We start from the raw sequence: 226,907 nt of genomic DNA on the forward strand, positions 1-226,907 counted from the left end.
GCTATGCCGGCGTGATTACATTCTGCACGATTGTCGTTCCGGCGCTGTTGAAGATCGATCTGAAGGCGGAAGCGCTCAAGCTGGAGCAGACCCTGGGCATCACGCGCGCCAAGCCCGGCCTGGCGTCGGCATGGCGCAAGTTCGAAGTGCGCGCCTACCGGCTGGATGATCATGCCGCGATCGCCGGATTGTCGGTTGCGGCCGCCGAAGCCCGCGTGCCCGGGCAACGCGTCTTCATCCACCGCTTTCGTCGCGGCGAGCGCATCCTGGAGGCGGAGCCTGCCACTGTGCTCGCGGCCGGCGATATCATCGCGCTGTCGGCGCCGCGCCAGACCATCGTCGAACTGATCGGACCGCGCGGTGAGGAGGTGGAGGACCGCGAGCTGCTCGACATCCCCGTGATCTCGGCGGACGTGTTCCTGATCAACCGGGAACTCGCGGGCAGCAGTCTGCAGCAGGCGTCGGAACAGAGCTGGGCACGCGGCCTCTACTTGCGTTCGTTGAGCCGCGGCGATGAAGCTCTCCCCATCGCGGCCGGCGTTGTCCTGCAGCGCGGCGATATGCTTCGCATCGTCGGTCCTGAATCGGTGGTCCAGAATGCAGCCAAGAGCATCGGCGTCATCGTTGCGCCGAGCACCAGCATCGATTTCGTGGTGCTGGGGCTCGCGATCTTCTTCGGCGGCCTCGTTGGCGTGCTCCTGAGCTTTTCGATTGGTGGCGTCACGATCTCGCTGAGCACCAGCGTCGGTACGCTGCTCGCTGGACTTCTTGTCGGCTATCTCCGCACACGTCTGCCGTATTTCGGCCGGATCCCCGATGGCGCCATCAGCCTGATGACGTCGCTCGGACTGGCTGCCTTCGTCGGCCTGACCGGGATCCATGCCGGTCCGGTCTTCCTCTCCGCCATACGGGAGTCGGGCGTCGGCCTGCTGCTGGGTGGCATGTTTGTCACCCTGTTGCCGCAGATCGTCGGCTTCTGCTTCGGCCATTTCGTGTTGCGCATGAACCCCATCCTCATGCTCGGCGCATTGACCGGCGCACAGACGGTCACGGCCGCGATGGCGGCCATTCAGGAGCGCTCGGGCAGCTCCGTGGTGGTGCTTGGCTACACGCCCGCCTATCCGATCTCCAATATTCTGCTGACAACCTGGGGATCGATCATGGTCGTCGTTTTCGCTGGATGACGGGGCAGGGACGGCTCGCGCCTACCTCGTCATTGAGAGTCGCGCACAAGCGAGCCTCCCCGGGGCCGGACGACCGTATTCCGCCTGCGGCTTCGGAGCATTCCTACGCACACCGAGTGCCGAAATCGATGGTTGCGGCTCGCGCAACCAAAGTCCGGACCAACCGGTTCCGATAAAATGGCCCGCATTTCTCGGGCCATTTTTGCTTTGGGAGGACAATCAGAGCTCGTGTCCTCGACTGATTGAGCGCAGATCACGGCGTTTCCGCAACGCGGGCCGCTCACTAGCAGGCTGTTGAAGAAGTCTTTGAGCGACGCGCGATGAATGGGATGTCGTCACCGTTGAGGAGGCAGATTTCACCTTCCAGCGAGCCGTCATTCTGCAGTTCGGCCCAGCCGTGACCGTCGGCTGGCTCCATTTCGTCGTTTCCCTGCCAGCCGAACTCGACGGTATCGCCGTGGCAGGCTCCAGTGAGGCAATCGATGGCGAACTCGCCGCCGTTCTCATCGAACTGGACGTAGGCGCCCGCCAAGGCCATGTCGTAGCCCGGTGTCTCGACGACCCGCCATCTGCCTCGGATGCTCATGCCGGTGCCGCCAGAAGCTTCGGCAGCCGGATCAGATTGTAGGCCGCAAGAGCCAGGACGAAGACGGCATCTACCCGGTCGCGGCCTCGCAGCTTGACCTTGGCCAAGCCGGCGGAACTCTTGATCCAGCCGAAGACTTCTTCGATGCGTTTGCGGCAACGCTGGCTGATGTCATAGCCGCCGTGACGTGTGGTGCGCGCGTCGATCGCCGTCTTGCGCCGCTTGCCGGTCTTGCTCAGATGTCGGTCGACCGCGACATGCGGGGTAACCAATCTATCCCTCAGGTCGTGCACGAACTGCGTGACGTCATAGGCCTTGTCCGCCCCCACAGTGATCCGCTTCGTGCACCTGCGCCTATCAATCTTGGCAAGCGCAATCTCCCGTTCGGCGGTGCCCGTCGCTTGGCTCACTCCACCCAAAACCGCTAAACCATTGCGATTTTCCATCAGCACATGCCCCATATAGCTCAGCTTGGCCGGCTGACCGTCCCCCTTCTTGTAGAGCCGAGCCTCGGGATCGGTCGTGCTCGCATGGGTCTCGTTGGATCGCTTCTCCTTGTGGAAGCTGCGCTCGGAATTGCGTCCCGGACCGTCCTCGTCTTTGTCGCTGCCATCCTTCTTCCGGAAGCTCTTGATCGAAGCCCAGGCTTCAATCAGCGTACCATCCACCGAGAAGTGATCGCTCGATAGCAGACGCTTGACCTTTGGTTGCGCCAAAAGCGCGTTCAGGAACTTGGCCGCAATCTCACCCTCAAGCAGCCGGTCGCGGTTCTTCGAGAAGGTCGAATGGTCCCAAACCGCATCGCCCACCCCAAGCCCAACGAACCAGCGGAACAGAAGATCGAACTCCATCCGTTCCATCAGATGCCGTTCCGAGCGAACCCCATAAAACGCCTGGAGGAGCATCGCCCGAAGCAACTTCTCCGGTGCGATCGAGGGACGACCGAAGTCCGTATAGAGCTTGCCGAACTCCCAGAAAGCCCGCCTAGCGCCGCATTCGCCAAGTCCCGGATCACCCTTAGCGGGTGGTCTGCGCGAACCCGAGCCTCGAGGTCCACATAACTGAAAAGCGAGCCGGATTGTTCGTCACTCCCGCGCATCACGTCCCCCAGACAAATCCTGTTCCTAGGGAATCACGATCCAAAACGCTTCGCCAAAGGCTTCTTCAACACTCTGCTAGACGATGAAATGGAATTCGTGCCACGCACTCCAGCTGATGCCATCGCTGGCGCGAACCCAGAGGTCGTCAGGCACGGTACCGCCCTGGAATGTCGTGCCGGCAATTTGAGCCGCGCTGACGTTGATGGCGGTGCCGGTGGGCTGCGCATTCCCGCCAATGCTCCAGTGGCCGCTGCTTGCCGACGGCGTCGAATCCCAGAGTTGATATTGCGCGACATTGTCGCCGTCGGCATCCGCGACTGAAAACAGGCTTAAGGCGGCCACGCTCTGATTAGCCGTCGCATGGAAGTCGGACGCGGTCACGACCGGAGCGCTGTCAACCGGCGCGGTGACGTGAAACTCCTTCCACGCGCCCCAGGCAAAGCCGTCGTAGGCCCTCACCCAGAGATCGTCCGAACCCGATCCGCTTTGAAAGCTTGTGCTCGAAAGCTGAGCTGCCGTGACATCGATGGCGGCATTGGTGCCTTGGGCGACTCCCCCGACCACCCAGTGCCCGCTGCTCGCATCCGCCGTCGAATCCCACACCTGATAGTTTGTGATGGTGTCGGCATCCGCGTCGGTGATCGAGAACAGCGTCGAGGCCGCGATGTCCTGGCCGTGGCTCGCCGAATAGTCGGCGGCCGTGACGATCGGAAGGTTGTCGATCGGCGCGTTGACGTGAAACTCCTTCCAGTTGCTCCATGTCATGCCATCAAAGGCTCGGACCCAGAGATCGTCAGAGCCCGAGCCGCTCTGGAACGATGTATTGGCCAGTTGCGCCGCGCTCACATCGATGCTCTGGCCGGTGGGCTGCGCGATGCCGGCCACGACAAAATGCCCGCTGGCAGGATCGGCGGTCGAGTCCCAGAACTGATAGTTGGTCATCGCATCGCTGTCGGTATCGCTGACCGTAAACAGATTTGCCGCCGCGATATCCTCGCCATGCGTGGCGGCCAGATCCGACGCGCTCACCACAGGAGTATGGTCGATCGGCGCGTTGACGTGAAACTCCTTCCAGTTGCTCCATGTCATGCCATCAAACGCTCGCACCCAAAGGTCGTCAGAACCCGATCCGCTCTGGAACGATGTACTGGCCAGTTGCGCCGCGCTCACATCGATGTTCTGGCCAGTGGGCTGTATGACGCCGCCCACGACAAAATGCCCGCTGGCAGGATCGGCGGTCGAGTCCCAGAACTGATAGTTGGTGATCGTATCGCTGTCGGCGTCGCTGACCGTGAACAGGCTTGCCGCCGCGATAGTCTGGCCATGGGTGGCGGTCACGTCCGACACGATCGCCACAGGAGTATGGTCGATCGGCGCGTTGACGTGGAACTCTTTCCAGGCTCCCCATGCGGTGCCGTCATTGGCTCGCACCCAGAGATCATCCGAGCCGGAGCCGGTCTGGAACGAGGTGTTGGTCAATTGTGCGGGCGTCACATCGATGGCTATGTTGGAAGCCTGCGCTACTCCGCCGATCACCCAATGGCCGCTGGCGGGATCGGTCGTTGAATCCCAAACCTGATAGCCGACGATCGTGTCTCCATCGGAGTCGGTCGCACTGAAGAGACTCGATGCGGCGATGTTCTGGTTGTGGGTGGCCGACACGTCGGTTGCATTGGCCACCGGCGGATGGTCTGGAAATGGGGTTGCCGTGAACCGGGTCCATGCGCCCCAGAGATATCCATCATATGCCCGGACCCAGAGCGTGTCTGAGGCTGTGCCGAACATATAACTCACTTGCGCGATGTTGGCGGCCGAGACGTCGATTTCGGTATTGGTGGCTTGTGTGACACCATTGATGGCCCAGTGCCCGTGGCCCTCGGTGTCCCACAACGCATACTGGGTGACCGCATCGCCATCCGCGTCGGTAGCCGAGAACAGTCCCGATCCAGCTAGCGAGAGCTGCCCGTGCGTGCCGGTCACGTTGGTGGCCGTGACCGTTGGGGCGCGATCGGCCGGAGAAATCACAAAGGATTTCCAGTCGCTCCACAAATAGCCGTCGAAGGCTCTGATCCACAGCGTGTCCGAGCCGGGTCCGGCTTGGTAGCTCGTTTGGGCCAGCTGCGAAGCGCTGATGTCGATCTCGGTGTTGGTGCCCTGGACTGTTCCGTTCACCGTCCAGTGACCGTAGCCGTTGCTGTCCCACAGGGCATATTGGGTAATGCTATCGCCCGCGGCCATGTTCACCGAGAACAGTGACGAGGCCGAAAAAACCTGATTTCGAGCCGCGGTCTGATCGGCAGCCGCCACGACTGGTGTCGTCCGGATGCTGTATCCGAGATCCTTCAGAACTCCGATGTCCAGGTTGGAGATCGCGTACTGGTAATTGCCGTAGAAAACGATCCCGTTCATCAGGTCCAGCGTGAGAGGATCCTGAACGGTCGAGGGACTGGCGTAGAAGTCGGATTGCTGATTGCCGAAGTGGTAGTAGTTCTGGGTGGTGCTGTTCGTGGTCAAAGGGACCGGGCCGCCGTAGGCAGCCTCGGCATTGGCACCGACAAAGTAAGCGCCGTATGCGGTCTTTTGAATCAGGGTGTCGAACGTCGATTCGTAGGCGCCGGCCAGCTGGCCGCTCTGGTTGTACCAGCCCACCATGCCGAAGCCATGCATGAGCTCGTGGAGAAAAACGTCGATCGGATTGATCACGTTTCCAGGGACCTGACTGGAGTAGGTCAGGCCGTAATCCAGGTCGATGTACTGGAAGTAGCCGGGGTCGATGTTGATGGTGATGTCGCTTGTCGTGCCGGGGACATGCTGGCCGGTGGTCAGCTCGTACTGGCTGGATGGCTCATACACGGCGAGCCCGCCGCTTGTGCCGATGTAGTAGCTGGAGGTAGGCCCGCCATCGGCACGGCCAACGGCGGTCGGCAGGATGTTGAGCGACACAACCAGAGTGCCAATGCCTAGGATATATTGCTGCCAAATGTTGAGGGCCTGCTCAAGATCGTAAACGAGAGACGCGTCAGCGGATCCGCCGACGTTCGATGGATCGTTCAATGTTACTGAATAGTTCCAGGGCATCTCGGTCGGACTCTCAGTCTATGGTAGCGCGCGCATAATAAGTGACATTCAACTGACTGCCGCGGTGTAGTCAACAGACGTCAAGTGGGCCGGCGCCGACGCGGCATCCGTGCCGCGATCCGTAAGACTACGGACCTCGGCCCGAGTTCGAACGGCTTCGCGAAGGGTTCCTCGATCGGCATGATCGAGCTCGCGAAACCGGCGCGGCCGTTCATAACGCCAATTGCATCTCGCCGGAGAGCCATAGTACTCTGGCTGTCATATTCATCTGCTGCTCTTTGGTTCGCTGCGAACAGTCAGTTTGCACTGACGGCGAGGTTGTAAGGGCAGGGGCAGGGCGCGCTTACGGCAATCCCGGCTCATTCGACTGCAGTCAATTTCAGCTACTCAACAGATTAATCGCGAAATGATTGAAACGCGGAGCGGCGGCACAGCAGACAGCGGGATAGTTGCACTCGTGATGTTGCTGCGTTTTCACGGTATCCCGGCCGATGTCGACCAGATTCGTCATCAATTCGGGAATGCCTCGTTCGGAACGCCGGAGATGCTGCGCTACGCGCGCTCGACCGGCGTCAAGGCCCGCGAGGTGAGCAGCAACTGGTTGAGGCTGGAGAAGGTCCCGCTTCCTGCCATTGCCCTGTTGCGCGACGGCGGCCATCTGATCCTTGCCAAAGTGGGCGCAGACAAGATCCTCGTTCAGTCACCCCTGTCAGAGCGCCCGGAGTTGATCACGAGGGCCGACCTGGAGGCGGTGTGGGCCGGCCGGCTGATCCTGGTGAGCCGCCGGGCGGGACTGGTCAACCTTGCCCGTCGCTTTGATTTGTCATGGTTTCTGGGAGCCATTCATAAATATCGCTACCATTTCCTGGAGGTGCTGATCGCCTCCTTTTTCTTGCAGCTGTTTGCGCTCGTGTCGCCGCTGTTCTTCCAGGTGGTGATCGACAAGGTCCTCGTTAATCACACGCTCAGTACGCTCGACGTGCTCGCGGTGGGTTTGATCGGCATTGCGGTTTTTGAGACGGCCCTCGGCATATTGCGGACATACCTGTTCTCTCACGTGACGAACAGGATCGACGTCGAACTGGGAGCCCGCCTGTTCCGGCACCTCATCGGCCTTCCGATTGCCTACTTTCAGGCGCGCCGGGTCGGCGACTCGGTTGCGCGGGTCCGCGAGCTCGAGAACATTCGCAACTTCCTGACCGGCTCTGCCCTGACGGTGGTGATCGATCTGTTCTTCACCGCAGTTTTCATCGCGGTGATGTTCGTCTACTCGCCGATCCTGACCTGGATCGTCCTTGGATCCTTCCCGCTCTATGTCGGTATCTCGGCCGGCGCGACGCCGCTGTTCCGTCAGCGGCTGGACACCAAATTCGAGCGCGGCGCCGAAAACCAGGCGTTTCTTGTCGAGAGCGTAACGGGTGTCGAGACGATCAAGGCCATGGCGCTCGAACCGCAGATGCAGCGCCGCTGGGAGGAGCAGCTTGCCGAGTACGTTGCCGCGAGCTTCCGCGTGCTCAGCCTGGCGAATGTTGCGAGCCAATCGGTTCAGTTCGTGAGCAAGCTCGTCACCGCGGTGATCCTTTACGCCGGTGCCAAGCTGGTGATCGACGGCAGCCTTACGGTGGGCGAGCTGATCGCCTTCAACATGTTCTCCTCGCGCGTCAGTGCTCCGGTCCTGAGACTGGCGCAGCTCTGGCAGGACTTCCATCAGGCCAGGCTCTCGGTCGCGCGGCTGGGCGATATCCTGAACACGCCGGCGGAGCAGACGTTCAATCCCGGTCGCGCGGTGCCGCCTCCCATCAAGGGCCAGGTCACACTCGAGCACGTGTCCTTCCGATATCGTGTAGATGGGCCGGAAGTGCTGCACGACATCAACATCAACATTCCCGCCGGCCAAGTGGTCGGCATTGTCGGTCCGTCCGGCTCAGGCAAGAGCACCTTCACGAAGCTGGTCCAGCGCCTTTACGTCCCGGAAAAGGGCAGGGTCCTTGTCGATGGAGTCGATCTTGCGATGGTCGATCCGGCGTGGCTGCGTCGCCAGGTCGGGGTCGTCCTGCAAGAGAACGTGCTGTTCAATCGCAGCGTACGGGAAAACATTGCGCTCGCCGACCCGGCCGCTCCGATGCAGCAGGTGATCGCGGCGGCCCAGCTTGCGGGAGCTCATGAGTTCATTCTGGAGCTGCCGGAAGGCTACGACACTGTCGTAGGCGAGCGCGGCAACAGCCTGTCGGGAGGGCAGCGGCAGCGTATCGCGATCGCGCGAGCCCTTATCACCGACCCGCGCATCCTGATCTTCGACGAAGCGACCAGCTCGCTGGACTATGAAAGCGAAAGGGTCATTCAGGACAATATGAACCGGATCGTGAAGGGGCGAACGGTCTTTGTCATCGCGCATCGTCTGTCCGCGGTCAGGCGCACCGATCGAATCATCACCATCGATCGCGGGCGGCTCGTCGAACAGGGATCCCACGAGGAGCTGCTCAGCACAGGCGGAAGATACGCGTCACTGTACCGGTTGCAGGCGGGGATCCATGAAGTCGGCTCGTGAAGCGCTTCCCGCCGGGGGGAAATCGAGGGACGAACTGGCTTTCCTGCCGGCCGCCCTCGAAATCGTCGAGACGCCGCCATCTCCGACGGCCAGGCTTACCGGCGTCCTGATTGCCGCGTTGTTCTGTTGCGCGGTCGCGTGGGCCGGTCTCGGCAAGATTGACATCGTTGCCTCCGCATCGGGAAAGATCGTGCCGGGCGATCGTGTCAAGCTGGTTCAGCCGCTCGAAATCGGCGTGGTCCGGGCCATTCACGTTCGCGACGGTCAGGCCGTCAAAGCAGGCGAGGTTCTGATCGAGCTGGATCCGACGAGCAATCAGGCGGAGCTTCAACACCTGAAAAACGATCTTCTCTCGTCATTGCTGGATATTTCGCGCACGCGCTCCGCACTCGACGGAAACACCAGCGCGCTTGACGGGGCGCCCGACGACACGCCGCCCGCCTTGATTCAAATGCATCTGGAGTTCTTGCGGAGTCAGGATTCGGAGCAGCGCGCCAAGCTGTCGGAACTGGATCGGCAACGGGTCCAGAAGGTCGCGGAGACCAGGACAATCGAGGCCGGCATCGCGAAGATTGATGCTTTGCTTCCGGTGTTGCAGGAGCGGGTCGGGGTTCGCAAGTACTTGGCCGACAGGGAGTACGGCTCAAAGCTGCAATATTTGTCGGAGCTCCAGGAACTCGTTGGCCTGCAGCAGGACATCCTGGTGCAGCGGAGCAAGCTCGAGGAGGCCAATGCAGCCGTGGCAGCCCTCGATGAGACGCGCGCCAAGCTTGTCTCGGAATACCGCCACCGCTTGTACGATGACCTGGCCAAGGCGACGCAGAAGGCCGGCAGCCTCAAGGACGAGGTGGCCAAGGCCGAGCACCGGACGAAGCTTCAGAAGCTTGCGGCGCCCATCGATGGCGTGGCGCAGCAACTGGCCGTGCACACGGTCGGCGGGGTCGTAACTCCGGCCCAGACGCTCGCGGTGGTGGTGCCGAGCGATAATCAGATTGAAATCGAAGCGATGGTTTCGAATCGCGACATCGGCTTTGTGCACCCGGGTCAGGACGCCGAGATCAAGGTCGAGACCTTCAACTTCACGCGTTACGGCCTGCTGCACGGCAGAATCGTCAGCGTCTCGCGCGATTCTGTCTCCCGGGACAGGTCGCGGGACGCGGCCCGCGAGACGAATGGCGGAGGGACGGAAGAAAGCAGCGAGCCGAAGGGCCAGGCGCCGGCGTATATCGCGCATGTCTCGATTGACCGGACCAAGATGATGATCGACGACAAGGAGATCAGTCTTTCGCCGGGGATGGCCGTCACCGTCCAAATCCGGACGGGCGCCCGCAGCGTCATGAGCTATTTGCTGTCGCCGATCATGCGCTACCGGCAGGATGCTCTCCGAGAGCGGTGAAAGCCGACAGGTCGCCCCGTCATGACGGGGTCCGGGATTCCACGTGGCTCAAGCTTGGATCGGATTCGTGTATCGCAAGGCAGTTTTGCCCGGCGTCGTATGTCCGATATCCATGGCTGTTCAGCCTGCGAACGAGTTCAGCCTTGTCGGTCTTGATGAATTCGGCGTGGATGACGGGGTGATGCAGCCGGATCGTTGCGCCGGCTCCTTCCAGCACCTTCAATTCCATTCCTTCGACGTCGATCTTGATCAGATCGCAGCGGCTCAGCTTCAGGGAATCCAGGGTGACCATCGCCGTTTCGGTGCTGTTGGCCTCGGAATAATCGACAGTCTGGCCGATTTGCTCCGTACCCGGGCGTCGCGTCACCTCCAGGCTCCCGAAGCTGGCGGGCTCCTGGTGGCTTAAGGTCGGTACCCGGGTTTTCCCGGTTTCCGACGAAATAACTGCGTGTATGGCCTTCGCATTAAAGCAGTTGTTGATCGCGATGTTGCCGGCAAGCGCATAATAGACCCGCTCCTGCGCTTCGATTGCAAGGACCGAGCCCCAGCCGTCCATGTGCTTGGACCATTCGATGGTGTGAACGCCGATGTTTGCGCCGCAGTCGATCGCGACGACGCCATCGCCCCGATAGGTTCTTCGCAGTGCAAGAAGGCCCTTCGTCAGCTCGATTTCGGTGGCATCGAACGCGCCGTGCTCGAGGATTTGGATCCCGACTCCAAAGGTGTGCTCGCCCGCCGTGTGGTAGTCCAGCCGGTTTACGATCAGCGGGCCGTGCGCTGACGCCGCGATGACGAATGGGACCTTGCTGGGGGTGCGGCTCATCGTTTGTGTTTCTTTGTGTCTGCGCCGGCGGAAGCCGCCGGGAGGGATACTCGCCAAGGTTTTCGTCCGTTGACGCGGTTGTCAATCTCGCTTACGTTCCGTCTACTTTTTAAGCGTTATTTATATTTCAGGGCAGGGGATATTCGTGAATGCCATTGCCGTCGCGCCGGCGATCGGGCTGAAGCGCTCGATTGACCATGTGACTGACCAACCCAAAGTAATCGTTGATCGTTCGACCAGCGCCGTACCGGCCAAGTCGGACGCTGTTTCGTCAGATGCCGACGCGCCGAAGCCTGCCTATCCCGCGGCCGCCGAACTGCCAACTCAAGTGGGTCCCAAGGGACTGCGCTTCGACTTCAACGATGGCGCCCGGGTATTTTGTCCCGAGGCCGAAACTCCCTGGCGGGTGCGGATCTGGGACGCCGAGTGTGGCAATCTTCTTTTCGAGACGCAGTTCGCGGGCGGCCGGGTCAACAGCTCAAAGCGATACTACGTCCGTTTCCGGATCGAGGTTCTGCAGGGCGATGAGGTCGTCTTCTCGCACGAGTACGATGCGAGGGACCGTCACGTCCTGATCCAGCTTCCGATCGGCACCCTGGGCGACACGATCGGCTGGTTTCCCTATGTGGCGAAGTTCGGGGAAGCGCATGGGTGCAGGCTGACCTGTGCGATGGCGGAAAAGTTGATTCCGCTGTTCCGGGATGCGTATCCCGAGATCAACTTCGTCACCCACGAGGAAATTCAAACCGACCGCTACTACGCCACGTACAGCGTCGGATTGTTCTTCGACGACAAGAACTTCGTGTTTCAGCCGTGCGACTTCCGCCATGTCGGGCTGCACCGGACCGCGGGATACATCCTCGGCGTCGATCCCGTCGAGGCAGCGCCCCGCATCTCGCTTGCGGACGATCGCAGACCGTTTCCCGAGCCTTACGTCTGCATCGCAGTGCAGAGCACCACGCAATGCAAGTACTGGAATAACCCCGCCGGCTGGCGGGAGCTGACCGGCTTTCTCACGCAAGCCGGCTACCGCGTGATCTGCATCGATCAGAAGCCGACACACGGCCACGAGCTGGTATGGAATCACATTCCCAACGGCGCGGAGGACTGGACCGGTGATCGGCCGATCCAGGAGCGGGCGAACCTGCTCAAGCATGCGGCGTTTTTCGTCGGCCTTTCCAGCGGGCTCTCATGGCTGGCCTGGGCGGTCGGCACTCCGGTCGTGATGATCTCGGGATTCACGCATCCGACAAATGAATTTGCTACGCCCTACCGGGTCATCAACTATCACGCGTGCAACAGCTGCTGGAACGATCCGGCAGTTCGATTCGACCACAAGGATTTCTTCTGGTGTCCCCGCCACAAGGGGACGCCGCGTCAGTTCGAGTGCACAAGGCTGATCACCGTGGATCACGTCAAATCGGTGATCAGAACGATTCCTGGATTTGAGCTTTAGCCATTTTCAAGCACTGATTTTTTTGGGGGAGCGCTGCCATGAGCACAACGTTTGTGAGCTCGGGTGTTACCAGCTCAGGACTGATCGAAACGGGGTCCAATATTCTCGAGGTCCTCAACGGAGGCTCGGCAGTTTCGACGGGGCTATCTGGCGGCGGCCAGCTCTTGGTCGACTCCGGCGGCTACGCGGTCCGCACCGCGATTTCCAGCGGCGGCAGTGCCGTTATCAGCGCAGGTGGCGGGGCCGATCATCTTACCGTCTCGAACGGCGGCACGCTCAACGTGGCCGGCATGGTCAACAGCAATACCGCTGTGTTGACCGGCGGTGTCGAGAATGTTCTGTCCGGCGGGTTCATCTCCGGCGCGAGCGGATCGGGGACCGGAATTTCGGGCGGCACGGTCAACCTGCTGGCTGGCGGCTCGGCTGCTTTCGTCGGCGTGTCGAGCGGCGGCACCTTCAACGTGATGGGCAAGGTGCTCAGCAACGTTGGTATCTACAACGGCGGCGTGGAGAACGTCTCCTCGGGTGGCTTTATCTCGGGCAACAACAGTGCCGGTACCGGCGTTTCCGGCGGTACCCTGAATCTGTTGGCAGGCGGCTCGGCCGCCTATGTCGCCGTCTCGAACGGCGGCGTCTTCAATGTCGCGGGCACGGTGCTGAGCACCGTCGGGGTGTATAGCGGCGGCGTCGAGAACGTGCTGTCGGGCGGCGTAGTCCTCGGCGTGTCCGGAGGCTTCGGCACCGCGATCTCCGGCGGCACGGTGAACGTGCAGACGGGCGGGTCGGCGACCGCAATGTTCGTTTATGCCGGCGGTGCGCTGAACGACAGCGGCGTCATCACCAACCAGTTCGTGCTCAGTGGCGGTGTCGAAACCGTCTCGTCCGGCGGTCTTGCGTCGGGGGCACAGGTCTCGGCGGGCGGTCTGCTTGACATCCTCGCCGGGGGCTCGGCGACGGGTATCGGCGATGCCGGGAGGGTCGTCGTCGAAGCCGGCGGCATCGCCGACCACATCATCGTTTCGTCCGGCGGCGTGCTCAGCGTCGGCGGCACCATTACCAGCAATACCGGCGTGTTGGCCGGCGGCGTCGAGACTGTCTTGTCCGGCGGGCTCATCTCTGGTGCGGCCGGGTCCGGAACGGGAATTTCGGGCGGCACGATCAACCTGCAGGCCGGCGGCTCGGCCTTCTACGTCGGCGTTTCGAGCGGCGGCACGTTCAACGTGTCCGGTTATGTGGGCGCAGGGTCCGTATACAATGGAGGCGTGGAAACCGTTTATTCGGGTGGGCTGATCTCGGGTGGCGCTGGAATTGGAACAGGGGTCTCGGCCGGCGGCACACTGACCGTACTCGCGGGCGGCTCGGCCGCATGGGTGGGCGTTTCGAGTGGCGGCATTTTCAACGTCTCCGGCACCTTCCTCAACAATGGCGGCGTCTATGCCGGCGGCGTGGAGAACGTCTATTCGGGCGGTTTGATCTCGGGCGCGAGCGGATCCGGAACGGGAGTTTCGGGCGGCACGCTCAACCTGTTCGCGGGCGGCTCGGCCGCCTTCGTCGGTGTATCGAGCGGCGGCACGTTCAACGTGGCGGGCACGGTGCTGAGCAACGTCTCCGTCAACAGCGGCGGTGTCGAAAACATTCTTTCGGGTGGTGTTGTCACCGGCGTCACGAGCTCGGGCACGGGCATATCCGGCGGCACCGTCAACGTATTTGGCGGCGGCGCGCTGGATCACGCGACGGTTTCCAGCGGCGGCGTTCTGAACGTCTCCGCCGGTGGCACGGCGCACCACCTGACGGTGTCGGGCGGCGGCACCATGAATGTCAGAGGCACGACCACCAGCAACGCGCTGATCACGGACGGTGGTGTCGAGAACGTGTTTTCCGGGGGGCTGATCTCCGGAACGTCCGGCTCCGGCACAGTCATTTCCTCCGGCGGCATCGTGAACCTGCAGGCCGGCGGCGCTGCGGCCTATCTGACCGTTTCGAGCGGCGGCACGTTCAATGTGTCGGGCACCGTGCTCAGCAATGTGACCGTTTCTGCCGGCGGCGTTGAGAACGTCTTCTCGGGGGGCGTTGTCGGCGGTGCGTCAGGCTCCGGGACGTCCATTTCCGGCGGCACACTCAACGTCCTTGCGGGCGGTTCGCTTGCTCACGTGACGGCTTGGAGCGGTGGCGCTCTGAACGTCTCCGCCGGCGGTACCGCGCACAACATCACGGTGTCGAGTGGCGGCATCATGACTGTTGCGGGCACGATCACCAGCAGCACGACGATCACCGACGGCGGTGTCGAGAACGTTCTGTCCGGCGGCCTGATCTCCGGGGCGTCGAGTGCGGCCACCGTCATTTCCGCGGGCGGCACGCTGAACGTTCTGGCCGGTGGTTCGGCTGCTCACGTCGGCGTGTCGAGCGGCGGCGTCTTCAACGTTGCCGGCAAGGTGCTGAGCAACACAGCTATCTTTGACGGCGGCGTCGAGAACGTCTTGTCCGGGGGATCGATCTCGGGAGCGAGCGGATCCGGGACCGGGGTTTCGGGCGGCACCTTGAACTTGTCGGCTGGCGCCACGGCTTCCTTCGTCGGCGTGTATAACGGCGGCATCTTCAATGTTGCGGGCACCGTGCTGAGAAATAACGGCGTCAATGCCGGCGGTGTCGAGAACGTGCTGTCCGGTGGGCTGATCACCGGAGCCATCAGCTCCGGGACCGGCGTCAACTCGGGCGGCGTATTGAACGTCCAGGCCGGCGGCTCGGCGGCGTTCGTCGCCGTTTCGAGCGGCGGCACGCTCAACGTGTCGGGCACCGTGCTCAGCACGGTCGGCGTCTATGCCGGCGGCGTTGAGAACGTATTCTCGGGTGGCGTCGTCACCGGCGCATCGGGCTCCGGCACGAGTATAGCCGGCGGCACGATCAACGTATTCTCGGGCGGCGCGCTGGCCTACGCGGGGGTGTCCAGCGGCGGCGTCCTGAATGTTTCCGCCGGCGCTACGGTGCACGACGTCGGAGTGTCGAGCGGCGGCACGTTCAACGTTGCCGGCACGGTGACCAGCCACGTCGCGGTATTTGCCGGCGGCACCGAGATCGTATCGTCGGGCGGCTCCACGGGGCCGGTCATCATTTCCGGCGGCTTGCTCGAATTGCAGGCCGGCAGCGTCGCGAGCGGCGGCATCATCTTCAGCGGTTCGGGCGGGCAGCTCAAGATCGACGGCGCGTCGCTGTCCACCACCATCAGCGGGCTGGTGCTGGGCGACAGCATCGATCTGGCAGGCCTCAGTTTCGCATCTGGCGGGTCGGCGACCTTGCTTCCGGGCAATATCCTGCATGTCACGGAGGGGGCTTCCACCTTCGACCTGCAGCTCGATCAGACGCCCGGCGTGCGGTTCGGCGTCAGCGCGGATTCCGGCACCGGCACACTGATCACGGCGCGTGCCGATAGCGCGCCGGTCACGTCCGCGTCCAACATCCAGGCGAGCCTTGGCCAGAGTTTTGTTACGGCTTCCAGCCTCTTCAGCGTGTCGGACACCGACGGCGATACGATCACCCAATATGCGTTCTGGGACACCGAGGGTAACGGACATTGGGCCATCAACGGTGTCACCCAGGCCACCAACGTCGAGATCGATGTGTCCGCGGCGAACCTGTCGCAGGTCAGCTACGTATTTGGTCCCACTGGATCGACGGATTCGCTCTACGTGCGGGCCAATGACGGTACGCTTTGGGGCGGCTGGACCAAATTTACGGCAACGGCATTTGCGGACACCGCACCGACCGTGAACGCAAGCAACGTCACTGCGGCGCACGGTCAGACATCGGTCGCCGCATCGAGCCTGTTCACGGTGTCCGATCCGGATCCCGATACGATGACCCAGTTTGCGTTCTGGGACACCGGCGGAAACGGCCACTGGGTTGTCAATGGTGTCGCCCAGGCCGCCGGGGTCGAGATCGACGTTCCAGCGTCGCAGCTATCGCAGGTGAGCTACGTCTTCGGGCCGACAGGGTCGGCTCCTGACACGCTGTATATCAGGGCGAATGACGGGACGTTGTGGGGAGGTTGGAAGAGCTTCACGGCAACGCCGGGACCCGAGGTTGCCCCGGTCGTCACGGCATCGAACGTGACCGCGCTTCATGGGCAGACGTCGGCTCTCGCCTCGAACCTGTTCTCGGTCACCGACAACGACAGCGACGCGATCACCCAGTACGCCTTCTGGGACACCGGTGGGAACGGCCACTGGGTAGTGAATGGCGTCGCCCAATCCGCCGGCGTCGAGATCGACGTTGCGGCGGCGAACCTGTCGCAGGTGAGCTACGTCTTCGGTCCGGGCGGCTCAACGCCCGATACGCTCTATGTGCGGGCCAATGACGGAACGTTGTGGGGAGCCTGGACCGCGTTCACGGCAACGCCGGGACCCGACGTTGCTCCGGTCGTCACCGCATCGAACGTGACCGCGCTTCATGGGCAGACGTCGGCTCTCGCGTCGAACCTGTTCTCGGTCTCGGACAGCGAGAACGATACGATCACCCAGTATGCCTTCTGGGACACCGGAGGAAACGGCCACTGGGTGGTGAACGGTGTCGCGCAGTCCGCCGGCGTCGAGATCGACGTTGCGGCGGCGAACCTGTCGCAGGTGAGCTATGTGTTCGGACCGGGCGGCTCGACGCCCGATACGCTCTATGTGCGCGCCAATGACGGCTCGAAGTGGGGCACCTGGACAGCGTTCACGGCAACGCCGGGGGACGACATTGCTCCGGTCGTCACCGCATCGAACGTGACCGCGCTCCATGGGCAGACGTCGGCTCTCGCCTCGAGCCTGTTCTCGGTCTCGGACAGCGAGAACGATACGATCACCCAGTATGCCTTCTGGGACACCGGAGGAAACGGCCACTGGGTGGTGAACGGTGTCGCGCAGTCCGCCGGCGTCGAGATCGACGTTGCGGCGGCGAACCTGTCGCAGGTGAGCTATGTGTTCGGACCGGGCGGCTCGACGCCCGATACGCTCTATGTGCGCGCCAATGACGGCTCGAAGTGGGGCACCTGGACAGCGTTCACGGCAACGCCGGGGGACGACATTGCTCCGGTCGTCACCGCATCGAACGTGACCGCGCTTCATGGGCAGACGTCGGCTCTCGCCTCGAGCCTGTTCTCGGTCAGTGACAACGAGAACGATACCATCACCCAATACGCCTTCTGGGACACCGGTGGGAACGGCCACTGGGTGGTGAATGGTGTCGCCCAATCCGCCGGTGTCGAGATCGACGTTGCGGCGGCGAACCTGTCGCAGGTGAGCTACGTGTTCGGTCCGGGCGGCTCGACGCCCGATACGCTCTATGTGCGCGCCAATGACGGCTCGAAGTGGAGTTCCTGGACAGCGTTCACGGCAACACCGGGACCCGACATTGCTCCGGTCGTTACCGCATCGAACGTGACGGCGATTCACGGGCAGACGTCGGCTCTCGCCTCAAGCCTGTTCTCGGTCAGTGATAACGAGAACGATACCATCACCCAATACGCCTTCTGGGACACCGGAGGAAACGGCCACTGGGTGGTGAATGGTGTCGCCCAATCCGCCGGCGTCGAGATCGACGTTGCGGCGGCGAACCTGTCGCAGGTGAGCTACGTCTTCGGACCGGGCGGCTCGACGCCCGATACGCTCTATGTGCGCGCCAATGACGGCTCGAAGTGGAGCACCTGGACAGCGTTCACGGCAACGCCGGGACCCGACACTGCTCCGGTCGTTACCGCATCGAACGTGACCGCACTCCATGGGCAGACATCGGCTCTCGCCTCGAGCCTGTTCTCGGTCTCGGACAGCGAGAACGATACGATCACCCAATACGCCTTCTGGGACACTGGCGGAAACGGCCACTGGGTGGTGAATGGCGTTGCCCAGGCCGCCAACACCGAGGTCGATGTGAGCGCGGCGAACCTGTCGCAGGTGAGCTACGTGTTCGGCCCCGGCGGTTCGACGCCCGATACGCTCTGGGTCAAGGCCAATGACGGCAGCATGTGGAGCGCGTGGAAGAGCTTCACGGCAACGCCGGGACCCGACACTGCCCCGGTCGTTACCGCATCGAATGCAAACGTAACCGGAGTTCACGACCATTCGATCGCGGCCTCGAGCCTGTTCTCGGTCACGGACGCCGAGAACGACACGATCACCCAGTACGCCTTCTGGGATACCGGAGGAAACGGCCATTGGGTTGTGAACGGTGTGGCCCAGGCCGCCAACACCGAGATCGATGTAAGCGCGGCGAACCTGTCACAGGTGAGCTACGTCTTCGGCCCCGGTGGCTCGCCATCGGATACGCTATGGGTTAAGGCCAATGATGGCAGCATGTGGAGTTCCTGGAAGAGCTTCACGGCCACCGCAACGAACCAGGCGCCGACGGTCTCGGTCTCGAATGTGACGACGGTCTCGGGGCAGGTCTTCGCGGCTTCGAGCCTGGTCAGCGCGACGGACGCGGATGGCGATACCATAACGAAATATGCGTTGTGGGATTCCAACACGAACGGGCGTTGGAACGTCAACGGAGTGAATCAGTCTGCGAATACGGAGATCGACGTCACTTCGGCGCAACTTGCCCAGACGACCTATCAGGCCGGCTCCGGCACCGACCAACTCTGGATCCGGGCCTATGATGGCAGTGCGTGGGGTGTCTGGCAGCCTTTCAACGTCACGGGAGAGAGCCCCAGCAGCGCCACCATCGCAGCGGGCGCCACCTTGGAATTGACGGGCGCTTCGAACGCGGCCGTTACGTTCCTGGGCAGCACGGGGACGCTGAAGCTCGACAATTCCGCGAGCTTCACCGGAACTGTCGCCGGGATGTCCGGTTCGGACACGATCGATTTCGCGAATATCAATTTCGCGAACGTTCAAACGCCGACCTTCAGCGGTGACAGCACGCACGGAACGCTCACGGTGACGGACGGCACTGTTACCGCCAGCATTGCGCTGCTGGGCAACTACATGGCTTCCACATTCACGGCCTCGAGCGACGGCCATGGCGGTACCTCGGTCGTCGATCCGCCGGCGATGCAGGTCAGTCAGCTTGCGCAGCCGCAGCATGCGTAATGGCTTGAGATAGGCGGCCGTGGAGGGCCTGTTGCGGGCCCTCCGCAACCAAAATCGCTCAACCGGCAAAGATGAAAGGGCCCGCCTCCCGGCGGGCCTTTTGTTGTCTTGCAGCGCTTCCGCGACGCCGCGCAACACCTAACGCTTGGTCGCTCAGTACCTGATTACAGTGACGAGCCGTTACAGGCTGCTTCCGCCGCCTGGTCGTCCACATTCGGGTCGGCCGCGGCCGTGGCCCAGGCGAGCTCGACGAGGGTCACGATCCGCCGGCCGGCACCGTCGAGCTGGCAGACGATGAGGCCTTGTTCTTCGATGTAGGTCAGAAGATGCCGGGCGCGGCGCAGCGAATGCGTGCCGTAGGCGCGAGCGATCGCGGCATCGCTCGGGCACGGCCAGCCCTCCTTCGCGGCGCGCGCGATCATCATGAAGACGCCCTGCATGTCCTCGGGCAGCAACGCGGCGCGCAGCGAGACGTCCTGCCAGGCGTCGTCCTCCGCGACATCGGCGCCGAGCCCGGCGCGGGCGCGCGTCAGCATCCGGCGGAAATCGGTCAGCTCCGGCACCACGGCACCGAGACCCTCGATCCGGCAGCGGACCACGAACTCCTGATAGAGCACGCCGATGGCGCGGAAGCCGGCGTCGGGCTCGGCGAGGATGGCGCGCAGGATACGGTCCAGCCGTTCACGCCGCTCGGCCAATTGCTCGGCGCTCGGCGGTGGCTCCGCTGCTTCGGGATCTGGCTCCGCTGCCGGCTGCTTGGCGGCCATCAACTGGCTGAGCAGGTCCGGCGACGGCGTCCGGCGCTGCGGCCGCACCGCTTCCGGCGGCGGAGCGGCCAGGATGATCGCGCGTGCGTCCTCCAGTGCCGCTTCAGGCAGCGGCATCAACCGCGGCGCCGCATTGCGCGGCTGGGTGTCGGTCGGACCGATGCGCAAGCCCAGCGGACGGCGGGAGAGCGCAGGTCCCAGCGCCATGAATTGCCCGCGCTCGAGGTCGCGGAAGGCTTCCGCCTGCCGCCGTTCCATGCCGAGCAGGTCGGCGGCGCGCGCCATGTCGATATCGAGGAAGGTGCGGCCCATCAGGAAGTTCGACGCCTCGGCCGCGACATTCTTGGCGAGCTTCGCCAGCCGCTGGGTTGCGATGATCCCGGCAAGCCCGCGTTTGCGGCCGCGGCACATCAAATTGGTCATTGCGCCGAGCGAAAGCTTGCGCGCCTCGTCGGACACCTCGCCCGCGATCGCCGGCGCGAACAGCTGCGCCTCATCCACTACCACCAGCATCGGATACCAGTGGTCGCGGGCGACGTCGAACAGCCCGCCGAGGAAGGCCGCGGCGCGCCGCATCTGGTTCTCGGCGTCGAGCCCCTCGAGATTGAGCACCGTGGAGACGCGATGGATGCGCACGCGCTCGCCCGCGACCTGCAGGCTGCGTTCGGTGTGGTCCTCGGCATCGATGACGAGGTGGCCGAATCGTTCGGCCAGGGTGACGAAATCACCTTCGGGATCGATAATGGTCTGCTGCACCCAGGGGGCGCTCTGTTCCAATAGCCGGCGCAGCAGATGGGATTTGCCGGAACCCGAATTGCCCTGCACCAGCAGGCGTGTCGCCAATAGCTCCTCGAGGTCGATGGCCGCCGAAGCGCCGGCCGTCGTTTGTCCCATCTCGATCGCTACGGTCATGTCCCGACTCAAATTGCCCTTGCGGAGAGGCGGCTTAACAAGCTGATCGCGCCGCGTCGAGCGAACCGCACCATCATCCCCAGGCACGGCCGGGAGCCATGGTGATGCTCGCCAGACGAGATGAAGGTGATCAGGCCACTACAACGTGTTCAGCTTGCGTGTCTGGCGTATATTTTTTCGAACCAGTTCCAGTTCAGCTCCGCGATCCGGCCGGTTCGGACCCGCTCTTATTCAATCAGCCCGCCGAACTCTCAGCCCGCCGAACTCGATGTCTGAGTTCAACTACGACGCATTCATTTCCTACATTCTTCCCGATCCAAACGGGAGGGATCCCTGCTTGCAAGGCCCGCGTTATCAAAGGCATCCGCCAAAAATCGAAGGTTTCACGGATATTATCCCCGCTCACGCGCGCATGCGGCGGAGCGATCCCGATGTCGGCAGCGAGAGGTTCGACCGCGCAAATCTTCCTGGCGCCGGTATTGATCTTCGCCGTTATCGCATTCGGGCTGGTCTCGGCGCTGCTCGGCGACGGCACCTGGGACCGGGCCTCCTGGCTCGCACTTGTCGTGCCGCTTGTCATCATCGCCTTCTACATATTCCGGCGTTCCGCGCGTCCTTCGTGGAAGGAGCGAGCGTTCGCGGTGACGCCGAAGTGATCGGCGTTGCTATTCTTGTGCCGGATACCTCCGTCCCGTTTGCCGGTGGTGTCTCGGCGCGCAAACCTCGGCATAGTCCGCCGCACAAAAGAAACGTGCGAGGAAACATGACTGAGAGCACCGTCGATACGCTTGCGCCGTCGGTCGCGGCGCCTGGCGCAGTGTCGCCGCGAAAAGTGTTTTGGGCGACCTGGTTCGGCTGGATGCTCGATGGCTTCGATTCGTCGATGTACGCCTACATCCTGGTCGGCGCGTTGAGCGAATTGCTGCCCGCCAGCGGCATCGAGCCGAGCAAGGCCAATATCGGCATCTATGGCGGGCTGTTGTTCTCGATCTTCATGCTGGGCTGGGCCTGCTCGATGGTCTGGGGCTGGGCCGCAGACCGTTACGGACGGGTCCGGATCATGTGCTGGACGGTGTTGGTCTACTCGCTGTTCACGGCGCTGTGCGGGCTTGCGACCGGTATCGTGATGTTCGCATTGTTTCGCTTTGTTGCCGGCTTCGGCATCGGCGGCGAATGGGCCGCGGGCACGCCGCTGCTGCAGGAATCCGTGCCGGAGAATACGCGGGTGCGGCTCGCCGGATGGCTGCACACGGCGACGCCGACCGGGCTGTTCCTCGCCGCCGCCGTGACGCTTGCGATCGGCAGCACGCTCGGCTGGCGCGGCATGTTCCTGCTCGGCATTCTGCCCGCGCTGCTGATTGCGTATCTGCGCAGCAACATTCCCGAACCCGAGCGCAGCGCTGCACGCGAGCAGCCGTCGGTTGCGGCCTTGTTTGCCGGCGACCAGGCGCGCACCACCTGGGCCGCGGCGCTGATGATGGCCTGCATCATCTTCGGCCTGTGGTCGTCGAACTTCTGGGCCCCGACCGTGATCTCGACCAAGCTGGTCGCCGCGGGCGCGACGCCGGCGCATGCGCAGGAGATGGGCGCGGTGGCCGGCCTGATCACCAATGTCGGCACGCTGATCGGCTGCCTCCTTGTACCATGGCTAACCACCTGGCTCGGCAGCCGGCGCCGCACCGCCGTGCTGTTCTTCATCGGCGGCCTGATCTCCGTCGTGGTCTCCTATGAGGTCGCGATCGAATGGCTCGACAGCCTGACGCTGTTCATGGTGCTGCTGCCGGTGCTCGGCTTCTTCACCAATGGTGTGTTCGGCTTGTTCACGATCTGGCTGCCGGAGATGTTTCCATCGGCGCTGCGCGGCTCGGGCTCCGGCTTCGCCTTCAGCATGGGCCGCGTGCTCGGCGCCGCCGGCCCGACCCTGATCGGCGCGCTCGCCGCCCGGACCGGCAGCTTCCCGCTGGCGATTTCGATGCTGTCGCTGATCTATGTGGTCGGCCTGCCGCTGATCGCCCTGGCGCCGGAGACGGCCGGCAAGCCGCTGGCGAGATAGCAGGCTCCTTTGCGCGTTGCGCGCGGCTTCGGCCGCGCGCCGTCACGCATCAAGCGGGGCCTTACTCCGCCGGCTTCGCGGTGGCTGGCGTCTGCGCGGCCACGGGCGTCTGCGCAGCTACGGGTGCCTTCGACGGCGCCTTGTCGACCTTCTTCGACCAGGAGCGGTAGTAGGCGAGCGCGGTCATCAGCACGATGCCGACGATGCTGACCGCGATCTGCATCCAAATGCTGCCGGAGACCTCGACCAGCACCACATGCGCGATGACCGCGAGGAAAACGCCGGTGCAAAACACCTCGAGCGACTGCTGGCCGCACTTGATGATCGGCTGGAAGATCGGCCATTCATATCCGGGCCATTCGCGCGGCAGGAAGCGCGTGACGAAGAAGGCGAGCACGACGAAGTGCAGCACGCGATAGGGCGCGAGGTTGGTCTTGTCGTTCGGATTGAAGGCGTCATAGAGCCAGGCCGGCATCGCCTGTCCGAGCTCCGGGAAGCGGCCCGCCAAGGTCATGACCAGCGCGAACAGCAGATAGGCGCCGCCGAGCCAAAGGAAGGCGCGCGAGCGGATGAATGTGATCGATTCACTCGCGCCGCCGAGCGCGAACCAGCCGCCGAACACGAACAGGAACTGCCAGCAGAACGGATTGAAATACCATGAGCCGGACGGATAGGCCGGCAGGTTCCAGCCGAAATGGCGTGCCGCGAGATAGAGCAGGAACGAGGCCAGCAGCGTCAGATTGAGCTTGCGCAGCATCGCCCACAGCACCAGCGGATAGCACAGCATCAGCGATATATAGAGCGGCAGCACATCCATGTTGACCGGCTTGAACGCCAGGATCAGGCCCTGATAGAGCGTCTCGGCCGGGTTGTGCATGAAGCCCGCGACGTTGAATTCATCCTGCAGGTTCGGGTCGTGGTAGCGCTGGGAGAGATAGCCGATCTCGGCGATATAGATCACGAACAGCAGGACGTGCGCGACATAGATCTGCCAGGCCCGCTTGATCAGGCGGGTGGCGCCGATCACGGTGCCGCGCTCGAGCATCATGCGCGCATAGACGAAGGATGCGGTGTAGCCGGAGATGAATACGAATAGATCGGCCGCGTCGCTGAAGCCGAAATTCTTCTGCGTGATCCAGTTCACCGCGTTGTTCGGGATGTGATCGAGATAGATCGCCCAGTTGGCGAAGCCGCGCAGCAGATCGAGGCGATAGTCGCGGCCACGCGGCGGCAGAACAGCCTTGACGTCCATCGGTACGCTCCCATCCCGAGTGCCCGCGCGTCCGGTCGCGGGTCGCCCACGACCTCATACTAGAGCAGGATTTCGACAGTTGTGTATTGGTTTTCCGGAAGCGGATCGCCGCCACAGCCGGCCAAACAGCGATGAATTTGGATCAAATCGTTCGCGCCGCGAACCACGCGGTGCGTAAGATGGGTAGAGCGAAGCGAAACCCATCGCTCCGTGCAAGCCTGACGAACGATGGGTTTCGCTTGCGCTCTACCCATCCTACGAGAGCCTGCGAGAACCGGCCGCGCATCGGCGCGGCTAACGCTGCACGAACCCGTTATGCAGCGTGGTGAACAGCGCCTTGCCCTTCTTCACCAGGTCGTATTTGCGGCCGTAAAGCAGCCAGACCGCGGTGAGGTGACACATCCCGCCCATCATCAGCGACATCGCGGTGTAGGGATCGAGATTGCGGCGATAGGTGCCGGCGCGGCTCGCCTGCTTGATCAGCTGCACATAGCGCAGCGCGTATCTGTCGACCGCCTTCTTGATCCGCGGCTCGGCGGCAAGCACGCTCGGCCAGATCTCGAGGAAGAACACCCGGCCCCAGCTCGGGTTGTCCTTGATGTACTGGAAGTTGGTCAGGAAGATGATACGGAGCTGCTCGACGGGGTCGCCACCTTTGACCAGCAGCGGCTCGGTCTTTTGATACAGCGCCTCGAAATTGCCCTCGGGCACATCAAGCACCAGTGCGCGCTTGTCCTCGAAATAATCATAGATGCTGGAGAGCGGTACTTTCGCCGCGGCGGCGACCTCGGTGAGCGAGGTGCCGTCGATGCCTTTTTCGCCGAACAGCTTGGTGGCCGCTGTGAGGATCTGCTCGCGCCGGTCGCGGCTGCGTTGCTGCTTGAGCTTGAGTGTCGTCCCCGAAGCCACGGTGGTCTCCAAGAGCGTTTTCGCGCGAAGTGGATACCGGTTCGCGCAAGGAAGACGCGTCAAAGCAAGAATCTCGTCCCGCAAAAACAGTAAGGCAGCGGGATCGGAACACAAGCGCTATTGCGACGGCATACAGCGGTAAAGCCTGTGGGTCAGAGCGGCGCGTTCCGCCGCTCATGTGTGCGGAACGCGTTGCGGGCAATGATCTGGCGCATGATCTCGGAGGTGCCGTCCAGAATGCGGACGACCCGCGTTTCCCGCCAGATGCGCTCGATCGGCAGGTCCCTGGAATAACCGGCGCCGCCGAACAGCTGCATGGTGGTGTCGGCGACGCGCTGCACCATGTCGGCGCCGGTATATTTGGAGAGTGCCGCCGCGGCGGTGCGGGCGGCGGCATCGCCCTGGTCGTAACGCCAGGCTGCCTCATAGGCGACAAGCCGCGCGGCATGCAGCGAACTCGCCATGTCGGCGATCTGCCACTCGAGGCCCTGATGGTCGCGCAGCTTGCGTCCGAACGCCTCGCGCTCCGAGACATGGTCGAGCGCATAGTCCAGCAGCTGGCTCGCCGCGCCGACGCAATAGGCGCCCCAATGGGTGCGCCCGGCATCCAGGCACCGCATCGCGATGGCGAATCCCTCGCCCTCCTGTCCCAGCAGATTCTCGCGCGGAACACGGCAATCCTCGAAGATCACCTCGGCATGCTCCGAGCCGCGTCCGGCGGCCATCTCGACCAGGCGGCCGATGGCAAGGCCCGGCGTCTTTGCGTCGACGACAAAGGCCGCGATGCCCTTGGCGCCGGCGGACGGATCGAGCGTGGCGAACACCGTGAAGACGCCGGCTGCGGGCGCATTGGTGATATAGGTCTTGCGGCCGTCGAGCACGTAATGATCGCCGTCCCGCCGCGCCCGGGTCTGGATCCGGGCGGCATCGGATCCGGCATTCGGCTCGGTCAGCGCGAACGCGCCAATCACCCGTCCGCTGGCGAGCTCTGGCAGCCATCGGTCGCGAACCGCCGGCTGGGCGTAGAACTCGATCGCCTTCGAGCCGATGTGAACGTTGACCCCGCTCAGATAGTAGAAGGCGGTGTGGGCCTTCGCGAGCTCTTCGATCGCGATGCAGCTGCCCAGCATCGAGAGGCCGAGGCCGCCGAATTGCTTCGGCGTGTTGGTGCCGAACAATCCCATCCTGCGCAGGCCGGCCATAGCGCTGTCCGGCACCTTGCCGGTCGCCTCGATGGCGGCATCGTGCGGCTGCAGCTCGCGGCGCACGAATTCGCGTACCCGGCTCTGCAGAACGCGGAGATCGTCGGGAAGCCCAAAATGCATGGCGCACAAAAAGTCGAATAATCTTCGAGAAATGTTGCGCCGCCTTCCGGCAGATGTCAAGATTTTGCGGAAGTTCCGGAGAACACGGCATGCTCGCAGGCTTGATGCAGCAGGTCCGCTTACACTCAATCTGGTGAGGGAGTCGAGTGCGGCATGCGCGTCGCCACGCTGGCCTGGAACTCGCACCGTCACCTCGAGCTTTATCTCGCCGTGCCCTGCATGGGCGCGGTGCTGCACACCATCAATGCGCGCCTGCAGGCGCTGGACATCGCAAGACTGCCCGCCCACGCCGAGGATCGGGTGCTGTTCGTCGATCGTTCGATCTGGCGAACCGTCGGGACGGAGATCGCGCTGCGCAACGCGTTCGGAGTTCACTAAACGCTTCAACCCGGCTTCCGACCATCGCATCTTCCGCCGCAACTTTGTCCACTTGTTACGGGACAAAACCACGAGTTGTGGACTGGCGACCTGTCGCTTTGGGGAGAAGATCATGCCACGTTCGTTTCAATCCAATTATTCCGTTCGGCCCTTCCTCGGCCTCGCTGCAGCCCTCACGATCGGGCTTGCCTCGCCGGTATCAGCACAACAGGCCACCGGCACCGCGCTGGCCCGCGTGCTCGTGCTCGGCACCGGCGGCACCATCGCCGGGCAGGCCAATGCCCGCGCCGGCAATGCCTATGACTCAGGCAAGGTCAGTGCGGCCAACCTGATCGCGGCGATCCCGGGCATCGACAACCTTGCCCAGATGTCGGCCGAGCAGATCTCGTCGATCGGCTCGCAGGACATGAACGACAAGGTTTGGTTCGACCTCGTCAAGCGCATCCGCGCGGCCGTTGACAACAAGGAGGTCGACGGCGTCGTCATCACCCATGGCACCGACACGATGGAGGAGACCGCGTTCTTCCTGCAAAACGTGCTCGACACCGACGTCCCGATCGTGCTGGTCGGATCGATGCGGCCTTCGACCGCGATCGGCGCCGACGGTCCGGCCAATCTCTACGAGGCGATGAGGGTCGCCTCTGCCCCGGAATCCCGCGGCCGCGGCGTGCTCGTGGTGCTCAACGACACCATCCATGCCGCGCGCTGGGTGCAGAAGACCAATACCACCAGCGTTGAGACATTCCGCTCGCCCGATGCCGGGCCGGTCGGCTATGTCGACACCGGCGCGCTTCGCTTTCTGCAGCCGGCCGCTCCAGCCAGGGGTACCAAGCTGAAATTGCCGGATGCCCCGTCCTTGCCGCGGGTCGACATCATCTATTCGCATGCCAACATGGACGCCGCTGAGGTCGAGGATGCGGTCAGGCGCGGCGCCAAGGGCATCGTGCTGGCCGGCGTCGGCGACGGCAATTCATCGAAGGGCGCGATCGATGCGCTGGCCGCCGCGGCGAAGCAGGGCGTCGTGGTGGTGCGTTCGACCCGGGTCGGCTCAGGCTTCGTGAACCGCAATGTCGAGGTCGAGGACGACAAGCTCGGCTTCGCGGTCTCGCTCGATCTCAACCCGCAAAAGGCGCGCGTATTGCTCGAGCTCCTGATCGCGAACGGCATCACCGAGCCGTCGGCGGTTCAACAGGCGTTCGCGCGGTAGATCGTCGGTTTTGAAGCGCCTGCCGGCTTCACCTGCGCGGCCTTGTTCGCCGCGCGCCGCGCCGCGAGCAGCAGGGCGCGCGCTTCCGCGATGCGCGACATCACGGTGGTGACGGGAATGCCGGTGACTTCGGCGATCTCCTTGTAGGAGAGATCGATCATCTCGCGCAGCGCGATGACTTCGCGGAGCGGCGCGGGCAGGTCGGCGACCAGTTGCCGGATTGTTGCGCTGTTGCGCCGTTCCGGCGCTGCATTCTCGCCGGCGAGTTTTCGGCCGAGTCTCTCCTGGCAGACGGCTTTGAGGATCGTGAGCAGCCACGGCTTGACGGCGGTGCCGCGAAGGCCGTCGAACCGGCGCAGTGCGCGCAGATAGCATTCCTGCACGGCCAGTTCGGCGTCCGCCTCGGTCCGCATCAGCACCTGGGCGAACGCATAGGCATCGTCGAGACACGGCAACGCCGCGTCGCGAAACTGCTGCGCCGTTTTATTCCCGGCTTTCGCACTTCGCATCATAGGGTTGCATCTCGTGAATAGCTTTACCGGCAATCGGCGCAGTGGTATCAGGCTCCGCGCCGGAGTCGTGGACCGTCGCGCCAAGCGTAGGGACAGGAACGACGTGCGCACACGACATGCGCATATCGGGCAGCAAGCGAGCGATCGTGTCAGCCTTGATCGATCGGGCGTTCGGAGCACGGATCATGTCCGAGACACAGGTGACCAACCGGTTCTCGATCTTCCATCACGGGCTGGCGAAAGGGCCGGCCTATGAGGCTTGGCGCGAAGGGATTTGCCGCGGCTTCTGCCGGCTCGACGTCGGACCGACCGACGACAACCGCATCGACTGCCACAACGAGTTTACGCTGCTGCATACGGTCGCCATCGCGACGCCGCGGGGCGGCTCGGCTCGCTTCGCCCGCACCCGCGCGCTTCTGAATGACGGCTGCGACGATCTTGTCCTGATCTTCGCGACGCGCGGCACGGTGCAGGTCACGCAAGCAGGCAAGGCGATCGAGCTTCAGCGCGGCCAGATGTGCCTCACCGAAATGAATATCGTCGGCACCGCCGATCTCACCCGGTCGGGCAGCTTTATGACGACGCGGTTTCCGCGGCGCCTGCTGCTCCAGATCGCGCCCTCGGCGGAGACGCAGCTGGCGCGGGTGCTCGGGCGCGAGCCGGCCTTGGGCGCGATGATCGAGCGCTATTCCGCGCTCTGCACCGAGCTTGGCGGCGATCTCGACCTGCCGGGCCAGCAGGCGGCGGCGCATCATCTCGCCGACCTGGTCGGTCTCGTGCTCGGCAGCAGTGCCGAAAGGAAGGAACTGGCGGCACGCGACGGCGTGGCGAAGGCGCGGCTTGATTTGATGAAGGCCGATGTTCTCAAAAATCTCGACAACGGCAAGCTCACGATCGAGGCTGTAGCAAGGGCGAACGCGCTCAGCACCCGCCAGGCGCAGCGCCTGTTCGCGTCCGCAGGGACGACGTTCTCGGAGTTCGTCCTCGAGCAGCGTTTGCTGCTGGCGCGCCGGCTGCTGCTGCACGAAGAGGGCGCCGGCCGCAAGGTCAGCGACATCGCCTATACGGCCGGCTTCAACGATCTCTCTTATTTCCACCGCTCGTTTCGCAGGAAGTTCGGCGTAGCACCGGCGGAGATGCAGATGGAACTGGGTCGCAAGCATTGAACACCTGCTGCCGCGGCGCTAGATCAGCACACCAGCTTCATCCCAACGAGGGCACTGCCCATGCCTCTGTGGACCTGCGAACAATGCGGCGCGCAATTTCCTGAAACCGCGGCGCGGCCGCCGGCTTGCCCGATCTGCGAGGACGAGCGGCAATATGTGAACTGGAAGGGGCAGGCGTGGCTGACGCGCGAGGAACTCGCAGAGCGGCACAGACTGGTCTGGCGCGACGATCTCGGTCTCGTTGGACTTGCGCTCGAGCCGTCCTTTGCGATCGGACAGCGCGCGCTGCTGGTGCCGGATCGCGGCGGCTGCGTGATGTGGGACTGCGTGCCGCTGGCAACCGCCGAGGCGATCGCGCATGTCAGATCGCTCGGCGGGCTGAAGGCAATCGCGATCTCGCATCCGCATTATTATGGCGCGGTCGCCGACTGGAGCGCGGCGTTCGACAATGCCCCGGTCTATCTGCACGGCGACGACGCGCAATGGGTGACGCGGCCTTATCCGTCGATCGTGCCGTGGCAGGGCGACAGCCATCGCATCTCCGACGACATCCTGCTGGTGCGCGGCGGCGGGCATTTCGCCGGCGCCACCATGCTGCATTGGCGCAAGGGCGCCGACGGGCGCGGCGCGCTTCTGACCGGGGATATCGCGATGGTGGCGATGGACCGCCGCTCGGTCAGCTTCATGTATTCCTATCCGAACTATATCCCGCTCAATACATCAGCGGTCCGCCGCCTCGCGCGCGCGGTCGAGCCGCTGGCCTATGATCGGATCTACGGCGCCTGGTGGGGCAAGAACATCGCCTCCGATGCCAGGGCGGCGTTCGACCGCTCGGTGCAGCGCTATCTCGCGGCGATCTCGGACTGACGGTTCCGGCCGCTTTTGGCAATCTTGCCACGCGGCGTGATCGCGCTATATCAGGGCTTTCCCGCCCCTTACCGATTGTCCGAGTTCCCGCATGACCACAACTGCCGCTGCCGAATCCCAGCCGTTCCAGGCCGAGGTTGCCGAATTGCTGCACCTGATGGTGCATTCGGTCTATTCCGAGACCGATATCTTCCTGCGCGAGTTGATCTCGAACGCGTCGGACGCCTGCGACAAGCTGCGCTACGAGGCGATCGCCAATCCGTCCCTGATCACCGACGGCACGCCGCCGGAGATCAGGATCGTCCCGAACAGGGCGGCCAACACGCTTGCCGTGGTCGATACCGGCATCGGCATGGAGCGTCAGGAGCTGATCGACAATCTCGGCACCATTGCGCGCTCCGGCACCAAATCGTTCCTGTCGAAGCTCACCGAGGTCAAGGACGGCGCCAATCTGATCGGCCAGTTCGGCGTCGGCTTCTACGCCGCCTTCATGGTCGCCGAGAAGATCGTCGTCACCAGCCGGCGCGCCGGCTCGGACGAGGTGTGGGTGTGGTCGTCGGAAGGCGGCAGCGGCTTCGAGATAGCACCGGCGAGCGAAGAGGCCGCCCAGCGCGTCGCGCGCGGCACCGAGATCGTACTGCATCTGAAGAAGGACGCCGCGAAATATCTCGAGACCTACGAGATCGAGCGCATCGTCCGCGAATATTCCGACAACATCCAGTTTCCGATCCTGCTGGTGCCGGAAGAGGGCGAGCCGCGCCAGATCAACTCGGCGAGCGCGCTATGGCAGCGCTCGAAATCCGAGCTCAAGCCTGAGGATTACGCGCAGGCCTACAAGCAGATCGCCGGCGCGTTCGACGAGCCGGCGATGACGCTGCATTACCGCGCCGAAGGCCGGCAGTCCTACGCCGTGCTGCTGTTCGCGCCGTCGCAAAAGCCGTTCGATCTGTTCCAGGTCGAGCGCAAGGGCAAGGTCAAGCTCTATGTCCGCCGCGTCTTCATCGCCGACGACGCCGAGCTGCTGCCGGCTTACTTGCGCTTCATCCGCGGCGTGATCGACAGCGAGGACCTGCCGCTCAACATCTCGCGCGAGATGCTGCAGAACAATCCGCAGCTCGCGCAGATCCGCAAGGCCGTGACCGGCCGCGTGATCGGCGAACTCGAAACGCTGGGCGAGAAGGAGCCGGAGACCTTCGCAAAGATCTGGGACGCGTTCGGCCCGGTGATCAAGGAAGGCCTGTGGGAGGATTTCGAGCGCCGCGACAAGCTGCTGGCGCTGGCGCGCTTCACCACGACGTCGGGCGAGAACCGCTCGCTGAAGCAAATTGTCGACGATTTCAAGCCGAACCAGACCGAGATCTATTATCTGGTCGGCGACAGCGTCGAGCGGCTGAAGTCGAACCCGAAGCTGGAATCGGCGCGCGCCCGCGGCATCGAGGTGCTGCTCTTGACCGATCCGGTCGATGCGTTCTGGACCTCGGCGCCGCTCGATTTCGGCGGCAAGCCGCTGAAGTCGCTGAGCCAGGGCGATGTCGATTTCGGCCTGATCCCGCTTGCCGATGACAAGGACGACAAGAAGGACGAACCCGCGGCCGACGCGGCGACCACGATCGCCGTGATCAAGGACGCGCTCGGCGAGCGCGTCTCCGACGTCCGCGCCTCGCAGCGGCTGACCGCGAGCGCGTCGTGCCTCGTCGCAGGCGGCGATGCGCGCGACCGCGCGCTGGAGCGGCTGCTCGCCCAGCAGAACCGCGGCGCGATCACAAAGCCGGTGCTCGAGATCAATCTGCGCCACCCACTGGTCGCGGCGCTCGCGACCGACAGCGCGCAGGCGAAGGACCTGTCGCTGCTGCTGTTCGAACAGGCGCAGATCCTCGACGGCGAGATGCCCGACGACCCCGCCGCGTTCGCTGGCCGCATGAACCAGCTCGTGCTGCGCGGATTGGGGAAGTAGAGCGCGAACTCTGAACCCGTCATCCACGGCTGCGTAGCCCGGATGAAGCGAAGCGCAATCCGGGGTCTCTCGTTCGCTGAGGCGGTCCCCGGATTTCGCTGCGCTCCATCCGGGCGACGCATTTCCGAGAATGGCAGGCTGACTGCGCCTCACCCGGCGCTTGACAGGCCGCAGTCCATTGATGTTATGTTATAACATAACATCAAGCGAATGCCCCATGTCCCGCCGCCGCCGATCCCTCCAGCAACTGTTTGATCTCGATGCAAAAACTCCCCGTCACCATCTTGTCCGGCTTCCTCGGGGCTGGAAAGACCACTTTGCTGAACCACGTCCTGAACAACCGCCGCGGCCTGAAGGTTGCGGTGATTGTGAACGACATGAGCGAGGTGAACATCGACGCCGACCTCGTTCGCGATGGCGGTGCGATGCTGTCCCGGACTGACGAAAAACTGGTCGAGATGAGCAATGGCTGCATCTGCTGCACCTTGCGCGACGACCTGTTGAAGGAGGTGCGCGCGCTCGCCGAGAGCGGCCGGTTCGATTATCTCCTGATCGAATCGACCGGCATTTCCGAGCCGCTGCCGGTCGCCGCGACCTTCGAGTTTCGCGATGAAGATGGCCAAAGCCTCTCCGACATCGCGAGGCTCGACACCATGGTCACGGTGGTCGACGCAGCCAATCTCCTGAAAGACTACGCCTCGACCGATTTCCTCAGCCAACGTGGCGAAGCGCTCGACGGCGACAAGCGCACGCTGGTCGATCTGCTGGTCGAGCAGATCGAGTTCGCCGATGTCGTGGTGCTGAACAAGATCGATGCCGCAAAGCAGGCAGAGCGCGAGGCTGCCCGCACCATCGTGCGTGCGCTCAATCCCGAGGCCGACATCGTCGAGGCGAATTTCGCAAAAGTCCCGTTCGACCGCGTGCTCGACACCGGCCGCTTCGCCTATGAGCGCGCGCAGCAGCATCCGCTCTGGCACAAGGAGCTCTACGGCTTTGCCGGGCACGTGCCGGAGACCGAGGAATACGGCATCACGAGCTTCGTCTACCGCGCGCGGCGCCCGTTCGATCCGCTGCGCTTCCACGCCTTCCTGCGCGAGAGCTGGCAAGGCGTGATCCGCGCCAAGGGCCATTTCTGGATCGCGACGCGCCCGGATTGGTGCGGCGAGCTGAGCCAGGCCGGCGCCATCGTCCGCACCGAAGGCCTCGGTTCGTGGTGGGCCGCGATCCCGCGCGAGCGCTGGCCGGATCATCCGGACTGGCGGCTGATGATGCAGCGGAGCTGGAACGATCTCTACGGCGATCGCCGGCAGGAGCTGGTCTTCATCGGCTCCGGCATGAACGAGGACGACATCCGCCGCCGTCTCGATGCCTGCCTCGTCGCCGGCAGACCGGGCATGCACCCGCAAGCCTGGGCCGGGCTGCGCGATCCGTTTCCGCCGTGGAGCAGGGCAGGCGAGGCGGCGTGAGGCAGTCACCGTACCCCGGATGGAACGAAGCACAATCCGGGGGTCTTCCGCTGCTTGAGAGGTCCCCGGATTTCGCTGCGCTCCGTCCGGGCTACGCTTCTAAAACCGGCCCCAACCCGCACCGTATCTGCTAGAGAATCCCGCATCAGGGCGGAAACAGCGCGGCGTTGCGATGGCTGGCGGCAGCGAGATCTTCTACGGCGGCATTCCGGTGTTTCGCGGCTTCGCGCGGCTGATGGACCCCGCGCTGTATGCGCCGTTGCCCGATGACTGGACGGTCGGCGTCGCCGATATCGTGGAATCGACCAAGGCGATCGCGGCGCAGCGCTACAAGGCGGTCAACATGGCCGGCGCTGCGGTGGTCGCCGCCGTCACCAATGCGCTGGAGGGCCGCGAATTCCCCTTCGTGTTCGGCGGCGACGGTGCGAGTTTTGCGGTTGCGCCCGCCGATCTCGACAGAGCGCGCGAGGCGCTGGCCGCGACCGCGCGCTGGGTGCACGACGACCTTGATCTGGTGCTGCGGGTGGCGCTGGTGCCGATGGCGGCGATCCGCGCCGCGGGCGCCGATGTCCGCGTCGCGCGCTTCGGGCCGTCGGCCAATCTGTCTTATGCGATGTTCTCCGGCGGTGGTCTTGCTTACGCCGATGCCGCGATGAAGCGCGGCGCGTTCGCGGTCGATCCGGCGCCTCAGGGCACACAGCCCGATTTGTCCGGCCTGTCCTGCCGCTTCGAGGTGATGCCGTCCGCGCGCGGCCTGATCCTCTCGGTGCTGGTGCTGCCGGCGAAGAACGCCGATCCCGCATCCTTCCGCAAGGTGATCGAGGATATCGTCGTCCGCATCGAGAAGAGCCCCGATGCCGGACGGCCGGTGCCCGCAAGCGGCCCGCCGCTGCACTGGCCGCCGCAGGGAATGGAGTACGAGGCGCGCGCACGGCGCGGCGGACCGCTCGCGCTGCGGCGCGCCGTCGTGCTCACATTCGCGCTGTGGGCCTATACGCTGATGCGGTTCAACATCCCGGTCGGCAAGTTCGCACCGAAACGTTATCTGCGGCAGGTGGTCGAGAATTCGGACTTCCGCAAGTTCGACGACGGCCTGCGCATGATCCTGGATTGCACGCCGGAGCTCGCCGCCGACATCGAGCAGCGCCTCGCCGCCGCAGCCGCGCAGGGCATCGTGCGTTATGGCCTGCACGAGCAGGATGCCGCGATGATGACCTGTTTCACTCCGTCGGTGATGCGCGCCGATCACGTCCACTTCATCGACGGCGCCCGCGGCGGCTACGCCTCGGCCGCGACGGTGCTGAAGGCGCGCGCGGTCTAGCAATTTTTCTAACCTCTCCCCGCTCTTTTGCGGGGAGAGGTCGGACGCCACGCCTCGCGTGGCTTCCGGGTGAGGGGCAGGGCAATGCGTGGTCGCAAGGAGATATTCATCCCACTCGCGAGATCGACGGTGAGCTGACTACAATTCAGATATGCTACGCGGATAGAGCCCCTCACCCCAACCCTCTCCCCGCAAGAGCGGGGCGAGGGAGCACGGTCCCGTCGCGGTTGCTGCTCGGCTCAGAATTACCGGCCCACCCGCGTCCAGGTCTCGCCGCCGCACAGCGCGCCGACGCAGCCTTCGACGCGCAGCGTGCTCTCGCCGGTCACCGAGATGCTGCTCGCATAGGTGCCGCCGTCGTCGGCGTTGTAGATCTGGCCGGACCATTTGCCCGTGGCAACCCAATGCATGCCGGAGAACAGCGGCAGCCCGATGATCGGTCGGCTGGACAGCGACGGATTCGGATTCTTGTTGTCGATCTGGGGCTTGCCGGTCATCGGATCGATCGGGTCGCGCAGGCTCACCACCACGCCGCAGATACCGCCGCCGCATTTGCTGATCTTGACGCGGGCATCGCCGGCCTGGGTCTGCCAGACGCCGACCGGCTCAGGTGCGCCCTGCGCATGCGCGGCGGGGACGGCGAGCGCCGTCGCAATGATTGCGATCATGAATCCGAATCGGCAGGCCATGGCTTATTCCCCCAGAGCATGATCCGGAAAAGTGCGAAGCGGTTTTCCAAAAAGATCATGATCAACAAAGAGCTAAAGCGCGACGACGATTCGACCCAATCTCATCGCGCTTTAGAGGTCGGCCTGCATAACAAGTCGAAGAATTTCTGCAATGTCATATTCGCGCGATCAGGTGAGCGCGCTCCCAAAAAAATTTGGTGCCTGTTTCCGGAGCAGTCATGCTCAGGCAACGCTCCGGTGCGAGGGCGCTGCGTCGTATTATCCCCAGCGGGTCAGCCGGATCGAAATGATGGTGGCGAGGCCGAACGCCACCATCGCGCCGCCGACCAGCGCAAACAGCGTCCATGCCGGGGCGCTCACGGTAGCGAGCCACCAGCCGCCGATGCCGACCAGCAGCAGGCGGATGGTGCCGGCCAGCACCGGTCCGCCGACCTTGGCGGCGCCCTGCGAGGAGAAATAGAGACAGACACCGACGCCGAAGAAGCCGAAGCCCGGGCCGGCCAGCGCGAAATAGGACGAAGCCGCGGCGGTCACGCCGGGATCGGTGGTGAACAGCGCGATCCACAGCGTCGGTTTGAGTGCGACCACAAGTCCGACGAGGCCAACGACAAGTCCGGCGACGGTGCCGGCGGTCCACGCCACCTTGCGGGCGCGGGTCACGAGTCCCGCGCCGATCGCCATGCCGACCATCGGCACCGAGGCGACGCCGACCGCGAACGCGATCGGGATCAGCAGGAATTCCAGCCGCGAGCCCATGCCGTAACCGGCCAGCGTCTCGGTGCCGAAACTGGCCAGGATCTTGGTGAAGATCAGGATGGTCAGCACGCTCTGCAGCGGCGACAGGCAGGAGATCGCGCCGACCTTGAGGATGTCGAGGAACATCGCGCGCTGGAAGCTGAAGGCGGCGAAGTCGAGCTTCAACCGGCTGCGGCCAGAGGCGAGATACCAGGCGAGGAAGATCGCGCCACACGTGAAGGCCGTGAGCTGTCCGGCGGCGACGCCGCGCATGCCGAGACCGGGCATGCCGAACAATCCGAGACCCAGCACGCCGCCGACCGCGATCTGGATCATCGAGACCGTGATCAGCGTCATCGAGGGAATTCGCATGTCGCCGGTGCCGCGCACCACGGAGGCGAGCGTGTTGACCAGCCAGATCGAGATCGCGCCGGAGAACAGCACCTGCGAGTAATGCATCGACTGCTCGAGCACGCCGCCATGTCCGCCGAGCAGCGCATAGAAGTTGCGGCCGAAGCCCAGCATCATCACAGTGAAGAACAGTCCGGCGCATCCGCCGATAATCGCCGCATGCAGCGCCAGATCGGCGGCGCGGTCGCGGTCGCCGGCGCCGAGCGCGCGGCTGATCGCCGACGAGACGCCGCCGCCCATCGCGCCGGCCGACATCATCTGCGTCAGCATCGCGAACGGAAACACCAGCGCAATGCCGGCCAGCGGCTCGGTGCCGAGCCGGCCGATGTAAGAGGTCTCGGCCACCGCGACCAGCGTCGAGCCGAACATGGCGATGGTGTTCGGGATCGCGAGGCGCAGCAGCGTCGGCAGGATCGGCGCGGTCAAAAGGTCGTTGACCGGCGTGGCGGGCGCGGCCGTGGCCGGCTGCACGTCGTCGATCGAGGCATCAATGGTCATGCGTCACGGCTCACTTCGCAAGCGGGAGAGGGGCGCACTGCAATCCAACGCCAGTGAACCGGGCTCGCAATCAATAAATGATGATCGACATGTTACGAGGTTGCACCGTTCATCGCCACCGCCGCCGATGCAGGGGTCACCACGGCAGGCCGCATAGGTCGATCTTGCCCTGGCGCGGCGCGCGGACGATGTCGTTGACGAACGGCGCCATCGCCTCGAAGCGGATCTGCCCGGAAGGCTGCTCGCAATAAACTTCGCCGCTGAAGGGATGCCAGCCGCGCGCCTGGTAGAACGCGAAATTGTGCGGCTCGCAGAATAAGATTGCAAATTTCACCGCGTCGTTGGCACGAATGGTGTGCACGGCGGCATCCAACGCGAGTGACGCATAGCCGCGCCGCCGGCAGTCCGCACGGGTCGAGACTCCGCCGATGCCGCCGACATGCACCTTGTGGCCATTCCAGGTGATGGTCCGGAAATAGATACCGACATGGCAGGCCAGCCCGCTGTCGTCGGGCGCATCGAGCAGCACGCGCAAATCCGCGTGGGCCCATTTGACATCGGCCCAAGGTTGTTTCTCGGCGGCATCCGGGCTCCAGACCGCCCGGAGCAGCGGCTCGGCGCGCTTCCACGACGCATCTCCGTTGAGAATGTCGATTTCGATGCTCATCGTCTGGGTCCTTGGTCTTGGTTCGGGCTGTGCCGATCTGTCATAGGCGATCCGAAAATGCGGTGTTTCTCCGCCATGGAACCTTCTATAAGGGGGACCCGTTAAGTGTAGTCTCCCACCCTCTGTTGGACATTACCCCATGACCTTCACGCTACCCGATCTGCCCTACGCCCACGACGCCCTTGCTCCCTACATGTCCAAGGAAACGCTGGAGTTTCACCACGACAAGCATCACCAGGCCTACGTCACCAACGGCAACAATGCGATCAAGGGGACCGAATTCGAAGGCAAGTCCCTCGAGGAGATCGTGAAGGGTTCGTTCGGCAAGAACGCGGCCGTCTTCAACAATGCCGGTCAGCACTACAACCACATCCATTTCTGGAAGTGGATGAAGCCGAATGGCGGCGGCAGCAAGCTGCCCGGCCGGCTGGAAAAGAAGATCAATGAAGACCTTGGCGGCTTCGACAAGTTCAAGGCCGACTTCGCCGCTGCCGGCGCCGGCCAGTTCGGCTCCGGCTGGGCCTGGCTGCAGGTCAAGGGCGGCAAGCTCGAGGTCGCCAAGACCCCGAACGGCGAGAACCCGCTGGTTCACGGCGCGGTGCCGATCCTCGGCGTCGACGTCTGGGAGCACTCCTACTATATCGACTACCGCAACCGCCGTCCGGACTATCTGAAGGCGTTCGTCGAAAACCTCGTCAACTGGGACTATGTCGACGAGCTGTTCGGCAAGGCCGGCTGATCTCAGGTCGTCTCACGACCCCGCACCCTCCCCTGAAAGGGGAGGGTCGTTTCGCATGCAGCGAAGCGAAATGCGAAACGGGGAGGGGTCATCTCTCAACACGAGCAGTCTCTCAATGGAGAGACTTGACCCCGCCCCGCCGCTCATTTCATTCGCGTCGACCCTCCCCTTTCAGGGGAAGGGTGAAACTACGCGGGGTTGGATTCCCCTCACTTCACCACACCAGCGGGGGCATTGGTGGGTAACGCGGCAAGCTATCTCCTCGTCTTCTTCGGCGGCGGTCTCGGCGCGACGTTGCGCCAGCTGATCAACGTCACCTGCGCGCGCTGCATCGGCACCGCGTTTCCCTACGGCACCTTCATCATCAACATCACGGGCTCGACCGTGATGGGCCTGATCGCCGGCTATCTCGCCTTCAAGGGCGACGCCTCGCAGCCCTGGCGGCTATTTTTGATGACCGGCATCCTCGGCGGCTACACCACCTTCTCCGCCTTCTCGCTCGACACCGCGCTGCTCTATGAGCGCGGCGAGCTCGGCCTTGCGGTGCTGTATGTCGCGGGCTCGGTGGCCCTCTCGATCGCCGGCCTGTTCGCCGGCCTCGCGATCATCAGGCATTTGACGTGAGATGCGCTCGGCGTCATGCCTCGTGGACGCTCTCGCGCGCGCGTGCCACCTTTTGCACGGGGCCCATGGGGGCGATCGGCACCCGGCTTTCCCTGCGTCCTCTTCAAGAGAGGGGGCGAGATGAAGAGCAAAGCTCAGACAAATCATGTCGCGTGAATGTGGATGTGTGACTCACAGACCGCGCCACACACGCAATGTCCTGGCGAAAGCCAGGACCCATTACCCCAAATCTCAACTGTTGCGCGACGCTGGGGCCACGATCCGGTTCATCACTGAATCCGGGGGTTATGGGTCCTGGCTTTCGCCAGGACGACGCCGGGATGGACCGCCCTCCGAACGAGAGCCATTCATCTGTGGAACCCGCCAACCTCCCCGGCCGGCGGCATTTCCCGCCTCCAAATTTCCCTTTGGTAACCTCGCCTTAACCATGATTAGCGTTTGGTTAGGGTCGGAATGACGCGTGAAAAGCCCTCGTTTTGACATGTTGGCAGGGGAAGCAGGGCCCGGCTTTGGACGGGCCCCCCATGCGACAGATGTAAGAGGCTCTCGCGCAGTTTTGCCGCGCCGGGCGCGCGGCCGTGGAAGGGGTGCCGATTGGCGGCCCGCCGAATTGGGACACTTGCGTTGAGAGGATATTGCCGATGAATCCCGCCGACGTGGCTCAGTCAACTCTGCCACTGGCATCGAGCGACGTGTCGCTGATCGCGCTGTTCTGGCAGGCCCATTGGGTCGTCAAATGCGTGATGTTGGGACTTCTGTCCTGCTCTGTGTGGGTCTGGGCGATCGCAATCGACAAGATCCTGCTCTACGCCCGCACCAAGCGGGCGATGGACAAGTTCGAGCAGGCGTTCTGGTCCGGTCAGTCGATCGAGGAACTCTACCGGGCCCTCTCTGCCAAGCCGACCCAGTCGATGGCGGCCTGTTTCGTCGCGGCGATGCGGGAGTGGAAGCGCTCCTTCGAGAGCCAGTCGCGGTCCTTTGCCGGCCTGCAGGCGCGGATCGAGAAGGTCATGAACGTCTCGATCGCCCGGGAAGTGGAGCGGCTGGAACGCCGGCTGCTGGTGCTCGCCACCGTGGGCTCGGCCGGTCCCTTTGTCGGCCTGTTCGGCACCGTTTGGGGCATCATGTCGAGTTTCCAGTCGATCGCGGCCTCCAAAAACACCTCTCTGGCAGTGGTGGCGCCCGGTATCGCGGAAGCGCTGTTTGCTACCGCAATCGGCCTGATTGCCGCAATTCCGGCGACTATTTTCTACAATAAGTTCACTTCGGAGGTGAACCGGCAGGCCGCGCGCCTGGAGGGCTTCGCCGACGAGTTCTCCGCCATCCTGTCCCGTCAGATCGACGAGCGGGGTTGAGTTAGATGATGGTCACTTTTGCGGGTGTGCGATCATGGCGATGAGCATGGCAGGGTCCGGCGGTGGCAGACGCCGCCGCGGCGGGCGCAAGCCGGTCATGGCCGAGATCAACGTCACGCCGATGGTCGACGTGATGCTGGTGCTGCTGATCATCTTCATGGTGGCGGCGCCGCTGATGACGTCGAACATCGACATCGACCTGCCGGTGGCGAGCGGCGGCAAGTCGATCTCGTCGAACCAGCCGCCGCTGACACTGTCGGTCAAGCGCACCGGCGGCGGCTGCAACTCGAATGTCGAGCTCTATCTGGGTGACGCGCCGGTCACGGCCGCCGATTTTCCGGCCAAGATCAAGGCGATCGGTGACGCCCGGTCGGATGCCGAAAAAGTGGTCTATCTGCGTGGCGACAAGGACGTCTGTTACACGGATATGATGAAACTGCTCGGGGAGGTCCGGGCCGCGGGATTCAAGGCGAATATCGTCATCATCCCGGAAGGCGGATAACCACCATGCCAAGGCACGGGGAAGCCTGATTTGAAGGTCAAGGTCGACAAGACTCTGGCGGCATCGATTGTCCTGCACGTCCTCGTGATCGGGTGGGGCCTCGTGTCGTGGTCGACCAAGGCGTATGTGATGCCGGAAGAGGAATCGGTTGCCGTCGACGTGATCTCGCCCGACCAACTCTCGCATGTCATGGCCGGTCAGAAGGACGGCAAGAAGGAAAATCCCAAGCCGCTGGTCGACAAGGTCGCCGAAGCCAAGCCGGTCGACGACACCGTCGGCAAGGTCGAGGAGAAAAAGCCCCCTGTCGTGACCGACACCGCGCCGCAGCCGGCGCCGAAGGTGGAGAAACCGGAAGACAAGAAGCCGGATCCGCCGAAGAAGGTCGAGAACAAGCCGAAGGAAGAGCCGAAGCCGGTCGAGAAGAAACCCGATCCGGTGAAGCCCGACCCGATCGCGGAAGCGATCAAGAAGGAAGAGAAGAAGCCGCCGCCGAAGCCGGTGCAGCAGGCCGCCAAGCCGCCGCCGGAGCAGAAGCCGAAGGATCGCGTGTTCGATCAGAGCAAGATCGCAGCCCTGCTCGACAAGCGTGACCCGACGCGCGCCGCGGCGACCGGCGACACGCTGAACGCCAACGCCGCCCTCGGCACGGCCAAGGGCAAGGCTGCCGACAACTCCGCGACCTGGGGCGCGATGTTCAAGCAGCAGGTCGAGCGTTGCTGGAAGAAGCCCTATGGCGGCATCGAGGCGCAGCAGACCGAGGCGGTGTTCTCGATTAAGCTGAAGCGCGACGGCTCGCTCGAGGGCATGCCGGTCCCGGAAGGCACGCCGGCGACGCCCTATCTGCGCGTCTATCAGGAGAGCGCGCTGCGGGCGATCATCGAATGCCAGCCGTACAATCTGCCGGCGGCTTTCTTCGACGAATGGAAGTATTTTGCGCCGGTGTTCACAGAGCGAAAGACCTGAGGGCGACGGCGTCGCTTGGCCAATAGCAAACAAAGTCTACGGACAATGACCGACCAGAATGATTTGCGTGCAATGACGTTTCGCCTCGACCGTCGACAGATGATCTCCGGAATGGCTGCCCTTGGCGTGCTGGCCGCAAGCCGCAGCGCCTTTGCACAGAAGCGCGTCGTCATTCCGGAAGGCGACTTCGCGCCGTTGCCGATCGCGATCCCGAACTTCGCCGCCGGCACGCCCGGGGACACCGAGGTCGGTGTCGGCGTGACGCAGGTGATCACCAACAATCTGAAGCGCAGCGGCCTGTTTGCGCCGATCGATCAGGCGGCCTATCTCGAGAAGCAGATCAACATCGACGCGGCGCCGAACTTCAACAACTGGAAGAGCATCAACGCGCAGGCGCTGGTCACCGGCCGCATGACGCGGCAGGGCAACGGGCGCGTCAAGGCGGAGTTCCGGCTCTGGGACGTCAACACCGGCCAGCAGCTCGCCGGCCAGCAGTACGACACCTCGGCCGAATACTGGCGGCGCATCGCCCACATCATCTCCGACCAGATCTACGAGCGGCTGACCGGCGAGAAGGGCTATTTCGATACCCGCGTCGTGTTCGTCGACGAAAGCGGCTCGGCGGATCGCCGCGTCAAGCGCCTCGCGCTGATGGACCAGGACGGCGCCAATGTGCGCTACCTGACCCGCGGCTCGGACCTCGTGCTGACACCGCGCTTCTCTCCGTCGACCCAGGAAATCACCTACATGGAATTCGGGCAGGGCGACCCGCGCGTCTATCTGCTCAACATCGAGACCGGCCAGCGCGAGATCGTCGGCAACTTCCCGGGCATGTCGTTCTCGCCGCGCTTCTCGCCCGACGGCCAGCGCGTCATCATGAGCCTGCAGCAGGGCGGCAACTCCAACCTGTTCGTGATGGATCTCCGCTCGAAGTCGATGACGCGGCTGACCGACACGCCGGCGATCGATACCTCGCCATCCTATGCGCCCGACGGCACGCGGCTCTGCTTCGAATCCGATCGCGGCGGGAAGCCGCAAATCTATGTGATGCCGGCAACCGGCGGCGGCGCACAGCGCATCTCGTTCGGCGACGGCACCTATTCGACGCCGGTATGGTCGCCGCGCGGCGACTATATCGCCTTCACCAAGCAGGGCGGCGGGCAGTTCGCGATCGGCATCATGAAGCCCGACGGCTCGGGCGAGCGCATCCTGACCTCCGGCTTCCACAACGAAGGCCCGACGTTTGCGCCGAACGGGCGCGTCGTGATGTTCTTCCGCGATCCCGGCGGCAACAGCGGCCCGTCGCTGTTCACCATCGACGTCTCCGGCCGCAACGAGCTGCGGGTACCGACCCCGGGCTTTGCCTCCGACCCGGCCTGGTCACCGCTGTTGTCATGAGCTGTGTGCAGCTGCTCTGGGGAACCTCGGCGGCGGTCGGCACTTCTCACCTAGCGCACTGAATTTTATGGTGAATTCCGGTCGTCGCCTGGGCGCGGCAAGAACTTGCTAACGATGTTCGCTCAGAAAGACTTCACCTGCGATCAGTAAGAGTGCGAGCTGAAAAGGACGCGCGCTCTCACAATGCAGTTCGCAAGTCAGACGGGTGAACCGGACCGGTCGATGTCGCCGACGATTTCCGCGGCGCTGGTCGATTCCCTGTTCATGAACCCAGCGCCCATGATTTTCGGCGCCTTCGGCCCCGCCATTGCGGGCGCCGTGATTGCGGCTGTCACGAGCAATCTGTTGTGCTGGCTGTGCGTGCCGCTGTTCATCGTGGTGGGGCTGGCGCGCGCGCTGCAGATGTACCGCTACCAGCAGCGCAATTCCCGGCTCACCGTCGAAGAGTCCGTGACCTGGGAGAAGCGTTACAGGATCGGCACCATCGCCTACGGCATTTCGCTCGGCATCTGGGGCGTCACCGTGCTGCTGACGACCAGGGACGCTGCCGCGCACATGCTCTGCGTGACCACGGTGGTCGCCTACACCTCGGCGGGGGTAGGGCGGACCTTCGGCCGGCCGCAGATCTTCCACCTCCATCTGTTGATGTCGATCGGTCCCTTGATCCTGGCGCTGATGTATGTCGGCGGTCCCTATCACATCGCCCTTGCGCTGCTCAGCCTGGTGTTCTTCAGCGCCATCCGGCACCTGACCTCCAGCCTGCAGCGCATCTACGTCAACGCCTGGATCGCCAAGGAGCGCGAGGCCGCGCTGGCGGGCCAGTTCGATACCGCGCTGAACAACATGCCGCACGGCCTGTGCATGTTCAGCGCTAACGGCCGCGTTGCGGTGATGAACCACCGCTTCATCGAGATGATGCAGCTGTCGGACGATTTCGTGCAGCGCGGCGCCAGCGCGACCGATATCTGCAACGCCTGCGTCCTGTCCGGCTCGATCTCGGCCGCGGCCGCGCAGCAGATTCTCTACGAGATCGAGAGCTCGCAGCGCGGCGATATCGTCACCAGCGACCCCGACCCCACCAAGAACCGCTCGCTCGACTGGACCTTCCAGCCGATGGCCGGCGGCGGCACGGTGGTGCTGGTCGAGGACATCACCGAGCGCAAGGACGCCGAGGCCCGGATCAGCCACCTCGCGCGCTACGACGAGCTGACCGCGCTGCCCAACCGCGTCAATTTCCGCGACGAAATCGGCCGGCTGCTCGCCATGCAGCACGGCGACCATCGCTCCGCATTGCTGTTCGTCGACCTCGACCAGTTCAAGCAGGTCAACGATACGCTCGGTCATCCCTGCGGCGACCAGCTGCTCTGCGCGGTCGCCGAGCGGCTGCGCGAGATGCTGCGGCCGGAGGATTTCGTGGCGCGGTTCGGCGGCGACGAGTTCGTGGTGTTCCAGCAGAACATCCACTCGCACGAGGACGCTGCGGCGCTGGCGCGGCGCATCGTCGACCGCCTCAGCGAACGCTACAAGATCGACAACCACCTGGTCGAGATCGGCGCCAGCGTCGGCATCGCGATGACCGCGCCCGGCGTCGGAGCCGACACGCTGCTGAAGAATGCCGACATGGCGCTCTACCGCGCCAAGGCCGACGGCCGCGGCACCTTCTGCTTCTTCCGCGACGAGATGGCGCAAACCGTCGAGGCCCGCCGCATCCTCGAGCTCGACCTGCGCAAGGCGCTCGCCAACGAAGAATTCGAGCTGTTCTACCAGCCGCTGATCAACCTGAAGTCCGGCAAGGTGAGCACCTGCGAGGCGCTGCTGCGCTGGAACCATCCGGTGCGCGGCACGGTCTCTCCGGTCGACATCATTCCCGTTGCCGAGGACATGGGCTTGATCGTCGATCTCGGCCGCTGGATCCTGCGCAAGGCCTGCATGGAATGCATGAAGTGGCCCGAGGCGGTCAGCGTCGCGGTCAACTTCTCGCCGCAGCAGTTCCACCAGCGCGACGTGCTGAGCGAGGTTCGCTACGCGCTCGAGGTCTCCGGCCTGCCGGCGCACCGGCTCGAGATCGAGATCACCGAATCCTCGCTGCTGCACAACACCGAGCTGACCCACGACGTGCTGTCCCAGCTGCGCTCGCTCGGTGTGCGGATCTCGCTGGACGATTTCGGCACCGGCTACTCGTCGCTCAGCTACCTGCACAATTTCCCGCTGCAGAAGGTCAAGATCGACCGCTCCTTCCTCGAGGGTATCGACAGCGACCGTCCGCTGACCTTGCTGCGCGGGGTGGCGCGGCTGTCGGCGGATCTCGGCATGTCGGTCGTGGTCGAGGGCATCGAGACCAATGAGCAGCTCGAACTGATCAGCGCCGATGGCGCGGTGACCGAAGCACAGGGATACCTGTTCAGCCGGCCGGTTCCCTCCGTCCGCATCCGCCAGCTGCTCAATGCCTCGCACGGCCGGCGGACCGACGAGCAACTGCACGTGGTTCCCTCGCGCTCGATCGCTTGATCCGGCGCAATATACTCAATCGATAGTTGTGAGAGCCTTCGACTGCACTATTCGTAGTGTGCCCTTCCGGTCGGAAGTTAACTGTATTGCCTCGATTGCTTTGACGGAAATTAAGAAGCTGTTAATCTTTTGGCTCGCGCGTTGAAGTTGTTGAGTTGTTCAGGGAGTACCAAATGAGGTCCGCGGCCGAAGCCATCAAGCCCGCGACAGGAAGGCTTGCGGACCCTCTGGATCAAGTCGATTACCGCCTCGCTCAGACCCCGGAACAGAAAGACGAGATCTACCGGCTTCGCTATCGCGCCTATCTGCGTGAAGGCGCGATCCGGCCCTCGGCGGACGAGCGGGTCGTCGATCAGTTCGATGATGCGCCGAATGCTTGGGTGTTCGGTGTCTATCTGCAAGGCGAACTCTGCAGCTCGATCCGCATCACCGTGGTGACGCCGGAGTGGCGAACCTCGCCGACGCTCGAGGTGTTCGGCGACGTGCTGCTGCCGAAGCTTGATCAGGGCCTGGTCTTCATCGACTCGACGCGCTTCGTCGCGGATCCCGAAAAGGCCCGGAACAATCCGGAACTTCCTTATGTCACGGTGCGCCTCGGCTCGACGGCGGGCGTGCACTTCAACGCTGACTACGGCCTGGCGCCGGTCCGGCCCGAGCACATGGCGTTCTACCGGCGTGTGTTCCTGCACGAGACCTGGTCGGAGCCGCGGCTCTATCCCGGGCTGGTGAAGCCGGTCGGCTTGATGGCGTCGCATCTGCCGACGGTGCGGGAACGCGTGCTGGCCCGCTATCCCTTCCTGCGCTCCAGCGCCTTCGAGCGGCGAATGCTGTTCGACCGCGAAGGCCAGTTGCAGCCCGACGGCTTCGTGCAGCCGTTCGAGCGCGCTTCGATCGTGCCGAATCCCTGAGGGAAACGGCATTCTCATCGACTCAGTGTCGATCGACTGTTGCGCGCAGGCCAAATTGCCCTGCAAAAGCGGCCGGTTCCCGCGAACCTTGCCTTCCCTTCACCATCGCGCCACATTTGCCACCCATTAACCATCGGGGGCGCTTTTCGCCATTACCTGGCATTTGATGGGGTCGAGCAAGGTCTCGTCAAGGTTGACGGAACGTTCGCTTAACCATCGCCCTGTAGACCGATTGGGTAGTACGAAGAGCGCGAGCGTGGAGGCTCCGGGAATGAATTATCTCCAGGGTATGAAGCTGGTTGCGGTTCTGGCGGTGGCGCTGTCGATGGGTGCCTGCGCCAACAAGAACCCGTTGGACGCCAATGGCGCGATTGGGGGCGCCGCGACCCCGGGCAGCCAGCAGGATTTCGTGGTCAATGTCGGCGACCGCGTGTTCTTTGAGAGCGATCAGACCGATCTGAGCCCGCAGGCGACGGCGACCCTCGACAAGCAGGCGCAGTGGCTGCAGACCTATAACCGTTACTCCTTCACCATCGAAGGTCATGCCGACGAGCGCGGCACCCGCGAATACAACATCGCGCTCGGTGCCCGCCGTGCCCAGTCGGTCCGCGCTTACCTTGCCTCGCGCGGCATCGATCCGAGCCGCATGCGCACCATTTCCTACGGCAAGGAGCGTCCGGTCGCGGTCTGTAACGACATCTCCTGCTGGTCGCAGAATCGTCGTGCCGTCACCGTGCTGAACGCCAGCTCCTGACGCGAACCTGAATGAGTGTTTTCAAGCCGGCGCCTTCGGGCGCCGGCTTTGTTTTGGCCGCGTGAAAGCCGGGCCGTCATCAAGATGAACGAAGCTGCGCGCAATTGGCCGCTTGCTTGTTCCAGCGTCCGTACTAAACCGGTGTCGCGCGACGCTGTCCCGGATTTGAAGTGCCAGTCACAATTCCGGCGTACTCCGTCCCTCAATGTCGCTCGCTTTTCACGTCGATCTCGTCGTCAGGGCAAAATGTCATCCAGGATTCATTTTCTTTCCTCCGCCGCGGCGATCGCGGCGTTGCTCGCCGTTTCCTCGCCAGTGTTTGCCCAATCCGACGATTCCGATGCTGAAATGCGGATCGAGCGGCTCGAGAACCAGCTGCGGCAGCTGACCGGTCAGAACGAGGAACTGCAATACCGTAACCGCCAGCTCGAGGAGCGGCTGCGGCAGCTTGGCGGGCAACCGCCCGGCCCAGGTGGACAGGCTCCGGCGGGCCAACCCGTCGCGGCGGCGCCACCACCGGCGCAGCAACCGCAGGCCTACCCGCAACCGCAGCCGGGCTACGCCCAACCCCAGCAAGGCTACGGCCAGCCGCAGCAAGGATATGGCCGGCAGCCGCAGGGCGGCTATGACCAGCAGCAGCAGATCGCGGCGCCCGCGCCGATCGCGCAGGAGCCGGCGCCGGCGGCTTCCGGCCGCCGCGGCCGCGGCGATGCCTTCGATCCGAACCAGAACCCGAATGCCCCAGGGGCACCGCGCGCACTTGGCGGCGGCGGGATGGCGATGCCCAGTGAGGCGGCGGTTGGTGCGCCCGGCGGCCGTGGGGCAGGCGAGCCGCTCAATCTCGGCAACACCAGCCCGCAGCGTGCGCCCGGCGCGAGCGCAGCCCTGACCACGCTGCCGCCGTCGGCGACGCCGAAGGATGAGTTCGACCTCGGCATCGGCTATATGCAGCGCAAGGACTATGCGCTCGCCGAAGAGACGATGAAGAATTTCGGCCAGAAGTATCCGAACGATCCCCTGGTGGCGGACTCGCAATACTGGCTCGGCGAAAGCTATTTCCAGCGCCAGCAATATCGCGATGCTGCGGAGACCTTCCTCGGCGTGACCACCAAGTTCGACAAGTCCGCGAAGGCGCCCGACGCCCTGCTGCGGCTCGGCCAGTCGCTGGCGGCGCTAAAGGAAAAGGAAGCGGCTTGCGCCGCGTTCGGCGAGATCGCGCGGAAGTACCCGCGCGCGTCCGGCGGGGTCAAGGCTGCGGTTGACCGCGAGCAGAAGCGCGTGAAGTGCTAAACCAGATGCGGGAGGGCCGCTTCCGGCCTCTCCGCCAGCAGCTGGTTTTGCGATGCCCGACGACCAATCCGCCATCCCGGCACGGGACGCCAAGCGCCTGTTCGCAGGCCTTGCGGGCGCGCCGGCGCTCCTGCTTGCGGTGTCCGGTGGTCCCGATTCAGTCGCGCTGATGTGGCTCGCCGCGCGCTGGCGCCGCGCGCTCGCGCAGGGACCGCGGCTGGTGGCGGTCACGGTCGATCACGGCCTGCGTCCTGAAGCGGCTCGCGAGGCGCGCGACGTCAAGCGGCTGGCGCGAAGTCTCGACCTGCCGCACCACACGTTGCGTTGGACTGGACCAAAGCCTGGAACCGGCGTGCCGGCGGCCGCGCGCGCGGCCCGCTATCGACTGCTCGCGCAGGCCGCACGCAGGCATGGCGCCACGCATATTTTGACCGCACACACCCGTGACGATCAGGCCGAGACACTGCTGATGCGGATGCTGCGCGGCAGCGGCGTTGCGGGCCTCTCGGCAATGGCGCGCGAGACCGAGCGCGACGGCGTCTTGCTGACGCGGCCGCTGCTCGACATCTCCAAGGCCCAGCTGATCGCGACGCTGAAGAAGGCGCGCATCGGCTTTGCCGACGATCCGACCAACCGCGATCGATCCTTCACGCGTCCGAGGCTGCGCGCGCTGATGCCGATGCTCGCGGCGGAGGGCGGCGACGCGCGGAACCTGGCGCGGCTTGCCGCAAGGATCGCGCGCGCCAACGCCGCCCTGGAGGTGCTGGTCGACGGCGCCGAGCACTATCTTGCGTCGAAGAGCGAGGATAACTCCGGCGCGGGCTTCGATGCTGCACTGTTCGCGGTGATGCCCGAGGAAATCCGCGTCCGTCTGCTCAAGCGCGCCATCGACCGCATCGGACATGAGGGGCCGGCCGAGCTCGCCAAGGTCGAAACCCTGCTCGCCGCGATGGACGAGGCCTTGGATGGGACTTTGGGAAAACGCGAATCCAAGCTGAAACAGACCCTTGCCGGAGCGGTCATCAGCGTCGCCGCCGGCCGTATCAGGATCGGGCCGGCGCCACCCCGCCGGGCGCGCTCCCGCTGAGCCGGGTTCGATTGTTTCAATCGCTGTCATAATCGGGCAAAGAGGCTTAACCACCCCGGAAAAACACCGGATTCAGCGCCATTTTTTGACCGGGAATCGCGCTAGGATGCGGTAAATAGTCGTGCGTGGTTCCCTTGGCATCTACCCCAGCGGCACCTAAATTGTATGCCATCGACGGGATGGATTCCCTGGGGATTCCCACAGAGCCTGCCCAAGGATAGAGAGAGGCCGCGATCCGCGCGACCACGAAGGAAGACCATGAACGCCAATCTGCGGAATTTCGCCCTCTGGGTCATCATTGTCCTGCTGTTGCTGGCGTTGTTCACGCTTTTCCAGAATCCTGGCCAGCGCTCGTCGTCCTCGGACATCTCGTTCTCGCAGCTTCTCACTGAGGTCGATCAGGGCCATGTCCGCGACGTCGTGATCCAGGGGCCGGAGATTCACGGCACCTTCAACAACGGCACGAGCTTCCAGACCTACGCGCCGAGCGATCCGACGCTCGTGAAGCGCCTCTATGACGCCAAGGTGCAGATCACCGCGAAGGCGCCCGGCGACAACGTGCCGTGGTTCGTCTCGCTGCTCGTCTCCTGGTTGCCGTTCATCGCGCTGATCGGCGTGTGGATCTTCCTGTCGCGGCAGATGCAGGGCGGCGCCGGCAAGGCGATGGGCTTTGGCAAGTCGCGCGCCAAGATGCTGACCGAGGCGCATGGCCGCGTCACCTTCGAGGACGTCGCGGGTGTCGACGAGGCCAAGCAGGATCTGCAGGAGATCGTCGAATTCCTCCGCGACCCCGGCAAATTCCAGCGGCTCGGCGGACGGATTCCGCGCGGCGTGTTGCTGGTCGGCCCTCCCGGCACCGGCAAGACGCTGATCGCGCGCGCGGTCGCGGGCGAAGCCAACGTGCCGTTCTTCACCATCTCCGGTTCTGACTTCGTCGAGATGTTCGTCGGCGTCGGCGCGAGCCGCGTCCGCGACATGTTCGAGCAGGCCAAGAAGAACGCGCCCTGCATCATCTTCATCGACGAAATCGACGCGGTCGGCCGTCATCGCGGCGCCGGCCTCGGCGGCGGCAACGATGAGCGCGAGCAGACGCTGAACCAGTTGCTGGTCGAGATGGACGGCTTCGAGGCCAATGAGGGCGTGATCCTGATCGCGGCGACCAACCGTCCCGACGTGCTCGATCCCGCGCTGCTGCGTCCCGGCCGCTTCGACCGCCAGGTCGTGGTGCCGAACCCGGACGTCGTCGGCCGCGAGCAGATCCTCAAGGTTCACGTCCGCAAGGTGCCGCTGGCTCCGGATATCAACCTCAAGACCATCGCGCGCGGCACCCCGGGCTTCTCGGGTGCCGACCTGATGAACCTCGTCAACGAGGCTGCGCTGACCGCCGCCCGCCGCAACAAGCGGATGGTGACGCAGGCCGAGTTCGAAGAGGCCAAGGACAAGGTGATGATGGGCGCCGAGCGCAAGTCGCTCGTGATGACCGAGGAAGAGAAGTTGCTGACGGCCTATCACGAGGGCGGTCACGCCATCGTCGGCCTCAACGTCGTCGCGACCGATCCGATCCACAAGGCGACCATCATTCCGCGCGGCCGTGCGCTGGGCATGGTGATGCAGCTGCCCGAGCGCGACAAGCTGTCGATGTCGCTCGAGCAGATGACTTCGCGGCTTGCCATCATGATGGGTGGCCGCGTCGCCGAAGAGCTGATCTTCGGCCGCGAGAAGGTGACCTCGGGTGCCGCCTCCGACATCGAGCAGGCGACCCGCCTGGCCCGCATGATGGTGACGCGCTGGGGCCTCTCGGAAGAGCTCGGCACCGTCTCCTACGGCGAGAACCAGGACGAGGTGTTCCTCGGCATGTCGGTCTCGCGCACGCAGAACGCGTCGGAGGCGACCGTCCAGAAGATCGACTCCGAGATCAGGCGTCTGGTCGAGGAAGGCTACAACGAGGCGACCAAGATCCTCACCGAGAAGCGCGAGGATCTCGAGGCGCTCGCCAAGGGCCTGCTCGAGTTCGAGACGCTGACCGGCGACGAGATCATCGACCTCTTGAAGGGCAAGAAGCCCAACCGCGAGTCGGTGCTGGAGCCGTCGACGCCGCGCGCATCCGCCGTGCCGCCGGCCGGCAAGCCGCGCCCGCGTCCCGATCCGGACACCGGCATGGAGCCGCAGCCGCAGGCGTAAGCCTCGCCCGCCATGGCCGGTGCTTCCGGCAAACCGATTGTGCAAAAGCTCGGCCTCAAGCCGGGCTTTTGTATTTTTGTCGACGGGCTGTCCGTTCCCTACGGCAACATTGTCGGCGAACTGCCCGCCGATCTGCTGATCGCGAAGACCGCACGGACGCCGCTCGATGCCGTGCACCTGTTCGCGGCCGAGGCCAAGGGGCTTGCGGCCAGGCTGCGGCATTACCGTCGGGCGATCGCGCCCGACGGCATGATCTGGGTGTCGTGGCCGAAGAAGAGTTCGGGCGTCGCGACCGACCTTACAGAGATGGAGGTCCGCGAAACCGGGCTCGCGAACGGCCTGGTCGACGTCAAGGTCTGCGCCGTCGATGACGTCTGGTCGGGACTGAAACTCGTGATCCCGGTCAAAGAGCGCGGCAAGCGCTGAGACCTCCACGGCGAGTTGGCATCCGCGTCAAAATGGGGATGCCCAGCACAAGTGGTTGAGAGAGCTCCTGGTCAAAGTTTCTAGAATGCAATAGTCCGCTTCTGGACCGCAGCTGAGCTTTGTTCAGAAGGCTGCAACGTCCGCTTTCGATAGGTGAGCCGACCTAGGTCAGGGACCCGCGAGGCAAAAGCGGACGCGACGCATGTGGGGGGCGCCCTAGTTCGAACGCTCGGCCGCCGGCGCCGCACCAACCTTGGTCTCGTCCGAGCGCACATGGATGACGGCGATGTCGTCCTTGTACAGCCGCTTCCAGCCCTTCAGGTGATCCAGCGCGTTGCCCGCGGGCGAGTCCGAGCTCAGCAGCGTGGCGTCGATCCGGTACTTGTCGAGCAGGCCCAGCAACTGCCCGACGTCACGGGCGTCGAGCGCATCGTAATAGTCGAGCACGAATTGCTCGCCATAGAGCTCGGCGCGGCCGTCGATGAACACCTTCATGTCGCGGCTCACCATGTAGCCGCCGAACGGCGCCGTGCTGAAGACGCGCTGCGCCTTGTGCTGCTGCAGCACATCGACCGCGGCCACGGGCGAGAACATCGGCAGGAACTTGAACTGATGCTGCGCGACGAACATCGCCGTCGTCACCCATGCGCCGATCACCATCGCGATCGCAGCCAGGATCGTGACGACGGGGAATGCGCGCGTTTCTCCGAAGCGGGCCGCGGTGGCGCTTGCCGTTCCCCATTGCTCGGCGATCGGCTTGGCGAGCACCAGCGGTGCGATGAACGCGAACACCTCGATGTTGCGGACATGGCTCAGCGCCATCCAGATCAGCCCGAGCAGCAGCAGGATCCGCGGCACCGACAGCGTCAGCCTGCGATAGCAGATCAGGCCGATCAGGCCGAGCAGCGTGGCTTCGAAGAAGCTGGGCTTGCTGAAATCCGCCGGCTTCCATTCCCCGATCAGCGTCAGCAATTTGCCGAGGCTGAGGATCTTGGTCGCGCCCAGCAGGCTGGTCCAGCCATAGGGCGTCAGGCAGCTCGCGGCCAGCGCGGCGAGGCCGAAAAGGCCCCATCGCACGACAAGCTGACGGCGGCGGCCGGGCTCCCCGTTCCACACCGCCTCCAGTCCGATCGGTCCGATCAGCGCCAGGCCGAGAACGAAGCCGCCATGCAGATTGGCCCACAGCGTCATCAGCGGCAGCAGCCACCATGACGGTGAAGTGCGGCGATCCGCGGCCGCGAGCAGGCCGCCGATGAACGCCAGCAGCACCGGCAGCGCCAGCACGTGGGGCCGCGCGAAGAAGTGGATCGTCGACAACAGCAGCGCCAGCGCCGCGATCAGGATCGCGCGCGCCGGATCGAAATACGGGCTCAGCAGATGCAGGAAGATCGCGACCGTCGCGCCGATCGCCATCGACGACAGGATCACCGGCCCGGCCCAATCGCCGCCGTAGACGAGCGCGTACGCCACCTGCGACAGCCACGAGCTCGAGATCCAGGGCTCGCCGAAACGGGTGAACGAGAACACGTCCGATGTCGGCATCGCGCCGTGTTCGAGGATCCACTGTCCGACCCTGATCTGCCACATCGTGTCGGAATCGCGCAGCAGGATTTCGCCGGCCGAGAGATAGAACAGATAGGCGCCCACGGCGGCGCACAGCGGCACCAGTCCTCGCGCCGCGCTACGGCTGCTCACGCTGCTGGTGATGGAGAGTGACATGCGCTTTCTTGCTTGTTTCGGCCGGGGGCATCCAGAGCCAACGCCACGCGTGATGCTGGCGCGCACTCGACCACGGCTTCCGATAAATTCGGGTAAATGCCGCAGCTGATATCGCGCGCATGCGCAAGATCAGATGTCTCGATTTCGAGCGATCAGCTTAGCCGGCGATTTACCATCGCGGCCCTGATCCGATCGGGGAGGGGCCGGAGTGCCGTTGGCTCAATCAGAGGTGGTACCAGAGGTTGCAAAAAATCCTTACAATTCCAGCTTGTCATTCAGTCTGAATAGTTGTTCACTTCTTCAGGCGATTGCGGGATCAATCGCTCAAAACGTTGAAGACTCGTGTGTTCTGCCGGTGGGCGCCGGCCGGGGCGCACGGCGGGGGGACGGAACGCCATGGTTTACCGGCGAACTCATCAGGTCGTGAAACGGCTGGCTGCGCGGCGCAGCGCCATCCTGTCGGCTGCGCGGGACGCGGCGGCGGCGGGCGGCATGGCGGCGGTCCAGATCGCACCCGTCGCGGTGCGGGCCAATGTCGCGGCCGGAACGGTCTACCGCTATTTCCCGTCGAAGGCCGAACTGATCTCGGAATTGATCACGGAAGTCTCGCGCGACGAGCTCACGGCGATCCGGCGCGCCGCGGATGCCGCGCCAGGGCCGTCATCGGCGCTGGCCGCCGCGGTGACGACGATCGCGGTCCACGTGCTGTCGCAGCGCAAGCTCGCCTGGGGCATTTTGGCCGAGCCGGTCGACGTCGACGTCACCGCCTCGCGCCTCGCCAGCCGCCGCGATATTTCCGGCGAGCTTGCCATGCGCATCGATGCCGCGGTGCGCGCCGGCCACCTGCCGGCGCAGGACACGGCGCTGGCCGCCACCGCCTTGCTCGGCGCGCTGCACGAAGCGCTGGTCGGCCCGCTGGCGCCGGCCAATCTCGACGATCCGATCAAGCTGCGTGACGCGGTGCAGACCGTGACGCTGCTTGCGCTGCGCGCGGTCGGCGTGATGGACGCACGCGCGCGTGGCCTCGTGGTGCAGGCAACGACCCCGGCGAAGGCGCTGGTCGGCGCCTGAGGCGCGCGAAGAACACTTCTGTCGCAATGGCGTTGTAGGTTTCGGGGCTGGGCTCAACCACCTCACGGAGCAACCCATGACGACGACCCATGGCTCGGCCAAATGGCAGGGCGGCATCAAGGACGGCAAGGGCGCGATCTCGACCAAGAGCGGCGCGCTCTCGGATTACCCCTACGGCTTCGCCAGCCGCTTCGAGGGCAAACCGGGTTCGAACCCGGAGGAGCTGATCGGCGCGGCGCATGCCGCCTGCTTCACGATGGCGCTGTCGCTGATTCTCGGCGAAGCCAAGCTCACGGCGGAGCATATGGAGACCAAGGCCGATGTGACCCTGGAGAAGGTCGCCGACGGCTTCGCCGTCACCGCGGTGCACCTGATGCTGTCGGCGAAGATCCCGGGCGCCGATAATGCGACGTTCCAGGAACTGGCCGGCAAGGCGAAAGCCGGATGTCCGGTGTCGAAGCTGCTCAACACCAAGATCACGCTCGACGCGTCATTGCAGGGCTGATCGCGGCGCGGCGGGTTAATGCGTTTTCGAGCGAAGCGGGCACCGGTTCGCGTGAAGACAACGCGTCAAACAGGAATCTAGAGCTGCGCGTCGCCGCTCGGGCCGACCGAGGCGATGCGCAGCATGTTGGTGGTGCCGGGGGCGCGGAGCGGCACGCCGGCAACGATGATGACGCGCTGGCCGGCCTTGGCAAAACCGTCGCGGAACCCAATCGAGCCGGCGCGGTCGACCATGTCGTCGAGATCGTGGGCGTCCTCGGCGACCACGCAATGCACCCCCCACACCACCGACAGCTTGCGGCCGGTGACGAGGTTCGGCGTGATCGCGACCACCGGCACCTTGGGCCGCTCGCGGGCCACGCGGATCGCGGTCGAGCCTGACGACGTCCAGCAGATGATCGCCGACAGGTCGAGCGTCTCGGCGATCTGCCGCGCCGCGTCGGCAATGGCGTCACCCACCGTCGCTTCGGGATCGACGCGTTGCGCGTTGATCACGTTGCGATAGGTCGGGTCGCGCTCCACCTCCTCGCCGATGCGGTTCATGGTCGAGACCGCCTCCACCGGGAATTTGCCGGCGGCGGATTCCGCCGACAGCATGATGGCGTCGGCGCCTTCGTAGACGGCGGTGGCGACGTCGGAGACTTCGGCGCGCGTCGGCACCGGCGCCTGGATCATCGATTCCAGCATTTGCGTTGCGACCACCACCGGCCGGCCGGCGCGGCGCGCCATCCGGATCATCTGCTTCTGCAGGCTCGGCACCCGTTCCAGCGGCAGTTCGACGCCGAGATCGCCACGCGCCACCATCAGCGCGTCCGATGCTTCGATGATGTCGGCGAGGCGGTCGATCGCCTGCGGCTTCTCGATCTTGGCCATCACGGCGGCGCGGCCGCGGATCATCTTCTTGGCCTCGATCACGTCCTCGGCTCGCTGCACGAAGGACAGCGCGACCCAGTCGATCCCCTCCGGCAGCGCGGCTTCCAGGTCGGCGCGGTCCTTTGCGGTCATCGCCGACACCGGCAGATCGGTATCGGGCAGGCTGACGCCCTTGCGGTCCGACATCTTGCCGCCGATCACGACGCGCGTGATCGCGCGCTCGGGCGAGGTTTCCTCGGCGATCAGCCGCACCTTGCCGTCGTCGAGCAGCAGTGCGTGGCCCGGGCGGAGCGCCGCGAGGATCTCCGGATGCGGAAGCTGGACGCGGCTGTTGTCGCCCGGCGTCTTGTCGGAATCCAGAATGAAGCTCTGGCCGTTCTTGAGCTGGGTCGAGCCTTCCGCGAACGAGCCAAGCCGCAGCTTCGGCCCTTGCAGGTCGACCAGGATGCCGATCGGCCGGCCGTAGCTCGATTCGACATTGCGGATGGTCTTGACCAGCTCCCGCATCTTGTCATGCGGGGTATGGCTCATGTTGATGCGGAAGACGTCGGCGCCCGCCTCGAACAGCTTGCGGATCATCGCGCTGTCTGAGGAGGCCGGGCCGAGTGTTGCGAGGATCTTGATTCGACGCAGTCGTCTCATGGTTTGTTTCCGGGTGGTGCGGCTGGCGGCAGACCAGACGCGCCCGGAGGCGCTGCGCCCGGCGGCGGGTTGGGCAGGCCCGGCATCGCCCCGGGACTTCCTGGACCCACGCCGCCCGGCATTCCCGGTACTTTCTGCGGCTGTTGTTCGTTGGCTTCGGTTAGCTGGACGGTCCATGCACGCTGCTCGCCGGTATCGACCTCGAAGAAGCCGGTGCGGTCGAACCCGCGCGCCAGGCAATTTTCGGTGCCCTTGATGGTGAATTCCTTATCGCGCGAGCACATGAAGGCCTGGCCGGACCATTCGCCGCCGCGATCATAGTCGAGAGCGTAGATGTAGTAGTAGCGCGCCACAAGGTTGCCGCGCAGCAAGGTCTCGCAGGTGCGCGACGACACGTTCCACCAGCCCTCGGTGGTCCAGCCCTCGGCGTCCTTGTAGCCGAGCGCGATGCCGACGCGGCTCGAGGTGTTGTTGCAGAGCCGGAAATCGGCGGCCGCCGGACTCGTCCACAGGCAGGCCGCGACAAGCGCCAGCACCGGCAGGAGGCCGGCCAACGTCAGGCGGATATTGCGGGGAGCTGAGGCGAGGGAATCTGTTGGGCTCATGCAGCGAAGCTATATCAAATCATGGACGATTTCGCGTGCCCGGCCGGCACTGTCAACGGGCGGGCGCCCGTCTGCGACGCTGTCGGACCGTGGCCAGGGTGGCCGGACGGGTCCGTTTTGCGCGCCGATATGGCAAAATCTGTGACAATTCCCACCTGATATCAATATGGTGAGCGCGACACACGGGATCACGATCATGAGCATTGACGACAAAACCAGAACGGAACTCGAGGCCGCGGTCTTCCGGCGTCTCGTCAGTCACCTGCGCGACCGCACCGATGTGCAAAACATCGACCTCATGAACCTCGCCGGCTTCTGCCGCAACTGCCTGTCCAACTGGATGAAGGAAGAGGCGGACGCCAAGGGCCTTACCGTGAGCAAGGACGAGAGCCGTGAGGCGGTCTACGGCATGCCGTATGAGGAATGGAAGGCGAAGTATCAGGGCAGCGCGACGCCCGAGCAGCTCGCGGCGATGAAGAAAGCCCAGAGCGGGCATTAAACCTCAGCCTGTGTGACGTCAGTTCCGCGGCCGTCCGCATCTCCTGTGGGCGCGCTGTGGATGAGCGCGATGTTTCCTTGACGGAAGGCGCGCCAAAATCGAGGGTCGCCCGCAGCAAGCGGTGCGCAAGGCGCGTATTCGCGTAACATTTCAATACCTGTTGAGGAGTGCGCGATGGCCACCACGTCTGCCGCCGTCAAGGAAGAGCCCGCAACGCGATTTGCCAAGGACCAGCTCAAGTCCATCATCGAGCGCATCGAGCGGCTGGAAGAAGAGAAGAAGACGATCTCGGACGACATTCGCGACGTCTATGCCGAGAGCAAGGGCAACGGCTTCGACGTCAAGGCGCTGCGCGCCATCATCCGTCTGCGCAAGCAGGATCCGAACGAGCGCCAGGAGCAGGAGACCATCCTGGAGACCTACATGCAGGCGCTGGGGATGCTCTGAGGCGGCCAGCGGCCACCCCTGCCGGGCGTTCGCCAAGGGCGCCCCCCAAAGCTGCTGGAAGACCTCCTGTCGAGGCTTGGGTGAAATCCCGGGATTTGCTACACTGGCGGCGAGGTAATCGGGCAGATCGTTCAGATGGACGTGCCAGGACCAGAGCGCCGGCTCGCTGCGGTCCTCGCCGCCGACATGGTCGGCTATAGCCGCCTGATGGAGGCTGACGAGACGGGGACCCTTGCGCGCCTCAAAACCCATCGCATCGAGCTGATCGATCCGGCCATCGCCAAGAATCGCGGCCGCATCATCAAGACCACCGGCGACGGCCTGCTGGTTGAATTCCATAGCGTCGTCGATGCGGTGCTGTGCGCGGCCGAGGTCCAGAGCCGGATGGCGAAGCGCAACGCCGACGTCGCGCCGGCGCGCTGGATGCAGTTTCGCATCGGCATCAATCTTGGCGACGTGATCGTTGACGGCGCCGATATCTTCGGCGACGGCGTCAACGTCGCGTCCCGTCTGGAGACGCTGGCCGAGCCCGGCGGCATCTGCATTTCCGGCGCGGTGCGCGATCAGGTCGGCGATCGCCTGGAAGATCTGAGCTTCGAGGATCTCGGCGACCAGACCGTCAAGAACATCGCGCGCCCAATCCGGGTTTTCCGCGTCCATCTCGAATCCGGTGCCAGGCCCGTTCCGGAGCACCCGAGTGCGGTGGCCGCCCCTGTCGTCGCCAAGAAGCCCTCCATCGCCGTGCTGCCGCTCGTCAACATGAGCGGCGATCCGGAGCAGGAATTCTTCGCCGACGGGCTCACCGAGGACATCATCACCGAGCTGTCGCGCTTCCACGATCTGCTGGTGATCTCGCGCAACTCGACCTTCGTGTACAAGGGCAAGGCCGTGAAGGTGCAGGACGTCGCGAAGGAATTCGCCGTCGACTATGTGCTGGAAGGCAGCGTGCGGAAGGCGGGCGGCCGGATCCGCGTCACCGTGCAGCTGATCGACGCCGTGGCCGACCGGCATGTCTGGGCCGAACGCTACGACCGCGAGCTGGCCGACATCTTCGCCATCCAGGACGAGATGACGCGCGCGATCGTGGCGACCTTGCCGGGGCGCGTCGAGGCTGCCGCGCATGACCGCGTCAAGCGCAAGCCGACCGACAACATGGCGGCCTACGAGTGCGTGCTCGCCGCCAAGGTGCTGCATCATCGCTCGGCACGGGACGACAACGCGGAGGCGCAGCGCCTGCTCGAGCGGGCCATCGTGCTTGACCCGAACTATGCCCATGCCCACGCCTGGCGGGCCTGCGTGCTCGGCCAGACCTGGGTCTACAACTGGTGCACCGACCGCGACGCGACCATGGCGCAGGTCGCCGCAGAGCTCGAGATCGCGCTCAAGCTCGACGACAATGACAGCGACGTGCACCGGATTCTCGCCGCGCTGAACCTCAACCGCGACGACCACGACAAGGCGGCCTTCCACCAGGAGCGCGCGCTCGCGCTGAACCCGAATTACGACCTCGTCGTCGTGCAGCAGGGCGAGCTCCTGACCTGGCTCGGGCGGCCCGAGGAAGGCATCGACTGGATCAAGCGGTCGATGCGCCTCAATCCGTTCCATCCGGAGCGCTTCTGGAGCCATCTCGGCCGGGCCTGCTATTGCGCCGAGAAATACGCCGACGCCGCCGAGGCGTTCTCGCGGATCACGCGCCCCGACCATACCCATCACGCCTTCCTCGCGGCGACCTTCGCGCAGATGGGCAATACGGTGGCAGCCTCCGCCCATGCCGCCGAGGTGCTGAAGCGCGAGCCGACCTTCTCGGTGTCGGCGCATCTGGCAACCCAGCACTACAAACGCGAGCCCGATCGGGCACGCTTCGAGGCCGGCCTGCTCAAGGCAGGGCTGCCGGCCTGAACCGGCACAAAGCTATCCTTGTCGGCAGAGGTGCAGCGGCTCAGCGCAGCGAGGCGGTGCGGAGCACGAAGGACTGGGTCGTCAGGAGGGCGGTCGCCGAGCCCGAGAAGCGGTCGCAGGTCATGCCCATCATCGGATCTTCCGAGAAGGTCATGACGACGGCGGCCTGCGGCTTCACGAAATGGGCCCGCATCATGGTCATGTCGGTGTCGCCCAGCACCGTGGTCAGCATAGCATTGCTCGCGCTCGGCGCCAGCATCACCACGCGCATCCAGATATCGTTGCCCTTGGCAGCCGAGATCCGCGCGGAGGTGGTGATCACGCCCTGGCTCGGTGCGCCCTTGGCAACGACGGTGTTGATTTCGGTGCTAGGAGCAGCGGCATTGCGCGTCGGGCGCACGTTGCGCGGGATCGGCGCGGTCGCTGCGACGATGTTGGCGCGATCGACCGGTGAGGCCGCCGCGGGCGCATAGGCCAGCGCCTTGTTGAAGTTTTCGGTCGTCGTGCTGGCAGTGGTCTGCGGATCGCTGCCGCCGACCGCCTCACGGGCCTTCAGCGCGGCTATCTGCGCCGCCGACGCCTGCTTCGGCGCCTCACCCTCGTCACCCCAGAAGCCGCGGGCATTGATGATGTCGGCAGGCGATTGCGGCGCGGTGTTCTCGGCCATCTGCACCACTTGCACCGCGGGCTTCGCCTTCGGCATCGGAACGAGCTGGGCGTCGGCGGCCGCGAGCTGGATGGCGGCGGCGAACTGCGGCTTGGCGCGCGGCAGCGGAATCGGATCGGCGGATTTGGCGGGCGCGGCGGCGGCCACCACGGTGTTGGCGGCCGGCTTGTCGTTCACGCTGGCCGCGCCTTCGTCTTCATCGTCACTTGACTTGCCGCCACCGAACAGCTTCGCGAACAGGCTCGGCTTGCCGATGGTCGCGGCATCGTCACCATTGCCGCGGCGCTCGATATCGGCCTTGGCAAGCTCATAGCCCTTCAGCGGCGTGCCGTCGGTCGGGACATGGACGGTGCGGCCGTCGGGGAACACCCTGACCAGCTGATCGCGGGTCATGCGCGGCCAGTGGCGGATGCTGCCGGTGTCGAGATGGACGAACGGCGAGCCCGAGGTCGGATAGAAGCCAACGCCGCCGCGCTGCAGGCGGAGGCCGGCATAGCGGATCTGCTCCAGCGGCACGCCCGGGATGAAGAAGTCCATCGCGTGCCCCAGCATGTGCTGGCTGTGGCGCGCGACGCCCGAGGAGCGGCGGCGGAGCATGGCGTTGGTGGCAGGGGCGCGATAGGCGGAGATGATCTGGATCGGCTGCTTTCCGCCGACGTCGTTATAGACTTCCCACAGGATGTCGAAGAGGTGACGGTCCATCACCGTTTCATCCTGGGAGCGCCAGTCGCGCAGGAAGTGGTTGAGCTGCTTCAGCGCGCCTTCGTCGTAACGGCCGTCGCGCTTGAAGGTGACGGTGAGGTCTTCGCCGGAATGAGTGTGGTGGAAGGAGAGGGTGCGGGTCTGGTTCAGCGCAGTGGCATCGTGCACCGATCCCGCGCCCGCCAACAGCAATAGCGCAGTCAGGCCGACTTGGTATCCGGCCTTAGGCAACGACAGCGGATTGTAGCGGCGTGCGAAGACAGCCAGCACTATGAGCCCACCCAGTCGACGAGCGTTCGGTCGGCATCTTTCGCAGACCCCCTGCGGAAGACGGTGAACGCTTTCTTAAAGCGGGAGGGTTAACCGAGGTTTACCGACCCGCCCCCAAGTTAGGCTTAACTAACTGGGCGAGTGTGGCAAAAGATAGCCCTGCTCCCCGGCCGAGACCCGAAATGGTTAATGTAAACGATCTCGCCTTTTGAGCGAGATCGTTGATTTTGCTTCAAAATTTATTCCAATCGGGCGGAAATGCAGATTAGCGGGTGATTACCCGGCGCTGCTGCTGGGCCTGCCCGCGACGGATCGGCTGCGGCTCCGGCTGTCCGAATCCCCCGAACAGGCGCTCGAAGAAATTTGGTCCGGAGGAGCCAAAGCCGTTGTCGCCGGCGACATTGACGCCGGCGGGCAGGCTGCTGCTCGGCGGACGCGAGTAGCTCGGCTGGGCGTGCGCCACCACCGTCTCGAGATCCTTGCCGCGGCCGTTCCTGAGCAGCGACAGCATGGCGGCGTCGCGGCCGTAAACGTCCCTGCGCAATTGCAGCTTGCCGGCATCGTCCACGAACGCGGTCTGATAGGTGATGTTCACCGGGATCGGCGTCGGGAATTTCAGGTCGACTTCGCTCGAGCCGTACATGCTGCGGATCCGCTCCGGCGTGTAGTGCTGGTTCGGCTCGGTGATGTTGAGCAGGACGGCGGCGTACTGATCGGGATTCTGCACGCGCATGCAGCCGTGGCTGAACGCACGCTCGTCCTTCGCGAACAGGTACTTGTCCGGCGTGTCGTGCTGATAGACCAGGAACTTGTTCGGGAAGTTGAAGCGGATGCGGCCGAGCGCGTTGGCTTCACCCGGCGGCTGCGAAATGTGGATCGAGCCGTCGCGGTTGCGCTCGAGCCTGAGGCCCATGCGCTGCAGCACCGTCGGATCCTGCTGCAGGGCCGGCAGATATTCGTTGTAGATGATCGACGGCGGCACGTTCCAGGTCGGATTGACCGTGATGTACTTCATCGTCTCGGTCAAAAGCGGCGTGGCATGCTGGCCGGGCTTGCCGGTAACGACGCGGGTGGTCCAGACCTGCGCGCCGTTCTGCATCACCTTCAACGTGTAGTCCGGGATGTTGAGGATCACATAGGCATTGCCGACGCTGGCGGCGCCGAGCTGCCGCGGCAGCCAGCGCCAGCGCTCCATGTTGACGATCACGGTGTCGATCTGCCGGTCGCGCTTCGGATTGTTCAGTGCCTTCACCGTGCGCTCGTCGAGAACGCCGGTCGGCTTGAGGTCGACGCTGCTCTGGAATTTCTCCACCGCCCGCGCGATCGTCGCGTCATACTTGGTGCTGTCGGCATTCTCGGTGACGCCGAGCTTGTTGCGCAGGTCAGGCACGCGCGGATCGTCCATCTCGACCGCGGCCTGCTTCTTGCGTGCCGGCAAATATTTCAGCGTCGGGCCGTCTGCGATCGTGATGACCGGGCCGTCGCCCTGGCCACGCAGCTCGGCGAGCTTCTGCTTCAGCTCCTTGTAGAGCTTCTGCGGCGGGTTGTAGCTGTCGAGCGCGGCGGAGGCGTCTTTCGCGGAGGTCACATTGGCGAACACTTCCGCCGGATCGGTCGGGTGCTCCGGATAGAGAATGTCGGCCGACACCTGCGACCAGTGCATGCGGCCGCTCTGGGCCTGGCGGGCGTAGTCCAGCATGCTGGCGGCGAGTTTCAGCTCCGCGTCGGCCAGCGCGTCCGGCGAGGTCGCTGCGGCGAAATCCGGCACCGGATAGTCGGCGGCATCGAGGCCATCCGCGGCCGCGTCCTTCAGGCGGGCGATGACGCCCTTGCCGGCGTCGGTCAGCTTGCCGGCCTTGGTGAACACCGGCGCGTATTCGCGAGCCGAATAGAACTTCTCGGCCGCAGCGCGCTCGTTCTTGCGGTCGAAGCTACGCAGCGACTTGCTGGCGAGCAGTTCGCGCAGCTTGTCGGCAACCGGCTGATCCTCGGCGGCAACGTTGCTCGCTGCCTTCGCCGGTTCGCTCGCCGGCGCCGCGGCGGTCGCGGGAGCAGTGGCCGGCGCTGCTGCAGTTGCAGGCGCGGGGCTTGCGGCAGGCGCGGTGGCCGTTGCGGGGGCGGGGGCGGCCGCCGCCGGCGCGCCGGCGGTATCGGTCTTCGGGGCATCGGCCGGCTTCGTCGCGGGCGCGGTTACGACATCGGCGGGCTTCGGCTCGACGGCCTTTGCAGTCGCGCTCGGCTCTGCCGGCTTGGCGTCGACCGGTTTTGTCTGAGCGGGTTTGGCCTCGGTGGCTTGCACATCCGCTGGCTTCACGTCGGCCGGCCTGGCTGCATCGGGCAGCGCGGCGGTGGTGTCGGCCTTGAAATCGCTTGCGGTGGGGGGCGGCACGTTGGCCGGTTCGGGGCGCGGGATCGCCGCGTCGATCGCGAGTTCCGAGGCGCTGGAGTGCGGCGTGTCCTGCGCGAAGGCCGCGGTCGCGGACACCGTGAGGAAGGTTGCCGCGACGGCCATCAATACGCGGTCAAATCCTCGACGGTTGTTCGAACAGTCACGCATCGTCACACCCCCTGGGTGAAACTGCCCCTCATCAAACTGGAACAGTTCAAATCAGAATTTGGTTTCATAGCTTGCGCGAAGCGCCGGCCTCTCGATCGACTCGCACGCCTGCACACAACGAACGCAGACGATACCTTTGCCCCTCTCATGCAGCCAGCGCCATGCGGGGCAACTCACGACAAACTGACCTCGAAGCAGCTGATTTCGCTCCGGGCTGTGCGTTTTTGCCACGCGGCACAGCCTTTGTCTGTCACCGCCACGACACGGTTCAAAAGGTTCCCTGGTGTGGCCCTGTCGGCCTCGAGGGCTAAGTGGGGTCGCTTGCGCGCGCGCCGGCCGCAGCTTCGTCGAGCTTGCGATAGAGCGTCGAGCGGCCGATCTTGAGGCGGCGCGCGACCTCCGACATCTGTCCGCGATAATGCGAAATCGCGAAGCGGATGATCTCGTTCTCGAGATCTTCCAGGGGGCGCACCTCGCCCGCGGCATTGAGTATGGAAAGGCCGCCGGCCGTGGGCAGGGAGGCGGCAACCGGTATTTCATTACCGGAAATCATGGCGGGAGCCGTGGAGGGCGACACCACCAGCGGCTCGCCCTGCAGCGATTTGCCCTCCGGCGCCGGATGCGCCGTTCCTTGCGGGAAATCGGCGAGCCCGAGCTGGTCGCCGTCGCTCATGACCACGGCGCGATACACCGTGTTCTCGAGCTGGCGGATGTTGCCCGGCCAGTCGAGCTGCGAGAGGTGGGCCATCGCCTCGCCGCTGATGCCGGTGATGTTGCGGTTTTCCTCGGCGCAGAACCGCGCCAGGAAATGCCGCAGCAGATGCGGGATGTCTTCGCGCCGCTGTCGCAGCGCCGGAATGGTCAGCGGCAGCACGTGCAGGCGATAGAACAGGTCCTCGCGGAACTGGCCGCCTTTCACGAGATCGAGCAGCTTGCGGTTGGTCGCCGAGATGATGCGAACATCGACCTTGACCGGCTTGCGGCCGCCGACCGCCTCGACGGTGCCTTCCTGCAGGGCGCGCAGCAATTTCACCTGCGTGGCAAGCGGCAATTCACCGACCTCGTCGAGGAACAGCGTGCCGCCATGCGCTTCGACGAACTTGCCCTGATGGCGCTCGGTGGCGCCGGTGAAGGCGCCCTTCTCGTGGCCGAACAGGATCGATTCGACGAGATTGTCCGGGATCGCGCCGCAATTCACCGCAACGAACGGCTTGGCCTTGCGCTCGCTGCTGCCGTGAATGGCACGCGCGAACAGTTCCTTGCCGACGCCGGATTCGCCCTCGATCAGCACCGGGATCGTCGAGGACGCGGCCTTTTGCGCGGTGCGCAGCACCCCGGCCATCGCCTCGCTGCGGGTGATGATATCGGAGAAGGTCAGCCGGCCCTCGCGGCTGTGGCGGATCCGCTGCAATTCGCCCTTCAGCGCCGAGGCGTTGAGGGCGTTGCGCAGGGAAACCTGCAGCCGCTCGAAGCCGACCGGCTTGACGACGAAATCCTGGGCACCGGCGCGCATCGCCGACACGACATTGTCGATGCCGCCATGTGCGGTCTGCACGATAACAGGGACGGTCAAACCAGCTTCACGAATTTTTGCGAGGACTCCGAGACCGTCGAGGCCCGGCATCACGAGGTCGAGCACGACGGCGTCAATCGCCTGCGTCTCGGATGCGGTCAGGGCCGCGATCGCCGCGTCGCCGCTGTCCACGACGAGGGGCTCATAGCCGCACTTCTGCACCATGTTTTCAACCAAACGGCGCTGTACTGCGTCGTCATCGGCGATCAAAATGGTGGCAGCCATGGTTTTCCCCGCACGCTACGTTTATTTGTCTCGAATCGGGGCAATGTCGCCGATGCCGATTAACGCACTCTTAAATGTTGCAAACCCGCATTCATTCCGCCGCCGCCGACATCTTTCCGACTGAACTAAGGTTACGAACAAGATGACCTCGCGCTCCAAAACTGCATCCAACAAGTCTGCCCTCAGCAAGGCCGCTCTCCGCAAGGAAGCCGCGTTGCGCAAGACGGCCGCGCAACGCAAATCGTCCGCAGGCGGCCCGGCGGCGAAAAAGGCAGCCAGCAAGACCGGCAAGCTTCCGGAATGGAATCTGGCAGATCTCTACTCCGGTATCGATGCGCCTGAGGTCGCACGCGACTTGCAGAAAATGGACGCAGATTGCGTCGCGTTTGAGACCGACTACAAGGGCAAGCTTGCCGAAACTACCGCCAAGGAAGGCGGCGGAAAGTGGCTGGCCGAGGCGATCAGGCGCTATGAGGCGATCGACGATTTGGCTGGCCGTCTCGGCTCTTACGCCGGCCTGGTCCATGCCGGCGACAGCGTCGATCCCGCGATCTCGAAATTCTACGGCGACGTCTCCGAGCGGCTGACCGCCGCGTCGGTGCATCTGTTGTTCTTCTCGCTCGAGCTCAATCGCGTCGACGATGATGTGATCGAGCGCGCGATGGCCGAACCCGAGCTCGGCCATTACCGGCCATGGATCGAGGATCTGCGCAAGGACAAGCCGTACCAGCTCGAGGATCGCGTCGAGCAGCTGTTCCACGAAAAGGCGCAAAGCGGCTACGCGGCCTGGAACCGGCTGTTCGACCAGACCATCTCCGGCCTGCGGTTCAAGGTCGGCGGCAAGGAGCTCGCGATCGAGCCGACGCTGAACCTGCTGCAGGACAAGGTGGGGGACAAGCGCAAGGCTGCCGCGCAGGCGCTCGCCAAGACCTTCAAGGACAATGAGCGCAGCTTCGCGCTGATCACCAATACGCTCGCCAAGGATAAGGAAATCTCCGACCGCTGGCGCGGCTTCCAGGATGTCGCGGATTCCCGCCATCTCAACAACCGCGTCGAGCGCGAGGTGGTCGATGCGCTGGTCGCCTCGGTGCGCGCGGCCTATCCGAAGCTGTCGCACCGCTATTATGCGCTGAAGGCCGGCTGGTTCAAAAAGAAGAAGCTGCCGCACTGGGACCGCAACGCCCCGCTGCCGTTCGCGGCGACCGGCACCATCGCCTGGCCCGAGGCGCGCAACATGGTGCTGTCGGCCTATAGCGGCTTCTCGCCCAAGATGGCCGAGATCGCCGAGCGCTTCTTCGACGATCGCTGGATCGATGCGCCGGTCCGTCCCGGCAAGGCGCCCGGTGCGTTCTCGCATCCGACCACGCCGTCGGCGCATCCCTATGTGCTGATGAACTATCAGGGCAAGCCGCGCGACGTGATGACGCTGGCGCATGAGCTCGGTCACGGCGTCCATCAGGTGCTGGCGGCGAAGAACGGCGCGCTGATGGCGCCGACGCCGCTGACGCTGGCGGAAACCGCAAGCGTGTTCGGCGAGATGCTGACCTTCAAGCGGCTATTGTCGCAGACCAGGAACGCCAAGCAGCGCCAGGCGCTGCTCGCGGGCAAGGTCGAGGACATGATCAATACCGTCGTGCGGCAGATCGCGTTCTATTCATTCGAGCGCGCGGTTCATACCGAGCGCAAGAACGGCGAACTCACCGCCGAGCGGATCGGCCAGATCTGGCTCAGCGTGCAGGGCGAGAGCCTGGGGCCGGCGATCGAGATCAAGCCGGGCTACGAGACGTTCTGGATGTACATTCCGCACTTCATCCACTCGCCGTTCTACGTCTATGCCTATGCGTTCGGCGATTGCCTCGTGAACTCGCTCTATGCGGTCTACGAGCACGCGTCCGAAGGCTTTGCCGAGCGCTATCTCGACATGCTCGCCGCCGGCGGCACCAAGCACTACTCCGAGCTGCTGCGGCCGTTCGGGCTCGATGCCAAGGACCCGAAATTCTGGGACGGCGGCCTGTCCGTCATCGCCGGCATGATCGACGAGCTGGAGGCGATGGGCTGAGCCCCATCGGCGTTCCGGCCGGACCGGGCGGCAGCCGGTCCCGTGCCAGTTTCGTTCGGCGTTTTTTGCGCCTGGCGGCATGATCGTTCCATGATGCCTGCGTTTGGGAGGCCAATCCTGCCGAGGGGCTGCCGCGGCGGCGTCGCTCGAACGTGGATCGGGGACGATTTGCGCTTCAAATCGCCCGATCGGGACCGCGCCGTTGCCCTGCCTATCCGTTTGCGGTAATGGCTCGCGGAGGAACGCGAATTTCTGACTGGGGACAGCGATGGCAGACCATAGCGAAGTGGCCTACACGACCGCCGACGGCAACGATTACGTGGCGCATGAGCAGACCTATGAAGGGTTTCTCATGCTGGTCAAATGGGGCACCATCAGCGTCGCCATTATTCTTATCCTGATGGCCTATTTCCTGGTCTGATCCTTAAGATCGGCTAGCGGCGCCGCCGTCCCGCGGCGGTGCCGGAATTGCTGTCGAAACCCGGATGTAAAAACCGGGTATCCAAATCTGGCGAAAATAACGCTAGTTTGAAGACGCGTGCGCCGCTCGCGCCGCCGGAGGGCCCATGAAGATTGCCGTTGCCAAGGAAATTGATCCGTCCGAGCCGCGGGTTGCGGCCTCGCCCGATACCGTGAAGAAGTTCAAGGCCCTCGGCGCCGAGGTCGCGGTCGAGCCGGGCGCGGGCATCAAGTCGGGCCTTCCCGATTCGGAGTTCACCGCCGTTGGCGCCACCGTCAGCGCGGACGCGCTCAAGGACGCCGACATCATCATCAAGGTGAAGCGGCCGGAAGCCTCCGAACTGTCGCAATACAAGCGCGGCGCGCTGGTCATCGCGATCATGGATCCGTACGGCAACGAGGCCGCGCTGAAGGCGATGGCCGATGCCGGCGTGTCCGCCTTCGCGATGGAATTGATGCCGCGCATCACCCGCGCGCAGGTGATGGACGTCTTGTCCTCGCAGGCCAACCTGGCCGGCTACCGCGCCGTGATCGAGGGCGCCGAGGCCTTTGGCCGCGCCTTCCCGATGATGATGACCGCCGCCGGCACCGTTCCGGCGGCGAAGGTGTTCGTGATGGGCGTCGGCGTCGCCGGCCTGCAGGCGATCGCGACTGCGCGGCGGCTCGGCGCCGTCGTCACCGCGACCGACGTGCGTCCGGCCACCAAGGAACAGGTCGAATCCCTCGGCGCGAAATTCCTCGCCGTCGAGGACGAGGAGTTCAAGAACGCGCAGACCGCGGGCGGCTACGCCAAGGAGATGTCCAAGGAGTACCAGGCCAAGCAGGCCGCGCTGACCGCCGAGCACATCAAGAAGCAGGACATCGTGATCACCACCGCGCTGATCCCGGGCCGTCCGGCGCCGATGCTCGTCACCGGCGAGATGGTGAAATCGATGAAGCCCGGCTCGGTGCTGGTCGATCTCGCGGTCGAGCGCGGCGGCAATGTCGAGGGCGCCAAGCCCGGCGAAGTGGTCGAGACCGACGGCATCAAGATCGTCGGCTACACCAATGTCGCCGGCCGCGTCGCGGCGTCGGCCTCGGGGCTCTACGCGCGCAACCTGTTCTCGTTCATCGAGACGATGGTCGACAAGGCCAACAAGGCGCTCGCGGTCAATTGGGACGACGAGCTGGTGAAGGCCACCGCGCTGACCAAGGACGGCGCCGTCATCCATCCCAACTTCCAGCCGAAGTAAGGAGAGAAGCCATGGAGCATCTCGCGCAGGCCGTCGATCCGTTCGTGTTCCGGCTGTCGATTTTCGTCCTCGCCGTGTTTGTCGGCTATTTCGTGGTGTGGTCGGTGACCCCGGCGCTGCATACGCCGCTGATGAGCGTGACCAACGCGATCTCCTCGGTGATCGTGGTCGGCGCGCTGCTCGCGGTCGGCGTCGGCATGGTCTCGAGCGGTTCGGGCTGGGCCCGCGGCTTCGGCTTCGTCGCGCTGATCTTCGCCTGCGTGAACATCTTCGGCGGCTTCCTGGTCACCCAGCGCATGCTCGCGATGTACAAGAAGAAAGCCAAGTGAGCGGCAATCACCTCGGGGTGATGAGGATTTTGGGGGACCTGAGATGAGCGCCAATCTCTCTGCACTGTTGTACCTCGTGGCGGGGGTGCTGTTCATCCTGTCGCTGCGCGGCCTGTCGAGCCCGGCGTCGTCGCGCCAGGGCAACATGTTCGGCATGATCGGCATGGCGATCGCCGTCGGCACCACGCTGGCGAGCCATCCGCCGGCCGACGGCGTGGCCTGGCTGCTGGTGATCCTCGCGGTCGCGATCGGCGGCGGCATCGGCGCCGTGATCGCGCGCCGGGTGCCGATGACCTCGATGCCCGAGCTCGTCGCCGCGTTCCACTCGCTGGTCGGCATGGCCGCGGTGCTGGTCGCCGCCGGTGCGTTCTATGCGCCCGAGGCGTTCGACATCGGCACGCCCGGCCACATCCATCCGCAGAGCCTGGTCGAGATGTCGCTCGGCGTCGCGATCGGCGCCTTGACCTTCACCGGTTCGGTGATCGCGTTCCTGAAACTGTCGGCGCGGATGAGCGGCGCGCCGATCATCCTGCCGTTCCGCCACGTCATCAACATCGTGCTGGCGCTGGCGCTGGTGTTCTTCATCGTCGGCCTCGTGATGAGCGGCAGCGCGCTCGACTTCTGGCTGATCACCATCATCGCGCTGGCGCTCGGCGTGCTGATGATCATCCCGATCGGCGGCGCCGACATGCCGGTCGTGATCTCGATGCTGAACTCCTATTCCGGCTGGGCTGCGGCCGGCATCGGCTTCACGCTGGGCAATTCGGCGCTGATCATCACCGGCGCGCTGGTCGGCTCCTCCGGCGCGATCCTGTCCTACATCATGTGCCACGCGATGAACCGCTCGTTCATCTCGGTGATCCTCGGCGGCTTCGGCGGCGAGACTGCCGCAGCCGGCGGCGGCTCGGGCGAGCAGAAGCCCGCCAAGCTCGGCTCGGCGGACGATGCCGCCTTCATCATGAAGAACGCCTCCAAGGTCATCATCGTGCCCGGCTACGGCATGGCGGTGGCGCAAGCACAGCACGCGCTGCGCGAGATGGCCGACATCCTGAAGAAGGAAGGCGTCGAGGTGAAATACGCCATTCACCCGGTGGCGGGCCGCATGCCCGGCCACATGAACGTGCTGCTGGCCGAGGCCAACGTGCCCTATGATGAGGTGTTCGAGCTCGAGGACATCAACTCGGAGTTCGCCCAGGCCGACATCGCCTTCGTGATCGGCGCCAACGACGTCACCAACCCGGCGGCGGAAGAGGACAAGACCTCGCCGATCTACGGCATGCCGGTGCTGCAGGTCTGGAAGGCCGGCACCGTGATGTTCATCAAGCGCTCGCTCGCCTCGGGCTATGCCGGCATCGACAACCCGCTGTTCTACCGCGACAACACCATGATGTTGCTCGGCGACGCCAAGAAGGTCACCGAGAACATCGTCAAGGCGATGTAGGGCGGGCGGCAATGGCGCTGAACCGGGAGTGGCATCGAGCGCATCGCATGCCGCCCCGGGCGACGCGCGAGCAGCGCATCAAGTGGCACGTCGCACATGCGGCGGCGTGCGCGTGCCGGCCGCTCCCCGACAGCATCAAGGCGGACGTCGAGAAGCTGCTCAGGCTCCGCGGCAAGACATAGCCGCGGCCACCGCTGATGGCACTGGCACTCGCAATCCTGAAATGGTTCCTGATCGCCGCGGTCGTCGTCTATCTCGGCGGGCTCGCAGTGCTCTACGTCAGGCAGCGCGAGCTGCTGTTTCCGATCCCGCCGGTCGGACGGACTGCGCCGGCAGCCGCGGGTCTTCCCGAAGCGGAAGAGCATGTCCTGACCACCGGCGACGGCGAGAAGGTCATCGTCTGGCACGTGCCGGCGAAGCCGGGCCGGCCGGTCGTGCTTTTCTTTCATGGCAATGGCGACTTCCTTGCCGGGCGCGTGGCGCGCTTCAGGGCCATCACGGCCGACGGCACCGGGCTGGTGGCGCTGTCCTTTCGGGGTTATGCGGGGTCGAGCGGGTCTCCGAGCGAGCAGGGACTGCTGCAGGACGCGGCTGCCGCTTATGCCTTCGCCACCGCGCGCTACCGCGCCGAGCAGATCGTGGCCTGGGGATTCTCGCTCGGCAGCGGCGTTGCGGTCGCGCTCGCCGCCGGACATCCCGTCGGCAAGCTGATCCTGGAGGCGCCGTATACGTCGACGGCCGACGTCGCCGGCGCGCATTTCTGGTATGTGCCGGTCAGCCTGTTGATGCGCGATCAATTCCACTCCGACCGGCTCATCGCGCAGGTCAAGGCGCCGCTGCTGATCATGCATGGCACCGACGATCCGGTGATCCCGATTCGCTTCGGCGAGCGGCTGTTCGGCCTCGCCCATGAGCCCAAGCAATTCGTGCGACTGCCCGGTGGCGGGCACGACAATCTCGACGATTTCGGTGCGATGGCGACGGCGCGGCGGTTTATCGACGCCGCAAGAGGCTGACGGCTGCGATTGTCTGTCGCATAATCGCGCCAGCGAAGTAAGGGGACCCCACGATGAGCGCACACGGACCGATGCCGCGGTCGGCCTGGCTGTATCCCGTTCTGGCGGTGCTGTTGTTTGCCGCGGTCACGGCCACCGGCTACAGCTTCGCGCCATCGGCCGGGGGCTGGGTGTTCGCGGCGGTGCTGCTGGTCATTCTGTTCGGCACCGTGTTCGCGGCGGTCCACCATGCCGAGATGATCGCCGAGCGGATCGGCGAGCCGTTCGGCACGCTGCTGCTGACGCTCGCGGTGACGATCATCGAGGTGGCGCTGATCTCGACCATCATGCTGGGCGACACGCCGGCGCCGACGCTGGCGCGCGACACCGTGTTCGCGGTGGTGATGATCGTCTGCAACGGCCTGGTCGGGCTCTGCATCTTCATCGGCGGCATCCGCTACCGCGAGCAGGATTTTCAGATCACCGGCGCCAACCTTTACCTCAGCGTGCTGTTCGTGCTCGCGACGATCACGCTCGACATGCCGAATTTCACGCTTACGGCGCCGGGCCCGATCTACTCCACGGCCCAACTCGCCGTGATCAGCGTCGTGACCCTGCTGCTGTATGCGGTGTTCCTCTACACCCAGACCATCCGCCACCGCGATTATTTCGTCAGCGGCGCCAATGAGGCGGCGGCGCATGGCGAGGTGATGTCGGACCGCATGACGGCGATCAGCGTTGCGCTGCTGCTGGTTTCGCTGCTGGCGGTGGTGCTGCTGGCGAAGAAATTCTCGCTGGTGGTCGATGTCGTCACCGTCAAGATCGGCGCGCCGCCGGCCTTTGCCGGCCTGGTGGTGGCGGCCCTGATCCTGTTGCCGGAGAGCGTTGCCGCAGTGTCGGCGGCGCGCAAGAACGACCTGCAGAAGAGCATCAACCTCGCGCTCGGCTCGTCGATCGCCACCATCGGGCTCACGGTTCCCGCGGTGGCCGTAGCCGCCTATGCGCTCGACAAGCAATTGGTGCTCGGGCTCAGCAACCAGCATATGCTGATCCTGCTGCTCACCTTCATGGTCAGCATGCTCACCTTCGGAACCGGCCGCACCAACATCCTGTTCGGGCTCGTTCACATGGTGGTGTTCGCGGTGTTCGTGTTCATGGTTTTCGTGCCGTAGAGCATGATCCGCTCAAACAAAAAACTTGGAGAGAATGACGATGCTCAGTGCCAAATCGGATGTGCAGGTGGATACCGCGGAAGTCCGCGTGACCGAATGGCGCCTCGCGCCGGGCAGCGCCACCGGCCACCACACCCATGAGATGGACTATGTCATCGTTCCGATCACGGCGGGCGAGATGACGATCGTGGCGCCGAACGGCGAGCGCTCGAAGGCGCAGCTCGGAGCCGGCAAGTCCTATTTCCGCAAGGCCGGGGTCCAGCACGACGTGCTCAACGAGACGGCCAGCGAGATCGTGTTCCTCGAGGTCGAACTCAAGCCCTGACGCGGCGCGAGAATCCTGCAAGGAACCAAGCAAGGAACCCTGCATCCGCCGAATGGCAGGACCGAGCCGGCGCGGCTGTGGAAATTCACGACCCGTTAACGGCTGCGCGATGATCTAGCAGGCGGAAGCGGCCTGCGCAGGGGGCGCCTCCGGCTGAAACCAAAGCGACACCAAAGGTGACGTCGGAACGGGGGTTTGCCACCGATCCGACGCAGTTGATCCCTGAATGTGCCTCAAAGTTCCAGCATGTAATACCGGGGTGGGGAGTGGCAGGTCATGCTGAGTTACCTGAAGAAATTTGTGATGGACATCTTACCCTCGGTGGCAGCGACCATCATCGGGGCGTACATCGTTAATCACTACATCGTGGAAGCGCCGGCAGCCGCAGCCGTGACCGCCGCAGTCGATCCCAAGGCAGATCCGAAGGCAGATCCGAAAGCCGCCGCCAAGCCCCCCACCGTCGTCAGCAGCCTCCCCGAAGCCGGTGTGAAGGCCAAGGGCATGTCCGAGCGCACGCTGATCGAGCGGTCGGCGTCCGAGAAGGCCACCGTCACCGAGAAGCCCGCCGAGAAATCGGCCGACCCCAAATCCGCCGACGCAAAGCCTGACGCACCGGCCGATACCGCCAGCATCCCCACCGACACCCGCCATCACCCGGCGGCGCCGAAGGCCGTCGCGAAGGTCGCGCCCGCCGCGCCGCAGCCGGCCGCGCCCGCGACGTCAGCCGCGCCGGTCGAGACTGCTGTGACGCCTGAGGAAAGCCGCGATGCCAACGACCTCGCGCGCGCCGCCATCGAGCGGCTGCGCAAGGAGCGTCCGCAGGAGGCAGCGCGGTCCCAGGATGCCACTCGCACCGATCTCGCCCGCCTGCCTGAGGCGCAGCGTCCGGCAGCCGCCTCGGCGATCCGGCCGTTGCCGCCGCCGATCATGGTGTCGAGCCCGTCCACCGACAATGTCGATCAATCTTCGCAGCCGCGTCCGCCCTATGCCGCCGGCGGCCAGGATTCCAACCGGCTGACGCCGCCGGCCGACATTCCGGTCCCTGTGGTGCAGGCCCCGCTCGACCTGCGCGCCGAGGCGATCATGCCGGCGCAGAAGAACGAGCGCACGTCGGTGACCGACGACATGTTCTCCGGCATGAAGTCGATGTTCCACGCCGTCCTGCCGAAATAGCCGTCGCGCCGCTCGGTCGTTCCTGACGGGTTGTCTTCACGCCAAGCGCTAAAGCATGATCCGGAAAAGTGCGAAACGGTCTTCCGAAAAGATCATGCTCAAACAAAGAGCTAAGGCGCGATGACGATTCAACCTGATCTCATCGCGCTTTAGCCGCCGGTGCGCGCCAGTCCGCTGCGCGCATTGCCGTCGCCTGGCCGCAGCGCGAGCGCGCGATTGTAGGACGCCGCCGCCTTGACCTTGTCGCCGAGCCGCTCATAGGCTTGGCCGCGCGTGCTCCACGCCGCAACATTGCCGGGATCGGCCTGCACGGCCTCGTCGAGATCGCTGGCGGCCTGCTTGGCCTTGTCGAGCGCGAGGTAGCTGGTGGCACGGCCGACCAGGGGCTCGGCCTTCTGCGGCGACAGCCCGCTGGCCGCCGTGAAATCGTCGATCGCCTGCTGATGCTGTCCGCGGCCCTGATAGATCAGGGCGCGGCCGTAGAGCGCCTGGATGTTGTAAGGGTCGGCCGCCAGCGCCTGTTCGAACTCCGCCATCGCCTCGTCGAACTTGCCGGAGCGCGCCAGCACCTGAGCACGCGTGGTGTGATCCCTGGCACTGTTGACGTCTTGCGGGGTGATGGTGTCGGCGGCGGGCTTGTCGGCGGTGGCAGCCGGCTTCGGCTTGTCGTCCGAGGAGCCCCATGAACCGAGGTCGAAGGAGCAGCCCCCGAGCGGCAGGCCGAGAAGCACTGCAATGATGACAAGATGCGGCGCGCAACGGCGGCGCGCGGGTGCTGGAAAGGGCGGGCGGGATACCGGATCAGCCGTCATGCAAAATGCTCTTGCCGGTCGTTTTGCATGGGTACCCCGGAACGCGGCGTGCTTCAAAACGACAACGCGGGCCTGTGGCCCGCGCTGTTAGACTTCCATATCGGCAAAACGGTTCAGCGAGGGCCGCGACCGGCGCCTGCACCGCCCGGACGGCCACCGCGGTCGCCACCGGGGCCGGCGCCGAACACCGGCTTCGGCTTCATCGGCAGCAGGCCTTCGCGCTGCAGCTTCTTGCGCGCCAGCTTGCGTGCGCGGCGCACGGCTTCGGCCTTTTCGCGGGCCTTCTTCTCAGACGGCTTTTCGTAATGACCGCGGAGCTTCATCTCGCGGAAAATGCCCTCGCGCTGCATCTTCTTCTTCAGCGCCTTCAGGGCTTGGTCGACATTGTTATCGCGGACGAGAACCTGCACGCGGCATCCTCTTTTGAATTGATCGGTTCGGAATTCTGGCGAGGTGAAGGGGCGGCAAAAGGCCTGCCTCTTAACCCTAGGCGCGCGCATGTATCAGACAAACGCGCAGATGTCCACCGGTCCAGTGACTTTCGGGCCTAGTAAAGCCACGAAATAGGGCGAAAATGCCATTGTGCGGCCCCGATTTGGGTGATTTGGCGCCCAGATGAGGGCCGCTCCCGGCGTTTTGGATAACCCGGACATTGGAAATAGGGGAGATGCGAGATGGAGATGAAGAAATACGCTGCCGAGGCCATCGGTACGTTCTGGCTCACATTCGCTGGTTGCGGCAGCGCGGTGATCGCGGCCGGCTTTCCGCAGGTCGGGATCGGCCTGGTCGGCGTGTCACTGGCCTTCGGGCTGAGCGTGGTGACCATGGCCTATGCGATCGGCCATATCTCGGGTTGCCACCTCAACCCGGCCGTGACGGTCGGGCTCGCCGCAGGTGGGCGTTTCCCGGGCGGCCAAGTGCTGCCCTACATCATCGCGCAGGTCGTGGGCGCGATCATCGCGGCCTGGCTGCTCTATGTGATCGCGAGCGGCGCGCCCGGCTTCGATGTCAGCAAGGGCTTTGCCTCCAACGGCTATGACGCGCACTCACCCGGCCAGTACAACATGGTGGTGTGCTTCATCACCGAGGTGGTGATGACCATGATGTTCCTGTTCATCATCATGGGATCGACCCATGGCAAGGCGCCCGCCGGCTTCGCGCCGCTCGCCATCGGCCTCGCGCTGGTGATGATCCATCTCGTCAGCATTCCCGTCACCAACACCTCGGTGAATCCGGCGCGCAGCACCGGACCGGCGCTGTTCGTTGGCGGCTGGGCGCTGGGGCAGCTCTGGCTGTTCTGGGTCGCGCCCCTGATCGGCGGTGCGCTCGGCGGCGTGATCTATCGCTGGCTCAGCGACGAACCAGCCGGCATCGTCGCCGGCGCGAAGACGGCGTGATCGGCGAGAGCGTTTTCGAGCGAAGTGGACGCCGGTTCGCGTGAAGAAAACGCGTAAACAAAAATCCAGAGCATCGGTTCTGATTCAATCAGAACCGATGCTTTAATGGATCGTGGTTGCCACGATCCCAATTTCCATCGATACGACGAAGGCGGCTATTGGCCGCGCGTGAAATTATCGCTTGCTGGCCGGCGTCACTTCGGTGACGTGTCCCATCTTGCGGCCGGGGCGCGGCGTACCCTTGCCGTACAGATGCACCGTGGCGCCGGGAACGGTGAGCCACTGCTCGTAGCTCAGGATGTCGTCGCCGATCAGGTTGGTCATGACGACCTCGCCGTGGCGCACCGGCTTGCCCAGCGGCCAGCCGGCGATCGCGCGGATGTGCTGCTCGAACTGTGAGATAGAGGCGCCGTCGAGCGTCCAGTGACCGGAATTGTGCACGCGCGGCGCGATCTCATTGACCAGCACCGTCGCCTTGCTGCCGTTGCCGGGCACCGCGAACATTTCCACCGCGAGCACGCCGACATAGTCGAGCGCCGAGGCGATCTTTTCGGCGATCGCGCGCGCCTGTGCGGCAAGCTCATCGGGGATTGCGGCCGGCGCGCGGGAAATTTTCAGGATGTGGTCGCGATGCTCGTTCTCGGTGACGTCGAAGCATTCGACTTCGCCTAAAGCGGAGCGGGCCGCGATGACCGAGATCTCACGCTCGAACGGCACGAAGGCCTCGAGGATCGCCGACTTGGTGCCGAGGTCCTGCCAGACCTGTTCGAGGTCGTCGCCGTCGCGGATGATGGCCTGGCCCTTGCCGTCATAGCCGAAGCGGCGGGTCTTGATCACCGCCGGCAGGCCGATGCGTTCGATTGCCGTGCGCAGCGTGTCGACCGAGGACACGCCGGCGTAGTCGGCAGTGCCGATGCCGAGCTTGCTGACAAAATCCTTCTCGATCAGCCGGTCCTGCGTGGTCTCCAGGATCTTGTAGGCCGGCAGCACCGGGCGCCGCGCGGCGAGCACCATCGCAGTCGCGGCCGGGACATTCTCGAATTCATAGGTGACGACGTCGACGTCGTTGGCGAACAGTTCGAGCGCCTCGACGTCGGCATATTCCGCGCAGGTCGCGTTCTGCACCACGTCGAACGCCGGGGAGTCCGGATCCGGCGAAAACACCTGGCAGCGGAGCCCGAGGCGCGCCGCCGCCATCGCCAGCATCCGGCCCAATTGTCCGCCGCCGAGGATTCCAATGGTGTCGCCCGGCTTCAGCTTCACTGCGTTCGAAGCCGTCACGCCGCGCCCTCCGGATGCTCGTTGACCGCGTCGGTCTGCTGCTTGCGCCAGGCCGCAAGGCGGGCCGACAGAGCCGGATCGTTGAGTGCGAGCACGCTCGCCGCGAGCAACGCGGCATTGATCGCGCCGGCCTTGCCGATCGCCAGCGTCCCGACCGGGACGCCGGCCGGCATCTGCACGATCGAATAGAGCGAATCGACGCCCGACAGCGCCTTGGACTCGACGGGAACCCCGAACACCGGGAGCTCGGTCAGCGCGGCCGTCATGCCCGGCAGATGGGCGGCGCCGCCGGCGCCGGCAATGATCACCTTGTGGCCGGCTGCCTTGGCGCCCTTGGCAAAGGCATAGAGCCGATCCGGGGTGCGGTGGGCCGAAACGATGCGCGTTTCGCAGGCCACGCCGAGCGCAGCCAGCGTCTCAGCGGCATGGCGCATGGTTTCCCAGTCGGACTGACTTCCCATGATGATGGCGATCGGAGCGGTCATCTCTTCAATTCTGTGCAGGAATCCAAAAGCATAGGCCGATTATAGGGACGGCCCGGGCGTCATCCAAGGCGTGGCAAGGGAGTTAGAATGGACTATCCTGTCTTGGTGAATCCCGGCAAGCCTTCATAAGCAGGCCTCAACAAGGATGCGCATGAAGAAGAAGACGACGGCGGCCGCCTCCGGGGCCGCGAAACGACGGAAAGGCGCGCCCGCCGCGCGCAAATCCAGGCCGGGCAAGACTGCAGCCAAGCGGGCTGGAACCAAACGGGCTGGAACCGGAGCTGCCACGCGAGGCGCGGTCGCATCCGGTGACAAATCGACCATCCGCAGCTTGCGGGCGCAGCTGGCGCGGGCGCAGGCCCGGATCGAGGAGCTGCAGGCCTCCGCCGAGACCGACTTCCTGCTCGACATCCTGAACCGGCGCGGCTTCGAGCGTGAGCTCGCCCGTTCGCTCTCGTTCATCAAGCGTTATCAGGCCTCCGGTGCGCTGATCGTGCTCGACGTCGATCGCCTCAAGCCGATCAACGATGCCTTCGGCCACGCGGCGGGCGACGAGGTGCTGAAGGCGATCGTTGCCGCGATATCGGATCAGGTGCGCGCTTCCGATGTGATCGGCCGTCTCGGCGGTGACGAGTTCGCCGTGCTGCTGTGGAATCTCAGTGAGATCGATGCCCGCGCCAAGGCGGCTGCGCTGGAAGAGGCGATCGATCGGTTGACCTTCATGTTTCGTAACAGCCAGGTCACCGCAGGCGCCTCCGCGGGCGTCGCGATCCTCACCGCGCATTCGGATATCGATCGCGTGCTCGATGAGGCCGACCGCGCGATGTATGTGCGCAAGGCGCAGCGGCGCCACGAATCCCGAGAATTATAGCGCGCTGAGATCCTCCGGCACGTTGCCGTAGGCGCGCAACAACTTGGCATCGCCGAATTCACCGATCGCGGGATCGCCGGTGCGGCTGAACGCGACGGCGCCGATGCTGCCGGGCATCCGCGACATGGTCTCCGCGCGGCGCAACGCGACCGCCGAGCTCTGGCATTCCTCGGCATTGCCGGCGACCGGCGTGCCGTCGTCGTCCTGCTTGAAGGGCAGTGCCACGTAGTAGGTCACATCGGCCATCGCTGTGCTCCCGAAGGGTTAGAGCGTTTTCGAGCGAAGTGGGTACCGGTTCGCGTGAAGAAAACGCGTCAAAACAAGAATCCAGAGCCTCCGTTTCGATTCAATCGAAGTGAAGGCTCTAGGCGGCGTCGCTCGCCGCCCGGGTCTGCGCCGGCACGCAGCCGGCGGTGATCGCGACCTGCAATTCCTCAAGCTCGGCTTCCAGATATTCGTTGGCCATGATCAGCGCCTTGATGGTGCTGCGCAGGTTGCCGTCGCACATCGCGATCGCCTGATCGCAGGCCTTCTCGTAGCGGCTGTTGTCGGGCAGCGAAGGCGGTGCGGACATGGCGAAACTCCCTCTGATGGCTGGCGGCTGGGCCGATATGTTCTCGTTTTGTTCTTATGAAGTCAAGCGCCGAGAAACCGCCTCGCGTCCGTTGCCGCGATGTGAAGCCGGTGAGGCGCTGTGGATGACGGGGAAAACCGCCGCCCGGCCTGAACCGGAAGCGCCGAACCGCGAAGGCCCGCGCCGCGGCGCGCGTCAGGCAATGATGTCGGGCGTGATCTGGTCTTCGATGAAGGCGATGCGATCACGCAGTTGCAGCTTCCGCTTCTTCAAGCGTTGCAGCATCAAGAGATCCGGCGCCGGCGACTGGTGCAGCGCGTCGATCGCGGCATCGAGGTCGCGGTGCTCTTGTTGCAGCCGCGCGAGCTCGGCGATTAGTTCGCGCTCATCCTGATCGTTCATGGTTGTGTATTAACTGATAAGCACGATAAGGTTGTTGCGGCGGAAGTCGCCGCTCGCCGGAATATCCTCCTTGAACGCGCGTCGCGCAAGCCGGACCGGTTCCATAGTCACGATTGGTTACAGATAAACCGAAATGAGTGCGTGCGGCATTTCGCGTCCCCCATCGACAGCGGCGTCCACTTGTGTACACTCGGCGGTCCGGATCGAACCTGAGGTTTAACGCACCGAGGAGTGTTCGCAATGGCAATACAGGCCCATCTCATTGAGCTGGAGCGTAAACACAAAATACTCGAGAACGAACTGCACGAAGCGCTCGTTCACCCCTCTGTAGACGACCTGCATATTTGCGAGCTGAAGCGCCGCAAGTTGATGGTCAAGGATCAAATCGAGCGGTTGAGACTATCCGCCGACGACACGGTCCACTAGACCGCCCCCCTGCAAATTAGCAAATAGCGTGGCCTTTCACCGAGGGATGAACGCCCAAGTGCGCGCGCATCCCCCGGAAGGCCTTACCGTACTTGCTCAGAGTTCCGCCAGCGCGCCGACATGGTCGGCGACCGCCAGCGATGACGTCAGTCCGGGCGATTCGATGCCGAACAGGTTAATCAGGCCCGCGACGCCGTGGTCGGCCGGCCCCTGGATCAGGAAGTCCTGCGTCGCCACCGCCGGCGGCACGATCTTGGGGCGGATTCCCGAATAGCTCGGCATCAGCGCGCCGTCCGGCAGGGCCGGCCAGTATTTCCGGATCGCCGGATAGAACCGCTCGGCCCGATCAGGGTCGACGGCGTAATCGATGTGATCGATCCATTGGACGTCGGGCCCGAACCTCGCCTGTCCGGCCATGTCGAGCGTCAGGTGCACGCCGAGCCCGCCGGGTTCCGGCACCGGGTAGATCAGCCGCGAGAACGGCGCCCTGGCGCTGCAGCTGAAATAATTGCCCTTGGCCAAATAGGCCGTTGGAATCAATTCGATCGGCATGCCCTCGACGTTGCGCGCGACCGCCGTCGCGCCGAGTCCGGCGGCATTGACCAGGAGATCGCAGGCCAGCGTCATCGGCGCCACGCCGCCGGCTTCGATCTCGAACCCGTCGGCGGTGGCCGTGGCGTGGAGCAGCGGCGTATGGAAGGCGAACGCCGCTCCGGCCGCCTCGGCGTCACCGCGCAGCGCCAGCATGTAAGCATGGCTGTCAATGATCCCGGTCGAGGGCGACAGCAGCGCTGCGTCGCAATTCAGCGCCGGCTCCAGGGCGCGCGCCGTCTCGCCGGACAACAACTGCATGTCGTCGACGCCGTTGGCCTCGGCATGCGCGCGGATTGACTGCAGCTTCTCGGTCTCCGCAGGCGTGGTGGCCACGATCAGCTTGCCGCAATTCTTGTGCGGGATGCCATGCTCGGCGCAGTAGCGGTAGAGCGCCCGCTTGCCGCTGACGCACATCCGCGCCATCAGGCTGCCGGCGCGGTAGTAGATGCCGGCGTGGATCACCTCGCTGTTTCGCGACGAGGTCACCGTGCCGATCCCCTCGGCCTCCTCGAGCACAATCACTTCGCGGCCGGCCTGTGCCAGCCGCCGCGCCACGGCGAGGCCGATCACCCCCGCACCGACGATCACGCAATCAACCCTGTCCATCTCGTCCTTCAGGTCCGAAAATTTCCGCCCGGCCGCGCCCTGGCCGCCGCTGCCAACATCGTTCAGCCGATCCGGTCGCTTTGGGCAAGTGCTTATTAGGCAAGTGCTTGGGCCATCTCAAATAGTTGGGAAGCCTGCCCTGTTAGTGGAGCATTAATCATGTCAGGGCAATTGCCATAAATTAAGTCAGCATTTTCCGGTTGCATCAGTACGCGTTTACCCGATCCAAACCGCCGGAGCCGGACACTCGCCCCGGAAATCCGCGGGTGATCGATGGCTGGCAGGAAGGTGCAGGCGGGCGGGAAGAATTCGATTCCGGCAAGGGCCGTGCTCTGCCTGATCGCCGCCGTCGCGCCGTGCGCTGCAGCCCGGGCAGGCACCGGTGCGTTCGCGCCGTCGAGCTATCTGGGCAGCCTCGATCCCGGCCTGGTCTGGGAGCTCCTGATCGGCAGCGTGGTGGTCGCGTCGTTTTTCGGCGCGGTCGGGCTGTGGATCCTCTCCGCGCTGCGCAAGGCCAAGCGCGCGCAATTGCGGCGCAACGCCTTCGTCTCGTCGGCACTCAACCATTTGAACCAGGGCGTGGTGATGACCGATGCGCAGGAGCGCATCGTGTTCTGCAATGACCGCTACCTCGACATCTACGGCCTGTCGCGTGCCGACATCAGGCGCAACATGACCGGCGTCGAGCTGCTGGAACTGCGCCGCGACCGCGGCGTGCTCGACGTCAGCGCCGAGGATTTCTTCGCCAGGGCCGCGGCGCCCGAGGGACTGGTTACCGAGCTGCCCGGCGGCAGGTCGGTGCTGGTGAAGTATTTTCCGCTGCCGAACGGCGGCTCGGTCGCGACCCATCTCGATTGCACCGACCAGCGCAAGCTGTCGCGCAAGCTCGCCTCGACCACGCAATTCCTGGAATCGGTGCTCGACAACGTTCCGGTCTGCGTCGCGGCCAAGAACATCGAGGACGGCCGCTACATCTTCGCCAACCGCGCATTCGAGCGCTTCTCGCGCTTCTCGCGCGATCACATCGTGGGCAAGCGCGCCGACGAGATCTTCCGCCCCGAGACTGCCGCCAGCATCGATACCGCCGACCGCGCGGCGCTGAACGCGGCGGAAGGCTATCATCGCAGCGAATTCTTCGTTGAACGCGGTTCGGACAAGCGGATCCTCGCCTCCAACCGCGTGATCGCCCGCAACGAGGCCGGCGAGCCGGAATTCCTGATCGCGCTGTTCGAGGACGTCACCGACCGCCGCTCGCTGTCGCGCGAGCTCGAGAACAACAAGAAGTTCCTCGAGCTCGTGGTCGACAACATCCCGGTCTCGCTGATCGTGCAGCGGGTCACCGACGGCCGCTACCTCCTGGCCAACCGCAGCGCCGAGACGATCCTCAATCGCCGCCGCGAGGACGCCGCCGGCCTGACCGCGTCCGACATCTTCAATGCGCGTGAAGCCAAGCTGATCATCGCCCGCGACGAGGCCGCGATCAGGAAGCGCAGCATGATCGCGGAGGAGCATCCGATCTCGACCAAGGACGGCCTGCGGCTGTTCCTGACCCGCCGCATGACCGTTCTCGACGATGTCGGCGAGCCGCAATATCTGATCAAGACTCATGAGGACGTCACCGACCGGCGCCAGACCGAGTCGCGGATGGCGCACATGGCCTATCATGACGGCCTGACCGATCTGCCGAACCGCGCCGCCTTCCTGCAGGCGCTGACCCAGATGATCGAGGCCTGCGACGGCACCGACGAGGAATTCGCCGTGCTCTGCGTCGATCTCGACGGGCTGAAGGAGATCAACGACGTTTATGGCCATGCGATGGGCGACAAGGTGCTGATCGAGGTCGCGCAGCGTTTGCAGGCCGTGGCGCGCGGCGGCGTGGTCGCGCGGCTGTCCGGCGACGAATTCGGCCTCATCATCGACGGCAAGCAGCCGGTCGCCGGCATCGCGCTGGCCGAGCAGGCCGCCGAGGCGCTCGGGCAGGATTTCCTGATCGACGGCAAGTCGGTGCGCACCGGCCTCACCACGGGGATCGCGGTGTTCCCGGACAACGGATCCGACGCGGCCTCGCTGCTGGCCAATTCCGGCGCGGCGCTGTTCCGCGCCAAGGCGAAGTCGCGCGGCACGATCTCGATCTTCGAACCGGAGATGGACCAGCAGATCCGCGATCGTCGCGTGCTGCACCAGGAGCTGTCGGTCGCGATCAAGAACGGCGAATTGTCGCTCTACTACCAGCCGCAGGCCGCCACCGGCGGCAGCGTGGCGGCCAGCCAGATCATCGGCTTCGAGGCGCTGGCGCGGTGGCACCATCCGGTGCGCGGCTTCGTGCCGCCCGGCGACTTCATTCCGCTCGCGGAAGAAAGCGGCCTGATCGTCGAGATGGGCGAATGGATCCTGCGCGAAGCCTGCCGGGAGGCGGCCTCCTGGGCGATCCCGCTGCAGGTCGCGGTGAACCTGTCGCCGGCGCAATTCACCCATGGCGACCTCGTCGGCCTCGTGCATTCGATCCTGCTCGAGACCGGGCTGACGCCGGACCGGCTCGAGCTCGAAATCACCGAGGGCGTGCTGATCGAGGATTTCGACCGCGGCCTGTCGCTGCTGCGGCGGCTGAAGGCGCTCGGTGTCCGCATCTCGATGGACGATTTCGGCAGCGGTTATTCCTCGCTGAGCTACCTGCAGGCGTTTCCGTTCGACAAGATCAAGATCGACCGCGCCTTCGTCATCAATCTCGGCCGCAACCCGCAATCGGCCGCGATCGTGCGCGCGGTGATCGATCTCGGCCACGGCCTTGAAATGTCGATCGTCGCCGAAGGCGTCGAGACCGAGGCGCAGCTCGGCTTCCTCGCCGAAGAAGGCTGCGACGCGGTGCAGGGCTATCTGATCGGCAGGCCGGCCCCGATCGGCCAATTCGCCGCGCTGGTCGGCGGCGACCAGCTTGCCGAGACCGTGCGCAGAGCCGGTTAGTTTGGCCTGGCTGTGCTTGCCATCCGTTGCATGCCCGGCTACATCTGGGCCCACCACATCATTTCAGCCGAGAAAGGAGGGCCGCGTCGTGGCGAGATACACCGATCCCCACCTCAAGCGTGGCCCCGTCAACGCCCTGCAGATGCGTTTGCAGGGCTGACCGGAAACTCGCGCTAAATCCTTCCTGGTCTGCCCTTCGTGGCCGTGCGGCGTCGAAACGCTTGAGCGTTCGCGCCCGCACATCAATCCCTCGCCGCGCTTCGACACGCCTATCCGATGGCTAGCAAGCCCGGGAGTGTCGTGATTGCCGGCAAGACCAGAGAATTGACCGTGACCCTCATCAATGTCCGCAATCTCGGCGTGACGCTGAACGCGCCGCTGTTTTCCGAACTGAATTTTGTCATCAATGCCGGCGACCGCATCGGGCTGGTGGCTGCCAATGGCCGCGGCAAGTCCACGCTGCTGCGCTGTATCTCAGATGCGATGGAGCCTAACGAAGGCGATATCACTCGTGCGCGCGGACTGACCGTCGGCCATGTCGAGCAGGATGCGCCGCCAAGACTGCTGGATACACCGTTCCACGCCGCCGTGCTCGAGGTGCTTTCCGGCGAGCAGCGCGCCAGCGAGGGCTGGCGGGTCGACGTCGCCTTGCAATCACTCGAGGTGCCGGAGGACCTATGGAGCAGGCCGCTGAAGCAGCTGAGCGGCGGCTGGCTGCGGCTTGCGGCGCTCGCCCGCGTGCTGGTGACCGAGCCCGATGTGTTGCTGCTCGACGAGCCGACCAACCATCTCGATCTCGCCAAGATCGGCCGGCTTGAGGCCTGGCTGAACGCGCTGCCGCGCGACATGCCGGTGGTGATCGCAAGCCACGATCGCGCCTTTCTCGATGCGACGACCAACCGGACGCTGTTCCTGCGCCCGGAGCGGTCGCAGCTGTTCTCGCTGCCCTACACCGCGGCGCGCGCGGCGATCGACGAATTCGATGCCTCGGACGAGCAGCGCTATCAGCGCGACATGAAGGCCGTGCGGCAGCTGCGGCAGCAGGCGGCGAAGCTCAACAACCTCGGCATCAATTCCGGCAGCGACCTTCTGCTGTCGAAGACCAGGCAATTGAAGCAGCGCGCCGAGAAGCTCGAGGAGACGGCGAAGCCCGCGCATGTGGAACGCTCGGCCGGAACGATCCGGCTCGCCAACCGCGACACCCATGCCAAGGTCCTGATCAGCTTGGACAACGCCGGGATCGCCACGCCCGACGGCCGGCTGTTGTTCAGGACCGGCCAGCAGTTCATCTGCAAGGGCGACCGGATTGCGCTGCTCGGGCCGAATGGCGCCGGCAAGACCCGCTTCGTCGCGGCGCTGCGGCTGGCGATCGAGAATGTCGGAGCGGCACCGGCCGAGATCCGGGCCACCGAGTCATTGGTGCTTGGCTATTGCGACCAGGCGCTGGCCGATCTCGCCGATGGAGACACGCCGATGCGCATGCTGACGCGGCGCTTCGCGGTCGGTGATCAGCGTGCGCGCGGCCTGCTCGCCGGCGCCGGGCTCTCGATCGAGATGCAGGGCCGTCCGATCGGGCGGCTGTCGGGCGGGCAGAAGGCCCGCCTCGGCATGCTGGTGCTGCGGCTCACCCAGCCGAACTTCTATCTGCTCGACGAGCCGACCAACCACCTCGACATCGAGGGCCAGGAGGCGCTGGAGGACGAGTTGATGGAACAGCAGGCCAGCTGCCTCCTGGTGTCGCACGACCGCCAGTTCGTGCGCACGGTGGCCAACCGGTTCTGGCTGATCGAAGGCAGGAAGCTGATCGAGGTCGATGGACCGGAACAGTTCTTTGCCGCGGCCGGTGCGGACTAAAGCATGATCCGGAAAAGTGCGAAGCGGTTTTCCGAAAAGATCATGCTCAAGCAAGGAGCTAAAGCGCGACGGCGATTCAACCTAATCTCATCGCGCTTTAGCGCGTGATGGAGTCAGATTGGATAGCCGTCGCGAAGACGGTGTGCCTCTCCCGCTTGCGGGGCCGTCGCAGGAGGAGCGCTGCGAAAATATCGAAAACAACCCCATGCAAAGTAGCCGGCGGCGGCGGCGTTCGAGCAGGCTACTTGACACGTCGGGCAACTCAGGGGCATTATTCCAATATTCCGAAATCATGCAGGCGTACGCTCGCCCCCGGCAAGCGGCAAGGTGAGTGTGCCGTGATTCACCCAGACATCATGTAGTTCAGCGCCGCGCCTTGACGCATTTTTCGTGCGAACCCGTCTTTTGTTCGCATGAAAATGCGATAGGCGTTGCGCATGGCGGACTACGACGTCGCGATCATCGGCGGTGGCCTGAACGGCACGAGCATTGCCCGTGATGCTGCCGGCCGCGGCCTGCGCGTGATCCTGCTGGAGCAGGGCGATCTCGGTTCCGGCGCATCGCAGGCTTCGCCGCGGCTGGTCCATGGCGATCTGGCCGGGCTGGAACGGCGGGAGTTCTTCCGCGTCCGCAGGGCGCTGAGGGAACGCGACGTGTTGCTGCGCATCGCGCCGCATCTGGTGCGGCCGGTGCGCTTCGTGATCCCGGCGCATGCCGAGGAGCGGCCGCCGTGGCAGTTGCGGTCGTTGCTGCTGCTCTACGAGCGGCTGACTTCGCGCAGCGGTCTGCCGCGCTCGGCGACGCTCGATGTCACCCACCATCCGGTCGGCAATGCGCTGAAGCGGCCGTTCGGAACCGCGTTCGAATATTCGGACTGCGTCGTCGACGATTCCCGGCTCGTCGTGCTCACCGCCGTCGATGCCGCAGCGCGCGGCGCCGATATCCGCACCGGCGCGCGCGTGACCCGCGCCGAGCGCGGCGAGACCTGGCGGCTGGTCGCGATCGACCGCGGCTACCGGCGCGTGATCACGGCGCGGGCGCTGGTCAACGCGACCGGCGCGTGGACCGCCTCGGTCGCCGACATCGTGCTGCGGGTACCCGCGCCAGAGCTTGCGACCGTGCAGATCAGCCAGATCGTGGTACGCCGCCTGTTCGACTGCGACAACGTCTATGTGTTTCAGAACCCTGACGGCCGGCTGATCTTCGCCAGTCCCTACGAGCGCGACTTCACCCTGATCGCCAGCGTCAGTCATCCCTTCAAGGGCGATCCGGCGGTTGTCGCAATTGACGTGCGCGAGGAGGCCTATCTCTGCGACGCCGCCAATCGCTACTTTCGCGAACAGATCGCCCCAGTGGATGTGCTGCGGACCGTCTCCGGTGCCAATTCCGTGGTCGTGCCCGTGCGCCGGCACATGAGAGATGGCGCAGCGCTGCTCGACGTCAGGCGCGGCAAGGCGCCGCTGCTCACGATCTTCGGCGGCGACGTCACCACCGCGCGGCGCCGCGCCGAGCGGGCAGTGTCGGAGTTCACGCGGTTTTATCCGATGACGCCGCGCTGGACCGCAACGGCGCCGCTGCCGGGCGGCGAGTTCGCCTGGCAGCGCTTCGAGACCGAGGTCGATATCGCCCGCGACCGCTGGCGCTTCCTCGGCGAGGCGCAGGCGCGGCGGCTGGTGGCTGCCTATGGGCTGAATGTGAAGGACATTTTGGGAGACGCCAAAGAGAGGGGCGATCTCGGCCCGGCCTTCGGTCCCGAACTGACCGGCGCCGAGGTGCGCTACCTCATGCGCAAGGAATGGGCGCGGTTTGCCGACGATATCCTGTGGCGCCGCTCCAAGCTCGGGCTGACCATGCCGCAAGCCGATCGCGACGCGCTTGCGGCGTTCATGGCGAAGATGGACTAAGCGCAGCTCCCAAACCTCCCCTTGCAAAGGGGAGGTCGCTTTGCTCGCAGAGCAAAGCGGGTGGGGATCCTGCCTCCATGCAACCGGTGTCGCTTGTGGCCGAACCCCATCCCGACCTTCCCCCTTTCAGGGGGAAGGAGAACAGCCCTCGGTGGGCGCGACAACGTGGTCCGGATGGAGCGCATCCGGGAACGGTGACGAGGCAGTTACCAACCGCAACGGCGGCTATTGCCGGGAAGCCTCCTGTGACCAGGCGAGGTCGCGCCGGGACGGACGGCGATGCAGCCGCTCCGAGATCAGGCTCGTTGCCTGCCGACCCTGGCCGGCGCGCAGGCATGCGACGATGAAGGTGTCCTCCCACAATTCACGTTGCGCATGGCTGCCGCCGATCCGCACCAGTTCTCGCATCAGCGGCGCAAGGATGCGCACGGCGTCGTCGTGATCGCCGGCCGCGAAGGCCGCGATGCCGCGGCCGAGCCCGATCGCCGCAGGGCCGGGCGCCAGCCTGCCGTCGGCGTCGCGCGCCGCCATCTCGACCAGCCGCGCCTCGAGCGCGCCGCTGTTGGTCGTGGCTGCGACCAGCGCGTGGTGCACATCGGCGAAATGCGCGCCGGCTTTCGGAAAGTAGCCGTCGCCATAGGCGGCGACATCCTTCCAGTGCTGCTCGAGACCGGTCTTGCCGGCGACCGTCAGCCGCCACAGCAGCGAGGCCGTGTCGGTGAAGATATTGAGCGGCGGATAGGGCCGGCCCGCCGGCTTGATGTGCTGCTCGTAAATGTCGAGCGCGCCGTCGGCGTCGCCTTCCTCGATCGCGATCAAGGCGAGGTGCCAGGCGAGATGGCCCTGCAGGAAGCTGGTGCGATCATTCGCCGGCAGCCAGGCGGAAAGGAAGCTGCGGCCTTCCGCCGCGTCGCCCTGCTCGAACAGCGCATGCGCGACGGCGTGCGCGGCGCCGGCGTTCTCCGGCTTCAGCGCATAGCCGCGCTCGGTGATGGCGCGTCCGGACACGGCATCGCCGGCCTCGGTCTTCGACCAGCCGAGATAGGTGAGGAACCACCAATCGTCGCCATAGTCGCCGGCGTAACGCTCGCAGACGGCAAGCCGCGCGGCGTCATGATCGGGCCGGCCGGAGAACGCATAGAGGCCGAAGGCGCCGAGCAGCAGCGACAGCACCTGCGCATCGCGCGGATATTCGCTGAGGTGTTGTTCGGCCGATGTCACCGCCTTCTTGCCCTGGCCCTCGATCACGGACGCCATGATCTCGATGTGCTGGCGCTCGCGCGGGCTTGCGGCTGCGGCTAGCTGCCGTGCATCGGCCGCCTTGGCGCGGGCCTTGGGGCCTTCCATGTTGAGCTGGTGCACGCGGGCACGGCCGATATGGGCCAATGCGAAATCGGGGTCCTCGGCGATCGCCGCCTCGAACGCCGCATCGGCGCCGTGCAGCGCCGCCAGCATGCGATCGACGCCGTCGACATAGTAAGCGGCGGCGCGGTCCGAGCTCGTGGTCAGCGGCAGGCCGTAGCGGTCGTGAATCATCGGTTGCCTTCCCGGATTTGGCTGCGAAGTCTAGCAGAGGCGTCGACGCCGACAATATTGCGGGAGATGTCCGTGAGGCGGTTGAGCCGGTGGCGATCCACCGCTAGCTTGCCGCAAGAATCGGACCTTACGGGGAATCGGGGCTGACGGACGTGACATCGGGCGAAGCGAGTGCGGAGGCGGCAAGGCCGTTGCCTGAACCGGCCGTCCCGGACATGCCGCTGCTGCGGATCGAGGGTATCGCCAAGTCGTTCGGCAATTTCCGCGCGGTCGACAAGCTCTCGCTCGACATCCGCGCCGGCGAATTCTTCGCGCTGCTCGGCCCGAGCGGCTGCGGCAAGACCACGCTGCTGCGCATGCTCGCCGGTTTCGAGACGCCGGACGAGGGCCGCATCCTGCTTGGCGGCAGCGACATCGCGCAGGTGCTGCCGCATGAGCGGCCCGTCAACATGATGTTCCAGAACTACGCGCTGTTCCCGCATCTGTCGGTGCGCGACAACATCGCCTTCGGGCTGAAGCGTGCCGGCATGGCGCGCCGCGACATCGCGGCCCGCGTCGCCGAGATGGTGGCGCTGGTCAAGCTCGAGGGGATGGAGAAGCGCAAGCCCGACCAGCTCTCCGGCGGACAGCGGCAGCGCGTGGCGCTGGCGCGCTCGCTGGCGCGGCGCCCGCAGGTGCTGCTGCTCGACGAGCCGCTCGCCGCGCTCGACAAGAAACTGCGCGAGAGCACGCAAGGAGAGCTGATGGAGCTGCAGCGCCGGCTCGGCATGACCTTCATCATCGTCACCCACGATCAGGAGGAGGCGATGACGATGGCCGGCCGCATCGGGGTGATGGATGCCGGCCGTCTGGTTCAGGTCGCCACCCCGCGCAATCTCTACGAGGCGCCGGCCTCGCGTTGGATCGCCGAGTTCGTCGGCGACATCAATCTGTTCAACGGCGAGGTCACGTCCCGCGAGAATGGGCGCCTGACGGTCGCGACGGCTGATGCGGGCAGGCTGGCGGTCAGCGAGCTGTGGCCACCGGTGACCAGGCAGGTCGTTGCCGTCGCGATCCGCCCCGAGAAGGTGAAGCTGTCGCGCCGCGCGCCGGCGACGGACGGGGGCGCGTCACAGGCGATCAACCGGCTGGAGGGCGTCGTCACCGACGTCAACTATCTCGGCGGCGTGACGAGCTACCGGGTGAAGCTGGAGACGGGCGCGGTGGTGCGCGCGTCGATGGCCAACACCGCGCGGCTCGATGTCGATGCCTATCTCGCCGGCCAGCGCGTGGTGGCATGGTTCACCGCCGACGATTGCCTGGTGCTCGAACAATGAGCGCGCGCCGCATCTTCGCCCGGCCGGCGCGGTTTGCCGCGATCGCGCCCTATCTGTGGATGGTGCTGTTCTTCCTGGTGCCGTTCGGCTTCGTGCTGAAGATCAGCCTGTCGCAGACCGCGATCGCGCAGCCGCCCTATACGCCGGTGTTCGATTTCACCGAAGGCCGCGCCGCGCTGGCGGCGGCGTTCGCGCAATTGTCGTTCGACAATTTCCGCCTGCTGATATCAGATAATCTCTACATCCTGTCCTATCTGCGCAGCCTCGTCGTTGCGGTGACCGCGACGCTGATCCTGCTCCTGATCGGTTATCCCATTGCCTACGGCATGGCGCGGTTGCCGCAGCGCTGGCAGGGCGTGGCGATGATGCTGGTCATCGTGCCGTTCTGGACCTCGTTCCTGATCCGCATCTATGCCTGGATCAACATCCTGCAGCATGACGGCCTGCTCAACCAGGTTCTGCTGGCGCTGCATATCGTGTCCGCGCCGGTGGTCTGGCTGTCGACCGACAGCGCGATGTATCTCGGCATCGTGTATTCCTACCTGCCGTTCATGATCCTGCCGCTCTATGCGACGCTCTCCAGGATGGACGCGTCGCTGCTGGAGGCCGCGGGCGATCTCGGCGCCTCGCCGTTGCAGGCGTTCTGGCTGGTGACATTCCCGCTGTCGCTGCCCGGCGTCGGCGCCGGCGCGCTGCTCTGCTTCATTCCGATTGTCGGCGAGTTCGTGATCCCCGATCTGCTCGCCGGTTCCAACTCGCTGATGATCGGGCAGACGCTGTGGCTCGAGTTCTTCACCAACAAGGACTGGCCGGTCGCATCGGCCGCAGCGGTCGCCCTGTTGCTGCTGCTGGTGCCGCCGCTCGTACTCTACGACCGCCTGCAGCGGCGTCAGCTCGAGGCGAACAGCTGATGACGCGCACCGTCACCAGGCTCACCCGCTTCAACATGACGTCGCTGGCGCTTGGGCTGGCGTTCCTCTATCTGCCGATCGTCATCCTCGTGATCTACTCGTTCAACGCCTCGCGGCTGGTGACGGTGTGGGGCGGCTGGTCGCTGCGCTGGTACCGCGAGTTCTTCGGCGACCGCGCGATGCTCGATGCGGCCTGGATGAGCCTGTCGGTCGCCGCGGTGTCGGCGACGCTGGCGACACTGCTCGGCACGCTGGCGGCAGTCGGGCTGGCGCGCGGCGAGCGATTCCGGGGGCGGGCGCTGTTCTCCGGCATGCTGTATTCGCCGCTGGTCATGCCCGAGGTGATCTCCGGCCTGTCGCTGCTGCTCCTGTTCGTGGCGCTGAATGCCGAGCGCGGCTTCTGGACGGTGACGATCGCCCACACCACGCTGACGATGTGCTTCGTCACCGTCGTGGTGCAGTCGCGCCTCTCCACGCTCGACCGCAGCCCGGAAGAGGCCGCGATGGACCTTGGCTGCGATCCGGTGCGGGCGTTCCTCCTGGTGACGCTGCCGCTGATCGTGCCGGCGATCGTGGCGGGGTGGATGCTGGCCTTCACGCTGTCGCTCGACGACGTCGTGATCGCGAGCTTCACCACCGGCCCGGGCTCGGCGACGCTGCCGATCCGGATCTATTCGGAGGTCCGGCTCGGCGTGAAGCCCGAGATCAACGCGATCTGCACGCTGGTGATCGCGCTGATCGCCGTGATCATCGTGATCGCCTCGTTCGCCTCGAAACTGTCGAGCGCGCGCGGCGAGAGCGCCGCGCCGCTCTAGTTCCGACGCGTTTTCTTCACGCGAACCGGCGTCCACTTCGCTCGAAAACGCTTTGAACAGCTACGACTTGACGGCGCCTGCGGTCAGCCCGCCGACCATGTAGCGCTTGAAGGCGTAATAGACCGCGGCCGGCGGCAGCGCGTAGATGAAGCCCGTGGTCATCAGAAGCTCCCACGGCGAGTCGTCGGCGGCGAGGAAGTTGCCGAGGGCGACCGGCAGCGTGATGTCGGTGTCCTTCGACAGCAGCAGGAACGCGTAGAGATATTCGTTCCACGCGAGCAGGATCGCATAGGTGCCGACCGCGACCAGCGACGGCATCATCAACGGCACATAGACCAGGCGGAACAGCTGCAGCGTGGTGGCGCCGTCCATCGTCGCGGCTTCATCAAGCTCGACTGGCAGCTTGTCGGAGGCCTGTTTCAGCACCCAGATCGCGTAGGGCGCCGCGATCGTCACCATCGCCAGGATCAGCGACCAGTGATTGTTCAAGAGGCCATAGGTGCCCATGGTGCGGTACATCGGCACGGCGAGGAATGCCGCCGGGATGAAATAGGTGAACAGCGCCATGTTCATGACGGCGCGGCCGCCCGGCACCCGCAGCCGCGAGATCGAGAACGCGGCGGCGGTGGCGACGAACAGCGTCAGCGCGCCGACCGCGAGCGCGATCACGGTCGAATTCCAGAACTGGATCCAGAAGTCGCGCAGGAAGTAATGCTGCTGGTGGAACACGATCGAGAAATTGTGCAGCGTCGGATGCGTCGGCCACAGCTTGCCGGTGAACGCGTCCTCCTTCGGCGAGATCGCGAACACGAACATGTGGTAGATCGGAATCATGGTCCAGATGAAGACCGGGATGCCGATCAGGAGCAGCTTGGCCTCGGTGCCGACTTCGCGGAGGGTGGGCAGCTTCATCGCGACAACCGTTTCATCATGAAATAGACCAGCGGCAGCACGAACGGCATGGCGCAGACGATCGAGGCCATCGCCAGCGAGAGCTGGTCGAGCCTGAGATAGCGGATGCCGAGCGTCGACAGCACATGGGTGAGGTCGGCGGGCCCGCCGCCGGTGAGCAGATAGACGCTGTTGAAATCGCCCAGCGTCCAGATCATCGAGAGCAGCGTGCAGGTGATGTAGAGCGTCTGCATCGACGGCCAGGTGATGTAGCGGAATTTCTGCCACCAATTGGCGCCGTCGACGTCGGATGCCTCGTACAGATCGTGCGAGATGGCGAGCCGTCCGGTCAGCAGGATCAGCGTCCAGAACGGCAGCGACTTCCAGATGTGGACACCGATCGCCATTGCGAGCGCGACCGCCGGATCGTTCAGCCAGTTCGGGCCGTCATCGCCGGTGAACTTGAAGATCAGCTGGTTGACCACGCCCCATTCGGGATTGAGCATGAAGCGCACCGACAGGATGGTCGGGATCGACGGCACCGCCCAGGGCAGGATGAAGATGACGGACAGCCATCTGATCCAGGGCCGCTGCTGGGCGAAGAAGCCGGACAGGAACAGCGCGATCAGCATCTTGATGTTGATGCCGATGACCAGGAAGATCAGCGTGTTGACCGCCGCGCGCGCGAAGATCGGGTCGTGATAGAGCGCGACATAGCTCGACGGATGGCGCGCCAGCCACAGGCCGTAGCCGACCGGATAGACCACGAAGGCGAGGAAGACGAGCAGATAGGGCGCGAGCAGCGCGATGCCCCAGACCTGCGGCGGCGACAGCCGCGCCGACAGTGGCGGCGAGGGGGCATCGGATGCGGAGAGTGTGATCGCCATTCGGTTACTCGATGTCGCCTACGTCGTCGTCCCGGCGAAGGCCGGGACCCATAACCACCAGCTTTCGTTGTTGCACGAAAGCCGGTGACCAATATCATTCAAAACGACCGCCGCGGCGTATGGGTCCCTGCTCCGTGCGCAACTGCGCACTCGGCAGGGACGACAAAGCATACGCTCGCGGCGACTATCATCGGTTGCCTTATCCCGCGACCTGCTTGATGCGGGCGATCAGTTCGTCGACGGCCTTGTCCACCGGCACCTTCTCGCTGACGACGCGGTTCATGGCCTTGGCCCAGACGTTCTCGTTGTTCAGGATGGTGAACTTCCAGTTCTTGGTGAAGTCGAACGGCGCGGTGCCGCCGGTGAACTGATTCCAGACCGCCTTGCGATGCCGGTCGGCCTGCCAGAACGGGCTCGCCTGGCTCGCCTTGGTCACCGGGAACCAGCGGCCGAGCGCGCCCTCGACATAGGGCCGCACATTGTCTTCCTGCATCAGGAACGCGATGAACTGCTTGCCTTCCGCCTTGTTCTTGGCGTTGGCGAAGATCAGCCCGGTCTTGACGTCGGAGCGGTACTTGATGGTCGAGCCGTCCGGCGCCTTCGGGAAGGACGCGGTGATGATGTCCTGCTCATAGGCCTGTTTGCCGGCGGCGCGCTGCGCGTCGGTCAGCGCCGGGTTGGTGGAATCCTCGAACCACTTCGCCGCGATCGAGATCGTGAAATTGTGGGTCATCACGATCGTCTTGTTGTGGAAGGCGACATTGTTGTCCGGATCCTTCCAGGTCGTCGAGGAGGGCGGCGTGCAGCCCTTGATGTAGGTGTCGGTGTAGTCCTTCAGCGCGTGGATCAATCCGTCGCGGACCTTGGGATCGTCGACCAGCAGCTTGCCGTCGTCGTCGACCAGCTTGACGTGGTAGGCGTCCATGAAGGTATAGAACGACTGGAACGAGTCGGTGGATTCCACGCCCATCGGTTGGCCGACGCCGTAGATGCGCTGGCCGGTCGCCTTGCGGATCGCCGGCTGCACCTTGTCGCACCAGAACGACCAGTAGTCCTCCCACTTGGTCGGGATGTCGGCGGCCTTGAAGCCGGCCTTCTCCAGCATGTCGCCCCAGATCTGGACGTGCATGCTCTGCTGCTTCAGCGGGAAGCCGTAATAGGACTTCTTCTTGGCGACGTCGTTGTAAAGCAGCGCGGCTTCCAGCGTGTTCGGCGCGAAGGCGTCCTTCATCGGCAGCATGATGTCCGAGAGGTCTTCGAGCTTGCCCTCGAAGGCCCACTTGCCCTGGGCCTGCACATCGTAGGTGTCCGAATAGGCGACGTCGGGCACGGTGCCGGAATCGAGCGCGGCGACCGTCTTCGGAATCATGTCCTGGATCGCGTATTGCGACAGTTCGACCTTGATGCCGGTCTTGGCTTCGAATTTCTTGATCGTCTCGAGCAGCGCGTCGTCTTCGGATTTGTAAAATCCCTTGCCCCACCAGACGGTGATCGTCTTGCCCTGGGCGAGAGCGGGTGCAGTTGCGGCGAACAGGCCGACCGCGGCGACCGCAATTGAAAGCGCACCGATAACCTTGGATCTCACGTTGTTCTCCCTCATGAGGCCGGCTTTTTAACCGGTTGGAGAAAACACTAGCGCATGCCCGTGACCCGATAAAGATGTCGCGCCGCCGACTTGTGTAGGGGTTTGCGGCGAGCGCGTGGATCGGTCCCGGTGCATCGATGCGCAAAGTGAATGGATTCGATCAGTTCGACTTCGCATTCTCGGCCGACGCCGCCGGTGCGTTACCGGGCGCGCCTGCCGCAGCATCGGGCGCCGCCGCGGGCCGCGCGGCGCCGCCGGTGAAGCGCTCGATCACCGAGCGCACCGCGTCGCGGGTCTTGCGATCCTTCACCGCATCGAGCAGCGGAGCGGAGGCCGGCGAACGGCGGATCAGGCTTTCCGGATCGGGGAAGATCAGCGGATCGTCCCACGGCCCCTGGATCACGAAGGGCAGATCGAAACCGTTGCCGCCGGCCGATGCCGAGGTCAGGCTGGCGACGCCCTTGAGATCGTATTCGCGCGACGGCACCGAAGCCGTGCCGGTCAGCGTGATCTTCGCCGTGGGGCTTTCGACATGAATGTCGTCAGCGGTCGCGACGCCATCGGCGAATTTCACCGAGATGCTGAGATTGTCGTAGGGCGTCGAACCGGAGCGGAAATTGCCGCCGCCGGACAGCGGCCGCTTCTCCAGCCGCTTCAACAGCTGCTCGACATTGAAGCCCGCGATCGCGCCGTCATGCCCGTTCAGCGTCGCGGTGCCGTCGAGCGACGACGCGAGCCCGAACGGGCTCGAGCCCGAGGCCGTCAGCGAGACGTTGAGGTTGCCGCGGCCGGACAGCTTGTTGATGCCGAACAATTCGCTGGCGCAGGCCTGCAGATCGACATCGGTGAACTGGAATTGCGCCCTGACGTCGGCGACCGCATCCGAGCGCGCGATCGCGAACGAGCCCTTGGCGATGCCGCCATACATCTGCGCCTCGCCGACGCTGAGCGCCAGCGCGCCGCCGCGCAGATTGGCGCCGAACGCGGTGCGGCCGAGCTTGGACGGGCCGACCGTCACCTTGGCCGCCGACAGGCGCATGTCGAGATCGGTCGACGACAGCGAGGACAGGTCGAACAGCTGCCTGTTCCAGTCGCGCTGGCCGCTGGCCAGCAGGCGGAATGTCGAGATGTAAGGCGTGAAATCGAGATTGCCGGCGGCAAGCGTCGCCTGCAGCGTCTGCCGGCCGTTATTGGCGTAGGTCATCACGCCCTCGGCGACGTTGCCGTCGAGCTCGACATTGACATTGGTGAGCGCGACCGAGCCGCCGACCACATTGGCCCGGGCCTTCAGCGCGAAGCGGCCGAAGCCGCCACCGCCGCCGGGCGGGGCCTGTCCCATCCAGCGCAACGCGTTGCGCAGCGACGGGCTGTCCATGGTGGCGACGCCTTCCATCATCAGGCTGGTGCGATTGGCGACGGTTCCGTCGAAAGCAACCTTCAGCGGCGCGCTGGCGAGCCGTGCCTTCAGGCCGGAGCGGTCGCCCGACAACAGCGCGACGAAGTCGCTGGCGCTGATCGAGCCGTCAACGCGTTCGCCGCGCCAGTCGAACTGGCCGGTTGCCGCAAAGGAACGCGAGATCGAGGGCCAGGCCAGCGACAGGTCGATATCGCCGAGCTGCTCGGAGATGTTGTTGGTGCCGTCCTGGTAGTTCAGCTCGCCGTCCTGGATCCGGATTTCGGAGAACGACACCTGATTCTCGGCGCCGGGCGTCATCGCCTTGGCGATGGTCTCGACGAACGGCGTCCAATTGCTCTCGCCGGCGCCGTCGCGGACCACATGGATATGCGGACGGAGCATCATGACGTCGGCAATCTCGAACCGCCGCAGCAACAGCGGCAGCAGGCGCAGATTGGCGGTCAGCACGTCGACCTGCAGGGCGGGACCGATGGTATCGGCGCCCTTCAGCCCGACATTATGAAAGGAGACGTAGCTGCCCGGAAAAACCGAGACGTCGATCGGACCGTTGACGACGAGCTCGAGCCCGGTCACGGCGCGGATCTGCGCTTCCACCGCGCGCTGCAGCGCGTCCCGGTTGAGGAACCACGACGTTCCGACCAGCCCGACCAGCGCCAGGCCGAAAAGCGCCGCGATCGGCATCCCCAGGCGCTTAATTCCTTGGGCCATCGTCAATGACATATCCGGGTCGGGTTGAATTTTGTCGGGTCGTCGTCGAACACAGCGGGCTCTCGCCGGAGGCCCCTGCCAACCCACGCAACTTGAAGGGTTTTCTTGTCGCTTTCAAGGCCATGTTGCTGCCGCCGGCCGCCGCCCGTCGCCGCACCGGGCCGTGATTGACGCATTGCGAAGATTTCGCCTAATAATCCGCTTTGCCACAGCCGTTCCGCCCTCCATCAGGTATTCGCTGCATGAACAAAGTTTATCCCGACGCCAAATCGGCACTCGATGGTCTCCTCAAGGACGGCATGATGATCATGTCGGGCGGCTTCGGCCTCTGCGGCATCGCCGAGACCCTGTCCGACGCGATCCGCGAGTCCGGCGTCAAGGGCCTCACCGTCGTCTCCAACAATGCCGGCGTCGACGGCATCGGCCTCAGCCGGCTGCTGGAGACCCGCCAAATCAAGAAGATGATCTCGTCCTATGTCGGCGAGAACAAGCTGTTCGCCCAGCAGTATCTCGCCGGCGAGCTCGAGCTCGAGTTCAACCCGCAGGGCACGCTGGCCGAGCGCATCCGCGCCGGCGGCGCCGGAATCCCGGCCTTCTACACCAAGACCGGCGTCGGCACGCTGATCGCCGAGGGCAAGGAAGTGAAGGAATTCGACGGCGAGAAGTACATCATGGAGCGCGGCCTGTTCGCCGACGTCGCCATCGTCCATGCCTGGAAGGGCGACACCGCCGGCAACCTGGTCTACCGCAAGACCGCGCGCAACTTTAATCCGATGATGGCCACCGCCGCGAAGGTCACCGTCGCCGAGGTCGAGCACCTGGTGCCGGCCGGCGAGATCGATCCGGACCACATCCACACCCCCGGCATCTTCGTCAAGCGCATCATCGAGGTCGGGACCGGCAAGAAGCGGATCGAGTTCCGCAACACCCGTCCGCGGCCCGCAGCGTAACCAGCAATTCATCAGGAGCCCCTCATGGCCTGGACCCGTGAACAGATGGCCGCCCGCGCCGCCAAGGAGTTGCGCGACGGCTATTACGTCAATCTCGGCATCGGCATTCCGACGCTGGTTTCGAACTACATTCCCGACGGCATCGACGTCAGCCTGCAGAGCGAGAACGGCATGCTCGGCATGGGCCCGTTCCCCTATGAGGACGAGGTCGACGCCGACCTGATCAACGCCGGCAAGCAGACGGTGAGCGAGCTGCCCTCGACCAGCTATTTCTCGTCGGCCGATTCCTTCGGCATGGTGCGCGGCGGCCATATCGATCTGTCGATCCTCGGCGCCATGCAGGTGGCGCAGAACGGCGACCTCGCCAACTGGATGATCCCCGGCAAGATGGTGAAGGGCATGGGCGGCGCCATGGACCTCGTCGCCGGCGTCAAGCGCGTCGTGGTCGTGATGGAGCATTCCGCCAAGGACGGCCCCAAGCTGCTGAAGCAGTGCAATCTGCCGCTGACCGGCGAGCGCGTGGTCGACATGGTCGTCACCGATCTTGCGGTGTTCACCATCGACAAGCACGGCAAGGACGGCATGGCGCTGATCGAGCTCGCCGACGGCGTCACGCTCGACGAGGTCAAGGCCAAGACCGAGGCCGAATTCCGCGTCGCGCTCAAGAACACCTGAGATGATCGGTGCGGGACGATCCTCGATCCGTCCCGCACGATCCGATGACGCCGGCTTCATCGCCCGCACCGTTCTGGCCGCGCAGCGCGGCCCGTTGCCGCGCGGCTGGTTTGACATCGCGCTCGACCAAGGCGAGGCGGAATGCCTGGCGTTCATGACGCGGCTCGCCGTGGCACGGGTGCGGTCATGGTATCACGTCGCCCATTTCCTGATCGCCGAAGTCGATGGCGTGCCGGCCGCCGCGCTGTGCGCGATGCCGGCATCCGGAACCGTCGTCGCGGCACGTGCGGCGATCGAGGAAGTCGCAGCAGAGACCGGCATGGATGCCGATGCCATCGTCGCGCGCGGCGGCTATGCCCGTAACTGCTGGGTGCAAGGCGGCGAGGGCGACTGGCTGATCGAGCATGTCGCCCGACAAGCGTCCCATCGCAGCGGCGGCCTGGTGCAGGACCTGATCCGCCGCGCACTCGCCGACGGCAAGGCGGCCGGTTACACGCAGGCATCGATCTCGTTCCTGATCGGCAACGACGCCGCCGAGCGCTGCTACGCCAAGGCCGGCTTCACCTTCGCCGAAGAGAAGCGCGACGCCGCCTTCGAAGCGATGACCGGTGCGCCGGGCTTTCGCAGATTTGCGCGGGCGATGTGAGTTATTCGCACCAAATGCTGCCGCATATGCACCCGTCGTCCCGGCGGAGGCCGGGACCCATACGCCGCAGCGGATGTTGTGGATGGGATTCGTCGTTCCAGCATCGCTTACCAATGACCAGCTGTGGTTATGGGTCCCGGCCTTCGCCGGGACGACGCTGAGGGTAGTTCTCGCTTCAAATATCGCACAACGCGGTGTCATCACCCGCGCATGCTGGTGATCCAGTATTCCAGAGACGCTGATGCTTGAACCGAGAGGCCGCGACGTACCGGATCGCGCTTGTCCGGTCGTCCATGCAATGGCAGAATTGCACCATGTTGTGCAAAATCGGACACGGCCATGCCACTTATCCGGATCTGGGTCTATGACGGTATCCTCGCTTCGGGCGTGGCGGGGATTGTCGACGTGTTCACCGCCGCCAATTCGGTGACGGCGCGGCAGCCGCGACGTCACAACGGCAAGCCGTCTCAGCTGCGGTGGCGCGTCGAGTCCCTGAGTGGCCGGCCGGTCCAGACGGCGTCAGGCCAGGTCATCGGCGTCGATGGGCCGATCGGTGCGCGGTCTTCGGCAGACGCGGTGGTGATCCCCGGGCCGTTCGTCGGCGATATCGAACGTTTCTTCGAGCGGCTCGATACCGTCGAGCCGCTGCTCGCGGCGCTGCGCCGGCAGCACGAGCGCGGTACCCTGCTGGCGTCCTATTGCACCGGCAGCTTCATCCTCGCCGAGGCCGGCCTGCTCGACGGCAGGGTTGCGACCACCCATTGGGCGAAGGGACGGACATTCGCGATGCGCTACCCGGCGGTCGATCTGCGCGTCGCCGAGATCCTCACCGAGCAGAACCGCATTGTCTGCTCGGGCGCGGTGACCACCTCGCTCAATCTCGCGCTTCGGCTGGTCGATAAGTTCGCCGGTGCCGACGTGGCCGCGGAGACCGGCAAGCTGATGCTGATCGACAGCAACCGCGTCTCGCAGGCACCCTATGTCAGCCGCATGTCCGACACGCAGCACTCCGACGCGCTGGTGGCGCGGGCGCAGAGCATGATGGAGAAGTCGCTGCAACAGGGCTTCAGCCTTGCCAAACTGGCCCGCGACCTTTCGGTCAGCGAGCGGACGTTGAACCGCCGCTTCAAGCTGGCGGTCGGCGAGGCGCCCCTGCAATATCTACAAGCGCTGCGGGTGGATGTCGCCAAGCGCCTGATCGAAACCACGCGGCTGAAGCTCGACGCGGTCAGTGCGCGCGTCGGCTACGACGATCTGTCGACCTTCCGCCGGCTGTTCAAGCGCGAGACCGGGCTCTCGCCACGCGAATACCAGCGCCGGTTCGTGCGCAGGGCCTCCGCCGCCTGAGAACGCCGTGTCCGAATTTGCCCTGAAAATGGCGATACTGCCACTGCTGCCGGGAGCACGCCGCGGATAGACCTCGTCCCCGTCAACAACAGGAGGTCGCCTCAATGCCGATGATCGACGTGACAATTCCCGAAGGAGCCCTGAAGCCGGAAGCGGAAGCGCGGCTCATCAAGGAGCTCGGCGATATCCTGATCGGCCATGAGGGATTCGATCCGGCGAACAAGGTTGCGCAAGGCGTCACCGTTGTCTTCCTGCATCGGCCGGCCGCAGTTTATGTGGCGGGCCGGCCATCGCCGTCGCCACGATTTCGCATCGTCCCGACGGTCCCCGAGGGGCAGTACACCGAAGCCTCGCGCGCGGCCTTGGTGAGGGACGTCACCGACGCCGTGGTGCGCGCTGCCGGCGGTTCGTTCGAGGATGTGGCGGCGCAGGTATGGGTGTTTCCGACCGAGATCCCCGACGGCCAGTGGGGCAGCCGTGGCGTCATTCGTCCGCTGCCGGACATCCAGGCCTTCATCGCCGGCGAGCACGAGCGCAAGGTCGGCGAGGCGCGTCTGGCGCGACGGCGGCGCGTCAAGGCGCTGGAGCTGCTTGCGGGCGCACTCGACGCTGTCCGCAAGGGCGTCGACTGACGCGAGCACAGCCATGACATCCGACACGCATTTCAGGCTCGCGGCGATCCAGGCCGCCGCGGTGCCATTCGATCGCGACGCCTCGGTGGAGAAGGCCTGCCACCTAATCGGCGAGGCGGGTGCCATGGGCGCGACGATCGCCGCCTTCGGCGAAACCTGGCTGCCCGGCTATCCCTTCTTCTGTCACGCGCCGACCGGGCCGAGCACGTTTCGCGCGATGGCCGAATATCTCGATAACGCGGTCGAGATTCCCTCGCCCGCGACCGACCGGCTCTGCGCCGCCGCCGAGGCCGCCGGACTGGATGTCGTGATCGGCGTCGCCGAACGTGATGCCGTGACCAAGGGCACGGTCTACTGCACGCTGCTGTTCATCGGCCGCGAGGGACGGCTGCTTGGCCGCCATCGCAAGCTGAAGCCCACCTTCAACGAGCGCTCGGTGTGGGCCGATGGCGACGCGGCGGGGCTGCGCGTGCATGAGCGGCCCTATGGCCGGATCAGCGGCCTCAACTGCTGGGAGCACAACACCATGCTGCCCGGCTATGCGCTGGCCGCGCAGGGAACGCAGATCCACGTCGCGGCGTGGCCGGGGCGGGAGCCTGCGGTGGCGCCACCGTCGCCGACGCCGCTGTGGCCGCGGCAGTTGTTGCTGTCGCGCGCGTTCGCCTCGCAAGCCGGCTGCTACGTCATCGCGGTCGGCGGCATGCGCTCGCACGAAATCACGCCGGAACGTTACCGCGAGCTCTCGACGATCGAGTACAGTGGCGACAGCGTCATCATCGACCCGCGCGGCGAGGTCATCGCAGGTCCGGCGCAGGGCGAGACCATCCTGATCGCGGACGGCTCGCGGCAGGCCGTGCTCGCCGCCAAGGCGCTGTGCGATATCGGCGGCCATTATTCGCGCCCCGACCTGCTGCGGTTGATCGTCGATCGCAATCCGCAGGAGCGGGTCATCGACTGCGGCTTCGCCGGGCGTGTCACGCCGGAGATGTGGGAGTGACGCGAACGGCGCGGGTATCCCGCGCCGTCAAAGCTTGTAGCGAGAAAAGTCGCTCCGCCTCACGAAGCTTCCTGCGGAATTGCGGATGGTGATTCCTCGCCCTTGAGCTCCTCGAGGCTGCGGTGCCGCGGCTCGATGCCGAGCGCCCATACGGTGATGATCTGCACGATGAGCAGTCCGATCATCAGGGCCATCACGCCGGCGACGCCGCGCGCTTCGAACAGCATCACGACCAGGAATGGTGTCACGATGGTGGCACCTCGACCGAGTGTGTTGACTATGCCGGATGCCCGCAGCCGCACCTCGGTCGGGAACAGTTCGGGAATATAGATGCCGAACAACAGCGCGACCAAGACATAGATCGGCACGGTCAGCGCGAAGCCGACGGCCGGCAGTAGGAACGGATCCGAGATCATCGGATAGATGACGCCGAGGATGATCGAGATCAGCGATGCGCCGATGATCGTAGGCTTGCGGCCCCAGCGGTCGGCGGTCAGGGCGCCGATCGCCGAGCCGATCGGCGCGCCAAGCGCCATCAGCAGCGAGTAGCCGAACGAGGTCGCGACGGACAGGCCCTGCTTGATGAAGAACACCGGCAGCCAGGTCACGAAGCCGTAGAGCAGCGTATTGATGGTAATCAGGCATACCGCGCCGACGATCATGCGGGACAGCAGCGGCGCAGTGAACAGCGTGGCGAGATCGGGCGACACCGGTGCCGGCGTTGCAGCCGCGGGCGCCGGCAAGGGCTGCCCCTGGGAAGCTTCCTTCTCGATCGCCTGCATCAGCGCCTCGGCCTCGGCGGTGCGTCCCACCGCCTCCAGCCAACGCGGCGACTCCGGCAGCGACTTGCGCAGGTACCAGACGATCAAGGCGCCGACGCCGCCCAGCACGAACATCGCGCGCCAGCCGAATTGCGGGACGACGACCGATGCGACCAGCAGCGCGATGGGCAGGCCGGTGACGACGCAGACGGCGGTGAAGCCGAGCCACTTGCCGCGGCTCCGGGCCGGCACGAACTCGGTCATCGTGGAATAGCCGACAACGTTTTCGGCGCCGAGACCGACGCCCATCACGAAACGGCAGGCAATCAGAAAGGCCATGTTTGGCGCAAACGCCGCCGCCAGGGACGCGATGCCGAACAGCAGCAGATTGAACTGGTAGGTGAAGCGTCGTCCGTAACGGTCGCCGAGGAAGCCGGTGCCGAAAGATCCGAGCATCATGCCGACGAAGGTTGCGGAGATGAACGCGGCGTTTTGGGCGAGCGTCGAGAATCCGGTTTTCAGCGTCACGCCGAGCACGGTGCCGGCGATATAGATGTCGAAACCGTCGAAGAACATTCCGATTCCGATCAGGATCATGATCCGGCGATGGAATGGTCCGATCGGTAGCCGATCGAGGCGGCTCCCGGCATTGACCGATGTCGACATATGCACTCTCCCCTTGACTGTTTCCTCGGTGATGCGGCCCGCCATCTGTGGGCGGTTTGCCGCTTTGCTCGACTGCGGCTAGTTCAACCGGCGCTGGCTGGCCGTGTCGCGGTACCAATCGAATGGCTGTTCGTGGGTCGCGACCATCACGCTCTTGGTGTTGAAATGGTCGTCGAAGCTCTCGGTACCGCATTCCCGGCCGATGCCGGAATCATCAACGCCGCCCCAGGGCGAGGCCGGATCGAGCCGGTGGTGATCGTTGATCCAGACGATCCCCGCCTTGACCGCGGCGGCCACGCGATGCGCACGTGCGACGTCGCGGGTGCGAATGGCGGCGGCGAGGCCAAAGGGCGAGTCGTTGGCGAGCCGGAGCGCGTCGGCCTCGTCCTTGAAGGGGGTCACCGAGGTGAAGGGGCCGAACACCTCCTCCTGGAAGATCCGCATGTCGGATTTGACGTCGGCGAACACGGTCGGTTCGACGAAATAGCCGTTGTCGTGGCCAGCGACCTTTGCGGCCGCGCCGCCGGTGAGCAGCCGCGCGCCGTCTTCATGACCGTAGCGCGCATAGCTGAGAACGCGGTCGCGCTGGCGTGCCGAGATCACCGGCCCAAGCTGCGTGTTCGGATCGAACGGATCGCCAATACGGATGGTGCGGGTCTTGGCCTGCAGCTTTTCGACGAACTCGTCGTAGATCGAGGCCTGCACGATATGGCGCGACGCGCAAACGCAGGTTTGGCCGGCGCCGATGAAGGCCCCGAACGCGGCATAGTTGACGGCGCGGTCGACGTCGAAATCGTCGAATATCATCACCGGCGTCTTGCCGCCGAGCTCCATGGTCTGGTGCGCGAACACCTTCGCCGCGGCGCTGCCCGCGATGCGGCCTGCTTCGGTCCCGCCGGTCAGCACAAGCTTGTTGATGTCGCCATGCTCGGCGAGCATCTTGCCGGCGCTCTGGCCGAGGCCAAGCACGATGTTGAAGACGCCGGGAGGCAGTCCGGCCTCGCTGAAGATCTGGGCGAGCTTCAGTGTCGTCAGCGGCGTGTATTCCGATGGCTTGACCACGGTGACGCATCCGGTCGCCAGCACGACGGCAAGCGACTTGCACAAGATCATGAGCGGGTGATTGAAGGGCGTGCAGTTGGCGACGATTCCGATCGGCGTGCGCAGCGTGTAGTTCAGATACGCGCCTTCGACCGGAATGACGGAATCACGGCGCGACAGCGCGAGTCCGGCGAAGTAGCGGAAGAAATCCGGCAGGCGCGACAGCTGCGCGCGGGTTTCGTTGACGGGACGGCCGTTGTTCAACGTCTCCAGCCGGTACAGCGTGTCGAGATTGGCCTCGAACGCGTCGGCAAGCCTGTTGACGAGCCGGGCGCGCGCCCTCGTGTCCATCCCGCCCCACGCCTTGCCTTCGAATGCAGCGCGAGCGCTCCTCATCGCGCGGTCGATATCCGCGGCGGTCGAATTCGGAATCCGGGCGATGACGTCGCCGGTCGCGGGATTGCGGACGTCGAGCATCTCGCCGTCTCCGGCCTCGACCTCGCGTCCGTCGATGAAGTTGCCGTGGATCTCGACGTCGATCGTCGCGGGCTTCGACGGAATGTTCATGATGACCTCTCTTCGACGATGACGGCGTTGCGCTTGAGTGCCGGCAGCACGCGCTTTTCGGTCGCCGCGATGTGAGCCTTGATGATGCGGGCCGCGGTGCGCGCCTCGCGCTGCTGCATGGCGTCGATCAATGCGACATGCTCGGCCACGAGCTTCGCCGGGTCGTGGCCCTTCAGATTGGAGACGCTGACGCGCACCAGCCGATCGGCCTGGCCGATCAGGTCGCAGAGCGTGGTCGCCATGCGGCGGTTGCCTGACGCGTGCGCCAGCGCCGAGTGGAAGCCGCGATTGTAGGTGATGAAGTCTTCATGGCTGCCGGAGAAGCGGCGGAATTCATCGAGTGATTTCAGGATGCTGTCAGGCGCGCTCTCGATTGCTTCGGCGACGCAGGCCGGCTCGAGCGCAAGGCGGAAGCGCAGCAGATCGCGCGCGTCGGACAGCGAGATCGGATTGACCCGGTAACCCTGGCGGGGCTGCACCGTCACGAGGTGCTCGCGCTCGAGCCGCAGCAGCGCGTCCCGAACCGGCTGGCGGCTGACCGCGTAACGCTCCGCCAGATCCTGCTCTCGTATTTCATCACCGGGAGCAAACTGGCACGATAAAATATCAGATCGAAGGTTCTCGTAGATATTTTCGCGGAGAAGGATCATTTTCTTGGGTCTCCTGCCCATTAAATTGTAGTCTGTGAAATATCACGTCAAGCTGAAATCCTTGAAATCCCGGTGATTTGATTTATCAATCGTCCGCGGGGGCGCTTTGGAGCCCAAATGCGCGAATTTCGGGCGCGATTTGAAAGAGAGCGACGATGGACAGGCTTTTGGCCAACCGCACAGTCAACGCAGCCCTGTCGGGCGAGGGGCCGTCGCTGGTCCTGTTCCACTCGCTGCTGTCGGATCGCGCGAGCTTCGATGCGATCGTGCCGGAGCTTGCCCGGTCGTTTCGGACCATCGTGCCGGAACTACCGGGATTCGGTCGGTCGAGCGCGGTTGAGGGCGGCCTTGCCGCCATTGCCGACCGGATGGCGGACGCGGTGCATGATGCGGCTGACGGCACGCCGGCCATCGTGCTCGGCAATGGTTATGGCGGGTTCGTCGCGCTGCAGATGGCGATCCGCCACCCGGCGATCGCGAGCCGGCTGATCCTCGCCGACAGCGGTGCGGCGTTCTCCGAGCCGGGCCGCGAGGCGTTTCGCAACATGGCCAGGGTTTCACGCGAGAAGGGGCTCGCCGCGATCACCGACATTGCAATGCGCCGGCTGTTCGCACCGGATTTCCAGGCACAGCATCCCGCGCTGATGCAGGATCGCCGCGACGCATTCCTGCGCACCGATCTCAACGTGTTCTGCGCGGCCTGCGACGCGCTGGCGAGCCTCGATCTTCGTGCCGAACTACGCAGCGTGACCGTACCGACACTCGTCGTGGTCGGCGAATATGACGAGGCGACGCCGCCGCCGATGTCATACGAATTGGCAGGCGGCCTGCCGAGAGCTAGGCTCAGGGTCATTCCGGGGTGTGCGCATGTCCCGCAACTGCAATCGCCAAAACTGTTCCTCGATACGATCGGCGATTTCCTGACGGTCAAGCATAACGCGCCCGCCTGAGGCACGCGCAAAGGGCTGGATCGCGCCGCGGGTCACGCGGTGGCGTGCCGACAATTTGGGCAGAACGCCCAGCTAATGCCGTTTGACGCGACAGCATCTCTGCCTAGTCTGACTGGAGACGGAGATGAAACATGCGAGCGATCCTTGATCACTGCACCGGCGGTCGCAGGCGCGGCTTGCCGGCCGGCACGGATTTCATCGAGGAGGGCGGCAAGACCGGTCATCTGTTCGTGCTGCTCGAGGGCAAGGTGGAAGTCGTGAAGGGCGACAGTCTGGTGGCCGTGATCGACGAGCCCGGCGCGGTGTTCGGGGAGATGAGTGTGCTGCTCGACCGAGCGCACAGCGCCAAGGTGCGCACCGCCTCCGATTGCGTCCTGTACGAGTTCGACGATGCGGCGTCGTTCCTGCGCCAGCAGCCGGCGGTGGCGCTGCTGATCGCGCAGCTGCTGGCGCAACGGCTTCATGTCGCCACGACCTATCTCGCCGACCTGATGCACCAATATGCCGATCACGGCACCCATCTGGCGATGGTCGGCGAGGTGCTGCAGAGCATGATCAACCTGCCGCCGATGCAGGTCGCGCCAGGCTCGGATCGGCAATCCGATCCAAGGATATGAGCCAGTCCGGCGCCTCGCGCACGGGAGCCGCCGGCCGCGACAGCGGCGCCTTGAGATCGATCATCTGCGCATCGCCGGCCGCGAGCCAGAACGCCTTGTCCTGCGCGAGATCGAGCACGATGTAGACCGGGGGACGGCCGGGCTGCAGGCCGGTATTGAACACCCAGGTCGCTCCGATCCGGTCGAACCACGAGCCGCTCTGGATGAATGGCGATTGATGCACATGGCCCGAGATCACCATCGCCGGATGGTGGCGCTCGATCCAGCCGAGCAGCTCGGCGTCGCCGAAGAAGCGCTTGCCGCCCCAGCTGGTCGGCGAATCCGCCGGCGGGGCGTGATGGACCCAGACCCAGCGGCGGTGCGGCATCGCGGCTGCGCCGCGAAGCTGATCGTCGATCCGCGCCTTGACCAGCGGGCCATCCCACCACGGGCACACCGTGAACACCGTGTCGCCGATGGCCAGATTGTCGCCGTCGCAGGCGACGCCGAATTCCCTGATGCCGGCGACCCAGCGCGCGATCTTCTCGCCCTCCCCGTTGCGCTCGTCGAGGTCGTGATTGCCCGAGCAGAAAATCACCCGCGTGAGATCGGCGAGCCGCGACAGGTATTTCGTGACGACGACGATCTGGGCGCGGAAATCGACCGCCGAGCCGAGGTTGAGCGCATCGCCGGCGAAGATCACGAGATCGAATTGCGGTGCCGCCGCCAGCAGCCAGTCGAACTGCGGCAATGAGTAATGCAGATCGGCGACGATAAGACAGCGCATCGGTGAAATCCAAATGCCCGGAAAACGGGCGGGGCCGCAGGGCAATGAATTCAAACGAGCTAAATGACAGCAAGATCTATGCCGCGCCGCGCGGATCCGACGCGACAGATGTTCGCAGTGTCCTGGAATCGGCCCGCAAGAGCGCGAACGGCAGATCGCTGCTCACGCCCGCGCTGCGGCGTGGGCGAAGGTCACCTCGATCAGCGTGCCGGTGCGGCCGCCAGTCCTGATGTGGAATTTGGCGCGATTGGCTTCGACCAGCGCCTTGGTCAGCGACAGGCTGACGCCGCCGGAGCCGGCCTGATCGGAAGGCGTCGGGGCGCGGAACGGCTCCAGCGCCGCGGCGACCTCGTTGTCGTTGAGGCTCTGTCCGGTGTCGCGCACGCGCAGCATCACCTCGCCGAAATCCGACAGCGCGGTCGAGACGATCACCTGGCCGCCGGCATTGGCGAGATGGATCGAGTTGCCGATCAGGTTCAGCGTGATCTGGCGCAGCGCGCGGGCGTCAGCGACCACAGGCGGCAGCGTGTGGGCCAGAGAGGTGCGGATGATGATGCGTTCGCGGTTGGCCTGCGGCTGCATCACAGCGACGCAGCTCTCCACCATCTCGTTGAGATTCTGGCTGGCGAAAGCGAGGTCGAGCTTGCCGGTCTCGATCCGCGAGAGGTCGAGCAAATCGTTGACGATCGCGATCACCCGCTCGCCGGAGGCGCGGATGTCCTTCATGTATTCGACATAGCGCTCGTTGCCGAGCGCGCCGAAGCGCTCGCCGATCATCACCTCGGCGAAGCCGATGATGGCGTTGAGCGGCGTGCGCAGCTCGTGGCTGATCCGCGCCAGCATGTCGGACTTGGCGTTGGCGGCGCGTTCGACGAGCCGCCGCGCCTCGCGCAATTCGCCCTCGCTCTTCCTGGTCTGCGACAGATCGCGGAACACCGCGAAGAAGTTCGGCCCGTCGGCGCGGGTGCGGCCCATCGTCACCGACAGCGGGATGATGCCGCCCTGGCGGACGCGCCCGAGCGTCTCGCGGCCATGGTCGAGCAGGCTGGCGACGCCGGCCGATTTCAGGCTGGCAAGATAGTCGAAGATGCCGTGCTGGCTTTCCGGCGCGAACAGATCGGCGAGCTTGCGGGTGACGAACTCGTCGCCGTCATAGCCGAACAGCGCCTCCGCGCTGCGGTTGCAGGAATGGATGTTGCCGTCGCCATCGAACATGATGATGCCTTCGGCCGCGGTGTCGAGGATCGCGCCGAGCTCCTCGGCGTCGGCGTGGCCGGCCTGCGGCTCAGCCGGCGCAAGCAGCGGCTCGGCGGCGGCCGCAGGCTCCGGCTCGGACAATGCGGCGGCGATCGCGGCATCCTCGTCCAGCGTGCGCGAGAAGATCAGCGCCAGCGCGGAATCGTCGTCCCAGGTGATGGTGTGCAGCCGCGCCTCCGCGGACACCGACTGCGCGCCGTGCTCGGTGCTCTGGTTCGCGGAGATCGTCACCGGCGTGCCGGTGCCCGACGTGCTGCTCGCCTGCGAGACGCCGGGCTCGACATAGAGCGCGTCGAGGCCGCCGGCGGCTTCCAGCGCGTGCAGGCTGTCATGGCCCATGCGCGAGAGGAAGGCGTGGTTGGCATAGAGCAGGCGGTCGAGACGGTAGATCAGGATGCCGACCGGCAACAGATCGAGCAGCGCGCGGTCGCGCCGGGAGTCGGCGCGCGGCGCCGGCTCCGCCGCAGCCAGCCAACTGGCCTTTGGTGTTTCCGCCGGCGCCTCCAGCTGCGCGACCGCCTCTTGCGCTGGCGCCTCTGCTTGCTGCGGCGGTTCGCTTGCGGGCGGCGCTTCGGCGACCGGCTCGGCCGGCACGCTGTCGTTCGTGGTCGCGGCGAGGCCGGCCTCGTTCTCGAGCCGCGCCGACAATTGACGGGCGAGCTCGTTGAAAGCGTTGTTCTCGACCGGCGTCAGCGACGGCGGCCGGGTGTCGCCGCCGGGACGGAACGGCACCACATTCGGTGGCGGGTCGTGACGCACTTCGTGCGTTTCCTCGTGCGTTTCCACGGCGTGATCCGGATCGGCTCGGTGTGAAGTTTCTGCGGCTGTCGGCTCGGTCAATTCCTCGGGTGGTGATATGGCGGTCGTGTCGGGCGGCGGCTCCGCGTGCGGCGGAGGATTGTCCTGTGGCGCGGCGGGCCCGGGCGGCGCAACGGTGCGCGGCGCCGGTGCGACATCGGCCGACAGCGATTGCGGCGCGACCGTGCCGCTGAAGAACTCATAGCGGCGCAATGCGGCGAGTCGCGCAAGCCCGTCGAGGTCGCGACACACACCAAAGCCGCGGTAGCCGGCGAAATTCCTGGCACGATCGAACACCGGCAGGCCGGACAGTTCGACCGGCAGCCGGCCGCCGCCGTCGACCGGCCAGTGCAGCGTGATGCCGCTCCAGGTGTCGTGGCTGGCGAACGCCTGCATGACGCGGCCCTCGGGATCGAGGCCAAAACTCTCGGCGATGTCGCTCCACAGCCGGCCGAAGCCCGCCGCGGTGTGCAGGCCGATCAGGCGGGTGAATTCATCGGAGCCAAGCGAGAAGCGGGCCTCATGGTCCATCTGCCACATGAAGCGCAGCGGATGCCGCCGCACCGGCAACGGCTCGTCGAGCCAGGATGGCGGTGGCACCGGCGCCAATGTCGCGGGCTCCGGTTCGGCGACAGGCGCAGGCGTGTCAGCGATCGCATAAGGCGAGGGGGCGGGATCGGCCGGCGGCGCTGATGTTTCCCGCGTGTTGGCCGTCTCTGCGAGATCAGGCGCGGACTCCGGCACGGGCTCTTCGGCGTGCGTCTCCGTGGGCACTTCGATCAGCGCTTCCGACAGCGGCTCCTCGACGGCGGGGCTTTCGTCGGGCGTGGTGTCGAGAGGTGCAGTCTCGACGGACGTCGGCTCTGAATGCGTGAGTTCTGCCGACGCAAGTGGCGGGGCAAGAGGCGTAGGCTCTTCGACCTGCGCGCCGTCCGGCACTTCGATCAGTGCTTCCGACAGAGGTTCCTCGGCGGCAGGTGTTTCGTCTTGCGTGGTGTCGAGAGCTGCGGTCTCGACGGGCGCCTCTACCTGCGCCGCCTCCGCTGTCGCGGCAGATGGAGCAGCATTCTCAGGTTCGGATTTGGCCGCGCTGACGATCGGCTCGATTGTGACGCGCTCTTCCAACTGCGGATCCAGCGCGTCGAACAGTGTGAAGGCGATCGGTGCTGCGCCGGCCGTCGCGTGCGCTTCGTCATGCGCAACGGCTTGTTCAACAACTGCAGGTGCTGGCGGCGGCTCCACGGCCATGGCCTCTTGCTGCGCTGGCGCTGCGGGAGCCTGTGCTTCGGGCGCCGGCGTCTCCGGCTCAACCGGCTCGGGCACGATCGGGGCCGGCCTCGCGGCGAGATGCGGCGCCGGCTTGATCAACGCAACCAGCGCGCGATCGGCGCCGTGGCCGATCCGCTGCAGCACGACGCGGCCGATCGCAACGCTCGCCGCCGCGCGGCCCTGCGCCAGCGCTTCGTCGCGCGCGGCATCGAGACCGGCTTCGGTGAGGTCGTGCAGGCCGGGCAGCGCACGCGCCGCCTCATTGGTTGCGACTAAAAGTCCGTCGCTGGTGAAGGCGGCGGCCGGACGCGGCAAGCCCTGCAGCAGCCGCTGCAGGCGTTCCGCGAGCGACATGCCGCGGCCGGTCGCGTTGAGCGCGGTCATCAGGATGCCGTGGCTGCCGTCCGGCAGGTCGATCCGGGCGCAGCCGCAGGTCGCGAGCATGCCGGGCGCTGCGCCGAAGCCGCGCAGGCGCTCCAGCCGGACCGCGCCATTGGCGTTCAGGCTGTGGCCGAGCCGCGCGACCTGGCGGCGGTGCGGATCGGCCGGGCCGAAGCCGCGCTTCGCCAGCTCGGCGCTGTTGGCGGCACCGAATACCTGCGCGCCGACCTGATTGGCCCAGAGAATCCGCCCGCCGTCGGCCGCCCACAGCCATGCCGGCAGGGCGCCCGTCGCATGATCCGCCAGCCTGACATCGCCGAGCGCCTGGATCTGGAATTCCGCGTCACTCATCACGCAAGATTTGACCGCATGGGTTTGGCTTTCTTCCTTAAGCTCAGCCGAAGGCCCGGCAGCCGCAGGACGACAGCCTTAACAGAAGGTTAGTATCGCAACTGGGGGACGGCAGGTCCATGTCCGCAGCGAAACTGCCCCCGCCAAAGCCGGGATAACGTTAACTTGGCTGAACGATCCACAGCCGTTTGGCGTTGTCGGGCAAAGCGAGGTTGCTGCGAGCCGCGCGATGCGGAACCAGGCGGCGCCGCGTCACACGTGCGATTGCAGTGCCACGATATATATTCTGCCGTCTATCTTGCCCTGGGCCCGCAGGGCCAAGCGGCGGGCCGATCAGCAAGTGAGGGAGAGCGACCATGAGCGATAACGGGCGTGACCATTTCGAGATCCCCAAGTTCGAAATTCCCAAGGATATGCGGTCGATGGCGGAGGCCAGTTTTGATCAGGCGCGCAAGGCGTTCGAGCAATTCGTGACCAACGCCAAGGACACCGCCGGCAAGATCGAGGAGCGCAACGCCGAGATGCGCGCCGGCGCCAAGGATCTTTCCGCCAAGGCTCTGTCCTATGCCGAAAAGAACGTGCAGTCGTCGCTGGATTATGCCGAGGCGCTGCTCAAGGCCAAGGACCTCAGCGAGGTGATGCGGCTGCACAGCGAATATGTGCAGGGCCAGATGCGCTCGCTGGCCGAGCAGGCCAGCGAAATGGGCCAGGCCGTCAGCCGCGCCGCGATGGACGCGGTCAAGCCGAAGAACTGACGAGGCGCATTGGCCGCGGCCGACCCGGGGGCGTTCAGCCTCGGTCGGCCGCGGTAATCTATATTCCGTCGCATAAAAAATGTGGCGTCGCACGCGATCGTACGTTGCGTTGCACAAAATTGACATGATATGGGTGTTTATTAGGCGCGCCCGACGAAGGGCACTCCCGTGAATCAAGGCAGCGTGATCCATTTCAGCGCTCCCGGCCTGATGGGCTCCGGGACGTCCGCAATGGTCACATCTACTCACCCGTTGCGAAGGATTACACGTATGACCAACCCGTCCGATCCGTTTTCCGCCTCGATCATTCCGTTTGAAGTTCCCGAGCAGATGCGCGCGTTCGCCGAGAAGGGCGTTCTGCAGGCCCGCGACAGCTACGCCAAGTTCAAGGATGCTGCCGAAACCCACAACTCGACGGTCGAGGCCGTGTTCACCTCGGTGAGCAAGGGCGCCAGCGAGTATTCGGCCAAGCTGATCGAGTTCTTTAAGGCCAACACCACCTCCTCGCTCGACTTCGCCCAGGAGCTGTTCAGCGTGAAGTCGCCGACCGAAGCGGTCGAGCTGTGGACGTCGCACGCCCGCAAGCAGTTCGAGACCTACACCGCGCAGGCCAAGGAACTGGCCGAACTCGGCCAGAAGGTCGCCAGCGAGACCGCCGAGCCGATCAAGGCCAGCGCCTCGAAGTTCTACAAGCCGGCCGCCTGATCGCTGCCGTTTGGGAGACCAGCGAAAGGCCCGGGCCGAAGCGGTCCGGGCCTTTTTGCTGGCCAGGGGCCCGTCAAGCGGCCCGACATAACAGCGGAAATCGGCGCGTTACGGCCTTGCCAAAGCGCGGCGTTGCACCTAGTTTCCGCCCGAAATCGCCGCCCCGCTTGAGCGGGCCGCGCGTCAGGATGCAGTTGTAGCTCAGTTGGTTAGAGCGCCTGTCTGTGGAACAGGAGGTCGGTGGTTCGAGCCCACCCAACTGTACCATCCGCAAGATCACTCAGAGCTACATCGGATGATCGCAAGGTCGCTCGCCCTTATCGCCCGGCGTGTCATCGCGTCCGCTTGCACTTCTCTGTCCCGTCACCCAAACTGACTGACACGACGCCTTAACGACGCCTAGTGACACCTTTGGGGGGATGCATGGGGATCGCCGGTTCAAGGAGTTTTTCGTTTGCGTTGATATCAGGGCTCGCCCTTGCAGCGCTGCTGCTGCCGGGCCGAAGCGAGGCCTACACGCCGGACCAGCAGCAGGCCTGTACGCCCGACGCGTTCCGGCTTTGCAGCCCCGAGATTCCCGACGTCGATCGCATCACGGCCTGCATGATCAGGAACAAGGCGCAGCTGTCGCCGGCCTGCCGCGTATTCTTCCGCGCAGGTCCCGAGCCGCGCGAGGCGAGCGAGCGCGTGGAGCGGCGGCCTGCCAAGCGGAAGGTCTTCAAATCGCACAAGGCGAAGAAGCCGGCGCACTGACCTGGTTCGCATCGCGCGCAGGCGAGGGGTCACCAGCTTGACGCGTGTCGTCGCGCAATCGTGCGCTTCGCGCGAAAATGCGCTTCAGCTCATTGTTTGAGCATGATCTTTTCGGAGAACCTCTTCGCACTTTTCTGCTGTTAGATCGTCTGGCTGCGATTTCAAGTCGGTCATGCGCGACAGACTGACGCCTTGTGACGCTGTCACGCAGCATCATCTGTGGGGCTTGTGTGGTTTGCCAAATCTGTTCCGCCTGTGGAACGGATGGAGTGGGACGCGTGAGCGAATACTACAAGCAAGAGATCGATCGGCACTTCGCCTGGTTCGAAGCCAAGCTGCCGCAAAAGCCGGCGCGCTTCGTCGCGTGGCTGCGCAAGCCGTCGTCACGCTATGTGCGGATTCCGCTCGCGATCCTCCTGATCATCGGCGGCATCTTCAGCTTCTTGCCGGTGCTTGGGCTCTGGATGCTGCCGCTCGGACTCCTTTTGTTCGCGCAGGACGTTCCGTTCCTGCAGAAACCCACCGCGCAATTGCTCGGCTGGATCGAGCGCAAGTGGACCGAGCGCGAGCGCGCGAAAGCTGCCGGAAAACGCTAGGCACTGAGTCATATCAAACGCTTAGCGCTTCCATTTGCGGTTGCGTCATAAGTTCGGTGTGACTCAAAAAGCAAAACGCGCCGGTAATCTTGGCCACATTGCGGATTGCAAGAAATTTTTTCTTTCGCGAATCAGCGTGCTGATTCATTTTCGCCTCCTGGGGTCAATCTGGAGGCCAACGTATGAACGTGATTGTTTTCGCTTCGCGTAAGGGGGGCTCGGGAAAAAGTACCCTGGCTGCTCACCTCGCCGCGCAAGTGCACAAGGCAACGAAGCCCTGTCTGCTGATCGACGCCGATCCGCAGGGCTCGCTGACTCTCTGGCATAAACTACGCGGCACCAACGAGCCGGCGATCAAGACGGCAGTGAACTCGGTCAGCGGGATCATTGCCCAGGCCAAGCGTGACGGCATCGAGTGGGTGTTCATCGACACGCCGCCGAACCTCTCGGCCGTGGTCGACGACTCCATCAAGAACGCCACGATGGTGATTATTCCGGCGCGGCCCGGCGTGTTCGACGTCAACGCCGTGCAGGAAACCATCCAGACCTGCCGCTCGATGCGCAAGCCCTATGCCGTCGTGATCAACGGCGCGCCCGCGCAGCGTGACGGCGCCGAAAGCCGCATCGTCGCGATCGCGCGCGAGGCGCTGGCGAAATTCCGCGCACCGGTGTGGAGCGGCCAGATCACCAACCGCGCCGATCTTCTGATGGCGCTCGGCCAGGGCGAAGGCGCCCGCGAATATTATGCCGAAGGCCGCGCTGCCGCCGAGATCAATCGACTGTGGGCCGCGATCGAACGCTCGATCAAGGCGATCCGCGGCACGGCGTCGGCGTCCGGTACGATGCACAAGCAGGCGGCGTAACAACGCCGCTTACGTTCGAAATGGAAAGAACGCGCGGCACCCGCGCGTTTTTTGTCGTCGAGATATTGCAGTCATTCCGGGGCGATGCGTGAGCGTCGAACCCGGAATCTCGAGATCCCCCGATGCGCAATTGCGCATCTGCGGTCTGGTGCTTCGCACCATCCCGGAATGACAAATTCGGCGGCAGCCCTCACGCCACCATCAGCAAATAAAACACGATCACCGGCGCCAGGGTCAGGATCACCGACCAGATGCCGACAGCCCATAAAATATCCTCGGTCGTAAAGCCCGGCTCGACACCCGGCCTCACGGCAACAAAATTCCTGGAATTCACGACGCCCCCGCGTTGGTCTTGGCAATGCGGAAGGCTGATACGCGAGCGGTTTTAAAATCCCGGTTGGAATTTCGCTGGCATTTGCGCGCGGGCGCTACTTCGGATTAACCACGGCCCCGCCGGTCGGTCGGTTTGGCCGGACCGAAAGCCTCAGCGCATTGCGCCGTCCCGGTCGCGGATCGCGCCGAGATGCTCGTTGATCCGGAATACGATTAGGATGAACTCGGCGGCGATGCGCGAGAACACGATGCCGACGAAGACGCTGGCGATCGACGCGAGCAACTGGATGAATCCGACGAACGGGCTGATCGCCATCGCGGTGAGGCTCCACAGGATGCCAGAGATCCCGAACAGCACGATGACCGCGATCACCAGCCAGTAGAACGTCTTGATGATCGTGGGCGTGATGAAGCGGTCCCACTGAAACAGATCCTGGAAATCGAACATCATGGTTCTCCCGGCCAGCCGAATATGATTCGCGTCTCGTTCATCCTACTGCGTGACCGCCGGCGTGATCACTTCATCCCGGGAGCCTGCGCCGCAGGCGTCCGTCGGGACGAGGCCTTTCGCCGGGCCAATGGTTCGGGCGGCGCCACAGCGCCTCCGCGACCAGAGGGATCGATACCGCAGAACCCCAAACCATCTCGCCTGGAGCGAGCCCCGGACCGGGCGCCGGCAGTCCAGGGGCGAGCTATGCGAGTGGGCCGGTTGTGATTGCCGCAAATAACGGCCACAATCGGGCTTCCCTCCGGCATATCCTCACCCAATGACCACGCTGACCTTCGAAGACTTCAAGCCCGGCCGCTTCGGCACGTTCGGCCCGCGCCATGTTTCACGCGAGGAAATCCTCGCCTTTGCCGCCGAATTCGACCCGCAGCCGATGCATCTCGACGAGGAGGCGGCGAAGAAATCCATGCTGCGCGGCCTGTCGGGCTCGGGCTGGCATCTCGGCTCGCTGATGATGCGGATGCTGTTCGACGGCTTCATCGGCCGCACCGCCTCGCTCGGTTCGCCCGGGGTCAACGAGATGCGCTGGGTGGCGCCGCTGCGTCCGGGCGACGATTTGACGCTGGATGTCGACGTCGTCGAGGCGCGCGTCTCGAAGAGCCGGCCCGAAACCGGCATCGTCACCTTCAAGGGCACCATCCGCAACGCGCGCGGCGAGATGCTGTGCGAGATGGAGTCGCCGATCATCATCAGCCGCCGCGACGGCGCGAGCGCATAGGAGAGGCCATGCGCTTTTTTGAAGATATCGAGATCGGCGCGCGGCGCGAGTTCGGCTCCTTCACCTTCACGCCCGAGGACATCAAGCGGTTCGCCGCGCAGTTCGATCCGCAGCGCTTCCATCTCGACGAGGAGGAGGGGCGCAACTCGCTGTTCGGCGGGCTCGCCGCATCGGGCTGGCATGTCGCCAGCGTCTGCATGAAGCTGCTCGTCGCCGACGGCAAGCGGCTCGCCGCGGAAGCCGCCGCGCGCGGCGAACAGGTCGCGGTCTGGGGACCCTCGCCTGGCTTCCGCGAACTGCGCTGGATCCGCCCGGTGCTGGCAGGCGATACCGTCAGCTTCACCAACCAGGTCGAGACCAAGCGCACGTCCGAAAAGCGGCCCGAATGGGGCATCCTTCAGGCCCGCAACACCGGCGTCAATCAGCGCAATGAGGTGGTGTTCTCGTTCCTCGCCACCGCTTTCGTGCCGCGGCGGAATCCCGGTTCCTGATGTTGCCCGCGCGCCTCTGATGTTGCCCGGACGCCATGGTTAGCGAATGACTTCTGCTGCCGACGCAGTTGTGCGTTGCGTGGAACTCAGTTTTTGCTAACGCATTCTGAACCTTTGTCCCTGCCTTATGGTTTGAGGGCACGGACATCTGGCAAGAATGACTGGGGATACCATGGCAGATCGCAGCGCGCTGAAACTCGTCGGCATTATCTTCGCGACGGTAACGGTTGTGGTGATGCTGGCCACCGGAATGGTCGTGAAGGGCTTTGCCGACGGCAATTATTCCTTCGAGACCACCGCGAGCATCGACCGCTGATTGACCGTCTGTAACTGCGCCGGCGCTCGAGGGAGCGCAGGTGGCGTGCATTGCGCTTTTCAATGTGATCTGTCGGCAGGCTGCGTCACATTTCTTCCAAGCTTCAGTCTAACGATTCCAGATCAGCACCATCACGACCGTCGCGGCCGCCAATATGCCGATGAAGCGGATCATGATCGTGCCGATGCCCTGCTGCGGCTGGCGCAGCGGAATCGGATCGGCGGCGTTATCCGGCCGGACGCTCTGCATGACTTCGTCTCCAAATGGATGCCCGGCAGGGCGCGGTCCGGACGCGAATTCCGGATTGGACGCGGGCTCGACATCCGACGTTCAAATCGGCTTCTTGCAAAAATTGACGTCGCGGAGTTTACACCGCGCTGAATAACGAATCGTTCTGCGCTGAATCCGGCCGCAAAGCGAAGCCGCCGCCCCCTGTTCAGGAGGCGGCGGCGATCAGTTTGGGAAACTGAGCTGTATCAGCTGTTGCGCAGGCCGTCGGCGGCGCGCTTCCACTGCGAGACGTTGTCGGCGATCATGCGCGTCGACTTCATCGCGGCCTGGCTGAGCTGGGCATAGCCGGAGATCTCGCGCTGGACGCGCTGGCCCTCGGCATGCAGCAGGTCACGCAGGCTCTCGAGCTCGCCGATCAGCTTCTCGATCTCGGCGAGCGAGGTGCCGGCGACGCGCTGGATCAGCGAGTTGACGTTGCTGACGGTGGCATCGGTGTTGGTGTCGGTCGGCGCGGTCTCCGGGCTCGCCACCGGGCGGCGCAGATAGGCGATATCGTTGCGCACGAAGTCGCGGATGCCGGCTTCGACTTCCGAGACGGCGGCGAGGTTGGTGTCGACCTCGGACGTCGTTTCGACTTCGGCTTCCTCGGTACGGTTGGTGGCGTTCATCGGCTTTCCCCTTGTTCGCAATGGCGAAGCGCGGCTTGTCCCCCGCACGACGAATTGATGAAGTTACGGACCTATCAGTGCCGCCGAATTTGACCGCATCTGGGCCAAGTTGCGGCAATGCCTGATCATTTAGCGCGATAGAGCTAACAGACCGTTCACCATGAGCGCTTGTAGCCGGCGCTGATGCTCTTGTTGGTGGCGCCCTGGGAGGTCTCGCCGACCGAGCCGGAGACGGTGACGCCGTCGAACAGCTTCTGCTCGGCGCCGATCCTGCGCAGCCATCTGTCGTCGGAGGTCGACAGCGTCTGGCCTGCCGTGATGCTGGTGCCGGTATCGTTAACGGACAGGCTCGCCGACTGATCGGTGTCGTAGCTGCGCGAGGGGTGGCTGATGATGCCGGGCACCGGGACCACGCCCTGCTGGATGAGGTTGTAGCCGTTCTGCAGCGTCAGCGAATATTGCTCCGACAGCGGCACCGACTTGCTCAGGGAGGTGCCGACCTTGCTCTGGTCGGCGGCGGGATCGAGGCGCGCCTCGACCGAGGTCTTGTCCCAGATCGAGGCCACGCCGCCGGTCGAAATCGCGGCCCAGGCCGAGCCGCCGGACTGCGGCAGGCTGCCGCCATTGGCGAGCCGCTCCGACAATTGCTCCGACGTCGTCATCGTGCCTTGCCTTGCGACCGTCATGTCGGCGCCGATGCGGGTATCGAGGAATGGCGTGATCGACTGCTTGACAGACACCGCCGACGAGCCGTTGGCGTTGTTGTTGGTCGACCAGGATGGATCGTTGCCGGCGCCGCTGGCGGGCCGCGCCGCACGCTTCGGCGCCAGCGTGGGCAGGCTGGTGGAATCGGTGTCGAGCTGGCTCCAGTCGAGCTTGCTCTCGTCGATGTCCTTCAGGATGTCGGCGTCATTGGCATTGGCCGCCGGCGGCTCCCCGTCGGCCGCAGCCTCGGTGTTATCAGCTGCGGTATCCTGGGCGGCGGGAGCGATCTGCCACGGCGGGGTTTGCGCGGCGGCCGACAGCGCCATCGCCAGGCTGAAGCCGGCCGCCAGCACCGGCAGCCTTGCCCAGCCAAATCGTAATATGAAAGTCATTCCCAGCCCGCAAATTCCAGAGCCGCAGCATGCGTTGCCGTGGCGCAAAATTGTGGCATCGGCGCTCTGAAAGCAAGTGATCAACGCGTGATCGTGATGTCCGGGACAAACGCGCAGCGCGTTCGCGCGGCGCGTCCCGAGCGCGGCCGTTCGGGGCTGGCAAAACAGGCCGCCGCTGCCGGGGCGCCTGAACGCGAACGCGCTTCGCGCTTTAGCGCCCCGGACGTGACGAAGGCGTGAAATCGAAAAGCCGTCAGACCGCGATGCGCGGCAGATGGATCGGGTAGCCGACGGTCTGCTCGACGAGGTCGAAACTGTCGACCAGCACGCGGAAGCTCGTCAGCTTGCCGGCCCTGAACTGCGCGAAATGCGCGATCCGGAGCGAGATCGGCTTGTTGGAGTCGAGTGCCGTCAGCGAATAGCGCAGCATCGAGGCTGCGGAATCCACGCCGAGCATGATCGACTCGCGATCGAAACGGTGAACCCTGAGGTTCTCGCCGATCTGCCGGATCACCTCGAGCACCGCGGCCTTGCCGCGGCGCGCGCCGAAAAAGGAAAACAGGTCGATCGGCCCATAGATGGACCATTCGACCTCGTCGTCGAGTAGCGGCTCGATATCTGCAAGCTGGCGTTCGTTGATCGCGCGATGCAATGCGCGCGAAAAACGCCAGAGACTGTGCTCTGTCATTTTGGTCTTGTCCTGAAACTGGATTTTCAAACGCAAACGGATGGCAGGGGATCAGCGCCGACGCCTTGCCAGGTTGCTGCACATCGCTATTGCGGCCTGAAATAGTGCGGGACGGCAAAAACGCAAATGACTTTTTTGCAATGCACAATTGCGCGGAATTTTACCGGAATGTGACCGCCGACCTCTGGATTCTGGTTCTGACGCGCTTCTTTGATGCGAGCCGGCATCCACCCCGCATCACGTGCGGGGCAGGCTTCGCGCGAAAACCGATCGCCGCAATTCAGCGGTCGCGCTGCCGCACCGGTTGCCGCTCGATCACGATCTCGGCGTCGCGGATCGCCACCACCGCGAACAGCAGCGCGCCGCCGATGCCGCCGATCGCGGCGCCGAGCGGCATGAAGGTGAAAAACACCAGGGTTCCGCTGTCGATACCCGAGGTTCTGGCCAATCCGATCCAGCTAAGCCCGGCTCCGATGCCGAAGGCGGCGCCGCCAAGGGCGCCCAGCGCCAAGCCAAGCACAGCGAGCAATGCGATTTTCATGGTGATTTCAGCCCCGACCGCAACAAGCCCGGTAATAAGTCAGCGCCGGGCCGTCGAGGTTCAACGCCGGCGTTGCGAATTTGCCTGCACGATGTCGTCGTGCCCGGTCAGCGCCGCCGCGACGTCGCGCTCCAGCACCTGCTGGACGAGATCGAAGGTGTCGATGATCTCGCGGATCTCGGTGATCTTGCCGTCGCGCAGCGTGTAGAACACCGCGACGTCGAACTGCACCACGCGAGCGTTGTTGCGCTTGCGGAGGAACACGCGCAGCTGCGCGGCGACCCTGTCGCCCTGGGTCACCACGATCGGCGCCTCGTAGCGCATGTCGGAATAGCGCTCGTGGATCGTGGTCCACATCTGGCGCAGCGCGGCCTTGCCGCGGTGCTGACCCATATGCGGAAGAATGTCGATCGGGGCGTTGGCGAGAAACGCGACGTCGTCGCTACAGCGATCGAGCGCGCCCTCGATGCCGCCGGCATAATAGACGTCGAGGAAGTTCAAGACGCGCTGCCGGTTCAAATCCTCGCCCATGATCGACTCCGCCGGTGCGACTCGCTCTGGCCCGGCATTGTGAACCGGAGCATTCCACAATCAAACAACATATGTTTGACGCGCGAGACGCGATTAGGTTCGGCAACCAGCGCGTGCATTGTGGCACAAAATGCATGCGGCGCACCGGTTCGCGCAATGCGACGACGGCTGCCGTCGCGGTGCTGCCGGCGGTTTATTCCGTGCCCGCGCCGCTTAAATCATCGCGCCCGCGGCCTTGCCGCGGCACCGCCGGTCCGTATGCTTCGCGGCGGAAGGCGGCCGAACAGAGCCGCCTCGATGGGGGGAGACCAATGAAGCGCATCACCCACTTCGCCGCGATCCTGTCGCTGCTGGCATGCCCGGCGATCCCGCCCGCCTTCGCACACACACCGCAGCAGCCTGCCCACCAGCTCTACAATGAAGGCGACCTCAAGCTCGAGAGCGGCGAGGCGATCAAGGATTTCTCGATCTCCTACGTCACCCACGGCACGCTGAACGCGAATAAGTCGAACGCCATCCTGATGGTGACCGCGATCTCGGGCAATCATCACCGGCTCGATTTCATGATCGGCCCCGGCAAGGCGCTTGACCCCGACAAGTACTTCATCGTCTGCACCGATGCGATCGGTAACGGCCTGACCACATCGCCGAGCAATTCGAAGGCGCAGCCGCGGATGCAGTTCCCGAAATTCGCGATCCGCGACATGGTGGAATCGCAGTACCGGCTGATGAAGGAGAAGCTCGGCATCGACCATGTCGTCGCCGTGGTCGGCCCCTCGATGGGCGGCATGCAGGCGCTGCAATGGGGCGTCAGCCATCCGGACTTCATGGACGCGCTGGTTGCGATGGTGCCGCTTGCGAAGACGCCGGCCTGGTCGGTCGCGGTGATGGAGGCCTCGCGCAAGGCGATCATGAACGATCCGGCGTGGAAGGACGGCAATTACGAGGCGCCGCCGGAGAAGGGCCTCAAGCTGTTCCGCGATATCGTCGCGCTGCTCGCGGCGCGCACGCCCGACATGTATGCGGCGCAGTTCAAGTCCGGTCCCGACGTGCTGCCCTGGATGGCCGAGCAGGAGACTGCGCTGTGGAATCTGTTCGACGCCAACGACTGGATCTACCAGAGCTGGGCCTATGACCGGCACGATGTCGGCACCACGGCCGGGTTCGGCGGCGACACGGCGAAGGCGCTGGCTTCGATCAAGGCGAAGACGCTGATCCTCACCGGCACCAAGGACCTGCTCAATCCCGAATTCGAGCCGAACCAGATGGGCCAGAACATCGGAGGCGTGACCATCAAGACGATCAGCCCGGCCACCGTGACCGGCCACGCCTCGGCCGGCGGTTTCTTCCCGGCGGATGTCGAGTTTCTCAACCGCGAAACCGGCGTGTTCCTCGACGGCGTGACCGACGGCGGCAAGAAACTGAACTGATCGGCTGAATCGGCCGCGCCTCGCGGACGTGCGTCGGCAGCTGTCCGCGAGTTAATGAAACCTCCGCTCGCGCGCCCTGTTGGTTCGGCGTGGGCGACGCATCCGCGATCAGGAGTTCCTTATGAGTAACACCATGCCGCTTGCCGTCGCCGCCCTGGTTGTCCCCAGATAGTTCATGCGAGCGCGCACCGCGCGACGGTGAGCCGGCGCCGACGCCGGCCATGAGGCCTTGAGCTCCTCCGGGGCCGGCCGGTGAAATCGCGCCGGCTCGCTGTCGCGGTGCGTTCGACAACAAGCTAATCCGACGGCGCCGGTTGCCGGCGGCGAGGCCGATGGTGAACCGCTTCGCCTTCCCGGAACCGGCCGTGCCGCTTCGCCGTTGATGCGGCAGCATTGCATTGGAGCCGCATCATGAAATCGATTGTTCTCGCGTCAGTCATTGCCCTCAGCGTGCTTGCCACAGCGTCTTCCGCCGACGGCAAGGGTTGCATCAAGGGCGCGATCGTCGGCGGCGTCGCCGGTCATTATGCCGGCCATCACGGCATGCTCGGCGCCGCCGCCGGGTGCTTCTACGGCCGCCATCACGCCAAACAGCAGCGCCAGCAGCAGCCGCAGTCACAGCCCGCGCAGCAGGAGAAACTGTAGGGTCAGTTGTGAAGCCGCATCTCCGGACACGTGACGCCACGTTCCGGGAACGTGAAGCAACGCTCCGTGAACGTGAAGCACATTCCGGGAACGCCGTCCGCACCGGCCGCGTTGTCTACATGCGTAACGGAGACGATGATGACGAAACCAAAGACAAAGACCATCCAGCCCGTTCCTGACGACAACAAGAGCCACAAGGGCCCCGGCAGCACTCCCAGCGTTCCCATCGACACCACCAAGGGCCATCGCGACGACGAGAAACACAACATCCGCGAGCAGGCCGCGCACGGCAATCTGACCCAGAACACCAGCAACAAGCGATCGGGGTAGGCGCAGGGCGAGGCATATTCCGCCGTCGTCCCGGCGAAGGCCGGGACCCATAACCACCGGCCATGTCGTTGAAGCAAGCTGGGGCCACAGCCCGTCGCAATAATTTCCGCTGGTGGCAATGGGTCCCGGCCTTCGCCGGGACGACGGTGGGAATCCGTTTCACATGTCAAACAGCTTGTTCGGTGTCATCACCCGTGCATGCGGGTGATGCAGTATTCCAGAGACATCCGTGCGTGAGCCGAGAGCCCGCGGCTTCTCCGGACGTCGTCCCTGCTTTCGCAGGGACGACAGCGAACATGTGGTTCGGCCGGTGCGTCATACTTCCGCAGTCTCGCGATGTGATCCGCCCGAGCTTTGCGCTTCCCTTGCGCGCTGTTGCCGATCGGCCTTATCTGCGAGCATGCAGATCAGGGACGAACGCCCCGAAGACGCCGCCGCGATCAGCCGCGTCACGGCGGCCGCATTCGCAACAGCGCCGCACAGCAGCGGCACCGAAGCACGCATCGTCGAGGCGCTGCGCGCGGCTGGCGCGCTGACGCTCTCGCTGGTGGCTGTCTCCGAGGTCGGCAGCATCGCCGGCCACATCGCGTTCTCGCCGGTGCAGATCGATGGCGTAGCGGGACGCTGGCACGGCCTTGGCCCGGTCTCGGTCGCACCCGACCTGCAGCGGCGCGGAAACGGCAAAAGTCTGATATGCGAGGGGCTCATCCGGCTTGCGGAGCTCGGGGCCGATGGCTGCGTCGTGCTCGGCGATCCCGCGTACTACCGTCGCTTCGGCTTCCTCGATGATCGTCGGCTGACCTATGGCGGCAAGCCGAGCCGATACTTTCAGCGGATGGTGTTGAAGGGCAAGGCGCCCAAGGGGGATGTGAGCTACCATCCGGCGTTCGACGTGGCGTGATCGAGGAGAGGCTGAAGATGAAGCTGTCTATGGCAGCGTCATTTCCTCGATCCTTGCCGGCATCGCGCCAAAATCGCTCAACCGCGCCCAGTTCGGTCGTATCCGCACATAGCCGATGTTCGGCCATGTCTCGCGCGTCGGACCGTCGGGCCACGCCGCGAAATACACCTGCTTGCACGCAGCGAGCTCCGCGCCGCTCGGGAAGTCCGCGACGCCCTCGACCTGCGCAGTCTGCTCGGCGTCCCAACCGATCACCAGCGCCGCGTGCGGATCGGCGCGGAGGTTCTGGTATTTGCGCGAGGTGGTCAGGGTGTCGAAGATGATCTCAAGATTGTCGCTGACCGCGATCCCGACGACCGCCGCCTGGGGCGCGTTGTCGTGAACCGTGCTGACCACCGCGAGCCGATGCATCCGCAGGAAGGCGAGCAGCTCGGCGCGCGTCATGATCTACCTTTTCTTCCAGCCGCCGCGTTTCCCCGGCGCGCCGCCGCTCGACCGCGGCGACGGGCCGAACTCCGGCCCCGACTGCCGCGAGTCGGTCGGCTGGATGATGCGGCTCGTGGTGCCGAACGGCTTTGCCGGCAGCGCACCGCTGGGGCGGAAGGGCAGCGATTCCGGGCCGTGCATCTCGTCGAGATCGGGCTTGTGCACCCGTGAGCCGGACTTGCCGCCGCGGCCTGCCTTGAGCGAGGTCTGCGCCGACTTGTTCTTCAATGCGCTGACCGGCAGGTTGGCGGCATCGCCGTATTTTCGGGTGCCGGCATAGGCGCCGGCCTGCTTCTGCACGTTGCGCTGCTTGGCGGTGGGGTCGTCGACCACGGCCATCTCGGTGGCGCGCAGCCGCTTGACCTCGTCGCGCAGGCGGGCGGCTTCCTCGAAGTTCAAATCGGCCGCGGCCTCGCGCATCCGCGTTTCGAGATCGCTCAGCACGGCCTCGAAATTATGCCCGATACTGATCACGTCGTCAGCCATGCCGCCGTCGCCGATCTCGACCAGCACGTGGTCGCGCTCGTAGACGGAGTTCAGGATGTCGCCGATCGATTTCTTGACGCTCTCCGGCGTGATGCCGTTGGCCTCGTTGTACTCGACCTGCTTCTCGCGGCGCCGCGTGGTCTCGGCCATCGCGCGCTCCATCGAGCCGGTCATGCTGTCGGCATAGAGGATCACCTTGCCGTCGACGTTGCGCGCGGCGCGGCCGATGGTCTGGATCAGCGAGGTCTCGCTGCGCAGAAAGCCTTCCTTGTCGGCATCGAGGATCGCGACCAGCGCGCATTCGGGAATATCGAGGCCCTCGCGCAACAGGTTGATGCCGACCAGCGCGTCGAACGCGCCGAGGCGGAGATCCCGGATGATCTCGATACGCTCGATGGTGTCGATATCCGAGTGCATGTAGCGGACGCGGATGCCCTGCTCGTGCAGATATTCGGTGAGGTCCTCCGCCATGCGCTTGGTGAGCACCGTGATCAGCGAGCGATAGCCGGCGGCTGCGGTCGCGCGCACCTCGCCGACGAGGTCGTCGACCTGGGTGCGCGCAGGGCGGATATCGACCGGCGGATCAATCAGCCCAGTCGGACGGATCACCTGCTCGACGAATACGCCGCCGCTTTCGTTCAGCTCCCAGCCGCTCGGCGTTGCCGACACCGCAACCGTCTGCGGCCGCATCATGTCCCACTCCTCGAAGCGGAGCGGGCGGTTGTCCATGCAGGAGGGCAGACGGAAGCCGTATTCGGCGAGCGTCGCCTTGCGGCGGAAGTCGCCGCGGAACATCGCGCCGATCTGCGGCACGGTGACATGGCTCTCGTCGGCGAAGATCAGCGCGTTGTCCGGCACATATTCGAACAGCGTCGGCGGCGGCTCGCCGGGGCGACGCCCGGTGAGATAGCGCGAATAGTTCTCGATGCCGGCGCAGCTTCCGGTCGCCTCCATCATCTCGAGATCGAAGGTGGTGCGCTGCTCGAGCCGCTGCGCCTCCAGGAGGCGGCCCTGGTCGTTGAGCTGGTCGAGCCGCTGCTTCAGCTCCGACTTGATCGACTTGATCGCCTGCACCAGCGTCGGGCGCGGCGTCACATAGTGTGAATTGGCGTACATCTTGATGAATTCGAGCTCGTCCTGCTTGTGGCCGGTGAGCGGGTCGAACTCCTCGATGGTCTCGATGGTGTCGCCGAACAGGTTCACCCGCCAGGCGCGGTCCTCATAGTGCGCCGGGAAGATGTCGATGACGTCGCCGCGGACGCGGAAGGTGCCGCGGGTGAACTCGGCCTGGGTGCGCTTGTATTGCAGCGCAACGAGGTCGGCGATCAATTGCCGCTGGTCGATGCGCTCGCCCTTCTTCAGCGCGAAGGTCATCGCGGTGTAGGTCTCGACCGAGCCGATACCGTAGATGCAGGACACGGAAGCGACGATGATGACGTCGTCGCGCTCGAGCAGCGCGCGCGTCGCCGAGTGACGCATGCGGTCGATCTGCTCGTTGATCGAGGAATCCTTCTCGATATAGGTGTCGGTGCGCGGGACGTAGGCTTCCGGCTGGTAGTAGTCGTAATAGCTGACGAAATACTCGACGGCGTTGTCGGGGAAGAAGTTCTTGAACTCGCCATAGAGCTGGGCGGCCAGCGTCTTGTTCGGCGCCAGGATCAGCGCCGGGCGCTGCGTCGCCTCGATCACCTTGGCCATGGTGTAGGTCTTGCCCGAGCCAGTGACGCCGAGCAGCACCTGGGTGCGGTCGTTGCGGTCGATGCCCTCGACCAGCTCGGCGATCGCGGTCGGCTGGTCGCCCTTCGGTTGGTAGTCGGACTTGATCTCGAAGCGCACGCCGCCTTCGGATTTCTCCGGGCGCGGCGGGCGGTGAGGGGCCCACACCCGCATCGAGCCGTCGTCCTTGCGGAATTCCGGGCGGCCGTCGCGGATCAGGTTCTCCAGCGCGTCGGCGGTCGCCTTGACGCCGAGCGCCTCCATCTTGCTGCGCGGCGGCCGCGCCAAGGCCTCCTCGTCATCCTCGGCGGTCGGCAGACCGAGCTGCCGCGCCAGTTCCGGATCGAGCGTCGGGATGGTGGCCGAGGTGCCGTAATTGGCCTGCGGGGCCTCGCCGAGGCCCGAACTATCGCGCTTCGCGACGCCCTCGCTGGTCTCGCGCGTCGACGCCCGCGCGCGATGCGCGGCGGCCTCGCCGCCGGCGCGGCGGTCCCAGGAATTGTCTGGCGGCGGCTGCAGGCCGGTGCCCGAACCCATGCCGGCATCGCCGCGGTTGATCGCGGGATTGAGCAATTCGGCAAGCGCGGGCCCGATCGGGAGGACCTCGGGCCGGTGAGCTTTGGATTTGGGGGTTTTGCCGAGCTTTTTCGGAGTGTTCGGTGTCTTCGCCATGCCCCGAATATGGGACGAGTCCGGCAGCGAGAAAAGGGCAAACGGCGGCCGGATAGCTGCGCGGGCGAGGCTGCTGACAGCAGGGTGTCAGCAGGCGGCGCGTCGCAGAGTTCAGACGCGCGGCAGGTCGACGATGTCGAGATGGATCCCGCCGCAGCCGTCGCAGCGCATCGTCCAGTATTCGGCGGCGCGACCGGGGATCACGCGCAGCAGCGAAAGCGATGCGGCGCATTCCGGGCAGCTGGTGCGGACCTGCGCCGGCCAGACCGGATCCGGCTCGCATTGCGGGACGGCGGCGACCACGACGTTGCCGGTCATGCCGACGCTTCGGCCGCCGGCATTGTCATGCCATAGCGTTGCGGGAACCGGTCGATAGCCCGCTTCGCGTCGGCGATCGCCGCATCCGGATCGGACCACGCAAAACCGATGTCGAGCGTCGGAAACAGCATGCCATCGATGACGACCGGCCTTTGATCGACCCGTTGAACCCTGGCGTGCCATTGCCCCTTCCCCACTTCGAACGACTTGATCTCAAAACCGCTGTAAATCATGTGCGACCTCGAAACGCCCTTCTCATAGGAAGCACGAGCGCGTTGCGCTAAATGTGAAGCAGTTCACAACTCGTCCGGTTTATTTCCAGGAAGCAATGGAACCCGGAGCTAGCGGCGGCTCGCGATGTGGTCGGCGAGCACGGCGGCGTCGTCGCCGACGCCTGACAGGAACGACGATTTCATCTTCGACAGCCATTGCAGGCCGAGGAAATAGAGGCCCGGCACGTCGGAGACGCCGTGGCGGTGTCGCGGCGCCCCGTCGGCATCCAGCAGCGGTATGTCGATCCAGTTCAGATCGAGGCCATAGCCGGTGGCCCAGATCACGCTCCTGATCCGCGCGGCGCGCAGGTCGATCGTATCGAGCGGCGCGGCGAGGCACGGCGGATCGGGCAGGCGGAGGCGCGCCAACGGATCATCGGGATGATCGAGGCCGCGCGCCGCGACGAAGTCGTCGACGATCCCGAGGAACGTCGCGTAATAGGCGTCGCCATTGGCGATGTTGGCGGCGAGATCAGGCGCGATCTCCAGCACGCCGTCGCGCGCCGCCGTCACGCGGCCGAGCAGGGTCATGCCGCCGGCGGCGAAGCGGCGGAAATCGACGGTGTGGCCGCCATGGGCGCCGGAAATCACCGGCAGCAGCCGCGACGGACCGCGCTGCTCGACCGGCGTTTGGTCGATGCCCATCTCGGCCAGCCACCAGATCAGGTCACGGCCGCGATAGCGGCGCGGCAGGCGGTTGTGACGTCCGACCGAGAGGAAAACGTCGCGGCCGGCGCGCATCAGCTCTTCGGCGATCTGCGCGCCCGAGGCGCCGGCACCGACCACCAGCACCGCACCGTCAGGCAATTGCGCGGGATTCCTGTAGCCGGCGGCATCGACCTGAAACAGGCCGGGATGCTCGCGCAGCAGATCGGGCCGCAGCGGCCGTTGATAGGGGCCGGTGGCGATGACGACGTTGCGGGCGGCGATGCCGCCGCCGGCAAATTCGGCGAGGAAGCCGCCGGCGTCGCGGCGCAGCTTCGTGACCGCGACGCCGCAGCGGATCGGCGGTGCGACGAACGCGGCGTAGTCCTCGATGAAGGCGATGATGGCAGCGGTGTCCGAGAAGCCGTCGGGATCGCTGTGCGGAAACGCAAATTCCGGCAGCCGCACCGACCAGTTCGGAAACTGGAACATGAGGCCATCCCAGCGTTCGCTGCGCCAGCGCTCGGCGATGCGACCCCGCTCCAGCACCAGATGGGCGATGCCGCGCTGCTTCAGCCGGTGACTCATGGTGAGCCCGGCCTGACCGCCGCCGATCACCAGCGTATCGACGGTCTCGTCAGGCACTGCGCGTTCCCTTGCGGCGGGCGGCGGGCTCCGCCGCGGCGCGGATGATCCAGCGCCGGAACGCGGCGAAATCGCGCTGCTCGGCGTGGAAGCCGCGATAGACCAGATACCACCGCATGCCCTTGGGCACGCTGAGCGCAAACGGCGCCACCAGCCGGCCGGCGTGGAGATCGTCGTCGATATAGGGCCGGATGCCCATCGCGATGCCGAGCCCGTCGCTAGCTGCCTGGAGCGCCTGGCCGTAGAACTGGAATTCCGGCCCGCGCGCGGTCAGGCGCGGCACGCCCGCCGCCTTCAGCCAGGACGGCCAGTCGTCGGGCGAATGCGCGACGCGGATCAGGCTCGGGCCCTTGAGGTCGGCGGGGCGCTTCAGGCTGTTGGCGAGCCGCGCCGTGCACACCGGCATCAGGTCGGCGGCAAACAGCGGCTCGGCGACGAGGCCGGGCCACTGGCCGTCGCCGAGCTGGATGCCGCAGCTCCAGTCGTCGGCGAACGGCACCGCCATGCCGCCGGTCGTGATCCGCACCTCGATGTCGGGCTCCGCTTTGCGGAACTCGGCGAGGTGCGGGATCATCCATTTCAGCGCAAAGGTCGGTCCGACGCCGACGGTCAGCACCCGCGCGCTCGCGGATGCCGTGACCTGCGCGGTGAGGCTCGCCAGCGCATCGAAGATCGGCGTCAGCCCGCCCTGATAGGCGCGGCCCGCCGGCGTGGTGACGAGGCGGTTGGCCTTGCGCTCGAACAGCGCGACGCCGAGCCGCTCCTCCAAAAGATGCACCATCCTGCTGATCGCGGCGGCCGAGACATTGAGCTCGCTGCCCGCCGCCGCGAAGCTGCCGGTCCGCGCCGCCGCTTCGAACGCCTTGATGCCGTTGAGAAAGAGCAGCCGCCGCATAAACCCTCAGGAAAACTGATGCAAGGTCAAGATAACTCAGTTTGCCGGAAGAGGCCAAGCGGCGCAGAAATATGGTTGCTGTGATTTGAGCTAATGCGGCGCGGTTGACGTACCTCGCCCCGCTTGCGGGGAGAGGTCGGATTGCATCGCCAGATGCGATCCGGGTGAGGGGGAGTCTCCGCGAGTCCCACTGTAACCGTCCTCGTGGAGACCCCCCTCATCCCGACCTTCTCCCGCAGGCGGGGAGAAGGGGCGCACGATCACGACTTTGCGGGAGATGTGTGATGGCAGAGACGGCGGATAGCCTGGTGCTTGATCTTGTCGAGTGGGTCGCGCGCGAGCCGCGGCACTATGCCGAGGTGCTCGAGGTCTGGCGCACCTCATGCCCGCGGCTGACGATCTGGGAGGACGCTGTCGACCGCGGCTATGTCGCGCGCCGACCCTCGGTCGAGGGCATGCGGGTGATGGTCACGGAAAGCGGCGAGACGTTTTTGCGCGCGCATGGGCGCATGCATTGAGACCGTGATTGGTCCGATCCGCCTGCCCGAAATGCTTTCTTCACCCCCCGCGAGCGGGAGAGGGGGCGCTGGCGCTATTCGCACGCACGTCAGCGCGCCGGTTCGGCGAGCCTTGGCCGGATGATCTCGACCATTCGGTCGGCTGACGTCCCCGGCGGAAAGAAGCCGAGATAATTGCCGTCGCGGTCCATCAAATAGATGTAGGCGGTGTGATCGACGGTGTAGTCGCCGGCATCCTTCAGCGGCACCCGCGCGAAATAGACCTTGTAGGCATCGGCGAGCTTGCGGATCGCATCAAGGTTGCCGGTCAGCCCGATCAGGCGCGGATGTAACATCGGCACGTATTCTGCGAGATGCGCCGCGGTGTCGCGCTCGGGATCGACAGTGATGAAGATCGGTTGCACCTGATCGCCGTCGCGGCCGAGTTTGTCGAGCGCAAGCCCGATTGCCTGCAGATCGGTCGGACAGACGTCGGGGCAGGTGGTGAAGCCGAAATAGACCAGCATCAGCTTGCCGCGAAACTCCTTGTCGGTGCGTTCATGGCCAGCCTGATCGGTCAACGCGAACGGGCCGCCGACCGGCTCCCTGTTCCACATCAGGATGTCCATGATCTCGGCGGCCGAGCGCGCCGATTGCGGCGGCGCATCGCCCGCCGGCACCGGCACCGGCGCCAGCGTCAGCCACAGGCCGGCGCCGGCGAATGCCAGGCCCGCGCCAGCGAATGCAATGACGCGCAGGATCGGCGCGATCATATGCCGAAGGAGAGGCGGCTGCCCGTCGTCGTGACCAGCACCTTGTCGCCCATCTGCGCGGTCGCCTCCTGCACGAAGTTGAGCCCGGAGCAGTGCATCGGGATCAGCACGTCGGGGTCGAGCTTCTTGATCTCGGCGACCACCTCGGTGAGGTAATCCTTCGGCGCCGGCCCGAGATGGAAGCCGCCGACGATGGCGTGAACCTTCTGGATGCCGGAGACCTCCTGCGCCTGCTTCACCGAATTGACAATGCCGACATGGCCGCAGGACGAGATCACGACGAGGCCGAAATCCCGCACGTTGAAGCAGGTGGCGTGCTCATGGATGTGCTCGTCGGGCACGATCTTGCCGTCCATCTCGGCCGGCAGATAGTGGCTGGCGTTGCAGCCGAGCCTGTCCTTGATGCCGAACTCGACCCAGGTCTGCGGCAACACACGCTCGATGCTGCGGCGGGTGATCTTGCCGGTGGTGAAGGCGTGGCCGGCGATCACGGTCGGGGTCTCGCACAGCACCGTGGTGACGCGCTGCGCCGCGAGCTGGCGGCGGTCGAGCGTGCCGAAATCGTTGAACTGGCCCTTGGTCGGCGTTGCGCTGACGCGGTGGCAGAAATTGTCCTCGCCGCCGGCATAGAGCTTCACGTCGGCCGGTAGTTTATCACGGAATTTGTCGAGGAAGCCGTTGAGGCCGCCGAAATGGTCGTAGTGGCCGTGGCTCACGATCAGCGCGTCGAGCTTTGCCGGATCGACGCCAACCAGCGCCATGTTGTTGAGCAGCACCTCCGGCGTGTAGCCGTAGTCGAGCATCAGGGTGCGCTGCGCGCCCTTGGCCTCCGACTCCAGCCACAGCGACAGGCCCCATTCATTGTGCAGTGACTTTTGGTAGTCGGCGGAACGCGGCGGCGCCGCGATGGTGACGCCGCCGGCTTGCTTCGGCTTGAAGAACAAATCGAAGCTGGAATCGACCAGCACGCGGATCGAGAGCTTGTCGACGGTCGGCACCTCGATCGGTGGTGCGGCGCTCGCGATCTCGACGCAGGAGAAGGCGCCCGCGGCTGCTGCGCCGGCGATCGCCGCCGAGCCCTTGAGGAAATCACGTCTTGCCAAATCATGTGTCATTGCAATGCCCCATGTTTAAAAATTCGTCAGCGCAATCCCTCCGGCAGCCTAGGAGCAATCGGGACGCGGCTCAATCGGGCACTTGCGCTGGCCGCAGATCACATTCGCGCGCGGTGCAATGCGCGCGCCATTGACTTGGGTGCGGTTATGCGCCCAACTCCATGCATTCGCATCTTTCTCGCCGATGCACGACATCGGCAGTCCCTGGCAATGCAGGATCACGCCCATGATCGATCTCCACTACTGGTCCACGCCGAACGGTCACAAGATAACGATGTTCCTTGAGGAGACCGGATTGGAGTACAGGATTTTCCCGGTGAACATCGGCAAAGGCGATCAGTTCAAGCCGGACTTTTTGCAGATCGCGCCGAACAACCGCATCCCAGCAATTCTCGATCACGCGCCGAAGGGCGGCGGCAAGCCGCTACAGCTGTTCGAGTCTGGCGCGATCCTGCTCTATCTCGCCGAGAAGACCGGACAATTCCTGCCGGCCGATATCCATGGCCGCTATGACGCGATCCAGTGGACGTTCTGGCAGATGGGCGGGCTCGGGCCGATGGCCGGGCAGAACCACCATTTCCGCAACTACGCCGTCGAGAAGCTGCCATACGCGATCGACCGCTATGTCAACGAGACCAACCGGCTCTACGGCGTGCTCAACAAGCGGCTCGCCGACCGCGAATTCATCGCCGGCGACTATTCGATCGCCGACATGGCGAGCTATCCCTGGGTCGTGCCCTACAAGAACCAGGGCCAGGAGATCGACGATTTCCCGCATCTGAAGCGCTGGCTGGAGACGATCGGCAAGCGCCCCGCGACCGAGCGCGCCTATGCCAAGGCGAAGGAGGTCAACCCGAATTTCGGCCAGCCCGCGATCCGCACCGAGGAGGAACGTAAGTTGCTGTTCGGGCAGACCGCGGCGGTGGTGCGGTAGGGCGCAGGTCTCAGCCGTCTCTCCGTCGTCATGGCCGGGCTTGACCCGGCCATCCACGTTTGGGTCGTCATCGCGAGCCACCCGGTCGGCGCGAAGCGCTGGCGCATGACAGGCTCCGCGAAGCAATCCATTTCACCGCTTGCGGGGATTGCTTCGTCGCTTCACTCCTCGCAATGACGATTGCGGATCAGCCAGCTCAAGCCCCGACATACCTCGCCGGCCGCCGTTCCTTCCATGCAGCTAACCCCTCGGCGAGATCGCGGCCCGGCACCAGCGCGGCGAACTGTTCGCTCTCGACCAAAAGGCCCTCGGCAATCGGCATGTTGAGCCCGCGCGTCACCGCGGTGATGGTGCCGGCGACGGATCCGGGCGAATGCCTGGTGATCCGGCCGGCGAGTTCGCGCGCGGCGGTCAGCAGCTGATCATGCGGCACGACCTGATTGACCAGCCCGATCTCGCGCGCGTGCTCGGGCGGAAACGGATCGCCCGCCAGCAGCAATTCCAGGGCGCGTTTGCGTCCGGCCAGTCGCGGCAGCCGCTGCGTGCCGCCGAAGGTCGGGGGCATGCCGAGCTTGATCTCGGGCTTTGCAAATTGCGCGCGGTCGCTGGCGACAGCGAGATGCACCGCCTCGGCGATCTCGCAGCCGCCGCCGAAGGCGAGCCCGTTGATCGCGGCGATCACGGGCTTCTTGAATGCCTCCAGCCGCGCGGTCATGGCTTGTCCCCGTCGGACGAAGTCGCGCACCGCGACGGCCGCTCCCTGTTTGACGCTCCCAGCGAATTCGTGGATGTCGGCGCCGGCCGAGAAGGCGCGCTCGCCGGCGCCGGTCAGGATCACGGCGCGCACCTCAGCGTCGCCCTCGATGCGGTCGAGCGCGGCCATCAGTTGATCGATCAGTGCGTAGTTCAGCGCGTTGAGCTGCTCCGGACGGTTCAGGGTGATCAGGGCGATCCCGTCGGTGATTTCGAGCAGGATGGGGGCGGGCATGATGCAGTCTCCAGCAATTGTGTGTCGGGCCGAATGTAGGGCCAGCTGCAATTTGTGTATATTCACTGGGTAGTATACATACGCAGAATGCCCAGACCTTCCGAGCCCACCCGCGAGCGCATCGTCCAGGCGGCAAGCGCGCTGTTCTACAATGAAGGCATCCGCCGCGTCAGCGTCGACGAGGTCGCGGCCAAGGCCGGCCTCACCAAGCGCACGCTGTACTATCACTTCAAGAGCAAGGACGATCTCGTCGCTGCCTATCTCGCCGCGCGCGACCAGCCCAATCTCGCGCTGTTCCGCAAATGGTTCGCGGAAGCCGAGGGCGGCCTGCCGGTGAAGGTCGAGGCGATCTTCAAGAACCTCGCGCGCTCGGCGCGGCATCCGAAGTGGAAGGGCTGCGGCTTCCTGCGCACCTCCGCCGAGCTCGCCAACATGCCCGGGCATCCCGCGATCCGGATCGGCGCCGCGCACAAGAAGAAGTTCGAGGACTGGCTGCGCGCGACCTTCGCGGAGCAGGGCATTACCGATTCGCTCAAACTGGCGCGGCAGATCCTCTTGCTGCTGGACGGATCATTCGCCGTGGTGCTGCTGCATCGCGACCCGAGCTATATGGAGACGGCCGGCGAGGCCGCGCGCACGCTGATCGAGACGGCGCTGGCGAAGCAGGGGCGGAAACGAGGTTAGGCGTGTACTCCCGAGGCCGGTCCGCTTCGCTCTGATAGAGGCGAGGCCGGAGGAGACGGTGTTGAGCGGCATGGACGCCGCCCAACACGATCATGAATCTTATTTTGCCATTGCGGTCCTGGCGGCCTCGATTTTCGCCTTCACGGAATCGAGGTTGAAGCTCGCGCCCTTCTGCATCGGCGGAAACTCGATCGCGGTCATGGCCAGCTTCTCGACCTCCTGTTGAACGAACACGAAGCGCCAGAATTCATATTTGAACCAGTCGAAGTATTGTTGGGCGCCGTATTTGGTCCCGCTGTCGGGCCAGCCCGTTCGCTCGAACGGATCCAGGCGGAGGTTGATCAGGTAGGGGACGTCAACCTTGGTTTTTGCGCCGAGCCAGCCACCGGGCTGGTCGATGAAACGATACTTGTAGTCGTCGATGCGCACGGCCCCCAGCTCGCTCTCGCCGAAGTACCAGATTTCGTGTCGGTTGGACGGCCCCTTGCCGGTGATCATGTCCATCTGATTATAGCCATCCAGATGGCACTTGTAGGTGCGATCCCCGATTGGCTTGCCCTTCTTCAGTTCCTCGACAATGTTCGGGTTGCCGGCAGCGGCCAGCAGGGTCGGGAACCAGTCCAGCCCGGAGATGATGCCGTTCTCGACCTTGCCCGCGGGCACCTTGCCCGGCCAGCGGATCATCGCGGGCGCGCGGAAGCCGCCTTCCATGACCGTACCTTTGCTCTGCGCGAAGGGTGTCTGTCCGCCATCCGGCCAAGTGAAGACCTCGGTGCCGTTATCCGTGGTGAAGATGACAATGGTGTTGTCATCCACGCCCATGTCCTTGAGTTTTTGCATGACGAGGCCGACATCGTCGTCGAGCTGCGCCATGCCGGCTTCGTGAATCGACCAGCCGTTCTTGGAGTTGCGCATCGCCTGGTACTTCGGCGACAAATGCGTGACGATGTGCATGCGGGTCGGATTGAGCCACAAGAAGAAGGGCTTGTTATCGGCCTTGGCCCTTTCAATGAACGACAAGGCGAAGTCTCGGATTTCGTCGTCCACCGTTTCCATCCGCTTGGGATAGAGCGTTCCGGCGTCTTCAATCCTCTGCTTGCCGACCTTTCCCCAACGGGGATCCACGGTGCCGTCGTCCACATTGGTTGCCCACGAATGGACCATGTTGCGCGGGCCAACCTTGTTCAACAGTTCCTGCGGATAGGCAGGGTGAGCCGGATCTTCCATCGCGTCGAGGTGATACAAATAGCCGAAGAACTCGTCGAAGCCGTGCACTGTCGGCAGAAACTCGTTCTTGTCGCCAAGGTGGTTCTTGCCGAATTGGCCGGTGGCATAGCCCATGCCCTTGAGCGCGGTGGCAATGGTCACGGCCTCCGCCGGCAAGCCTGTGGGGGCGCCGGCCTGGCCGACTGTTGTCATGCCGGTGCGGATCGGCAGCTCGCCGGTGATGAAGTTGGCGCGGCCCGCGGTGCAACTCGCCTCGGCGTAATAATCGGTAAACAGCATGCCTTCTGCGGCGATCTTGTCGAGGTTCGGCGTCCGGCCGGCCATCATGCCACGATGGTAAGCACCGATATTCCAGATGCCGATATCGTCCCCCATGATGACGACGATATTGGGCCGCTGCCCGGCCGGCGCGGGCGCCGGGACCGGCGTTGGTTGCTGCGCTTGCGCGAAGCTTGTCGCCCCGACGGCGGAGAGTGCTGAAGCGGCGACCAGCGAACTACCGCGCAACAAGAGATCGCGGCGTTTCAGTCCCACGCTGTTCGGCCCCGTATTCTCAGGCTTTTCCGGAATCGTATCGTTACTCATGACATGATCCTCTTCCTGATGATGCACCTGAAGCCGACATGGCTTGCTGAGGTGTCGTCGATCGGCTCGGCATGACGCGCGGCCGGACGATGGCGGCGGCAGTAGCTCGGAGCGCAAGGATGCGAGCCGCCTTTAAGCACCTTGCGTGGAATCCTGAGGTTCGGCTGGCGAGAGTCGTAATTCGCGCCCTGGGACCGGCCGCGAGGAGCTTGCGGGATGCAGCAGGCTTTCGGGCGGCCTGCGTCGTGCTTTGGCGAATACCCATCGGCCGTCAATTCCGAGGCGCTGGCGATCGTGTCACGAAGGTCGCAGCCATTGGCCGGGAATGCGGTGGCGGGCGAGGTGCGCTCGAAGCCATCGGCCGGCAGATTGGGTGCGCCTGTCGCAACGCCAACGTCGTGCATGGGCTACTCGCCGTGACCGAGTTTCAAAGTTACGAGCGCCGCCCGAGCAAGAACCTGTCGGCAGCTTTCTGGCTCGCCGATGCTTCGGGGGACGGTTCAACGCTTTGGTCAGTCAAATGACAGTCGCGTATCTGAAGCGCGAGACCGATAATGCAGCATCTACGAACCAGACAAGACAAGATGCTCAGCAACGCATCCCTGTTGTATTGATCTAGATCAATCGAGCCAGGTCGCCCCTTGTCGAGAGCCCCTGATGACTATGCAAAAAGTGCCAGGGTTGTGGCGTCATGGCCACAACCTCTCAATAAACTTCCGGCTGAACTCAAGTATGCCGAATTCGCGTGGACGAACGGCGGCGTCAGCTTATTCTTTCCGAGTTTCTACCCCGCCGGAGCAATGGTGGGGTCGCGAGAGTCGGGGAATCGGCGATGCGGTACTTTAAACCGAATCTGGGACGCAGATTTTTTTCGCGGTGGCATTTGAGTGTTGGGGCGCTTGCCGCTCTGCTGGTGCTTTCCACCCAAGCGGCTCGCGCCGATGAAAATGGCATCAGCTTTTGGCTACCCGGATTTTTTGGCAGCCTCGCGGCTGTTCCTCAGCAGGCGCCGGGCTGGTCGGTGACCTCGGTTTACTATCACACCTCTGTTTCCGCCGGCGGCGACGTGGCGCGGTCGCGCGAAATCACGCTTGGTCGCTTTCCCGCGAATCTGACGGCGAACGTGAACGCGAACGTCAATGCGAATGTGAACCTTGGCCTTGTGGCCGGGACTTACACCTTTGCAACGCCCGTGCTGGGCGGTCAGGCCTCTGCCAGCCTGTTGGCGACCTACGGCTCCAACTCCACGTCGCTGGCGGGATCGCTCGTTGGGACATTGACGGGACCGGGCGGCGCCACGTTCCCCTTCTCCCGGTTCGACAGCATCGACAGCTCGCTCATTGCATTCGGCGACCTGATCCCGCAGTTCGCGCTGCGCTGGAATGCCGGTGTCAACAATTACATGACGTACATTACCGCCGACCTTCCGGTCGGCGCCTATCAGTCGGGCCGCCTGGCGAATTTGGGGCTTGGGCACTGGGCGATCGACGCGGGCGGCGGCTACACCTATTTCGATCCAAAGACCGGGCATGAATTTTCGACCGTGCTGGGATTCACCTACAACTTCGTCAATCCAGCCACTCAATATCAAAGCGGCGTCGACATGCACCTCGACTGGGGCGCATCGCAATTCCTGACCAAGCAATGGCAGGTCGGCCTCGTCGGTTACCTCTATCAGCAGCTCGGCTGCGACAGCGGCTCCGGCGATCGCGTCGGCTGCTTCCGGTCGCGCGTGGCCGGCGTCGGCCCGCAGGTCGGCTACATTTTCCCGGTCGGAGACATGCAGGGATATCTGAACCTGAAGGGCTACGGCGAATTCGCCAATGAAAATCGGCCAGCAGGCTGGAACGTCTGGCTGACGTTCAATCTTCAGCCCGCGGCGCCAACGCCGCCGACATCCACAAGGCCCAGATTCACGAAATAGCAATAGCGCTGCCACCGGTGCCGTGCTGAAGGTTCAATCTGGCGCGGCGGTAGCAATCAGCCGGTGGACGCTCCGCGAGCGTGCGGATATGTCCGGGTTAGGTCTTGGCCGTGTAAAAACGGTCTCAAGAGAGGTCGGTTCTGAGAGCCAAGAGCCGAGGGTGTCTCAGGCGGCGATCGCCGCGATCAGCGGCTTGGTTCCGATGATGTTCATGACCCGTGTGAGGTTGTAGGCCAGGACGGAGAGTGCCATCTCGGCGGCGACCTTCGGAAGGGTTTTGGTGAGGAAGTGCGTCGCTCCCATGCGGGCCTTCATCGTGCCGAACGGATGCTCGACTGTTTCTCGACGCTGGCGCATGGCCTGTGGATTTGCATCAAGGCGCTGCTGCACAGCTTCGAGCAGATGCTCTTGCTCCCATCGTGGAATCCGCCGCTCTGGCCCTGTCGTGCACTGGGATTTGAGCGAACAGTTCTGACAGGCTGTGGTCCAGTAGCGCCTTATCTCCTTGCCATCTTCCTCGCTCGTGAAGCGATATGGCAGTTGCTCCCCAGCCGGACAGCGATAGGCGTCTTCCTCCGGCAAATAGACAAAGTCCTGCTTGCCGAAACGCCCATCTGACTTGGCGCCCGACGTTTGCGGCTTGGGCAGAGTTACCGTGACGCCGGCCTCGTGGCACGCGAGGATCTCCAGGCTGCTGAAGTAGCCGCGATCGGCCACGGCCTCGAGCGTCTCGGTCTTTAGAACGGCCTTCGCCTGCTTGGCCATGCTGGCTAGTTGGGCCCGATCTGAGCCGCTGTTCGTGACCTCATGTGCCACAATCAGATGATGCTCGGTATCGACGGCAACCTGCACGTTGTAGCCGACGACGCCGGAACCGCGGCCACTTGTCGCCATCGAACGGCTGTCTGGATCGGTCAAGGAGATTTGCTGGTCGGGCGAAGCCAGCATCTGCTTCTCGTAGACGGCAAGCTTGCCCATTTCCTCCTTCAGCTTGGTCAGCTTCTCGCTGAGCCTCGTCACCTTCGCGGCCAGCGCCTCGCTCGGCTCCTGTCGGTCGGCCGTGTCAAGTTGGCTCAGATAGCGCGAGACGCTCTCCTCCAGCTGCGCACGCCGCCGTTGCACCTTCGCCCGCGTGAAGTTCTTGTCCCGGTTGTTCACGGCTTTGAACTTGCTGCCATCGATGGCGACGCTCGCCGTCGCGAGAAGGCCCATCTCACGGCAGAGTTCGACGAAGCGCGCACAGACCTTGCGTAGCGCCAGGTCATTGTCCTTGCGGAAGTCCGCGATCGTCTTGTGATCGGGAGCGAGCCGACCCAGCAGCCACATGACCTCGACATTGCGTCCGGCCTCTCGCTCCAGCCGTCGGCTCGACTGCACCCGGTTCAGATAGCCATAAATATAAAGCTTCAGGAGAGCCGAGGGATGGTACGACGGCCGACCGGTCGTCGCCGGCTCCACCCCTTCGAAGCTCATCTCGGCCAAATCGAGCGTGTCGACAAACACGTCGATCACGCGAACAGGGTTGCTCTCGTCAATGAAATCGTCGAGGCATTCGGGCAGTAGCGTCGACTGCCCGCGGTCCGCCCCCGCAACGAAGCGCTTCATCAATTCCCCCCGAAGAATCGCGGGAGAATCATAACAGCGGGCAGCGTTTTCACACAGCCAGGGTCAAAAGCCGACGATGATGGCTAAAGCGCGCCGCGCTCCTGCAGCAGCGCCAGCACCGCGTTGAGGTCCGGCAACACGGCTGCGCATTTCGCACGGGTCTCGTCGGTCGGCGGCGCCATGTCCGGCACCATCAGCGTGATCGCGCCGGCGGCGTGGGCGGCGGCGACGCCGTGGTTGGAATCCTCCACCGCGATGCAGGCTGCCGGCGTCACGCCGAGCCGCGCGGCGGCCTTGAGATAGAGCTCGGGATCCGGCTTGCCCTGCGCGACATCGTCAAGCGTCAGCAGCGTGTCGAAACGATCGCGGATGCCGGCGAGGGTGAGGTTGCGTTCGGCCGAACGGCGCGACGACGAGGTGACGATCGCCATCGGGCGCTCCGCAAGCGCGAGCGCATCGAGCAGAGCCAGCGTGCCGGGCTTGAGCGGCAGGCCCGACCGCATCATCTCATCGCGATGTTCGAGAAACGCTTGGTTGACCTCGGCGAGTGGAAACGCCGCGCCGTAATGGTCGCGCAGCATCGCCTCGCAGACCGGGCCGGGAAGGCCGACCATGGAATGGCACAGCGCGACGATGTCGTCGGTGTAGCCGCACACATTCAGCGCTGCGACCAGGCTGTCGAAATAGACCTTCTCGGTGTCGAGCAGCGTGCCGTCCATGTCGAGCAGGACGGCGTCGACGGTCCAGCGTGCCTTCACGTGGCGCTCACCGCTGCTTGCTGTTCCGCTAGCTTCCGCAAGCATGCGGGGCACAGGCAGTCGTCGCCATCGGTCGGCATCGGCAGGCGAAAGCTCTCGTCGGAACACCAGCACGATCCCGTGAGCGAGCAGGAAAATTCGCTGCCGCATGCCGTGCAGGCGAGCCGGCGTGGCGAAGCTTGTTCGGGACGATCGTTTGACGAGAGGTCCATTCTAACCGCGATTTAATGCGCGAATTAATCTCGGGTTCATCCCGGACCGCGCTATGATGCCAGGCAATTGATATAGCCGGGATAGGCCGTTAAGGGAATTCTGATGGCCCGTGATTCGCAAGCCGCGCTGACTGCCCTGAACCGGTTTGGGTTTGGCGCCCGCGGCGGGGCGTCCGGCGACTTCATCAACGCGGCCTCCGATCCGCGCGGTTTCGTGCTTGCGGAACTGGCGCGTCCGAACGGCGCGCTGCTCGAAGTGCCGGGCCTGCTCTCGACGCCGGAGCTCGGCAAGCAGGTGTTCGACTATCAGTTCGAGATCCAGCAAGCACGCAATGCCGCGAAGGCCGCGCAGCAGGGCGCGAGCGAGACACCGCCGCAGGGCCCGGACACGAAGTCGCCGCAGCGGCGCAATCTGTCGCTGTCCACTGCGGCCAAGGAGATCGCCGGGAAAGATCCGACGATGCAGGCGCAGGCCGCCGATGGCGCCAATGCGGCGATGACGCCGTCCGCGACGATGCAGCCTCCGACGACGCAGACGGTGGCTGGTCCGCCGAAGCCGCCGGCGCAACCGCTCAACATCATCCAGAAGACATTCCGTGCCGAGGCGCTGGCGCGGCTGCAGCGCGGCGTGGTCGCCGATTGCGGCTTCGTCGAACGGCTCGTGGTGTTCTGGTCCAACCACTTCTGCATCTCCGCCAACAAGGGCGCGCTGGCGCGGATGTGGGCCGGCTCGTTCGAGCGCGAGGCGATCCGTCCGCATGTGCTCGGCCGTTTCCCGGACATGCTGAAGGCCGTCGAGCAGCATCCGGCGATGCTGTTCTTTCTCGACAACCAGCAATCGCTCGGCCCGGAGTCGCACGCCGGCATCAACCGCAATCGCGGCCTGAACGAGAATCTCGCGCGCGAGATCATGGAACTGCATACGCTCGGCGTCGGCGGTGGCTACACCCAGGACGACGTCACGGCGCTGGCGCGAATCATCACCGGCTGGACCTTTGCCGGCCGGCGTGGGCAGCTCGGCACGCCCGGCAGCTTCGTGTTCAATGCCAATGCGCACCAGCCCGGACCGCAGCAGGTGCTCGGCAAGACCTACGCGCAGGCCGGCGTCGCGCAGGGCGAGGCGGTGCTGTCGGACATCGCGCGGCATCCCTCGACCACAAAATTCATCGCGACCAAGTTCGCGCGCCACTTCGTCGCCGACGATCCGCCGCCGGCGCTGGTGGCGAGGCTGCAGGATACGTTCACGAAAACGGACGGCGATCTCAGGGCGCTGGCCACCGCGCTCGTTCAGTCCAGCGAGGCCTGGCAGCCGCCGCTGACAAAGATGCGTTCGCCTTACGAATTCCTGGTCGCCTCCGGCCGCCTGCTGGCGCGCAATCCGGAGGATCCGGGCCGCTACCTCAACGGCCTCAATGTGCTGGGCCAGCCCTTGTGGTCGCCGGCCGGGCCGAACGGTTTTCCGGACACCGCCGCGGCCTGGGCGGCGCCTGAAGGCGTCAAGCTCAGGCTCGACATCTCGGCGCAGCTTGCCTCCCAGCTCGCCGACCGGTTCGACCCGCGCGACCTGCTCGAGCTCATTGCCGCCGATGCAGCCTCGCCCGAGACGCGGCGCACCATCGAGCGCGCGGAATCGCGGCAGCAGGCGCTGGCGCTGCTGTTGATGTCGCCCGAGTTCCAGAGGAGATGACGATGGAATGCTCCGAGAGCCTGATGCTGCAGGCGACGTCGCGGCGCGCGCTGCTGCTCGGCGGCGCCTCCTTTGCGGCCTGGGCCTATTTGCCGAAATTCGCGCGCGCCGCCGATGGCCGCGATCCGCGCTTCGTCACCATCATCCTGCGCGGTGCGCTCGATGGCCTTGCCACGGTCGCCCCGATCGGCGACCCCGATTATGCCGGCCTGCATGGCGCGATCGCGCTGCGCCCCGATGGCCCGAACGCGGCGGTGATGCTCGATCAGTTCTTCGGCCTGCACCCGGCGATGCCGGAATTTTCGCGGATGTATCGCGCCAAGCAGGCTGCGGTGGTTCATGCGGTGGCGACCTCCTATCGCGATCGCTCGCATTTCGACGGCCAGGATGTGCTGGAGAGCGGCTTCCCCGGTCCGGGCCGCGTGCAGTCCGGCTGGCTCAACCGCGCGCTCGAGGCGCTGCCGAAAGGCGAGCGGGTGACGAGCGCGCTTGCGGTCGGCCCGACCACGCCGCTGGTGCTGCGCGGCGCGGCGCCGACCGTCGGCTGGGCGCCGACCGCGCTGCCGCAAGCCGCTGACGACACCGCGATGCGGCTGCTCGATCTCTATCAGCATCGCGATCCGGCGCTGGCGAGCGCGCTGACGCAAGGCTTGCAGCTCGAGAAGCAGGCGCAGGGCGAGGAGATGAAGCCGAAGCCCGGGGCGGGCGGCGTGGCGGCGATGCGCCTCGTGGCGCGCGGCGCCGCGAAACTGATGGCGGCCGATGACGGCCCGCGGATCGGCGCGCTCGCCTTCGACGGCTGGGACACCCATGCCAATGAAGGCGGGCCGGTCGGCCGGCTCGCGCAGCTGCTCGGCGGTCTCGACGGCGCGCTGGCGGAATTCCAGAGCGGCCTCGGCGCGCGCTGGCGCGACACCGTGATCGTGGTCGCGACCGAGTTCGGCCGCACCGCGCGCATCAACGGCACCGAGGGCACCGACCACGGCACCGGCACCATCGCGCTGCTCGCCGGCGGCGCGGTGAATGGCGGCCGCACGATCACCGATTGGCCGGGCCTCAAGCCCGCCAATCTCTACCAGGCCCGCGACCTCGCCCCGACCACCGACCTGCGCGCCGTGATCAAGGGCCTGCTGCACGACCAGTTCGGCCTCGGCGAGCGCGTGCTGGCTGACACGGTGTTTTCGGACAGCGCGCCCGCAAAGCCGATGAAGGGGCTGGTGGTGTAAAGCGCCAGCCACATACTCGGCGTCGTCCCGGCGCACGCCGGGACCCATACGCCGCGGCTCGTGTTGTGAACGGGACACGTCGTTCCAACGTCGCGGATAAGCAGCATTTGTGGTTATGGGTCCCGGCCTCCGCCGGGACGACGGTGAGTGTGTTGCACGATCTGTGAGTCACACATCCGCATTCTCGTGACATCGTTTTGTCCGAGCTTGGCCGCCGCTATGGAGGGCGGTCGGAAGGAAGCCGGTAGCGCCACGTTTCGCCGGCGAGAACCCCGCGCTGCCGACGCGCAACGGAGGGCCATTCGGAGCGAACCACGCTGAGGACCGCAGCATCGCCGGACGGCTCTTCATCGGCTGCGAAATATGCGCGAAGCCTGCCTTCGCAGCGGAAGCCGAGGTTGGCGTGGAGATCAAGCATGTGCCTCAGGCGCCAGTCCAGATGCACCTCGGCCCGCTCGACGACGAGCACTTCGAACGCATACCGCGTCATGAGATGTGCAACGTGACTGACGAGCGCGGCCTCATCCAGTCGTCCGATGCTCCAGATTGGAGCGAACGTCGCCCGCTTTTCGTGCCGGTCGATCGCGCCGAACCCGGACACGCCGAGCAGGTCTCCCGATCCAGCGGCCTCGATTGCGAACGCGGCCGCGGTGTCGACCTGGTCCCGTCCCGCCGCCAGGCGCGCGGTATTCGGCCGGTCAGATGTGCCGCGATCGAGCCGCCGCAGCATCGCTGCCTCGCGAAGCTGCTGTGCGCGCGAAGACTCCGGGCCGGTGATCCTGGTCAACAGGATGCGGTCGGTGGCGAAGCTTGCATGGTTGCTCGACGGGTACATGCCGTATTGACGCACCCGATGCGCATGCCGTCAAATGACTGGAACACCAGTTCATATGCAAATTGGTCATGCCCCTGAATCCAAGACATGTTGACCTGTTTCGAGAGGTCGTGCGCCACAACGGAATCACCAAGGCCGCCTTGAGCCTTTCATCAGCCGCGCGATCGCACGTCTCGAGCGCGAGATCGGCTTTGCGTTGTTCGAACGCGGGCGAGGCGGCGTCACGCTGACGCCGGAAGGCGAGATATTCCTGCGCGAGGTCGAAAGAAACCAGGCCGGCCTCGAGTATCTGGCGCGCGCCGCGCGCGGCATTCGCGAGCGCGGCAGCGGGACGCTCAGGATCGCGTGTCTTCCGGCGTTCACCTATTCGTTGATGCCGCAGATCGTCAGCAGCTTCCTGAGGAAGAATCCCGGCATCGTCGTATCCGTGGCCGTCCACAGCCCCGAGCGCGTCTGGAGCCTGGTGGCCTCGGGACAATGCGACGTCGGACTGGCGCGGCCGCAGGCGGGGTTTGCCGCGGTCGACGACGAACTCCTCATGACAACGGAGGCGGTCTGCGTCTTACCCCGCCAGCACCGGTTGCGCTCGAAGCGATCGATCGCAGCGCAAGATCTGCGGGGAGAGCCCATGATCGCAGCTTCCCCGAGCGCACCGCATCGATCCCGCTTTGAGCGCATCCTCGATGAGGCCAAGGTCGAGATCAAGACGGTCGCGGAGATCCAGTACAGCATGCAGCGTTGTGCCCTGGTTGCGCAGGGACTGGGTTTCTCGATCGTCGACCCGATCGTGGCCCGGGATTTTGCAAGCTCCAAGATTGTACTCAAGCCGTTCGTGCCACGACTGGAGATCGCCACCATGTTGCTGCTTCCTTCGCAGCGGCCGCGAAGCCGTCTCGCACTTCAATTCTGCGATCTGCTGCGCGCCGAAACCGCGCAGTACAGGAAGTCCGCGCGCGTGCAGGCTTGAGCAACAACCGCAGGGTTTTCTCTCGCGTTGCGCTCGACATGATTTCGCGGGACGGCGCGAGCCGCCTGCGACGTAGTGCTCGCCGAAAAAAATCGACAGGCACTTGTGACTTTCGTCATCTCGACGCTCACGTGTGAATGCCGCAGCGTGCGCGCGCATGTATGCCGCGCGCGTGCTCGATGCGTATGGGATTGCATTCACGTCGCACGCGGTGGATTGCCGCATGATCGGGCACGAGCGTTCGCAATGCGATCATGCGTGGGATTCTCGATATGACATCTACCGTGCTTAGGTCGCGCCTTCGCAGCGACATGCGTTTCCTCCAGACGCGGAGATCGAGAAAATTTTCCGAAGACTCTGCGATGATGCGTTGCCCGATCGCATCGCATGAACGCAATTTTGGATTTCTGCACGACGCGCGTTGCCGCCCCTCTGGTTCTCGCGCAGATTGTTCTCTAGATCAATCGAGCCGACCGTGACGGAGCATCCGAGCCGGACACGGCAATGACGCGACGATGATGAACGCCATGTGCGAGCACGACTGCCAGAGGCACCTGCGTCAACCCTATCGGGAGCGGCCGGCGTAAGCCGTCGATGTCCGATTCCCGAAATGCCTCTTCCTTGTCTCCCCGAAATTCGCCGGTCTGTGAGCGGCCGGCGACGCAACCTTGGGAATGCGCCTCCGTTGAGCCGACGTTCGTCGTTCGCGCCAACGGGGCACGAAAGTACATGCAAGAAGACGACAAGACGCCGGCACACGCAGCGCAGCGCCTGGAACACGTTCCCTTGCCGCGCGAGCCGCGGAACATCAGGGATGTAACCCCCGCGCCGCCGCGGCTGTTCTCGACACGACACTATCCGCCCTCGGAGCAGTTCGAGGTCTGGAAAACGCGGATGGCTTCGCTGGTCGACGTTGCGCCACCGGAAGGTCATAGCCCTGCGCACGGGTTCCTGGTGGAGTACCTGACCTGCAACATGGCCGATGTCGTCTTCACCTCGGGGCGATTCGCCGCGCAATCATTCGCCCGCGTCATCAAACCGTCGCATGGCGCGCCGGTCGACATCTGGTGGCTGTACCGGGTGCGCTCCGGCGAAGCCCGCTTCGAGAGCGCAGAGCGGCGGATTCACGCCGGGCCGGGCGCCATGTTCCTGATCTCGCTCGACGAGGATTTCCACGGCAGCATCACGGACTATGACGGCCTGGTGCTGGGCTTGCCGCGCAGATCGTTCGCCGATGTGGCCGATCAGCTCGACGCTGTCTGCAATATTCTGCTCGAAGGCAATCTGATCGAATTGTTGGCCGATTATCTCGACCGGCTCGAAACGCGCATCACCCTGATGTCCGCAGAGGAGTTGAGGCAGGCGGGGCGGGCGACCGCGCAGATGATCGCCGCATGCATCCAGCTCTCTTCGGACCGGCTGGAGCAGGCGCGCGGCGCGGTCGAGTCGGTGCTGTTCGAGCGTGCGCGTCTTTATATAGAGTCGCATCTCGGCGATTTCGATCTGACGCCGGACCGCATCGCGCTGCAATTGCGGATCTCGCGTTCTGCCCTCTACCGTGCATTCGAGAGCGTCGGCGGCGTTGCCGGCTACATCCTGCGCAAGCGGCTGCGCGCGGCACATGCAGAACTTGTCTCGTCCGCCGACAGGCAGGTGCAGCAGATCGCCTATCGCCACGGCTTCAAGCTGGCGTCCGATTTTGCCCGCGCCTTCCGCCGCGAATTCGGCGTCAGCCCGCGCGAGATGCGCGAACGCATGCGCCGTCGATCAACTAACGGTTGAAATTTCGATAAAACACCTCACGGTGTATCGGCCGATCATTCAACTTGTGAGACGATCTGCGTGATATTTGGACGGCCTGCTGAGTGACGCTGGCAAAATTGTGTCTATCATTTTGCGACATGACGACTCGGGGCACATTGATGGGGCAGTCGAGCGAGCGCTGGGTGGCTAGATGCGCTCGTTGAATTCGACACATCGTTGGCCAGGACGGGACGATGATCGTGCGTACGATCATCGTTATTTTTTCGCGCGTGCGGCCGGCGGGCCCGCGCGTCGGCCCGGTCCATGGCGCGTCGCCTCCGGCGTCTTTTCAAGATGTCGCGAAAGGGGCGCACCATGGCTGTCGCACACAACTCAACAAGATCGCTGAAGCGTCATGGCCGCTCCGGCTTCGTCCGGAACTGGGTCGCATCGGGCGAGGCGGACAGCGCTTCGCGGCGGCGCAGGCTATTGGCCGTGCTGCGCCAGGCGCATCGGACGCTCGGCGTGAAGCGCGACCGGCTCGGGCTTGGGTCGCTCGGAGTCGGTGGGGCGGTCGTCGCGATGCTGGCGATAGCCGGAGTCATGACCCCGCAGGCGGCGTTCGCGCAGGTTGCCATCGGCAACGGGGTTTTGAGCAATCCCGCCAACTGCACCAATCCCACTGCTGCAACTGCAGGCAGCACTGCTATTGGTTGCGGCGCCCATGCTGCCGGCGCCACCTCGACCGCCATTGGCGCTAATACCAATGCGAATGGCCAGAACTCCGTGGCGATCGGCGATTCGAACAGCGCAACCGGCGACGGTTCGATCATCGTGGGCTATTCCAACTCCGTGAATGGCTTGAATGCGATCGGTATGGGTGTGTTTGCGAACGCGACCGGCACGAACGCCCTCGCCATCGGTGGGAACGCGCACTCCACCGGGGACGGATCCTCATCCTTTGGCGTCAACACCACTGCAAATGGCGTGGGTGCCTTGGCGCTGGGCTCGACGGCCAGCGCCTCCGGTGGCGCCTCGATCGCCATTGGATTGTCCTCCGCTGCCTCATCTTCAAACGGTTCGGGCACGGCCATCGGCGTCAGCGCCAAAGCAAACGCCGGAGTCGGCGGCGGGTCTCCAATCGCCATCGGCACGAATGCCAATGCCAGCGGGACCGCGCCTGCCGGCTTCACGTTCGAGGCTGTTGCGCTTGGCACCGGTTCCGCCGCCACGGGGGCTTGGTCGACCAGCGTCGGCCCAAGCGCTTCAGCGACAGGGACAGGAGCCAGCGCCTTCGGAACGTCGGCCAATGCTTCGGCAAATCAGGCCACCGCCATCGGTAACGGGGCGAAAGCCTCCGCGGTCGGCAGCGCATCCCTAGGATACCTTGCCAATGCGAGCGGCGGCAACGCCGCCGCTGTTGGCATCCAGTCGGTCGCGTCAGGTACCAGCTCGCTGGCGGCCGGCAATCTCGCCGCGGCGTCGGCGGATTTCGCTGTTGCCTTGGGCAATCAGGCGCAGGCGCTGAGTACCGGAGGCTCGGTTGCGATCGGATCGGGCGCGGTCGTCAACAGTGCAGCGACGGGCGGCATCGCGATCGGCAACAATGCGGCATCCGCCGGCATCAGTTCGCTCGCGACCGGCGTTGGAGCCAGTGCCGCCGGCACAAGTTCGCTGGCGATCGGCACTGCCTCAAATGCGAGTGCCGCCGCCAGCACTGCGGTTGGCAACACAGCCGTTGCCAGCGGCCAAAACTCCTCCTCATTCGGGTCTGGAGCGCACGCGACAGGAGACAATTCTCTCGCGGCCGGCGTCAGCGCCAGCGCCAGCGGAATCGCCAGTACCGCACTCGGCATCGGCGCCAATGCGTCGGCTACAAGCGCCATCGCCATCGGCAACAATGCCGCGGCCAGTTCCGCCAACGCGGTGGCCTTGGGCACCAATGCGGTGGCCTCCGGCGGTCAGGCCGTGTCGATCGGCGCGAACAACGTCGCCTATGGCAACGGCGCCGTGGCGATCGGCGATCCCAGCTATGCCAGCGGCACCGGCGCCTTCACCGGGGGCGCGAACAACATTGCCAACAGTGACGGCACGGCGAGCGCCACCGCCGCCAACCAGGCCGCCGGCGCCGTCGCGATCGGCAACAACAACAAAGCGATCGGGCAGGGCTCGGTGGCGCTCGGCAACGGCTCGACGGCGGGCGCCGCCGGTCTTGCGGGCAATATCGCACTGGGTAACGGCGCCACGGCGGCGGCAAGCTCCGGCGATGTCGCGCTCGGCTCCGGCAGCGTCACCGCTGCCGCTGTCAACACGCCGAACACGGTGATCAACGGCACCACCTACAGCTTTGCGGGTACGACGGCGACCTCGACCGTCAGCGTCGGGGCGCTCGGCGCCGAGCGCACCATCACCAATGTCGCGGCGGGCCGCATCAGCAACGCTTCGACCGACGCGATCAACGGCTCGCAGCTCTGGGCCACCAACCAGGCGGTCGACGGCCTCGCCACCACCGTCAACAACATCAGTACCGGCGGCGGCATCAAATATTTCCACGCCAATTCGACGCTGGCTGATTCCAACGCTGTTGGCACCGACTCGGTTGCGATCGGACCGGTGTCGACCGCGACCGGCAGCGGCTCGGTGTCGATCGGCAACGGCGCCACCGCCGCCAACGCCAACGACATCGCGCTCGGCTCGGGCAGCCAGACCACCGCGGCGGTTCAAACCGCCAACATGGTCATCGGCGGCACCACCTACAGCTTTGCCGGTACCACCCCAACCTCGACGGTCAGCGTCGGCTCGGTCGGCAACGAGCGCACCATCACCAATGTCTCGGCGGGACGGGTCAGCAACGGCTCGACCGATGCGATCAACGGCTCGCAGCTGTTCGCCGCGACGTCCGCGATCGACAGCCTGTCGACCGTCGTCAGCAACGGCCTGACGCATTATTATGGCGTCAATGACGGCGGCACGCAGCAGGCCAACTACAACAACAATGGCGCGACCGGCGTGAACTCGATGGCGGCCGGCGTGGCGGCCTCGGCGACGGCGGCGAATTCCACCGCGCTCGGCTTCAACACCCAGGCCACGGTCGTCGACGGCGTCGCGCTCGGTTCGGGGTCGATCTCCAATCGTGCGCTCGCGCCGGCGTCCGGCACAATCGGCGGCACCATCATCCCCTACAACACCACCGATCTCGCGCTGCTCGGCGCGGTGTCGGTCGGCAATGCGACGAGCTATCGGCAGATCACCAACGTGGCCGACGGCACCCAGGACAGCGACGCCGTCACCGTGCGCCAGCTGACCGGCGCGCTGACCTCGTTCGCGACCACGACGACGAAATACTTCCACGCCAACTCGACGCTCGCCGACTCGCTTGCGGTCGGCAACAATTCGGTCGCGGTGGGCCCCGCGACCGTGGTCAACGGCGACAACGGCATCGGCATGGGCTTTGGCGCAACCGTGGCGCAGACCGCCCCCGGCGGCATCGCGATCGGTCAGAATTCGCTGTCTAGCTTCGCCGATTCGATTGCGTTCGGAACCAGCGCGCAGGCGAGCGGCGTCCAGTCGGTGTCGATCGGCGCCGGATCCCAGACCACCAACCCGACCAGCGTCGCGCTCGGTCCCAACGCCAAGGCGACGGCGCAGGCCGGCGACGTTGCGCTCGGCGCCAATTCGACCACACAGGCGGTGGTCGCGACGTCGAGCACCTCGATCGGCGGCACCACCTACAACTTCGCCGGCACGACGCCGACTTCGACCGTCAGTGTCGGCAGCGCCGGTGCGGAGCGAACCATCACCAACGTGGCCGCAGGCCAGATCAGCCAGACCTCGACGGATGCGATCAACGGCTCGCAGCTCTGGGCCACCAATACCTCGCTCGCCGCTCTCTACACCACCGTCAGCAACATCTCGACCGGCGGCGGCGTGAAATATTTCCACGCCAATTCGACCGCTGCGGATTCCATCGCGACCGGCGCCGAGAGCGTCGCGATCGGACCGCAGTCGGTCGCGAGCGGGGCCAACGCGATCTCGATGGGCAACGGTTCTGCGGCGTCGGCCGACAATTCGGTCGCGATCGGCGCCGGTGCCAAGGCGACGGCGGCCAACTCGCTGGCGCTCGGCGCCAACGCCACCACCACGGCCAATCTGAGCGATGCGGCCTATACGCCTGTGGTCGGCAAGAGCGTCGCAGGGGTTGCGACCGGCGAAGTGTCGGTCGGCTCATCCGGCGCCGAACGCCGTGTCACCAACGTTGCCGCGGGCTCGGCGGCGACCGATGCGGTCAATGTCAGCCAGCTCCAGGCGGTTGCGTCGAGCTCGATCCGCTACGACTCCGACGGTTCGGGCGGCACCACCAACAAGCTGACGCTGAACAGCGGCAATGGGGCGCCGGTGACGATCAGCAACGTGGCGCCGGGCGTTGCCGGCACCGATGCGGTCAACGTCAACCAGCTCAACAGCGCGTTCCAGCAGCTCAACGGCCAGATCGGCGAGGTGCGGCAGGACGCCTGGCGTGCGGCCGCGATCGGCATGGCCGCGGCATCGCTGCGCTATGACGACCGGCCCGGCAAGGTGAGCGCCTCGGCGGGCGGCGGCGTCTGGCGCAGCCAGGGCGCGCTCGCCTTCGGCATCGGCTACACCAGCGAGAACGGCAAGCTGCGCACCAACGCGGCGGCAACCACCGCCGGCGGCGACTGGGGCGTCAGCGCCGGCGTGAGCCTGACGCTCAATTGACCCTGACGGCGACGAGGCGGCTGGCGTGTCTGGCTTTGGCGATCTGGCTCGGGGCGGCGGCGAACGCGGTCGCGCAGGGCGCGCCGCCTGCCGCCTACGCCGTGAAGCCGTCGGACGTCGTGGTGCCGGAGGGCGAGACGCTCGGCGAGTTCAGGCGGATGATCCAGCCGTTCAAGAACTGGACCCTGATTTGCGACGAGAGTCTCAAATCGAAGCGCCGCGTCTGCAACGTCACGCAATCGATCGTCAACACCCAGGGCGCGATCGCCTTCAACTGGTCGCTGATCGCGACCGCCGACGGCAAACCGCTGATGGCGATGCGGATTCCCGCGGCCGCCGGGGTCGGCGCGCAGATCGAGCTCGCGATGGGCGACAGTCCGGACCGCATCGTCGCGCAGACCGACCGCTGCGATGCCAGTTTCTGCTTCGCCACGGTCGCGATCGGCAACGTGCTGAGGCGGCACATCCGCGCGGCGACGCCGTGCCGCGTGTCCTATCAGCTGCCGCAAGGGCCGATCGTGCTGGAGGCGCCGCTGGACGGACTGTCCGGTGTGCTGGCGAAGCTGAAATGAGACAACAGGCTGCATGCGGATCCGGAAGCCGGAGCGACGCATCGAAGTGCGGGACGAGAGGATGAATACGCCGATGCGACTGAAGACCCCCATCCTGATTTTCACGGCGGTCGTCGTGGCGGCGCTCAGTGCAGCCGGCGTCGTGGGCTATGCCCAGCAGATGCAGCCGGCCCAGTCGCAGCCGATGCCGCTGCAGCCGGCGACGCCCGCGCCGGCCAAAAAGCCCGCCGCCGCCGCGAAGCCGCAGCCGCACAAGCAGCGTCCGCAGGAAGCGCCGACGCCGCCGTCTGCCGCGGCTTCCGTTCCGCCGCAGCAGGCGGGCCAGCAACCGACCGTGTTCGACGAGCACGCGCGGCAGGGCAACATCGTGACCTGCGCCAATCTGTTCGGGACGCTCGGCCGCGGCCTCGCGATGAACTCCAACTACACCGCGCAGTCGCAGTGGGACGCCAAGGCCGGCAATTCGCATTCGGTGCAGTCGCTGGTCGCGCTCGCACCGAACCCGGGCGGCCAAGCCACCCCTGCCGCCAATCAGCAGGCCGCCGGCATTGTGTTTGCCGCGCCGGTTGGATCGTCCTGCGAAGGCAATCTGGTGCGGGTGACGCCGCGGACGGAGAGCTGTTCGACGGTGGCCGCCGAGCTCACCAAGCTCAACGGACAGACCGGCACGCTCGGTGATCTCGCGACGATGGCGCTGCCGAACGGCGCGCAGGTGGTGCTGATTCCGTTAGGCAACGCCTGCGTCGCGGTGACCGCGCTGCGGGTCGCCGGGTAACGCTGCCGCTCAACCCGGTCGACCCTTGTCGGCCCCAGTCAGCCCGGCTGGCGGCGCCGCGCCGGTCTCGGCGATTTCACCAATGACGCCAGCGATGATGCCAGCGCGGATAGCCGCCGCGATAGTAGGCGTATGCCGGGCGCACCACGTGGCGATAGCGGTAGCCGTAATAGGCCGGCCGGTATCCGCTATAATATGTCGTGGTATAGCCGCCGCCCCAACGATACGGCGCAGCGTAATAGCCGTCGTCATAGGCATAGCTGCCGTACCCGTAATAGGCGGGCGAATAGCCATAACCGTAGCCGTAGCCGGGGTAGCCGTAACCATAGGCATAGCCGGGATAGCCGTAGGCTGACGAGGCGAGACCACCGATGACTGCGCCGGCAATCAGTCCGCCTGCGAGCGCGCCACCCCAACCTCCGTGTCCCCACCGTGCTTCGGCGGGAGCCGGGGCTGCGATGGCGCTCACCCCAAGCGTACCGACGGTTGCAAGAACAAGGCCTGTTTTCCTCATGTGATCCTCCTCGATGATGATTGCCCAGCCGGTCAACGGAGGAGAGTGGCATTGGTTGCGAATGGCCGCACGCCTGCAACGATCCGGGCCTGGCAGCGAGGTGGGCGCAGCAGCGTTGCCGTTGACGGCGAAGCAAATGTTCAAAGCCGAACGGAACCTGTTCCGATCCAGCGCCAGTCGCAGCGGACGATGATCCGCGTGAGCTCGCTGACCATCGTCATGACGACGAACGCACACGTCGATTCAAAACGGGAAAGCGTGGCAATCGGTTCCTGAAGCGCGATCAGACGTCGGGCCGCTGGCTCAAGATGAACTCAAGATGAACATGTGGTGTTCCCTTGGCGCGAAATGTCGCGTCGCGGCGGTGTCTAGGAACGGTGCGGGCGGCGCCGCTGTTTTCTCAGAGTTCACCGGTGAGACGCGCGCGCCGTTGCGTCGCGTCGTTCGCCGGCTTTGTTGGAGCGCGGCCGCGGTGCGGAGCGTGCCGGGCCATTTGGCGCCGGCTTCGCAATTCGGCAGCCGCAAAACTGCAGGAGGAATCGGTAATGCAGAGCAAGATCATGAAGAGCAAATTTCTGCTGACGACGGCCGTGCTGTTGGCCGGCGTCAGTCTCGCTTCGGCGCAGGGCATGCGCGAGGGCGGCGGCGGGGGCGGCATGGGTGGTGGCGGAAGCGTCGGCGCGGGCGGGAGCGGTGGCGGTGGTGAACACGGCCGCTCCGCAGGCTCGTCGGCCGGCAGTTCCGGCGGCGCAATGCATGGCGGTCCCGGGGCATCGCGAAGCGAAGGCATGACGGTCGGTCGCGGCCAGGGGGGCGCACGAGAAAGCCAGGGTGCACGAGAGAGCGGTCGGGCTGAAGGTCAGCTGGGCCGCGGTGCGGCCGAGCGCAGCCAGACCACCGGCCAGGCCCGCGAGAGCGGCCGCGCCGAGCAGGGGCAGCGCAGCCAGAGCCGGCAGGAGCAGACCGTCGGCCAGAGCCGAAGCCAGCGCGAGCAGATGGGCCGATCTGAATCCCGCGAACGCGGCAGCGCCACGACGCGGCAAAGCCAGCAGCAGCCGGAGAATCGCGCCAACGCCGCGAACCGCAGCCAGGGCACCACGACCGGTCAGGGGACGGCCCAGGACAAGGCTCAAGGCAAGGCGGGCACGACGACCGGCCAGAGCACGACCACGGGCCAGGCAAAGGGCGCGAACACGACCACCGGCCAGGGCACAACGGCAGCGCCGAATACGCGAGCCGGCCAGACCACGGGCGCGGCCGCTCCGCAGTCCGGTACGACGCAAAACCGGATGAACTCCGGACAGACCACCGGTCAGGCCCAGGGACAAGCCGGGACAACCGCTCAGACCCAGGCCCAGTCGAACGCCACGATCCAGACCGAGGCCGGGCGCACCGTGACCGCGCAGCAGCAGAGCACGATCCAGCGCTCGGTGCTGTCGGCGCGTAACGCGCCGCGCGTCAACGTCAGCACGATCAACTTCGCGGTCAATCCGGGCGTGGTGGTGCCGCGGAGGTTCAACGCGGTGTCGGTTGCCGCCTTCCCGGCGCTGATCGATGCGTTCCCGTATTATCGCGACGACAGCTTCTTCGTCGTCGAGGATGAAGTCGTGTTCCTCGATCGCGAGCGCCGCGTCGTCGACGTGGTCCCGGTCGGACCGCGGACGCGCTTCAGCCATCGCGGCGGTGGCGGTGGTGGCGGCGGTAGCGTTGCGATGATGGACCTGAACCCGCAGCAGATCCGCGAGGTGCAGCAGGTGCTGATCGACCGCGGCCTGCTGGTCGGCGAGGCCGACGGCGTATTGGGATCGCGGACCCGCGAGGCGCTGATCACCTTCCAGCGTCAGGAGGGCATCACGACCAGCGGCAGCGTCGACACGCGCACGGTGACCGCACTCGGCCTGTCGGATCGGATCGGTCAGGGCGCGGGCGCATCGTCGACGGTCGGCCAGAGCCGCACCCAGCAGAACACGACTGGACAGACGACCGGTCAGACCAACAACGCGCCGCAGAACCAGTCGACCGGCCAGACTGGCACTCAGCAACCTGCCCAGCAGAACACGACCGGGCAGACCACGGGTCAGGCGAACTCGCCGCAGAACCAGTCGACAACCGGCCAGAGCGGAAATCAACCGTCCGCTCAGCAGCAGGCCCCGCAGCAGAATACGACGGGCCAGGCTGCACCGCAGAACCAGTCGACCGTCGGTCAGGGCAGCGGCAACCAGCCAAATGCCGGCCGGGACACGCAGTCCAGCCAGCCCAACCAGAACAACAATCCGCCGTCGTCAGGCTCAGGCCAGAGCCCGCAGACGCCGGCGCAAAACTCCGATCGGAAATAGGATCTCTGTGCAGGAGCCCCGCTGCAGAGCGGGGCTCTTTTTTGCGATCTTGCGATCAGTCTTTTAGTTCGGACTTCGGCACCAGGCCGAACCGGCCGTGCAATCCGCGCCAGAGGCCGGCGCACAGAACGCTCAGAAGCTTGCGCATCGAACTCCACTCGACATCAGCCATCGCGTGATCCTGCTGATGCCGGTGGCGAAAGGACAGAGCCAATTCTGAGCAGGTCTGCGCAATCTTTGAGCAAGACACCGTCGTGGCTGCGCCGTGCGCGCGGAAAAATCTCATGAGATTCAATTGCCGGCCCGCTGGCACGCCTCGTGCATCAATGGCGTCGAGTTGGCCGCTAGGGTTCCGATCTTGCCAAGCAAGGTGCTGGTCCGAGAGCAGCCGCTTGCGGGGGAGACATCCCCGCAGGTGCACGGCGGGATAAAAGCCCGGGAGACCTCGTCAGCCAAGGGATTGGCGGAGCGATGGTCTTTTCGCCAGTCCCTTTTTGTGAAGTTTTCGCAAGAGGGATCGGCAATGAACAAATTCGTTTTCTTCCTTCGCTCTGTTGTCATCGGCTGCGCGGTCGCGCTGGCGGCTGTGCCTGCGGCCGACGCCGCGCCGAAGAAAAGCTTCAAGGTCGCCTGGTCGATCTATGTCGGATGGATGCCGTGGGGCTATGCGGCCGACACCGGCATCGTCAAGAAATGGGCCGACAAATACGGCATCGCGATCGAGGTCAAGCAGTTCAACGACTACGTCGAATCGATCAACCAGTACACCGCCGGCGGCTATGACGCCGTCACCATCACCAACATGGACGCACTCTCGATTCCGGCAGCCGGTGGCGTCGACACCACCGCGGTCGTGATGGGCGATTTCTCCAACGGCAACGATGCGGTGATCCTGAAGAACAAGACCGATCTCGCCGCGATCAAGGGCCAGACGGTCAACCTGGTCGAGTTTTCGGTGTCGCATTATCTGCTGGCGCGCGCGCTCGAGACCAGCAAGCTGAGCGAGAAGGACGTCAAGGTCATCAACACCTCCGACGCCGATATCGCGGCCGCCTACAAGACGCCTGACGTCAGCGCGGTGGTGACCTGGAATCCGATCGTAACCGAAATCCTCGGCTCGTCCGACGCGAAGAAGGTGTTCGATTCCTCGCAGATCCCCGGCGAGATCATGGACCTGATGGTGGTGAACACCGCAGTCGCCAAGGACAATCCGGGTTTCGCCAAGGCGCTGGTCGGCATCTGGTACGAGACGCTGTCCAAGATGACGGCGAACGATGCCGCCGCGAAGGCCGCCAAGGAGGCGATGGCAAAGGCCTCCGGCACCGACCTTGCGGGCTTCGACAGCCAGCTCTCGACCACAAAACTGTTTGACAAGGCAACCGATGCTGAAGCTTTTACGCGCAGCAAGACCGTCGGGGCGACGATGGATCGCGTGCGCAAATTCCTGTTCGAGAAGGACCTGCTCGGCAAGGGGGCGAAATCGGCTGACGCCGTCGGCATCGAACTCGCCGACAAGTCGGTGCTGGGCGACAAGTCGAATGTCAAGCTGCGCTTCGACCCGACCTACATGGACGAAGCCGCCAAGGGCAAGCTCTGACGCGCAGCGCGTCGCCTCAAGCCGGAGCTGACCATGCGACTTGTGAACATACGGCCGGGACGGCAGACGCGATTCTATCTGCTCGCGCTGCCGTTCGTATTGGTCGCAATCGCGTACTTCGCCGGCTCCAGCGCGCGGCTCGCGCAGAACCCGAACGACAAGCTGCTGCCTGCGCTGCCGAGCATGGTGCAGGCGGTCAAGCAGATGGCGTTCGAGGTCGACCCACGCACCGGCGGCTATCTGATGGCCTCCGACACCGTCGCCAGCCTGGGGCGACTGGGCTCGGCGCTGGCGATCTCGACGGTGGCTGCGCTGGTGCTCGGCATCGTGATCGGGCTGTTGCCGGGCGCCAACGCCCTGCTCGGGCCGTTCGTGTCTGTCACCTCGATGGTGCCGCCGCTGGCGCTGTTGCCGATCCTGTTCATCGTGATGGGGCTCGGGGAGAATTCCAAGATTGCGCTGATCGTGATTGGGACGCTGCCTTGCATGATCCGCGATCTCGCCATGAAGGTGCAGGAGCTGCCGCGCGAGCAGATCGTCAAGGCGCAGACACTCGGCGCCTCGACCTGGCAGATCGCGCTGCGCGTCGCGATGCCGCAAACCCTGCCGCGGCTGATCGACGTGCTGCGCCTGCAGCTCGGGCCGGCGTGGCTGTTCCTGATCGCGGCCGAGGCGATCGCCTCCGATTCCGGGCTCGGCTACCGGATCTTCCTGGTGCGCCGCTATCTCGCGATGGACGTCATCATTCCCTACGTCGCCTGGATCACGCTGCTGGCGTTCCTGATCGATGTCGGCCTGCGCGTCATGCAGCGACGGTTGTTTCCGTGGTTTGCCTCGGTGAGGGCGGAATGAGCGCAATCCGCTTCGACGACGTCTGGAAGGAATATGGCGACCACATCGTGCTCGAGCGCATCACGATGGAGGTCGAACCGCGCGCCTTCATTGCGCTGGTCGGCCCGTCCGGCTGCGGCAAGACCACGCTGCTCCGCATGTTGCTCGGCGAGGAGCAGCCGACCCGCGGCCAGATCCTGGTCGACGGCAAGCCGTTGCCCGGCGAGCCGGACGCCGACCGCGGCGTGGTGTTCCAGCGCTACTCGGTGTTTCCGCATCTGACGGTCTTGCAGAACGTCATGTTCGGGCGCGAACTGCGCGACGCCAAATTCACCGGCCGGCTGTTCGGCGCCGCGCGGCGCGCCGCCGCCGACGAAGCGATAAAGCTGCTCGCCGAGGTCGGGCTCGCCGGCCAGGAGGGCAAATATCCGTCCGCTTTGTCGGGCGGCATGCAGCAGCGGCTCGCGCTGGCGCAGGCGATCATGCGCGGCCCGAAGATCCTGCTGCTCGACGAGCCGTTCGGCGCGCTCGATCCGGGAATCCGCGCCGACATTCACCTTCTGATGAAGCGGCTCTGGAACGAGACCCATCTCACCGTCGTGATGGTGACGCATGACCTCAGTGAAGCCTTCGGGCTCGCGACGCGGGTGATCGCGCTGGAGCGGCAGCGCAACCGGCCGGAGGAGCGCGACCGCTACGGCGCCACGGTGTCGCGCGACCTCGAGATCTTTCCGCGCCGCAGCGCAGAGCTGCGATCGTCAGTTCAACCAGCTCCGACCGGGACGACCCGGTCAGGCAAGGAGCATCAGCCGGGACGGCCCGGCGCTCTCGTCTTGAAGGAGCAACCATGATCCTATCAGAGGAACAGAAGGCCGAGATCGCGGCGCATACCCGGCGGTATAACGAGCTGAAGGCGGCGGGACAGGAGCACGCGCCGCGCGCACTGCCGGCGCCGACTGCGCGCGACGCCGCGCCGATCGATGCCGACACGGTCATGCACCGTGAGACGATCCCGTCCGGCTGGTACTGGACCACGCGGCTGAACCGCGGTGATACCCTGCGCATCGTCAACACGTCGGGGACGTCGACCGTCAGCCTGCTCGCCTGGAACAGTGCCGACACCACCGAGCGGCTCAACCACGCCGACACCATCAAGGTGCAGTGGGCGGCGCGGCTGCAGAAGGGGCGGGTGCTGCTGTCCGACATGGGGCGCGCGCTGCTCGGCATTACCGAGGACAGCAGCGCCGCGCATGATGCGGTGGTCGGCGGCTCGACCGCGACGACCAACCAGGCCAAATACGGCGACGGCAATTTCCGCAACACGCGCGACAATTTCATTCTCGCCGCGACCAAGCTTGGGCTAGATCGCCGCGACGTCCATCCCTGTGTCAGCTTCTTCGCACCGGTCGCGATCGACGCCGACGGCAAGTTCGTCTGGTCGGAGCAGCGGCGGCAGCAGGGCGATTTCGTCGACCTGCGCGCGGAGATGGAGCTTCTGATCGCGCTGTCGAACTGCCCGCATCCGCTCGATCCCGCCAAAACCTATCCGCAGGCGAACGTGGAGATCGTGCGCTATCGCGCGGCCGCGCCGGCGGCCGACGATCTGTGCCGGACTGCCACCGCGGAAGCAGTCCGCGCCTGTCAGAACAATGCGCTGTATTTCGGCGAAACCCTGGAAGGAGCCGTGCGATGACCACGCAATCTGTTCGCACCGGCGGCCGCATCGTTCTCGATGTCGAAATTCCCGCGCGCAAGCCGTGGTCGGCGATCATCCGCAAGGGGCAGACGCTGCGGATCACCGATAGCCACGGCCAGCAGGCGGTCGATACGCTGTTCTATTGCGCCAGTGATTTCGGCGAGCGCTACAGTGGCCAGGATACGCTGCGCGCGCAGGGCTCGGCCTATGTTGGGCTCGGCACCAGGATCATGTCCAACGAAGGCCGCGTGATGTTGCGCGTGACGGCCGACAGTTGCGGCCTGCACGACACCTCGGCGGGCGCCTGCTCCTGCGAGAGCAACACCGTGCGGTTCGGGCACCAGACCCGCTACCAGCACGCCTGTCGCGAGAATTTCGTGATCGAAGCCGCGAAATACGGCATGTCGAAGCGGGACATCGTGCCGAATCTCAACTTCTTCATGAACGTGCCGATCGATCCCGCCGGCAATTTCACCGTGGTCGATGGCGTCTCCAAGCCCGGTGACGCCATCGAGCTGGTCGCCGAGATGGACGTGCTGTGCCTGATATCGAACTGCCCGCAGATCAACAATCCCTGCAACGGTTTCTTCCCGACGCCGGTGCAGGTGACGATCTTCGACGTCGCGATCGTCGAGCCGGAGGCGTGAGGCATGTTCAGCAAGGTCCTGATTGCCAACCGCGGCGAGATCGCCGGGCGGATCGGCAGAACATTGCGCCGCATGGGCATCGGTTCGGTCGCGGTCTATTCCGACGCCGACCGTTTCACCCGGCCGGTGCTCGACGCCGACGAGGCAGTGCGGATCGGTCCTCCGCCCGCCGCGGAGAGCTATCTCAACGTCGATGCGATCATGGCGGCGTGCCTTGCGACCGGTGCGCAGGCGGTGCATCCCGGTTACGGCTTCCTGTCGGAGAACCGCCGTTTCGCCGAGCGGCTCGCCGAGCACGGCATCAAGTTCATCGGGCCGCGGCCTGAGCATCTCGACGCCTTCGGCCTCAAGCACAAGGCACGCGAGATCGCCGAGCGCAGCGGCGTGCCGCTGCTGCCGGGCTCCGGCCTGCTGGAGACGATCGACGAGGCGGTGCGCGAGGCCGAAGCAATCGGCTTTCCGGTGATGTTGAAGAGCACGGCGGGCGGCGGCGGCATCGGGATGCAGCTCTGCCACGACATGGCGACGCTGCGCGAGCGATTCGAATCGGTGCAGCGCACGGCGCGGGCCAGCTTCGGCGACGCCCGGGTCTATCTCGAGCGGTTCGTTGCGCGAGCGCGGCATATCGAGGTGCAAATCTTCGGCAATGGCAAGGGCGGCGTGGTGGCGCTCGGTGAACGCGATTGCTCGCTGCAACGGCGCAATCAGAAGGTCTTTGAGGAGACGCCCGCGCCGGGGCTATCCGCCGACATCCGCCGGCGGCTGCACGCGGCCGCGGTGTCGCTCGGCAAGGCCGTGTCGTACGAGTCCGCCGGCACGGTGGAGTTCATCTACGACGTCGAGCGCGACGATTTCTATTTCCTCGAGGTGAACACCCGCCTGCAGGTCGAGCATCCCGTCACCGAGCAGGTCACTGGCGTCGACCTCGTCGAATGGATGATACGGCAGGCGGCCCGCGAGGATGTGCTCGGCCAGGCGGGCGCGCTTGCACCAAAGGGCGCGGCGATCGAGGTGCGGCTCTATGCCGAGAACCCGGGCGCCGGCTTCCGCCCGAGCGCGGGCCGGCTGACGCAGGTCAGCTTTTCGCCGGATGCGCGAATCGACGGCTGGATAGAGACCGGCACCGAAGTGTCGCCGTTCTACGATCCGATGCTGGCCAAGATCATCGTTTCAGCCGAGACGCGCGAGGCCGCGATCGCGCGGCTTTCGAAGGCGCTGGACGATACGGTCGTCGCCGGCATCGAGACCAATCTGGACTATCTGCGCGCGATAGCAGCCTCCGACGTGTTCCGCAGCGGCCAGGTCGCGACCAGTGTGCTTGGCGCATTCGCTTATCGCCCGCACACCATCGACGTCGTCGCGCCGGGGGCGCAGAGCGGGGTGCAGGAATTGCCCGGCCGGCTGCATCTCTGGCATGTCGGCGTGCCGCCGAGCGGCCCGATGGACGAACGGTCGTTTCGCCTCGCCAATCGCGTGGTCGGCAATCCGGAGACGACGACCGCACTGGAGCTGACGGTCAACGGGCCGACCTTGCGCTTCAACACCGATGCGATCGTCGCGCTATCGGGCGCGCAGATGAAGGCGTCGCTCGACGGCGCCGATGTCGCCTACGATGAGCCGCTCGCGATACGCGCCGGCCAGACGCTTGCCATCGGCAGCATCAAGGGCCCGGGCCAGCGCACCTATCTCGCCGTGCGCGGCGGCATCGACGTGCCCGAAATTCTCGGGTCGCGCGCTGTGTTTGCGCTCGGCGCCTTCGGCGGCCATGCGACGGGATCGCTGAAGGCCGGCGACGTCTTGCATATCGGTGCCGAGCCATCGGGCCTTGCGGCGCCGCGGCGCGCCACGGAGGACGAGCGGCCGCAGCTCACATCGGCGTGGCAGATCGGCGTGGTCTATGGCCCGCACGGCGCGCCGGATTTCTTCCTCGACGAGGATATCGAGACGCTGTTCGCGGCGAGCTATGAGGTGCATTTCAACAGCGCCCGCACCGGCGTGCGGCTGATCGGGCCGAAGCCGCGCTGGGCCCGCGCCGACGGCGGCGAGGCCGGGCTGCATCCGTCGAACATCCATGACAACGCCTATGCGGTCGGCTCGATCGACTTTACCGGCGACATGCCGATCATTCTCGGGCCCGACGGACCGAGCCTCGGCGGCTTCGTCTGTCCGGCGGTCGTCGCCCGCGACGAGCTCTGGAAGGTCGGCCAGCTCCGGCCCGGCGACACGGTCCGCTTCGTGCCGGTTAAACGCGACGATCCGGTTGCCGGCACCACGGTGCTGCGCGCGCCCGAGCTCGGATCGGCGATCATTGGTCGGAATGACGACGGCCGGATCCCGGTGGTCTATCGGCGCGCCGGCGACGACAATCTCCTGGTCGAATATGGTCCGATGGAACTCGACATCGCGCTGCGGCTGCGTGTGCACGTGCTGGCGCAGGCGCTGGAAGAGGCGAAGCTCGCCGGCCTTGTCGATTTGACACCCGGCATCCGCTCGCTGCAGATCCATTACGACGGCACGGCGCTGCCACGGCAAAAGCTGCTCGACGTGCTCAAGCGGATCGAGCGCGAGTTGCCGCCGGTCGACGCGATGCGGGTGCCGAGCCGGACCGTGCATCTGCCGCTGTCGTGGCGCGATCCGCAGGCCGAGCTTGCGATGCGCAAATATCAGGAGCTGGTGCGCGCGGACGCGCCATGGTGTCCGTCGAATGTCGAGTTCATCCGGCGCATCAACGGACTTGCGAGCGAGGACGACGTTCGCCGCATCGTGTTCGACGCGGATTATTTCGTGCTCGGCCTCGGCGACGTCTATCTCGGCGCGCCGGTGGCGACGCCGCTCGACCCGCGGCATCGGCTGGTGACCACGAAGTACAACCCGGCGCGGACCTGGACGCCGGAGAACGCGGTCGGCATCGGCGGCGCCTATATGTGCATCTACGGCATGGAAGGGCCGGGCGGCTACCAGCTGTTCGGCCGCACCATCCAGGTCTGGAACACCTGGCGCACCACGCAGGTGTTCGAGCCGGGCCATCCCTGGCTGCTGCGGTTCTTCGACAAGATCCGCTTCTTCCCGGTCGACGCCGATGAACTCCTCGACGCCCGCGCCGAGTTCCCGCACGGCCAATACGACATCAGGATCGAAGAGGGCGAGTTCTCCTACGCCGACTACGCCAGGACACTGGCCGACGCCAAGCCATCGATCGCCGCGTTCAAGGCAACGCAGCAGGCCGCGTTCGACGCCGAGCGCCAGCGCTGGCGCGAGATGAAGCTCGACGAGGCGCCGGCTGAAACGATCGATGCGGCAGCCGCCGCAACGGGGATTCCCGACGGTCAGATCGGCGCGTTCTCCGAAGTGCCTGGTAACATCTGGAAGGTGCTGGTCGAGGAAGGCGCCAAGGTCGCGGCCGGCGACGTGCTCGCCATCATCGAGTCGATGAAGATGGAGATCTCCGTGCACGCGCCCGCGGCAGGGCGCATCGCCTCGGTGCCGGTGAAGCCCGGCCAGACGCTGCGCGCGGGCGACGTAGTGGCGTTGCTCCGGCCGGGCTAGCGCAGCTACGCAGCCGCGCTAGCCCTTGGGATCGGCCGGTGGGACGAGCGGAGCGGGCGTCTCGACCTCTTTCTCCACCCGCTGCCGGCTTTGATGATCAATTGACGCGTTTTGCCTTAACACCCGATCGATCTTCATCCTTACGCGGCGTGCCGCCAGCAATCCAAGGACCGCCTGAACCGTTCCCGAGTAGTTGCGATCGCCGATGGAGAACGAGTAACGCCAGGTGCCCGCAGTCTCGCCTTCAATGATCATGTAATGAATTGAACGATGAATGCCGCTATGCTGGGCAGGTGTTTGTCGAACCACGACCTAGCTCATATGGCTGTTCGCTTCGGCGCCAATCGCCTGTCCCAGCGAATTTGCATGCTTGACCAAGCTCATGACGAGTTCGCCCCTGCGCGGGCCCATTGGAAGCCGACTGCCGTCGTTTCAAGGCAGAAATGGAGTGGCCGCGAAGCAATCGGCTAGACGATTTGCGTCCGTTGCGTCTTGTGATCCTGGGTCGTTAAATTGCGAGAAGGTGTCAGACCGGATGCCTCGAACCCATGAGCTCGTTTGACATAGGTCAAGATACGATCCTGGAAGCTCCCGACGTTGAGCCACGAACATAGTTCGGTGCCGAATGAAAGCCGCCACACGCCGTGAAAGCGCCTTGCCGTCGATACCGAGCTCCGCCGGGGGAATCGCGCGTCTCGCATGTGCCCGGCTGCGCGATGCGCAGGTTGATCCGGTCCCGATCGTGTCAGCTGCAGGCTTGGCAATCGACGACGTCGAGGACCGCAAGCGCCGCATCGATGCACGAGCGCAGGTCAGGCTGCTCGAACTCGCCGCAAGGGAATTGCAGGACGACTGCTTCGGACTCCATCTGGCTCAAGGCTTCGAGCTCGGCGAGATCGGGCTTCTGTACTACGTCATGGCTTCATCGGAGCATCTCGTTGACGCCTTGCAGATCGGCGGACGCTACTGCGCGATTAACAACGAGGGTGTGCGGTTGCGGAGCTCTCTGGATCGCGGCTTCGCCATCGGGTTCGAATATGTCAACATCGATCGGTCGTCGGATCGTCACCATGCGGAATTCTGGCTGATTGCCCTGATCCGCATTTGCCGCGCACTGACTGACGGCAGGCTGGTCCCAAGGCAAATCAAGCTGAGGCACTCCAGACGAGAAACGCCGTCGGATGTGCGATCTCTTCTCGGATGCGAGATCGAATTTGCAGCGGAAAGCGACGAGCTTTTGTTTCCGTCCCGGATCGGCGCATTACCTGTCGTGGGTGCCGATTTGCATCTCAACAGGATGTTGCTCCAATATGCCGATGAAGCGCTTCGTAACCGGGCACCGAGACGAAGCAGCGTGCAGTCACGCGTCGAAGGACACATTGCCCAGCTGCTTCCGCACGGCAAAGCCAATGCCGAGGCAGTCGCGCGTCGTCTTGGCATGAGCCGGAGAACTCTCGCTCGCGCATTGTCCTCGGAGGGGGTGGACTTCTCAGACGTTCTCAAGGCGTTTCGAATTGCCCTTGCCCGCCATTACCTCGAAGATGAGGAGCTGCCGATTTCCAAGATCGCATGGCTATTGGGCTACAGCGAGGTCTCTTCCTTCACACACGCGTTCGTCCGCTGGACCGGCCTCACGCCGAGGGCCTATCGCAGTTCGAATGGCGATCGGTGATGGGCTGACACCAGCTCTCAACTAGCTGGCACAGACTAGCAAGACCTGGCGGAGCGTACTCCGCTAGGGCAGTCCCATGCAGTCGAACTTCTTTTCCCAGCTCGCGTGTCGCTGTCGCCGCGCTTCGGCCGTGGTTTTCGGCCCCATGACCGGGGACGACTGGCTATTCCTGGCTTCGATAATTTGTTTCCACAGTCTCTTGGTGGCGCTGGTCTGGGTCGTGTTCGCGAACTGACTGATGGCGCTGCTACGTCGACGTTCGATTGCTTTGTCGATCCGCCGGTGTCCGCCTACACCTCGAGCCATTCCTCGCGAACGGCGGCATTGCTCTTGAGCTGGTCGGGGGTACCTTCGAACACCACGCGGCCGTGGCCCATGATGTAGACCCGGTTGGAGATCTTCATCGCGATCGAGAGTTTCTGCTCGACCAGCAGAATGGCGACGCCGGCCTTGGCGATCCGTGCGATCAGCTCGCCGACCTGCTGCACGATCAGCGGCGCGAGACCTTCGGTCGGCTCGTCGATCATCATCAATTCGGGGTCGCCGAGCAGCGTGCGGCAGGTGGTCAGCATCTGCTTCTCGCCGCCCGACAGCACGCCCGCCGGCGTGTCGGCGCGCGCGGCGAGGTTGGGGAACATGTCGAGCATCTCCTGCAGCCGCCACTTGCCGGGGCGGCGCGGGTCCTTGATGCCGAGGATCAGGTTCTGGCGAACCGTCAGGCTCGGGAAGATATCGCGATGCTCGGGCACATAGCCGAGGCCGAGGCGTGCGATCTTGTGGCTCGGAAGACCTGCGATATCCCGACCCTTGAAGCGGATGGTGCCCTGCGGCGGCACCTCGCCCATGATCGCCTTGACGGTGGTGGAGCGGCCGACGCCATTGCGCCCGAGCAAGCTGACGACCTCGCCGGCGGCGATGTCGAGATCGACGCCTTGCAGGATGTGGCTCTTGCCGTAATAGGCGTGAAGATTCCTGACCTCCAGCATCAGTCGACCTCCTCGCCGAGATAGGCTTCCTTGACCTTCGGGTTGCCGCGGATCTCCTCCGGCGTGCCGGAGGCGATGATGTGGCCGTAGACCAAGACCGAGATGCGGTCGGCGAGGCCGAACACCACGCTCATGTCGTGCTCGACGATCACCAGCGTGCGCCCTTCGGTGAGGCGGCGGATCAGCGCGACGGCGCGCTCGGTCTCGGCGTGGCTCATGCCCGCGGTCGGCTCGTCCAGCATGATGACGCTGGCGCCGCCCGCGATCGTGATGCCGATCTCGAGCTCGCGCTGCTCGGCATAGGTGAGAAGGCCCGCCGGCACGTCGCGGCGGTGGCTGAGATGGATGTCGTCGAGGATCTGCGCGGTGCGCTGCTTCACCTCGGGCAGATTGTCGACGTTCTTCCAGAACGCGTAGCGGTGGCCGGTCGCCCACAGCACGGCGCAGCGGACGTTCTCCCACACCGTCATGCGGGCGAACACGTTGGTGACCTGGAACGAGCGCGACAGCCCGCGCCGGTTGATCTCGAAGGGCCGCAAGCCCGAGGTCACCTCGCCGTTGAGGCGGATCTCGCCCGAGGTCGGCTTGATGTGGCCGCTGATCAGATTGAACGTCGTCGACTTGCCGGCGCCGTTCGGGCCGATGATGGCGTGGCGCTCACCCTTGGCGACGCTCAGGTTGAGGTCGCGGATGATGGCAACATTGCCGAAGCTCTTCTCGACGGCGTTGACTTGGATGGCTGCGGTCATGCGAGATACCCCCGGTCACGGGCCACCGTCGCGGCGCGGTCCCAGGCTTCCGCAACGCGCCGCCAGGTGATGCGCGCGACCAGGAAGCCGCCGACGAGCAGGACCGCTGCGGCCGCCCAGGTCGTCGGCGCCGTGGCGACGAACGGGATGCCGAGCAGGTTGATCACATCGCCGCCCGAGAAGCGCGCAACGGTCTCGATGATCAGGATGATGCCGAGCGCCAGCGCCAGCGTCGGGATCGCCGCGACCAGATAGGACGGGATCACGGAACGAAGCGTTCCGGCGCGGATCAGCGGACGGTGCTTCATCAGGATGCCGGCAATGCCGCCGGGTGCGAACATCACGATGCCGATGAAGATGATGCCGAAATAGAGCTGCCAGACCGAGGTGACGCTGGTCAGCCCGAGCTGCAGATAGGTCACCAGGATGGCGCCGAGGATCGGACCGAAGAAATAGGCGGTGCCGCCGATGAACGCGGAGAACAGCACGAGGCCCGATTGCGTCGCGCCGAGATAGGCCGAGTTGGCGATCTCGAAATTGATCGCGGTCAGCCCGCCGGCGATGCCGGCGAAGAAGCCGGCGAACATGTAGGCGAGATAGCGCACCACATGCGGATCGTAGCCGATGAACTCGACGCGCTCCGGATTGTCGCGCACCGCGTTGCAGATCCGCCCGAGCGGCGTGCGGGTCAGCGCATACATCGCGATCGCCGAGACCATCACCCAGAACGCGATCAGGTAATAGACTTGGATCTGCGGCCCGAAGGTCCAGCCGAACATTGGCATCAGCGCGGTGCGGTCGGTGGTGATGCCGGATTCGCCGCCGAACACGCTGCGCAGGATCAGCGACGACGAGGCGACCAGTTCGCCGATGCCGAGCGAGATCATCGCGAACACGGTGCCGGCGCGCTTGGTCATCACCCAGCCGACGAGGAGGGCGAACGCCATGCCGCCGATGCCGCCGACCAGCGGGATCACCGGCAGCGGGATCGGCCAGTTGTGGTTCGCGACCGCGTTCATGACATGCACGGCGAGGAAGCCACCGAGGCCGTACTGCACCGCGTGTCCGAACGACAGCAGCCCGGTCTGGCCGAGCAGGATGTTGTAGGACAGCGCAAAGATGATCGCGATGCCGATCAGGCTGAACGAGGTCAGCGAGCCGCCGGTGCCGAACACCAGCGGCAGCACGACCAGCGCGACCGCGGCGAGGAGCCAGACGCCATAGAAGCTCAGGGCGCTGCCGGGCTCCTGCTTGGCCGCGGCGATGGAGGGCGTGGAAGCGTTGGTCATGACTCGCGGGTCCCCAACAGGCCCATGGGGCGGAAGATCAGGACCAGCACCAGCAGCACATAAGGCAGGATCGGCGCGATCTGCGCGATCGTGACGTTCCAGATGTCGGTGAGCGGCGAGGGGCCGAAGCTCGGATCGAGCGGGCCGAACACGCTGGCGAGCGAGCCGTTGAGCGCGACCGCAAAGGTCTGGATCAAGCCGATCAGGAGCGAAGCGATGAAGGCGCCGGGGAGCGAGCCGAGGCCGCCGAACACGATGACGACGAACAGGATCGGGCCGAGCAGCGCGGCCATGTCGGACTGCGTCACCAGCGAGGGGCCGGCGATGACGCCGGCGAGACCCGCGAGCGCGCTGCCGACGCCGAACACCAGCATGAACACGCGCCCGACATTGTGGCCGAGATGGCCGACCATGCTCGGATGGGTCAGCGCGGCCTGCACGATCAGGCCGACCCGCGTCTTCTTCAAGGTGACCAGCAGTGCGATGAAGATCACGACCGAGATCACCAGCATGAAGATCTTGTAGGCGGGGTAATTGGTGGAGAACACGGTGAAGGCGGGGAAGTCGAGCGCCGCCGGGACGCGGTAGTCGACCGGGCTCTTGCCCCAGATCATCGAGACGATCTCTTCGATCGCGAACGCAAGTCCGAAGGTCAGCAGCAGTTCGGCGACATGGCCGTGCTTGTGGGTGTTGCGCAGGCCATAGCGCTCGACCGCCATGCCGACCGCGCCGACCAGCAGCGGCGCCAGCACCAGGGCAGGCCAGAATCCGATCCAGCGCGTGAGTTGAAAGCCGAAAAACGCGCCAAGCATGTAGAAGCTGGCATGCGCGAAGTTCAGCACGCCCATCATGCTGAAGATGACGGTGAGCCCGCTGGACAACAGGAACAGCAGCATGCCGAACAGGACGCCGTTGAGCGTCGAGATGACGATCAGCTCAGCCACGGCGCACTCGTTTGAGACTGGAACGGTTCACGTGATCAAAGACCTGTCGAACGAAGGAACTTACCTGTCATTCCGGGCCGGTCCGCAGCAGGACCGAACCCGGAATCTCGAGATTCCGGGTTCGATGCTTCGCATCGCCCCGGAATGACGGGAGAGAGGCGGCCGATCAGGGCCGCTTCATATTGCAGGTGGTCGGAAGCATCGTCTGCGCGGTGTCGATCTTGGACACGATGCGCCAGCCCCAACCGGTGTTTTCCTCGTCGAACGGCTCCTTGGTCTTGTCGGCCAGCGAGCCGAACGAGGAGATGTAGATCGGCTGGAAGAACTGGTGGTCGTCCTTGCGGATGAAGCCCTCGCCGCCGTCGAACACTTCGAACTTCATGCCTTCGAGTGCGGCCGCGACCTTCACCGGATCGATCGAATTGGCCTTCTCGGCGGCCGCCTTGAACATCCGCATCTCGTTGACCGCGCGCGGATACCAGACGGAAATGCCGGTCTTGGCGCGGAAGTCCTTCTCGAAATCCATCGCCGCCTTGTTGCCGGAGTTCGGGACGCCTTCGCTGATCTGGAACACCTGTCCCTCGAGGCCGGCCTGCTTGATCGCGGTCGGTCCGCCGGCGCCGCCGGCATAATACGTGTACCAGTTGACCTTGAGCCCGGCGTCAGCCGCCGCCTTCAGCAGCAGCGCGAAGTCCTGGCCCCAGTTGCCGGTCACGACAGTGTCGGCACCGGACGCCTTGATCTTGGCGATGTAAGGCGAGAAGTCGGTGACCTTGAGCATCGGGTGCAGTTCGTCGCCGACGACCTGGATATCCGGCCGCTTTTCGCCCAGCATCTTGCGCGCCGTGGTGCGCACCGACTGGCCGAACGAATAGTCCATGTTGATCAGATAGACCTTCTTGATGGACGGCTGGCCCTTCATGTAGTTGGTCAGCGCTTCCATCTTGATGTCCGAGTTCGCATCCCAGCGGAAATGCCAGTAGCTGCACTTCTCGTTGGTCATCGCCGGATCGACCGCGGCGTAGTTGAAGTAGAGTACTTCCTTGCCGGGGTTACGCGAATTGTGCTTGGTGACGAAGTCCTCCAGCGCCGCGCCGACCGACGAGCCATTGCCCTGGGTGATGTAGTGGACGCCGGCGTCGACCGCCTTCTGCGCCTGCACCAGGCTTTCCTGCGGATTGGTCTTGTTGTCGAGCGGGACGATCTCGACCTTGTGGCCGAGGATGCCGCCCTTGGCGTTCAACTCGTCGGCGAGATACTGAAACGTCTTCAGGCCGCCTTCGCCGACGCTGGCGCCGCCGCCGGAGAGCGGATCGATATAGCCGATCTTGATGGATTCCTGCGCGGACGCCGCGCCTCCCAACACCGTCAGCGCTGCCGCGGCGGCAACGATCAGCCTATGCATCCTGCGTTCTCCCTTGCTCGTGTTTCTTGATCTTTAGCGATCGAGGCCGTCTCATAACCCCAATCGCCGAGCCTTCGCAACTTTCGCTTTGAATACTGCGTCAAGTTTTAGCAGAAGGTATTATGATGTTATGGGCTATATGACGCCGAAATCGGGCGCTGTTTTGAATTACAGGTAAACTTTTGGATGGGCTCACGCTTATTCGCGGTTCCGAACCAGTCGTAGCCTGCCTCCAAACCTCCCCTTGAAAAGGGGAGGTTGTTTCGCTCGTCAAGAGCGAAGCGGGTGGGGATCGGCTCTCATCCAGCATCGCCTGCCGCTACCCCCCGACCTTACCCCTTTCAGGGGGAAGGAGAAAACCGGGATTGCGACCGTGGCGCCTTAGCCCGGACGTCGGCGCGGCTTGAGGCCCGCGAGGAATAGCCGCGCGAAATGATCGGCGATCTCGGCTGGAGACCAGTCACGCCTGGTCTTGAACCAGATCGGATACCAGTGGCCCATTCCGGTGAGAATGCGCTCCGCGAAATAGGTATCGATGCGGCGGAAACGGCCCTCGTCGATCCAGCGCTGATAGCTGTTCTGGTCTTGCCGGATCGTCGCCAGCACGTCTCCGACATAGGCTTTTCGGTCTGCGTCGTTGAGATAGTTGATGTTGTGGTAGGTCGCCTTCGGGCCGCGGGGCGTGTCGTGCAGCATCAGCAGCAGGCGAATTCGCTGCACGATGTGATCGAATGCCCCAAGGCTGTGCTCTTGCAGATGCTCCCGAATGCTGACCTCGCCGGCGAGCCCGCGTCGCAGGCAGGCCAGCAGCAGGCTCTCCTTTTCACTGAAATGATAGTAGATGCCGGCGCGGGTCATGCCCGCATCGGCTGCGATGCTCTCGAGCGACGTGCCCGAGGCGCCCCTCCGGTTGAAACTGTCCGAGGCGATCGACAGCATCCTGTCGAACTTGGCGGCCCGCTTGTTCAACGCTGCGCGAGCTTCGAGGAACGGGGCGAGGCTGAGCGGCTCGGGCATCTTGGGAAGGGCGATCTCGCGCCGGTAGACGCCGTGCGTGATGATGTCGTCGATGGCATCGATCGCCTGTTGCCGCGTGTAGTAGTCGCGTTCGGACAGCCAGAACGGAACCCAGTCCAGGACGGAGATCAGCGCCACCGCCGTGAGCAGCGGCTCGTCGCAGGCGATCGAGCCGTCCGCCACGCCCCGATCGAGGATGTCCGCCAGCAGCGCGGCGTTCTGCCAGCGCTTGGCGTGGACCTCGCTGCTGTAGGGCGCGGCCAGCGCATCGATATCGCTGAACAGGATCATGCGCTGGCCTTCGGGCCTCAGCCTGCCGCGCACGAAGCGCCTGATGATCTCGAGCCCGTCGATGCCGGGCTCGGCGGCCGCCTCGATTTCGTGGCGATAGATCGCAAGGCCGCGCAGGTAGCAGTGGAAGATGAGATCTTCCTTGTCGCGGAAATAGTGATACAGCGCGCCCGGCACGGCCTGCACCGATGCCGCGACCTGCTCCATCGTCACGTTGGCATAGGAGTGGCGGGCAAACAGCCGGGAAGCTGAGATTAGAATTTCTTCAGCCCGATCCGTCGGGTCGGCGGCGACTTGCAAGCTCGAATGCCCTTCTTGACCGCGGAACGAAAGTCCGCACGCGAGATAATCCCCTTGGCAGCCGCTTGTCGATCTGCGATAGACGGTGGCATACCATACACCAGCTGGTCTTGATTGTCTGGTGATTTGGCGACCGTCGGCCCGTGGGTGCGGGACGGCCAATATCGACCGGGCATCGGTTCGGCAGCAACTTCGGACAGGATTTTGGAGAGCAAGCCTTTCGTGAGAAGGGCTATTGGAGAGAGCATGGCGCGCAACATTCTGATTTTGGGAGCTTCCTACGGCTCCCTGCTGGGGACCAAGCTGCTGATGGCGGGTCACAACGTGTCCCTGGTGTGCCGGAAGAACACCGCCGACCTGATCAATCGCGAAGGCACCGAGGTGCGGATCAAGCTGCGCGATGAGAAGGAGCACCGCTCGATCTTCTCGCGCGATCTGCCGGGCAAGCTCGACGCCGTCACGCCCGCCGATGTCGACGTGTCGCGCTACGACATGGTCGGCCTTGCGATGCAGGAGCCGCAATACACCAACCACACGGTTCGCGTGCTGATGATCAAGATCGCGGCGGCGAAGCTGCCCTGCCTGTCGATCATGAACATGCCGCCCTTGCCGTATCTGAAGCGGATCCCCGCACTCGCCGGCATGGACCTCGAGGAGGCCTACACCAACGCGCAGGTGTGGGAGCGCTTCGAGCCGGGCCTCGTCACGCTGTGCTCGCCCGATCCGCAGGCCTTCCGTCCGCCGGAGGAGAAGGCCAATGTGCTGCATGTCGGCTTGCCGACCAACTTCAAGGCCTCCGCCTTCGCCGACGACAAGCACAACAAGGTGCTGCGCGAGCTCGAAGCCGACATCGACGCGGTGACGCTCGACGGCCAGGACGTTCCGGTGAAGCTGAAGGTGTTCGATTCGCTGTTCGTGCCGCTGGCGAAGTGGTCGATGCTGCTGACCGGCAACTATCGCTGCATCACACCGACGGAGCCGCAATCGATCCGCGACGCCGTGCATGGCGACCTGACGCGCTCGCAGGCGATCTATGATCACGTCGACGGCATCGCGCGCAAGCTCGGCGCCGACCCCGCGGACCAGGTGCCGTTCGCGAAATACGCCAAGGCGGCGGAAAGCCTGCTCAAGCCGTCCTCGGCGGCCCGTGCGGTTGCCGCCGGCGCGCCCTTCATCGAGCGCGTCGACCTCTTGGTGAAGCTGATCTCGCACCAGCTCGGCACGCCCAGCGCCGAGATCGACCGCACGGTCGAGACCGTCGATCAGAAGCTCAACGAGAAGATCGTGCAGGGCGGCTCCGGCGCGGAGTGACGCGCGTTGATGGCGAGGGCGGGCGCCCTCGCCATGCACCGGCGGTCGGCAAAGCGTGCGATCGCGGTTGCCGGACGCATGGCTCGACCTGTCCGGATAAGATAGAGTCGCCCAGCTGCGGTTGGGAGCAACGGACATGCCGAGCAAATCGCTTCCTCTCCTTGCAATCTACGGCGACCTCGATCGCGCACGCGACATCATGCGCGCCTGGCAGCCGCTCGATCATCTCTCCCCCGACGACGCCGAGATCGTCGTGAAGGCAATCGCCGAGGGCATCGCGCGCGGGCGCCGGCACGGGATCGAGATGGGACAGTGTCATCAGGCGGCGTAAAGCCGCTAGCCCTCATGTGTCACGGCAAGGATCGTCACCGAACGCGTCTGCTGGCTCGGCGTCTGAAAATCGATCGTCTGGCCGACCGACAATCCGATCAGTGCCGCACCGACCGGCGTCAGCACCGAGATGCGCCGCAATGCGATGTCGGCTTCGTGCGGGTACACGAGCACGACCTCCCTGACGTCGCCGGTTTCGTCGTCGCGGTAGCGGACAAGCGAGCCCATGCGGACCACGTCATGCAGATCGGCATCGTCGGCGACCAGCTGGGCGCGGTCCGTCTCGCGTGCGAGGAACTGGGCGACGCGGGGAAACACCGCCATGCTGGAATCGGCCAGCGCGCTGAGGCGGTGCGCCTCGCTCGCGGTGATCACGATCGGCGGCAATGCCGGGGCGGTAAAGCTGTTTTGAACAGTTCGGGTCATATCGGTTGATCTTTGCGGTTGATCGGAGGCGCACGAGCGCCGGCGCGCGGACATCTCGCGACGCGACGGACTGAAATGATTTGGTGACGTCGAAGAATCCGGACGGCGTGCGATCGCCGGCCGGCTAATTGCCTGCGTGCAGACGTCCGGCGCGCAATTCGCGGCGCGCAATGCGGGTGTCGATGCGGAGCGTGTCGATCATGGCATTATCAACATAGCCGCTGGCGACGTCGCATCCATTGCGGCGAAAGCGCGCACACCGCCGCGTGGAACGAGACGCCATCGCCGCACACAGAGCGTCAGGGCTGTCCGATGCCGGACAGGCCGAGCACCGCGCCGGCGGCGAGCGCGACAAGCGGATGGATGCGCGTCGCGGTGGTGGCGATCGCGACGCCAACCGCGATCAGGATCGTGCCCCAGCTCGAGGCCGACGCGTGGGTGATGACGACGGCGCTGGCGGTGACGAGCCCGGCGGTGACCGGAACCAGCCCGGCCTGCACGGTGCGGCGCCAGGGCCGGTCCTTGAAGCGTTCCCAGAGCCGCAGCGCGAAGCCTGTCACCAGCGACGACGGCCCGAACTTGGCGAGCGACGTCACCAGCACGCCGGAGAAGCCCGCGACATGCCAGCCGACCAGCGGCACCACCATCATGTTCGGCCCGGGTGCTGCCTGCGCCAGCGCGAACAGCGCGCCGAATTCCTGCGCCGTCATCCAGTGATGGACGTCGACCACCTGACGCTGCATCTCCGGCAGGATGGTGTTGCCGCCGCCAAAGGCGAGCAGCGAGAGCTCGGCGAAGATCAGCGCGAGCGTGACAAGGGTTGCGCTCATGACGTCTGCCTCGACCTGAGGAAGATGCTGAGCGGCGCCAGCGTCAGCAGGGTCGGCAGCAGCGGCAATCTGAACGCGGCAATAGCGAGCACGCAGAGCGCGCCGATGAAGAGGCCGAGCACATCGCGCCGCAGCGGCCAGGCGATCTTGATCGCCGTGGAAATCAGCAACCCGGCTGCCGCGGCGGCGAGGCCGCCGAACAGATGACGGACGACCGGGTCGTCGGCGAAGCGGCCATAGATCACACCAAGGCCGATCACGACCGCGGTCGGCACCGCGATCAGGCCGAGGATCGCCGCGAACGCGCCGGGAATGCCGCGAAACTTCAACCCGACCGCGACCGACATGTTGATGATGTTGCCGCCGGGCAGGAACTGGCACAGCCCGAGCAGGTCGGTGAACTCCGCGCCGGTGAGCCAGCCGCGCTTCTCCACCATCATGTGGCGCGCCAGCGGCAGCACGCCGCCGAAGCCGGTCAGTCCGAGGATGAAGAAGCCCGTGAACAACTCGCCGACGTCAGGTGCGACATGCTTGGTGGTTTGCGCGGCGGGGATGGCGTCCATCGGCGGGGCGGCTCCGGTTCGATTTGTTCTTGAGCCGACTTTAGTTGGCCGCGTGACAAATTTCCAATATATGGATACGGGAATTTGCATATCTGTTGCATATGGATTGCCCGATGATCGAACTGCGCCATCTTCGCTATGCCGTCGCGGTCGCCGAGGAAGGTCATATCACCCGCGCCGCCGCGCGGCTCGGCATCCAGCAGCCGCCGCTGAGCCAGCAGATCCGCGCGCTGGAAGCCGCGATCGGCGCGCCGCTGTTTCGCCGGCAGCCGCGCGGGGTCGAGCTGACCGCCGCCGGCCGTGCCTTCGTCGGCAAGGCGCGCGCGATCCTGCGCGACGCCGACCTCGCGGTGGAAGCCGCGCGCCGCGCGAGCCGCGGCCAGGAGGGCCAGCTTGCGATCGGCTTCACCTCCTCGGCCGCTTTCCATCCTTTCGTCACCGGCGTGATGCGCGAAATGCGCGAGCGCGCGCCGGCGATCACGCTGTCGCTCGAGGAGGCCTCGACCGGCGAGCTGATCGCAGCCGTCGAGGCCGATCGGCTCGATGCCGCATTCGTGCGCTCGCCAAGCGAGCGGCTGGAGAACCTCACGATCACGCATCTGCTCGACGAGGAGATGGTGGTCGCATTGCCGGACCATCATCCGCGCGCCCGCAAGGACACGCGGCGGCGGATTTCGCTGGCCTCGCTCGCCGACGAGCCGCTGATCCTCTACCGCCGTCCGACCGGGCCCGGCCTTTACGACAGCATCATCGCCGCCTGTCGCGCGGCGGGCTTCAGCCCGAAGGTGGCGCAGGAGGCGACGCGGATGGTGTCGACGCTCAGTCTGGTCGCGGCCGGGCTCGGCATTTCGATCGTGCCGGAATCGATGGCGCGGCTTGAGACCGCCGGCGTGTCCTATCTTCGCCTCGACCGCGCCACGGGCCTCGTCGCGCCGCTGGCGCTGGCGCGCAAGAAGGGCCCCGCCGCCGGCACGCTCGGCCGACTGCTCGGGATCGTGACGCGGCGGGTGAAGGACCGCGCCGGCGGTTAGTGGAGACTGCGCGACGTGGCTCAACGTCGCCGCTGCCGCCGGTGGCGCGGAATGTGGGGAGTTTGGCGAACGCGCGCGTCCGGGCGCGTCTAGATAGCCTCCATCGAATCCGGCCCGCACGTGGATCGCAACTGCTCAGCTGCGTCCGGAGGACTCGGGTTCAATCAACACCGCGAAAGGCATTTCCGATGGCGCGTTTTCCTGTCCATACGCTCGAGTCTGCCCCTGAAGCCTCAAAGCCCGTCCTGCGCGAGGTCGAGGCGCGGTTTGGCATGATCCCGAACCTTGCGGCGACGATGGCGACGTCGCCTGTGCTGATCCAGAGCTTCATCGGCATCTTCGACAAGGTTCACGGCGGCAGCTTCACCGAGCAGCAGATCCAGACCGTGCTGCTCACCGACGCGGTCACCAATGGCTGCGCCTGGGCGGTCGCGCTGCATTCCGCGCTCGGCTTGCAGGCTGGCCTCGATCCGGCCGATGTCGATGCGATGCGCGCCGGCCGCTCGCCTGCCGACAAGACACTCGGCGCGCTCTCGACGCTGGCGCGGTCGCTGATCGAAAAGCGCGGACGGCTCGACGATGAGGAGATCGAACGATTCCTCGCGGCCGGGTTCTACAAGGACCTCGTGCTCGAGGTGATCACCATCGTGGCGGCGTCGACCATCACCAACTACACCGGCAGCGTCACCAATCCGCCGCTGGAGGCAGCGTTGCAGGAATATGCCTGGAACGGCTGAGACGATCGCGCTTCAGTGTCTTCCACTGCGTGCCGGCCGCGAATAGCTTCACGTCCTAGCCCGCAAATCTGGCGCGGTAGTCCTGCGGCGTGGTCGACAGCAGGCGCAGGAAGCTGCGGCGCATCGTTTCCTCCGACCCGAAGCCGCAACGCCGCGAGATTCGCTTGATCGGCAGGCGCGTTTCCGAGAGCAGATGCCGCGCGCCCTCGACCCGGAGCCGCTCGATCGCGCGTGCCGGCGTCAAGCCGGTCGCCTCGGCGTAATGGCGGCTGAAGCTGCGCTCGCTCATGCCGGCCTGTTTCGCCAGCGTCGACAGCGAGAGGTCGCCGGCCAGATGGTTGCTGATCCAGTCGTGCAGCGCGCTGAACCTGTCGTCGGTTGCTTGCAGCGTCAGGATTTCGCTGAACTGCGCCTGTCCGCCCGGCCGCTTGAAAAACACCACGAGATAGCGGGCGACGGCAAGCGCCGCCGTGCGGCCGAGATCCTCCTCCACCAGCGCCAGCGCCAGATCGATGCCGGACGTGACGCCGGCCGACGTCCAGAACGAACCGTCGCGCACGAAGATCGGATCGGGCTCGACGCGGACATCGGGAAAGCGCTCGGCGAGCTCTGCGCAAAATCCCCAATGGGTCGCGGCACGCCGGCCATTGAGCACGCCCGATTCGGCGAGCAGGAACGCGCCGGTGCAGACCGATGCGGTGCGGCGCGCCTGCCCGGCACGTTCGCGCACCCATTCCACCAGGACGGCATCGGCCGCCGCGGCGTTGACGCCGTCGCCGCCCGGAATCACCAGCGTGTCGACCGCGGTGTCGATCGCGGGCAGCGGATGCACCGCGAGCCCGACACCGGCGGACGACTCGACGTGTGAGCCATCCTTTGCAACGACGCGGACTTCATATGGCTCGGCGTTGCCTGCCTTGGCCGCCAGCGCATTGGCCGACGCGAACACCTGCAATGGCCCGGTGACGTCGAGCAACTGCACGGCCGGATAGGCCAGCACTTCGATCGAGCGGCGGCGGTTTGGCGAAAAACGTGGGCTGGTTGGCGTCATCGCCGAAACCTGCCGCGCTAGATTCGCTTTGTCCATAGCGCAAGGAAAGTTCGAGGGAAGTTCGATGATTGCTCACGATGTTCATCTGCGGATCGGTTCGCTGCTGTTCGAAGGCGTCGATCAAATCGATTTGACCGGGCCGTTCGAGGTGCTGTCGCGGATTCCGAATTCGACCTACCGCATCTACGGCAAGACCGCCGAGCCCGTCCGCGACATCAAGGGATTGCGGCTGACACCGGATGCGACGCTGGCCGATGCGCCGCCGCTCGACGTGCTGCATGTGCCGGGCGGCTTCGGTCAGCAAGCCCTGATGGAGGACGCGGAAGTGCTCGGCTGGATCAACCGGCAGGCGGCGGGGGCTTGCCGCATTTTCTCGGTCTGCACGGGCGCGCTGATCTGCGGAGCGGCCGGCCTGCTGAAGGGGCGCAGGGCGACGACGCATTGGGCGTCGTTTCATCTGCTGCCGTTGTTCGGCGCTACGCCCGTGAACGAACGCGTGGTGGTGGACGGAAGCTTTGTCTTTGCCGCCGGGGTCACGGCAGGCATCGATGGCGCATTGCGGCTCGCGGCTGAATTGCGCGGCGACGATACCGCGCGGGCGATCCAGCTCTATATGGTGTATGCGCCGGAGCCGCCGTTCGACAGCGGCACGCCGGAGACCGCGCCGCCCGAAATCCTGCAGCAGTCGCGCCAGGCGGTGCGCGCGATCACGGAGCAGCGGGAGGAAACCGCGCGCCGTGTCGCGGCGAGGCTGGGCGTCGCCGTGCAGGGAGACTGAGTGCAAGGTTTTGCCGAACACTCGATTCGGTGTCACCTCGCCCCGCGTGCGGGGAGAGGTCGGAACGCATCGCTAGATGCGTTCCGGGTGAAGGGGAGTCTCCGCAACCGCAGCTATCGCCGAATATGCGGATGCGGCCCCTCACCCCAACCCTCTCCCCGTCAAGAACGGGGAGAGGGAGTGCAGCGCCGGCGCGGTCGCTATTCGACCTCGTCTCGTAGCACTAATTCCCCGGCTCGAAGCTGCAATCGGCGCCGCCGCCAGCCTTGTCCTTGATCACTTTCGGATCGAGCGTGCAGGACAGTTTCGACAACGCCTCGTAGATCGTGCCGGCGGCGCCGTCGGGCGGCACGCCGGCGAGCGCCACGGTCGCGAACATCGCGTTGGCCTCGCTGCCCTTCACGGTACGGGTATTGCCGCCGAAGCTCAGCGCGCAGGAGCGCGAGGTGATGTCGACATTGCTGGCGCGGCAGACCACCTTGTCGGCGGTGACGACGATCTTGCTGGCATGGGAGACATTGCTGTCGCCATTGAAGAACGCCGCGACCGCCTTCTTCTCCTTGGCCGGCAATGGCGAATAGGGCGCCACCGCGCCGGCGAGCGCCAGCGCGACCGAGCCCGAGGTGGTCGCAGGCGCGGCCCATGCGGCCGACGCGGCCAGCGACAATGAACATGCGAGGATCGTCAATCGGCCCAGTCTCATTCCCGTCTCCTGCATCGGCGCTTTCCGCGGCGCGGAATCGCTAGCACGTCTCGCGGTCTGGACGGGTGGCGCGATTCACACGCGATCCCGCAACTTCGCGTGAGGCGCGGTGCGCGCACAGGGCAGGGCGGCCCCGCGCGGATCGGCTTGCACGATCGCGCCATCGGCGTCACAGTCCGATCCGTGGCAGCGATGCCGCCAACAACGACGACAAGAAGATCAATCCGGGGAGCGCCATGGCGGCCACGCGCATCGACTGCGACATCCATCCCGCGGTGGGGGGAACGCGCACCACGCTGCTGCCCTATCTGAGCGATCACTGGAAGGAACAGGTCGTCAGCCGCGCCATCGACGGGCTCGACCTCAATTCCTATCCGCCGTCGATGCCGCTGTCCGGCCGCGCCGACTGGCGGCCGGCCGACGGCAGCAAGCCCGGCAGCGATCTTGCCATGGTGCAGCGCGGTGCGTTCGACCAGCTCGGCGCCAGCCACGCGATCTGCAACGTCGTCTATGGCGCGCAGGCGGTGTTCGATTCCTACATGGCGGCGGACTTCTGCAAGGCGATCAACGACTGGATCGCGGCCGAATGGCTCGCCAGGGACACGCGGCTGCGCGCCTCGATCGTGGTGCCGATCCAGGCGCCGGATCTCGCGGTCGAGGAGATCGAGCGCAGGGCCGGCGACAATCGCTTCGTCTCGGTGCTGGTGCCCTCGCAAGGTGAGACGCTGCTCGGCCGGCGGCATTACTGGCCGATCTACCAGGCCGCGGAGAAGTACAAGCTTCCGGTCGCGATCCACGCCGGCAGCGCCTACCGCGGCGCACCGAGCTCGATCGGCTGGCCGTCCTATCGCTACGAATATTATCTCGCCGAGGCGCAGGCGTTCCAGGCGCAGACGCTGAGCCTGATCTATGAGGGCGTGTTCGGGAAGTATCCCGAATTGACCGTCGTGCTGATGGAGTCGGGCGTCAGCTGGCTGCCCGCCTTCATGTGGCGCGCCAACAAGACCTGGCGCGGCGTGCGCGTCGAGGTGCCGTGGGTGGAGCGCGAGCCGGCCGCGATCATCCGCGATCATTTCCGCGTCACCATGCAGCCGTTCGACGCGCCGCTGGATCCTACAAGCGTTGCCGACATCATCGATCAGATCGGCTCCGACAAGATGTTCCTGTTCGCATCCGACTATCCGCATTGGCAGTTCGACGGCGACGATCCGATCCCGCGATATCTGCCCGACAGCATCGTCAAGCGGATGTGCGAGGACAATCCGATTGAAACGTTCCCGCGTTTGAAGCTGAATTCGTAATTCGCGCGCATGATTCGGAAAAGTGGGAACCGGTTTTCCGACAAGAACATGCGCAAACAAGAAGGAGGATCGCATGAGTGACGTCATCGACCGCCCGATGCTCGACCAGGAGAAGACCGCCGCGCCGCGGCTGAAGATCATCGATTGCGACATCCATCCGAGCCTTCACGCGCACAGCGACCTCAACGAGTTCCTGCCGAAGCGCTGGCAGCAGCATCTGAAGGAATACGGCAGCCATTTGCGCACGCCCTATATCGGCACCACGCCCTATCCGCGCTCCTCGCCGCTGATCGCGCGGCGCGATGCCTGGCCGCCGACCGGCGGCGTGCCCGGCTCCGATCTCGATTTCATGCGCAAGCAGCACCTCGATCCCTTCGACGTCGAGTTCGGGATCCTGCAGGTGCTCGACCTCTTCATCTTCTCGCAGCAGAATCTGGAATTTGGCGCCGCGATCCAGCGCGCCATCAACGACTGGCAACTGGTGTTCTGGGCGCATCGCGATCCGCGCCTGAAGGCTTCGATCCTGGTCGGGCAGGACGGCTCCGACCTTGGCCTCGCCGAGATCGAGCGCTGCGCCAGGACCGGCGAATACATCCAGATCAACGTCTCGCCGCGCGCCAACGAGCCGCTCGGCCGCCGCCGCTACTGGCCGATCTATGAACGCGCGCAAGAGCTCGACCTGCCGCTCGGCATCCATGTCGGCGGCTATGGCGGGCATGCGCCGACCGGCGGCGGCTGGCCGTCCTATTATTGCGAGGAGCATCAGTCGAACGCGCACACGGTGGCCTCGAACCTCACCAGCCTTGTGCTCGAGGGCGTTCCCGAGCGCTTCCCGAAACTGAAGATCGTGTTCATCGAGGGCGGCTTCGGCTGGATTCCCGCGACGATGTGGCGATTGGATCAGCATTTCGAACGCTTCCGCAGCGAGGTGCCGCATCTCAAGCGCCGGCCGAGCGAGTATGTGAAGGAGCATTTCTGGTTCACGACCCAGCCGATCGACGAGCCGGATGAAGCGAGGCACCTGCGGCAGCTGATCGAATGGGTCGGCATCGACCGGCTGTTGTTCTCGTCGGACTATCCGCACTGGGACTATGACGACGCGCGCTACGCCTTCAAGACGCCGCTGACGGACGCCGAGCGTCGCAAGATCTTCAATGCCAACGCCCGCGCGGTGTACAAATTCTAGGACGAGATGACTTCACTTCGGATCGAGCGCTGGCCTCGGTTTCACCTCGCCCCGCGTGCGGGGAGAGGCATAGGCCGCCTTCGGCGGCCGTTCCCAAGAACGCCGAAGCAAGGCTTCGGCTATGATGCATCGTCAGATGCATTCCGGGTGAGGGGGAGCTTCCACGAACGCAACTATCACCGTTTATGCGGAGACAGCCCCTCACCCCAACCCTCTCCCCGTAAGAACGGGGCGAGGGAGCGCACCACCTTCGCCGCCAATATCGCAGGATTCCGATGACCCGTCACATCGTCGCGCGCACCAGTGAGATTCCGGCCGGCGGCAACAAGGTGTTCGGCCTCGAGGGCCGCGACATCGTCGTGTTCCACGTCAATGGCGAGTTCTTCGCGCTGCTCAATCGCTGCCCGCATGAGGGGGCGCCGCTGGAGAAGGCGGCCTGCGTCGCGCGCCTGACCTCGCCGCAGCCCGGCATCTATCAGCGCGACCGCGTCGGCGAGATGCTGCGCTGTCCGTGGCACGGCTGGGAATTCGACATGCGCAACGGGCAGTCCTGGTTCGATCCCAAGCGGTTCAGAATCCGCTCCTATCCGGTCGCGGTCGAAAGCGGCGCCGAGTTGCAGAAGGGGCCGTATGTCGCCGAGACGTTCCCGGTGCACATCGAGGACAATTACGTGATCGTTGAGGTTTAGCGGGCGCCGCCCCGAACGCCGTCACGGCCATCCACGCCTTTTCTACCGAGCAGAAATGTAGACACCCGGAACTCGTTATTGCGATATTTGCAATAATGAAGTGCCGTCGACAGCAATTATAATAAGCGCTGCAATGGGCCACCTTGAGCTGGCGATCGGGAATGAACCCGTCCACCACATCAGGAACGGCACATGAAGCTCTATCACTTCGCTCTCTCCGGCCACGCGCATCGCGCGCGCCTGTTCTTGTCCCTGCTGGGAATTCCGCACGAACTTGTTGACGTCGACCTCAAGTCCGCCGCGCAGAAGCGGCCGGAATATCTCGCGCTCAACCCGTTCGGCCAGGTGCCGGTGCTCGACGATGGCGGCACCATCATTGCCGATTCCAACGCGATCCTGGTCTATCTCGCGACCAAACTCGGCCGCACCGACTGGCTGCCGCAGGATGCAAAGGGCGCTGCCGCGGTCCAGCGCTGGCTGTCGGTTGCTGCCGGCGATCTCGCGTTTGGGCCCGCTGCGGCACGCCTCATCACCGTGTTCGGCGCGAAGCACAATCCGGACGACGTGATCGCGCGGGCGCATGTCCTGCTGAAGCGGCTCGAAGCCCATCTCGCCGGTCGCGACTGGCTGGTCGGTACGGCGCCGACAATCGCTGATGTCGCGCTCTACAGCTATCTGTCCAGCGCGCCCGAAGGCAATGTCGATCTCTCCGCCTATGCGCGCGTCAACGCGTGGCTGCGCCGGATCGAGGCGCTGCCGGGCTTTGTGGCCTTTGCCAAGACCCCCGTCGGTCTGGCCGCTGCGTGACCTGCTGACCGGGCGTGCCGTCGGGCGCGCCCGTCCAACCCCGAAGGGGAGGGTAATACGATGAGCGACAGGCGAACCAAGAGCAAGCTCGCGACCTGGCATGCCGGCGAAAAGACGATCCAGCAGCAGGTCGGCGTCGCCGAGAAGATGGAGGCTGTCGGCCAGCGCGCGGTGCGGGACTTCATGCCCGACCAGCATCGCGATTTCTTCGCGCAGATTCCCTTCATCGTCGTCGGCAGCGTCGACCAAAGCGGTGACGCCTGGGCTTCACTGCTGGCCGGCAAGCCCGGCTTCATCTCCTCGCCGACGCCGCGCGGCCTCGAGATCGATGCGCGGCCCGACGCCAGCGATCCCGTCAGCGAAGGCATGCGCGAGGGCGATGCGATCGGCTTGTTGGGGATCGAATTGCACACGCGGCGCCGCAACCGTGCCAACGGGCTGCTGCGCGCAGCATCGGGCAAGGCACTCAGCTTCGAGCTCGATCAGAGCTTTGGCAATTGCGCGCAGTATATCCAGCTCCGCGATTTCGCCTTCGTGCGCGCGCCGGAAGAACCTTTCGCGGGAGAGATCGAGGCGAGCACGTCGCTCGATCAGGCAGCGCGCGACATGATCAAGGCGGCCGACACGTTCTTCGTGGCGTCCTATGCCGAGCGTGAGGACCGTCGCCAGGTCGACGTCTCGCATCGCGGCGGCCGAGCGGGCTTCGTCCGCGTCGCCGACGACGGCACGCTGACGATCCCCGATTTCGCCGGCAATCTGTTCTTCAACACGCTCGGCAACATCCTCGTCAACGGCAAGGCCGGGCTGGTGTTCGTCGATTTCGAGACCGGCGACCTGCTGCAGCTGAGCGGCGATGCCGAGGTGATGCTGGACTCGCCGGAGATCGCGGCGTTTCAGGGCGCAGAGCGGCTGTGGAGCTTCCGTGCCCGCCGCGTCGTGCGCCGGCGCGGCGCGCTGCCGTTGCGCTGGGCGTTCCGGGCCGAAGGCTGGTCGCCGAATTCGCTGATGACCGGCGACTGGGTGCAGACCGCCGAGCGGATCCGCGCCGCCGAGCGCGCCGCGCAGTGGCGGCCGTTCAAGGTCGCCAGGATCGTCGACGAGAGCCGATCGATCCGCTCGTTTCATTTGCAGCCGGACGACGGTGCGGGGTTGCTTCCGCACCGGGCGGGACAGCATTTGCCGATCCGTCTCTCGTTGCCAGGTATCGACAAGCCGGTCATCCGCACCTACACGCTGTCGGTCGCGCCGTCGGACGGCCTGTACCGGATCAGCGTGAAGCGCGACGGTGTCGTATCGCAGCATCTCCACGACACCATCCATGTCGGCGACATCATCGAAGCGCGTGCTCCGGCCGGCGGCTTCACGATCGATGCGCGCGAGAAGCGGCCCGCGGTGCTGCTTGCCGGCGGTGTCGGCATCACGCCGCTGCTCGCGATGCTGCGCCACGTGGTCTATGAGGGGCTGCGCACCCGCGGCATCCGGCCGACATTCCTGTTTCAGGCCGCGCATGCGAAACAGGACCGCGCGTTCGGCGATGAAGTGCAGCAGCTGGTGGATGCCGCCGGCGGCGCGGTGCGGATCATCCGCATCCTCGGCGATGTCGGCGGCGCCGAGCAGGGCACAGATTACGATGCTGCGGGACGGATCGACATGGCGCTGTTATCGCGCGTCCTGCCGTTCAATGACTACGACTTCTATCTGTGCGGACCGCCGCAGTTCACCCAATCGCTCTATGACGCCCTGCGCGGCTACAACATTGCCGACGGCAGGATTCACGCCGAAGCATTCGGTCCTTCATCGCTGGTCCGGAAGCCCGACCTCGTCACCGCAGCGCCGCCGCGCCGACCGCCGGCGACGACGCCGATCCCGGTCGCCTTCACCACATCGTCGAAGGAGGCGCGCTGGACGCCGGAGGCGGGGACGCTGCTCGAACTGGCGGAAGCGCGTGGCCTTAGCCCCGCCTTCAGCTGCCGGGAGGGCAATTGCGGAACCTGCCGAACGCGATTGCTGGCAGGCGCCGTGACCTATGTGAAGCAGCCCGCCGCCGAGGTGGCCGATGACGAGGCGCTGATCTGCTGCGCCGTGCCGGCGAAGCCGGAGGCCGACGGCGAGGACCGGATCCAGCTGGATCTCTGATCAGCCGCACTGGGACTGCGCGGTGGTTAAAGCCCATGAGATTAGGTTGAGCTGGAACGGCGTCGAAAGTTCACCTCTCCCCGGTGGGGAGAGGTGAACCGAGACCGCGGCAAGCCGATGCAACGAAAATTCATCCCGCTTTAGCCCATGCTGCCCGGCATGAAGCAGCGTGGCCTCGGATGCCCGTCCAGATAATACGGCCACACCATGGTGCGGCCGGCACGGTTCGGTCCGGCGACGACGGCCTCGTCGGGAACGTCGACCCACTCGCCTTCGAGCCGCACACGATAGTGGCCGTCTTTGGTGTCCCAATCGGCGTCATCGACACGCTTCGCGTCGCTGCCGTCGCAGCAGGGGCCCTTGACGCTGCGCAGGCTCTCATACCAGGCGTTCAATTCGGGATGCCCGTGATCATGGGCCTGCGCCGGCCCGATCGCCGGCTTCGCCAGCAGGGCGGTGACCACGACGAGCGCCGCACGCCAAAACCGTTTGTTCATCTGATCCCCAAAATCCGGAAAGCCCATGACAGCCAACCCGGACATGGTCATCGAGATCAGGACATCAATCAGATGATAATCGTAATATAATCACATTCGTGAGAGCAGCGGAGCTGCTGCCGGAAGGCCGGGTGCCGACAAACTCAGGCGAGCAGGCTCATCACCTGGTCGATCACGGCCTTCACCTGCTTCGAATCCGGCCTCTGGTGCGCGAGCGCCAGCAGTCCGGCATGCACCACCATGATGGTGTGGGCGGTGACGCCGGGGTCAAAGCCCTTCCTGAACTGGGCGCGATCGGTGCGCAGTCGCGCGCGCAGCAGCTCTTCAAGCCGCCGGTTGTAGCGCTCGATGCTCTTGCGGAGCTCGACCTGGTCGAGCGAGCCGTCGGTCGCGGAATTGATCGACAGGCAGCCGCGCTGTCCCTTCTCGCCCGAGCAATAGGGAATGAAGCCGGTAAGCCACTGCCTGATGACGTCCCGCGCGGGCCCCGGCTGCGCCAGCACGCGCTCGGCCCAGCCGAGGATGCCGTCGTGATAGCGGTCCAGCACCTTCAGGAACAACGCATTCTTGTCGCCGAACGCCGCATAGAGGCTGGGTTTGGCGACGCCGCTCGCCGCCGTGATGTCGTCGAGCGAAGTCGCCTGAAAGCCCTTCTGCCAGAACATCTGGCGGGCGATTTCCAGGACATCGTCCGGATCGAAGCTGCGCGGCCTTGCCATATCCGTCTTTTATGTACTCCCGCGTCGGATGTGAAGCCTTCACCTTGCCGTGAAGGCAGGTCCGGCTATTGACGCAATTCACATTCTGTACTTTAAGGTACATAATAAAATCGTGAGATCACGCCATGAAAGCGGTTCAGGTCGTTGCGTTCGGACATGCAGCGGAGGTGGTCAAGCTCAACGAGGTGCCGGACGTCGGCAGCCCCGGCCCCGACGAGGTCGTGGTCGCGGTGGAGGCCGCGCCGATCAACAATTCGGATTTCATGATCATCGCCGGGCGCTACGGCTATCTGCCGTCGCCGCCGGCCACGCTCGGGATCGAGGGTGTCGGGCGGGTCGTCGTCGCCGGAGCGCAGGTGAGGAACCTGAAGGAAGGCGACCGCACGCTGATTCCGTTCACGGTCCCGACCTGGACCGAACGCGTCAAATTCACCGCGTCGTGGCAGCGCCCGCTGCCCGACAACGCGGATGTCCGGCAGCTCTCAATGATCGCCGTCAATCCGGCCACCGCCTATCTGCTGCTGACCGATTTCGTGAAGATTCCGCGCGGTGGCTGGGTGATCCAGAACGGCGCCAACTCGGCCACGGCGCGGGCGGTGATCGCCATCGCCAAATCGCTCGAGCTCAAGACCGTCAACATCGTCCGCCGCGAGGAAGTCGTGGACGAGGTCAAGGCGATCGGCGGCGATGTCGTTCTGGTTGACGGCCCCGGTCTCGCCAAACGCGTCGCCAATGAAACGGGCGGGGCGCCGATCCCCCTGGCGCTCGATGTCGTCGGCGGCACCTCGACGCTGAACCTGATGAACTGTCTGGCGCCGAAGGCGGTGCTGGTCATTTACAGCGCGATGAGCGGGCAGCCGTTCTCCGGCTCGGCCCTGAGCGTGATCTTCAACGAGGTGTCGGTGCGCGGCTTCTGGCTCGGTCATTGGGGCAGGACCGCGACGGATGAAGCGTTGGCGAGAATGTACGACCATCTCGTGCCGATGGTCGCATCGGGAGCGATCAGCGCACCGGTGCTGGGGAGCTATCGCCTGGAGGATTTTTCGCAGGCGATCGCGCAGGCGGCCGCATTCAAGGGCAAGGTGATCTTCACGCCAGGCTAGGCCGTGTCCCCGGAAATTTGCCGGCGCGCCACGGCGCGGCCACGCCGCTTTCGCTGACATGTGTCCGCACGACGTCACGCCGAAGGCGGCTAGACGATGGTCGAGAGCGCGAACGCGTGCCACGCGCTCCAGTCAATGCCATCGAACGCCCGCACATACATCGTTTCAGTGCCGGTGCTGGCGCCACCACGCATCCAGACATCATTGATGTCGGCGGCGCTGACGTCGATTGCGGTGCCGGCCGCCCAATGGGAATTCGTGGAGGTCCAGAAATAGCCGCTGCTGGCGCCCGTGCCGCCATCCCAGAACTGATACCCGGTCGCGGCATTGCCGTCGGTGTCGGAATAGGACAACAGGTTGCTGATCTGGCTCCACTCGTTGACGTGCAAGGTCTGATCGCTGATCGAGGCGGAGGGGGCGTGGTTGGGCAGGCTGGTCAGGACAAAGCTGTCCCAGGCGCTCCAGCTCGTTCCGTCGAACGCGCGCACATACATGGTGTCGGTCCCACCGGCGGTGCCGCCTCGCACCCAAATGTTGGCCAGATCGGACGCTGAAACGTCGATGGCCGTGCCGGCCGCCCAGTGTGAATTGTCGGGCGTCCAGAAATAGGCGCTGTTCGCAGCCGTGCCGCCGTCCCAGAACTGGTACTGGGTGATCGCATCGCCGTCGGCGTCGGATGTTGAGGTCCAGTTGACAAGCTGCGCCCATTGCGCGGCGTTCAGCGAATGATCGCTGATCGCCGCGGTCGGGGTCGCATTCGTCGACGTCAGGGTAAAGCTGTCCCAACTGCTCCAGGCGGTGCCGTCGAACGCACGCACATACATGGTGTCGGTACCGGTCGTCGAGCCGCCCCGGATCCAGAGATTGGCCAGATCGGATGCCGAAACGTCGATGGCGGTGCCGGACGCCCAGTGTGAATTGTCGGGCGTCCAGAAATAGGCGCTGGTCGCGCCGGTGCCGCCGTCCCAGAACTGGTACTTGGTGATCGTGTCACCTTCGGCATCGCTGGTAGTGAGCCAGCCCTGTGGCTTGGTCCACTGATTGACGTGCAGCGACTGGTCGTTGATGGTCGCGACCGGCGCCGTGTTGACCGTTGACGTCAGCGTAAAGCTGTCCCAGTTGCTCCATGCCGTTCCGTCGAATCCTCTTACCCACAGCGTTTCGGAGCCGACCGCCGAGCCGCCGTGGATCCAGACATTGGCGAGGTCAGCCGCCGAAACTTCGATCGTCGTGTTGGCATCCCAGTGGGAATTGGTGGGAGTCCAGAAATAGGCGCTGGTTGCGGCGGTGCCGCCGTCCCAGAACTGGTACGTCGTGATTGCATCTCCATCGGCATCCGACGCCGTCAACCAGTTGTTGACGGTGACCCACTGATCCATGTGCACGGATTGATCGCTGATCGTCACCACAGGTAGCGAATTCGTCGTCGTCAGTGCGAACGAGTCCCAATTGCCCCAGTCCGATCCGTCGAATGCTCTGACCCACAGCGTCTCGGAGCCGGTCGTCGAGCCGCCGCGGACCCAGACGTTGGTCAGGTCGTCGGCCGAAACTTCGATCGTGGTGTTGGCAGCCCAGTGGGAATTGGTGGGGGTCCAAAAATAGGCGCCGGTTGCGGACGTGCCGCCGTCCCAGAACTGATACTTGGTGGCGGCATCTCCGTTGGCATCAGAGTAGCTCAGCCAATTCTCGACCTTCGACCATGTATTGATGTGCAGCGACTGGTCGTTGATGGTGGCAACCGGAGTTGCGTTTGGAATCGTCGTGAACGTGAACGACGTCCAGTTACTCCAATCAGTCCCGTCGAAGGCACGCACCCACATCGTTTCCGAGCCACTGACCGAACCGGACTTCAACCACACATCGGAAAGGTCCGACGCCGCTACGTTGATGACAATGTTGGCATCCCAGTGGGAATTGGTAGGAGTCCAGAAGTAGCCGCTGGTTGCGGACGCACCGCTGTCGAAGAACTGAAAGCTTTGCGCGGGATTGCCGTCGGCGTCGAAATAAGTCAGCCACGGTTGTATTTTTTGCCAGTGGTTGGACGCCAGGCTGTGGTTGCCAATCGTGACGACCGGTGCGGTATTGGCCATGGTTTGCTTCCTCGCGGCGGGCCGGTCGACACCGGCTAATTTCCAAGGTGCAGCGCAATCAACTTTGCCCTCGTAGAGCGGGCTGGTCCCGCCAGCGTCATTGCGTCGAGAGCATTCCAAAACTCAGCAATATCAGGTCAGCATTGCAGAATTGGGATGTGACGTCTGTGACAGGAATCACCTGTACTGGCCGAGAGTGCTGCGGCAAAATGCCCGGACGTCGCTGTCGAACCTTACGTCGCGATTCGCGACGTGATCGCTGACGATGCAATTGGCAACATTAACACGCTGGGGTCGACGCTTTGCTTTTTGGTCTTGTTGCCTTCTGCAGCACCTTCGGCCAGTGCCGGTCGCACGCTGTGCTGGGGCAACCGCATCTCGATCGTCGTACGCCGGTCCAGTTGTGACGCGAAGCGATGGTCGCTGCGCCAGACCGCGGCTAGCGCGTGCCCGGATTAGTTGCGTCATTGCGGGACGTTAGGACGTCAGCGCGGCTCCATTGTCATTGCAGCTTGAGACCTGCCCGACTTGCCGCTACCAGTGCAGTCCGGCAGCAATGCCGAGCGCATTGGCGATAAGGAACGGTTCTCATGGCGAACACGACGGCGGAGCTTGAAGCGCTCCTGATGCAGCGATCGTTGACCGATCCGCAGCTTCTGGCGACGGCGGAGGCGGCATCGGACTTCCGGATCCTGCCGGATGCCACCGTGATCAAGATCGGCGGGCAGAGCGTCATCGACCGCGGCCGCGCCGCCGTCTATCCGCTGGTCGATGAGATCGTCGCGGCCCGCAAGGCGCACAAGCTGCTGATCGGGACCGGCGCGGGCACCCGCGCCCGGCACCTCTATTCGATCGCGGCCGGGCTTCGGCTGCCGGCCGGCGTGCTCTCGCAGCTCGGCGCCTCGGTCGCCGACCAGAACGCGGTGATGCTGGGCCAGCTGCTCGCCAGGCACGGCATCTCCGCGGTCAGCGGCGCCGGACTTTCGGCCGTGCCGCTTTATCTCGCCGAGGTGAACGCCGTGATCTTCAGCGGCATGCCGCCTTACGGCCTCTGGATGCGGCCGGCACCCGAGGGCATGATCCCGCCCTATCGCACCGATGCCGGATGCTTCCTTGTCGCCGAACAGTTCGGCTGCAAGGCGATGATCTATGTGAAGGACGAGAACGGCCTCTACACCGCGAACCCCAAGACCTCGAAGGGCGCGGCCTTCATCCCGAAAATCTCGGTCGCCGAGATGAAGGCGAAGGGGTTGCAGGATTCGATCCTCGAATTCCCGGTGCTCGATCTGCTCGCCACTGCGCGCCATGTCCGGCAGGTGCAGGTCGTCAATGGCCTCGTACCCGGCAACCTTACCCGCGCGCTCGCGGGCGAGCACGTCGGCACCATCATCACCGCGAACTGAGCAGGGGCACGACCATGGACGCTACCATCAAGCACGTCGCCTCGCCGCTCGCGCGCCAGACCCTGCTCGACAGCGATCTCACCCGTCCCGTTGCCGGCGGTCGCCCGATCCCGCTGCTGCCCTGGGTGCAGGTGGTGAAGATCGGCGGCCGCTCGATCATGGATCGCGGCCATGAAGCAATCCTGCCGATCGTCGATGAGCTGCGCGCGCTGTTGCCCGAACACCGCCTGCTGATCCTGACCGGCGCCGGCATCCGCGCCCGCCATCTCTACAGCGTCGGTCTCGATCTCGGCCTGCCGGTCGGCTCGCTCGCGCCGCTCGCTGCCAGCGAGGCCGGCCAGAACGGCCATATCCTGGCCTGCCTGCTCGCGCCGGAGGGCGTGTCCTATATCGAGCATCCGACCATCGCGAGCCAGCTCGCGATCCATCTCTCCGCGGCCCGCGCGGTGGTGGGCAGCGCGTTTCCGCCCTATCACCATCATGAATTCCCGGTCTCGCGCATCCCGTTGCATCGCGCCGATACCGGTGCGTTCCTGATTGCCGATGCGCTCGGCGCCGCCGGGCTGACGATCGTCGAGGATGTCGACGGCGTCTACTCCGACGATCCGAATGGTCCCGAGGGGAAGAAGGCGCAGCTGCTGCGCGAGGCCAGCCTCGCCGACCTTGCCAAGCTGAAGGGCACGCTGCCGTTCGATCCCGCGCTGCTCGAGGTGATGGCCAATGCGCGGCATATCGAACGCGTGCAGGTCGTGAACGGCCTCGTTCCCGGCCGGCTCACGGCGGCGCTGCGCGGCCAGCATGTCGGGTCGATCATCCGCACCGGCGCGCAGCCGGCTTAAATCGAGTCGCGGACTCCACTTCACCTCGCCCCGCGTGCGGTAGGGCAATCGCATATGGCCGTTTGAGGCAATCGGAGTTCCCACAAACTCGTCATGCCCGGGCTTGTCCCGGGCATCCACGTCTTCGTTTCCACGCAAAGAAAAGACGTAGATGGCCGGGACAAGCCCGGCCATGACGGCGCGGAAGAATCGGTTCATTCCATATGCGATTGCCCTGCCGCGTGCGGGGAGAGGTCGGAATGCATCGATAGATGCATTCCGGGTGAGGGGCAGTCTCCGCGGACGCAGCTATCACCGTACGCGCGGAGGCAGCCCCTCACCCCAACCCTTTCCACGTAAGAACGGGGAGAGGGAGCACAACGCCATTCGAACTAATCCAGTCGGTCCTTTCAGCGCGCGACCGAGGGACTACTTGATCGTCGCGCGCACCGTGATGACCGAGGTGCCGGATGCCTTCGGCCCCTGACCCGTCGCCTTGATGGCGAACGTATCGTTGCCCTTGTACTTGGCCTTCGCCCTATATTCGAAGGTTGATGCGTTGATCTTCTTCAGCTTGCCGTAGGCCGGCTTCTGCGAGATCGCGGAGTCCGTCACCGTGCCGCGGATCCCGATCGGTATCTGGCAGCTTTGGCCCGAGGCGACGTCGATATCGCCGCTCGAATTCTCGCCCCAATCCGCCAATGTCATCGACATCGAACATTCCGGCACGGGCTGCGCCGAAGACGCCGGCGTGACATTTAATGCAAAGATGAGCGCCAGGGCGGCGACCCCCGACGTCCGCGTGGTGACGATACTCGTTTTCATGCAAGGCCCATTGCTGAAGGTTCTCGGCGCAGGAATCCTGCAACGTGGGAGCAGGGGTGGCAAGGGCTTCGCCTCGCCCGCGCGACATGTGTTGAAATGCTTGGGCGCTTGTTGCGTCGCTGAAGCGCCCCCATAGTCTCCGCGGCCTTGATCTGATCGGGGCAAAAGCGCGCGTGACAGGGAAGGGTTCCAATGGCTGAAAGCAGCGACGGTCAGGCAAAAGCTCAACCAGCCGGATTCGCCGGCGTCACCCGCAAGACCCTTGAGCGTCTCGCTTTGCCCGGCGATGATCGCGAGCTTGTCGTTGCCGAGGTGACCTATCCGCCCGGCGGCGTCGCTCCGCTGCACCGACACCCCGTTGGCGGCGTGGTCTTCATCGTCGAAGGCGTTGCCGAGTCCGCCTATGGCGACGAGGCGCCGCGCCAGTATCGGGCAGGCGAGACCTTGCAGGATCGACCCGACGTTCCGCACACGCTGTTTCGCAATTGCGATCCGGATCGGCCGCTGCGCTTCCTGACCATCTACGCGCTCGAACCCGGGCGCGCCTACACGATGGAGCCGTGAGGTTGGGAAAAGGCCAAGGCAAAATGTTACGGTTGGCTCACCTGGGGTTTCGGGTTTGCGCCGGCCGTCCGAGGTGGAACGGCGAGCAGGAGGCAAACCGACTCCACCAGGAGTTCATGCGCACGGTCGACAATGTCGTCCAACGAACTCGTCTTCGCGAACATGGCCTGGGCTTCAGCCAACAACCGGTCGCGCGTTGGTATGCTGGGCAGATGCAAGTCGGCGCGATGCTGTAACAGAACAAGCGCTTCCCGCACCGACAATCCGGTTTCGTGGACCGACGATTTGATAGCCTGCGCGATGTACTCGGGATTGAAGCGACCAGCGAGTTGTTCAGCCGTTCGCTTTATCACACGCGATCCCAAGCGCTGCTCGTTGCGGAGAACCTGCGTGGGCGGCGCCTTCAGATTCCAGACAATGCCGAGCAAGGACAAGGTCACCAAAACATAATAGGTCACATCAATCTCCCACCACCGGAAGCCTTGCCGCGCACTGCTTTGGTAGGCGTGATGATTGTTGTGCCAACCCTCACCCATCGTAAACAGAGCCAGCAGCCAATTGTTGCGGGAATCATCGCCCGTAACGTACCGCTTGCGCCCGTGAACATGCGCGAGGGAGTTGATGCAAAACGTGGCGTGATACAGCAGCACGGTGCTCCAGAAGAAACCGACCACGAGCCCGGGCCATCCGGCGATCAGGAAGCACAGACCTGCGACCACGATCGCCGGCAAGGCCTCCAATCTGTGAAGCCACATCAACTCCGGATACGAGGCAAAATCCGCAATTTTCGTCAGATCAGTTGCATCGTGCTGTCGATAAAAAATCCACCCGAGATGACTGTACACGAAGCCTTTATGCCCCGGCGAATGCACATCTTGCTCGGTATCCGAATGAAGATGGTGATGTCGATGTTTCGCGGCCCACCAAAGGACGCTTTTCTGAGCGCTGCTTTGGGCGAGGAATGCGAGGATGAATTGAAACGTCCTGCTCGTTGAGTAGGCCCGATGCGAGAAGTACCGATGATAGCCGGCGGTGATCGCAAACATGCGCAGCCAGTATAGGGCGACGCAAATTGCAGTCGCTTGCCATGAGACGCCCGTCCAGATCGCCGCCAGACACCCTGCGTGGACCAGCAGAAACGGGAGGACCTGCGGGTACATGATGTCGTCGTGTTGCTGATCTAGATCGATATTGGTGGACACGCTCGCGACCTCAGTTGTTTCAATGCGCGGGCCGCCCGGCCGGATGCTCAAATCCCGGCTTTGGCGGCATTGCACGCGGAGTAATGGTAGCCCCCCGGTCGGTAGACAAGTCGCGGGGGCGCCAAACCAGCGGCTCTGCTAGTACATTGGTTGCAAAAGCAGCATGGCGCCGATTGCCGCAGCTTACGCGGCGCGCAGATTGTTCAGTCCGGTGGTCTGCAACGATTTCAAAAAGCAATCTTCTGTCCTTCGTTGAGAGTGATCAAGCCGGCGCGTTCGCGAGGGCATCGTCTGGTTGCAGGCATCCGCGCTATTCCTTCCTCGCCGTCAGCCCGTCGACCATCGCGCGCGTCAAGGTTGCGATCTCGCTGCGCAATGCGCCGATCGGCACCGCGATCAGCTTGTGCTCCAGCCCGAGCGCGACCATGCCGTGCACGGCCGAGAACAGGCTGCGCGCGGTGACGCCGAGCTGCGCCGGCGAACGCTGCGGAAACAGCGCGGCGAGCGGCTTGTAGATGTGGCGGAACAATTCCATCTGCTCGGTGATTGCCCATTCCGGCACCGGCTTGCCGGGCTGCATGCGATGCTCGAACAGCGCGCGCCACAGTTCGAGATTGTCGGCGGCGAAGTCGCAATAGGCGACCGCGATCCGCACCAGCATCTCGCGCGGCGCCGCAGCCCCGCCGATCTCGGCCAGCGACAGCGACGCGTCGAGCCGCGCCAGCGTGCGTGAGCCGACGCGCAGGATCAACTCGTCGACATCCTCGACCAGATTGTAGACGCCGCCATTGGCGACCCCGATTTCCTGGGCCAGTTCGCGGGTTTTCAGGCCGCCGAGACCCTTTGCCGCAATCGCCCGTTCCGACGCTTCGATCAGCGCTTCCCGCAGTTTTGCACGTCGTTCCAATGCCTTGGACATCTTTGATCCTTCGTTAACCATCGTCTTGAGCGTCGCTCAAATATTTCTTGAGCAATGCTCATTATGTGGTACAAGAGATTCATGAGCGATGCTCATAACAGGGAGCGATGAAATGTTCAAAACTGTTTTCACTCTTTTCCGCGGCACCGTTGCGGTGGCCGAAGAGGAACTTCAAGACCGCACCGCGCTGGTCATCCTCGACCAGCAGATGCGCGATGCCGCCGCCGCCGTCGACCGCTCGAAGCGGACCCTGGCGCTGGCGATCGCCGGCGACCAGCAGGAGGGCCGGCGGCTCGACGCCACCAACGCCCGGATCGCCGATCTCGAACAGCGCGCGTCGGCGGCACTCGAGGGCGGCCGGGAAGACCTCGCCCGCGAAGCCGCGCAGGCGATCGCCAATCTCGAAGCCGAGCGCGATGCCGCGATGACCGCACGCGCGCTGTTCGCCTCCGAGATCACCCGGCTGAAGCGCCATGTCGGCAACGCCGAGGCGCGCATCGCCGAACTCGACCGCGGCCGTCGGCTGGCCCGCGCATCGGAAGCGGTGCGTTCGCTGCGCCGGAGCGGCATCGAGGCTGCACGCCCCTACGAATCGACGCTGCCGGAAGCGGAGGCGACGCTGAAGCGGCTGCGCGAGCGGCAGATGGAGATCCAGGCCGCCGACGAGGCGTTGATCGAGATCGACGCCGCCGCGGGGCCGCTCGCCACCGCCGAGAAACTCGCCGAGCAGGGTTTTGGCCCGCGCATGAAATCGACCGCCGACGACGTGCTGGCGCGGCTGAAAGCCAGGCGCCCGCCCGCTGCCTGAAACCTGAAGCCTGAACTTCAAGTCTGAAACCAAGCCAATTTCAAACCATCTATCATCAAGGAGACGACCATGAACCAGACCATCCAACCCCACAGCGGCAGCTGGGTTACCTTCACCTACGCGTCCTTTGCGGCCTCCGCCTTCCTCGTCGCCCTCGGCGTGTTCTTCCTGCCGATCGACCTCTGGATGAAGGGCTATCTCACGATGGGCATCGTGATGCTGGTCCAGACCTGCGTCACGCTGACCAAGACGGTGCGCGACAATTACGAGAGCAGCAAGTTCGTGAACCGTATCGAGGACGCCAAGGCCGAGCGCCTGCTGATGGAAGTCTCCAAGGCGGCGTGAGCCGAAGTCAAGTCGAAGCGGCGGGTGGTTTTCCACCCGCCGCTTTCGTCGGGGGCGGGTCTCGCCCCGCGTCATTGCGAGGAGCGATAGCGATGAAGCAATCCATCGCCCCGCATCTGCGGAAGCATGGATTGCTTCGCGGAGCCTGTCATCGGGGCGCGCGTTCGCGCGACCCGTTGGCTCGCAATGACGGGTGGATGGACTGCCGGCGCTTGCGGCCAACTTGTTCCGTTTCCGGAAGGCCTTGTTTACCCTGCGGCAAACAGCGTCAGGTTGCGCTCATGGCTCCTTAACAGGGGTGAGTGCAGAGATCGCGCCCGAGGGACAGAGAAATGGCGTCCACGGACAATCCCACGCCGGCTTCCAAGAGCCTTGGCAAGCACCTTGGCAAGGCGCGCGCCGCCTTTGACGGTCTGCGCAGCCATGGCGGCTTCTGGCTGAGGGCGCTGTCGCAGCCGACCATCGATCTCAGCTTGCGCACCCAGGCCGGCCAGCGCACCCGCATCGTCGAATCGCCCGGCCTGTCGCTGCCGAGGGACGAGCTCGACGCGCTGGTCGAGCAGCTGCGCATCGTCGCCGCCAAGACGCTGCCCGAGGAGAGCCTGACCTATGGCATCTTCTCCGGCGAACCCGAGCGGCTGTCGCGCGCCGTCGTCACCCTAATATCCGAAGAAGACACCGGGCGTCCGATCGCCTTCAACGCGCTGTCGGTGATGGACGTGCCGCTCGACGGCGAGCCGGCCGAGGTCACCCATCTCGGCCTCGTCATGGTCGATCCCGATGTGCGCGGGCAGGGGCTGTCCTGGGTGCTCTACGGCCTGACCGCGCTGGTGCTGTTCGCCCGCGACGGGCTGCGGCCGAAATGGATATCCAACGTCACCCAGGTGCCGGCGGTGGTCGGCATGGTCAGCGATACGTTCTCGGACGTCTACCCGTCGCCGCTGCCGGGCGCACGGCAGAGCTTTGCGCATCTGCAGCTCGCGCGCGGCATCATGGCAAGGCATCGCGCGGTGTTCGGCGTCGGCGAGGAGGCCGGCTTCGACGAGGCGCGCTCGGTCATCACCAACGCCTATACCGGCGGCTCGGACGCGCTGAAGAAGACCTTCGAGGTCGCCCCGAAGCATCGCAATGCCGTCTATAACGAGTTTTGCGCGCGCGAGCTGGACTACGCGCGCGGCGACGACGTGCTGCAGATCGGCCGCGTCGATCTTGCCGGCGCGCGCCGCTATCTCATGAGCGAGGTGCCCTCGGGCTCGCTGCCGGCGCTGCTCGCGGCGTCCGCGATGCTGGCGCTGCAGCGGCTGGTGCTGCCGATGGTCTACTGGATGGACGACAGCCGCGCCTTCGGCACGCTGCGTCCGCGCAAGCAGGATGGCGGGGCCGCGCGATGAATTTCGACTATTACTCCTTCACCGGCCGTAATATCGGCTTCATCGACGAGCACGAGCAGCAGCTGCTGCGTCAGGCGCGGGTGTTCGTCTGCGGCGTCGGCGGCATGGGCGGCGCGGCCTTCATGGCGCTGGCGCGCGCCGGCGTCGGCAAATTCGTGATCGCCGACATCGACCGCTTCGAGGTCTCCAACCTCAACCGCCAGGTGTTCGCCTTCGCCGACGAGGTCGGGCGCGAGAAGGCGGCGGTTGCCGCGGAAGCGGCGAGGCGCATCAATCCGACCATCGAGATCGAGGTGCTTGGCGAGAACTGGACCAGCGAGCTGGCGGGGATCGCCGCGCAGTGCCCGGTCATCGTCAACGGCATGGACGATATCGCTGCCGGCGTGCATCTGTACCGCACCGCCAAGCGCGCCGATGCAACGGTGATCGACGCCTACATGTCGCCGCTGCCGTCGGTGATCGTGGTGCGCCCGCACGATCCGCGGCCCGAGCAGCGCCTCGGCTTCCCGACCCTTGGCAAGGACTGGACCGATATCACCGAGGACGATCGCCGCGCCGCGATGCGCGCCGAGATCGAGCACGTGATGCTGCATTCCTCGTCGCGCAACTACGTCGACCTCGCCATCGCCGGCGAAGTGGCCGCCGGCCGCCGCAGCCGGATGTCGTTCGCGCCGATGGTGATCTCGACCGGCATGCTGATGGCCTATGAGGCGGTCGCGCTGATCCTGGGCCGCACCTCGGGCACCGATTGCCGTGGCTGGTTCCTCAACCCGTATCGGCCCGCGATCGAGAAGCCGCGCAATGCGCTCGTCGCCGCCCTGATGCGTCCGCTGGTGCGGCGGGCCATCGACGACTTGACGGGCAGCAAATGACCTCCGGGGTGATCGCCGATTCCATCGTCAATCTGTGCGGCGCCATCGGGCTCGCCGTGGCGATGATGACGTTCTACCGGCGCGATCCAAGGAGCCCGTTGACGCGCCGCCTGCTGCTCGCACTCGGCGTGATCGCGATCTTGTTCCTCGACCGCGGCCTTGCCTGGTGGACCGGAAGCCGCCTGCTCGACCGCCTCTCGGTAATCCCGGCCTCGCTGGTTCCGCTCGGCGCCCTGATCGTCACCGAAGGCATCCTGCGGCGCCACGCGCCGCGCGCGGTCAAGATCGCGGCGCTCGCGGGCGGCATCCTGCTCGGTCTTGGCGGCCTGTTCGGACTGCAACGGCTTGCGATGCCTTACGCGATCGCGCTGGCGCTGTTCCAACTGCTGGGCTTCGCCACGTGCGCGCTGCTGCTGGCGACGCGCGATCGCGCCTCGCTGATGGCTGCGGAGAACCGCAGCATCGGCCGCATGGCGGTCGGTGCGCTGGTCGTGATCCCGTTCATCCTGACCGACTTCCGCACGCTGTTTCCCGATATCCCCGTGCGGCTCGGCGCGCTGGGCGCGCTGCTCACGGTGACCGTGATGCTGATCGCCGGCGGCGGCGCCGAGACGCGCCGGCACGGCCTTGCGATGATGGCGCTGCGGCTGATCTCTTCGGGCCTGCTGGGTCTCGCCGCTGCCTTCATGGCTCCCGACGTCGACGCCGCCCAGATGGTTCGTTTCGTTGCGGTTGCGATCGCCGGCGTGCTGACCATCGGGTTGATGACGGACGCGCTGCGGGCGCTGTTCGAGTCGCAGGAGCCGGGCGTGCTCAATTCGGTCGCGGCATCGCCGGCGCAGACCCGCGAGCAGTTGATCGCCGAGCTCGCGCGGCATCCGATCTTCGAAAGCGCGCGGCGCTTCCGCGAGAACGAGCTCGCGCTCTACGATCCGCCGCTGCTGCACGACTTCCTGTCGACCCGGCGCGTGCTGCGGCGGTCCGACGCGCCATGGGGACTGGCGTCGACCGATCCCGCGGCCGAGCGCATGGTCTCTCTGATCGCAGCCAACAACGCCTCCCATGTCATCGTGCTCGGACACGATCCGCTCGACCTGATCGTGCTCGCGGTGCCCGTCACGGCGGCCGACCCCGCCACTGAAACCGCGCTGGCGCTGGTACGCCGGCTGCTGGCGTTGACCCCGGAGGCCAAATGACATCAGAGATCCGCGAGGGCGACCGCAGGGCGGCATTCGACGCCGCCCTCAATGCCTACGGGCCCGACAGCCTCTACGTGCCGCCGCTGTGGAGCGATTTCGACCGGATGTTTGATTCCGCCAGGAATCCGTTCGTCACCGAAGGCCACGGCCGCCATGCGCTGTTCTCCGCGCATCGCGATGGACGACCGGTCGGTCGCATTGCCGCCTCGATCCACGACGCGTCCAACCGCAAGCACGGCACCCGCCATGGTGCATTCGGCTTCTTCGATTGCATCGACGACGTCGAGGTGGCCGATGCGCTGCTGCGCGCCGCCGAGCAATGGCTGTCGGCGCGCGGCATGAGCCGCGTCGCCGGCAATTTCAATCTCACCGCGATGCAGCAGATCGGCGTGATGACGGATGGCTTCGACCATTCGCCGTTCACCGACATGATGTGGTCGCCGCCGCACATCGCAAAGCATCTCGAACGTGCCGGCTATGCCGCGACCTTCCCGATGACGACGTTCGAGATCGCGCTCGACGGCGGCAAGCCGGAGCAATTGCTCGGCGACAAGCAGCGCGCGGTGCTGGTCGATCCCGATTTCGTCTGGCAGCCGATCAAGCGTTCCGCCTTCAAGGTGCGGTTGGAGGATGCGCGGCTGATCCTCAATGACGGCTTTGCCGACAATCCGATGTTCGTGCCGCCGACCGCCGCCGAATATCTGTTCCAGGCCGGCGACATGATGTGGATCATCGACAAGCGGATTTCGACCGTGGTCTATCACCGCGGCCGGCCCGCCGGAGCGATCATCGCGATCCCCGACCTCAATCCGCTGATCAAGGCGATCGGCGGCCGGGTCGGGCTGTCAGCGCCTTTCAAATTCGTGCAGCACCGCGTGATGAACAGGCGCGCGGTGCTGATCTATCAGTCGGTCTGCCGCGACCTGCACAATCGCGGCCTCAACGGCGCGATGCTCTACCGCACCGCGCTGGCGTTGCAGGAGGCCGGCTACCGCACGCTGGGCGGCACCTGGATCGCCGACATCAACGGTCCGTCGCTGCGCCAGGCCGAGAAGGTCGGGGCGAAGCCGCTGCACCGGCTGCATCTGTTCACCAAGCGGCTGGCCGCACCATGAGCGCGCTGACGCCGGATCTGCTGCGCGAGGTGGTCGCGGAGGCGCGGCTGGCGCCGAGTGTCCACAACATCCAGCCGACCCGCTGGCGCCTGTTCGGCGATGGGCGGCTGGCGCTGGTCGATGCGACCGGCGTCCGCGCCCCGGTTGCCGACCCCGTGGGGCATGACGTGCTGGTGTCGCATGGCGCGGCGCTGGAGGGCATGAGCCTCGCGCTTAACCGCCGCGGCTTCGCAATCACAGGCATCACCACGCTCGAGCAGCCGCTGTCGCCGCAGTTTGCGGTGCTGTGCTCTTTTGCGATCAGGCAAGGAGCCGAGCCCGATCCGCTGGCGGACCTTGTGGCACGTCGCATGTCGTGGCGCGGCAAGTTTGCGGCATCGCCGGTCGATGCGGCGGCGCTGGCGCAGCTGGCTGCCGCGCGCGACGATGTAATCTGCATTGGAGATCGCGGGGCGATTGCCGATATCGCCAACTGGGCCGATCGGGCCGAATTCTCCTTTGTCCGCGGCGACGACTATCGGGCTGAGCTGCTCGCATGGATGCGGCTGTCGCCCGGCCATCCGCATTATCTGCTCGATGGGCTCAACCGTGATGCGCTCGCCATGAATTCGGTCGAGGCCACCGCCGCGCGCTACCTGCTCGGCACCCTGTTCAAGCCGCTCGATCGTCTCGGCCTCGCCGCATCGTTGCTTGCCGACGGCGCCAAGACCGCGTCGGCGTCGGCGATCGTGCTGTTTTGCCGTCCCGTCGGTGAGGATCCACTCACGACCGGACGGCATTTCTACCGCGCCTGGCTGGAGATCGATCGCGCCGGTTTCGCGGCGTGCCCGATTTCGGCGCTGGCCGATCATCCTGACTTTAACGACCGGCTGCGAAAGCTCGGCAAAATCGGCGCCGATCTATGCCTCGTCAACGTGTTCCGCATCGGCCGGCCATCAAAACCGATCAAACCGCGGCATTTCCGGTTGCCTGTTGACCGGCTCATTGTCTGAAAATTAAGCTGCAATCCCCGCTGTCAAAACTTCACGCGGTCGTGCTATGACGCCGCCCGCTAACCAACGACCGGTGGAGATGATGTCGAAGCAATCGCTGCGCGAGGAGGCCGAACGCCTCATCCGCGAGACCATGGAAAAGCGGAACCTGGTCATCAAGCAGGGCACGACCCGGATCGAGGCCGTTTGCGGCAAATGCGGTGCGCCGAACCGGGTGCAGGCGGAAAAGGGCCAGTCCCGCGTCAAGTTCACCTGCAAGAACTGTGACCACAAGCAGGAAACGCTGTGAGCGGGGCCGCGCTCCCGTCATCCTGAGAGAATGTGAATGTATTCAGCGTCGTCCTGGCGAAAGCCAGGACCCATTACCCCAACCGCTTGTTGTTGTGCGATGCTGGAGCCACTATCGCACTCTCAATCGAATTCGGTGGTTATGGGTCCTGGCTTTCGCCAGGACGACGGCGCGCGGAGGCCGCTCGCTACAATTCTCACGGTGACAGTCAGCAGTCGCGTAGGACGGGTGGGGCGAAGCGATACCCGTCAATGCATCGGTGCGGCGGGGTGATGGGTATCGCTGCGCTCCACCCATCCTGCGAATCTACTGAGAGAATGTGAATGTATTCAGCGTCGTCCTGGCGAAAGCCAGGACCCATTACCCCAACCGCTTGTTGTTGTGCGATGCTGGGGCCACTATCGCACGCTCGATCGAATTCGGTGGTTATGGGTCCTGGCTTTCGCCAGGACGACAGCGTGCGGAGGCCGCTCGCTACAATACTCACGGTGACAGTCAGCAGTCGCGTAGGATGGGTGGGGCGAAGCGATACCCGTCAATGCATCGGTGCGGCGGGGTGATGGGTGTCGCTGCGCTCCACCCATCCTGCGAAGCAGGTCTACTTGAATACTTCGCAGACCGTGGTGTGATCCGGCGCGATCCTGGCCGCGGTCCGCAGCGAGACGCTGTGCCACCAGGCATCGAGCGCGTGCCGGTCGCAGGCGAGCTTCACGCTCATCCCGCCGGCGAACTTGATCCAGTCCGCAAAGCTCGCGCGCGACACCGCGATCACGACGGGAATGTCGGCGCCGAGTGCGCGCTCGATCAGGAAGCCGAGGCCCTTGCCGTCGCGCTCCCGCTTGCCGAAGCGGTTGATGACCACAAGATCGGCGCCTTCAGCGAGCGCATCGGCGACGCGGACGCCGGCGGCCTGCAGCCGCGACAGATCGAGCTTGCAGCCGGTCGCGCCAGCGCTCGTGGTATCCGGGCTCGATGGCTGCGCCAGCAGCAGCGTCTCGCCGCTATGCACCAGCACGGCCGACAGGCTGGAATCCGCGCATTGGCCTGATTGCACCATGCCGACCACGCGCGCGCCGTGTGCTCTCAGATCGGCAGCGAAGTCGCGCAGGATGGCATCGGGATCGTTATCGGCGTCATAGACCAGGGCGGCAAGGTCGCATTGGGCGTCGAACATGATGGGCTCTGTTCGTTATGGAGGGGAGGGGCGGCCGCGGCACCGAGGCGTCGCGGCCGCATGTTGATGGGTCAGGCGGCCGGCGGGCCGTTGATGATCTGCAGCTGGGTGAACTCGGCGAGGCCTTCCTCGGCGAATTCGGTGCCGATGCCCGACTGCTTGGCGCCGCCGAACGGGATGTTCGGGGCCATGTCGAGGTGCTTGTTGATCCACACCGTGCCGGCCTCGATCCGGGTCGCGATCTCATGCGCGCGCTGGATGTCGGACGACCAGACCGACGCGCCGAGGCCGTAGGTGGTGGCATTGGCGCGGCGGATCACGTCGTCCTTGTCGGAGTACTTGATGACAGGCAGCACCGGACCGAACTGCTCCTCGTCGACCAGCTTGGAGCCTTCCTTGATGTCGCGCACGATGGTCGGCTCGATGAAATAGCCGGGGCGGTCCATCGCGGCGCCGCCGGCAATCACGTTGCCGTTCTTGCGGGCGTCGTCGAGGAACGCCTTGACTTTCTCGTACTGCATCTTGTTCTGCAGCGGGCCGAGCTTGGTGCCCTGCTTGGAGCCGTCATCGACCACGGTGTTCTTCGCGATCGCGACCAGCTCGTTGCAGATTTCGTCATAGACCGACTCGTGCACATAGAGCCGCTTGATGGCGAGGCAGACCTGGCCGGAGTTCTGGAACGCACCCTCGAAGATGCCGGGCGCGACCTTCTTCGGATCGACGTCGTCGAGCACGATGCCGGCGTCGTTGCCGCCGAGCTCGAGCGTGATCCGCTTCAGGGTCTGCGATGCGCTCGCCATTACCTTCTGGCCGGTGGCCGAGGAGCCGGTGAAGGAGATCTTGCGGATGTCGGGATGCTTGGTCATGTGGTCGCCGAGATCGTTGGCATCGGCGATGAAGTTGAGCACGCCCTTCGGCAGGATGTTCTTGACCAGTTCGGCAAAGCGCAGCGAGGCGAGCGGCGTGGTCGGCGCAGGCTTCACCACCAGCGTGTTGCCGGCGAGCAGCGCCGACGGCAGCTTGAACGCCAGGATCAGCAGCGGATAGTTCCAGGGAATGATCGCGCCGACCACGCCGAGCGGACGGCGATAGGCCTCGACCTTGCGGTCGCCGGAATTCTCGATCACGCGCATCGGCAGTTCGAGCGAGCCGAGATAGCGGAAGAAGCCGGCCATGCCCATCACCTCGCCGGTGGCATCGGCGAGCGGCTTGCCCTGTTCGCTGGTCAGGATATGCGCGAGCTCGTTGGCGTTGGCCTCGATCACCTCGGCCATCTTGATAATCAGCTTGCGGCGCTCCTCCATCGGCGTGGCGGCCCAGGCCGGGTAGGCGGCCTTCGCGGCGGCGACAGCCTTGTCGAGCTGTTCCCTGGAGGCGCGCGGGCATTGCGCCACCACCTCTTCGGTCGCCGGATTGAGCACCGGCATGGTCTGGTCGCCGGGTACCATCTTGCCGTCGATGAGAAGCTTGTAATCACTCATTGGCCTTGCTCTCCCTGGTCAAACGGGCCCTTCGCGGACCTCGTTATATTCATGTGTATATCACGGATGCGGGTTCGACGCCACGGCCATTCAGGGCACGCGCGCGGCACTGCCGAACCGAATGAATTCTCTGGAAAATCGTGAAGAAAAATCAGCCTGAGCTTCGTGCCGATTTATTCGCGGTTGCCCGCCCGGCGTCAATCGGGGCACCGCGGGCTTCAATAGATTCTAATGCCGCGCGCGGCTCTGCCGATGGCTGCCGCGGCTATACTTTTAAGGGCTGGACGCTGGTCGTCTTCTCGATATATTAAATGGAATATAACGATGATCCGGAGTGCCGGCATGCAGATCGAAACCCAGGAGCTCACCACCTGCGAAGTCGCGTCCGATGGCTGCGCCATTTCGCTTGGCTTCGTGGACGGCAAGGGCGAGCCCGCAACCATCCGCCTGTCGATCAACCAGGTCGGCGCGCTGGTGATGACCTTGCCCGGGCTGATCAGCAAGGCGCTGCAGACCCGCTTCGGCGACCAGACCTTGCGCTACGCCTATCCGCTGGATTCCTGGGTGATCGAACAGTCGACCGATCCGGCGCAGGGCATGGTGACGCTCAAGACCACGGACGGCTTCAGCGTCTGCTTCTCGATTCCGCGCGCCCAGCAGAGCGAGCTCGGCGAGGCGCTGGTGGCGCAGCCGGTGACAAGGGTGCAGGTGCGCGCGAATTAGGAGCTTGTAGGATGGGTCGAGCGAAGCGATACCCGTCAAATAGCGGACCGCGGGAGAGGTGATGGGTTTCGCTTCGCTCGACCCATCCTATGTTCCCCCCGGTTCACTTCCCCTTCACGAACGCGGCGAACGCGTCGCCGTAATCCGGATGCCAGCGCGACAGCGGCGGGCGGTTCTCGACGATGTCGCCGGCGGCCCACAGGATGCGGCGCTCGTCGAGCGCGCGCGGCACGTCGTTGTCGGGGCAGAGGATGTAGAAGTCGCCGGCGTCGAGGCGTTCGATCATGAAGTCCACGGTCTGCTCCGCTGTCCAGGCGCCGGCCGGCTTCTCGGTGCGGCCGCGGGCGGTCAGCCCGGTGAAGACAAAACCCGGAATCAAGAGATGCGCCGATATCTTGCAGCCGTCGGTGTTGCGTAGCTCGTGCTGCAGCGCCTCGGTGAATGCCTTCACGCCGGCCTTGGAAACATTGTAGGCGGGATCGCCCGGCGGCGTGGTGATGCCCTGCTTGGAGCCGGTGTTGATGATCAGCCCCGGCCGGCCGCGCTTGATCATGTTGGGCGCAAACGTCTGCGTGCCGTTGATCACGCCCCACAAATTGACGCCAAGGATGCGCTGCCAATTGTCCGCGGGCCCGAACATCGCGCTGCCGGGCTGGATGCCGGCATTGTTCATCAGGATGTCGGTGCCGCCGAACTTTTTCGCGACCGCGGCTTCGAGCTTTGCCACCTCGTCGGCGCGGCTGACGTCGACGGCAGCCGTCATGATATCGGCCGCGCCGCCAGGTGCCGCAGATGACAGTTTAGCCGCGGCCGCCTTCAGCCTGTCGTCGCCGAGATCGGCGATGCAGACCTTCATGCCGGCCTCGGCGAACCGCACTGCGGCGGCAAGTCCGATGCCGGAGGCGCCGCCGGTGATCACGGCAACATGATTGGCTGATATCACGGGGTGGGGCATCTGCGGTCTCCGGACAAGCGAGAGGGCAAGTATATCTTAGGGTCGGGCTTCATCCTTCGATGACACCGCTTCGCGGCTCCTCAGGATGAGGCCTTATAGCAGACCTCATGGTGAGGAGCGCGGCAATGCCGCGCGTCTCGAACCATGAAGCCATGGAACGTGCCGCGACGATCCGCACCACGCACGCAGGCGCATGACAGGTTTTCGTACGCGCCGCCCTCGACAACGCCGGCTCGGCTTTACGGTTTCACGCCTGCGCTGTAGAATTCGGGATATAACGCTTCCAAAAGACCTCAGCCGACATTTTACAGGGAGTGCAAACATGGCTGTTTCGCAGGCTATTCCGATCACGCGCCATCCTTATGCCGATGGCTCCTACAAGAAGATGCTGATCGACGGCAAATGGGTCGACGCCGCCTCCGGCAAGAAATTCGAGACGCATAATCCCGCGACCGGCGAGCTGCTCGCGTCGGTCGCCGAGGGCGATGCCGAGGACATCAACCGCGCGGTCGCGGCGGCGCGCCGCGCGTTCGAAGGTCCCTGGAGCAAGGTGAAGCCGTTCGAGCGGCAGAACATGCTGCTCAAGCTTGCCGAGCTCGTCGAAGCCAATTTCGAGGAACTGTCCCAGCTCGACACGCTCGACATGGGCGCACCGATCAGCCGGACCCGCGGCAACCGCCTGCGCGCGCTCGGCATGCTGCGCTACTATGCGGGACAGGCGACCGCGATCCACGGCGAGACCATCGAGAACTCGCTGCCCGGCGAGATATTCTCCTACACGCTGAAGGAGCCGATCGGCGTGGTCGGCGCGATCATCCCCTGGAATGGGCCGCTGACCGCCTCGATCTGGAAGATCGGCCCCGCGATCGCGACCGGCTGCACCGTGGTGCTGAAGCCGGCCGAGGAATCGCCGCTGACCTCGCTGCGCATCGGCGAGCTCTGCATGGAAGCCGGCATTCCGCCCGGCGTCGTCAACGTCGTGCCGGGCTATGGCGAGACCGCGGGCGCGGCGCTCGCCTCCCATCCCGATGTCGACAAGGTCGCCTTCACCGGCTCGCATGTCACCGGCCAGTCGATCATCCGTGCGTCGGCCGGCAACCTCAAGCGCGTCTCGCTCGAGCTCGGCGGCAAGTCGCCGGACATCGTGTTCGCCGATGCCGATCTCGACGCCGCGGTGCCGGGCGCGGCGATGGCGGTGTTCGCCAATTCCGGCCAGATCTGCAGCGCCGGCACGCGGCTGTTCGTCGAGCAGAAGGTCTATGACGAATTCGTCGGCCGCGTCGCCGAGTTCGGCAAGAAGCTGCAGGTCGGCAACGGCCTCGATCCCAACACCCAGATTGGTCCCCTCGTGTCGCAGCAGCAGATGGACCGGGTGTCGGGCTATCTCGACATCGGCCAGAAGGAGGGCGCCAAGGCGCTTGCCGGCGGCGGCCGCCTCACCGAGGGCGCGCTGTCGAAGGGCTATTTCGTGCAGCCGACCGTGTTCGCCAACGTGCAGGACAACATGCGCATCGCGCAGGAGGAGATCTTCGGTCCGGTGATCTCGGCGATCTCGTTCAAGGATCCGGAAGAGCTGATCAAGCGCGCCAACGCCACCACCTTCGGCCTCGGCTCGGGCGTCTGGACCACCAATGTCAGCAAGGCGCACCAGGTCGCGAAGGCGCTGCGCGCCGGCTCGGTCTGGGTTAATTGCTACCAGGCGATGGATCCGGCGGTGCCGTTCGGCGGCTACAAGATGAGCGGCTACGGCCGCGAGTCCGGCAAGCAGCACGTCGAGGAATATCTCAACGTCAAGGCGGTCTGGATCAAGACCGGCTAGATCGTTCGGTTCGACCGCATCTTGCTTACCTCTCCCCGCCTGCGGCAGGGCAATCGCATATGGCCGTTTGAGGCAATCGGAGTTCCCACAAACTCGTCATGCCCGGGCTTGTCCCGAGCATCCACGTCTTCGTTTCCACGCAAAGAAAAGACGTAGATGGCCGGGACAAGCCCGGCCATGACGGCGCGGAAGAATCGGTTCATTCCAAATGCGATTGCCCTGCGCGCGCGGGGAGAGGCATAGGCCGCCTATGGCGGCCGTCCTCAAGAACGCCGAAGCGGAGCTTCGGCTATGTTGCATCGCCAGATGCAATCCGGGTGAGGGGTACAGATCTCAACGCTCGGCGTGCTCGCGGAACGAAGCCCTCACCCCAACGCTCGCATGATTTCGGAATATTAGAAGAATATCCCTGATTTGCCCGACGCGTCAAGTTGCCTTGTCGAGCGCCGGGGCGCCGCCGGCTCCTTTGCATGGGGTTGTTTTCGATATTTTTGCGACGCGCCCCTGCGACAGCCGCCGGTTCCTGCGTTTACCGCCCGGCTGCCTTCTTCGGCTTGCCGATGTCGCTGCGCAGCGCCTCGAGATCCTTGCGCACGGCGCTTGCCGCGTCGCGCTCGATCTTGCGGTAGCGCGCCACCAGGGAGAGGCCGAACGGGGTCAGCACCGCGCCGCCGCCATTCTTGCCGCCGGTCTGCCGTTCCACCGCCGCCTGGCGGCAGATGCGGTTGATCTCGTCGACCAGGTCCCAGGCGCGCTTGTAGCTCATGTCCATTGCGCGGCCGGCGGCGGAGATCGAGCCGCATTCCTTGATCCGCTCAAGCAGCAGGATCTTGCCCGGTCCGATCCGGTCCTCGGCATCGAGGTCGATGCGGACGCTGAGGGAGGGGAGCGATGAGGCGCTCGATTTCGACATGGGAGACCTGTTCTCGTGGCAACAGATTGCCACTACCCGCTTTCATGAACAAGATGAACCCGTTAGATAACGGGCATGATCCGGAAAAGTGGGTACCGGTTTTCCGGGCGGATCATGCCCAGACTATAACGGAAACCACATAAGAATATTTGGGGCAGGCATGAATCCTCCGTCGCTGTTCTCTCCGCTCAAGATCGGTCCTTACCAGCTCGAACATCGCGTCGTGATGGCGCCGCTGACGCGGATGCGGGCGGCGCGGCCGAGCCTCGCGCCGCGGCCGATGAACGCGGAATATTACGCGCAGCGCGCCACGCCCGGCGGCCTGCTGATCGCGGAGGCCTCGCCGGTGGTTGCCACCGGCTTCGGCAATCCCGGTGTTCCCGGCATCTATAGCGAGGCGCAGATCGCGGGCTGGCGCGAGGTGGTGGATGCCGTGCACGCCAGGGGCGGCTTGATCTTCCTGCAGCTCTGGCACGTCGGCCGCGTCTCGCATTCCTCGTTCCAGCCGGGCGGCGCGCTGCCGGTGGCGCCGTCGGCGGTCGCGATCCCGTCCGAGTTCAAGTGCATGACGGCGGACGGCAAGGTGGTCGACTACGAGACGCCGCGCGCGCTCGAGACCGACGAGGTCGCCCTGATGGTCGAGGCCTACCGGCAGGGCGCAAAGAACGCGCTCGCCGCCGGCTTCGACGGCGTCGAGGTTCACGGCGCCAATGGCTATCTGATCGAGCAGTTCCTGCAGTCGCGCAGCAACCTGCGCACCGACCGGTATGGCGGCTCGATCGAGAATCGCGTCCGCTTCCTGATGGAGGTGACGCAGGCGGTGACCGAGGTGTGGGGTGCGAGCCGTGTCGGCGTGCGGCTCTCGCCCTATGGCATCGCCAATGGCAGTGGCGAGGCGGACCCGATGCCGCTCTACAGCCACGCCATCACGGCGCTGGACAAGCTCGGGCTTGCTTATCTGCATTTCATCGAGCCGCGGGCCTCGGGCACCGGGCGTGCCGAGGTCGATTGGCAGAACGTGCCGTCCGCGATGGTGCTGTACCGCCCGATGTGGAGCGGCGTGCTGATCACCGCCGGCAATTTCGTCAGCGAAACCGCACAGAGCGCGGTCGCCGAAGGTCATGCCGATGCGATCGCGTTCGGCCGCTACTTCATCTCCAACCCGGACCTGCCGCGCCGCCTGCAGCGCGGCTATCCGCTGACCAAGTACAACCGCGCCACCTTCTATGCCGGCGAGGAGAAGGGCTACACGGATTATCCGGTGCACGACGAGCTGGCGCAGGCTTAACTCTTCGTAGCCCGGATGGAGCGTAGCGAAATCCCGGGCCTTGCATCAGCGGATCAAGCATCCCCGGATTTCGCTACGCTGCATCCGGGCTACGATAGCTCGGCCAGCAAAACCGGGAGACCGCGATGTTTCCGGACGACGAGTTCGAGCCGACCAAGAAGCCAAAGCCGGTGGCGCTGGCGAAGCCCGCGGCCGGTCAATGCCTGTGCGGCAAGGTGCGGTTCGAGATCGACGTGCCGGCGCGCTGGGCTTGGCATGATCACACGGCCGCCAGCCGCCGCGCCCATGGCGCGGTTTACGCGACCTATGTCGGCAGCTGGAAGAAGCGCTTCCGCATCACGCAGGGCGAGAGCGAGCTGTCGCGTTACGAGGACGCGAAAAGCAAGACCGCGCGCAGCTTCTGCGCCAATTGCGGCACGCCCATCATCTACGAACGCGCGCGGTCGCCGCACATGGTCAACATCCCGCGCGCGCTGTTCTCGGGGCGCACCGGCCGGCAGCCGCTCTATCACATCGCGATCGAGGAACTGCAGGAATGGGCCTACACCGGCGAGCCGCTGGTGCCGCTGAAGGGCTATCCCGGCGTGGTCTGGCAGCGCTCGAAAAAGAAGAAGCGCAGTGCGCGCGAGGGGATGTTCTAGCGAGCGTTTTGCCTCAGGCGCGCGCCTGCGGAATGCGGCCATGACCGCCCGCTCGATTGCTCCGGCTGCGCAAGTTTGGTCATCTCCCTTGATCCCCGTCGGCCAACGCGCCGACAGGCCTGGAGGGAACATGAAGAATCGCATTACCGGCCGCTCGGCATTTTTGGCGCTGCTGAAGGATGAGGGCGTCACCCATCTGTTCGGCAATCCCGGCACCACCGAACTGCCGATCATGCACGCGCTGAAGGATCATCCCGATCTCACCTATGTGATGGCGATGCAGGAGAGCCTGGTGGTCGCGATGGCCGACGGCTTCAGCCGCGCCTCCGGCAAGCTCGTCGCCTGCAACGTCCATGTCGCGCCGGGACTCGGCAACGCGATGGGCTCGCTCTACAATGCGAGCTTCACCGGCACGCCGCTGATCCTGACCGCCGGGCAGCAGGAGCAGGGCCATGGTCTGACCGAGCCGGTGCTCTACGGTCCGCTGGTGCAGATGGCGACGCCGCTGGTGAAATGGGCGGTCGAGGTGACGCGGCTCGAAGACCTGCCGCGCATCGTGCGCCGCGCCGCCAAGATCGCGACTACGCCGCCGACCGGGCCGGTGTTCATCTCGCTGCCCGGCGATATCCTCAATTCCGAAGCCGGCATCGAACTTGGACGCTCCACCCGGATCGACACCCGGGTGAGGCCGTCGGAGGATTCGCTCAAGGCGCTGGCCGCGCGCATCCTCAAAGCAGAGCGACCGGTGGTCGTCGTCGGCGACGAGATCGTCAAGAGCGACGCACTGCGCGAGGCGGCCGATCTCGCCGAGACGCTGGGCTGCCCGGCCTGGCAATCGCCGACGCCTTTTGGTTCGCATTTCCTGTCCGAAAGCCCGAGTTTCATGGGCGCGATCGCGCGGCTGCAGAAGGTCGCGCGCGACGTGCTGGCGCCGCATGATCTGTTGATCGCGCTCGGCGGTGATCCCCTGCGGATGTCGGTCTACAGCGAGGTCGATCCGCTGCCGGACGGGCTCTCGATCGTGCAGGTCGGCCTGGTCGACAGCGACCTCGCCAGGAACTATGGCGCCGAGATCGCGGTCAAGGCGGACGTCAAGGAAACGCTGCGCGCGCTGGTCCCTGCGTTGAAGGAGGCCGGCGGCGGCGCGCTGGAGACGCGTGCCAAGCAGGGACTCGCGGCCTTGTCGACCAAGAACTGGGCGGCGAAGCGCAAGGCGCTGGTCGAACAGATCTCGAAGGCGAGCCAGACCTCGCCGATCGATCCGGACTGGCTGGCGCTGCAGGTCGTGGAGGCGATGCCTGACAACGCGATCCTGGTGGACGAGGGCCTGACCTCGTCGCGCCAGATCATCGCGCTGCGCGCGCATCGCGACCGCTACGGCTATCACGCGCTGGCCTCCGGCGGCATCGGCTGGGGCCTGCCGGCTGCGGTCGGCGTCAGCCTCGCCAATCCGCAGCGCCCGGTGGTGTGCTATTCGGGCGACGGCTCGTCGATGTATTCGATCCAGTCGCTGTGGACCGCGGCCAACCACAAGCTGCCGCTGACCTTCGTCATCGTCAACAATGGCGGCTACCGCATCATCAAGCAGCGCCTGCTCGCGTTCCACGGCGACGATCACTACATCGGCATGGACTTCATCGACCCGCCGGTCGATTTCACCGGCGTCGCGCGCTCGCTTGGGCTCGAGGCGATCAGGATCACCGACCCACAGGAGCTGAAGGGTGTGATGAAGTCGGCTTTCAGCCGTCCGGGCGCGAAGCTGATCGAGGTGGTGGTGAGCAATTCGGTGAATTAGTTGGGACGTCATTCCGGGATGGTCCGAAGGACCAGACCCGGAATCTCGAGATTCCACAATTCGCAATTGCGAATTGGGGTTCGATGCTTCGCATCGCCCCGGAATGACGTTGTCTACTCCGCCGCAGCGCTCCGCTTCACGCGATAACGGCTTGCCGGGTGCGTCGCGTCGAGCCTCGCACGCCCTGCGCCGAACAACTTCTCGCGCAAGGTGCCCTTCGCATATTCCCGCTTGTAGCGGCCGCGCTTGACGAGCTCCGGCACCAGCATGTCGGCGATGTCCTCGAAATCGCCGGGCGAGATCGCAAACGCGACATTGAGGCCGTCGACGTCGGTGTCCTCGAACCATTGCTCGATCTTGTCGGCGACCTGCTCGGGCGAGCCGACCACGACCGGGCCGGCGCCGCCGATGCCGACATGCTCGGCGACCCCGCGCACGGTCCAGACCCGGCCGGGATCGGCGCGGGTGACGTTGTCCATCGCGGAGCGGCCGGCGTCGTTCTGCACGTGCCGCACCTCCTGGTCGAGGGAATAGGTCGAGAAGTCGACGCCGGTCCAGCCCGACATCAGCGCCAGGGCGCCCTCATGGCTGATATGGCGGCGATACTCGGCGTATTTCGCCTTCGCCTCCGCCTCGGTCGGCGCCACCACGACGCACATCATCGAGAACATCAGGATCTCGGCTGCGTTGCGGCCCTTCGCGGCGGCGAGCTCGCGGATCGCCGAGACGCGTGGACCGATCACCTTCGCCGACGGTCCCGACATGAATACGCATTCGGCATGCTCGGCGGCGAACTGCCGGCCGCGCGGCGAGGTGCCGGCCTGGTAGAGCACCGGCGTGCGCTGCGGCGACGGCTCCGACAGGTGGATCGCGTTGAGCCGGTAGTTGCTGCCGTCATGGTGTACCGCATGCACCTTGCTCGGATCGCTGAAGATGCCGCGCGCGACGTCGCGGATCGCGGCGTCGTCCTCCCAGCTGCCTTCCCAGAGCTTGTAGACCAGCTCCATATATTCGTCGGCGAGCTCGTAGCGGTCGTCATGCGCGGTCTGCTTGTCCTTGCCGGCGCCGCGCGCCGCGGAATCGAGATAGCCGGTCACCACGTTCCAGCCGACCCGGCCGCCGGTGAGGTGATCGAGCGTCGACATCCGCCGCGCGAACGGGTAGGGCGGCTCGAAGGAGAGATTGCTGGTGACGCCGAAGCCGAGATTTTCGGTCACCGCGGCCATCGCCGGGATCAGCATCAACGGTTCGTTGGCCGGGGTCTGCGCCGCGTTGCGCAGCGCCGCATCCGGATTGCCGGCATAGACGTCGTAGACGCCGAGCACGTCGGCGAGGAACAGCCCGTCGAACCGGCCGCGCTCCAGCGTCTTCGCCAGATCGATCCAGTAGGACAGCTTGTTGTAGTCCTTGGTGCGGTCGCGCGGATGGGTCCACAGCCCCGGCGACTGATGCGCCACGCAGTTCATGGCAAAGGCGTTGAGCCGGATTTGTTTTGTCATTGTCGAAAACCTTGGTCGAAACCTTGCGCGCCGCTTTGAATGCTGCCCTGTCGATGCCGGGCGTCCCACTTCAACTTGTTGCGACTTCCCACGTTTTGGCAAGGCCCATTCGCATTTCGCGCCCTTCCGGTCGTGAGCCGATCCCGATAGGTTGCGCCCCTCCAGAAGCATGATCGGGACGCAAAGCATGGCGTTCCGGTGCGATCATGCCACGACGCGACCGGACGAAGGAACAATCATGGCGACACGGGCCGACGCAATCGCAAAGGTGCGAGAGCATTTTCAATCGGGAGAGTTCTTGAAGGAACTGGACCGCAGGGTCGGCTACCAGACCGAGAGCCTGAATGCCGACAAGGCCGATGCGCTGCGCGCCTATCTGGTGGAGAATCTGCAACCGGCCTTCGCCGAGCTCGATTTCAAGACCCACCTGATCGAGTCGCCGACCGGCCGCGGGCCCTATCTGATCGCCGACTACCAGGAAGACGCTTCGCGGCCGACCGTGCTGACTTACGGCCATGGCGACGTCGTCGACGGCATGGTCGGCGAATGGCGCGACGGGCTCAATCCCTGGCAGACCACGGTCAAGGGCGAGCGCGTCTATGGCCGCGGCACCGCCGACAACAAAGGGCAGCATTCGATCAACATGGCCGCGCTGCGCGCGGTGAAGCAGGCGCGCGGCGGCAAGCTCGGCTTCAACGCCAAATTCATCATCGAGACCGGCGAGGAGATCGGCTCGCCAGATCTGCGCGAGGTCTGCGAGGCGCATCGCGAGGAGCTGAAGGCCGACCTGTTCATCGCCTCCGACGGACCGCGGCTCTCGGCGGAGCGGCCGACCATCTTCCTCGGCTGCCGCGGCGGCAACCGCATCCATCTCGACGTCAATCTGCGCGAAGGCGGCAACCATTCCGGCAATTGGGGCGGCGTGCTCGCCAACCCCGCCACGATCCTGGCGAGCGCGATCGCGAGCCTGGTCGATGGCAAGGGCCGCATGAAGCTCGAGATCCTCAAACCCCCGCCGATTTCGAACCGCGTCCGCGCCGCGCTCGCCGACGTCGAGGTCAAGCCGACGGCGGACGAACCGGCGCTCGCGGAAGACTGGGGCGAGGAGGGCCTGACCGCGGCGGAGCGGCTCTATGCGTGGAACACGCTGGAGGTGCTGGCGATGTCGTCGGGCAATATCGAAAAGCCCGCCAACGCGATTCCCGGCAAGGCCAACGCGGTGCTGCAGCTCCGCTTCGTCGTCGGCACCCGGCATCTCGAGGTGATCGACGCGGTGCGGGACTATCTGCACAACAACGGTTTTCCGATGGTCGAGGTCTCGGGCACGCAGCGCTTTGCCGCCTCGCGCACCGACATGGACAGCCCGTGGATCGACTGGGCGGCGAACTCAATCCGCGCCACCACCGGCAAGGCGCCGGCGGTGCTGCCGAACTTCGGCGGCTCGCTGCCGAACGACGTGTTCTCCGAAGGCCTCGGCCTGCCGACGATCTGGGTGCCGCATTCCTATCCGGGCTGCTCGCAGCACGCCCCCGACGAGCACATCCTGCTGCCGGTGACCGAGGAGGCGCTGACCATCATGGCCGGCCTGTTCTGGGACCTCGGCGAGGCCCCGCGGAAGTCTTGAGCCTCACTCGTTACTCCGTCACGGCCGGGCTTGTCCCGGCCATCCACGTCTTGACGCTACGAGACAAAGACGTGGATGCCCGGCACAAGGCCGGGCATGACGAGTGGAAAGTTTGTTGGCTGACGCTGCCAAGGAAATTCTGATGACATTATCAACTTCGGCCGCCGCTCAGCACGCCACTGCGGTCGACAAGAAAAACATCACCCGTCTGATCGTCGCGACTTCGGTCGGCAATGCGCTCGAATGGTACGATATTTCGGTCTACGCCTATTTCGCGGTGTATCTCTCCAAGGCGTTCTTCCCGGCCAATGATCCGACCACCTCGCTGCTGTTGACCTTCGGCAGCTTCGGCCTGTCGTTTCTGATCCGCCCGATCGGCGGCGTCGTGCTCGGCGCCTATGCCGACCGGCACGGCCGCAAGGCCTCGCTGATGCTGTCGATCGTGCTGATGACGCTGGGCACGCTGGTGCTGGCGCTGATGCCGACCTATCACACCATCGGCATCCTGGCGCCGATCGCGGTGCTGCTGGCGCGCCTGGTGCAGGGCTTTTCCGCCGGCGGCGAGTTCGGCTCCTCGACCGCGTTCCTGGTCGAGCACATGCCGGAGCGGCGCGGCTTCGTGGCAAGCTGGCAGTTCGCGAGCCAGGGCGTCAGCGGTCTGTTGGGCGCGGGCTTCGGTGCGCTCCTGACCTCGCTGATGAGCCCGGAGGATTTACAGTCCTGGGGCTGGCGGCTGCCGTTCCTGTTCGGCGTCCTGATAGGCCCGGTCGGCATCTATATCCGCAACCATGTCGACGATGCGACGCCTCCGCCGGCCGCGAAGCAGGAATCGCCGGTCAGGGAAGTGCTCGCGCGGCAGAAGCTCGCCACGATGCTCGCGATCGGCGCGCTCGCCGTGTCGACCGCGGTCAACTATTTGATTGTCTACATGCCGACCTATGTGGTGAAGACGCTCAACCTCGCGCCATCGGTCGGCTTCATTGCCTCGTTCGCCGCGCAGACCGCGGTTGCGCTGCTGGCGCCGATCGCAGGCATGGTCTCCGACAAGATCGGACGTACCACCCACATGATCCTGTTCGCGCTGCTGCTGCTGGTGTCGATCTTCCCGGCCTTCCTCTTGCTCACCGGCAAACCGACGCCCGAGATCATCCTGCTCGGCGTGCTCTGGCTCGGCGTCCTCAAGTCGCTGTATTACGGGCCGCTCGCCGCGCTGATGTCGGAACTGTTTCCGGCGGCGACGCGTGCGACCGGGCTCGGTCTCAGCTACAATATCGGTGTCACCTTGTTCGGCGGTATGGGGCCGGCGATCATGACCTGGCTGGGCGGTTTCCCGCTGATCGGCGAGCTCGCGCCGGGTTACTATCTCACCGCGGTCTGCATCCTCAGCCTCTGCGCGCTGTTCACGATCCGCAGGATGCGGCTGGCGTAACGCATGATCCGAAAAAGTGCGAAGCGGTCTTTCGAAAGATCATGCGCAAATGGCATCAGATTTCGTGATGCGAAATTCAGATATGCTTATTGTTGCACAGCAACGTAGATAGTCGAAATCAAAGTTTCATCTGACGAAAGTATACGGTGTCCGGCGCACGTCATCCGTCCTAGGATGATGTCCGCCGGGCGCGTCTCTTCGTTGCGCCCGGTTCAGGATTTGGAATTGACGGCAAGGAAGGCCAGGGAATGAACGCCTCCACGACTGCGACCGCACGGACCAGCCGCAAGAGGCCACTGCCGGAGCCGGGCCAACCCGACAAGTTCAACGCGATCCAGAAGGTCTGCGCGATCCTGCGCGTGCTGGCGCAGCGCTCGCCGCTGCGGCTCACCGACATCGCCGACACCACCTCGCTGAACAAGGCGACGGCGCTGCGCATTCTCAACTCGCTGATCGAGGAAGGCTTCGTCAGTCGCGTCGCCGGCGCCAAGACCTATGAGCTCGGCCAGGAGGCGCGGGTGATGGCGGTCGGCGCGCGCCGTTCGGTCGACATCGCCGAGCTGGCGCAGCCGAGCCTGCTCCGGCTGTCGGAGCGCTCGGCCGATACGGCGCTGCTGTCGGTGCGCTCCGGCGTCGAGGCGCTTTATCTGGCGCGCTCGGTCGGCAACCATCCGCTGCAGCCGAACTATCTGCAGATCGGCAGCCGCCGTCCGCTCGGCGTCGGCGCCGGCGCGCTGGCGCTGCTGGTCTGGCTGCCGGATGCCGAAATCGAGGCTGTGATCGAGGTGATCGTGCCGCGGCTGGCGAAATCGCCGCGCATCACGCCGAAGTTCCTGCGCGAGCGGATCGCCATGGCGCGCAAGGCCGGCCACACCGTGCTGATCGACGCCGCGTTCCCCGGCATGGGCGGCGTCGGCGTGCCGGTCCGCGACGATGCCGGCGAGGTGGTCGCTGCGCTCTCGATCGGCGCCGCGTCCGACCGCATTCGCCGCCGCGAAGGTGAGCTCGCCGACATGCTGAAGAAGGAAGCCCAGGTGCTGGCCCGCGCGCTGGCCCAGGCGCCGAAGAACGGGCGTGCGGCGAAGATGGGTTGAGCGGTCGGGATGCGAGCATCGGCTCTTCACCTCGCCCCGCGTGCGGGGAGAGGTCGGAACGCATCGTCAGATGCGTTCTACGCCCCCTCATCCAGCGCCACCAGCTCGCGCTTCTTGCGCAGTGAGGGCAGCAGCGGGCCGACCAGCAGCACCAGCGCGAAGGCGAGGCAGATCGCCGAGATCGGTCGCTCCACGAAGGTCATGAGGTTGCCCTGGGAGAGGATCAGCGACTTGCGCAGGTTGTTCTCCAGCATCGGCCCGAGCACGAAGGCAAGCACCAGCGGCGCCGGCTCGTAGCCGAGCTTGCGCATGAAATAGCCGATCACGCCGAACGCGATCATGACGTGGACGTCGAACACGTTGTTGCTGGAGCAATAGACGCCGATGATCGTGAACAGGATGATCAGCGGGAACAGCACGTTGTAGGGCAGCCGCAGCAGCTGCACCCACATGCCGATCATCGGCAGGTTGAGCACCAAGAGCATCAGGTTGCCG

Annotated in this window: 206 protein-coding genes, 1 tRNA gene, 1 pseudogene and 1 riboswitch (2 of these 209 only partly in view); of the genes and pseudogenes, 122 read left to right on the forward strand and 86 right to left on the reverse strand. The window is 65.0% G+C overall.

The genetic code is table 11. From position 1 onward, the window contains the following. Positions 1 to 1,184: the 3' portion of an aspartate-alanine antiporter gene (aspT, locus tag QA639_RS05905; RefSeq protein WP_157343956.1), read on the forward strand. 511 nt of this gene lie to the left of the window's left edge; the window shows 1,184 of its 1,695 coding nt (coding positions 512–1,695); the start codon falls outside the window, past its left edge; it ends in the stop codon at positions 1,182 to 1,184. 283 nt (positions 1,185 to 1,467) lie between these two features. Here the strand turns inward: aspT and QA639_RS05910 are convergent, their stop codons facing one another. From QA639_RS05910 to QA639_RS05920, 3 genes and pseudogenes are all read right to left on the reverse strand, one after another. Further along, complete coding sequence (locus QA639_RS05910; RefSeq protein ID WP_283089370.1) at positions 1,468 to 1,770, reverse strand: hypothetical protein; 303 nt, start codon at positions 1,768 to 1,770, stop codon at positions 1,468 to 1,470. Beyond that, positions 1,767 to 2,869, reverse strand: a pseudogene (locus tag QA639_RS05915) (IS5 family transposase). Before QA639_RS05915 ends, QA639_RS05910 begins: the two are co-directional and overlap by 4 nt. Positions 2,870 to 2,945: 76 nt before the next feature. Further along, positions 2,946 to 5,948 carry a hypothetical protein gene (locus QA639_RS05920; RefSeq protein WP_244978537.1) on the reverse strand — a complete coding sequence of 1,001 codons (3,003 nt, stop codon included), beginning with the start codon at positions 5,946 to 5,948 and terminating at the stop codon, positions 2,946 to 2,948. A gap of 406 nt (positions 5,949 to 6,354) precedes the next feature. Here QA639_RS05920 and QA639_RS05925 point away from each other — a divergent pair, with 406 nt between their 5' ends. Both QA639_RS05925 and QA639_RS05930 read left to right on the forward strand, forming a co-directional pair. Beyond that, positions 6,355 to 8,496 (forward strand): type I secretion system permease/ATPase, encoded by a 2,142-nt coding sequence (locus tag QA639_RS05925; protein WP_157343952.1) that lies wholly within the window; start codon positions 6,355 to 6,357, stop codon positions 8,494 to 8,496. Then, a complete protein-coding gene (locus QA639_RS05930; protein WP_283089371.1) occupies positions 8,480 to 9,892 on the forward strand; it encodes an HlyD family type I secretion periplasmic adaptor subunit in 1,413 nt (470 codons plus the stop codon). The genes QA639_RS05925 and QA639_RS05930 overlap by 17 nt, the downstream gene beginning before the upstream one ends. A 19-nt stretch (positions 9,893 to 9,911) precedes the next feature. Here QA639_RS05930 and QA639_RS05935 read toward each other — a convergent pair whose 3' ends face one another. Then, the gene (locus QA639_RS05935) at positions 9,912 to 10,715 is read right to left on the reverse strand and encodes an FkbM family methyltransferase (protein ID WP_050385605.1); all 804 of its coding nucleotides are present in this window, start codon (positions 10,713 to 10,715) and stop codon (positions 9,912 to 9,914) included. Between the two features lie 145 nt (positions 10,716 to 10,860). On the opposite strand from QA639_RS05935, the gene QA639_RS05940 reads away from it, so the two are divergent. Together QA639_RS05940 and QA639_RS05945 are read left to right on the forward strand one after the other, a co-directional pair. Then, positions 10,861 to 12,171 (forward strand): autotransporter strand-loop-strand O-heptosyltransferase, encoded by a 1,311-nt coding sequence (locus tag QA639_RS05940; protein WP_283089372.1) that lies wholly within the window; start codon positions 10,861 to 10,863, stop codon positions 12,169 to 12,171. Between the two features lie 38 nt (positions 12,172 to 12,209). Then, the gene (locus tag QA639_RS05945) at positions 12,210 to 19,232 is read left to right on the forward strand and encodes a hypothetical protein (protein WP_283089373.1); all 7,023 of its coding nucleotides are present in this window, start codon (positions 12,210 to 12,212) and stop codon (positions 19,230 to 19,232) included. Positions 19,233 to 19,396: 164 nt separating this feature from the next. On the opposite strand, the gene QA639_RS05950 is transcribed toward QA639_RS05945, so the two are convergent. Beyond that, the gene (locus tag QA639_RS05950) at positions 19,397 to 20,911 is read right to left on the reverse strand and encodes a helicase HerA domain-containing protein (protein WP_028337672.1); all 1,515 of its coding nucleotides are present in this window, start codon (positions 20,909 to 20,911) and stop codon (positions 19,397 to 19,399) included. Positions 20,912 to 21,342: 431 nt separating this feature from the next. Between QA639_RS05950 and QA639_RS05955 the strand changes: the two genes are divergently transcribed. Both QA639_RS05955 and QA639_RS05960 read left to right on the forward strand, forming a co-directional pair. Then, the gene (locus QA639_RS05955) at positions 21,343 to 21,567 is read left to right on the forward strand and encodes a hypothetical protein (RefSeq protein WP_051376374.1); all 225 of its coding nucleotides are present in this window, start codon (positions 21,343 to 21,345) and stop codon (positions 21,565 to 21,567) included. 107 nt (positions 21,568 to 21,674) lie between these two features. Continuing rightward, on the forward strand, positions 21,675 to 22,964 hold the full coding sequence (locus tag QA639_RS05960) for an MFS transporter (RefSeq protein WP_157343917.1): 1,290 nt from the start codon (positions 21,675 to 21,677) through the stop codon (positions 22,962 to 22,964). 61 nt (positions 22,965 to 23,025) lie between these two features. Here QA639_RS05960 and QA639_RS05965 read toward each other — a convergent pair whose 3' ends face one another. From QA639_RS05965 to QA639_RS05975, 3 genes are all read right to left on the reverse strand, one after another. Then, entirely contained in the window at positions 23,026 to 24,216 is a 1,191-nt protein-coding gene (locus QA639_RS05965) for an OpgC domain-containing protein (RefSeq protein ID WP_157343911.1), read from the reverse strand. 294 nt (positions 24,217 to 24,510) lie between these two features. Then, positions 24,511 to 25,125 carry a TetR/AcrR family transcriptional regulator gene (locus tag QA639_RS05970; RefSeq protein WP_283089374.1) on the reverse strand — a complete coding sequence of 205 codons (615 nt, stop codon included), beginning with the start codon at positions 25,123 to 25,125 and terminating at the stop codon, positions 24,511 to 24,513. A 152-nt stretch (positions 25,126 to 25,277) separates the two neighbouring features. After that, the gene (locus QA639_RS05975; RefSeq protein WP_283089375.1) at positions 25,278 to 26,450 is read right to left on the reverse strand and encodes an acyl-CoA dehydrogenase family protein; all 1,173 of its coding nucleotides are present in this window, start codon (positions 26,448 to 26,450) and stop codon (positions 25,278 to 25,280) included. Positions 26,451 to 26,603: 153 nt separating this feature from the next. Between QA639_RS05975 and QA639_RS05980 the strand changes: the two genes are divergently transcribed. Both QA639_RS05980 and QA639_RS05985 read left to right on the forward strand, forming a co-directional pair. Then, on the forward strand, positions 26,604 to 26,828 hold the full coding sequence (locus tag QA639_RS05980) for an AMP-binding protein (protein ID WP_157343900.1): 225 nt from the start codon (positions 26,604 to 26,606) through the stop codon (positions 26,826 to 26,828). A 112-nt stretch (positions 26,829 to 26,940) separates the two neighbouring features. Then, entirely contained in the window at positions 26,941 to 28,035 is a 1,095-nt protein-coding gene (locus QA639_RS05985) for an asparaginase (protein WP_157343892.1), read from the forward strand. Here QA639_RS05985 and QA639_RS05990 read toward each other — a convergent pair. Next, positions 28,014 to 28,658: a sigma factor-like helix-turn-helix DNA-binding protein gene (locus QA639_RS05990; RefSeq protein ID WP_346283719.1), complete on the reverse strand. Its 645-nt coding sequence runs from the start codon at positions 28,656 to 28,658 to the stop codon at positions 28,014 to 28,016. The genes QA639_RS05985 and QA639_RS05990 overlap by 22 nt on opposite strands. A gap of 74 nt (positions 28,659 to 28,732) precedes the next feature. On the opposite strand from QA639_RS05990, the gene QA639_RS05995 reads away from it, so the two are divergent. The 5 genes from QA639_RS05995 (at position 28,733) to QA639_RS06015 (ending at position 35,321) form a co-directional block, all read left to right on the forward strand. Continuing rightward, positions 28,733 to 29,713 carry an AraC family transcriptional regulator gene (locus QA639_RS05995; protein ID WP_244978536.1) on the forward strand — a complete coding sequence of 327 codons (981 nt, stop codon included), beginning with the start codon at positions 28,733 to 28,735 and terminating at the stop codon, positions 29,711 to 29,713. Between the two features lie 60 nt (positions 29,714 to 29,773). Continuing rightward, positions 29,774 to 30,580, forward strand: coding sequence for an MBL fold metallo-hydrolase (locus QA639_RS06000; RefSeq protein WP_283089376.1), 807 nt, complete (start codon positions 29,774 to 29,776; stop codon positions 30,578 to 30,580). Between the two features lie 91 nt (positions 30,581 to 30,671). After that, on the forward strand, positions 30,672 to 32,534 hold the full coding sequence (htpG, locus tag QA639_RS06005) for a molecular chaperone HtpG (protein ID WP_028337680.1): 1,863 nt from the start codon (positions 30,672 to 30,674) through the stop codon (positions 32,532 to 32,534). Between the two features lie 260 nt (positions 32,535 to 32,794). Next, positions 32,795 to 34,000, forward strand: a complete 1,206-nt coding sequence (gene zigA, locus QA639_RS06010) for a zinc metallochaperone GTPase ZigA (protein ID WP_283089377.1) — start codon at positions 32,795 to 32,797, stop codon at positions 33,998 to 34,000. Between the two features lie 172 nt (positions 34,001 to 34,172). Then, positions 34,173 to 35,321 carry a DUF3095 domain-containing protein gene (locus QA639_RS06015; protein WP_283089378.1) on the forward strand — a complete coding sequence of 383 codons (1,149 nt, stop codon included), beginning with the start codon at positions 34,173 to 34,175 and terminating at the stop codon, positions 35,319 to 35,321. Between the two features lie 245 nt (positions 35,322 to 35,566). On the opposite strand, the gene QA639_RS06020 is transcribed toward QA639_RS06015, so the two are convergent. The 3 genes from QA639_RS06020 to QA639_RS06030 all read right to left on the reverse strand — a co-directional run bounded on the left by QA639_RS06020 (position 35,567) and on the right by QA639_RS06030 (position 38,321). Continuing rightward, on the reverse strand, positions 35,567 to 36,010 hold the full coding sequence (locus tag QA639_RS06020) for a DUF2147 domain-containing protein (RefSeq protein ID WP_283089379.1): 444 nt from the start codon (positions 36,008 to 36,010) through the stop codon (positions 35,567 to 35,569). A 258-nt stretch (positions 36,011 to 36,268) separates the two neighbouring features. Next, positions 36,269 to 37,654 carry an MATE family efflux transporter gene (locus QA639_RS06025; RefSeq protein ID WP_157343863.1) on the reverse strand — a complete coding sequence of 462 codons (1,386 nt, stop codon included), beginning with the start codon at positions 37,652 to 37,654 and terminating at the stop codon, positions 36,269 to 36,271. A gap of 136 nt (positions 37,655 to 37,790) precedes the next feature. Then, entirely contained in the window at positions 37,791 to 38,321 is a 531-nt protein-coding gene (locus tag QA639_RS06030; RefSeq protein ID WP_157343857.1) for a GNAT family N-acetyltransferase, read from the reverse strand. A 139-nt stretch (positions 38,322 to 38,460) separates the two neighbouring features. Here QA639_RS06030 and QA639_RS06035 point away from each other — a divergent pair, with 139 nt between their 5' ends. The 13 genes from QA639_RS06035 (at position 38,461) to QA639_RS06095 (ending at position 53,056) form a co-directional block, all read left to right on the forward strand. Continuing rightward, on the forward strand, positions 38,461 to 39,060 hold the full coding sequence (locus QA639_RS06035; protein WP_016846956.1) for a superoxide dismutase: 600 nt from the start codon (positions 38,461 to 38,463) through the stop codon (positions 39,058 to 39,060). Between the two features lie 237 nt (positions 39,061 to 39,297). After that, the gene (gene crcB, locus QA639_RS06040) at positions 39,298 to 39,684 is read left to right on the forward strand and encodes a fluoride efflux transporter CrcB (protein ID WP_057018130.1); all 387 of its coding nucleotides are present in this window, start codon (positions 39,298 to 39,300) and stop codon (positions 39,682 to 39,684) included. A gap of 641 nt (positions 39,685 to 40,325) precedes the next feature. Further along, positions 40,326 to 41,039, forward strand: coding sequence for a protein TolQ (gene tolQ / locus QA639_RS06045; RefSeq protein WP_016846954.1), 714 nt, complete (start codon positions 40,326 to 40,328; stop codon positions 41,037 to 41,039). Between the two features lie 34 nt (positions 41,040 to 41,073). After that, positions 41,074 to 41,541 carry a biopolymer transporter ExbD gene (locus QA639_RS06050; protein ID WP_016846953.1) on the forward strand — a complete coding sequence of 156 codons (468 nt, stop codon included), beginning with the start codon at positions 41,074 to 41,076 and terminating at the stop codon, positions 41,539 to 41,541. A 30-nt stretch (positions 41,542 to 41,571) separates the two neighbouring features. Then, positions 41,572 to 42,504, forward strand: a complete 933-nt coding sequence (locus tag QA639_RS06055; RefSeq protein WP_050386124.1) for a cell envelope integrity TolA family protein — start codon at positions 41,572 to 41,574, stop codon at positions 42,502 to 42,504. Between the two features lie 72 nt (positions 42,505 to 42,576). Next, complete coding sequence (tolB, locus tag QA639_RS06060) at positions 42,577 to 43,902, forward strand: Tol-Pal system beta propeller repeat protein TolB (protein ID WP_157344278.1); 1,326 nt, start codon at positions 42,577 to 42,579, stop codon at positions 43,900 to 43,902. Positions 43,903 to 44,085: 183 nt separating this feature from the next. Further along, a complete protein-coding gene (locus QA639_RS06065; protein WP_028335975.1) occupies positions 44,086 to 46,410 on the forward strand; it encodes a putative bifunctional diguanylate cyclase/phosphodiesterase in 2,325 nt (774 codons plus the stop codon). Positions 46,411 to 46,583: 173 nt separating this feature from the next. Then, a complete protein-coding gene (locus QA639_RS06070; protein ID WP_038377730.1) occupies positions 46,584 to 47,318 on the forward strand; it encodes an N-acyl amino acid synthase FeeM domain-containing protein in 735 nt (244 codons plus the stop codon). Positions 47,319 to 47,589: 271 nt separating this feature from the next. Further along, the gene (gene pal / locus QA639_RS06075) at positions 47,590 to 48,072 is read left to right on the forward strand and encodes a peptidoglycan-associated lipoprotein Pal (protein ID WP_016846948.1); all 483 of its coding nucleotides are present in this window, start codon (positions 47,590 to 47,592) and stop codon (positions 48,070 to 48,072) included. Positions 48,073 to 48,318: 246 nt separating this feature from the next. Then, complete coding sequence (gene ybgF / locus QA639_RS06080) at positions 48,319 to 49,362, forward strand: tol-pal system protein YbgF (protein WP_028335977.1); 1,044 nt, start codon at positions 48,319 to 48,321, stop codon at positions 49,360 to 49,362. Between the two features lie 52 nt (positions 49,363 to 49,414). Further along, a complete protein-coding gene (gene tilS, locus QA639_RS06085; RefSeq protein WP_028335978.1) occupies positions 49,415 to 50,449 on the forward strand; it encodes a tRNA lysidine(34) synthetase TilS in 1,035 nt (344 codons plus the stop codon). 258 nt (positions 50,450 to 50,707) lie between these two features. Next, positions 50,708 to 52,630, forward strand: a complete 1,923-nt coding sequence (gene ftsH / locus QA639_RS06090; RefSeq protein ID WP_028335979.1) for an ATP-dependent zinc metalloprotease FtsH — start codon at positions 50,708 to 50,710, stop codon at positions 52,628 to 52,630. 12 nt (positions 52,631 to 52,642) lie between these two features. Next, complete coding sequence (locus QA639_RS06095) at positions 52,643 to 53,056, forward strand: DUF3052 family protein (protein WP_028335980.1); 414 nt, start codon at positions 52,643 to 52,645, stop codon at positions 53,054 to 53,056. A gap of 216 nt (positions 53,057 to 53,272) precedes the next feature. On the opposite strand, the gene QA639_RS06100 is transcribed toward QA639_RS06095, so the two are convergent. Next, positions 53,273 to 54,775, reverse strand: coding sequence for a hypothetical protein (locus QA639_RS06100; RefSeq protein ID WP_028335981.1), 1,503 nt, complete (start codon positions 54,773 to 54,775; stop codon positions 53,273 to 53,275). A 396-nt stretch (positions 54,776 to 55,171) separates the two neighbouring features. Between QA639_RS06100 and QA639_RS06105 the strand changes: the two genes are divergently transcribed. Together QA639_RS06105 and QA639_RS06110 are read left to right on the forward strand one after the other, a co-directional pair. Continuing rightward, on the forward strand, positions 55,172 to 55,846 hold the full coding sequence (locus tag QA639_RS06105) for a TetR/AcrR family transcriptional regulator (protein ID WP_026191806.1): 675 nt from the start codon (positions 55,172 to 55,174) through the stop codon (positions 55,844 to 55,846). A 76-nt stretch (positions 55,847 to 55,922) separates the two neighbouring features. Continuing rightward, entirely contained in the window at positions 55,923 to 56,351 is a 429-nt protein-coding gene (locus QA639_RS06110; RefSeq protein ID WP_283089380.1) for an OsmC family protein, read from the forward strand. Positions 56,352 to 56,428: 77 nt separating this feature from the next. Here the strand turns inward: QA639_RS06110 and pyk are convergent, their stop codons facing one another. Both pyk and QA639_RS06120 read right to left on the reverse strand, forming a co-directional pair. Continuing rightward, complete coding sequence (pyk, locus tag QA639_RS06115) at positions 56,429 to 57,865, reverse strand: pyruvate kinase (RefSeq protein WP_028335982.1); 1,437 nt, start codon at positions 57,863 to 57,865, stop codon at positions 56,429 to 56,431. Further along, positions 57,862 to 58,470, reverse strand: a complete 609-nt coding sequence (locus tag QA639_RS06120; protein WP_038377731.1) for a DUF1036 domain-containing protein — start codon at positions 58,468 to 58,470, stop codon at positions 57,862 to 57,864. Before QA639_RS06120 ends, pyk begins: the two co-directional genes overlap by 4 nt. Before the next feature lie 196 nt (positions 58,471 to 58,666). On the opposite strand from QA639_RS06120, the gene QA639_RS06125 reads away from it, so the two are divergent. The 3 genes from QA639_RS06125 to QA639_RS06135 all read left to right on the forward strand — a co-directional run bounded on the left by QA639_RS06125 (position 58,667) and on the right by QA639_RS06135 (position 61,315). Then, positions 58,667 to 58,969, forward strand: a complete 303-nt coding sequence (locus tag QA639_RS06125) for a DUF1244 domain-containing protein (protein WP_028335984.1) — start codon at positions 58,667 to 58,669, stop codon at positions 58,967 to 58,969. Between the two features lie 174 nt (positions 58,970 to 59,143). Further along, complete coding sequence (locus tag QA639_RS06130; protein WP_016841616.1) at positions 59,144 to 59,416, forward strand: DUF2312 domain-containing protein; 273 nt, start codon at positions 59,144 to 59,146, stop codon at positions 59,414 to 59,416. 135 nt (positions 59,417 to 59,551) lie between these two features. Beyond that, positions 59,552 to 61,315, forward strand: a complete 1,764-nt coding sequence (locus tag QA639_RS06135; protein WP_028335985.1) for an adenylate/guanylate cyclase domain-containing protein — start codon at positions 59,552 to 59,554, stop codon at positions 61,313 to 61,315. Positions 61,316 to 61,355: 40 nt separating this feature from the next. On the opposite strand, the gene QA639_RS06140 is transcribed toward QA639_RS06135, so the two are convergent. From QA639_RS06140 to QA639_RS06150, 3 genes are all read right to left on the reverse strand, one after another. After that, a complete protein-coding gene (locus tag QA639_RS06140) occupies positions 61,356 to 62,954 on the reverse strand; it encodes a peptidoglycan L,D-endopeptidase MepK (protein ID WP_283089381.1) in 1,599 nt (532 codons plus the stop codon). 265 nt (positions 62,955 to 63,219) lie between these two features. After that, positions 63,220 to 65,511, reverse strand: a complete 2,292-nt coding sequence (locus QA639_RS06145; protein ID WP_283089382.1) for a L,D-transpeptidase family protein — start codon at positions 65,509 to 65,511, stop codon at positions 63,220 to 63,222. A 307-nt stretch (positions 65,512 to 65,818) separates the two neighbouring features. Further along, on the reverse strand, positions 65,819 to 67,309 hold the full coding sequence (locus QA639_RS06150; RefSeq protein WP_283089383.1) for a sigma-54-dependent transcriptional regulator: 1,491 nt from the start codon (positions 67,307 to 67,309) through the stop codon (positions 65,819 to 65,821). 142 nt (positions 67,310 to 67,451) lie between these two features. Between QA639_RS06150 and QA639_RS06155 the strand changes: the two genes are divergently transcribed. The 10 genes from QA639_RS06155 (at position 67,452) to QA639_RS06200 (ending at position 76,494) form a co-directional block, all read left to right on the forward strand. Further along, positions 67,452 to 69,368, forward strand: coding sequence for a M3 family oligoendopeptidase (locus QA639_RS06155; protein ID WP_157344335.1), 1,917 nt, complete (start codon positions 67,452 to 67,454; stop codon positions 69,366 to 69,368). Positions 69,369 to 69,636: 268 nt separating this feature from the next. Beyond that, positions 69,637 to 69,789: an aa3-type cytochrome c oxidase subunit IV gene (locus tag QA639_RS06160; protein WP_028335990.1), complete on the forward strand. Its 153-nt coding sequence runs from the start codon at positions 69,637 to 69,639 to the stop codon at positions 69,787 to 69,789. A gap of 145 nt (positions 69,790 to 69,934) precedes the next feature. Further along, positions 69,935 to 71,059, forward strand: a complete 1,125-nt coding sequence (locus QA639_RS06165) for a Re/Si-specific NAD(P)(+) transhydrogenase subunit alpha (RefSeq protein WP_283089384.1) — start codon at positions 69,935 to 69,937, stop codon at positions 71,057 to 71,059. An 11-nt stretch (positions 71,060 to 71,070) separates the two neighbouring features. Then, complete coding sequence (locus QA639_RS06170) at positions 71,071 to 71,388, forward strand: proton-translocating transhydrogenase family protein (protein ID WP_016841609.1); 318 nt, start codon at positions 71,071 to 71,073, stop codon at positions 71,386 to 71,388. A 43-nt stretch (positions 71,389 to 71,431) separates the two neighbouring features. Continuing rightward, the gene (locus tag QA639_RS06175; RefSeq protein ID WP_028335992.1) at positions 71,432 to 72,829 is read left to right on the forward strand and encodes an NAD(P)(+) transhydrogenase (Re/Si-specific) subunit beta; all 1,398 of its coding nucleotides are present in this window, start codon (positions 71,432 to 71,434) and stop codon (positions 72,827 to 72,829) included. Positions 72,830 to 72,840: 11 nt separating this feature from the next. After that, on the forward strand, positions 72,841 to 73,011 hold the full coding sequence (locus tag QA639_RS06180) for a hypothetical protein (protein WP_167350370.1): 171 nt from the start codon (positions 72,841 to 72,843) through the stop codon (positions 73,009 to 73,011). Positions 73,012 to 73,026: 15 nt separating this feature from the next. Continuing rightward, positions 73,027 to 73,845 (forward strand): alpha/beta hydrolase, encoded by an 819-nt coding sequence (locus QA639_RS06185; RefSeq protein WP_283089385.1) that lies wholly within the window; start codon positions 73,027 to 73,029, stop codon positions 73,843 to 73,845. A 53-nt stretch (positions 73,846 to 73,898) separates the two neighbouring features. Continuing rightward, complete coding sequence (locus QA639_RS06190) at positions 73,899 to 74,996, forward strand: calcium:cation antiporter (protein WP_028335994.1); 1,098 nt, start codon at positions 73,899 to 73,901, stop codon at positions 74,994 to 74,996. A 40-nt stretch (positions 74,997 to 75,036) separates the two neighbouring features. Continuing rightward, entirely contained in the window at positions 75,037 to 75,321 is a 285-nt protein-coding gene (locus QA639_RS06195; protein ID WP_028340624.1) for a cupin domain-containing protein, read from the forward strand. 276 nt (positions 75,322 to 75,597) lie between these two features. Further along, positions 75,598 to 76,494: a prolipoprotein diacylglyceryl transferase gene (locus QA639_RS06200; RefSeq protein ID WP_283089386.1), complete on the forward strand. Its 897-nt coding sequence runs from the start codon at positions 75,598 to 75,600 to the stop codon at positions 76,492 to 76,494. A 149-nt stretch (positions 76,495 to 76,643) separates the two neighbouring features. Here QA639_RS06200 and QA639_RS06205 read toward each other — a convergent pair whose 3' ends face one another. Both QA639_RS06205 and rpsU read right to left on the reverse strand, forming a co-directional pair. Then, positions 76,644 to 77,306, reverse strand: a complete 663-nt coding sequence (locus QA639_RS06205; RefSeq protein ID WP_283089387.1) for a tetratricopeptide repeat protein — start codon at positions 77,304 to 77,306, stop codon at positions 76,644 to 76,646. A gap of 113 nt (positions 77,307 to 77,419) precedes the next feature. Further along, complete coding sequence (rpsU, locus tag QA639_RS06210; RefSeq protein ID WP_021078544.1) at positions 77,420 to 77,716, reverse strand: 30S ribosomal protein S21; 297 nt, start codon at positions 77,714 to 77,716, stop codon at positions 77,420 to 77,422. A gap of 264 nt (positions 77,717 to 77,980) precedes the next feature. On the opposite strand from rpsU, the gene aqpZ reads away from it, so the two are divergent. After that, positions 77,981 to 78,703 (forward strand): aquaporin Z, encoded by a 723-nt coding sequence (gene aqpZ, locus QA639_RS06215; protein ID WP_016840586.1) that lies wholly within the window; start codon positions 77,981 to 77,983, stop codon positions 78,701 to 78,703. Between the two features lie 174 nt (positions 78,704 to 78,877). Here aqpZ and QA639_RS06220 read toward each other — a convergent pair whose 3' ends face one another. Beyond that, positions 78,878 to 79,984: a 5-(carboxyamino)imidazole ribonucleotide synthase gene (locus tag QA639_RS06220; protein WP_283089388.1), complete on the reverse strand. Its 1,107-nt coding sequence runs from the start codon at positions 79,982 to 79,984 to the stop codon at positions 78,878 to 78,880. Next, a complete protein-coding gene (purE, locus tag QA639_RS06225) occupies positions 79,981 to 80,469 on the reverse strand; it encodes a 5-(carboxyamino)imidazole ribonucleotide mutase (protein WP_028335999.1) in 489 nt (162 codons plus the stop codon). Before purE ends, QA639_RS06220 begins: the two co-directional genes overlap by 4 nt. 145 nt (positions 80,470 to 80,614) lie before the next feature. On the opposite strand from purE, the gene QA639_RS06230 reads away from it, so the two are divergent. After that, the gene (locus tag QA639_RS06230; RefSeq protein WP_028336000.1) at positions 80,615 to 81,340 is read left to right on the forward strand and encodes a GGDEF domain-containing protein; all 726 of its coding nucleotides are present in this window, start codon (positions 80,615 to 80,617) and stop codon (positions 81,338 to 81,340) included. Here QA639_RS06230 and QA639_RS06235 read toward each other — a convergent pair. From QA639_RS06235 to QA639_RS06245, 3 genes are all read right to left on the reverse strand, one after another. Further along, positions 81,335 to 81,586, reverse strand: a complete 252-nt coding sequence (locus QA639_RS06235; protein WP_283089389.1) for a hypothetical protein — start codon at positions 81,584 to 81,586, stop codon at positions 81,335 to 81,337. The two genes, QA639_RS06230 and QA639_RS06235, sit on opposite strands and share 6 nt — an antisense overlap. A 118-nt stretch (positions 81,587 to 81,704) precedes the next feature. After that, complete coding sequence (locus QA639_RS06240) at positions 81,705 to 81,914, reverse strand: hypothetical protein (RefSeq protein WP_283089390.1); 210 nt, start codon at positions 81,912 to 81,914, stop codon at positions 81,705 to 81,707. A 195-nt stretch (positions 81,915 to 82,109) separates the two neighbouring features. Next, positions 82,110 to 82,316 carry a YdcH family protein gene (locus QA639_RS06245; protein WP_016847372.1) on the reverse strand — a complete coding sequence of 69 codons (207 nt, stop codon included), beginning with the start codon at positions 82,314 to 82,316 and terminating at the stop codon, positions 82,110 to 82,112. A gap of 240 nt (positions 82,317 to 82,556) precedes the next feature. Here QA639_RS06245 and QA639_RS06250 point away from each other — a divergent pair, with 240 nt between their 5' ends. Further along, on the forward strand, positions 82,557 to 82,742 hold the full coding sequence (locus QA639_RS06250) for a YdcH family protein (protein ID WP_016847370.1): 186 nt from the start codon (positions 82,557 to 82,559) through the stop codon (positions 82,740 to 82,742). Positions 82,743 to 82,838: 96 nt separating this feature from the next. Here QA639_RS06250 and QA639_RS06255 read toward each other — a convergent pair whose 3' ends face one another. Next, a complete protein-coding gene (locus tag QA639_RS06255; protein ID WP_028336002.1) occupies positions 82,839 to 83,942 on the reverse strand; it encodes an NAD(P)/FAD-dependent oxidoreductase in 1,104 nt (367 codons plus the stop codon). A gap of 273 nt (positions 83,943 to 84,215) precedes the next feature. Here QA639_RS06255 and QA639_RS06260 point away from each other — a divergent pair, with 273 nt between their 5' ends. From QA639_RS06260 to QA639_RS06270, 3 genes are all read left to right on the forward strand, one after another. Then, positions 84,216 to 86,903: a sensor domain-containing protein gene (locus QA639_RS06260; RefSeq protein WP_157344357.1), complete on the forward strand. Its 2,688-nt coding sequence runs from the start codon at positions 84,216 to 84,218 to the stop codon at positions 86,901 to 86,903. 276 nt (positions 86,904 to 87,179) lie between these two features. Next, positions 87,180 to 88,757 carry an ABC-F family ATP-binding cassette domain-containing protein gene (locus QA639_RS06265; protein ID WP_157344359.1) on the forward strand — a complete coding sequence of 526 codons (1,578 nt, stop codon included), beginning with the start codon at positions 87,180 to 87,182 and terminating at the stop codon, positions 88,755 to 88,757. A 437-nt stretch (positions 88,758 to 89,194) separates the two neighbouring features. Next, entirely contained in the window at positions 89,195 to 90,661 is a 1,467-nt protein-coding gene (locus tag QA639_RS06270; RefSeq protein WP_283089391.1) for a glycerol-3-phosphate dehydrogenase, read from the forward strand. Between the two features lie 225 nt (positions 90,662 to 90,886). On the opposite strand, the gene QA639_RS06275 is transcribed toward QA639_RS06270, so the two are convergent. Continuing rightward, complete coding sequence (locus tag QA639_RS06275) at positions 90,887 to 92,116, reverse strand: tetratricopeptide repeat protein (protein ID WP_157344578.1); 1,230 nt, start codon at positions 92,114 to 92,116, stop codon at positions 90,887 to 90,889. 296 nt (positions 92,117 to 92,412) lie between these two features. Here QA639_RS06275 and QA639_RS06280 point away from each other — a divergent pair, with 296 nt between their 5' ends. The 3 genes from QA639_RS06280 to QA639_RS06290 are packed head-to-tail and all read left to right on the forward strand — an operon-like array spanning position 92,413 to position 95,239. Continuing rightward, positions 92,413 to 93,513, forward strand: a complete 1,101-nt coding sequence (locus tag QA639_RS06280) for an ABC transporter ATP-binding protein (protein ID WP_244978572.1) — start codon at positions 92,413 to 92,415, stop codon at positions 93,511 to 93,513. Beyond that, positions 93,510 to 94,424 (forward strand): ABC transporter permease, encoded by a 915-nt coding sequence (locus QA639_RS06285; protein ID WP_050382986.1) that lies wholly within the window; start codon positions 93,510 to 93,512, stop codon positions 94,422 to 94,424. The genes QA639_RS06280 and QA639_RS06285 overlap by 4 nt, the downstream gene beginning before the upstream one ends. After that, positions 94,424 to 95,239 carry an ABC transporter permease gene (locus tag QA639_RS06290; protein ID WP_157344363.1) on the forward strand — a complete coding sequence of 272 codons (816 nt, stop codon included), beginning with the start codon at positions 94,424 to 94,426 and terminating at the stop codon, positions 95,237 to 95,239. The genes QA639_RS06285 and QA639_RS06290 overlap by 1 nt, the downstream gene beginning before the upstream one ends. 60 nt (positions 95,240 to 95,299) lie before the next feature. Here the strand turns inward: QA639_RS06290 and QA639_RS06295 are convergent, their stop codons facing one another. From QA639_RS06295 to QA639_RS06310, 4 genes are all read right to left on the reverse strand, one after another. Further along, a complete protein-coding gene (locus tag QA639_RS06295; RefSeq protein WP_050382982.1) occupies positions 95,300 to 96,151 on the reverse strand; it encodes a carbohydrate ABC transporter permease in 852 nt (283 codons plus the stop codon). Further along, a complete protein-coding gene (locus QA639_RS06300) occupies positions 96,148 to 97,017 on the reverse strand; it encodes a carbohydrate ABC transporter permease (protein ID WP_028336011.1) in 870 nt (289 codons plus the stop codon). The genes QA639_RS06295 and QA639_RS06300 overlap by 4 nt, the downstream gene beginning before the upstream one ends. Before the next feature lie 199 nt (positions 97,018 to 97,216). Then, positions 97,217 to 98,602, reverse strand: coding sequence for an ABC transporter substrate-binding protein (locus tag QA639_RS06305; RefSeq protein ID WP_283089392.1), 1,386 nt, complete (start codon positions 98,600 to 98,602; stop codon positions 97,217 to 97,219). A 160-nt stretch (positions 98,603 to 98,762) separates the two neighbouring features. Beyond that, the gene (locus tag QA639_RS06310; protein ID WP_028336013.1) at positions 98,763 to 100,727 is read right to left on the reverse strand and encodes an AsmA family protein; all 1,965 of its coding nucleotides are present in this window, start codon (positions 100,725 to 100,727) and stop codon (positions 98,763 to 98,765) included. A gap of 242 nt (positions 100,728 to 100,969) precedes the next feature. Here QA639_RS06310 and QA639_RS06315 point away from each other — a divergent pair, with 242 nt between their 5' ends. The 6 genes from QA639_RS06315 (at position 100,970) to QA639_RS06340 (ending at position 105,974) form a co-directional block, all read left to right on the forward strand. Beyond that, positions 100,970 to 101,677: a CoA transferase subunit A gene (locus QA639_RS06315; protein ID WP_028336014.1), complete on the forward strand. Its 708-nt coding sequence runs from the start codon at positions 100,970 to 100,972 to the stop codon at positions 101,675 to 101,677. A gap of 24 nt (positions 101,678 to 101,701) precedes the next feature. Beyond that, positions 101,702 to 102,352 carry a 3-oxoacid CoA-transferase subunit B gene (locus QA639_RS06320; protein WP_018268725.1) on the forward strand — a complete coding sequence of 217 codons (651 nt, stop codon included), beginning with the start codon at positions 101,702 to 101,704 and terminating at the stop codon, positions 102,350 to 102,352. Between the two features lies 1 nt (position 102,353). Beyond that, positions 102,354 to 102,998, forward strand: a complete 645-nt coding sequence (locus QA639_RS06325) for an N-acetyltransferase (RefSeq protein ID WP_028336016.1) — start codon at positions 102,354 to 102,356, stop codon at positions 102,996 to 102,998. A 339-nt stretch (positions 102,999 to 103,337) separates the two neighbouring features. Beyond that, entirely contained in the window at positions 103,338 to 104,345 is a 1,008-nt protein-coding gene (locus QA639_RS06330) for a GlxA family transcriptional regulator (protein ID WP_028336017.1), read from the forward strand. Between the two features lie 104 nt (positions 104,346 to 104,449). Beyond that, entirely contained in the window at positions 104,450 to 104,977 is a 528-nt protein-coding gene (locus QA639_RS06335; RefSeq protein WP_028336018.1) for a tautomerase family protein, read from the forward strand. Between the two features lie 13 nt (positions 104,978 to 104,990). Further along, positions 104,991 to 105,974 (forward strand): carbon-nitrogen hydrolase family protein, encoded by a 984-nt coding sequence (locus QA639_RS06340; protein WP_050382975.1) that lies wholly within the window; start codon positions 104,991 to 104,993, stop codon positions 105,972 to 105,974. A 59-nt stretch (positions 105,975 to 106,033) separates the two neighbouring features. On the opposite strand, the gene QA639_RS06345 is transcribed toward QA639_RS06340, so the two are convergent. The 3 genes from QA639_RS06345 to QA639_RS06355 form a co-directional block, all read right to left on the reverse strand. Continuing rightward, positions 106,034 to 107,401, reverse strand: coding sequence for an MFS transporter (locus QA639_RS06345; protein WP_028336020.1), 1,368 nt, complete (start codon positions 107,399 to 107,401; stop codon positions 106,034 to 106,036). A 78-nt stretch (positions 107,402 to 107,479) separates the two neighbouring features. Then, positions 107,480 to 109,009 carry an aldehyde dehydrogenase gene (locus tag QA639_RS06350; protein ID WP_028336021.1) on the reverse strand — a complete coding sequence of 510 codons (1,530 nt, stop codon included), beginning with the start codon at positions 109,007 to 109,009 and terminating at the stop codon, positions 107,480 to 107,482. Then, entirely contained in the window at positions 109,006 to 109,659 is a 654-nt protein-coding gene (locus tag QA639_RS06355; protein ID WP_080667160.1) for a GntR family transcriptional regulator, read from the reverse strand. Before QA639_RS06355 ends, QA639_RS06350 begins: the two co-directional genes overlap by 4 nt. Positions 109,660 to 109,814: 155 nt before the next feature. Between QA639_RS06355 and QA639_RS06360 the strand changes: the two genes are divergently transcribed. Both QA639_RS06360 and QA639_RS06365 read left to right on the forward strand, forming a co-directional pair. Beyond that, complete coding sequence (locus QA639_RS06360) at positions 109,815 to 110,609, forward strand: alpha/beta fold hydrolase (RefSeq protein ID WP_283089393.1); 795 nt, start codon at positions 109,815 to 109,817, stop codon at positions 110,607 to 110,609. A gap of 131 nt (positions 110,610 to 110,740) precedes the next feature. Continuing rightward, entirely contained in the window at positions 110,741 to 111,226 is a 486-nt protein-coding gene (locus QA639_RS06365) for a Crp/Fnr family transcriptional regulator (protein ID WP_283089394.1), read from the forward strand. Here the strand turns inward: QA639_RS06365 and QA639_RS06370 are convergent. Continuing rightward, positions 111,165 to 111,992: a metallophosphoesterase family protein gene (locus QA639_RS06370; protein WP_283089395.1), complete on the reverse strand. Its 828-nt coding sequence runs from the start codon at positions 111,990 to 111,992 to the stop codon at positions 111,165 to 111,167. The two genes, QA639_RS06365 and QA639_RS06370, sit on opposite strands and share 62 nt — an antisense overlap. Before the next feature lie 162 nt (positions 111,993 to 112,154). Beyond that, entirely contained in the window at positions 112,155 to 116,048 is a 3,894-nt protein-coding gene (locus QA639_RS06375) for a PAS domain-containing protein (RefSeq protein ID WP_283089396.1), read from the reverse strand. Between the two features lie 356 nt (positions 116,049 to 116,404). On the opposite strand from QA639_RS06375, the gene QA639_RS06380 reads away from it, so the two are divergent. The 5 genes from QA639_RS06380 to QA639_RS06400 all read left to right on the forward strand — a co-directional run bounded on the left by QA639_RS06380 (position 116,405) and on the right by QA639_RS06400 (position 118,857). Further along, positions 116,405 to 116,803, forward strand: coding sequence for a phasin family protein (locus QA639_RS06380; RefSeq protein WP_157344384.1), 399 nt, complete (start codon positions 116,405 to 116,407; stop codon positions 116,801 to 116,803). Positions 116,804 to 117,073: 270 nt separating this feature from the next. After that, positions 117,074 to 117,508: a phasin gene (locus QA639_RS06385; protein WP_028336028.1), complete on the forward strand. Its 435-nt coding sequence runs from the start codon at positions 117,074 to 117,076 to the stop codon at positions 117,506 to 117,508. A gap of 190 nt (positions 117,509 to 117,698) precedes the next feature. Next, a tRNA-His gene (locus QA639_RS06390) sits at positions 117,699 to 117,775 on the forward strand. A 156-nt stretch (positions 117,776 to 117,931) separates the two neighbouring features. Next, a complete protein-coding gene (locus tag QA639_RS06395) occupies positions 117,932 to 118,261 on the forward strand; it encodes a hypothetical protein (RefSeq protein ID WP_283089397.1) in 330 nt (109 codons plus the stop codon). Between the two features lie 269 nt (positions 118,262 to 118,530). Then, complete coding sequence (locus tag QA639_RS06400) at positions 118,531 to 118,857, forward strand: hypothetical protein (protein ID WP_428841141.1); 327 nt, start codon at positions 118,531 to 118,533, stop codon at positions 118,855 to 118,857. Positions 118,858 to 118,870: 13 nt separating this feature from the next. Here QA639_RS06400 and QA639_RS06405 read toward each other — a convergent pair whose 3' ends face one another. Next, positions 118,871 to 119,005: a hypothetical protein gene (locus tag QA639_RS06405; RefSeq protein WP_283089399.1), complete on the reverse strand. Its 135-nt coding sequence runs from the start codon at positions 119,003 to 119,005 to the stop codon at positions 118,871 to 118,873. A 34-nt stretch (positions 119,006 to 119,039) separates the two neighbouring features. Between QA639_RS06405 and QA639_RS06410 the strand changes: the two genes are divergently transcribed. Further along, the gene (locus QA639_RS06410) at positions 119,040 to 119,720 is read left to right on the forward strand and encodes a ParA family protein (protein ID WP_028336032.1); all 681 of its coding nucleotides are present in this window, start codon (positions 119,040 to 119,042) and stop codon (positions 119,718 to 119,720) included. A 190-nt stretch (positions 119,721 to 119,910) separates the two neighbouring features. Here QA639_RS06410 and QA639_RS06415 read toward each other — a convergent pair whose 3' ends face one another. Beyond that, positions 119,911 to 120,054 carry a hypothetical protein gene (locus QA639_RS06415; RefSeq protein WP_167350368.1) on the reverse strand — a complete coding sequence of 48 codons (144 nt, stop codon included), beginning with the start codon at positions 120,052 to 120,054 and terminating at the stop codon, positions 119,911 to 119,913. A 150-nt stretch (positions 120,055 to 120,204) separates the two neighbouring features. Continuing rightward, the gene (locus tag QA639_RS06420) at positions 120,205 to 120,501 is read right to left on the reverse strand and encodes a DUF4282 domain-containing protein (RefSeq protein WP_026193358.1); all 297 of its coding nucleotides are present in this window, start codon (positions 120,499 to 120,501) and stop codon (positions 120,205 to 120,207) included. A 319-nt stretch (positions 120,502 to 120,820) separates the two neighbouring features. Between QA639_RS06420 and QA639_RS06425 the strand changes: the two genes are divergently transcribed. The 3 genes from QA639_RS06425 to QA639_RS06435 all read left to right on the forward strand — a co-directional run bounded on the left by QA639_RS06425 (position 120,821) and on the right by QA639_RS06435 (position 122,086). Beyond that, positions 120,821 to 121,279, forward strand: a complete 459-nt coding sequence (locus QA639_RS06425) for a MaoC family dehydratase (RefSeq protein ID WP_157344390.1) — start codon at positions 120,821 to 120,823, stop codon at positions 121,277 to 121,279. Positions 121,280 to 121,287: 8 nt separating this feature from the next. Continuing rightward, positions 121,288 to 121,770 (forward strand): MaoC family dehydratase, encoded by a 483-nt coding sequence (locus tag QA639_RS06430; RefSeq protein ID WP_028336034.1) that lies wholly within the window; start codon positions 121,288 to 121,290, stop codon positions 121,768 to 121,770. 172 nt (positions 121,771 to 121,942) lie between these two features. Next, positions 121,943 to 122,086 (forward strand): hypothetical protein, encoded by a 144-nt coding sequence (locus QA639_RS06435; RefSeq protein ID WP_016841369.1) that lies wholly within the window; start codon positions 121,943 to 121,945, stop codon positions 122,084 to 122,086. A gap of 108 nt (positions 122,087 to 122,194) precedes the next feature. On the opposite strand, the gene QA639_RS06440 is transcribed toward QA639_RS06435, so the two are convergent. The 6 genes from QA639_RS06440 to QA639_RS06465 form a co-directional block, all read right to left on the reverse strand. Beyond that, positions 122,195 to 122,335, reverse strand: coding sequence for a hypothetical protein (locus QA639_RS06440; protein WP_167350365.1), 141 nt, complete (start codon positions 122,333 to 122,335; stop codon positions 122,195 to 122,197). A gap of 227 nt (positions 122,336 to 122,562) precedes the next feature. After that, positions 122,563 to 122,985, reverse strand: a complete 423-nt coding sequence (locus QA639_RS06445) for a hypothetical protein (RefSeq protein WP_016841371.1) — start codon at positions 122,983 to 122,985, stop codon at positions 122,563 to 122,565. Positions 122,986 to 123,140: 155 nt separating this feature from the next. Continuing rightward, complete coding sequence (locus QA639_RS06450) at positions 123,141 to 124,082, reverse strand: hypothetical protein (RefSeq protein ID WP_283089400.1); 942 nt, start codon at positions 124,080 to 124,082, stop codon at positions 123,141 to 123,143. A gap of 253 nt (positions 124,083 to 124,335) precedes the next feature. Then, on the reverse strand, positions 124,336 to 124,770 hold the full coding sequence (locus tag QA639_RS06455) for a nuclear transport factor 2 family protein (protein WP_028336037.1): 435 nt from the start codon (positions 124,768 to 124,770) through the stop codon (positions 124,336 to 124,338). Between the two features lie 280 nt (positions 124,771 to 125,050). Continuing rightward, positions 125,051 to 125,311, reverse strand: coding sequence for a hypothetical protein (locus QA639_RS06460; RefSeq protein ID WP_028336038.1), 261 nt, complete (start codon positions 125,309 to 125,311; stop codon positions 125,051 to 125,053). 60 nt (positions 125,312 to 125,371) lie between these two features. Continuing rightward, positions 125,372 to 125,842, reverse strand: coding sequence for a nuclear transport factor 2 family protein (locus tag QA639_RS06465; RefSeq protein ID WP_050382837.1), 471 nt, complete (start codon positions 125,840 to 125,842; stop codon positions 125,372 to 125,374). 311 nt (positions 125,843 to 126,153) lie between these two features. Between QA639_RS06465 and QA639_RS06470 the strand changes: the two genes are divergently transcribed. The 4 genes from QA639_RS06470 to QA639_RS06485 all read left to right on the forward strand — a co-directional run bounded on the left by QA639_RS06470 (position 126,154) and on the right by QA639_RS06485 (position 129,148). After that, complete coding sequence (locus QA639_RS06470; RefSeq protein WP_283089401.1) at positions 126,154 to 127,272, forward strand: alpha/beta fold hydrolase; 1,119 nt, start codon at positions 126,154 to 126,156, stop codon at positions 127,270 to 127,272. 411 nt (positions 127,273 to 127,683) lie between these two features. After that, the gene (locus QA639_RS06475) at positions 127,684 to 127,917 is read left to right on the forward strand and encodes a hypothetical protein (protein ID WP_157344401.1); all 234 of its coding nucleotides are present in this window, start codon (positions 127,684 to 127,686) and stop codon (positions 127,915 to 127,917) included. A 138-nt stretch (positions 127,918 to 128,055) separates the two neighbouring features. Continuing rightward, positions 128,056 to 128,247, forward strand: a complete 192-nt coding sequence (locus QA639_RS06480) for a hypothetical protein (RefSeq protein WP_172646835.1) — start codon at positions 128,056 to 128,058, stop codon at positions 128,245 to 128,247. A gap of 400 nt (positions 128,248 to 128,647) precedes the next feature. Next, the gene (locus QA639_RS06485; protein WP_283089402.1) at positions 128,648 to 129,148 is read left to right on the forward strand and encodes a GNAT family N-acetyltransferase; all 501 of its coding nucleotides are present in this window, start codon (positions 128,648 to 128,650) and stop codon (positions 129,146 to 129,148) included. 27 nt (positions 129,149 to 129,175) lie between these two features. Here the strand turns inward: QA639_RS06485 and QA639_RS06490 are convergent, their stop codons facing one another. The 6 genes from QA639_RS06490 to QA639_RS06515 all read right to left on the reverse strand — a co-directional run bounded on the left by QA639_RS06490 (position 129,176) and on the right by QA639_RS06515 (position 135,283). Continuing rightward, on the reverse strand, positions 129,176 to 129,592 hold the full coding sequence (locus QA639_RS06490; protein WP_050382829.1) for a pyridoxamine 5'-phosphate oxidase family protein: 417 nt from the start codon (positions 129,590 to 129,592) through the stop codon (positions 129,176 to 129,178). Between the two features lie 3 nt (positions 129,593 to 129,595). Continuing rightward, the gene (gene uvrB / locus QA639_RS06495; protein ID WP_157344407.1) at positions 129,596 to 132,508 is read right to left on the reverse strand and encodes an excinuclease ABC subunit UvrB; all 2,913 of its coding nucleotides are present in this window, start codon (positions 132,506 to 132,508) and stop codon (positions 129,596 to 129,598) included. 111 nt (positions 132,509 to 132,619) lie between these two features. Beyond that, positions 132,620 to 132,826 (reverse strand): zf-TFIIB domain-containing protein, encoded by a 207-nt coding sequence (locus QA639_RS06500; RefSeq protein ID WP_028336044.1) that lies wholly within the window; start codon positions 132,824 to 132,826, stop codon positions 132,620 to 132,622. Continuing rightward, positions 132,823 to 133,059 (reverse strand): hypothetical protein, encoded by a 237-nt coding sequence (locus QA639_RS06505; protein WP_038377734.1) that lies wholly within the window; start codon positions 133,057 to 133,059, stop codon positions 132,823 to 132,825. The genes QA639_RS06500 and QA639_RS06505 overlap by 4 nt, the downstream gene beginning before the upstream one ends. 108 nt (positions 133,060 to 133,167) lie before the next feature. Then, entirely contained in the window at positions 133,168 to 134,388 is a 1,221-nt protein-coding gene (locus QA639_RS06510) for an NAD(P)-binding domain-containing protein (protein ID WP_283089403.1), read from the reverse strand. Beyond that, on the reverse strand, positions 134,381 to 135,283 hold the full coding sequence (locus tag QA639_RS06515) for a LysR substrate-binding domain-containing protein (protein ID WP_283089404.1): 903 nt from the start codon (positions 135,281 to 135,283) through the stop codon (positions 134,381 to 134,383). Before QA639_RS06515 ends, QA639_RS06510 begins: the two co-directional genes overlap by 8 nt. Before the next feature lie 284 nt (positions 135,284 to 135,567). Here QA639_RS06515 and QA639_RS06520 point away from each other — a divergent pair, with 284 nt between their 5' ends. Continuing rightward, complete coding sequence (locus QA639_RS06520; RefSeq protein WP_283089405.1) at positions 135,568 to 135,801, forward strand: hypothetical protein; 234 nt, start codon at positions 135,568 to 135,570, stop codon at positions 135,799 to 135,801. Positions 135,802 to 135,890: 89 nt separating this feature from the next. Here the strand turns inward: QA639_RS06520 and QA639_RS06525 are convergent, their stop codons facing one another. From QA639_RS06525 to QA639_RS06535, 3 genes are read right to left on the reverse strand one after another with little or no spacing between them, the layout of a single operon-like run. Then, the gene (locus QA639_RS06525; RefSeq protein WP_283089406.1) at positions 135,891 to 136,553 is read right to left on the reverse strand and encodes an SCO family protein; all 663 of its coding nucleotides are present in this window, start codon (positions 136,551 to 136,553) and stop codon (positions 135,891 to 135,893) included. Beyond that, positions 136,550 to 137,668 carry an MBL fold metallo-hydrolase gene (locus tag QA639_RS06530; protein ID WP_283089407.1) on the reverse strand — a complete coding sequence of 373 codons (1,119 nt, stop codon included), beginning with the start codon at positions 137,666 to 137,668 and terminating at the stop codon, positions 136,550 to 136,552. Before QA639_RS06530 ends, QA639_RS06525 begins: the two co-directional genes overlap by 4 nt. A gap of 48 nt (positions 137,669 to 137,716) precedes the next feature. After that, the gene (locus QA639_RS06535) at positions 137,717 to 137,896 is read right to left on the reverse strand and encodes a hypothetical protein (protein ID WP_050382826.1); all 180 of its coding nucleotides are present in this window, start codon (positions 137,894 to 137,896) and stop codon (positions 137,717 to 137,719) included. Between QA639_RS06535 and QA639_RS06540 the strand changes: the two genes are divergently transcribed. Beyond that, complete coding sequence (locus QA639_RS06540; RefSeq protein WP_028336052.1) at positions 137,895 to 138,602, forward strand: glutathione binding-like protein; 708 nt, start codon at positions 137,895 to 137,897, stop codon at positions 138,600 to 138,602. The two genes, QA639_RS06535 and QA639_RS06540, sit on opposite strands and share 2 nt — an antisense overlap. A gap of 196 nt (positions 138,603 to 138,798) precedes the next feature. On the opposite strand, the gene QA639_RS06545 is transcribed toward QA639_RS06540, so the two are convergent. Continuing rightward, on the reverse strand, positions 138,799 to 139,590 hold the full coding sequence (locus QA639_RS06545) for a crotonase/enoyl-CoA hydratase family protein (protein WP_283089408.1): 792 nt from the start codon (positions 139,588 to 139,590) through the stop codon (positions 138,799 to 138,801). A gap of 87 nt (positions 139,591 to 139,677) precedes the next feature. Between QA639_RS06545 and QA639_RS06550 the strand changes: the two genes are divergently transcribed. Further along, entirely contained in the window at positions 139,678 to 140,274 is a 597-nt protein-coding gene (locus QA639_RS06550) for a TetR/AcrR family transcriptional regulator (RefSeq protein ID WP_283089409.1), read from the forward strand. 99 nt (positions 140,275 to 140,373) lie between these two features. On the opposite strand, the gene QA639_RS06555 is transcribed toward QA639_RS06550, so the two are convergent. Together QA639_RS06555 and QA639_RS06560 are read right to left on the reverse strand one after the other, a co-directional pair. Next, a complete protein-coding gene (locus QA639_RS06555) occupies positions 140,374 to 142,086 on the reverse strand; it encodes an arylsulfatase (RefSeq protein WP_283089410.1) in 1,713 nt (570 codons plus the stop codon). After that, positions 142,083 to 142,490: an SUMF1/EgtB/PvdO family nonheme iron enzyme gene (locus tag QA639_RS06560; protein WP_157344420.1), complete on the reverse strand. Its 408-nt coding sequence runs from the start codon at positions 142,488 to 142,490 to the stop codon at positions 142,083 to 142,085. The genes QA639_RS06555 and QA639_RS06560 overlap by 4 nt, the downstream gene beginning before the upstream one ends. A 428-nt stretch (positions 142,491 to 142,918) precedes the next feature. Between QA639_RS06560 and QA639_RS06565 the strand changes: the two genes are divergently transcribed. Beyond that, positions 142,919 to 144,010 carry a SphA family protein gene (locus QA639_RS06565; protein WP_283089411.1) on the forward strand — a complete coding sequence of 364 codons (1,092 nt, stop codon included), beginning with the start codon at positions 142,919 to 142,921 and terminating at the stop codon, positions 144,008 to 144,010. A 165-nt stretch (positions 144,011 to 144,175) separates the two neighbouring features. Here QA639_RS06565 and QA639_RS06570 read toward each other — a convergent pair whose 3' ends face one another. The 3 genes from QA639_RS06570 to QA639_RS06580 form a co-directional block, all read right to left on the reverse strand. Beyond that, on the reverse strand, positions 144,176 to 145,615 hold the full coding sequence (locus QA639_RS06570) for an IS1182 family transposase (protein ID WP_283089412.1): 1,440 nt from the start codon (positions 145,613 to 145,615) through the stop codon (positions 144,176 to 144,178). Between the two features lie 83 nt (positions 145,616 to 145,698). Next, positions 145,699 to 146,373, reverse strand: coding sequence for an HAD family hydrolase (locus QA639_RS06575; RefSeq protein WP_283089413.1), 675 nt, complete (start codon positions 146,371 to 146,373; stop codon positions 145,699 to 145,701). Further along, on the reverse strand, positions 146,370 to 146,585 hold the full coding sequence (locus QA639_RS06580; protein ID WP_283089414.1) for a cysteine-rich CWC family protein: 216 nt from the start codon (positions 146,583 to 146,585) through the stop codon (positions 146,370 to 146,372). Before QA639_RS06580 ends, QA639_RS06575 begins: the two co-directional genes overlap by 4 nt. Before the next feature lie 103 nt (positions 146,586 to 146,688). On the opposite strand from QA639_RS06580, the gene QA639_RS06585 reads away from it, so the two are divergent. Then, positions 146,689 to 148,272, forward strand: a complete 1,584-nt coding sequence (locus QA639_RS06585; protein ID WP_157344426.1) for a DUF1800 domain-containing protein — start codon at positions 146,689 to 146,691, stop codon at positions 148,270 to 148,272. Continuing rightward, on the forward strand, positions 148,269 to 149,498 hold the full coding sequence (locus QA639_RS06590; RefSeq protein ID WP_283089415.1) for a DUF1501 domain-containing protein: 1,230 nt from the start codon (positions 148,269 to 148,271) through the stop codon (positions 149,496 to 149,498). The genes QA639_RS06585 and QA639_RS06590 overlap by 4 nt, the downstream gene beginning before the upstream one ends. Before the next feature lie 217 nt (positions 149,499 to 149,715). On the opposite strand, the gene QA639_RS06595 is transcribed toward QA639_RS06590, so the two are convergent. Next, the gene (locus tag QA639_RS06595) at positions 149,716 to 150,333 is read right to left on the reverse strand and encodes a GNAT family N-acetyltransferase (RefSeq protein ID WP_157344588.1); all 618 of its coding nucleotides are present in this window, start codon (positions 150,331 to 150,333) and stop codon (positions 149,716 to 149,718) included. Between the two features lie 373 nt (positions 150,334 to 150,706). On the opposite strand from QA639_RS06595, the gene QA639_RS06600 reads away from it, so the two are divergent. The 5 genes from QA639_RS06600 to QA639_RS06620 all read left to right on the forward strand — a co-directional run bounded on the left by QA639_RS06600 (position 150,707) and on the right by QA639_RS06620 (position 159,127). Then, positions 150,707 to 151,300 (forward strand): LysR substrate-binding domain-containing protein, encoded by a 594-nt coding sequence (locus QA639_RS06600; protein ID WP_244978574.1) that lies wholly within the window; start codon positions 150,707 to 150,709, stop codon positions 151,298 to 151,300. Between the two features lie 729 nt (positions 151,301 to 152,029). Continuing rightward, positions 152,030 to 153,082, forward strand: a complete 1,053-nt coding sequence (locus QA639_RS06605; protein WP_157344430.1) for a helix-turn-helix domain-containing protein — start codon at positions 152,030 to 152,032, stop codon at positions 153,080 to 153,082. A gap of 336 nt (positions 153,083 to 153,418) precedes the next feature. Next, entirely contained in the window at positions 153,419 to 157,780 is a 4,362-nt protein-coding gene (locus QA639_RS06610) for a beta strand repeat-containing protein (RefSeq protein WP_157344432.1), read from the forward strand. Beyond that, positions 157,777 to 158,352, forward strand: a complete 576-nt coding sequence (locus QA639_RS06615) for an invasion associated locus B family protein (protein ID WP_157344435.1) — start codon at positions 157,777 to 157,779, stop codon at positions 158,350 to 158,352. Before QA639_RS06610 ends, QA639_RS06615 begins: the two co-directional genes overlap by 4 nt. A 73-nt stretch (positions 158,353 to 158,425) precedes the next feature. Then, positions 158,426 to 159,127, forward strand: coding sequence for a hypothetical protein (locus QA639_RS06620; protein ID WP_157344437.1), 702 nt, complete (start codon positions 158,426 to 158,428; stop codon positions 159,125 to 159,127). A 76-nt stretch (positions 159,128 to 159,203) separates the two neighbouring features. On the opposite strand, the gene QA639_RS06625 is transcribed toward QA639_RS06620, so the two are convergent. Continuing rightward, positions 159,204 to 159,641: a hypothetical protein gene (locus tag QA639_RS06625; protein ID WP_028332906.1), complete on the reverse strand. Its 438-nt coding sequence runs from the start codon at positions 159,639 to 159,641 to the stop codon at positions 159,204 to 159,206. Between the two features lie 51 nt (positions 159,642 to 159,692). Between QA639_RS06625 and QA639_RS06630 the strand changes: the two genes are divergently transcribed. The 8 genes from QA639_RS06630 (at position 159,693) to uca (ending at position 170,294) form a co-directional block, all read left to right on the forward strand. Then, entirely contained in the window at positions 159,693 to 159,917 is a 225-nt protein-coding gene (locus tag QA639_RS06630) for a hypothetical protein (protein WP_157344439.1), read from the forward strand. Positions 159,918 to 160,186: 269 nt separating this feature from the next. Then, the gene (locus QA639_RS06635) at positions 160,187 to 161,977 is read left to right on the forward strand and encodes a peptidoglycan-binding domain-containing protein (RefSeq protein WP_050385208.1); all 1,791 of its coding nucleotides are present in this window, start codon (positions 160,187 to 160,189) and stop codon (positions 161,975 to 161,977) included. 333 nt (positions 161,978 to 162,310) lie between these two features. After that, positions 162,311 to 162,421: riboswitch (guanidine-I (ykkC/yxkD leader) on the forward strand. A gap of 79 nt (positions 162,422 to 162,500) precedes the next feature. Further along, entirely contained in the window at positions 162,501 to 163,574 is a 1,074-nt protein-coding gene (locus QA639_RS06640) for a putative urea ABC transporter substrate-binding protein (protein WP_283089416.1), read from the forward strand. A 33-nt stretch (positions 163,575 to 163,607) separates the two neighbouring features. Then, the gene (locus QA639_RS06645) at positions 163,608 to 164,426 is read left to right on the forward strand and encodes an ABC transporter permease (protein ID WP_028332910.1); all 819 of its coding nucleotides are present in this window, start codon (positions 163,608 to 163,610) and stop codon (positions 164,424 to 164,426) included. Continuing rightward, positions 164,423 to 165,256, forward strand: a complete 834-nt coding sequence (locus QA639_RS06650) for an ABC transporter ATP-binding protein (protein WP_028332911.1) — start codon at positions 164,423 to 164,425, stop codon at positions 165,254 to 165,256. Before QA639_RS06645 ends, QA639_RS06650 begins: the two co-directional genes overlap by 4 nt. After that, on the forward strand, positions 165,253 to 166,098 hold the full coding sequence (locus QA639_RS06655; protein ID WP_028332912.1) for an urea amidolyase associated protein UAAP1: 846 nt from the start codon (positions 165,253 to 165,255) through the stop codon (positions 166,096 to 166,098). Before QA639_RS06650 ends, QA639_RS06655 begins: the two co-directional genes overlap by 4 nt. Further along, on the forward strand, positions 166,095 to 166,748 hold the full coding sequence (locus QA639_RS06660; protein ID WP_028332913.1) for an urea amidolyase associated protein UAAP2: 654 nt from the start codon (positions 166,095 to 166,097) through the stop codon (positions 166,746 to 166,748). Before QA639_RS06655 ends, QA639_RS06660 begins: the two co-directional genes overlap by 4 nt. A 3-nt stretch (positions 166,749 to 166,751) precedes the next feature. Further along, positions 166,752 to 170,294 (forward strand): urea carboxylase, encoded by a 3,543-nt coding sequence (gene uca / locus QA639_RS06665; RefSeq protein WP_283089417.1) that lies wholly within the window; start codon positions 166,752 to 166,754, stop codon positions 170,292 to 170,294. Between the two features lie 18 nt (positions 170,295 to 170,312). Here uca and QA639_RS06670 read toward each other — a convergent pair whose 3' ends face one another. Next, the gene (locus QA639_RS06670; RefSeq protein ID WP_157344454.1) at positions 170,313 to 170,549 is read right to left on the reverse strand and encodes a hypothetical protein; all 237 of its coding nucleotides are present in this window, start codon (positions 170,547 to 170,549) and stop codon (positions 170,313 to 170,315) included. A gap of 370 nt (positions 170,550 to 170,919) precedes the next feature. Here QA639_RS06670 and QA639_RS06675 point away from each other — a divergent pair, with 370 nt between their 5' ends. Then, complete coding sequence (locus QA639_RS06675) at positions 170,920 to 171,966, forward strand: AraC family transcriptional regulator (protein WP_283089418.1); 1,047 nt, start codon at positions 170,920 to 170,922, stop codon at positions 171,964 to 171,966. Between the two features lie 290 nt (positions 171,967 to 172,256). Here the strand turns inward: QA639_RS06675 and QA639_RS06680 are convergent, their stop codons facing one another. From QA639_RS06680 to QA639_RS06705, 6 genes are all read right to left on the reverse strand, one after another. After that, positions 172,257 to 172,952, reverse strand: a complete 696-nt coding sequence (locus tag QA639_RS06680) for an ABC transporter ATP-binding protein (RefSeq protein WP_028332916.1) — start codon at positions 172,950 to 172,952, stop codon at positions 172,257 to 172,259. After that, a complete protein-coding gene (locus QA639_RS06685) occupies positions 172,952 to 173,701 on the reverse strand; it encodes an ABC transporter ATP-binding protein (RefSeq protein WP_028332917.1) in 750 nt (249 codons plus the stop codon). The genes QA639_RS06680 and QA639_RS06685 overlap by 1 nt, the downstream gene beginning before the upstream one ends. After that, positions 173,698 to 174,990 carry a branched-chain amino acid ABC transporter permease gene (locus tag QA639_RS06690; protein WP_283089419.1) on the reverse strand — a complete coding sequence of 431 codons (1,293 nt, stop codon included), beginning with the start codon at positions 174,988 to 174,990 and terminating at the stop codon, positions 173,698 to 173,700. The genes QA639_RS06685 and QA639_RS06690 overlap by 4 nt, the downstream gene beginning before the upstream one ends. Continuing rightward, entirely contained in the window at positions 174,987 to 175,934 is a 948-nt protein-coding gene (locus tag QA639_RS06695; protein WP_283089420.1) for a branched-chain amino acid ABC transporter permease, read from the reverse strand. The genes QA639_RS06690 and QA639_RS06695 overlap by 4 nt, the downstream gene beginning before the upstream one ends. A gap of 166 nt (positions 175,935 to 176,100) precedes the next feature. After that, a complete protein-coding gene (locus QA639_RS06700; protein ID WP_016847024.1) occupies positions 176,101 to 177,339 on the reverse strand; it encodes a branched-chain amino acid ABC transporter substrate-binding protein in 1,239 nt (412 codons plus the stop codon). A gap of 381 nt (positions 177,340 to 177,720) precedes the next feature. After that, positions 177,721 to 178,947 (reverse strand): TetR/AcrR family transcriptional regulator, encoded by a 1,227-nt coding sequence (locus QA639_RS06705; RefSeq protein WP_160321762.1) that lies wholly within the window; start codon positions 178,945 to 178,947, stop codon positions 177,721 to 177,723. Between the two features lie 246 nt (positions 178,948 to 179,193). Here QA639_RS06705 and QA639_RS06710 point away from each other — a divergent pair, with 246 nt between their 5' ends. Together QA639_RS06710 and QA639_RS06715 are read left to right on the forward strand one after the other, a co-directional pair. Continuing rightward, entirely contained in the window at positions 179,194 to 180,258 is a 1,065-nt protein-coding gene (locus QA639_RS06710; protein WP_028332920.1) for a ketopantoate reductase family protein, read from the forward strand. 136 nt (positions 180,259 to 180,394) lie between these two features. Beyond that, positions 180,395 to 180,589: a hypothetical protein gene (locus tag QA639_RS06715; RefSeq protein ID WP_028332921.1), complete on the forward strand. Its 195-nt coding sequence runs from the start codon at positions 180,395 to 180,397 to the stop codon at positions 180,587 to 180,589. Positions 180,590 to 180,594: 5 nt separating this feature from the next. On the opposite strand, the gene rnk is transcribed toward QA639_RS06715, so the two are convergent. The 3 genes from rnk to QA639_RS06730 all read right to left on the reverse strand — a co-directional run bounded on the left by rnk (position 180,595) and on the right by QA639_RS06730 (position 182,407). Beyond that, complete coding sequence (gene rnk, locus QA639_RS06720) at positions 180,595 to 181,014, reverse strand: nucleoside diphosphate kinase regulator (RefSeq protein ID WP_038377294.1); 420 nt, start codon at positions 181,012 to 181,014, stop codon at positions 180,595 to 180,597. Positions 181,015 to 181,313: 299 nt separating this feature from the next. Further along, entirely contained in the window at positions 181,314 to 181,844 is a 531-nt protein-coding gene (locus tag QA639_RS06725) for a chromate transporter (RefSeq protein WP_028332922.1), read from the reverse strand. Then, positions 181,841 to 182,407 (reverse strand): chromate transporter, encoded by a 567-nt coding sequence (locus tag QA639_RS06730; RefSeq protein WP_157344462.1) that lies wholly within the window; start codon positions 182,405 to 182,407, stop codon positions 181,841 to 181,843. The genes QA639_RS06725 and QA639_RS06730 overlap by 4 nt, the downstream gene beginning before the upstream one ends. Before the next feature lie 113 nt (positions 182,408 to 182,520). On the opposite strand from QA639_RS06730, the gene QA639_RS06735 reads away from it, so the two are divergent. Beyond that, positions 182,521 to 183,438, forward strand: coding sequence for a LysR family transcriptional regulator (locus QA639_RS06735; RefSeq protein ID WP_193395231.1), 918 nt, complete (start codon positions 182,521 to 182,523; stop codon positions 183,436 to 183,438). A 188-nt stretch (positions 183,439 to 183,626) separates the two neighbouring features. Then, positions 183,627 to 184,175, forward strand: a complete 549-nt coding sequence (locus tag QA639_RS06740; protein ID WP_050385198.1) for a carboxymuconolactone decarboxylase family protein — start codon at positions 183,627 to 183,629, stop codon at positions 184,173 to 184,175. A 55-nt stretch (positions 184,176 to 184,230) separates the two neighbouring features. Here the strand turns inward: QA639_RS06740 and QA639_RS06745 are convergent, their stop codons facing one another. Continuing rightward, positions 184,231 to 185,226: a GlxA family transcriptional regulator gene (locus QA639_RS06745; RefSeq protein ID WP_157344464.1), complete on the reverse strand. Its 996-nt coding sequence runs from the start codon at positions 185,224 to 185,226 to the stop codon at positions 184,231 to 184,233. Between the two features lie 64 nt (positions 185,227 to 185,290). On the opposite strand from QA639_RS06745, the gene QA639_RS06750 reads away from it, so the two are divergent. Then, positions 185,291 to 186,004, forward strand: a complete 714-nt coding sequence (locus QA639_RS06750) for a DJ-1/PfpI family protein (RefSeq protein ID WP_157344466.1) — start codon at positions 185,291 to 185,293, stop codon at positions 186,002 to 186,004. Positions 186,005 to 186,227: 223 nt separating this feature from the next. Here QA639_RS06750 and QA639_RS06755 read toward each other — a convergent pair whose 3' ends face one another. Beyond that, on the reverse strand, positions 186,228 to 186,707 hold the full coding sequence (locus QA639_RS06755) for a hypothetical protein (protein WP_028332928.1): 480 nt from the start codon (positions 186,705 to 186,707) through the stop codon (positions 186,228 to 186,230). Positions 186,708 to 186,943: 236 nt separating this feature from the next. On the opposite strand from QA639_RS06755, the gene QA639_RS06760 reads away from it, so the two are divergent. The 5 genes from QA639_RS06760 to QA639_RS06780 all read left to right on the forward strand — a co-directional run bounded on the left by QA639_RS06760 (position 186,944) and on the right by QA639_RS06780 (position 192,826). Next, the gene (locus tag QA639_RS06760; RefSeq protein ID WP_157344468.1) at positions 186,944 to 188,008 is read left to right on the forward strand and encodes an amidohydrolase family protein; all 1,065 of its coding nucleotides are present in this window, start codon (positions 186,944 to 186,946) and stop codon (positions 188,006 to 188,008) included. A 73-nt stretch (positions 188,009 to 188,081) separates the two neighbouring features. Beyond that, complete coding sequence (locus tag QA639_RS06765; protein ID WP_157344470.1) at positions 188,082 to 189,194, forward strand: amidohydrolase family protein; 1,113 nt, start codon at positions 188,082 to 188,084, stop codon at positions 189,192 to 189,194. A gap of 275 nt (positions 189,195 to 189,469) precedes the next feature. Continuing rightward, entirely contained in the window at positions 189,470 to 189,883 is a 414-nt protein-coding gene (locus tag QA639_RS06770) for a Rieske (2Fe-2S) protein (protein WP_157344472.1), read from the forward strand. Between the two features lie 192 nt (positions 189,884 to 190,075). Beyond that, positions 190,076 to 190,690, forward strand: coding sequence for a glutathione S-transferase family protein (locus QA639_RS06775; RefSeq protein WP_028332932.1), 615 nt, complete (start codon positions 190,076 to 190,078; stop codon positions 190,688 to 190,690). A 60-nt stretch (positions 190,691 to 190,750) separates the two neighbouring features. Further along, the gene (locus tag QA639_RS06780) at positions 190,751 to 192,826 is read left to right on the forward strand and encodes a 2Fe-2S iron-sulfur cluster-binding protein (protein ID WP_157344474.1); all 2,076 of its coding nucleotides are present in this window, start codon (positions 190,751 to 190,753) and stop codon (positions 192,824 to 192,826) included. Between the two features lie 140 nt (positions 192,827 to 192,966). On the opposite strand, the gene QA639_RS06785 is transcribed toward QA639_RS06780, so the two are convergent. Beyond that, the gene (locus tag QA639_RS06785; RefSeq protein WP_028332934.1) at positions 192,967 to 193,323 is read right to left on the reverse strand and encodes a hypothetical protein; all 357 of its coding nucleotides are present in this window, start codon (positions 193,321 to 193,323) and stop codon (positions 192,967 to 192,969) included. A 143-nt stretch (positions 193,324 to 193,466) separates the two neighbouring features. Continuing rightward, positions 193,467 to 194,042, reverse strand: coding sequence for a TetR/AcrR family transcriptional regulator (locus QA639_RS06790; protein ID WP_157344476.1), 576 nt, complete (start codon positions 194,040 to 194,042; stop codon positions 193,467 to 193,469). 125 nt (positions 194,043 to 194,167) lie between these two features. Between QA639_RS06790 and QA639_RS06795 the strand changes: the two genes are divergently transcribed. After that, positions 194,168 to 195,145, forward strand: a complete 978-nt coding sequence (locus QA639_RS06795) for a zinc-dependent alcohol dehydrogenase family protein (RefSeq protein ID WP_157344478.1) — start codon at positions 194,168 to 194,170, stop codon at positions 195,143 to 195,145. Positions 195,146 to 195,234: 89 nt separating this feature from the next. On the opposite strand, the gene QA639_RS06800 is transcribed toward QA639_RS06795, so the two are convergent. After that, entirely contained in the window at positions 195,235 to 197,235 is a 2,001-nt protein-coding gene (locus QA639_RS06800) for a hypothetical protein (protein WP_157344480.1), read from the reverse strand. A gap of 590 nt (positions 197,236 to 197,825) precedes the next feature. On the opposite strand from QA639_RS06800, the gene QA639_RS06805 reads away from it, so the two are divergent. Together QA639_RS06805 and QA639_RS06810 are read left to right on the forward strand one after the other, a co-directional pair. After that, a complete protein-coding gene (locus QA639_RS06805) occupies positions 197,826 to 198,638 on the forward strand; it encodes an amino acid kinase family protein (protein ID WP_028332938.1) in 813 nt (270 codons plus the stop codon). 14 nt (positions 198,639 to 198,652) lie between these two features. Beyond that, entirely contained in the window at positions 198,653 to 199,477 is an 825-nt protein-coding gene (locus tag QA639_RS06810) for an amino acid kinase family protein (protein ID WP_157344482.1), read from the forward strand. Between the two features lie 408 nt (positions 199,478 to 199,885). Here the strand turns inward: QA639_RS06810 and QA639_RS06815 are convergent, their stop codons facing one another. Then, on the reverse strand, positions 199,886 to 200,170 hold the full coding sequence (locus tag QA639_RS06815) for a hypothetical protein (RefSeq protein WP_028332940.1): 285 nt from the start codon (positions 200,168 to 200,170) through the stop codon (positions 199,886 to 199,888). 303 nt (positions 200,171 to 200,473) lie between these two features. Between QA639_RS06815 and QA639_RS06820 the strand changes: the two genes are divergently transcribed. Continuing rightward, entirely contained in the window at positions 200,474 to 200,845 is a 372-nt protein-coding gene (locus tag QA639_RS06820) for a cupin domain-containing protein (protein ID WP_157344484.1), read from the forward strand. A gap of 26 nt (positions 200,846 to 200,871) precedes the next feature. Here the strand turns inward: QA639_RS06820 and QA639_RS06825 are convergent, their stop codons facing one another. Together QA639_RS06825 and QA639_RS06830 are read right to left on the reverse strand one after the other, a co-directional pair. Next, a complete protein-coding gene (locus tag QA639_RS06825) occupies positions 200,872 to 202,005 on the reverse strand; it encodes an acyl-CoA desaturase (RefSeq protein WP_283090548.1) in 1,134 nt (377 codons plus the stop codon). 352 nt (positions 202,006 to 202,357) lie between these two features. Beyond that, a complete protein-coding gene (locus QA639_RS06830; RefSeq protein ID WP_283089421.1) occupies positions 202,358 to 202,966 on the reverse strand; it encodes a TetR/AcrR family transcriptional regulator in 609 nt (202 codons plus the stop codon). A gap of 112 nt (positions 202,967 to 203,078) precedes the next feature. Here QA639_RS06830 and QA639_RS06835 point away from each other — a divergent pair, with 112 nt between their 5' ends. From QA639_RS06835 to QA639_RS06870, 8 genes are all read left to right on the forward strand, one after another. Further along, positions 203,079 to 203,774, forward strand: coding sequence for a PspA/IM30 family protein (locus tag QA639_RS06835; protein WP_028332944.1), 696 nt, complete (start codon positions 203,079 to 203,081; stop codon positions 203,772 to 203,774). Between the two features lie 69 nt (positions 203,775 to 203,843). Further along, complete coding sequence (locus QA639_RS06840) at positions 203,844 to 204,119, forward strand: YiaA/YiaB family inner membrane protein (protein ID WP_028332945.1); 276 nt, start codon at positions 203,844 to 203,846, stop codon at positions 204,117 to 204,119. A gap of 332 nt (positions 204,120 to 204,451) precedes the next feature. Further along, positions 204,452 to 205,510 carry a hypothetical protein gene (locus tag QA639_RS06845; protein WP_283089422.1) on the forward strand — a complete coding sequence of 353 codons (1,059 nt, stop codon included), beginning with the start codon at positions 204,452 to 204,454 and terminating at the stop codon, positions 205,508 to 205,510. Then, the gene (locus QA639_RS06850) at positions 205,507 to 206,382 is read left to right on the forward strand and encodes a HesA/MoeB/ThiF family protein (RefSeq protein ID WP_283089423.1); all 876 of its coding nucleotides are present in this window, start codon (positions 205,507 to 205,509) and stop codon (positions 206,380 to 206,382) included. Before QA639_RS06845 ends, QA639_RS06850 begins: the two co-directional genes overlap by 4 nt. Next, a complete protein-coding gene (locus QA639_RS06855) occupies positions 206,379 to 207,578 on the forward strand; it encodes a hypothetical protein (protein WP_050385187.1) in 1,200 nt (399 codons plus the stop codon). The genes QA639_RS06850 and QA639_RS06855 overlap by 4 nt, the downstream gene beginning before the upstream one ends. Next, positions 207,575 to 208,696, forward strand: a complete 1,122-nt coding sequence (locus QA639_RS06860; RefSeq protein ID WP_283089424.1) for a GNAT family N-acetyltransferase — start codon at positions 207,575 to 207,577, stop codon at positions 208,694 to 208,696. The genes QA639_RS06855 and QA639_RS06860 overlap by 4 nt, the downstream gene beginning before the upstream one ends. Beyond that, positions 208,693 to 209,688: a nitroreductase family protein gene (locus QA639_RS06865; protein ID WP_283089425.1), complete on the forward strand. Its 996-nt coding sequence runs from the start codon at positions 208,693 to 208,695 to the stop codon at positions 209,686 to 209,688. The genes QA639_RS06860 and QA639_RS06865 overlap by 4 nt, the downstream gene beginning before the upstream one ends. 82 nt (positions 209,689 to 209,770) lie before the next feature. Beyond that, positions 209,771 to 209,977 carry a hypothetical protein gene (locus QA639_RS06870; RefSeq protein WP_024581255.1) on the forward strand — a complete coding sequence of 69 codons (207 nt, stop codon included), beginning with the start codon at positions 209,771 to 209,773 and terminating at the stop codon, positions 209,975 to 209,977. 598 nt (positions 209,978 to 210,575) lie between these two features. Here the strand turns inward: QA639_RS06870 and QA639_RS06875 are convergent. Then, the gene (locus QA639_RS06875; protein WP_157344493.1) at positions 210,576 to 211,151 is read right to left on the reverse strand and encodes a DUF2478 domain-containing protein; all 576 of its coding nucleotides are present in this window, start codon (positions 211,149 to 211,151) and stop codon (positions 210,576 to 210,578) included. A gap of 71 nt (positions 211,152 to 211,222) precedes the next feature. Beyond that, entirely contained in the window at positions 211,223 to 212,632 is a 1,410-nt protein-coding gene (locus QA639_RS06880) for an aldehyde dehydrogenase family protein (RefSeq protein ID WP_283089426.1), read from the reverse strand. 342 nt (positions 212,633 to 212,974) lie between these two features. Between QA639_RS06880 and QA639_RS06885 the strand changes: the two genes are divergently transcribed. After that, positions 212,975 to 213,355, forward strand: coding sequence for a hypothetical protein (locus tag QA639_RS06885; protein ID WP_028332954.1), 381 nt, complete (start codon positions 212,975 to 212,977; stop codon positions 213,353 to 213,355). A 103-nt stretch (positions 213,356 to 213,458) separates the two neighbouring features. On the opposite strand, the gene QA639_RS06890 is transcribed toward QA639_RS06885, so the two are convergent. Next, positions 213,459 to 214,310 (reverse strand): SDR family NAD(P)-dependent oxidoreductase, encoded by an 852-nt coding sequence (locus tag QA639_RS06890; RefSeq protein WP_050385183.1) that lies wholly within the window; start codon positions 214,308 to 214,310, stop codon positions 213,459 to 213,461. A gap of 322 nt (positions 214,311 to 214,632) precedes the next feature. Between QA639_RS06890 and QA639_RS06895 the strand changes: the two genes are divergently transcribed. Beyond that, positions 214,633 to 216,129, forward strand: a complete 1,497-nt coding sequence (locus QA639_RS06895; protein ID WP_283089427.1) for an aldehyde dehydrogenase family protein — start codon at positions 214,633 to 214,635, stop codon at positions 216,127 to 216,129. Positions 216,130 to 216,658: 529 nt separating this feature from the next. Here the strand turns inward: QA639_RS06895 and QA639_RS06900 are convergent. Then, positions 216,659 to 217,042 carry a winged helix-turn-helix domain-containing protein gene (locus QA639_RS06900; protein ID WP_016846469.1) on the reverse strand — a complete coding sequence of 128 codons (384 nt, stop codon included), beginning with the start codon at positions 217,040 to 217,042 and terminating at the stop codon, positions 216,659 to 216,661. Between the two features lie 160 nt (positions 217,043 to 217,202). On the opposite strand from QA639_RS06900, the gene QA639_RS06905 reads away from it, so the two are divergent. The 3 genes from QA639_RS06905 (at position 217,203) to QA639_RS06915 (ending at position 220,766) form a co-directional block, all read left to right on the forward strand. Then, complete coding sequence (locus tag QA639_RS06905; protein WP_283089428.1) at positions 217,203 to 218,330, forward strand: alkene reductase; 1,128 nt, start codon at positions 217,203 to 217,205, stop codon at positions 218,328 to 218,330. 125 nt (positions 218,331 to 218,455) lie between these two features. Beyond that, positions 218,456 to 218,971, forward strand: a complete 516-nt coding sequence (locus QA639_RS06910; RefSeq protein WP_050385181.1) for a GFA family protein — start codon at positions 218,456 to 218,458, stop codon at positions 218,969 to 218,971. Positions 218,972 to 219,101: 130 nt separating this feature from the next. Further along, on the forward strand, positions 219,102 to 220,766 hold the full coding sequence (locus QA639_RS06915; RefSeq protein WP_283089429.1) for a thiamine pyrophosphate-binding protein: 1,665 nt from the start codon (positions 219,102 to 219,104) through the stop codon (positions 220,764 to 220,766). Positions 220,767 to 220,879: 113 nt separating this feature from the next. On the opposite strand, the gene QA639_RS06920 is transcribed toward QA639_RS06915, so the two are convergent. Beyond that, positions 220,880 to 222,265 (reverse strand): LLM class flavin-dependent oxidoreductase, encoded by a 1,386-nt coding sequence (locus QA639_RS06920; RefSeq protein WP_283089430.1) that lies wholly within the window; start codon positions 222,263 to 222,265, stop codon positions 220,880 to 220,882. 238 nt (positions 222,266 to 222,503) lie between these two features. On the opposite strand from QA639_RS06920, the gene QA639_RS06925 reads away from it, so the two are divergent. From QA639_RS06925 to QA639_RS06935, 3 genes are all read left to right on the forward strand, one after another. Beyond that, positions 222,504 to 223,889, forward strand: a complete 1,386-nt coding sequence (locus tag QA639_RS06925; RefSeq protein WP_283089431.1) for a M20 family metallopeptidase — start codon at positions 222,504 to 222,506, stop codon at positions 223,887 to 223,889. Between the two features lie 142 nt (positions 223,890 to 224,031). After that, positions 224,032 to 225,318, forward strand: a complete 1,287-nt coding sequence (locus QA639_RS06930) for an MFS transporter (RefSeq protein WP_028332961.1) — start codon at positions 224,032 to 224,034, stop codon at positions 225,316 to 225,318. A 248-nt stretch (positions 225,319 to 225,566) separates the two neighbouring features. Next, positions 225,567 to 226,412, forward strand: coding sequence for an IclR family transcriptional regulator (locus tag QA639_RS06935; protein WP_051376052.1), 846 nt, complete (start codon positions 225,567 to 225,569; stop codon positions 226,410 to 226,412). 77 nt (positions 226,413 to 226,489) lie between these two features. On the opposite strand, the gene QA639_RS06940 is transcribed toward QA639_RS06935, so the two are convergent. Next, positions 226,490 to 226,907 carry the 3' end of a tripartite tricarboxylate transporter permease gene (locus QA639_RS06940; protein ID WP_028332963.1) on the reverse strand. Its footprint extends 1,091 nt past the window's final position, so only the last 418 of its 1,509 coding nucleotides appear in the window; its start codon lies beyond the right edge, outside the window; its stop codon occupies positions 226,490 to 226,492.

The organism is Bradyrhizobium pachyrhizi (genome assembly GCF_029714545.1).
Taxonomy (GTDB): Bacteria; Pseudomonadota; Alphaproteobacteria; order Rhizobiales; family Xanthobacteraceae; genus Bradyrhizobium; species Bradyrhizobium pachyrhizi.

Bases quoted from the DNA above. Each gene is read 5' to 3' on its own strand.
- QA639_RS06865 (WP_283089425.1), top strand. From the start codon at position 208,693: ATGAGCGCGCTGACGCCGGATCTGCTGCGCGAGGTGGTCGCGGAGGCG.
- QA639_RS06100 (WP_028335981.1), bottom strand. From the start codon at position 54,775: ATGTCACTCTCCATCACCAGCAGCGTGAGCAGCCGTAGCGCGGCGCGA.
- QA639_RS06355 (WP_080667160.1), bottom strand. From the start codon at position 109,659: ATGATCCTTCTCCGCGAAAATATCTACGAGAACCTTCGATCTGATATT.
- QA639_RS06735 (WP_193395231.1), top strand. From the start codon at position 182,521: ATGATCGAACTGCGCCATCTTCGCTATGCCGTCGCGGTCGCCGAGGAA.
- QA639_RS06600 (WP_244978574.1), top strand. From the start codon at position 150,707: ATGCCGCAGATCGTCAGCAGCTTCCTGAGGAAGAATCCCGGCATCGTC.
- QA639_RS06155 (WP_157344335.1), top strand. From the start codon at position 67,452: ATGACCTCGCGCTCCAAAACTGCATCCAACAAGTCTGCCCTCAGCAAG.
- QA639_RS06410 (WP_028336032.1), top strand. From the start codon at position 119,040: ATGAACGTGATTGTTTTCGCTTCGCGTAAGGGGGGCTCGGGAAAAAGT.
- QA639_RS06680 (WP_028332916.1), bottom strand. From the start codon at position 172,952: ATGCTGGAGGTCAGGAATCTTCACGCCTATTACGGCAAGAGCCACATC.
- QA639_RS06350 (WP_028336021.1), bottom strand. From the start codon at position 109,009: ATGAACATTCCGTCGAAGCCCGCGACGATCGACGTCGAGATCCACGGC.
- QA639_RS05995 (WP_244978536.1), top strand. From the start codon at position 28,733: ATGTCCGAGACACAGGTGACCAACCGGTTCTCGATCTTCCATCACGGG.
- QA639_RS06335 (WP_028336018.1), top strand. From the start codon at position 104,450: ATGCCGATGATCGACGTGACAATTCCCGAAGGAGCCCTGAAGCCGGAA.
- QA639_RS06195 (WP_028340624.1), top strand. From the start codon at position 75,037: ATGCTCAGTGCCAAATCGGATGTGCAGGTGGATACCGCGGAAGTCCGC.
- QA639_RS06095 (WP_028335980.1), top strand. From the start codon at position 52,643: ATGGCCGGTGCTTCCGGCAAACCGATTGTGCAAAAGCTCGGCCTCAAG.
- QA639_RS06455 (WP_028336037.1), bottom strand. From the start codon at position 124,770: ATGACAGAGCACAGTCTCTGGCGTTTTTCGCGCGCATTGCATCGCGCG.
- QA639_RS06745 (WP_157344464.1), bottom strand. From the start codon at position 185,226: ATGACGCCAACCAGCCCACGTTTTTCGCCAAACCGCCGCCGCTCGATC.
- QA639_RS06625 (WP_028332906.1), bottom strand. From the start codon at position 159,641: ATGAGGAAAACAGGCCTTGTTCTTGCAACCGTCGGTACGCTTGGGGTG.
- QA639_RS06230 (WP_028336000.1), top strand. From the start codon at position 80,615: ATGCGCATGAAGAAGAAGACGACGGCGGCCGCCTCCGGGGCCGCGAAA.
- QA639_RS06740 (WP_050385198.1), top strand. From the start codon at position 183,627: ATGGCGCGTTTTCCTGTCCATACGCTCGAGTCTGCCCCTGAAGCCTCA.
- QA639_RS06530 (WP_283089407.1), bottom strand. From the start codon at position 137,668: ATGACACATGATTTGGCAAGACGTGATTTCCTCAAGGGCTCGGCGGCG.
- QA639_RS06895 (WP_283089427.1), top strand. From the start codon at position 214,633: ATGGCTGTTTCGCAGGCTATTCCGATCACGCGCCATCCTTATGCCGAT.
- QA639_RS06180 (WP_167350370.1), top strand. From the start codon at position 72,841: ATGGCGCTGAACCGGGAGTGGCATCGAGCGCATCGCATGCCGCCCCGG.
- pal (WP_016846948.1), top strand. From the start codon at position 47,590: ATGAATTATCTCCAGGGTATGAAGCTGGTTGCGGTTCTGGCGGTGGCG.
- rnk (WP_038377294.1), bottom strand. From the start codon at position 181,014: ATGACCCGAACTGTTCAAAACAGCTTTACCGCCCCGGCATTGCCGCCG.
- QA639_RS06420 (WP_026193358.1), bottom strand. From the start codon at position 120,501: ATGTTCGATTTCCAGGATCTGTTTCAGTGGGACCGCTTCATCACGCCC.
- QA639_RS06520 (WP_283089405.1), top strand. From the start codon at position 135,568: ATGGCAGAGACGGCGGATAGCCTGGTGCTTGATCTTGTCGAGTGGGTC.
- QA639_RS06780 (WP_157344474.1), top strand. From the start codon at position 190,751: ATGAGCGACAGGCGAACCAAGAGCAAGCTCGCGACCTGGCATGCCGGC.
- QA639_RS06395 (WP_283089397.1), top strand. From the start codon at position 117,932: ATGGGGATCGCCGGTTCAAGGAGTTTTTCGTTTGCGTTGATATCAGGG.
- QA639_RS06585 (WP_157344426.1), top strand. From the start codon at position 146,689: ATGGCCCGTGATTCGCAAGCCGCGCTGACTGCCCTGAACCGGTTTGGG.
- QA639_RS06330 (WP_028336017.1), top strand. From the start codon at position 103,338: ATGCCACTTATCCGGATCTGGGTCTATGACGGTATCCTCGCTTCGGGC.
- QA639_RS06930 (WP_028332961.1), top strand. From the start codon at position 224,032: ATGACATTATCAACTTCGGCCGCCGCTCAGCACGCCACTGCGGTCGAC.
- QA639_RS06515 (WP_283089404.1), bottom strand. From the start codon at position 135,283: ATGCGGCGGCTGCTCTTTCTCAACGGCATCAAGGCGTTCGAAGCGGCG.
- QA639_RS06320 (WP_018268725.1), top strand. From the start codon at position 101,702: ATGGCCTGGACCCGTGAACAGATGGCCGCCCGCGCCGCCAAGGAGTTG.
- QA639_RS06785 (WP_028332934.1), bottom strand. From the start codon at position 193,323: ATGAACAAACGGTTTTGGCGTGCGGCGCTCGTCGTGGTCACCGCCCTG.
- QA639_RS06000 (WP_283089376.1), top strand. From the start codon at position 29,774: ATGCCTCTGTGGACCTGCGAACAATGCGGCGCGCAATTTCCTGAAACC.
- QA639_RS06380 (WP_157344384.1), top strand. From the start codon at position 116,405: ATGAGCGATAACGGGCGTGACCATTTCGAGATCCCCAAGTTCGAAATT.
- QA639_RS06835 (WP_028332944.1), top strand. From the start codon at position 203,079: ATGTTCAAAACTGTTTTCACTCTTTTCCGCGGCACCGTTGCGGTGGCC.
- QA639_RS06755 (WP_028332928.1), bottom strand. From the start codon at position 186,707: ATGAGACTGGGCCGATTGACGATCCTCGCATGTTCATTGTCGCTGGCC.
- QA639_RS05965 (WP_157343911.1), bottom strand. From the start codon at position 24,216: ATGGACGTCAAGGCTGTTCTGCCGCCGCGTGGCCGCGACTATCGCCTC.
- QA639_RS06920 (WP_283089430.1), bottom strand. From the start codon at position 222,265: ATGACAAAACAAATCCGGCTCAACGCCTTTGCCATGAACTGCGTGGCG.
- QA639_RS06790 (WP_157344476.1), bottom strand. From the start codon at position 194,042: ATGGCAAGGCCGCGCAGCTTCGATCCGGACGATGTCCTGGAAATCGCC.
- QA639_RS06900 (WP_016846469.1), bottom strand. From the start codon at position 217,042: ATGTCGAAATCGAGCGCCTCATCGCTCCCCTCCCTCAGCGTCCGCATC.
- QA639_RS06190 (WP_028335994.1), top strand. From the start codon at position 73,899: ATGAGCGCACACGGACCGATGCCGCGGTCGGCCTGGCTGTATCCCGTT.
- QA639_RS06760 (WP_157344468.1), top strand. From the start codon at position 186,944: ATGGCGGCCACGCGCATCGACTGCGACATCCATCCCGCGGTGGGGGGA.
- zigA (WP_283089377.1), top strand. From the start codon at position 32,795: ATGCAAAAACTCCCCGTCACCATCTTGTCCGGCTTCCTCGGGGCTGGA.
- QA639_RS05945 (WP_283089373.1), top strand. From the start codon at position 12,210: ATGAGCACAACGTTTGTGAGCTCGGGTGTTACCAGCTCAGGACTGATC.
- QA639_RS06605 (WP_157344430.1), top strand. From the start codon at position 152,030: ATGCAAGAAGACGACAAGACGCCGGCACACGCAGCGCAGCGCCTGGAA.
- QA639_RS06250 (WP_016847370.1), top strand. From the start codon at position 82,557: ATGGCAATACAGGCCCATCTCATTGAGCTGGAGCGTAAACACAAAATA.
- QA639_RS06595 (WP_157344588.1), bottom strand. From the start codon at position 150,333: ATGTACCCGTCGAGCAACCATGCAAGCTTCGCCACCGACCGCATCCTG.
- QA639_RS06290 (WP_157344363.1), top strand. From the start codon at position 94,424: ATGACGCGCACCGTCACCAGGCTCACCCGCTTCAACATGACGTCGCTG.
- QA639_RS06370 (WP_283089395.1), bottom strand. From the start codon at position 111,992: ATGCGCTGTCTTATCGTCGCCGATCTGCATTACTCATTGCCGCAGTTC.
- QA639_RS05930 (WP_283089371.1), top strand. From the start codon at position 8,480: ATGAAGTCGGCTCGTGAAGCGCTTCCCGCCGGGGGGAAATCGAGGGAC.
- QA639_RS06435 (WP_016841369.1), top strand. From the start codon at position 121,943: ATGGCAGATCGCAGCGCGCTGAAACTCGTCGGCATTATCTTCGCGACG.
- QA639_RS06570 (WP_283089412.1), bottom strand. From the start codon at position 145,615: ATGAAGCGCTTCGTTGCGGGGGCGGACCGCGGGCAGTCGACGCTACTG.
- QA639_RS06560 (WP_157344420.1), bottom strand. From the start codon at position 142,490: ATGCACGACGTTGGCGTTGCGACAGGCGCACCCAATCTGCCGGCCGAT.
- QA639_RS06035 (WP_016846956.1), top strand. From the start codon at position 38,461: ATGACCTTCACGCTACCCGATCTGCCCTACGCCCACGACGCCCTTGCT.
- QA639_RS06385 (WP_028336028.1), top strand. From the start codon at position 117,074: ATGACCAACCCGTCCGATCCGTTTTCCGCCTCGATCATTCCGTTTGAA.
- tolB (WP_157344278.1), top strand. From the start codon at position 42,577: ATGACGTTTCGCCTCGACCGTCGACAGATGATCTCCGGAATGGCTGCC.
- QA639_RS06590 (WP_283089415.1), top strand. From the start codon at position 148,269: ATGACGATGGAATGCTCCGAGAGCCTGATGCTGCAGGCGACGTCGCGG.
- QA639_RS05985 (WP_157343892.1), top strand. From the start codon at position 26,941: ATGCCACGTTCGTTTCAATCCAATTATTCCGTTCGGCCCTTCCTCGGC.
- uvrB (WP_157344407.1), bottom strand. From the start codon at position 132,508: ATGGCGAAGACACCGAACACTCCGAAAAAGCTCGGCAAAACCCCCAAA.
- QA639_RS06300 (WP_028336011.1), bottom strand. From the start codon at position 97,017: ATGGCGATCACACTCTCCGCATCCGATGCCCCCTCGCCGCCACTGTCG.
- QA639_RS06325 (WP_028336016.1), top strand. From the start codon at position 102,354: ATGATCGGTGCGGGACGATCCTCGATCCGTCCCGCACGATCCGATGAC.
- QA639_RS06845 (WP_283089422.1), top strand. From the start codon at position 204,452: ATGGCGTCCACGGACAATCCCACGCCGGCTTCCAAGAGCCTTGGCAAG.
- QA639_RS06200 (WP_283089386.1), top strand. From the start codon at position 75,598: ATGCTGAGTTACCTGAAGAAATTTGTGATGGACATCTTACCCTCGGTG.
- QA639_RS06185 (WP_283089385.1), top strand. From the start codon at position 73,027: ATGGCACTGGCACTCGCAATCCTGAAATGGTTCCTGATCGCCGCGGTC.
- QA639_RS06890 (WP_050385183.1), bottom strand. From the start codon at position 214,310: ATGCCCCACCCCGTGATATCAGCCAATCATGTTGCCGTGATCACCGGC.
- ybgF (WP_028335977.1), top strand. From the start codon at position 48,319: ATGTCATCCAGGATTCATTTTCTTTCCTCCGCCGCGGCGATCGCGGCG.
- QA639_RS06855 (WP_050385187.1), top strand. From the start codon at position 206,379: ATGACCTCCGGGGTGATCGCCGATTCCATCGTCAATCTGTGCGGCGCC.
- QA639_RS06875 (WP_157344493.1), bottom strand. From the start codon at position 211,151: ATGTTCGACGCCCAATGCGACCTTGCCGCCCTGGTCTATGACGCCGAT.
- QA639_RS06715 (WP_028332921.1), top strand. From the start codon at position 180,395: ATGCCGAGCAAATCGCTTCCTCTCCTTGCAATCTACGGCGACCTCGAT.
- QA639_RS06815 (WP_028332940.1), bottom strand. From the start codon at position 200,170: ATGTCGATGACATTGGCGGATTGGGGCGAGAATTCGAGCGGCGATATC.
- QA639_RS06050 (WP_016846953.1), top strand. From the start codon at position 41,074: ATGGCGATGAGCATGGCAGGGTCCGGCGGTGGCAGACGCCGCCGCGGC.
- QA639_RS05975 (WP_283089375.1), bottom strand. From the start codon at position 26,450: ATGCATTTTGGGCTTCCCGACGATCTCCGCGTTCTGCAGAGCCGGGTA.
- QA639_RS06460 (WP_028336038.1), bottom strand. From the start codon at position 125,311: ATGAAAATCGCATTGCTCGCTGTGCTTGGCTTGGCGCTGGGCGCCCTT.
- QA639_RS06430 (WP_028336034.1), top strand. From the start codon at position 121,288: ATGCGCTTTTTTGAAGATATCGAGATCGGCGCGCGGCGCGAGTTCGGC.
- QA639_RS06500 (WP_028336044.1), bottom strand. From the start codon at position 132,826: ATGACCGGCAACGTCGTGGTCGCCGCCGTCCCGCAATGCGAGCCGGAT.
- QA639_RS06710 (WP_028332920.1), top strand. From the start codon at position 179,194: ATGGCGCGCAACATTCTGATTTTGGGAGCTTCCTACGGCTCCCTGCTG.
- QA639_RS06145 (WP_283089382.1), bottom strand. From the start codon at position 65,511: ATGCGTGACTGTTCGAACAACCGTCGAGGATTTGACCGCGTATTGATG.
- aqpZ (WP_016840586.1), top strand. From the start codon at position 77,981: ATGGAGATGAAGAAATACGCTGCCGAGGCCATCGGTACGTTCTGGCTC.
- QA639_RS05980 (WP_157343900.1), top strand. From the start codon at position 26,604: ATGCGCGTCGCCACGCTGGCCTGGAACTCGCACCGTCACCTCGAGCTT.
- QA639_RS05920 (WP_244978537.1), bottom strand. From the start codon at position 5,948: ATGCCCTGGAACTATTCAGTAACATTGAACGATCCATCGAACGTCGGC.
- QA639_RS06555 (WP_283089410.1), bottom strand. From the start codon at position 142,086: ATGAGTAACGATACGATTCCGGAAAAGCCTGAGAATACGGGGCCGAAC.
- ftsH (WP_028335979.1), top strand. From the start codon at position 50,708: ATGAACGCCAATCTGCGGAATTTCGCCCTCTGGGTCATCATTGTCCTG.
- QA639_RS06580 (WP_283089414.1), bottom strand. From the start codon at position 146,585: ATGGACCTCTCGTCAAACGATCGTCCCGAACAAGCTTCGCCACGCCGG.
- QA639_RS05955 (WP_051376374.1), top strand. From the start codon at position 21,343: ATGTCGGCAGCGAGAGGTTCGACCGCGCAAATCTTCCTGGCGCCGGTA.
- QA639_RS06750 (WP_157344466.1), top strand. From the start codon at position 185,291: ATGATTGCTCACGATGTTCATCTGCGGATCGGTTCGCTGCTGTTCGAA.
- QA639_RS06885 (WP_028332954.1), top strand. From the start codon at position 212,975: ATGCAGATCGAAACCCAGGAGCTCACCACCTGCGAAGTCGCGTCCGAT.
- QA639_RS06440 (WP_167350365.1), bottom strand. From the start codon at position 122,335: ATGCAGAGCGTCCGGCCGGATAACGCCGCCGATCCGATTCCGCTGCGC.
- QA639_RS05960 (WP_157343917.1), top strand. From the start codon at position 21,675: ATGACTGAGAGCACCGTCGATACGCTTGCGCCGTCGGTCGCGGCGCCT.
- QA639_RS06935 (WP_051376052.1), top strand. From the start codon at position 225,567: ATGAACGCCTCCACGACTGCGACCGCACGGACCAGCCGCAAGAGGCCA.
- QA639_RS05935 (WP_050385605.1), bottom strand. From the start codon at position 10,715: ATGAGCCGCACCCCCAGCAAGGTCCCATTCGTCATCGCGGCGTCAGCG.
- QA639_RS06345 (WP_028336020.1), bottom strand. From the start codon at position 107,401: ATGTCGACATCGGTCAATGCCGGGAGCCGCCTCGATCGGCTACCGATC.
- QA639_RS06825 (WP_283090548.1), bottom strand. From the start codon at position 202,005: ATGTACCCGCAGGTCCTCCCGTTTCTGCTGGTCCACGCAGGGTGTCTG.
- QA639_RS06340 (WP_050382975.1), top strand. From the start codon at position 104,991: ATGACATCCGACACGCATTTCAGGCTCGCGGCGATCCAGGCCGCCGCG.
- QA639_RS06480 (WP_172646835.1), top strand. From the start codon at position 128,056: ATGACGAAACCAAAGACAAAGACCATCCAGCCCGTTCCTGACGACAAC.
- QA639_RS06255 (WP_028336002.1), bottom strand. From the start codon at position 83,942: ATGGACAGGGTTGATTGCGTGATCGTCGGTGCGGGGGTGATCGGCCTC.
- QA639_RS06130 (WP_016841616.1), top strand. From the start codon at position 59,144: ATGGCCACCACGTCTGCCGCCGTCAAGGAAGAGCCCGCAACGCGATTT.
- uca (WP_283089417.1), top strand. From the start codon at position 166,752: ATGTTCAGCAAGGTCCTGATTGCCAACCGCGGCGAGATCGCCGGGCGG.
- QA639_RS06765 (WP_157344470.1), top strand. From the start codon at position 188,082: ATGAGTGACGTCATCGACCGCCCGATGCTCGACCAGGAGAAGACCGCC.
- QA639_RS06800 (WP_157344480.1), bottom strand. From the start codon at position 197,235: ATGGCCAATACCGCACCGGTCGTCACGATTGGCAACCACAGCCTGGCG.
- tilS (WP_028335978.1), top strand. From the start codon at position 49,415: ATGCCCGACGACCAATCCGCCATCCCGGCACGGGACGCCAAGCGCCTG.
- QA639_RS06280 (WP_244978572.1), top strand. From the start codon at position 92,413: ATGCCGCTGCTGCGGATCGAGGGTATCGCCAAGTCGTTCGGCAATTTC.
- QA639_RS06110 (WP_283089380.1), top strand. From the start codon at position 55,923: ATGACGACGACCCATGGCTCGGCCAAATGGCAGGGCGGCATCAAGGAC.
- QA639_RS06635 (WP_050385208.1), top strand. From the start codon at position 160,187: ATGCAGAGCAAGATCATGAAGAGCAAATTTCTGCTGACGACGGCCGTG.
- QA639_RS06425 (WP_157344390.1), top strand. From the start codon at position 120,821: ATGACCACGCTGACCTTCGAAGACTTCAAGCCCGGCCGCTTCGGCACG.
- QA639_RS06690 (WP_283089419.1), bottom strand. From the start codon at position 174,990: ATGACCAACGCTTCCACGCCCTCCATCGCCGCGGCCAAGCAGGAGCCC.
- QA639_RS06025 (WP_157343863.1), bottom strand. From the start codon at position 37,654: ATGACCATTGATGCCTCGATCGACGACGTGCAGCCGGCCACGGCCGCG.
- QA639_RS06165 (WP_283089384.1), top strand. From the start codon at position 69,935: ATGAAGATTGCCGTTGCCAAGGAAATTGATCCGTCCGAGCCGCGGGTT.
- QA639_RS06660 (WP_028332913.1), top strand. From the start codon at position 166,095: ATGACCACGCAATCTGTTCGCACCGGCGGCCGCATCGTTCTCGATGTC.
- QA639_RS06205 (WP_283089387.1), bottom strand. From the start codon at position 77,306: ATGACGGCTGATCCGGTATCCCGCCCGCCCTTTCCAGCACCCGCGCGC.
- QA639_RS06545 (WP_283089408.1), bottom strand. From the start codon at position 139,590: ATGCCCGCCCCCATCCTGCTCGAAATCACCGACGGGATCGCCCTGATC.
- QA639_RS06015 (WP_283089378.1), top strand. From the start codon at position 34,173: ATGGCTGGCGGCAGCGAGATCTTCTACGGCGGCATTCCGGTGTTTCGC.
- QA639_RS06465 (WP_050382837.1), bottom strand. From the start codon at position 125,842: ATGGGCGAGGATTTGAACCGGCAGCGCGTCTTGAACTTCCTCGACGTC.
- QA639_RS06830 (WP_283089421.1), bottom strand. From the start codon at position 202,966: ATGTCCAAGGCATTGGAACGACGTGCAAAACTGCGGGAAGCGCTGATC.
- QA639_RS06525 (WP_283089406.1), bottom strand. From the start codon at position 136,553: ATGATCGCGCCGATCCTGCGCGTCATTGCATTCGCTGGCGCGGGCCTG.
- QA639_RS06175 (WP_028335992.1), top strand. From the start codon at position 71,432: ATGAGCGCCAATCTCTCTGCACTGTTGTACCTCGTGGCGGGGGTGCTG.
- QA639_RS06640 (WP_283089416.1), top strand. From the start codon at position 162,501: ATGAACAAATTCGTTTTCTTCCTTCGCTCTGTTGTCATCGGCTGCGCG.
- QA639_RS06125 (WP_028335984.1), top strand. From the start codon at position 58,667: ATGAGCATTGACGACAAAACCAGAACGGAACTCGAGGCCGCGGTCTTC.
- QA639_RS06405 (WP_283089399.1), bottom strand. From the start codon at position 119,005: ATGAATCAGCACGCTGATTCGCGAAAGAAAAAATTTCTTGCAATCCGC.
- QA639_RS06020 (WP_283089379.1), bottom strand. From the start codon at position 36,010: ATGGCCTGCCGATTCGGATTCATGATCGCAATCATTGCGACGGCGCTC.
- QA639_RS06270 (WP_283089391.1), top strand. From the start codon at position 89,195: ATGGCGGACTACGACGTCGCGATCATCGGCGGTGGCCTGAACGGCACG.
- QA639_RS06315 (WP_028336014.1), top strand. From the start codon at position 100,970: ATGAACAAAGTTTATCCCGACGCCAAATCGGCACTCGATGGTCTCCTC.
- QA639_RS06295 (WP_050382982.1), bottom strand. From the start codon at position 96,151: ATGAAGCTGCCCACCCTCCGCGAAGTCGGCACCGAGGCCAAGCTGCTC.
- QA639_RS06485 (WP_283089402.1), top strand. From the start codon at position 128,648: ATGCAGATCAGGGACGAACGCCCCGAAGACGCCGCCGCGATCAGCCGC.
- QA639_RS06655 (WP_028332912.1), top strand. From the start codon at position 165,253: ATGATCCTATCAGAGGAACAGAAGGCCGAGATCGCGGCGCATACCCGG.
- QA639_RS06030 (WP_157343857.1), bottom strand. From the start codon at position 38,321: ATGAGCATCGAAATCGACATTCTCAACGGAGATGCGTCGTGGAAGCGC.
- QA639_RS06795 (WP_157344478.1), top strand. From the start codon at position 194,168: ATGAAAGCGGTTCAGGTCGTTGCGTTCGGACATGCAGCGGAGGTGGTC.
- QA639_RS06850 (WP_283089423.1), top strand. From the start codon at position 205,507: ATGAATTTCGACTATTACTCCTTCACCGGCCGTAATATCGGCTTCATC.
- QA639_RS06820 (WP_157344484.1), top strand. From the start codon at position 200,474: ATGGCTGAAAGCAGCGACGGTCAGGCAAAAGCTCAACCAGCCGGATTC.
- QA639_RS06160 (WP_028335990.1), top strand. From the start codon at position 69,637: ATGGCAGACCATAGCGAAGTGGCCTACACGACCGCCGACGGCAACGAT.
- QA639_RS06265 (WP_157344359.1), top strand. From the start codon at position 87,180: ATGGCTAGCAAGCCCGGGAGTGTCGTGATTGCCGGCAAGACCAGAGAA.
- tolQ (WP_016846954.1), top strand. From the start codon at position 40,326: ATGAATCCCGCCGACGTGGCTCAGTCAACTCTGCCACTGGCATCGAGC.
- QA639_RS06540 (WP_028336052.1), top strand. From the start codon at position 137,895: ATGATCGATCTCCACTACTGGTCCACGCCGAACGGTCACAAGATAACG.
- QA639_RS06775 (WP_028332932.1), top strand. From the start codon at position 190,076: ATGAAGCTCTATCACTTCGCTCTCTCCGGCCACGCGCATCGCGCGCGC.
- QA639_RS06275 (WP_157344578.1), bottom strand. From the start codon at position 92,116: ATGCTGGCGGCGCTGCACGGCGCCGATGCGGCGTTCGAGGCGGCGATC.
- QA639_RS06870 (WP_024581255.1), top strand. From the start codon at position 209,771: ATGTCGAAGCAATCGCTGCGCGAGGAGGCCGAACGCCTCATCCGCGAG.
- QA639_RS06065 (WP_028335975.1), top strand. From the start codon at position 44,086: ATGCAGTTCGCAAGTCAGACGGGTGAACCGGACCGGTCGATGTCGCCG.
- QA639_RS06725 (WP_028332922.1), bottom strand. From the start codon at position 181,844: ATGAGCGCAACCCTTGTCACGCTCGCGCTGATCTTCGCCGAGCTCTCG.
- QA639_RS06235 (WP_283089389.1), bottom strand. From the start codon at position 81,586: ATGGCCGATGTGACCTACTACGTGGCACTGCCCTTCAAGCAGGACGAC.
- QA639_RS06470 (WP_283089401.1), top strand. From the start codon at position 126,154: ATGAAGCGCATCACCCACTTCGCCGCGATCCTGTCGCTGCTGGCATGC.
- QA639_RS06685 (WP_028332917.1), bottom strand. From the start codon at position 173,701: ATGACCGCAGCCATCCAAGTCAACGCCGTCGAGAAGAGCTTCGGCAAT.
- QA639_RS06150 (WP_283089383.1), bottom strand. From the start codon at position 67,309: ATGGCTGCCACCATTTTGATCGCCGATGACGACGCAGTACAGCGCCGT.
- QA639_RS06610 (WP_157344432.1), top strand. From the start codon at position 153,419: ATGGCTGTCGCACACAACTCAACAAGATCGCTGAAGCGTCATGGCCGC.
- QA639_RS06730 (WP_157344462.1), bottom strand. From the start codon at position 182,407: ATGGACGCCATCCCCGCCGCGCAAACCACCAAGCATGTCGCACCTGAC.
- QA639_RS06245 (WP_016847372.1), bottom strand. From the start codon at position 82,316: ATGAACGATCAGGATGAGCGCGAACTAATCGCCGAGCTCGCGCGGCTG.
- QA639_RS05925 (WP_157343952.1), top strand. From the start codon at position 6,355: ATGATTGAAACGCGGAGCGGCGGCACAGCAGACAGCGGGATAGTTGCA.
- QA639_RS06645 (WP_028332910.1), top strand. From the start codon at position 163,608: ATGCGACTTGTGAACATACGGCCGGGACGGCAGACGCGATTCTATCTG.
- QA639_RS06260 (WP_157344357.1), top strand. From the start codon at position 84,216: ATGGCTGGCAGGAAGGTGCAGGCGGGCGGGAAGAATTCGATTCCGGCA.
- QA639_RS06860 (WP_283089424.1), top strand. From the start codon at position 207,575: ATGACATCAGAGATCCGCGAGGGCGACCGCAGGGCGGCATTCGACGCC.
- QA639_RS06105 (WP_026191806.1), top strand. From the start codon at position 55,172: ATGGTTTACCGGCGAACTCATCAGGTCGTGAAACGGCTGGCTGCGCGG.
- QA639_RS06805 (WP_028332938.1), top strand. From the start codon at position 197,826: ATGGCGAACACGACGGCGGAGCTTGAAGCGCTCCTGATGCAGCGATCG.
- QA639_RS06505 (WP_038377734.1), bottom strand. From the start codon at position 133,059: ATGATTTACAGCGGTTTTGAGATCAAGTCGTTCGAAGTGGGGAAGGGG.
- QA639_RS06445 (WP_016841371.1), bottom strand. From the start codon at position 122,985: ATGAACGCCACCAACCGTACCGAGGAAGCCGAAGTCGAAACGACGTCC.
- QA639_RS06450 (WP_283089400.1), bottom strand. From the start codon at position 124,082: ATGACTTTCATATTACGATTTGGCTGGGCAAGGCTGCCGGTGCTGGCG.
- QA639_RS06070 (WP_038377730.1), top strand. From the start codon at position 46,584: ATGAGGTCCGCGGCCGAAGCCATCAAGCCCGCGACAGGAAGGCTTGCG.
- QA639_RS06240 (WP_283089390.1), bottom strand. From the start codon at position 81,914: ATGTCCGCACCGCCTTCGCTGCCCGACAACAGCCGCTACGAGAAGGCC.
- htpG (WP_028337680.1), top strand. From the start codon at position 30,672: ATGACCACAACTGCCGCTGCCGAATCCCAGCCGTTCCAGGCCGAGGTT.
- QA639_RS06170 (WP_016841609.1), top strand. From the start codon at position 71,071: ATGGAGCATCTCGCGCAGGCCGTCGATCCGTTCGTGTTCCGGCTGTCG.
- QA639_RS06910 (WP_050385181.1), top strand. From the start codon at position 218,456: ATGTTTCCGGACGACGAGTTCGAGCCGACCAAGAAGCCAAAGCCGGTG.
- QA639_RS06360 (WP_283089393.1), top strand. From the start codon at position 109,815: ATGGACAGGCTTTTGGCCAACCGCACAGTCAACGCAGCCCTGTCGGGC.
- QA639_RS06915 (WP_283089429.1), top strand. From the start codon at position 219,102: ATGAAGAATCGCATTACCGGCCGCTCGGCATTTTTGGCGCTGCTGAAG.
- QA639_RS06565 (WP_283089411.1), top strand. From the start codon at position 142,919: ATGCGGTACTTTAAACCGAATCTGGGACGCAGATTTTTTTCGCGGTGG.
- QA639_RS06550 (WP_283089409.1), top strand. From the start codon at position 139,678: ATGCCCAGACCTTCCGAGCCCACCCGCGAGCGCATCGTCCAGGCGGCA.
- QA639_RS06120 (WP_038377731.1), bottom strand. From the start codon at position 58,470: ATGAGCCCAACAGATTCCCTCGCCTCAGCTCCCCGCAATATCCGCCTG.
- QA639_RS06880 (WP_283089426.1), bottom strand. From the start codon at position 212,632: ATGAGTGATTACAAGCTTCTCATCGACGGCAAGATGGTACCCGGCGAC.
- QA639_RS06925 (WP_283089431.1), top strand. From the start codon at position 222,504: ATGGCGACACGGGCCGACGCAATCGCAAAGGTGCGAGAGCATTTTCAA.
- QA639_RS06810 (WP_157344482.1), top strand. From the start codon at position 198,653: ATGGACGCTACCATCAAGCACGTCGCCTCGCCGCTCGCGCGCCAGACC.
- QA639_RS06770 (WP_157344472.1), top strand. From the start codon at position 189,470: ATGACCCGTCACATCGTCGCGCGCACCAGTGAGATTCCGGCCGGCGGC.
- QA639_RS06310 (WP_028336013.1), bottom strand. From the start codon at position 100,727: ATGGCCCAAGGAATTAAGCGCCTGGGGATGCCGATCGCGGCGCTTTTC.
- QA639_RS06620 (WP_157344437.1), top strand. From the start codon at position 158,426: ATGCGACTGAAGACCCCCATCCTGATTTTCACGGCGGTCGTCGTGGCG.
- QA639_RS06365 (WP_283089394.1), top strand. From the start codon at position 110,741: ATGCGAGCGATCCTTGATCACTGCACCGGCGGTCGCAGGCGCGGCTTG.
- QA639_RS06670 (WP_157344454.1), bottom strand. From the start codon at position 170,549: ATGATCATTGAAGGCGAGACTGCGGGCACCTGGCGTTACTCGTTCTCC.
- QA639_RS06375 (WP_283089396.1), bottom strand. From the start codon at position 116,048: ATGAGTGACGCGGAATTCCAGATCCAGGCGCTCGGCGATGTCAGGCTG.
- QA639_RS06475 (WP_157344401.1), top strand. From the start codon at position 127,684: ATGAAATCGATTGTTCTCGCGTCAGTCATTGCCCTCAGCGTGCTTGCC.
- QA639_RS06840 (WP_028332945.1), top strand. From the start codon at position 203,844: ATGAACCAGACCATCCAACCCCACAGCGGCAGCTGGGTTACCTTCACC.
- QA639_RS05910 (WP_283089370.1), bottom strand. From the start codon at position 1,770: ATGAGCATCCGAGGCAGATGGCGGGTCGTCGAGACACCGGGCTACGAC.
- QA639_RS06135 (WP_028335985.1), top strand. From the start codon at position 59,552: ATGGACGTGCCAGGACCAGAGCGCCGGCTCGCTGCGGTCCTCGCCGCC.
- QA639_RS06535 (WP_050382826.1), bottom strand. From the start codon at position 137,896: ATGGGCGTGATCCTGCATTGCCAGGGACTGCCGATGTCGTGCATCGGC.
- QA639_RS06490 (WP_050382829.1), bottom strand. From the start codon at position 129,592: ATGACGCGCGCCGAGCTGCTCGCCTTCCTGCGGATGCATCGGCTCGCG.
- QA639_RS06675 (WP_283089418.1), top strand. From the start codon at position 170,920: ATGAAAGCCGCCACACGCCGTGAAAGCGCCTTGCCGTCGATACCGAGC.
- QA639_RS06905 (WP_283089428.1), top strand. From the start codon at position 217,203: ATGAATCCTCCGTCGCTGTTCTCTCCGCTCAAGATCGGTCCTTACCAG.
- purE (WP_028335999.1), bottom strand. From the start codon at position 80,469: ATGACCGCTCCGATCGCCATCATCATGGGAAGTCAGTCCGACTGGGAA.
- QA639_RS05950 (WP_028337672.1), bottom strand. From the start codon at position 20,911: ATGACCGTAGCGATCGAGATGGGACAAACGACGGCCGGCGCTTCGGCG.
- QA639_RS06650 (WP_028332911.1), top strand. From the start codon at position 164,423: ATGAGCGCAATCCGCTTCGACGACGTCTGGAAGGAATATGGCGACCAC.
- QA639_RS06700 (WP_016847024.1), bottom strand. From the start codon at position 177,339: ATGCATAGGCTGATCGTTGCCGCCGCGGCAGCGCTGACGGTGTTGGGA.
- QA639_RS06285 (WP_050382986.1), top strand. From the start codon at position 93,510: ATGAGCGCGCGCCGCATCTTCGCCCGGCCGGCGCGGTTTGCCGCGATC.
- pyk (WP_028335982.1), bottom strand. From the start codon at position 57,865: ATGAGACGACTGCGTCGAATCAAGATCCTCGCAACACTCGGCCCGGCC.